This window comes from Maritalea sp. S77, assembly GCF_049801075.1.
Classification (GTDB): domain Bacteria; phylum Pseudomonadota; class Alphaproteobacteria; order Rhizobiales; family Devosiaceae; genus Maritalea.
In genome coordinates this window covers 57961-286897 of the sequence record NZ_JBNAGG010000004.1, presented here as the reverse complement: position 1 = coordinate 286897, position 228937 = coordinate 57961, and the positions used below count along the sequence as shown (strand labels likewise).

229 protein-coding genes, 2 tRNA genes, 1 other RNA gene and 1 riboswitch (2 of these 233 running past the window's edge) are annotated in these 228937 nt (G+C 51.3%); of the genes, 101 read left to right on the top strand and 131 right to left on the bottom strand.

The features are described from left to right. Positions 1-906 carry the 5' portion of an NAD(P)/FAD-dependent oxidoreductase gene (locus tag ACP15Y_RS14530; protein WP_236114213.1) on the bottom strand. 465 nt of this gene lie to the left of the window's left edge, so only the first 906 of its 1371 coding nucleotides appear in the window; its start codon is at positions 904-906; its stop codon lies beyond the left edge, outside the window. A gap of 318 nt (positions 907-1224) precedes the next feature. Here ACP15Y_RS14530 and ACP15Y_RS14525 point away from each other — a divergent pair, with 318 nt between their 5' ends. The 8 genes from ACP15Y_RS14525 to ACP15Y_RS14490 all read left to right on the top strand — a co-directional run bounded on the left by ACP15Y_RS14525 (position 1225) and on the right by ACP15Y_RS14490 (position 11041). After that, positions 1225-2238, top strand: coding sequence for a TRAP transporter substrate-binding protein (locus tag ACP15Y_RS14525; RefSeq protein ID WP_236114214.1), 1014 nt, complete (start codon positions 1225-1227; stop codon positions 2236-2238). A gap of 31 nt (positions 2239-2269) precedes the next feature. Further along, positions 2270-2833 (top strand): TRAP transporter small permease, encoded by a 564-nt coding sequence (locus ACP15Y_RS14520; protein WP_236114215.1) that lies wholly within the window; start codon positions 2270-2272, stop codon positions 2831-2833. Between the two features lie 20 nt (positions 2834-2853). Beyond that, positions 2854-4158, top strand: coding sequence for a TRAP transporter large permease (locus ACP15Y_RS14515; protein ID WP_236114216.1), 1305 nt, complete (start codon positions 2854-2856; stop codon positions 4156-4158). A 100-nt stretch (positions 4159-4258) separates the two neighbouring features. Further along, positions 4259-5062, top strand: a complete 804-nt coding sequence (locus ACP15Y_RS14510; RefSeq protein WP_236114217.1) for a DeoR/GlpR family DNA-binding transcription regulator — start codon at positions 4259-4261, stop codon at positions 5060-5062. A 448-nt stretch (positions 5063-5510) separates the two neighbouring features. Beyond that, a complete protein-coding gene (locus ACP15Y_RS14505; protein ID WP_424983824.1) occupies positions 5511-6248 on the top strand; it encodes a competence protein CoiA in 738 nt (245 codons plus the stop codon). A gap of 352 nt (positions 6249-6600) precedes the next feature. Beyond that, a complete protein-coding gene (locus tag ACP15Y_RS14500; RefSeq protein ID WP_424983823.1) occupies positions 6601-7596 on the top strand; it encodes an AAA family ATPase in 996 nt (331 codons plus the stop codon). Between the two features lie 66 nt (positions 7597-7662). Beyond that, positions 7663-10218, top strand: coding sequence for a S8 family peptidase (locus tag ACP15Y_RS14495; protein WP_424983822.1), 2556 nt, complete (start codon positions 7663-7665; stop codon positions 10216-10218). A gap of 277 nt (positions 10219-10495) precedes the next feature. Continuing rightward, entirely contained in the window at positions 10496-11041 is a 546-nt protein-coding gene (locus ACP15Y_RS14490; RefSeq protein WP_424983821.1) for a recombinase family protein, read from the top strand. Positions 11042-11188: 147 nt separating this feature from the next. Here the strand turns inward: ACP15Y_RS14490 and ACP15Y_RS14485 are convergent, their stop codons facing one another. Beyond that, positions 11189-12226, bottom strand: coding sequence for a serine hydrolase domain-containing protein (locus ACP15Y_RS14485; RefSeq protein ID WP_424983820.1), 1038 nt, complete (start codon positions 12224-12226; stop codon positions 11189-11191). 310 nt (positions 12227-12536) lie between these two features. Between ACP15Y_RS14485 and ACP15Y_RS14480 the strand changes: the two genes are divergently transcribed. Then, entirely contained in the window at positions 12537-13190 is a 654-nt protein-coding gene (locus tag ACP15Y_RS14480; protein WP_424983853.1) for a DUF2306 domain-containing protein, read from the top strand. Positions 13191-13424: 234 nt separating this feature from the next. Here ACP15Y_RS14480 and merA read toward each other — a convergent pair whose 3' ends face one another. From merA to ACP15Y_RS14460, 4 genes are read right to left on the bottom strand one after another with little or no spacing between them, the layout of a single operon-like run. Then, on the bottom strand, positions 13425-14843 hold the full coding sequence (gene merA, locus ACP15Y_RS14475) for a mercury(II) reductase (protein WP_424983819.1): 1419 nt from the start codon (positions 14841-14843) through the stop codon (positions 13425-13427). Between the two features lie 27 nt (positions 14844-14870). Continuing rightward, a complete protein-coding gene (merF, locus tag ACP15Y_RS14470; RefSeq protein WP_424983818.1) occupies positions 14871-15074 on the bottom strand; it encodes a mercury resistance system transport protein MerF in 204 nt (67 codons plus the stop codon). Between the two features lies 1 nt (position 15075). Beyond that, positions 15076-15363: a cation transporter gene (locus tag ACP15Y_RS14465; RefSeq protein ID WP_424983817.1), complete on the bottom strand. Its 288-nt coding sequence runs from the start codon at positions 15361-15363 to the stop codon at positions 15076-15078. Positions 15364-15376: 13 nt separating this feature from the next. Beyond that, positions 15377-15775: a mercuric transporter MerT family protein gene (locus ACP15Y_RS14460; RefSeq protein ID WP_424983816.1), complete on the bottom strand. Its 399-nt coding sequence runs from the start codon at positions 15773-15775 to the stop codon at positions 15377-15379. Between the two features lie 87 nt (positions 15776-15862). On the opposite strand from ACP15Y_RS14460, the gene ACP15Y_RS14455 reads away from it, so the two are divergent. Beyond that, positions 15863-16270: a MerR family transcriptional regulator gene (locus tag ACP15Y_RS14455; RefSeq protein WP_424983815.1), complete on the top strand. Its 408-nt coding sequence runs from the start codon at positions 15863-15865 to the stop codon at positions 16268-16270. A 209-nt stretch (positions 16271-16479) separates the two neighbouring features. Here ACP15Y_RS14455 and ACP15Y_RS14450 read toward each other — a convergent pair whose 3' ends face one another. The 7 genes from ACP15Y_RS14450 to ACP15Y_RS14420 all read right to left on the bottom strand — a co-directional run bounded on the left by ACP15Y_RS14450 (position 16480) and on the right by ACP15Y_RS14420 (position 21007). Then, positions 16480-17067 carry a hypothetical protein gene (locus ACP15Y_RS14450; protein ID WP_424983814.1) on the bottom strand — a complete coding sequence of 196 codons (588 nt, stop codon included), beginning with the start codon at positions 17065-17067 and terminating at the stop codon, positions 16480-16482. 111 nt (positions 17068-17178) lie between these two features. Then, on the bottom strand, positions 17179-17508 hold the full coding sequence (locus tag ACP15Y_RS14445; RefSeq protein WP_424983813.1) for a DUF3768 domain-containing protein: 330 nt from the start codon (positions 17506-17508) through the stop codon (positions 17179-17181). Next, positions 17508-18161, bottom strand: a complete 654-nt coding sequence (locus ACP15Y_RS14440; RefSeq protein ID WP_424983812.1) for a hypothetical protein — start codon at positions 18159-18161, stop codon at positions 17508-17510. The genes ACP15Y_RS14445 and ACP15Y_RS14440 overlap by 1 nt, the downstream gene beginning before the upstream one ends. 238 nt (positions 18162-18399) lie before the next feature. Further along, a complete protein-coding gene (locus ACP15Y_RS14435; RefSeq protein ID WP_424983811.1) occupies positions 18400-19245 on the bottom strand; it encodes a hypothetical protein in 846 nt (281 codons plus the stop codon). A 298-nt stretch (positions 19246-19543) separates the two neighbouring features. Then, positions 19544-19936 carry a hypothetical protein gene (locus ACP15Y_RS14430; RefSeq protein WP_424983810.1) on the bottom strand — a complete coding sequence of 131 codons (393 nt, stop codon included), beginning with the start codon at positions 19934-19936 and terminating at the stop codon, positions 19544-19546. 10 nt (positions 19937-19946) lie between these two features. Continuing rightward, a complete protein-coding gene (locus ACP15Y_RS14425) occupies positions 19947-20360 on the bottom strand; it encodes a helix-turn-helix domain-containing protein (protein WP_424983809.1) in 414 nt (137 codons plus the stop codon). A gap of 570 nt (positions 20361-20930) precedes the next feature. Next, positions 20931-21007, bottom strand: a tRNA-Met gene (locus tag ACP15Y_RS14420). A gap of 252 nt (positions 21008-21259) precedes the next feature. Here ACP15Y_RS14420 and ACP15Y_RS14415 point away from each other — a divergent pair. Continuing rightward, complete coding sequence (locus tag ACP15Y_RS14415) at positions 21260-21904, top strand: OmpA family protein (protein WP_424983808.1); 645 nt, start codon at positions 21260-21262, stop codon at positions 21902-21904. Positions 21905-22632: 728 nt separating this feature from the next. On the opposite strand, the gene ACP15Y_RS14410 is transcribed toward ACP15Y_RS14415, so the two are convergent. The 3 genes from ACP15Y_RS14410 to mnmA form a co-directional block, all read right to left on the bottom strand. Next, a complete protein-coding gene (locus tag ACP15Y_RS14410) occupies positions 22633-25017 on the bottom strand; it encodes an EAL domain-containing protein (RefSeq protein ID WP_424983807.1) in 2385 nt (794 codons plus the stop codon). A gap of 19 nt (positions 25018-25036) precedes the next feature. Then, positions 25037-25441, bottom strand: coding sequence for a hypothetical protein (locus ACP15Y_RS14405; protein ID WP_424983806.1), 405 nt, complete (start codon positions 25439-25441; stop codon positions 25037-25039). Positions 25442-25831: 390 nt separating this feature from the next. Continuing rightward, positions 25832-26974: a tRNA 2-thiouridine(34) synthase MnmA gene (mnmA, locus tag ACP15Y_RS14400; RefSeq protein ID WP_424983805.1), complete on the bottom strand. Its 1143-nt coding sequence runs from the start codon at positions 26972-26974 to the stop codon at positions 25832-25834. A gap of 271 nt (positions 26975-27245) precedes the next feature. Here mnmA and ACP15Y_RS14395 point away from each other — a divergent pair, with 271 nt between their 5' ends. From ACP15Y_RS14395 to ACP15Y_RS14345, 11 genes are all read left to right on the top strand, one after another. Next, positions 27246-28796 carry a flagellar hook-length control protein FliK gene (locus ACP15Y_RS14395; RefSeq protein ID WP_424983804.1) on the top strand — a complete coding sequence of 517 codons (1551 nt, stop codon included), beginning with the start codon at positions 27246-27248 and terminating at the stop codon, positions 28794-28796. 11 nt (positions 28797-28807) lie between these two features. Then, the gene (locus ACP15Y_RS14390) at positions 28808-29485 is read left to right on the top strand and encodes a flagellar hook assembly protein FlgD (protein WP_424983803.1); all 678 of its coding nucleotides are present in this window, start codon (positions 28808-28810) and stop codon (positions 29483-29485) included. Between the two features lie 146 nt (positions 29486-29631). Then, positions 29632-29910, top strand: coding sequence for a DUF1153 domain-containing protein (locus tag ACP15Y_RS14385; RefSeq protein ID WP_027834889.1), 279 nt, complete (start codon positions 29632-29634; stop codon positions 29908-29910). 272 nt (positions 29911-30182) lie between these two features. Further along, entirely contained in the window at positions 30183-31763 is a 1581-nt protein-coding gene (gene fliF, locus ACP15Y_RS14380) for a flagellar basal-body MS-ring/collar protein FliF (RefSeq protein WP_424983802.1), read from the top strand. 3 nt (positions 31764-31766) lie between these two features. Continuing rightward, complete coding sequence (fliG, locus tag ACP15Y_RS14375) at positions 31767-32834, top strand: flagellar motor switch protein FliG (protein ID WP_424983800.1); 1068 nt, start codon at positions 31767-31769, stop codon at positions 32832-32834. A 3-nt stretch (positions 32835-32837) separates the two neighbouring features. After that, a complete protein-coding gene (locus ACP15Y_RS14370; protein ID WP_424983799.1) occupies positions 32838-33557 on the top strand; it encodes a hypothetical protein in 720 nt (239 codons plus the stop codon). 71 nt (positions 33558-33628) lie between these two features. Beyond that, the gene (gene fliN / locus ACP15Y_RS14365) at positions 33629-33916 is read left to right on the top strand and encodes a flagellar motor switch protein FliN (RefSeq protein ID WP_424983852.1); all 288 of its coding nucleotides are present in this window, start codon (positions 33629-33631) and stop codon (positions 33914-33916) included. 10 nt (positions 33917-33926) lie between these two features. Beyond that, positions 33927-35297 (top strand): sigma-54 dependent transcriptional regulator, encoded by a 1371-nt coding sequence (locus ACP15Y_RS14360; protein ID WP_424983798.1) that lies wholly within the window; start codon positions 33927-33929, stop codon positions 35295-35297. Between the two features lie 30 nt (positions 35298-35327). Next, on the top strand, positions 35328-37469 hold the full coding sequence (flhA, locus tag ACP15Y_RS14355; protein WP_424983797.1) for a flagellar biosynthesis protein FlhA: 2142 nt from the start codon (positions 35328-35330) through the stop codon (positions 37467-37469). Positions 37470-37478: 9 nt separating this feature from the next. Then, positions 37479-37778, top strand: a complete 300-nt coding sequence (locus ACP15Y_RS14350; protein WP_424983796.1) for a YciI family protein — start codon at positions 37479-37481, stop codon at positions 37776-37778. Positions 37779-37784: 6 nt separating this feature from the next. Continuing rightward, positions 37785-38147 carry a GFA family protein gene (locus ACP15Y_RS14345; RefSeq protein ID WP_424983795.1) on the top strand — a complete coding sequence of 121 codons (363 nt, stop codon included), beginning with the start codon at positions 37785-37787 and terminating at the stop codon, positions 38145-38147. Between the two features lie 34 nt (positions 38148-38181). Here the strand turns inward: ACP15Y_RS14345 and ACP15Y_RS14340 are convergent, their stop codons facing one another. Both ACP15Y_RS14340 and ACP15Y_RS14335 read right to left on the bottom strand, forming a co-directional pair. Continuing rightward, positions 38182-39399, bottom strand: coding sequence for an MFS transporter (locus ACP15Y_RS14340; protein ID WP_424983794.1), 1218 nt, complete (start codon positions 39397-39399; stop codon positions 38182-38184). Between the two features lie 69 nt (positions 39400-39468). After that, on the bottom strand, positions 39469-40155 hold the full coding sequence (locus tag ACP15Y_RS14335; protein ID WP_424983793.1) for a formylglycine-generating enzyme family protein: 687 nt from the start codon (positions 40153-40155) through the stop codon (positions 39469-39471). A 50-nt stretch (positions 40156-40205) separates the two neighbouring features. Here ACP15Y_RS14335 and ACP15Y_RS14330 point away from each other — a divergent pair, with 50 nt between their 5' ends. Next, complete coding sequence (locus tag ACP15Y_RS14330) at positions 40206-40430, top strand: HupE/UreJ family protein (protein WP_424983851.1); 225 nt, start codon at positions 40206-40208, stop codon at positions 40428-40430. Positions 40431-40475: 45 nt separating this feature from the next. On the opposite strand, the gene ACP15Y_RS14325 is transcribed toward ACP15Y_RS14330, so the two are convergent. The 3 genes from ACP15Y_RS14325 to ACP15Y_RS14315 all read right to left on the bottom strand — a co-directional run bounded on the left by ACP15Y_RS14325 (position 40476) and on the right by ACP15Y_RS14315 (position 43392). After that, the gene (locus ACP15Y_RS14325; RefSeq protein WP_424983792.1) at positions 40476-41870 is read right to left on the bottom strand and encodes an L-serine ammonia-lyase; all 1395 of its coding nucleotides are present in this window, start codon (positions 41868-41870) and stop codon (positions 40476-40478) included. Positions 41871-42017: 147 nt separating this feature from the next. Beyond that, a complete protein-coding gene (locus tag ACP15Y_RS14320) occupies positions 42018-43055 on the bottom strand; it encodes a permease (RefSeq protein ID WP_424983791.1) in 1038 nt (345 codons plus the stop codon). Next, a complete protein-coding gene (locus tag ACP15Y_RS14315) occupies positions 43048-43392 on the bottom strand; it encodes an ArsR/SmtB family transcription factor (protein WP_424983790.1) in 345 nt (114 codons plus the stop codon). The genes ACP15Y_RS14320 and ACP15Y_RS14315 overlap by 8 nt, the downstream gene beginning before the upstream one ends. Positions 43393-43613: 221 nt before the next feature. Between ACP15Y_RS14315 and ACP15Y_RS14310 the strand changes: the two genes are divergently transcribed. After that, on the top strand, positions 43614-45329 hold the full coding sequence (locus ACP15Y_RS14310; RefSeq protein WP_424983789.1) for an ABC transporter ATP-binding protein: 1716 nt from the start codon (positions 43614-43616) through the stop codon (positions 45327-45329). Positions 45330-45332: 3 nt separating this feature from the next. Here the strand turns inward: ACP15Y_RS14310 and ACP15Y_RS14305 are convergent, their stop codons facing one another. The 3 genes from ACP15Y_RS14305 to ACP15Y_RS14295 all read right to left on the bottom strand — a co-directional run bounded on the left by ACP15Y_RS14305 (position 45333) and on the right by ACP15Y_RS14295 (position 48948). After that, the gene (locus ACP15Y_RS14305; protein WP_424983788.1) at positions 45333-45653 is read right to left on the bottom strand and encodes a hypothetical protein; all 321 of its coding nucleotides are present in this window, start codon (positions 45651-45653) and stop codon (positions 45333-45335) included. Positions 45654-45847: 194 nt separating this feature from the next. After that, positions 45848-46762 (bottom strand): cation diffusion facilitator family transporter, encoded by a 915-nt coding sequence (locus ACP15Y_RS14300; protein WP_424983787.1) that lies wholly within the window; start codon positions 46760-46762, stop codon positions 45848-45850. Between the two features lie 14 nt (positions 46763-46776). Continuing rightward, a complete protein-coding gene (locus tag ACP15Y_RS14295) occupies positions 46777-48948 on the bottom strand; it encodes a heavy metal translocating P-type ATPase (protein WP_424983786.1) in 2172 nt (723 codons plus the stop codon). Positions 48949-49172: 224 nt separating this feature from the next. On the opposite strand from ACP15Y_RS14295, the gene ACP15Y_RS14290 reads away from it, so the two are divergent. Genes ACP15Y_RS14290 through ACP15Y_RS14275 form a run of 4 tightly spaced genes read left to right on the top strand, consistent with a single transcriptional unit; the run spans position 49173 to position 52712 of the window. After that, positions 49173-50063, top strand: coding sequence for a siderophore ABC transporter substrate-binding protein (locus ACP15Y_RS14290; protein ID WP_424983785.1), 891 nt, complete (start codon positions 49173-49175; stop codon positions 50061-50063). Positions 50064-50069: 6 nt separating this feature from the next. Further along, a complete protein-coding gene (locus ACP15Y_RS14285) occupies positions 50070-51029 on the top strand; it encodes an ABC transporter permease (protein ID WP_424983784.1) in 960 nt (319 codons plus the stop codon). Continuing rightward, positions 51004-51963, top strand: coding sequence for an iron chelate uptake ABC transporter family permease subunit (locus ACP15Y_RS14280; RefSeq protein ID WP_424983783.1), 960 nt, complete (start codon positions 51004-51006; stop codon positions 51961-51963). Before ACP15Y_RS14285 ends, ACP15Y_RS14280 begins: the two co-directional genes overlap by 26 nt. Beyond that, positions 51960-52712, top strand: coding sequence for an ABC transporter ATP-binding protein (locus ACP15Y_RS14275; protein WP_424983782.1), 753 nt, complete (start codon positions 51960-51962; stop codon positions 52710-52712). Before ACP15Y_RS14280 ends, ACP15Y_RS14275 begins: the two co-directional genes overlap by 4 nt. A gap of 75 nt (positions 52713-52787) precedes the next feature. Here the strand turns inward: ACP15Y_RS14275 and ACP15Y_RS14270 are convergent, their stop codons facing one another. The 7 genes from ACP15Y_RS14270 to arfB all read right to left on the bottom strand — a co-directional run bounded on the left by ACP15Y_RS14270 (position 52788) and on the right by arfB (position 60097). Then, positions 52788-53540, bottom strand: a complete 753-nt coding sequence (locus ACP15Y_RS14270; RefSeq protein WP_424983781.1) for an ATP-binding cassette domain-containing protein — start codon at positions 53538-53540, stop codon at positions 52788-52790. 1 nt (position 53541) lies between these two features. Further along, on the bottom strand, positions 53542-54747 hold the full coding sequence (locus ACP15Y_RS14265; protein WP_424983780.1) for an alanine racemase: 1206 nt from the start codon (positions 54745-54747) through the stop codon (positions 53542-53544). 8 nt (positions 54748-54755) lie between these two features. Continuing rightward, the gene (locus ACP15Y_RS14260) at positions 54756-55697 is read right to left on the bottom strand and encodes an ABC transporter permease (protein ID WP_246028635.1); all 942 of its coding nucleotides are present in this window, start codon (positions 55695-55697) and stop codon (positions 54756-54758) included. Positions 55698-55799: 102 nt separating this feature from the next. Next, the gene (locus ACP15Y_RS14255; protein ID WP_424983779.1) at positions 55800-56849 is read right to left on the bottom strand and encodes a substrate-binding domain-containing protein; all 1050 of its coding nucleotides are present in this window, start codon (positions 56847-56849) and stop codon (positions 55800-55802) included. Positions 56850-56869: 20 nt separating this feature from the next. Beyond that, the gene (locus tag ACP15Y_RS14250) at positions 56870-58117 is read right to left on the bottom strand and encodes a M20 family metallopeptidase (protein WP_424983778.1); all 1248 of its coding nucleotides are present in this window, start codon (positions 58115-58117) and stop codon (positions 56870-56872) included. Then, positions 58110-59324, bottom strand: a complete 1215-nt coding sequence (locus tag ACP15Y_RS14245; protein WP_424983777.1) for an ROK family transcriptional regulator — start codon at positions 59322-59324, stop codon at positions 58110-58112. Before ACP15Y_RS14245 ends, ACP15Y_RS14250 begins: the two co-directional genes overlap by 8 nt. A 344-nt stretch (positions 59325-59668) precedes the next feature. Further along, the gene (arfB, locus tag ACP15Y_RS14240; protein ID WP_424983850.1) at positions 59669-60097 is read right to left on the bottom strand and encodes an alternative ribosome rescue aminoacyl-tRNA hydrolase ArfB; all 429 of its coding nucleotides are present in this window, start codon (positions 60095-60097) and stop codon (positions 59669-59671) included. Between the two features lie 61 nt (positions 60098-60158). Between arfB and ACP15Y_RS14235 the strand changes: the two genes are divergently transcribed. Further along, on the top strand, positions 60159-60521 hold the full coding sequence (locus ACP15Y_RS14235) for a DUF1801 domain-containing protein (RefSeq protein WP_424983776.1): 363 nt from the start codon (positions 60159-60161) through the stop codon (positions 60519-60521). Between the two features lie 33 nt (positions 60522-60554). Here ACP15Y_RS14235 and ACP15Y_RS14230 read toward each other — a convergent pair whose 3' ends face one another. Together ACP15Y_RS14230 and ACP15Y_RS14225 are read right to left on the bottom strand one after the other, a co-directional pair. After that, positions 60555-60962 carry a VOC family protein gene (locus tag ACP15Y_RS14230; RefSeq protein ID WP_424983775.1) on the bottom strand — a complete coding sequence of 136 codons (408 nt, stop codon included), beginning with the start codon at positions 60960-60962 and terminating at the stop codon, positions 60555-60557. 10 nt (positions 60963-60972) lie between these two features. Further along, positions 60973-61341 (bottom strand): VOC family protein, encoded by a 369-nt coding sequence (locus ACP15Y_RS14225; protein ID WP_424983774.1) that lies wholly within the window; start codon positions 61339-61341, stop codon positions 60973-60975. Between the two features lie 39 nt (positions 61342-61380). On the opposite strand from ACP15Y_RS14225, the gene ACP15Y_RS14220 reads away from it, so the two are divergent. After that, positions 61381-61917 (top strand): winged helix-turn-helix transcriptional regulator, encoded by a 537-nt coding sequence (locus tag ACP15Y_RS14220; RefSeq protein ID WP_424983773.1) that lies wholly within the window; start codon positions 61381-61383, stop codon positions 61915-61917. Here ACP15Y_RS14220 and ACP15Y_RS14215 read toward each other — a convergent pair whose 3' ends face one another. Then, a complete protein-coding gene (locus tag ACP15Y_RS14215) occupies positions 61918-62949 on the bottom strand; it encodes a glutathione S-transferase C-terminal domain-containing protein (protein ID WP_424983772.1) in 1032 nt (343 codons plus the stop codon). 177 nt (positions 62950-63126) lie between these two features. Continuing rightward, complete coding sequence (locus tag ACP15Y_RS14210) at positions 63127-63339, bottom strand: hypothetical protein (RefSeq protein WP_424983771.1); 213 nt, start codon at positions 63337-63339, stop codon at positions 63127-63129. Positions 63340-63443: 104 nt separating this feature from the next. Between ACP15Y_RS14210 and ACP15Y_RS14205 the strand changes: the two genes are divergently transcribed. After that, positions 63444-64373, top strand: a complete 930-nt coding sequence (locus tag ACP15Y_RS14205) for a LysR substrate-binding domain-containing protein (protein WP_424983770.1) — start codon at positions 63444-63446, stop codon at positions 64371-64373. A 272-nt stretch (positions 64374-64645) separates the two neighbouring features. Here ACP15Y_RS14205 and ACP15Y_RS14200 read toward each other — a convergent pair whose 3' ends face one another. From ACP15Y_RS14200 to fliI, 3 genes are all read right to left on the bottom strand, one after another. Continuing rightward, entirely contained in the window at positions 64646-66253 is a 1608-nt protein-coding gene (locus ACP15Y_RS14200) for an AAA family ATPase (protein ID WP_424983768.1), read from the bottom strand. A 165-nt stretch (positions 66254-66418) separates the two neighbouring features. Further along, positions 66419-66832, bottom strand: coding sequence for a flagellar export protein FliJ (fliJ, locus tag ACP15Y_RS14195; RefSeq protein ID WP_424983767.1), 414 nt, complete (start codon positions 66830-66832; stop codon positions 66419-66421). Positions 66833-66863: 31 nt separating this feature from the next. Next, positions 66864-68192 carry a flagellar protein export ATPase FliI gene (gene fliI / locus ACP15Y_RS14190; protein ID WP_424983766.1) on the bottom strand — a complete coding sequence of 443 codons (1329 nt, stop codon included), beginning with the start codon at positions 68190-68192 and terminating at the stop codon, positions 66864-66866. 388 nt (positions 68193-68580) lie between these two features. Here fliI and ctrA point away from each other — a divergent pair, with 388 nt between their 5' ends. Further along, positions 68581-69282 (top strand): response regulator transcription factor CtrA, encoded by a 702-nt coding sequence (gene ctrA, locus ACP15Y_RS14185; RefSeq protein ID WP_027834926.1) that lies wholly within the window; start codon positions 68581-68583, stop codon positions 69280-69282. 82 nt (positions 69283-69364) lie between these two features. Here ctrA and ACP15Y_RS14180 read toward each other — a convergent pair whose 3' ends face one another. Then, positions 69365-70207, bottom strand: a complete 843-nt coding sequence (locus ACP15Y_RS14180; protein ID WP_424983765.1) for a carbohydrate ABC transporter permease — start codon at positions 70205-70207, stop codon at positions 69365-69367. 292 nt (positions 70208-70499) lie between these two features. Further along, complete coding sequence (locus ACP15Y_RS14175; RefSeq protein ID WP_424983763.1) at positions 70500-71420, bottom strand: SMP-30/gluconolactonase/LRE family protein; 921 nt, start codon at positions 71418-71420, stop codon at positions 70500-70502. A gap of 66 nt (positions 71421-71486) precedes the next feature. Here ACP15Y_RS14175 and ACP15Y_RS14170 point away from each other — a divergent pair, with 66 nt between their 5' ends. Beyond that, the gene (locus ACP15Y_RS14170; RefSeq protein WP_424983762.1) at positions 71487-71825 is read left to right on the top strand and encodes a winged helix-turn-helix transcriptional regulator; all 339 of its coding nucleotides are present in this window, start codon (positions 71487-71489) and stop codon (positions 71823-71825) included. A gap of 22 nt (positions 71826-71847) precedes the next feature. On the opposite strand, the gene ACP15Y_RS14165 is transcribed toward ACP15Y_RS14170, so the two are convergent. From ACP15Y_RS14165 to ACP15Y_RS14135, 7 genes are all read right to left on the bottom strand, one after another. Continuing rightward, complete coding sequence (locus ACP15Y_RS14165; RefSeq protein WP_424983761.1) at positions 71848-72657, bottom strand: CheR family methyltransferase; 810 nt, start codon at positions 72655-72657, stop codon at positions 71848-71850. Beyond that, positions 72650-73750 carry a chemotaxis-specific protein-glutamate methyltransferase CheB gene (cheB, locus tag ACP15Y_RS14160; RefSeq protein WP_424983760.1) on the bottom strand — a complete coding sequence of 367 codons (1101 nt, stop codon included), beginning with the start codon at positions 73748-73750 and terminating at the stop codon, positions 72650-72652. The genes ACP15Y_RS14165 and cheB overlap by 8 nt, the downstream gene beginning before the upstream one ends. A 27-nt stretch (positions 73751-73777) precedes the next feature. Further along, positions 73778-74143 carry a response regulator gene (locus tag ACP15Y_RS14155; RefSeq protein WP_424983759.1) on the bottom strand — a complete coding sequence of 122 codons (366 nt, stop codon included), beginning with the start codon at positions 74141-74143 and terminating at the stop codon, positions 73778-73780. A gap of 15 nt (positions 74144-74158) precedes the next feature. Then, on the bottom strand, positions 74159-74599 hold the full coding sequence (locus ACP15Y_RS14150) for a chemotaxis protein CheW (RefSeq protein WP_424983758.1): 441 nt from the start codon (positions 74597-74599) through the stop codon (positions 74159-74161). Between the two features lie 14 nt (positions 74600-74613). Beyond that, positions 74614-77268, bottom strand: coding sequence for a chemotaxis protein CheW (locus ACP15Y_RS14145; protein ID WP_424983757.1), 2655 nt, complete (start codon positions 77266-77268; stop codon positions 74614-74616). Between the two features lie 131 nt (positions 77269-77399). Then, positions 77400-78050 (bottom strand): histidine phosphotransferase ChpT, encoded by a 651-nt coding sequence (chpT, locus tag ACP15Y_RS14140; protein WP_424983756.1) that lies wholly within the window; start codon positions 78048-78050, stop codon positions 77400-77402. Positions 78051-78176: 126 nt separating this feature from the next. Continuing rightward, complete coding sequence (locus ACP15Y_RS14135; protein ID WP_424983755.1) at positions 78177-78707, bottom strand: YHS domain-containing (seleno)protein; 531 nt, start codon at positions 78705-78707, stop codon at positions 78177-78179. A gap of 132 nt (positions 78708-78839) precedes the next feature. Between ACP15Y_RS14135 and ACP15Y_RS14130 the strand changes: the two genes are divergently transcribed. Together ACP15Y_RS14130 and ACP15Y_RS14125 are read left to right on the top strand one after the other, a co-directional pair. Beyond that, positions 78840-79412 (top strand): DUF1134 domain-containing protein, encoded by a 573-nt coding sequence (locus ACP15Y_RS14130; protein ID WP_424983754.1) that lies wholly within the window; start codon positions 78840-78842, stop codon positions 79410-79412. A gap of 155 nt (positions 79413-79567) precedes the next feature. Beyond that, positions 79568-80725 carry a hypothetical protein gene (locus ACP15Y_RS14125; RefSeq protein WP_424983753.1) on the top strand — a complete coding sequence of 386 codons (1158 nt, stop codon included), beginning with the start codon at positions 79568-79570 and terminating at the stop codon, positions 80723-80725. Positions 80726-80734: 9 nt separating this feature from the next. Here the strand turns inward: ACP15Y_RS14125 and ACP15Y_RS14120 are convergent, their stop codons facing one another. Then, complete coding sequence (locus ACP15Y_RS14120) at positions 80735-81091, bottom strand: DUF6476 family protein (protein WP_424983752.1); 357 nt, start codon at positions 81089-81091, stop codon at positions 80735-80737. On the opposite strand from ACP15Y_RS14120, the gene ACP15Y_RS14115 reads away from it, so the two are divergent. Both ACP15Y_RS14115 and rpoH read left to right on the top strand, forming a co-directional pair. Beyond that, positions 81090-82118 carry an RluA family pseudouridine synthase gene (locus ACP15Y_RS14115; protein ID WP_424983751.1) on the top strand — a complete coding sequence of 343 codons (1029 nt, stop codon included), beginning with the start codon at positions 81090-81092 and terminating at the stop codon, positions 82116-82118. The two genes, ACP15Y_RS14120 and ACP15Y_RS14115, sit on opposite strands and share 2 nt — an antisense overlap. Positions 82119-82285: 167 nt before the next feature. Next, positions 82286-83158 carry an RNA polymerase sigma factor RpoH gene (rpoH, locus tag ACP15Y_RS14110; RefSeq protein ID WP_424983749.1) on the top strand — a complete coding sequence of 291 codons (873 nt, stop codon included), beginning with the start codon at positions 82286-82288 and terminating at the stop codon, positions 83156-83158. Between the two features lie 7 nt (positions 83159-83165). On the opposite strand, the gene ACP15Y_RS14105 is transcribed toward rpoH, so the two are convergent. Beyond that, positions 83166-83795, bottom strand: coding sequence for an FMN-binding negative transcriptional regulator (locus tag ACP15Y_RS14105; RefSeq protein ID WP_424983748.1), 630 nt, complete (start codon positions 83793-83795; stop codon positions 83166-83168). Next, positions 83773-84483: a thiamine diphosphokinase gene (locus ACP15Y_RS14100; RefSeq protein ID WP_424983746.1), complete on the bottom strand. Its 711-nt coding sequence runs from the start codon at positions 84481-84483 to the stop codon at positions 83773-83775. Before ACP15Y_RS14100 ends, ACP15Y_RS14105 begins: the two co-directional genes overlap by 23 nt. A 39-nt stretch (positions 84484-84522) precedes the next feature. Further along, positions 84523-84614: riboswitch (TPP riboswitch) on the top strand. Between the two features lie 71 nt (positions 84615-84685). Between ACP15Y_RS14100 and thiB the strand changes: the two genes are divergently transcribed. From thiB to ACP15Y_RS14085, 3 genes are read left to right on the top strand one after another with little or no spacing between them, the layout of a single operon-like run. Next, the gene (gene thiB / locus ACP15Y_RS14095; RefSeq protein ID WP_424983745.1) at positions 84686-85696 is read left to right on the top strand and encodes a thiamine ABC transporter substrate binding subunit; all 1011 of its coding nucleotides are present in this window, start codon (positions 84686-84688) and stop codon (positions 85694-85696) included. Continuing rightward, on the top strand, positions 85668-87353 hold the full coding sequence (locus ACP15Y_RS14090) for a hypothetical protein (protein WP_424983744.1): 1686 nt from the start codon (positions 85668-85670) through the stop codon (positions 87351-87353). Before thiB ends, ACP15Y_RS14090 begins: the two co-directional genes overlap by 29 nt. Beyond that, on the top strand, positions 87346-87963 hold the full coding sequence (locus ACP15Y_RS14085) for an ATP-binding cassette domain-containing protein (RefSeq protein ID WP_424983742.1): 618 nt from the start codon (positions 87346-87348) through the stop codon (positions 87961-87963). The genes ACP15Y_RS14090 and ACP15Y_RS14085 overlap by 8 nt, the downstream gene beginning before the upstream one ends. Before the next feature lie 12 nt (positions 87964-87975). On the opposite strand, the gene ACP15Y_RS14080 is transcribed toward ACP15Y_RS14085, so the two are convergent. Both ACP15Y_RS14080 and ACP15Y_RS14075 read right to left on the bottom strand, forming a co-directional pair. Continuing rightward, positions 87976-90216: a hypothetical protein gene (locus tag ACP15Y_RS14080; RefSeq protein WP_424983741.1), complete on the bottom strand. Its 2241-nt coding sequence runs from the start codon at positions 90214-90216 to the stop codon at positions 87976-87978. Between the two features lie 58 nt (positions 90217-90274). After that, entirely contained in the window at positions 90275-91567 is a 1293-nt protein-coding gene (locus ACP15Y_RS14075) for an adenylosuccinate synthase (RefSeq protein ID WP_424983740.1), read from the bottom strand. 165 nt (positions 91568-91732) lie between these two features. On the opposite strand from ACP15Y_RS14075, the gene ACP15Y_RS14070 reads away from it, so the two are divergent. Beyond that, positions 91733-92734 carry a DMT family transporter gene (locus ACP15Y_RS14070; RefSeq protein WP_424983739.1) on the top strand — a complete coding sequence of 334 codons (1002 nt, stop codon included), beginning with the start codon at positions 91733-91735 and terminating at the stop codon, positions 92732-92734. Further along, the gene (locus ACP15Y_RS14065; protein WP_424983738.1) at positions 92731-92946 is read left to right on the top strand and encodes a SlyX family protein; all 216 of its coding nucleotides are present in this window, start codon (positions 92731-92733) and stop codon (positions 92944-92946) included. Before ACP15Y_RS14070 ends, ACP15Y_RS14065 begins: the two co-directional genes overlap by 4 nt. A 24-nt stretch (positions 92947-92970) precedes the next feature. Here the strand turns inward: ACP15Y_RS14065 and ACP15Y_RS14060 are convergent, their stop codons facing one another. From ACP15Y_RS14060 to ACP15Y_RS14045, 4 genes are all read right to left on the bottom strand, one after another. Further along, positions 92971-93357: a nuclear transport factor 2 family protein gene (locus ACP15Y_RS14060; protein WP_424983737.1), complete on the bottom strand. Its 387-nt coding sequence runs from the start codon at positions 93355-93357 to the stop codon at positions 92971-92973. A gap of 171 nt (positions 93358-93528) precedes the next feature. Then, a complete protein-coding gene (gene serA / locus ACP15Y_RS14055) occupies positions 93529-95112 on the bottom strand; it encodes a phosphoglycerate dehydrogenase (protein WP_424983736.1) in 1584 nt (527 codons plus the stop codon). 77 nt (positions 95113-95189) lie between these two features. Next, positions 95190-96350 carry a phosphoserine transaminase gene (locus ACP15Y_RS14050; RefSeq protein ID WP_424983735.1) on the bottom strand — a complete coding sequence of 387 codons (1161 nt, stop codon included), beginning with the start codon at positions 96348-96350 and terminating at the stop codon, positions 95190-95192. Between the two features lie 170 nt (positions 96351-96520). After that, the gene (locus ACP15Y_RS14045) at positions 96521-97219 is read right to left on the bottom strand and encodes an outer membrane protein (protein ID WP_424983734.1); all 699 of its coding nucleotides are present in this window, start codon (positions 97217-97219) and stop codon (positions 96521-96523) included. A 169-nt stretch (positions 97220-97388) separates the two neighbouring features. Between ACP15Y_RS14045 and ACP15Y_RS14040 the strand changes: the two genes are divergently transcribed. After that, positions 97389-98324: a DMT family transporter gene (locus tag ACP15Y_RS14040; RefSeq protein ID WP_424983733.1), complete on the top strand. Its 936-nt coding sequence runs from the start codon at positions 97389-97391 to the stop codon at positions 98322-98324. Between the two features lie 18 nt (positions 98325-98342). Here the strand turns inward: ACP15Y_RS14040 and glmM are convergent, their stop codons facing one another. From glmM to ACP15Y_RS13980, 12 genes are all read right to left on the bottom strand, one after another. Beyond that, a complete protein-coding gene (glmM, locus tag ACP15Y_RS14035) occupies positions 98343-99686 on the bottom strand; it encodes a phosphoglucosamine mutase (RefSeq protein ID WP_424983732.1) in 1344 nt (447 codons plus the stop codon). A 113-nt stretch (positions 99687-99799) separates the two neighbouring features. Next, a complete protein-coding gene (locus tag ACP15Y_RS14030) occupies positions 99800-100429 on the bottom strand; it encodes a LysE family translocator (protein WP_424983731.1) in 630 nt (209 codons plus the stop codon). Between the two features lie 77 nt (positions 100430-100506). Further along, complete coding sequence (ftsH, locus tag ACP15Y_RS14025; protein ID WP_424983729.1) at positions 100507-102444, bottom strand: ATP-dependent zinc metalloprotease FtsH; 1938 nt, start codon at positions 102442-102444, stop codon at positions 100507-100509. 167 nt (positions 102445-102611) lie between these two features. After that, entirely contained in the window at positions 102612-103910 is a 1299-nt protein-coding gene (gene tilS, locus ACP15Y_RS14020; protein WP_424983728.1) for a tRNA lysidine(34) synthetase TilS, read from the bottom strand. After that, on the bottom strand, positions 103904-104929 hold the full coding sequence (gene ybgF / locus ACP15Y_RS14015) for a tol-pal system protein YbgF (RefSeq protein ID WP_424983727.1): 1026 nt from the start codon (positions 104927-104929) through the stop codon (positions 103904-103906). Before ybgF ends, tilS begins: the two co-directional genes overlap by 7 nt. A 147-nt stretch (positions 104930-105076) precedes the next feature. Next, positions 105077-105565, bottom strand: coding sequence for a peptidoglycan-associated lipoprotein Pal (pal, locus tag ACP15Y_RS14010; RefSeq protein ID WP_424983726.1), 489 nt, complete (start codon positions 105563-105565; stop codon positions 105077-105079). Between the two features lie 195 nt (positions 105566-105760). After that, positions 105761-106579, bottom strand: a complete 819-nt coding sequence (ygiD, locus tag ACP15Y_RS14005) for a 4,5-DOPA dioxygenase extradiol (RefSeq protein ID WP_424983725.1) — start codon at positions 106577-106579, stop codon at positions 105761-105763. A gap of 89 nt (positions 106580-106668) precedes the next feature. Next, on the bottom strand, positions 106669-107982 hold the full coding sequence (gene tolB, locus ACP15Y_RS14000; RefSeq protein WP_424983724.1) for a Tol-Pal system beta propeller repeat protein TolB: 1314 nt from the start codon (positions 107980-107982) through the stop codon (positions 106669-106671). Between the two features lie 56 nt (positions 107983-108038). Further along, positions 108039-109073 carry a cell envelope integrity protein TolA gene (locus tag ACP15Y_RS13995; protein WP_424983723.1) on the bottom strand — a complete coding sequence of 345 codons (1035 nt, stop codon included), beginning with the start codon at positions 109071-109073 and terminating at the stop codon, positions 108039-108041. 2 nt (positions 109074-109075) lie between these two features. Next, positions 109076-109525 (bottom strand): protein TolR, encoded by a 450-nt coding sequence (gene tolR, locus ACP15Y_RS13990; RefSeq protein WP_424983722.1) that lies wholly within the window; start codon positions 109523-109525, stop codon positions 109076-109078. Then, positions 109525-110229 carry a protein TolQ gene (gene tolQ, locus ACP15Y_RS13985; RefSeq protein WP_424983721.1) on the bottom strand — a complete coding sequence of 235 codons (705 nt, stop codon included), beginning with the start codon at positions 110227-110229 and terminating at the stop codon, positions 109525-109527. Before tolQ ends, tolR begins: the two co-directional genes overlap by 1 nt. A 198-nt stretch (positions 110230-110427) precedes the next feature. After that, the gene (locus ACP15Y_RS13980; RefSeq protein ID WP_424983720.1) at positions 110428-111474 is read right to left on the bottom strand and encodes a DUF418 domain-containing protein; all 1047 of its coding nucleotides are present in this window, start codon (positions 111472-111474) and stop codon (positions 110428-110430) included. 75 nt (positions 111475-111549) lie between these two features. On the opposite strand from ACP15Y_RS13980, the gene ACP15Y_RS13975 reads away from it, so the two are divergent. Then, positions 111550-112104, top strand: a complete 555-nt coding sequence (locus tag ACP15Y_RS13975; protein WP_424983719.1) for a TetR/AcrR family transcriptional regulator — start codon at positions 111550-111552, stop codon at positions 112102-112104. Here the strand turns inward: ACP15Y_RS13975 and ybgC are convergent. The 14 genes from ybgC to ACP15Y_RS13905 all read right to left on the bottom strand — a co-directional run bounded on the left by ybgC (position 112101) and on the right by ACP15Y_RS13905 (position 121929). Continuing rightward, complete coding sequence (gene ybgC / locus ACP15Y_RS13970) at positions 112101-112523, bottom strand: tol-pal system-associated acyl-CoA thioesterase (protein WP_424983718.1); 423 nt, start codon at positions 112521-112523, stop codon at positions 112101-112103. The genes ACP15Y_RS13975 and ybgC overlap by 4 nt on opposite strands. Further along, complete coding sequence (locus tag ACP15Y_RS13965) at positions 112523-112978, bottom strand: hypothetical protein (protein ID WP_424983717.1); 456 nt, start codon at positions 112976-112978, stop codon at positions 112523-112525. Before ACP15Y_RS13965 ends, ybgC begins: the two co-directional genes overlap by 1 nt. Positions 112979-112994: 16 nt before the next feature. Continuing rightward, positions 112995-113480, bottom strand: a complete 486-nt coding sequence (locus tag ACP15Y_RS13960; protein WP_424983716.1) for an NUDIX hydrolase — start codon at positions 113478-113480, stop codon at positions 112995-112997. Positions 113481-113483: 3 nt separating this feature from the next. Continuing rightward, on the bottom strand, positions 113484-113972 hold the full coding sequence (locus tag ACP15Y_RS13955) for an NUDIX hydrolase (protein WP_424983715.1): 489 nt from the start codon (positions 113970-113972) through the stop codon (positions 113484-113486). Between the two features lie 27 nt (positions 113973-113999). Beyond that, on the bottom strand, positions 114000-114812 hold the full coding sequence (locus tag ACP15Y_RS13950) for a metallophosphoesterase (RefSeq protein ID WP_424983714.1): 813 nt from the start codon (positions 114810-114812) through the stop codon (positions 114000-114002). 67 nt (positions 114813-114879) lie between these two features. Further along, a complete protein-coding gene (gene ruvB, locus ACP15Y_RS13945) occupies positions 114880-115923 on the bottom strand; it encodes a Holliday junction branch migration DNA helicase RuvB (RefSeq protein WP_424983713.1) in 1044 nt (347 codons plus the stop codon). A gap of 2 nt (positions 115924-115925) precedes the next feature. Next, the gene (locus ACP15Y_RS13940; RefSeq protein ID WP_424983712.1) at positions 115926-116411 is read right to left on the bottom strand and encodes a hypothetical protein; all 486 of its coding nucleotides are present in this window, start codon (positions 116409-116411) and stop codon (positions 115926-115928) included. A gap of 33 nt (positions 116412-116444) precedes the next feature. Beyond that, positions 116445-117062 carry a Holliday junction branch migration protein RuvA gene (gene ruvA, locus ACP15Y_RS13935; protein WP_424983711.1) on the bottom strand — a complete coding sequence of 206 codons (618 nt, stop codon included), beginning with the start codon at positions 117060-117062 and terminating at the stop codon, positions 116445-116447. Next, on the bottom strand, positions 117059-117568 hold the full coding sequence (gene ruvC, locus ACP15Y_RS13930) for a crossover junction endodeoxyribonuclease RuvC (RefSeq protein WP_424983710.1): 510 nt from the start codon (positions 117566-117568) through the stop codon (positions 117059-117061). The genes ruvA and ruvC overlap by 4 nt, the downstream gene beginning before the upstream one ends. Before the next feature lie 122 nt (positions 117569-117690). Then, on the bottom strand, positions 117691-118677 hold the full coding sequence (locus ACP15Y_RS13925; RefSeq protein WP_424983708.1) for a copper chaperone PCu(A)C: 987 nt from the start codon (positions 118675-118677) through the stop codon (positions 117691-117693). 42 nt (positions 118678-118719) lie between these two features. Then, complete coding sequence (locus ACP15Y_RS13920) at positions 118720-119124, bottom strand: hypothetical protein (RefSeq protein WP_424983707.1); 405 nt, start codon at positions 119122-119124, stop codon at positions 118720-118722. A gap of 25 nt (positions 119125-119149) precedes the next feature. Next, a complete protein-coding gene (locus ACP15Y_RS13915) occupies positions 119150-119899 on the bottom strand; it encodes a YebC/PmpR family DNA-binding transcriptional regulator (protein WP_424983706.1) in 750 nt (249 codons plus the stop codon). Positions 119900-119981: 82 nt separating this feature from the next. Then, positions 119982-120770 carry a lysostaphin resistance A-like protein gene (locus ACP15Y_RS13910; RefSeq protein ID WP_424983705.1) on the bottom strand — a complete coding sequence of 263 codons (789 nt, stop codon included), beginning with the start codon at positions 120768-120770 and terminating at the stop codon, positions 119982-119984. Between the two features lie 82 nt (positions 120771-120852). Next, a complete protein-coding gene (locus tag ACP15Y_RS13905; protein ID WP_424983704.1) occupies positions 120853-121929 on the bottom strand; it encodes an NAD-dependent epimerase/dehydratase family protein in 1077 nt (358 codons plus the stop codon). Between the two features lie 103 nt (positions 121930-122032). Between ACP15Y_RS13905 and ACP15Y_RS13900 the strand changes: the two genes are divergently transcribed. Continuing rightward, positions 122033-122611 carry a TetR family transcriptional regulator gene (locus tag ACP15Y_RS13900; RefSeq protein ID WP_424983703.1) on the top strand — a complete coding sequence of 193 codons (579 nt, stop codon included), beginning with the start codon at positions 122033-122035 and terminating at the stop codon, positions 122609-122611. Between the two features lie 56 nt (positions 122612-122667). Here the strand turns inward: ACP15Y_RS13900 and ACP15Y_RS13895 are convergent, their stop codons facing one another. The 6 genes from ACP15Y_RS13895 to ACP15Y_RS13870 all read right to left on the bottom strand — a co-directional run bounded on the left by ACP15Y_RS13895 (position 122668) and on the right by ACP15Y_RS13870 (position 125374). After that, a complete protein-coding gene (locus tag ACP15Y_RS13895) occupies positions 122668-123015 on the bottom strand; it encodes a DUF7684 family protein (RefSeq protein ID WP_424983702.1) in 348 nt (115 codons plus the stop codon). Then, the gene (locus ACP15Y_RS13890; protein ID WP_424983701.1) at positions 123012-123830 is read right to left on the bottom strand and encodes a TIGR00282 family metallophosphoesterase; all 819 of its coding nucleotides are present in this window, start codon (positions 123828-123830) and stop codon (positions 123012-123014) included. The genes ACP15Y_RS13895 and ACP15Y_RS13890 overlap by 4 nt, the downstream gene beginning before the upstream one ends. Positions 123831-123858: 28 nt before the next feature. Next, positions 123859-124461, bottom strand: coding sequence for a 5-formyltetrahydrofolate cyclo-ligase (locus tag ACP15Y_RS13885; RefSeq protein ID WP_424983699.1), 603 nt, complete (start codon positions 124459-124461; stop codon positions 123859-123861). 18 nt (positions 124462-124479) lie between these two features. Then, positions 124480-124638: non-coding RNA, 6S RNA (gene ssrS, locus ACP15Y_RS13880), on the bottom strand. A gap of 55 nt (positions 124639-124693) precedes the next feature. After that, on the bottom strand, positions 124694-125074 hold the full coding sequence (locus tag ACP15Y_RS13875; protein WP_424983698.1) for a cell division protein ZapA: 381 nt from the start codon (positions 125072-125074) through the stop codon (positions 124694-124696). A gap of 12 nt (positions 125075-125086) precedes the next feature. Next, positions 125087-125374 (bottom strand): DUF4164 family protein, encoded by a 288-nt coding sequence (locus tag ACP15Y_RS13870; protein WP_424983697.1) that lies wholly within the window; start codon positions 125372-125374, stop codon positions 125087-125089. Positions 125375-125603: 229 nt separating this feature from the next. On the opposite strand from ACP15Y_RS13870, the gene tkt reads away from it, so the two are divergent. The 3 genes from tkt (at position 125604) to ACP15Y_RS13855 (ending at position 129930) form a co-directional block, all read left to right on the top strand. Further along, entirely contained in the window at positions 125604-127583 is a 1980-nt protein-coding gene (tkt, locus tag ACP15Y_RS13865) for a transketolase (RefSeq protein WP_424983696.1), read from the top strand. 41 nt (positions 127584-127624) lie between these two features. Beyond that, positions 127625-128632: a type I glyceraldehyde-3-phosphate dehydrogenase gene (gap, locus tag ACP15Y_RS13860; RefSeq protein WP_424983695.1), complete on the top strand. Its 1008-nt coding sequence runs from the start codon at positions 127625-127627 to the stop codon at positions 128630-128632. A 98-nt stretch (positions 128633-128730) separates the two neighbouring features. After that, entirely contained in the window at positions 128731-129930 is a 1200-nt protein-coding gene (locus ACP15Y_RS13855; protein WP_424983694.1) for a phosphoglycerate kinase, read from the top strand. A 29-nt stretch (positions 129931-129959) separates the two neighbouring features. Here the strand turns inward: ACP15Y_RS13855 and ACP15Y_RS13850 are convergent, their stop codons facing one another. Both ACP15Y_RS13850 and ACP15Y_RS13845 read right to left on the bottom strand, forming a co-directional pair. Then, the gene (locus tag ACP15Y_RS13850) at positions 129960-130163 is read right to left on the bottom strand and encodes a tautomerase family protein (RefSeq protein ID WP_424983693.1); all 204 of its coding nucleotides are present in this window, start codon (positions 130161-130163) and stop codon (positions 129960-129962) included. Beyond that, positions 130163-130576 (bottom strand): nuclear transport factor 2 family protein, encoded by a 414-nt coding sequence (locus ACP15Y_RS13845; protein WP_424983692.1) that lies wholly within the window; start codon positions 130574-130576, stop codon positions 130163-130165. The genes ACP15Y_RS13850 and ACP15Y_RS13845 overlap by 1 nt, the downstream gene beginning before the upstream one ends. Positions 130577-130777: 201 nt before the next feature. Here ACP15Y_RS13845 and ACP15Y_RS13840 point away from each other — a divergent pair, with 201 nt between their 5' ends. The 14 genes from ACP15Y_RS13840 (at position 130778) to ACP15Y_RS13775 (ending at position 142429) form a co-directional block, all read left to right on the top strand. Next, a complete protein-coding gene (locus ACP15Y_RS13840) occupies positions 130778-131122 on the top strand; it encodes a winged helix-turn-helix transcriptional regulator (RefSeq protein WP_424983691.1) in 345 nt (114 codons plus the stop codon). 53 nt (positions 131123-131175) lie between these two features. Continuing rightward, a complete protein-coding gene (locus ACP15Y_RS13835; protein WP_424983690.1) occupies positions 131176-132174 on the top strand; it encodes an NAD(P)-dependent alcohol dehydrogenase in 999 nt (332 codons plus the stop codon). A 159-nt stretch (positions 132175-132333) separates the two neighbouring features. Then, a complete protein-coding gene (locus ACP15Y_RS13830) occupies positions 132334-132780 on the top strand; it encodes a hypothetical protein (RefSeq protein WP_424983689.1) in 447 nt (148 codons plus the stop codon). A 74-nt stretch (positions 132781-132854) separates the two neighbouring features. Next, positions 132855-133022 carry a helix-turn-helix transcriptional regulator gene (locus tag ACP15Y_RS13825; protein WP_246028663.1) on the top strand — a complete coding sequence of 56 codons (168 nt, stop codon included), beginning with the start codon at positions 132855-132857 and terminating at the stop codon, positions 133020-133022. A gap of 95 nt (positions 133023-133117) precedes the next feature. Then, positions 133118-133765, top strand: coding sequence for a class I SAM-dependent methyltransferase (locus tag ACP15Y_RS13820; RefSeq protein WP_424983688.1), 648 nt, complete (start codon positions 133118-133120; stop codon positions 133763-133765). Between the two features lie 7 nt (positions 133766-133772). Then, positions 133773-134774, top strand: a complete 1002-nt coding sequence (locus tag ACP15Y_RS13815; RefSeq protein WP_424983687.1) for an NAD(P)-dependent alcohol dehydrogenase — start codon at positions 133773-133775, stop codon at positions 134772-134774. A 2-nt stretch (positions 134775-134776) separates the two neighbouring features. After that, positions 134777-135493, top strand: coding sequence for a DUF4386 domain-containing protein (locus ACP15Y_RS13810; protein ID WP_424983686.1), 717 nt, complete (start codon positions 134777-134779; stop codon positions 135491-135493). Positions 135494-135744: 251 nt separating this feature from the next. Further along, positions 135745-136812 (top strand): class II fructose-bisphosphate aldolase, encoded by a 1068-nt coding sequence (gene fba, locus ACP15Y_RS13805; RefSeq protein ID WP_424983685.1) that lies wholly within the window; start codon positions 135745-135747, stop codon positions 136810-136812. A gap of 184 nt (positions 136813-136996) precedes the next feature. Further along, complete coding sequence (locus ACP15Y_RS13800) at positions 136997-137584, top strand: thiamine phosphate synthase (RefSeq protein WP_424983684.1); 588 nt, start codon at positions 136997-136999, stop codon at positions 137582-137584. Beyond that, a complete protein-coding gene (locus ACP15Y_RS13795; RefSeq protein ID WP_424983683.1) occupies positions 137584-138687 on the top strand; it encodes a tetratricopeptide repeat protein in 1104 nt (367 codons plus the stop codon). Before ACP15Y_RS13800 ends, ACP15Y_RS13795 begins: the two co-directional genes overlap by 1 nt. A gap of 147 nt (positions 138688-138834) precedes the next feature. Further along, positions 138835-139398, top strand: coding sequence for an elongation factor P (gene efp, locus ACP15Y_RS13790; RefSeq protein ID WP_424983682.1), 564 nt, complete (start codon positions 138835-138837; stop codon positions 139396-139398). Between the two features lie 12 nt (positions 139399-139410). Next, positions 139411-140208, top strand: coding sequence for an inositol monophosphatase family protein (locus tag ACP15Y_RS13785; protein WP_424983681.1), 798 nt, complete (start codon positions 139411-139413; stop codon positions 140206-140208). A 178-nt stretch (positions 140209-140386) separates the two neighbouring features. Further along, positions 140387-141406: a flagellar motor protein MotA gene (locus ACP15Y_RS13780; RefSeq protein ID WP_424983680.1), complete on the top strand. Its 1020-nt coding sequence runs from the start codon at positions 140387-140389 to the stop codon at positions 141404-141406. Then, on the top strand, positions 141407-142429 hold the full coding sequence (locus ACP15Y_RS13775; protein ID WP_424983679.1) for a peptidoglycan -binding protein: 1023 nt from the start codon (positions 141407-141409) through the stop codon (positions 142427-142429). 159 nt (positions 142430-142588) lie between these two features. Here the strand turns inward: ACP15Y_RS13775 and ACP15Y_RS13770 are convergent, their stop codons facing one another. Beyond that, positions 142589-144406, bottom strand: coding sequence for an ABC transporter transmembrane domain-containing protein (locus ACP15Y_RS13770; protein WP_424983678.1), 1818 nt, complete (start codon positions 144404-144406; stop codon positions 142589-142591). A gap of 224 nt (positions 144407-144630) precedes the next feature. Between ACP15Y_RS13770 and rpmE the strand changes: the two genes are divergently transcribed. Next, on the top strand, positions 144631-144852 hold the full coding sequence (gene rpmE, locus ACP15Y_RS13765) for a 50S ribosomal protein L31 (RefSeq protein WP_236115330.1): 222 nt from the start codon (positions 144631-144633) through the stop codon (positions 144850-144852). An 80-nt stretch (positions 144853-144932) separates the two neighbouring features. Here rpmE and ACP15Y_RS13760 read toward each other — a convergent pair whose 3' ends face one another. The 3 genes from ACP15Y_RS13760 to ACP15Y_RS13750 all read right to left on the bottom strand — a co-directional run bounded on the left by ACP15Y_RS13760 (position 144933) and on the right by ACP15Y_RS13750 (position 147426). Beyond that, the gene (locus tag ACP15Y_RS13760) at positions 144933-145439 is read right to left on the bottom strand and encodes a DUF1465 family protein (protein ID WP_424983677.1); all 507 of its coding nucleotides are present in this window, start codon (positions 145437-145439) and stop codon (positions 144933-144935) included. Between the two features lie 310 nt (positions 145440-145749). Beyond that, the gene (locus ACP15Y_RS13755) at positions 145750-147138 is read right to left on the bottom strand and encodes an amidase family protein (protein WP_424983676.1); all 1389 of its coding nucleotides are present in this window, start codon (positions 147136-147138) and stop codon (positions 145750-145752) included. A 96-nt stretch (positions 147139-147234) separates the two neighbouring features. After that, positions 147235-147426 carry a DUF1192 domain-containing protein gene (locus tag ACP15Y_RS13750; RefSeq protein ID WP_424983675.1) on the bottom strand — a complete coding sequence of 64 codons (192 nt, stop codon included), beginning with the start codon at positions 147424-147426 and terminating at the stop codon, positions 147235-147237. Between the two features lie 79 nt (positions 147427-147505). On the opposite strand from ACP15Y_RS13750, the gene ACP15Y_RS13745 reads away from it, so the two are divergent. The 5 genes from ACP15Y_RS13745 (at position 147506) to ACP15Y_RS13725 (ending at position 152669) form a co-directional block, all read left to right on the top strand. Beyond that, positions 147506-148516, top strand: coding sequence for an NAD(P)H-quinone oxidoreductase (locus ACP15Y_RS13745; protein WP_424983674.1), 1011 nt, complete (start codon positions 147506-147508; stop codon positions 148514-148516). A 126-nt stretch (positions 148517-148642) separates the two neighbouring features. Beyond that, on the top strand, positions 148643-149380 hold the full coding sequence (locus tag ACP15Y_RS13740; protein ID WP_424983673.1) for a DUF1013 domain-containing protein: 738 nt from the start codon (positions 148643-148645) through the stop codon (positions 149378-149380). A gap of 64 nt (positions 149381-149444) precedes the next feature. Continuing rightward, positions 149445-150011 carry an NAD(P)H-dependent oxidoreductase gene (locus ACP15Y_RS13735; protein WP_424983672.1) on the top strand — a complete coding sequence of 189 codons (567 nt, stop codon included), beginning with the start codon at positions 149445-149447 and terminating at the stop codon, positions 150009-150011. Next, entirely contained in the window at positions 150001-151899 is a 1899-nt protein-coding gene (locus ACP15Y_RS13730; protein WP_424983670.1) for a monovalent cation:proton antiporter-2 (CPA2) family protein, read from the top strand. The genes ACP15Y_RS13735 and ACP15Y_RS13730 overlap by 11 nt, the downstream gene beginning before the upstream one ends. A 5-nt stretch (positions 151900-151904) precedes the next feature. Then, positions 151905-152669: a sulfite exporter TauE/SafE family protein gene (locus ACP15Y_RS13725; RefSeq protein ID WP_424983669.1), complete on the top strand. Its 765-nt coding sequence runs from the start codon at positions 151905-151907 to the stop codon at positions 152667-152669. A 98-nt stretch (positions 152670-152767) separates the two neighbouring features. Here the strand turns inward: ACP15Y_RS13725 and ACP15Y_RS13720 are convergent, their stop codons facing one another. Beyond that, on the bottom strand, positions 152768-152944 hold the full coding sequence (locus ACP15Y_RS13720) for a YdcH family protein (protein WP_424983668.1): 177 nt from the start codon (positions 152942-152944) through the stop codon (positions 152768-152770). 188 nt (positions 152945-153132) lie between these two features. Here ACP15Y_RS13720 and ACP15Y_RS13715 point away from each other — a divergent pair, with 188 nt between their 5' ends. From ACP15Y_RS13715 to rpsU, 4 genes are all read left to right on the top strand, one after another. After that, the gene (locus ACP15Y_RS13715) at positions 153133-153345 is read left to right on the top strand and encodes a YdcH family protein (RefSeq protein ID WP_424983849.1); all 213 of its coding nucleotides are present in this window, start codon (positions 153133-153135) and stop codon (positions 153343-153345) included. An 86-nt stretch (positions 153346-153431) separates the two neighbouring features. After that, positions 153432-153923: a 5-(carboxyamino)imidazole ribonucleotide mutase gene (gene purE / locus ACP15Y_RS13710; RefSeq protein WP_424983667.1), complete on the top strand. Its 492-nt coding sequence runs from the start codon at positions 153432-153434 to the stop codon at positions 153921-153923. A gap of 1 nt (position 153924) precedes the next feature. Continuing rightward, positions 153925-155007, top strand: a complete 1083-nt coding sequence (locus tag ACP15Y_RS13705) for a 5-(carboxyamino)imidazole ribonucleotide synthase (RefSeq protein WP_424983666.1) — start codon at positions 153925-153927, stop codon at positions 155005-155007. Positions 155008-155156: 149 nt separating this feature from the next. Continuing rightward, entirely contained in the window at positions 155157-155372 is a 216-nt protein-coding gene (rpsU, locus tag ACP15Y_RS13700) for a 30S ribosomal protein S21 (RefSeq protein ID WP_133572023.1), read from the top strand. Positions 155373-155438: 66 nt separating this feature from the next. Here rpsU and ACP15Y_RS13695 read toward each other — a convergent pair whose 3' ends face one another. Then, entirely contained in the window at positions 155439-156104 is a 666-nt protein-coding gene (locus ACP15Y_RS13695; RefSeq protein WP_424983665.1) for a DsbA family oxidoreductase, read from the bottom strand. An 11-nt stretch (positions 156105-156115) separates the two neighbouring features. Here ACP15Y_RS13695 and ACP15Y_RS13690 point away from each other — a divergent pair, with 11 nt between their 5' ends. Together ACP15Y_RS13690 and ACP15Y_RS13685 are read left to right on the top strand one after the other, a co-directional pair. Beyond that, positions 156116-156943 carry a DUF6058 family natural product biosynthesis protein gene (locus tag ACP15Y_RS13690; RefSeq protein ID WP_424983664.1) on the top strand — a complete coding sequence of 276 codons (828 nt, stop codon included), beginning with the start codon at positions 156116-156118 and terminating at the stop codon, positions 156941-156943. Beyond that, positions 156940-157620, top strand: coding sequence for an ArsR/SmtB family transcription factor (locus ACP15Y_RS13685; RefSeq protein ID WP_424983663.1), 681 nt, complete (start codon positions 156940-156942; stop codon positions 157618-157620). Before ACP15Y_RS13690 ends, ACP15Y_RS13685 begins: the two co-directional genes overlap by 4 nt. On the opposite strand, the gene ACP15Y_RS13680 is transcribed toward ACP15Y_RS13685, so the two are convergent. Further along, positions 157617-159260, bottom strand: coding sequence for a hypothetical protein (locus tag ACP15Y_RS13680; protein ID WP_424983662.1), 1644 nt, complete (start codon positions 159258-159260; stop codon positions 157617-157619). The two genes, ACP15Y_RS13685 and ACP15Y_RS13680, sit on opposite strands and share 4 nt — an antisense overlap. A gap of 26 nt (positions 159261-159286) precedes the next feature. After that, complete coding sequence (locus tag ACP15Y_RS13675) at positions 159287-159748, bottom strand: MarR family winged helix-turn-helix transcriptional regulator (RefSeq protein ID WP_424983661.1); 462 nt, start codon at positions 159746-159748, stop codon at positions 159287-159289. A gap of 80 nt (positions 159749-159828) precedes the next feature. On the opposite strand from ACP15Y_RS13675, the gene ACP15Y_RS13670 reads away from it, so the two are divergent. After that, positions 159829-160356, top strand: coding sequence for a cytochrome b (locus tag ACP15Y_RS13670; protein WP_424983660.1), 528 nt, complete (start codon positions 159829-159831; stop codon positions 160354-160356). Positions 160357-160417: 61 nt separating this feature from the next. Here the strand turns inward: ACP15Y_RS13670 and ACP15Y_RS13665 are convergent, their stop codons facing one another. From ACP15Y_RS13665 to ACP15Y_RS13635, 7 genes are all read right to left on the bottom strand, one after another. Continuing rightward, the gene (locus ACP15Y_RS13665) at positions 160418-161821 is read right to left on the bottom strand and encodes an NAD(P)(+) transhydrogenase (Re/Si-specific) subunit beta (protein ID WP_424983848.1); all 1404 of its coding nucleotides are present in this window, start codon (positions 161819-161821) and stop codon (positions 160418-160420) included. A 9-nt stretch (positions 161822-161830) separates the two neighbouring features. Next, positions 161831-162187 carry a proton-translocating transhydrogenase family protein gene (locus ACP15Y_RS13660; protein WP_424983659.1) on the bottom strand — a complete coding sequence of 119 codons (357 nt, stop codon included), beginning with the start codon at positions 162185-162187 and terminating at the stop codon, positions 161831-161833. Further along, complete coding sequence (locus ACP15Y_RS13655; protein WP_424983658.1) at positions 162188-163330, bottom strand: Re/Si-specific NAD(P)(+) transhydrogenase subunit alpha; 1143 nt, start codon at positions 163328-163330, stop codon at positions 162188-162190. It abuts the gene before it with no gap. Between the two features lie 85 nt (positions 163331-163415). Then, complete coding sequence (locus ACP15Y_RS13650) at positions 163416-163547, bottom strand: aa3-type cytochrome c oxidase subunit IV (protein ID WP_424983657.1); 132 nt, start codon at positions 163545-163547, stop codon at positions 163416-163418. A 12-nt stretch (positions 163548-163559) separates the two neighbouring features. Next, positions 163560-165362 (bottom strand): M3 family oligoendopeptidase, encoded by a 1803-nt coding sequence (locus ACP15Y_RS13645; RefSeq protein WP_424983656.1) that lies wholly within the window; start codon positions 165360-165362, stop codon positions 163560-163562. 111 nt (positions 165363-165473) lie between these two features. Continuing rightward, on the bottom strand, positions 165474-166181 hold the full coding sequence (locus ACP15Y_RS13640; protein ID WP_424983655.1) for a lysostaphin resistance A-like protein: 708 nt from the start codon (positions 166179-166181) through the stop codon (positions 165474-165476). A gap of 2 nt (positions 166182-166183) precedes the next feature. Further along, the gene (locus ACP15Y_RS13635) at positions 166184-167053 is read right to left on the bottom strand and encodes an AraC family ligand binding domain-containing protein (protein WP_424983654.1); all 870 of its coding nucleotides are present in this window, start codon (positions 167051-167053) and stop codon (positions 166184-166186) included. A gap of 183 nt (positions 167054-167236) precedes the next feature. Here ACP15Y_RS13635 and ACP15Y_RS13630 point away from each other — a divergent pair, with 183 nt between their 5' ends. The 4 genes from ACP15Y_RS13630 (at position 167237) to dxs (ending at position 174476) form a co-directional block, all read left to right on the top strand. After that, positions 167237-168694 carry a sigma-54-dependent transcriptional regulator gene (locus tag ACP15Y_RS13630; protein ID WP_424983653.1) on the top strand — a complete coding sequence of 486 codons (1458 nt, stop codon included), beginning with the start codon at positions 167237-167239 and terminating at the stop codon, positions 168692-168694. Positions 168695-168844: 150 nt separating this feature from the next. Next, positions 168845-170515, top strand: coding sequence for a L,D-transpeptidase family protein (locus ACP15Y_RS13625; protein WP_424983652.1), 1671 nt, complete (start codon positions 168845-168847; stop codon positions 170513-170515). A 228-nt stretch (positions 170516-170743) separates the two neighbouring features. Next, on the top strand, positions 170744-172399 hold the full coding sequence (locus ACP15Y_RS13620) for a DUF882 domain-containing protein (RefSeq protein ID WP_424983651.1): 1656 nt from the start codon (positions 170744-170746) through the stop codon (positions 172397-172399). Between the two features lie 148 nt (positions 172400-172547). Next, on the top strand, positions 172548-174476 hold the full coding sequence (gene dxs / locus ACP15Y_RS13615; protein WP_424983650.1) for a 1-deoxy-D-xylulose-5-phosphate synthase: 1929 nt from the start codon (positions 172548-172550) through the stop codon (positions 174474-174476). Between the two features lie 24 nt (positions 174477-174500). On the opposite strand, the gene ACP15Y_RS13610 is transcribed toward dxs, so the two are convergent. Then, positions 174501-174794 carry a DUF2312 domain-containing protein gene (locus tag ACP15Y_RS13610; protein WP_424983649.1) on the bottom strand — a complete coding sequence of 98 codons (294 nt, stop codon included), beginning with the start codon at positions 174792-174794 and terminating at the stop codon, positions 174501-174503. 224 nt (positions 174795-175018) lie between these two features. On the opposite strand from ACP15Y_RS13610, the gene ACP15Y_RS13605 reads away from it, so the two are divergent. The 4 genes from ACP15Y_RS13605 (at position 175019) to ACP15Y_RS13590 (ending at position 177866) form a co-directional block, all read left to right on the top strand. Then, positions 175019-175495 carry a DUF1036 domain-containing protein gene (locus ACP15Y_RS13605; RefSeq protein WP_424983648.1) on the top strand — a complete coding sequence of 159 codons (477 nt, stop codon included), beginning with the start codon at positions 175019-175021 and terminating at the stop codon, positions 175493-175495. Next, positions 175492-176928 carry a pyruvate kinase gene (gene pyk / locus ACP15Y_RS13600; RefSeq protein WP_424983647.1) on the top strand — a complete coding sequence of 479 codons (1437 nt, stop codon included), beginning with the start codon at positions 175492-175494 and terminating at the stop codon, positions 176926-176928. The genes ACP15Y_RS13605 and pyk overlap by 4 nt, the downstream gene beginning before the upstream one ends. A gap of 130 nt (positions 176929-177058) precedes the next feature. Next, on the top strand, positions 177059-177490 hold the full coding sequence (locus tag ACP15Y_RS13595; RefSeq protein ID WP_424983646.1) for a MerR family transcriptional regulator: 432 nt from the start codon (positions 177059-177061) through the stop codon (positions 177488-177490). Continuing rightward, positions 177474-177866: a carboxymuconolactone decarboxylase family protein gene (locus tag ACP15Y_RS13590; protein ID WP_424983645.1), complete on the top strand. Its 393-nt coding sequence runs from the start codon at positions 177474-177476 to the stop codon at positions 177864-177866. The genes ACP15Y_RS13595 and ACP15Y_RS13590 overlap by 17 nt, the downstream gene beginning before the upstream one ends. Before the next feature lie 3 nt (positions 177867-177869). On the opposite strand, the gene ACP15Y_RS13585 is transcribed toward ACP15Y_RS13590, so the two are convergent. From ACP15Y_RS13585 to ACP15Y_RS13545, 9 genes are all read right to left on the bottom strand, one after another. Further along, a complete protein-coding gene (locus ACP15Y_RS13585) occupies positions 177870-178901 on the bottom strand; it encodes a histone deacetylase family protein (protein ID WP_424983644.1) in 1032 nt (343 codons plus the stop codon). A gap of 82 nt (positions 178902-178983) precedes the next feature. Continuing rightward, entirely contained in the window at positions 178984-179109 is a 126-nt protein-coding gene (gene ykgO / locus ACP15Y_RS13580; RefSeq protein WP_027835018.1) for a type B 50S ribosomal protein L36, read from the bottom strand. A gap of 184 nt (positions 179110-179293) precedes the next feature. Then, positions 179294-181132 carry a dipeptide ABC transporter ATP-binding protein gene (locus tag ACP15Y_RS13575; RefSeq protein WP_424983643.1) on the bottom strand — a complete coding sequence of 613 codons (1839 nt, stop codon included), beginning with the start codon at positions 181130-181132 and terminating at the stop codon, positions 179294-179296. Positions 181133-181245: 113 nt separating this feature from the next. Further along, entirely contained in the window at positions 181246-182175 is a 930-nt protein-coding gene (locus ACP15Y_RS13570; RefSeq protein WP_424983642.1) for an ABC transporter permease subunit, read from the bottom strand. A 10-nt stretch (positions 182176-182185) separates the two neighbouring features. Continuing rightward, on the bottom strand, positions 182186-183133 hold the full coding sequence (oppB, locus tag ACP15Y_RS13565; protein ID WP_424983641.1) for an oligopeptide ABC transporter permease OppB: 948 nt from the start codon (positions 183131-183133) through the stop codon (positions 182186-182188). A 185-nt stretch (positions 183134-183318) separates the two neighbouring features. Continuing rightward, entirely contained in the window at positions 183319-184950 is a 1632-nt protein-coding gene (locus tag ACP15Y_RS13560; RefSeq protein ID WP_424983640.1) for a peptide ABC transporter substrate-binding protein, read from the bottom strand. Between the two features lie 270 nt (positions 184951-185220). Further along, entirely contained in the window at positions 185221-186504 is a 1284-nt protein-coding gene (locus ACP15Y_RS13555) for an acetyl-CoA C-acetyltransferase (protein WP_424983639.1), read from the bottom strand. An 18-nt stretch (positions 186505-186522) separates the two neighbouring features. Next, on the bottom strand, positions 186523-188490 hold the full coding sequence (locus ACP15Y_RS13550) for a 3-hydroxyacyl-CoA dehydrogenase NAD-binding domain-containing protein (protein ID WP_424983638.1): 1968 nt from the start codon (positions 188488-188490) through the stop codon (positions 186523-186525). A 19-nt stretch (positions 188491-188509) separates the two neighbouring features. Next, complete coding sequence (locus ACP15Y_RS13545) at positions 188510-190972, bottom strand: acyl-CoA dehydrogenase (RefSeq protein ID WP_424983637.1); 2463 nt, start codon at positions 190970-190972, stop codon at positions 188510-188512. Positions 190973-191297: 325 nt separating this feature from the next. On the opposite strand from ACP15Y_RS13545, the gene ACP15Y_RS13540 reads away from it, so the two are divergent. Both ACP15Y_RS13540 and ACP15Y_RS13535 read left to right on the top strand, forming a co-directional pair. Continuing rightward, complete coding sequence (locus tag ACP15Y_RS13540) at positions 191298-193004, top strand: long-chain-fatty-acid--CoA ligase (protein ID WP_424983636.1); 1707 nt, start codon at positions 191298-191300, stop codon at positions 193002-193004. Further along, on the top strand, positions 193004-193402 hold the full coding sequence (locus ACP15Y_RS13535) for a MerR family transcriptional regulator (protein ID WP_424983635.1): 399 nt from the start codon (positions 193004-193006) through the stop codon (positions 193400-193402). The genes ACP15Y_RS13540 and ACP15Y_RS13535 overlap by 1 nt, the downstream gene beginning before the upstream one ends. On the opposite strand, the gene ACP15Y_RS13530 is transcribed toward ACP15Y_RS13535, so the two are convergent. Both ACP15Y_RS13530 and ACP15Y_RS13525 read right to left on the bottom strand, forming a co-directional pair. After that, positions 193399-193989: a hypothetical protein gene (locus ACP15Y_RS13530; RefSeq protein WP_424983634.1), complete on the bottom strand. Its 591-nt coding sequence runs from the start codon at positions 193987-193989 to the stop codon at positions 193399-193401. The two genes, ACP15Y_RS13535 and ACP15Y_RS13530, sit on opposite strands and share 4 nt — an antisense overlap. A 154-nt stretch (positions 193990-194143) precedes the next feature. Beyond that, positions 194144-194548, bottom strand: coding sequence for a hypothetical protein (locus tag ACP15Y_RS13525; protein ID WP_424983633.1), 405 nt, complete (start codon positions 194546-194548; stop codon positions 194144-194146). 365 nt (positions 194549-194913) lie between these two features. Between ACP15Y_RS13525 and ACP15Y_RS13520 the strand changes: the two genes are divergently transcribed. From ACP15Y_RS13520 to ACP15Y_RS13500, 5 genes are all read left to right on the top strand, one after another. Further along, positions 194914-195636: a TetR/AcrR family transcriptional regulator gene (locus tag ACP15Y_RS13520; RefSeq protein WP_424983632.1), complete on the top strand. Its 723-nt coding sequence runs from the start codon at positions 194914-194916 to the stop codon at positions 195634-195636. Next, the gene (locus tag ACP15Y_RS13515) at positions 195637-196497 is read left to right on the top strand and encodes an ATP-binding cassette domain-containing protein (RefSeq protein WP_424983631.1); all 861 of its coding nucleotides are present in this window, start codon (positions 195637-195639) and stop codon (positions 196495-196497) included. Continuing rightward, positions 196494-197219 carry a hypothetical protein gene (locus tag ACP15Y_RS13510; RefSeq protein ID WP_424983630.1) on the top strand — a complete coding sequence of 242 codons (726 nt, stop codon included), beginning with the start codon at positions 196494-196496 and terminating at the stop codon, positions 197217-197219. Before ACP15Y_RS13515 ends, ACP15Y_RS13510 begins: the two co-directional genes overlap by 4 nt. Positions 197220-197223: 4 nt before the next feature. Then, positions 197224-197991 (top strand): hypothetical protein, encoded by a 768-nt coding sequence (locus ACP15Y_RS13505; RefSeq protein WP_424983629.1) that lies wholly within the window; start codon positions 197224-197226, stop codon positions 197989-197991. Positions 197992-198293: 302 nt separating this feature from the next. Continuing rightward, positions 198294-199595 (top strand): MFS transporter, encoded by a 1302-nt coding sequence (locus tag ACP15Y_RS13500; protein ID WP_424983628.1) that lies wholly within the window; start codon positions 198294-198296, stop codon positions 199593-199595. A gap of 27 nt (positions 199596-199622) precedes the next feature. On the opposite strand, the gene ACP15Y_RS13495 is transcribed toward ACP15Y_RS13500, so the two are convergent. Both ACP15Y_RS13495 and ACP15Y_RS13490 read right to left on the bottom strand, forming a co-directional pair. Further along, positions 199623-201971 (bottom strand): methyl-accepting chemotaxis protein, encoded by a 2349-nt coding sequence (locus ACP15Y_RS13495; protein ID WP_424983627.1) that lies wholly within the window; start codon positions 201969-201971, stop codon positions 199623-199625. Positions 201972-202246: 275 nt separating this feature from the next. Further along, positions 202247-202321 (bottom strand) — tRNA-Val (locus ACP15Y_RS13490). Between the two features lie 164 nt (positions 202322-202485). Here ACP15Y_RS13490 and ACP15Y_RS13485 point away from each other — a divergent pair. Beyond that, complete coding sequence (locus tag ACP15Y_RS13485) at positions 202486-203349, top strand: fatty acid desaturase family protein (RefSeq protein ID WP_424983626.1); 864 nt, start codon at positions 202486-202488, stop codon at positions 203347-203349. After that, a complete protein-coding gene (locus ACP15Y_RS13480) occupies positions 203346-204305 on the top strand; it encodes an alpha/beta fold hydrolase (protein ID WP_424983625.1) in 960 nt (319 codons plus the stop codon). The genes ACP15Y_RS13485 and ACP15Y_RS13480 overlap by 4 nt, the downstream gene beginning before the upstream one ends. Positions 204306-204317: 12 nt before the next feature. Here ACP15Y_RS13480 and cpdR read toward each other — a convergent pair whose 3' ends face one another. Beyond that, the gene (gene cpdR, locus ACP15Y_RS13475; RefSeq protein ID WP_027835038.1) at positions 204318-204677 is read right to left on the bottom strand and encodes a cell cycle two-component system response regulator CpdR; all 360 of its coding nucleotides are present in this window, start codon (positions 204675-204677) and stop codon (positions 204318-204320) included. Between the two features lie 211 nt (positions 204678-204888). Between cpdR and ACP15Y_RS13470 the strand changes: the two genes are divergently transcribed. Together ACP15Y_RS13470 and hisN are read left to right on the top strand one after the other, a co-directional pair. Then, positions 204889-205770 carry an N-formylglutamate amidohydrolase gene (locus ACP15Y_RS13470; RefSeq protein WP_424983624.1) on the top strand — a complete coding sequence of 294 codons (882 nt, stop codon included), beginning with the start codon at positions 204889-204891 and terminating at the stop codon, positions 205768-205770. A gap of 281 nt (positions 205771-206051) precedes the next feature. Beyond that, complete coding sequence (gene hisN, locus ACP15Y_RS13465) at positions 206052-206873, top strand: histidinol-phosphatase (RefSeq protein WP_424983623.1); 822 nt, start codon at positions 206052-206054, stop codon at positions 206871-206873. Here the strand turns inward: hisN and ACP15Y_RS13460 are convergent. Further along, complete coding sequence (locus tag ACP15Y_RS13460) at positions 206870-207424, bottom strand: putative glycolipid-binding domain-containing protein (RefSeq protein ID WP_424983622.1); 555 nt, start codon at positions 207422-207424, stop codon at positions 206870-206872. The two genes, hisN and ACP15Y_RS13460, sit on opposite strands and share 4 nt — an antisense overlap. After that, a complete protein-coding gene (locus tag ACP15Y_RS13455; RefSeq protein ID WP_424983621.1) occupies positions 207424-208395 on the bottom strand; it encodes an alpha/beta fold hydrolase in 972 nt (323 codons plus the stop codon). Before ACP15Y_RS13455 ends, ACP15Y_RS13460 begins: the two co-directional genes overlap by 1 nt. A 448-nt stretch (positions 208396-208843) precedes the next feature. Here ACP15Y_RS13455 and ACP15Y_RS13450 point away from each other — a divergent pair, with 448 nt between their 5' ends. From ACP15Y_RS13450 to ACP15Y_RS13440, 3 genes are all read left to right on the top strand, one after another. Then, positions 208844-209311, top strand: a complete 468-nt coding sequence (locus tag ACP15Y_RS13450) for an Hsp20 family protein (RefSeq protein ID WP_424983620.1) — start codon at positions 208844-208846, stop codon at positions 209309-209311. A gap of 456 nt (positions 209312-209767) precedes the next feature. Beyond that, positions 209768-214480, top strand: coding sequence for a glutamate synthase large subunit (gene gltB / locus ACP15Y_RS13445; protein ID WP_424983619.1), 4713 nt, complete (start codon positions 209768-209770; stop codon positions 214478-214480). Positions 214481-214494: 14 nt separating this feature from the next. Then, positions 214495-215922, top strand: coding sequence for a glutamate synthase subunit beta (locus tag ACP15Y_RS13440; protein ID WP_424983617.1), 1428 nt, complete (start codon positions 214495-214497; stop codon positions 215920-215922). 15 nt (positions 215923-215937) lie between these two features. Here the strand turns inward: ACP15Y_RS13440 and ACP15Y_RS13435 are convergent, their stop codons facing one another. Genes ACP15Y_RS13435 through galE form a run of 3 tightly spaced genes read right to left on the bottom strand, consistent with a single transcriptional unit; the run spans position 215938 to position 219384 of the window. Beyond that, entirely contained in the window at positions 215938-217110 is a 1173-nt protein-coding gene (locus tag ACP15Y_RS13435; RefSeq protein ID WP_424983616.1) for a DUF459 domain-containing protein, read from the bottom strand. 30 nt (positions 217111-217140) lie between these two features. Beyond that, complete coding sequence (locus tag ACP15Y_RS13430) at positions 217141-218343, bottom strand: lytic murein transglycosylase (protein ID WP_424983615.1); 1203 nt, start codon at positions 218341-218343, stop codon at positions 217141-217143. Positions 218344-218382: 39 nt separating this feature from the next. Further along, positions 218383-219384 (bottom strand): UDP-glucose 4-epimerase GalE, encoded by a 1002-nt coding sequence (gene galE, locus ACP15Y_RS13425; protein WP_424983613.1) that lies wholly within the window; start codon positions 219382-219384, stop codon positions 218383-218385. Positions 219385-219488: 104 nt separating this feature from the next. On the opposite strand from galE, the gene galU reads away from it, so the two are divergent. Continuing rightward, positions 219489-220397: a UTP--glucose-1-phosphate uridylyltransferase GalU gene (galU, locus tag ACP15Y_RS13420; RefSeq protein ID WP_424983847.1), complete on the top strand. Its 909-nt coding sequence runs from the start codon at positions 219489-219491 to the stop codon at positions 220395-220397. On the opposite strand, the gene ACP15Y_RS13415 is transcribed toward galU, so the two are convergent. After that, complete coding sequence (locus ACP15Y_RS13415; protein WP_424983612.1) at positions 220384-221592, bottom strand: outer membrane beta-barrel protein; 1209 nt, start codon at positions 221590-221592, stop codon at positions 220384-220386. The two genes, galU and ACP15Y_RS13415, sit on opposite strands and share 14 nt — an antisense overlap. Before the next feature lie 257 nt (positions 221593-221849). On the opposite strand from ACP15Y_RS13415, the gene ACP15Y_RS13410 reads away from it, so the two are divergent. Both ACP15Y_RS13410 and ACP15Y_RS13405 read left to right on the top strand, forming a co-directional pair. After that, positions 221850-222617 carry a motility protein A gene (locus tag ACP15Y_RS13410; RefSeq protein ID WP_424983611.1) on the top strand — a complete coding sequence of 256 codons (768 nt, stop codon included), beginning with the start codon at positions 221850-221852 and terminating at the stop codon, positions 222615-222617. Between the two features lie 29 nt (positions 222618-222646). Next, positions 222647-223504 carry an OmpA/MotB family protein gene (locus tag ACP15Y_RS13405; RefSeq protein ID WP_424983610.1) on the top strand — a complete coding sequence of 286 codons (858 nt, stop codon included), beginning with the start codon at positions 222647-222649 and terminating at the stop codon, positions 223502-223504. Here the strand turns inward: ACP15Y_RS13405 and ACP15Y_RS13400 are convergent. Continuing rightward, positions 223493-224431, bottom strand: a complete 939-nt coding sequence (locus tag ACP15Y_RS13400) for a LysR family transcriptional regulator (RefSeq protein WP_424983609.1) — start codon at positions 224429-224431, stop codon at positions 223493-223495. The genes ACP15Y_RS13405 and ACP15Y_RS13400 overlap by 12 nt on opposite strands. A gap of 110 nt (positions 224432-224541) precedes the next feature. Here ACP15Y_RS13400 and ACP15Y_RS13395 point away from each other — a divergent pair, with 110 nt between their 5' ends. Further along, the gene (locus tag ACP15Y_RS13395) at positions 224542-225780 is read left to right on the top strand and encodes an MFS transporter (RefSeq protein ID WP_424983608.1); all 1239 of its coding nucleotides are present in this window, start codon (positions 224542-224544) and stop codon (positions 225778-225780) included. Positions 225781-225791: 11 nt separating this feature from the next. On the opposite strand, the gene ACP15Y_RS13390 is transcribed toward ACP15Y_RS13395, so the two are convergent. The 4 genes from ACP15Y_RS13390 to ACP15Y_RS13375 form a co-directional block, all read right to left on the bottom strand. Beyond that, on the bottom strand, positions 225792-226256 hold the full coding sequence (locus ACP15Y_RS13390; RefSeq protein WP_424983607.1) for an NfeD family protein: 465 nt from the start codon (positions 226254-226256) through the stop codon (positions 225792-225794). Then, on the bottom strand, positions 226257-227228 hold the full coding sequence (locus ACP15Y_RS13385) for an SPFH domain-containing protein (RefSeq protein ID WP_424983606.1): 972 nt from the start codon (positions 227226-227228) through the stop codon (positions 226257-226259). Between the two features lie 97 nt (positions 227229-227325). After that, the gene (gene hemH / locus ACP15Y_RS13380) at positions 227326-228351 is read right to left on the bottom strand and encodes a ferrochelatase (RefSeq protein ID WP_424983605.1); all 1026 of its coding nucleotides are present in this window, start codon (positions 228349-228351) and stop codon (positions 227326-227328) included. Between the two features lie 171 nt (positions 228352-228522). After that, positions 228523-228937, bottom strand: the 3' portion of a protein-coding gene (locus ACP15Y_RS13375) for a bifunctional metallophosphatase/5'-nucleotidase (RefSeq protein ID WP_424983604.1). The gene runs 1178 nt beyond the window's last position; the window shows 415 of its 1593 coding nt (coding positions 1179-1593); its start codon lies beyond the right edge, outside the window; the stop codon is at positions 228523-228525.

Below are 228937 nucleotides of genomic sequence, written 5' to 3'. Positions count from 1 at the left end.
GAATACAGGCAGATAGTCCAATAGCAGCCTGAAGCTGTCGGGCACGATGGGTGCAATGTTGATATTGCGCGGCCCGAGCGTATAACCGCCATCAAGGCGCTTGCGAATGCCATAGGTCGCGCCACCAACGGGCAAATCCGGCCCTTCGACGTCACCCTCAATGCGGGCTGCTGTGGCCACGAGGTTGAGCTGCGGCAAATGAATACCCGCATTGCCCAGGAATAACCTTGACCAGACACCACCGGCCACTACCACATTCGAACATTTGATCGAACCATGCTCCGTCACGACCCCAGATACGGCCCCTGCAGTGCGCTCGATACCGCGCACCGCACAATTAGTCACGATCACAGCACCACGCTCTTGAGCGGCTTTCGCAAAAGCCGGCACCGCTAGTGCCGGTTCCGCACGACCATCTGATGAGGTGTGCAAGCCGAAACTATGGCCGGATGAAATGCCAGGGAGCAACGCCTCAATTTCAGCACCATTCAGCATCTTGAGCGGCAAGCCATGCTCCTGGCCCGTTTTTGCCCAGCTTTGTGCCTGCTCGATTTCCCATTTTTTCTGGCACACATATGCAATCCCGGTTTCCCTGTAGCCGGCCTTGATACCAAATCGCGATTTCAGCGACCGCCAAAGGTTGAGACTTTGTATTGTGAGCGGCATCTCTAGCGGGTCACGCCCCATCTGTCGCGTCCAGCCCCAGTTCCTTGAAGACTGCTCAGCGGCAACCTCCCCTTTCTCACACACACAAACGCTTATGCCTTTTTCCGCAAGAAAGAGAGCAGTTGAAATTCCCGCTATACCCCCCCCCACTATCACCACATCGGACTGCGCCGGAATTGACGGCGCGCTGTCCACTCTATTGAGCGACGGAACCGCTCCGCGTTTCACATGCTCATGCATCAGTTACCCTCTATATATCCTGCGTTGGGTTATCATTGAGCACATAGCATTCACCGCATGCTCGCTTGTGACGTTATATGAGAGTTATGCGTGTTGATCAAGAGGTGCATGCACGATAATTTCCACAAAATAGCAATATTCTACATATATATGGCAATTCTCTCATTTTTTATGAAGCTTCTTGACAGAATATGACTGTTTGTGCATAACTGCGTGACGTTGCGAGATTGTGCGGAATGGAAGTGCGCTGCAACAACACCCGAAACCATGGTTTTGGGGAAGATAGAACGATAGAATTCAATCAATGGGAGGACGAACATGTCATTTAAATGGAATAGAAGTATTGTTAGCTCCGTAGTTGCGTTGAGCGTTGCTTGCGCATCGAGTGCAGCGATGGCCGAACCTGTAAAGTGGGATTTTTCGGATGAGTACGATCTGTCCGGCTTTACTGGGCAGGCTGCAAAACACTGCATTGCGGAAGTTGAAAAAATCGCAGGCGATGACATCGACATTACCTATCAGGGCAGCGGCGCACTTGGTTTCAGTTCAGCAGATCACTTTGATGCCGTACAGGACGGAAGTGTTCAGGCAGCCGTTACACTCTTGACACAGCTCAGTGGTGTTGATCCTATCTTTAGTCTCAGCTCATTGCCGTTCCTCGCCAACACGCCCGAGCAGGCATATTTGTTGTGGCAGGTTGCCCGTCCCGAATATGAAAAAGTATTCGAAGAAAATGGCATGAAACTGCTTTGGGCTGTTCCAAATGCGCCAAGCGGCATTCATGCTAAAAAGCCGATCACCTCGGTTGATGCGATCACGGGTCTGCGCATTCGCACCTATGACGTCAACGGAACAGAAACCCTAAAGCGCGCCGGCGCGGCTCCCTTGCAAATTGCATGGTCAGACCTCGTGCCGCAGCTTTCCACAGGCGGCGTGGATGCCGTGCTAACCTCAGCCGATGGCGGCAAGCAAATCTCCATTTGGGATTATCTAAGTGACTTCACAGAAGTCAATTATGCCATGGGCATCTTTGTGGCGCACGTAAATGCAGATGCATTCGATCGTTTGACCCCAGCCGCCCAGACCGCCTTGACCGTCACGATTGACGATTGTGACGCATTCAACTGGGAAGTCATGCAGAAGGCTATGACAAGTCCGTATGAAACGATGCGCGAAAATGGCATGACAATCACAACCGATGATGAAGTGCCCCAGGAAGTGTTTGACCATCTGAGAGAGGCGGCAAGCGAAGTGCATAAAGACTGGCTTGAAAAGACCGGCGAGCGCGGTGCCGCATTGCTTGATGCCTTTGAAAAAGCAAAGATGCAATAAACCTAAACGCTAAAGCTGGGTGGGGTCGAGAATGACCGATAACAACACACAAGAAGATCAGTCTATCAAGCGCCCCACCCCAAAATGGGTTAGCGTTCTGGAAATGATTTCCTCCCGGCTCAACAGGATTGCGGCTGGTATTTCCGCGATCCTGTTGGTGCTCATGGTCGGTCTGATTCTGGTGGAAATCGTCCTCAGGTTTTTCTCGCTGTCCACTTTCATGACTGACGTTCTTGTCGGTCATGGTGTTGCGGCCATTACATTTCTGGCCGCGGCATGGGCCCTTGAAGAAGGCAGCATGATCCGCATTTCCGCAGTCACGCAGGTATTGCGCGGACGGGTCCGCTGGGCCACGGAAGCGTTCTGTATTGTGAGTGTCGAGATCCTCATTGTCTGGCTGATGTATTTCGAATGGCGCACCGTAGGCAAGCTTTGGGCCCGCGGCTCCACTACCGAGCATTATCTGCCAATCCCTCTCTGGATTCCTGCTGCAATCTTCCTTGTGGGGCTGGCTCTACTCGGCTTGCAAATCTTAGTTCGTGGCGCGCGCCTGATCAGTCACGGCTACGACGAAAACTCTCTGCTCAAACTCTAGTAAAACGGGAATAGAACGCCATGTCACTCGTTGCAGCCTCAATCGTAGTTTTGTTGATGATGGCCCTGTTTCTGGGCGCTGGGGTCTGGATTTTTGCCGGCCTGATCATGGTGGGGGTCGGTGCTTTGTATATTGTGCTCGATTTTGACCTGATCCGCATCGGCACGATCGCCACAAAGGTGGTTTCCTCCAGTGCAGTGTCGTGGGAACTTGCCGCCATTCCAGTTTTCATCTGGATGGGCGACATCATTTTCCGCACCGACATTTCCCAAAGGCTGTTTCGCGGGCTGTCGCCGATCGTATCCCGCATTCCTGGCGGCTTACTGCACACCAATGTAATTGGCTGCACGATCTTTGCCGCGATCAGCGGCTCCAGCAATGCCACAACCGCGACTGTAGGCAAGATCACCATTCCGGAACTTTTAAAACGTGGCTATGACCTGAATCTGGCGTCCGGCTCACTGGCTGGCGCCGGAACATTCGGCCTGCTCATCCCGCCTTCGATTGCGATGATCATTTATGGAGTTCTCGCCGAAGTCTCGATCGTCAAGCTCTTTGCCGCTGGCCTCGTGCCCGGCCTGCTGATGGCCTTTTTGTATTCCGGTTACATTATTGTCGTGTCTTTCATCAAACCCGGTGCGGAACCTGCAAACGTCGAGAAGGCCAGCTTCAGGCAGATGCTGCGCGGTGTCTGGGACCTCGTGCCCATACTCGTTTTGATGCTCCTGGTTCTGGGGTCAATCTATTCAGGCCTTGCCACACCATCAGAGGCAGCAGCCGTTGGCGTCGCCGTTGCCATCCTGATCACGGTGTTTACGGGGCAGTTTTCCATCAAGATGATTGTGGACTCGCTGATGACCACAATCCGGATTTCAGCAATGATCTGCCTTTTGATTGCTGCTGCGTCTTTTTTGTCGGCCGCCTTTGCCTTTATGCACCTTCCCGTGCAGATCACCGAGGCCATTGCCAACATGAACCTGTCCCCCATCGGCGTTCTGGTCATTCTCGCCTTGCTCTATATCGTGCTGGGCATGTTCATCGACGGCACGTCAATGACCGTCATGACCGTGCCTATTGCAGTGCCCCTGATTATTCAGGCAGGCTTTGATCCCATTTGGTTTGGCGTCTTCCTCGTCATCATGATCGAGTTGAGCGCATTGACACCGCCCGTGGGACTAAACCTTTATATTTTGCAGGGCTTGACCACTGTTGGACTGGGCCGAACCGTGTGGGCCGCCCTGCCCTTCTTTCTACTGCTGTGCTTAGGAACCGCCTTGCTAGTGATTTTTCCACAATTGGCCCTTTGGCTTCCCGGTTTGCTATAGGAGACGATAACGCGCAGCATCGGGTTGAGTGTGTTTGTGCTTGGTATTATTGGATATTTTGTGCAAATAGATGTGTCGACACGCGCGTATGGAGGACGTCATGGACGATTCGCAGGAGAATAATTCTGAAGAGATGTTGCCGGCAGAACGGCGCCAACGCCTGATCGACTGGTTTGACATCAACTTTGCGGGGTCCAGCCAGGATCTGGCCGACCGGTTCAATATCTCAGTTTCAACCATCCGACGCGATCTAGATTTTCTGGCCAAGGAAGGCTATCTTAGCCGCACCCATGGCGGCGCGGTGCGCATGCGTCAACAATCCACCTATGAGCCAAGCACCGATCTGGCGCGCCGCACTGCGGTCGAAGAAAAAAATGCCATCGTCTCCGAAGCGCTCAAGCACATCAATGCCGACCAAAGCATCTTGATCGATACTGGTGCCATTTCACACCTGTTGGCAGATGCTATTGCCACGAGGACAGACCCGCTCACGGTCATCACCAATGATCTCTATGTCGCCCATGCCCTGACCTACAAGCCGCCGTTAAAACTAGTTGTGCCGGGCGGTTCCAACCGGTTTGGTGCCTATAGCCTCCTTGGCGAGCCGGGCATCAGCTTCTTGAATGATGTGAAATGCGATTTGTATTTCATGTCAGCGCAGGCAGTGGATTTTGAGTGCGCATCCGACACGGTTCTCGAACTGGTCGAATTGAAGCGCACTATGATGCAGGCCGCGCAAAAGACCATCCTTCTGGCAGACAGCAGCCGTTTCAATGCACGGGCGCTCTACCGCATTACAGAACTCAGCGAAATCCACATGATCATCACCGATTACGGCCTCCCGGCAAAAGACCGGGACAAAATCCATGCGCACGGGGTGGAACTGGTTTGCGTCAAAGTGTGAGCTAGCGACCGGCATCGGCGGATGGGCAGCTCTCCGTTTGAAATGGCCTAGCCACGACGGACCATGCCGCCAATGGATATGCTGGTCGGCGGTCGGAGCACAAGACTTCGAATCAAACCAAGGAGGTCCAACTATCGAGGCAAATGTTCATACTCCCTTAGCAGGCGATCCATTGGCCAATTAGGACTCTCGAGAGAAGTTCGCTCTTACTGAGCCTATAGTTTCGCCTTCAAGCGCTCGCGGCTCTTCGCCGACATTGGGAGCCTGGCTGCAATTAGTCAATATCCCAAAAGCGGACACTGCGCCACACTAAGCCAGACGAGGGTCCATCGTTTCGCAAGGCGCTGCCCTGACGCCGATGGCACTAAGTTTCTCTGAACAGTTCGAGATGGACATAAAAAGCTGCTAAGATTAGGTGACCTCAACACCACAGACTGCAGACGTAGGAATGTTAACAGCAATCATAAATAGCAACCGAAGTAGACCGATCCCTGGGGCTGTTGGACAATGCCCATTCTGCAAATCTGAAATGATTCCGCGTTGTGGCGAGGTTAGGATTCATCATTGGGCGCACAAAAGCAAAGTGGACTGTGATCCTTGGTGGGAACCAGAAACTGATTGGCATAGGAACTGGAAAAATGAATTTCCACTCCGTTGGCAAGAGCATGTGTTTACTGATCAAGATACTGGTGAGAGGCACATTGCCGACGTGTACACGCTGGCGGAACTCACTGTGGAGATCCAACATTCCCATCTCGATCCCAAAGAGCGTCGAGCCCGTGAGGATTTTTATAAAAACATGCTTTGGGTAGTTGATGGGTCTAGGCTTAAAGGTGACAGGAAGAAAATCCTAGGATGGAGGGACGCGCTCACGGAGATTGTTCAAGGCAGCAAGCGAACAAATCTGTTCTTACTTAGCGATGCCAATGAGCTTTTTCCACGCGATTGGTTGCAAAGTCCAGTTCCAATATGTTTCGACTACGTGGGCCCAAATGCCGAAACTGAGACTGCCCCGACGCTACTATTCCTCTTGTATCCTGGTACCGTGCATGGTGGCCGTTTGGTAGAACCCCTGACACGCGATGGCTTGCTGCGAGCCATCTATTCTGAACGTGTGCACATGCCCGCTGTTCGCGGGATCCTGCAAAACGTATCACGACTGAGACTGTCGAGAATGCGGAGCTAGAAGCGCCTAACTGAAGAGAATCGCTCGCGACCATCGGCCCAAAGCAGACATTCAGAGCTCGGCCAGACTTGCGGATTGAACACCCCCAGAGCTGATAAAACACCTAACAATTCGGTCGACAAGACTTAGGGGCTCCGGTATGATTTCATTGTGGCATCACTTTGGTATCAAATTATGAGCGATCAAAAAAGCGATAAGGGTCGAGTTCCAGTGACTGTACGGGTGCCGGTAAACATCCTCAAGGACATTGACACGTGCATATGCAACGGGGAGGTGCCTGTCTCGCGCAACCACTGGGTCGTTGAAGCACTGATCGAAAAGCTAAAAAGAACAAAACATGGGACTGAGGCAGATGGCACACAGTGATCTTCTCATTTCTCTCGTAAAAGCGAGTGTGAGCGGCGACAAGAAAGCCATCCGTACCGCAGTAGAGAGCATCATTGCTGATGAGAAAAACAAACAGCACCGGATACTTGCTGATCGCCTCGAGCGGGCATTGAACACCAGCGGCACTAGCACGCGCTCGCTGAATCTGGCAGCCCACGACCCTGGAATCAAAGGCCGCGAATTTCTGGCGGAACTGACACCAAAACATCAACTTAACGACATGGTCCTTGCGGACCATACCCGAGAAACGGTCAATCAGCTTATCGAAGAACAGCAGCGTGCGAGCTTGCTGCGGTCTCATGGCCTGAATCCTCGTCACCGGATCATGCTAGTGGGACCTCCCGGTAACGGTAAAACATCCTTGGCAGAAGCGATTGCAGAAGCTCTCGCAGTTCCGTTTTTTGTCATTCGTTATGAAGCGTTGATTGGCAGCTATCTCGGCGAAACCGCTAATCGGATGAAGCGTGTGTTCGATTACGTACGCACTACGCCATGCGTGGTCTTTTTCGATGAATTCGACGCTGTAGGCAAGGAACGCGGAGACACCCACGAAACCGGAGAGATTAAGCGAGTCGTATCGTCGCTGCTGATGCATGTCGATGAGCTTCCAAGCTACGCCGTTATAATTGCAGCCTCGAATCATGCAGAGCTGCTCGATCGGGCCGTATGGCGGCGATTTCAACTCCGGCTTACATTACCTGCTCCGACCGAGAAGGAGCTGATAGCCTACTTTGAACGGAGTTTCCAGCAGTTCGATAGAAAGTTGGGAATTTCGCCTGCGACATTGGCTAAGCGCCTTGGGGAAATTAGCTATGCCGAGGCTGAAGAGTTCATTCTAGATGTTCGGCGACGGGAAGTGCTCTCTCTGCGAGAAAAATCTCTTAAAGCCATTTTTGCAGACCAGATAAAGGCCTGGGGAGATCGCGCTAAACCAGTCCGACAAGAAGAGTGTGTGAGGTAGTCCATGGCTGAACGTCCACTTCTCGGATTGCTGCAACCAAGCCGCACAACACGGAAAGGGCGACCTATGACTATTCAGGAGGAGGTTGCAGCGCCTTCTGCCGAACGTCAGGTGCAGCGGGTTGGTCCCAAATTCGATCGGCTTTCTCGTGCCCTTCCCGATCCACAGCGTCTCGCGGAGTTGCGGGAAGATCCAGCTGCCATCGCGCCCGAACGGGCATTGGTCTTTGAGATAGCAAGCACCGTTGTTGATTTCCATAGAGCGCTCAGACAGATCAGTGGCCTTGAATTTCTGGGGGAAGACGAAGACGAGCTAGAACCAAACGACGACTTCGCGACTACGGATAAAGATGGCAATCGACGGGATGATAAAGCTGTTCCTCGCCGTCTTTTCTTCACTTTGCCAGACGCAGCAGCTCTGCGGGAGCTGGTAAGCCTTTGGAACCGCTATAGGAGCGGAGAGAATATCACCCGACCTCATACGGAATGGAAGAGAGTCTTTGCCCACCTGTCAGACATACGTCCTTGGGGTCCACAAGACAGAGTAACGGACGATACTAAGCAGGAGTGGTTGGAGCGACTCCGAGATTTTCCCGATGAACCCGTCCGCTTTGAAGTTGAGTTCTGGTATCGAGCAACTACTGCCCTTCGCTATAGGGCTCATCAACGGCTTGCAGAAGCAATTGGTGAAGCTGGAGGCCAACTCCTTGATCAAGCTATGATCCCAGAAATCCGGTACGACGCAGCGCTGGTCGAAGTTCGTCCAGAATTTGTGAAAAGCATTCTGGATCATCCAGACATTGGTCTCGCTGCATTCGACGAAGTGATGGTGCTGCGGCCACAATCCCTTGTAACGGACACTCACGGTCCGGATCTGGATGAAGCAAGCGAGACCGAGCCGGATGAAGAAACTGAACTGTCACCGCCTGTTGCAGCTCTTCTTGATGGCATGCCGATGGCCCAGCACCACAAGCTGGCCGGGCGGTTGGAGATTGATGACCCTGATGACTTTGCAGCGCAGTACGGCCAGACAGACCAACTAGTTCATGGCACAAGTATGGCCTCGCTTATTCTCCACGGCGATTTGAACCGTGCTGTCCCAACCGGTCCTGTAAACCGTCGACTTTATGTGCGCCCAGTGATGTATCCGCAACAGGTCGGTTTTGATGACTTTGAAGAGCGCATGCCTCCAAACAAGTTGGCCATCGATCTGATCTGGCGCGCATTTATCCGAATGTTTGAAGGCGAAGGTGACGTGGAACCCACCGCCACAACCGTTCGAATCGTAAATATGTCCTTGGGGGATCTAAATCGCCGTTTTGCAGGTATTTTGAGCCCTTGGGCTCGGCTGATCGACTTCCTCGCTTGGCAGCACGGTGTTCTCATTTTGGTTAGCGCTGGCAATATTCCCGACCCAGTAAGTCTCGAAGAAGGTTTAGCTTGGGCAGACTTCGAGGACGCAGCACCTGAAGAGCGGGAGGCGATTCTCCTAAAAGCGATCCTGCGGAACCGTGCACATCGCCGTCTTCTCGCTCCGTCTGAAGGCCTCAACTGCCTGACGATCGGGGCTGCGCATGTCGATGAGATCAGCCCCAACGGGGCGGGGGCAATGGCGGTTGATCCATATGCGAGCCCTTTTTTGCCAAATCCAAGTTCGGCGCAGGGGCTTGGCTATTTGAAAGGAGTTAAGCCCGAAATTCTACTGCCAGGCGGGCGCGAACATGTTCGAACGCTTACGAATACCGCGCCGATTTCCTTGATCCCCGCCCGCCGGCCGGGACGATATTTCGGTATTGGTGCAGCCGCTCCAGGCACCGCAGGCGAGCTATCAAGGAAGCTTAACTTCAGTGGAACCAGCATCTCGACTGCTTTGGCAACTCACGGCGCATTGCGAATTCTGGAGGCCCTAGAAAAGCTCCCGGAGGAACCGCCACATCCCTCCGTGGATCCTACATTTCATGCAGTTGTCCTAAAGTCATTGCTAGTCCATGCAGCTAAGTGGGACCCAGAGATTGCCGCCAAAATCGAAAAAATCTCACGGGATAATGGGACAGGGCATTGGGAGCATCGGCGTGACGACGCAGCCCGCCTCCTTGGATTCGGAGTTGTAGACATCGACCGTGTCATTGATTGTGCAGAACACAGGGCAACACTCATCGGATGGAACACAATCCACGCAAAGGAGACAGACGAGTTTCGCATCCCGATCCCGACCGACCTCGAAAATCTCGGTGGTTTTCGCGCAGTGACAGCAACAGCCGCGTGGCTCTCACCGCTGAATGTGAACCATCGAATGTATCGAATGGCCAAGTTGGAGATAAGCCATGGTGGCGATAAGCGGTTGTCGCTTGGCGTGGAAAACGCGAAAGACCAGCCTTCTCACAATTCATTCGGACGCGGAACAGTGTTCCATCGACGCTGGACTGGAGAAGACGCGATGCCTTTCGTGGATGAAGGGGACATAGTGCTAAATGTGTCCTGCAAACCATCAGCAGGGGATTTAGACATCCCTATTCCATATGCAGTCGCTGTGACGCTCGAGGTCGGAGAGGATGTGCGGGTAGACGTTTACGAGCGCGTAAAAGCGCGCCTAAAGCAGCGGGTTGCTGTCCCAGCAGCATAATATCCCGTTTGGACGTTTGCAGCCAACTCTGGAGAGTTCTCTGTGAGGTCCGCTTCCAATTTACAAGCTAGAGTTTTCGAATGGGTAGTCGATGTCTGCTTACCGCCCCTTATGTCGCTTAGCCAATGGTCTCAGGCCGTGCGCACGCACCTGAAACACGTCACCTCAAAGTACACCTTAAAGTGACACGGCGATGTTGCAGTCAAAGTTATAACATCTGGGTTGACATCGACTATTTGTGACTTGCTAGCCTCGAGCTTAAACCCTGAGGTGACATATGGCGAAGTTTGGCTATGCCCGAGTGAGCACGCTTGAGCAAGATCTGGAAATTCAACATGAACGGTTAAAGAAAGAAGGCTGTACCTTAATCCGTTCGGAGAAGGTATCTGGTGGCAGTCGAGACCATCGCACTGAGCTTGCCACCATTCTAGAGTTTTTGCGCCCAGGCGATGAGTTAGTCGTAACCCGCCTAGATCGATTAGGTCGCGATACCCGAGACGTTTTAAACATCATTCATGAGTGTGAGCAAAAGACCGCGTTTGTTACAGTGCTTGATCCATATGTGTCAACTAAAGGTGAAATGGGACAAATCGTTATGACGGTTCTTGGCATGGTTGCTCAAATGGAGCGTCGTTTTATTAAAGAGCGGCAACGGGAGGGTATTGAGCGTGCCAAGCAGCAAGGCAAATATAAAGGTGGAAAACGGCGTATTGATCGTGAAGCGGTTTGGCGAATGAAAAACGATGGACTTGGTCCCAGTGCCATTGCGCGTGAACTTGGTTGTTCAAGAATGCAGGTCTACCGGGTGCTGGGTGAAGCTTAGAAATTGGGCAGTACGTTGTGAACTTGTCTGTCATGTGCCAATTTTCTTAATATCTACGCATGCACACAATGACTGCAACGGGCGGAAAACCGGACGTTCACAGCTCGGTCAAAACTCGCAGAGTACCAAGAAGAGGTGAACTCGATTTCAGTTTCCTTCGCGAAGGATCCGCACAACTCGGTCATAGTTCACTTCCATAATCCACCAAAGACGATCACCACTCTTATTTGCGAATTGAACAACTACACCATTTAAGTCAGGATGAAAGCGGGCAATGCTCGAATATCCGGGAAGCAACCCAGTGTGGCCATATTCATAGAGCGACGCGTAAACGTCCTGCTCGGAAGGGCTGAACAACGTTCCGTCGCGCAAAGAATTCAGAAACAAGCCGACATCTTCAGCCGTTGACACCATGGAGCCCATCGGCCCAGTGTAATTGATGTCTTTCAAATCATCATCGTAACCAGCAGTGTACCCGCTCACAAGCCTTTCCATGTCGATCTCCCCCATTGAGGTAAAGGTATTCTTCAAGCCCAAGGGGTCGAGGATTTCCTGCTTGATGAGGAATTCATAATCGTGGCCCAACACTGCCTCAAGGATTAGGCCAATTAGAAGATAATTTGTGTTTGAGTAGCGGTACTGTGTTCCCGGGTCAAATTCGGCCTTGTGATCCAGAATAAGCACAAGATTATCCGTTTGTTTTGTTGGAGGATCGAACCACGAATAATCATCGTCATCACTGTAATTTGGAATGCCGCTTCTATGCTGAACCAGCATGGCGAGTGTAATTTGATCCGCGTTTTCAATGCGATCAGCGACATCAGGGAGATATTCGGCTAATGTACGGTTCAGATCGATCTCAGATCGACCTGCCAACTTGACCACTAACGCCGCAACATAAAGCTTGGTGATGCTCGCAATTTTAAAAAGGCTTTGAGGTTCTATTGGTGTATTCGCTATTCGGTTACTCCTGCCACTGACGAAAGTCTGCGCAGGCTTGCCGTCCAAGCTTGCATAAACAATCACGCCATCAATTCCCGTTCCAGTGAACTGATCGAGCTGAGCTTGCACTGTGTCAGGCAGCGGCGACAACTGAAACAAAAGTGTCCGCCACGGAACAAACCAAAGGCTGACTACCGTCGCGATTATCGACACAACGATAAAAATAGCGCGCACAATCTTCATTGGTGTTCCCCGGTCAGCAGATGATTGGAAACTAGCTCGTAAGACTTGTTCTTACTATGATCAATGGTTTCAATCGATTGGCATTACGTTTCACGCAGTCATCTTTCCGCCCGTACAGGCAACGTTTTCATGGCTACCCAATAATGGAATGCGCTCCAGACACCAATCAACTGTACGCTCACAATAGACCAGCCCAGCGCTCGTTCGTCTTTTGTTCATCGCCATCAAAGTTATTGCCAAAAATACTCAACGGTCTGATACTCATTACACAATCATATAAAAAAATGCTGGAGAAAGAGTTGTGACCCAGATGCGGTTAAGAGCAAGCCCTAACCCTTGGAAGACCCCTTTACTTATCTTGGTCCTTGGAATGGTGCCTGCTGTCCCCGGCATATTTTCAACGATTGCCATCCTGCAAAATGCGCAACCCGGGCACCCGTTGGCAGATCTTGTTCAACCCAGATATCTGGCCGCGCCGTTGCCAATTTTGACACACATCATCGGCGGGATTGTATTTTGCGCAATCGCTCCTCTACAATTCATAACGAAATTGCGCGTTCGATACCCTCAATTACATCGCATAGCAGGTCGAATTGCATTCGCCGGAGGGTTTGTCTATGCGCTCACTGCTTTGCCACTTTTATTCGATTTGCCCCCTGACGAAGACGCACTCAAAAACTGGGGGTTGGGGTTCAGCGGAGTTGCTGTCGCTCTTTGCCTAGGTCTTTCATTATGGCACGCAATAAAGCGAAACATTTCTGCGCATCAACTTTGGGTGTGTCGCGCCATTGCTATTGGATTGGCCGGTGCCACCCGGGCTGTACTCGAGATCTTGGCTTTCGCCATTCCTGTGGAACACTCACCTGTTCAGGAAGGCATCATCATGTGGCTGGGCATGAGTATTAATTTGGCAATATTGGAGTATTATTGGCGCAAAAGAAGGCGCCCTCGCAAAGCAGCATAAAACTGGACCGCACCGATGTACTCCCACTGGCATGAGTATGAACAGCAGCTTCGGGCCGGACGCTGCCCCCTAAAATGCAGTGCCTTTGATGTCGCTATTGGAATGTTGCATCCAAAGGCAGCTTCGAGCCCAAAGCAGACATGAAGTCTGAACGCAAACATCAAGGCAGTAACAACTCTCCTTCTGCCAATTTGTGCATCAGCAAGAGAATTGCTTTGTTGTCTTCGGCCACAATTACCCCGCGCAGCAAGATAGCTTCTTCACATCCATGTCAAATGTCTGAGCAGCAAGTTTAAGGCCCTCTACGGTGGTAAGGTAGGGGAAGATCATGTCCGCAAGCTCTTGGTAGGTCATGTGACACTTGATTGCCATGGCTGCTGTTTGAATACTGTCGGCTCCCTCTGGTGCAAGAATATGTGCCCCGAGCAAAATGCCATTTTGGGCGTTGGCTACAAGCTTGATGACGCCCCGTGTATCCCGGGCTGCGAGTGCACGAGGCACATTTTCTAGCGTCAGAATGGATGTTTTGACCGAGAAGCCACTTTCTTGCGCTTGCGCCTCGGTTAGGCCGACGCTCGCCACTTGCGGATCTGAGAAGACGACTGCTGGCATCGCCATATTGTCGTATGCTCGCGTTTCCAGACCCATTGCAGACTTAGCTGCAATTTTTGCGCCGTAGGCAGCCATGTAAACGAACTGATCTTCACCTGTCACATCGCCTGCTGCAAAAACGTCATTTGCTGAGCTTCTCATCTGTTTATCGACTTTAATCCCGCCGACATCATTGAGAACAACGCCCTTGTTTTGAAGGTTTAAGCTTTCAATATTTGGGGTTCTGCCTGTGGCAAGTAACACTTTATCTGCGACAATCGTGCGAGGTGAACCATCCTCGAAGACTATGAGTTCGACGCCGTCTTTATGTTTAGCAATACGGTCATAAGAAATGCCAGAAACAATACTAATACCCTCATCGCTAAGATACCCGGCGAGTGCCGCTCCAATTTCAGGTTCGGCTTCTGGCAGCACCCCGCGCCGACTGACAAGGGTTACGTCAACGCCTGCTCTGGCAAATATTTGTGCCAACTCAACACCAATGTAGCCCGCACCTATCACCAACATAGAACTCGGCAGGGTCTCTTGCTCTAAAGCAGTAGTGCTCGTGAGGTAAGGAACATCTTTGATGCCATTGATCGAGGGGATCGAAGGCCGCGTGCCAGTCGCTATTACGATCTTGGTAGCTGCAAACGCCGTGCCATCCACAAACAATGCACCGTCTTTGCCAAAGGATGCCTGACCTTCGATGTAATCCACATTTTCATATGAAGGCAACAGATCGGCATACTTTACGCCCCGCAGTTCATCGACCAACTGTTGTTTTTGCCTTACAACATCAGACCAACTGGTGAGCCTTGAGGTTACCTCAATACCATTAAACCGTTTCGCCGCGCTTGAAGCGTGCAGCGCTTCCGTTGCTCGGATCAGTGCTTTGGAAGGAACGCAGCCCACATTTACACACGTGCCGCCAATGGTTCCGTAGCCAATCAGCGCAACTCGCGCACCGCTATCAGCCGCGGTAATCGCTGCTGAAAACCCAGCAGAACCTGCTCCAATCACGGCAAGGTCATATGTTCCATTTGAACAACAATCAGACATAGTTTGGTTCACTTTTGTTTGAGAAATTCAACGGCGTGATTGTCGCCATAATGCGTAAGCGGTGATGCACACAAAGATCAGCAGAGCCGGAATGAGAACAATGTCTAAAATTCCAACAAAGGCTGACAAACCGACAGCGCCAAAAAGAACGACCAAGATTGGCGTGAAGCAACACAACGCTGCAACGGCTGTGCCGAGAATTCCGAGTTTTAACAGGTTTTGGTTTTTCATTCTAAGCGGGGTCTAAAACCGAAGATTGATAGCCGACGCCAACAGTAGAACCAATAATATCATCAATTGTGACAAGGGTGTCTTCAAACACAACCGTTGCCGTCAAGTCTTCTAGACTGGTTTGAACATCGACAATGCCGTCGAGCTTAGAGATGGCGCCCTTCACAATAAATGGACAGCTAGCGCAGTTCATTCCAGGCACGGACAAGGTGACTTGTTGTTCAGCAGCAAAGGAAGGACTCACAAATGAGAGCGCTCCGACAAGGGCAGCGAAAATTATGTTTTTCATGGTGTCTCCGAGGTTAGCTAAGAAGTAGAGGAACGATGTATGGCCATGCGATTGAAAGAGCGACCAAAATGGTTGCGAGGATCAATCCGCCCATCACAAGATAGTTTGGCATTGGACGTGCGCATGCTTGATCATCATCGCATTTAACCTGAGATTGCTTATAGACAAGCCAGTACCCGTAACCCAAAAAGCCGAGCGTGATTGTGATAAATATGGGTTTGTATGGTTCGAGAGCAGTGAGTTGACCGATCCATGCACCGCTTATGCCAAGACTAAACAGTAGCAACGGCACAATGCAACAGGTCGAGGCCGCTAGCGCCGCCAGAATACTGCCAACCGTGACAAGACGTGTCTTGGCTTTGTCTTGCCCCTCAATGGGATGTATCCCTAACGGGTTGATGTTCTCGCTCATTTGTTACCTCAATTTCATCTGCGACTGTGACAGGCTACGATCTGTAGTAACTACAGATGCAAGCAAATTGTCGATCAAGGATTCGTGATGAGCAAAAAAGGATATTCAATTGGGGCCGTGTCTAAAGAAACCAGCGTTCATATCGAAACGATAAGATACTATGAGCGCATCGGCCTAATACCCGAACCTGACCGCACCGCTGGCGGCAACAGGCAGTATGATTTTGAACAGCTGCGACGACTTTCTTTTGTTAAGCGCTGCCGAGAGCTAGACTTTTCTATCGACGAAATCAGGTCTTTGTTGAAAATGACGGACAGTCAAAACTACACTTGCGCGGACGTGCACGAGGTAACAGTTTCTCATCTAGTCAAAGTAAAGGCTAAAATTGCGGACTTGCAGCGTATGCAATCGCTTTTGGAAGCAATGGCAAAAGAATGTAGCTGCGGTGATGTGCCCGATTGTCCGATTGTTGATACATTATTGCTGGACGCCTAAACGATTACACCCGATGGTCGATTTGTCCGCTAACCGGCCATTCATCCAGCCGGGCATTGGACTTTGCTTCGGCATTCATTGCGTGTGGCGAATATTTAATTGCATCTCAGCTACGCGAGCTATTCAGCAATCGACTAGCTTAAATGGCCGCCTGGCGCCAAATAAAGCCCTATTCTACGGCGCTTGCTGCTTGGGGGGGGTAGCCTCGCCTAAAGCCTCACAACCCCCGTGTAGTCAATCATACGGCCATTCTCGAGCTTGATTGCGGCACGATAACCACGCTTACCCGAAACCGAGAACACGATCTTGTCGTCAGTTTGCTCAACCAACTTCAAGAGGTTGCCTTCCGCGTCCTGTAATAGCTCACTGTCAAAGTCACTATCGCTTAGTCCAACTTCAATCATGAACTCTTTGTTGTGTTGTGCGACCTCAGCCGCTTGCACACGTTTTTTGCGGTCTTTGATACCCCAGATGTTACCCGCGATGGTAGAAACCAGAATAAGGCCCAGAGCAATCAACAGCGGCAGACCACCCATATCGTCCATAGCCAACAACCCAACAGCCCAAAACCCAGCTGTGCCAATGATGATCAAAACGGCTGATCCAAGATAGGTCACAAAGAACTTGTAGAGTGGTCCACGACCAACACCGAGATATAAATTGCGCCAACCGAACGCAATCATGAGGATGCCGATGATCGCCCAGATGATGGGGTTCTTTTTGGCTGCACGGTATAGGTCACGTCCGAAGCTGGCACCAAAGCCAAACGTTGCGGCAGTTGCAAGTTGTTCAATCATAATCTGTTCCTAAAACTTTCTGTCAAAATGTGCGGAGGTTTGTGCTTCTTTTGTGCGCCACACCTTTCAGTGTGTGCGGGGATCAACTTTTACGCTTGATCCCCTTTTGTTCTAATATTCATTCGCACACATGATTGTTAAAACGCGACAGGTCTGGCTGGGGTCTGCCGGGTCTGATGAACCACATTCCAGTTTGGGATCGTAATAATCGATTTTCCAAAAATAGCGCACACCCTGCATGTCAATGGCCGCAAAGTCATGTTCGTTGTGGGGGTCATTATCTTCATCGAATTGATAGAATGTCCTCACCTTTTCAAGAAGGGCAAGCTGACTATCAATTGGCAACTCACTAATGCCTGGTGTGATGAAGATCTGGCCACCCTGCATATTGGATCTAAACGCATCATTGAGTTGGCGAATGCGCACATTGGCGGTCAGCATTATTCCATCTCCCAATCAAGCTCTGCCACATCAACCTTTGGGTGCAACAACGCCAACTGGGTCACATCGCGTGTGATTGGGTCGAACTCAGGATAGTCACGCCATTTGAGTGAGTAGGTCGTTGCATTGACCTTGCCCACAACAACAGCGAGATAAAAGGCTTCATCGTCCTCTTCAATATCACGGGTCAGCACCAAGCTGCCCACACCCATTTTGGACCAGTCCTGTGGCGGCGCACCCTTTGGACGCACAGGGCCATCTACAGGCTTGCTTTCACTTGCTGGCGCCTCCTTTGCATCACTAGATTCAGCGGCACTGCTATCCACAACCTGTAAATGCGATGTCTTGCGCTTTTTCGGCGCGAGTTGGGCGAGTTGCTCAAACACGGTGTTCTGGATGCGGGGCATGAACAGTTTGCCGCTTCGCTCAAAGACACGGCCTTTTGGCACACGGTTGGCCAGGGCAAGTGCTTCATTGCTCTTCACGACCAGCGTTTCAAAGCCATCCGCCTTTGCGCCCTTCTTTGCGGCTATCACATTGTCTGCTGCAAACCATGAACCTCTTGCAGGCTCGGCGCCATCCTTATGGAACACTACTATTGCGGGTTGATCACTTGAATCGACAAGGGGCATCTGTCTGGCTGATTGTGCCATGGTAAAAATCTCCGTGTGTGAAGGGAATTGTTTTGGGGCAGCACAAAGGCCTGCCGCGAGTTGGCATGACTACCAACAAAAAGAGCGGCCCGAAGGCCGCCCGCTAGCTTCAATGCATCACATCAAAGCAAGTTCACTATTGCACAAAACTGAGGAATTGTCAAATTTAGTCTTTTATAACAACATCTTACACCATTAACTGCAAACTCGACATCCCCTGATAATATCAAAACACAGACTACTTTTTATTGTCTCGATGAAACCGCCAAAGTGCCCTTTTAACGATAATTCTTTTCAGTTCGGTGCCTTCGCCACCCGCCACGACCAAATCATCCAAATAATAGTCCCGCATTACATTTGCGATCGTCGCTCTTTCCCCTGGGCGCATATGCTGTTTGCGTGCTGTGAAGGTTTCAATTAGCTCCCCCGTTTGGCGGTCGACTTTATCTGCGGTCCGGTAAAAGGTGTACTTATTAATTGGGGACTTCAAGCAATATCGCAAGACGCGCGGCACCTTTGCGGGGTGGATAGGTTTAACTAAAAAAGCTGGCAACCTTGGAACGAATGCATCATGTCTCATCGCAACTTTTCGTCTAATTTGCGCGATTGTGTCACTACTGCATCCCCATACGATGAAGTGCGCATGCCAGTGCACCACTCCCCGCCCATGTTCGTTAGCTGCGGCAACTGGATAATACGCTGGTTCGATCATCCCAATATAGCTACAATTCCGAAAGTATTGGCCCACCATGTTTTTAAAACTCGCCGGTTTGAAATTGTCCGCTTGTTTTAAAGCGAATGCATATCTCTCGGGTGCCAACGTTATGAAACGAAGTTCACGTTCTTCATCCGTGAACATTTTTTGCATCACGTTAAAAAAATGTGCTGCAAGGTCCATACGAGCATATGAATTGACTGCAGGGAGGTACTTCGAGTTTGCCCGGCTTGATAGCTGAATTATGTTCGAGATGTCCTTTGTGTTTGACCTGCGATTTTCGTGATATCTTTCGCGGTCTTGTGCAAGTTTCATTTCTTGTCTTTTAAATTTTTTTATTTCTGCGGCGTACATATCGTGGAGCTTCATGTTGCACTCCTTTTTCTGTTTTGCGACCCTAAATAGCTGCATTTCAAGTTTTGAGGTGTACGGGCCTATATCCAGCTAGTTGGTGCGTTTAAGGGTGATAACAAGCTATTGAAGTGTGTATACAAGCAAATAGCTTTGTTGAGGAACAATTGGGAACGACTTGTGAGCGAAGTGGTTGCCCAAAAGGTCACGAAAATGTCTTTTTCAGTTTCCTAAAAAACCCGACACCCAACACCGCTCTGGTGCTGATGTAATAACTTCGAAACCAGTACATTCCCATTTTGTCCTTTTGTCCCGATTATTCCTTTTTCCTATTCTTTCCCGCCTCTTTTTTTTTGGACTTAGACTTTCGTTCTTTAGCATCAGCGCCGTTTTGCTTTTTGGACCGAGCCCCGATGGCCTTCCTCAAGTCGGCAAGGCAATAAGTGACACGCCCGTTCTTTTTTCTTGCTTTGTAGGGGTCGTCGCCTTTCCCCTGCTTCTTTAGTGATGCGAGATTGGCAAGCGTCTTCGCGGATATCCCGAGATAAATCGCTGCCTCATTTCGGCTTAAATACACCTTTGTTGCGAGCGCCTTTTTCTTGAAAACCATCTCAAGCTTTTTTAGATGATCTGATTTCACAACGCTGTAGCCAGCTCGTTCAACAATCCGAATTGCATCCTTGACGCGTTTGGCATCTTTCTTACTCATAGCCCCTTCCTTAATACTGACTGGTGCTGTGCTTTGCGCTATTCGCGATAAAGACTTCTAAATCGCTATAGCGGTAACGGATGGTGCGGTTGGCCATTTTAATAAAGATCGGGCCGCTCCCTGCACTGCGCATATTGGCGAGTGTCTTGACCGAAAGGCTCAGCACCTTTGCCGCCTTATCCGGTGTCAGCATGTCGTCGGGGTTGTATTGAAATGTTCTGGTGCGTTTGCTGGAACGCTTGAGTTTGCTTACACGCCTGCGCTTTCTCCGCGCCATTTGTTTCGGAAACTCAGCCTTGAGTATGCTTTGAGCGTGATCTAAATCGAGCATGTTGGCGCGATAAAGCATCATCAATATCTTAACCACCACGTAGGTGAATTCAGGTGTAGACAAATCCGATGGGAAGCGTCGCGTTGTGGACATCTGCCATCTCCTATTCACGTTAGAGTTGAAGCGTAAATTCTGAAGATGGCTAGTAGACACAAAAAAGCCCAAGCGCCGTCCAAATCAAAACTCACGCAAGATGGTCACCAGCAAAAGCGCTAGATAACCGGTTCTTGGTTAGTCTCGTTTGAATAGCCCTTGGGCAAACATGCCTTCGGTGTGCCCCGCACGAGGCAACTGTCCCCTCAACTACTTGAGGAAATCGGTATCAAACTGTGATGCTCATCAACATAGCCAAACACCAACTTAAAGTGAGGCCGTGCTCTAAAGCATCCGGATGTAATATACATGAACTTCGCTCGACGTCAAACGAACGCAATAAACAGCATATCTCTACCCTGCCAGCTCAAACATCAACGCCAGAACTTTGTGCGTCACATTGATAGGGGCAATACCTTAAATGAACAGCATAGACGCACACTAGCGCATTGCAGAGGCAACAACAGCGCTATGTGCGCACACGCACTGCTACCTGGTTGCTACTTATTAGCGGGAAATTTTTACACCCCTCACCGCAATCTTGATAACTGATTGATTTTAAATTGTTTTTGGTAGCGGGAGAGGGACTTGAACCCCCGACACGCGGATTATGATTCCGCTGCTCTAACCAACTGAGCTACCCCGCCCCGAAAGACATCTTTCGATGAAAGAATGGGCAAAGCATTGCGCTTTGCTGCGGGGGATATAATGCGGGGCTTGCCCCAATGTCAAGCTGCAATGCACCAAGAAATTTGACATTTCTCAACTTATTTCCCACCCTCCACATATGCGGCGTGATTTCATCAACAAAAAACACGCAAACAAAAATTGAACCATCTTTTTCCTGCCGCATTATAGCTTAAGATACACACAGAATTTGCCAGCAAACCGAGGCCAATATGAAAAAAGAACTTTTACTCGCAACCGTCGCGGCATTCAGCCTTTCGGCTTGCACCACAACAGGGTGGAACTCAAACGCAGTTAAAGGCGGCGCTGGTGGCGCAGCCGCTGGTGCGGTTGCAGGTCTAGTCTACGCATCAGTTGCCAATAAAGACGCCCGTACAGCCGCATTGGTTGGTGCTGGCCTCGGCGCCCTCACCGGCGCAAGCGTTGGCGCCTATATGGACCGTCAAGAAGCTGAACTGCGCAGCAGCTTGTCCAACACGGGCGTAACCGTGACCCGCCAAGGCGACCAGATTATCTTGAACATGCCGTCCAACGTGACCTTCCAGACAGATCAGTCTAACGTTGAACCACAATTCTATGAAGCCTTGAACTCTGTGTCCGCGGTATTGCAGAAATATCCCAAAACACTGGTTGATATTTATGGCCACACTGATTCAACAGGCTCGGAACAATATAACCTTGAGCTTTCTAACCGCCGCGCCATGTCTGTGGCCAACTATGTCTCAGGCCGTGGCGTAGACCCACGCCGGGTCTATGTGACCGGTTATGGCGAAGCGCGCCCAATCGCCTCAAACAGCACTGAGAGCGGCCGCGCCCAAAACCGTCGGGTAGAGATTCAAATCTCACCATTGACCTAACCTGGTCGCACTTCGAAAATTAAACAACGCCCCGCACCTTGTGTGGGGCGTTTGTTTTTGTCGCCACAAAAAGCGAGCAGGCCAAATTCACCGCGTGACATAAAATGCCCACAGTTGCGGATGCGAGGCGACAAGGATCTCCTCAAACTCTTAAATATGTTGAGACCATAGTCGCCTCACATGGCTGGTTTATTCAAAGATAGAGCGCTTTCGGGGTGCTTACCCATATAGCCCCTGCCCTCCGACATTAAGTCAGCGAGCAACCCTTGGTGTCAGGTAAAGCCATCATCTATCTTCGCGCACCTTCGCGTCCAACGGCGCGGCCAACCTCTCCTTTTAAAGGATATCCCTTCGCTTTAATTGCCCGTCGGCAACCCGCAAAGCTTCAAAGAAGATACGGCCATTATACCACCGTCCAAGAGACCGCTGATAAGGAAAATCTATGTCATTGATTTTATTGGATTTCACTGAAAAAAGTGGGAAATACCTTCCGTTTTCACCATGATTTGCACAACACCCGACCATTTGCTTTGCAATGTCCCCGACGCACTTCTACGCCTCCCCACGAGCATGCCGAAGCGCACTGTTGAAAAGAGGCGAACCAGACAAAATCAGTCCGTCAATCTCTTATGCCTTATGCTCACCTTGAACGGCAGCAAAGTACTCAAACAACCGTGTTGTCAGGCACTCTTCTCTAATTTGGGCAAGAGCCTGGGAAACTATCGGGCCTAAACGATCACATTACGATAAGCAGTTTCTTCTTGATCGTTTTCAGTGTGCTTCTTTGAGCCGAACATCTCAAGCCACTCAGCAATTCTGTCAGCAGGCATAGGCTGCGCAAAGAGGTAGCCTTGGCCAAGTGGCACGCCCAACCCGAGCACTTCTTCGGCCATTCCAACATCCTCTAGTCCTTCAGCAATCAATGGAATATCGAGCTCACTTGTTAGGCTAGAGACAGAGCGTATCAACGCCGAACGCGTGCGCGCTTCATTGCCACCAGCTTGATCAACGAAGCTGCGATCCAATTTAAGAATGTCAATTGGCAGCTTGCTGATGTATGACAGCGAGGCATACCCGGTACCGAAATCGTCGACTGCGATACGCGCACCACAGTCGCGTAGCCGCTCAAGAAGTTCCTTGGCTCTTTCGAAACCTCTCATGGTTGCACCCTCGGTGATTTCCAGCACCAAGCGGCCAGCAAGCGATGGTTTCGATTCCAGCGTTTTCTCAACATGCCGTACAAACCGCTCATTGAGTTGGCGTGGGGACAGGTTCACCGACAGACTCATCGTGGTCTGGTTGTTGGCGTCGGTCAGTTCCAGGAAAGTACTGACTGCTTCATCAAATATCCAACGACCGAGCTCATCCATGCGGCCAGTTTCTTCAGCAACTGCAATAAACTTGTCGGTGGGAAGCGTTTTGCCTTCATTCGTGGTCACTCTCAACAGCGCTTCCAGCGCGACTGGCTTGACGGTTTCCAGGTTAATGATGGGCTGGAAGTGGATCGAGAACCAACCGTCTTTCTGACCCACCCGCAGGGCGTGCAAAAATTCAGACCGCTCCTTCAGGGCGGTAGCATCTTTTCCTTCATAAACAACGTAGCGATTTTTGCCGGTGGACTTGGCCATGTACATTGCCTGATCGCTTAAGCCCAGTGAATCCGATGGTTTTGAGTTGTTCAACCGGTCCGACGCGATGCCAATGCTAGCCCCCACATAAGCTGTTCCACCGACAACATCGACAGGGCGGTTTATGTCATCAATTAACTTACCCGCGATACGCGTAGCGTCTTCCAAAGTTTCAATCGAAGGAAGTACCAAAGCGAACTCGTCGCCGCCAAGTCGTGCCGCGATCCCAGTTTGCCCTGCTGCCTTCTTGATGCGCTCAGCGACTGTAACCAAAAGCTGATCACCAGCAGCGTGTCCGTAAGTATCGTTTGCCGCTTTAAAATCGTCTAGATCAATGAACAGAACAGCCCACAAAGGATTGTCGTTCCTGTCGTTTAGGCCGAGAAGTACTTCGACATCGGCAAGCGCACGTCGATTGACCAAGCCTGTCAACTGATCGGTGACTGCCAATTGGCGTAGGTTCGATTCAGTCAAGCGCAACTGAGTGACATCTGTCATCACACAGACGTGGCTCGCAGCCGCTCCTAAAGACCGTCTATCGGGAACGATTGACAACAGGACATCGATGATTTCGTCATCCGCAGTCCTGAAGCGCAAAGGCACGTCCCTCACAGATTGACCAAGCTTCAAAGCTGTTTTCAGCGACTTGGTCCCAGCACAAGCGTCAGTGAGAATGAATGACCATAGGGGTTGGCCGATGCACTTCCCTTCTTTGTACCCAGTTGTTTCAGACCAGAATGTGCTGGTTGAGCAAATTATACCTTGCGAATCCATGGTGAACAGCAGCGCGGGCGTCGTATTGTACACATTCGACAGCTCTTCCATTGCTGCCGAGGCCATTGCAGCTTCCGACTCCAGTCGATCGACAAGCTCATTATAGGTGCCCGATAAGGCACCAATTTCATCGGAAGTGATCGCCTTAGCCCGAAGGTATTGATTGCTACCTGTACCCTGCATCGTTTTGATAAGTCTGGAGATTGGACGACCAACCGTGCGTCCAAATGCAAATGTCGCGATCAATGATGCTGCTGCGAGCCCCCCGAAAGCGATAATCAATATGGCTTCCAAACTTTCGATTTCGATCGCCCGTATTTCATCAAGCGAAAACCCAAGCACCATCTTGCCACCTGGGATCAGCAAAATCGACGTTTCTACGGTTGTTTCGGGATTCATAACCCCACAACCAAGATTACGCGGTTGCGAAAGTGTACGGTCGATTTGTCCATCAAAAATAACATCAACACATTTGGTCGCCTGATCGACGAGTAATGTTGACATTAAACGTGAGCCGATAGCTTTTTGTGTTGTTGCCAGTTCCGGCGTTAACAACCCGCTCACGCGCCCAAGTTGCGTGCCAACTCGAGAGCTCAGCTCAGCACGCGCGTTTTGCACATGCTGCTGCGCGACGAAATGTAGCCCAACCAGCGTTACAACCAAATAGGCAGGAACGAAAAGTAGGAGGAATTTGGTCCGGATGGATCGCATACCAGCGCCCTTGCGAAACCTAGCCGCCAATCTTTTTCACCTTTCCCTGCTCCATAAGAGCGTGCAACGGTGCGCGATTATCAATCTCCATTTGGAAAATAACAAAGCCTTCTTCACCTTGCGCCACGTAGAAATCAACATTGACAAAACGACCTTCTGGATCACGGAAGTCCGTGCACAAAACATAGCCCTCACCATATGAAAGGATCATGGGGTGAGCTTCAGTTGGTACCAGATCCACCACGATACCGTCATCAAGCACGACATGCGGAATGACGCCGTTGACCATGTGGCGTTCAATATGTTGCGCCATTGTCGTTTGAAGCAGAACTTGCCCCTGCATATCGAGTGCATTGCCTGCTGTTGGAAGAATTGCAAAGACAAAAGCCGAAGCGGCTACGATGAGTTTGGCTGGTTTGAACATTTGTCTCGTCCCTTAATTGACCTGGAACATAAACGATAGCCAAAGCGTCCTAACGCGCTGTTAGCTAGGCACAGCAATCTATTGAGTTGGTTAACCCAAGCTGAATCGGAGGGAAGGTGAAGTCATGCAAAGAGATGGGGCAAATGGATATCTGGCTCAACTGCCGCGGCAGAGCAGAGCCGTCCACTATTTTGCAAGATGGGGAGTTGGATAGTCCCGGATCATTGTCCAGAAATATAAGATTCAGCGCAGCGGGACTGGCCTGAACCAGATCGGGCGGTGATGCCGCTTCTTTCGGCCTACGCAGAGTTTCAGCACAGCGTGGGGGTCTGCGATTTTACATCACACTACGCTAAAACCCTCCCCATATCGGGGAGGGAATTTGTGGTTTTACGCCGCTGTGGCGCTGACAGCACGGGCGATCCAGCCGCCGCCCAACACCTGCGTATCTTCGCTATCATCAGCATAAAAGACACAGGCTTGGCCCGGCGAGACGCCATGTTCGCCGCCAACCAACTCAACTTCCACTTCACCATTTTTCACGCTTAAACGTGCAGGTTGTGGCGGCCGCGTAGAGCGCACTTTTGCTTCAATGTTGATCGGGCCCATTTCCTCAATTTCATCAAGGCTCATGCCACCCAGCCAATTCACTTGCTTCAACTGCACCGAACGAGTGGCCAACGCCTCGTAAGGACCAACAATAACGCGCTTAGTTTCTGGCTCCAGCTTCACCACATAAAGCGGTTCACCCGCGGAAATGCCAAGCCCACGACGCTGGCCAATTGTGAAATGAATGATGCCCTTATGCTCACCCAACACACGACCATCCATATGCACAATCTCGCCCGGATCAATGGCTTCGGGACGCAGCTTTTGAATGATCTGCGCGTAATTGCCATTGGGCACAAAGCAAATGTCTTGGCTGTCGCTTTTCTCTGCCACCACAAGCCCCATATCGCGGGCAATGTCGCGCACTTCATCCTTGGTCATGCCGCCAAGGGGAAAGCGCAAATAATCAAGTTGCTCTTGCGTGGTTGCAAAGAGGAAATAGCTTTGGTCGCGCCCATGATCCAACGGGCGATAAAGCGAATATTGCCCATTGCTTTGCCGCGATTGGATGTAATGCCCGGTGACCAACACATCCGCGTTCAATTCGCGTGACGCTTCCAGCAAATCCTGAAATTTCACGGTCTGATTGCACTTTACGCAAGGAATAGGTGTTTCGCCGCGCACATAGCTGTCGGCAAAATCATCAATCACGCTTTCGCGGAATTTGCTTTCATAGTCGAACACATAATGCGGAATGCCCAGCGAGGCCGCAACGCGGCGGGCGTCATGAATATCCTGCCCGGCACAACATGCGCCTTTGCGGTGAATAGCTTCGCCATGATCATAAAGTTGCAAGGTGATGCCAATGACATCATATCCTTCGCGCGCCATAAGCCCGGCCACAACCGAACTGTCAACGCCGCCCGACATGGCCACCACAACGCGGGTGTCCTTGACGGGCTTATCAATACCCAGAGAATTCATTTTTCCATCCTAATTGGGGTTAAGGGCCAACGGATAAGCATCGGCTTTTAGCAGCCAGCGCCAGCATATTCAATCACTTTGATGCATACCGATGGGCAAGAAATGCCGGATGATCCGGCTAGATTTGCCGCATGGATGGCAAAACATCGCCCACCTCAAATCTCAAACCAATGAAAATTGTTATATTTCAATAAATTACAAGATTTTCTAAAACTGGCCCAGTACTTGCATGGAATTGGATGGACAATTGTCAGGTTTAATGGGTACGCACGTGCAAATAGGTTTACAAAACACACCAAAAGTTGATTTTATTGGCTTTCCTAGCGACACCAAAGGTACGCTTGAAGGCAAAGAAGATGCGGCAAGCGGTTTTGAAGCGATTTTGGATGCGCTGATGGGCGGTGACGCCAGCGATATGCGGGCCGCACTGCACATGAAGGCCGAAATGGGGCCTGTTGAGGGCAACGCCGAACTCGCCGTCGACATGAGCAAAATCAAAGACGCGCTTGAGAAGCTGAAAGAAGCCCTTGCCCCAATCGGCGCTGCATTTGATCAATTGCTGGTGCCCGATCCTCAGCAGATTGCAAACGCCCAAGATGCGTTCGCAGCGCTGGCCAGTGCGATCAACAACCACCCGATGCGCAATGACGCCGCCGTCAGCCTGCCCATGGGCATGTATACGGATCAACTTGGCGCGCTGCGGCAAGCAGAAGATGCAAAAGCACCCGGCAACTTGATGCAATTGGGCAAATTGCTCAAGCGGCTAGATACTCTTTTGGGCGATGTGCAACCCAATGGCAAAGGCCAACCAAGCACAGCGCAACTTGAAGTCGATATCAATGCAGCAGCAAAAGATGGCGAACAGGGTTTAACCCCCAAAGACAATGCAAAATTGTCGCTCAACATTCATCAAATGATTGGGCGCTTGGAAGAGCTTTCGGAAAAACTACCTGAAACAGCGCAAGCCGCCATCGCCAAATTGGTGGACAAAAAAGCCGGTCAACTGACCGGTGCTGATGGCGAGCAAAACACAGACCCCATGGCAAAAATACTTGCCAGCGGCGAAGAAGCCGGCACAAAAAAGGCATTGCAAAACGGCAGCGCTTCAAACTTGATCAGCGCTGCACTTGAAGGCAAAGAAGGTGAAACCAAATTCCAATTTGGCCAAAATCAACAAGGCGCGGGTACAGAGAACAAATTGATGGCTGGCCAAACCTATGCAGCGCAGCGCCCTGCCCCAACATTGGCCCAGCAGGCGAAAATGGCCAGCGATTTGGACACCACAGACACTATCACCGACAAAATCCTGAATCTGCAGCGCACAGAGCAGCAACATCAAAGCCAAATTCAGATTGATAAGGTAGCGCATCAGCAAGCGCCGCAAAAGCAGATCAATTTGCCCGCAATGGCTTTTGAAGTGGTACGGCAAATCCGCAATGGCGCTCAACGGTTCGAAATTCGCCTTGATCCCCCAGAAATGGGCAAGATTGATGTGCAACTCGAAATGGAAGGCAAAAATGTTACCGCTCGGCTCACCGTTGAGCGGGCTGAAACATTGGACCTTCTGCAGCGCGATCAACGCGCCCTAGAACGAGCCTTGCAGCAAGCTGGACTAAACACGGACAAAGCCAACCTGCAATTTTCACTTAAGCAGGACCAAAATGGCGGCCAAGGCCAGCAGTTTGGCCAAGAAAACGGACAACAAGCCAATCTGAACGGCGACAATGATGCCGCCAATTCAGACACACAAAGCATCACCGAAAACCCCTCCTTGGTTTTGCGCGGCACCGCGCGACCGGACGGTTTAAACCTTTGGGTTTAGGAGCATAAATTATGACTATTCCAGCACAATCATCTGCAGCAGGAGCTGGCATCGGCTCCGGTCAATCGGAACTGTCATCCTCGCGCAAAACAATTGCGGAAAATTTCGACACTTTCTTGTCGATCTTGACCACGCAGTTGAAAAACCAAAACCCGCTGGACCCACTCGACACAAACCAATTTACCTCGCAAATGGTCGAATTTACCGGCGTGGAACAGCAACTTAAAACCAACGAGTTTTTGGAAGCGTTGATCAGCGCCAACGAGCAAAATTATGCCTCGCAAGCTGTTTCCTATATCGGCAAAGAGGTGACTGCTTTCTCTAACAATACCGATTTGAAAGACAGCAGCGCCACATGGACCTATGGCATGACCCGCGATGCGGCTGAGGCCACCATCACCATTAAAAACAGTGCTGGTGCCGTTGTGTTTACAGAACAAACAACGCTCGAATCCGGCGAACATGATTACACATGGGATGGCATTAACTCTGACGGCTCCATTGCGCCAGAGGGCAAATATTCAATTACGATCGACGCTGTCGATTCTGATGGCGGCAAAATTGCCAACTACACAATGACATCTGGCATTGTTGAGACCGTCGACTTTGTTGGCAATGAACCCATTCTGGTCGTAAATGGCACACAAGTGGAACTTTCGGCCGTCGCAAAAGTGGGTCTACCCGCATAAATCTGACGCCCAAACCCCACTAAGTCTGCGCATTTGCGGCATTTTTCTCAACTCTTAATCAAATCTGACCAAGGCCTTAGCCAAATTTTAAGAGCATCACGCTAGGCTAGCTCTATTAGTTAGGTCAGGTTTGAGTAGTGAGTAAAATGACCGCACAGATGCGTCCACGAGTAAAATACGTCATCGGGCCAGATGGCAGCCCGTTAACAATTGCCGATCTTCCCCCAACCAACACCAAGCGTTGGGTGATCCGTCGAAAAGCAGAAGTCGTTGCCGCTGTACGTGGTGGTTTGCTGAGCCTTGAAGAGGCTTGCACCCGCTACACATTAAGCGTCGATGAATTTCTCAACTGGCAAGCCTCCATCGATAAACATGGGCTGGCCGGTTTGCGCACCACTTGGGTGCAGCATTATCGCGAGTCCTAAAGTGACCCGCTAGGCAAAAATCGCTCCATAGCGATTACAAATTTATAAAAGCCCGCCATTTTTGGCGGGCTTTTGTGTTTTACCCCACTTTTTTCCCAAATTAATGCACTTTGCGCGAATGGTTAATACAATGTTTACCTTCTGCTAGGTAATTTTTGCCGAGTGGGGATTTGCATGGTTTTTCCACGAATCAGACATTTTGTAACGCGGGTGGTATTGTGAATAGTTTTTCAGCGATTATGGCGAGGATGGGGTTAGCACGGGTGGCAGCGATGGCTGTTACCGCTGTGTTGATGATCGGCTTTTTCGCCTTTCTGATCTTTCGGGTTTCCACCCCGCAAATGGCCCCGGTTTATACCGGATTGTCATTTGACGATTCAGCCGCCATCACCAAAGAACTGCGCGCCATGGGCATCCCGTTTGAAATTAGAGGCGATGGCGAAGCCATTTCCGTGCCGCGCGATCAGATCACCACCATCCGCATGCAACTGGCTGAAAGCGGCCTACCAAGCCGTGGCCAAGTCGGCTATGAAATCTTCGACCAACAAAACACACTTGGCGCCACAAGCTTTGTGCAAAACGTAAACCATTTGCGCGCGCTTGAGGGGGAATTGGCCCGCACCATTTCCTCTCTCGCTCGCGTTAAATCTGCGCGGGTACACTTGGTGTTGCCAGAACGTGAATTGTTCCGTCGTGAAGCCAAACAACCATCTGCATCAATTGCCTTGGAAGTGCGTGGCGCGCTTTCAACTGGCGAAATTCGTTCCGTACAACATTTGATTGCCTCTGCCGTAGATGGCCTAAGCCCGAACATGGTTTCCATCGTCGACAACTCAGGCAAACTGCTTGCCGCTGGCAGCCAAGGTGACGAAGAGACCATGCTCTCCACCGCCATGGAAGAACGCACATTGGCCGTTGAAAGCCGCCTGCGCGATCGCTTGGAAGGTTTGCTGGAAAATGTGGTTGGTGCTGGCCGTGCCCGGGTGCAAGTGAGCGCCGAGCTGGACATGAACCGCCTCACCCGCACATCCGAAAGCTTTGACCCGAACGGCCAAGTTATCCGCTCCGCCCAAACCCGCGAATTGGCCAACGAAGCCCAAGGCGCTGCAAATAACGGCCAGGTGTCGGTAGCCAATGAGTTGCCGGGCGCAACGCAAAATGCCGGCGACAATGGCGGCAGCTCAGAACAATCCTCCACGACCGAAGAAACCATCAATTATGAGATTTCCAAGGTCACTGAAACCCAGATTGTTGAAGCAGGCGCCATTAAGCGTTTGTCAGTTGCCGTTGTTGTGGACGGTGTCTATGAAGCAACGCCGGAAGGCAACGCAACCTATGCGCCACGGCCGCAAGAAGAGATCAATCAGATCCGCGATTTGGTGAACTCAGCCATCGGATATGACGCAGACCGCGGCGACCAAGTTGAAGTGGTCAACATGCAGTTCGCGGAACGCCCTGAGTTAACATTTGAACCTTCTGAATCAAGCATTTTTGACTTTACCCGCGACGATCTGTTTGCAGCGCTTGAGATGGCTGTTACACTTCTGATTGCGTTGGCTCTGGTGTTCTTCGTGATGCGCCCCTTGATCAAACGCGTGCTCGAGCCTGAGGATCAAACACCTCTTTTAATGGCAGCGGCTGAAGCCGCAGCAGCGGAAAAAACAAAAGCTGAAAGCGCAGAGGCCGAAGAAGGCGCAGGCCGGAAAAGCACAGCAAAAGACTCTTGGCTAGAAGAAGTTCAAAGCCTAGGTCAGGCACAAATCCAAGCCGTAGAAAAAGTCGGAGCCCTTGTTGAGGAAAACCCAAAGCAAGCCTCCATGATCATCCGTAACTGGTTAAATCAAGCAGCGTAGAGTATGGCGGAAGCACAAGGAAAAGAATTGGCACAGCCAGGCAATCAACTAGTTGTAGAAGAAAGCGCCAACGAACGCGAACTCGCAGGTGATGAAAAAGCTGCGGTTTTGCTTTTGGCGCTGGGCCCAGACTATGGCCGCCCTATCTTTCAAGAACTAGATGATATCGAAATTCGTCAATTGTCGCGCGCCATGTCGCAATTGGGGCCAATCACCCAGGACATGCTCGACACTTTGTTCGTGCAATTCATCACCAGCCTCACCACCAATGGCGACCTTTCAGGCAACGTAGATTCTACGGAACGCTTGCTCTTATCCTTCCTGCCCCAAGAGCGGGTGGATATGATCATGGAAGAAATTCGTGGTCCGGCTGGCCGCAACATCTGGGAAAAACTGTCCAACGTGCAAGAAGACGTTTTGGCCAGCTTCCTTAAAAACGAATATCCGCAAACCATTTCGGTGGTGTTGACCAAAATCTCAACAGAACACGCCTCAAAAGTGTTGGCCAACTTACCGGATGATCTGGCGCTTGATGTGGTGCAACGCATGTTGGCGATTGAGCCTGTGCAAAAGGAAATTGTTGAGAAGATCGAAACCACTCTGCGCACCGAATTTATGTCGACCTTGTCGCACACACGACGCCGCGACAGCCACGAACAAATGGCCGACATTTTCAATGCGTTCGACCGCCAAACCGAAGCCCGCTTCCTTATGGCGTTGGAAGAGCGCGATCTGGAATCGGCGGAGCGCATCAAGGCCCTCATGTTCACTTTCGAAGATTTGGGCAATTTGGACGGCACCGCCATCCAGACCGTGTTGCAGCAGGTGGAAAAACCATTGCTTACATTGGGCCTCAAGGGTGCCAACGACGAAACAAAAGAGAAGTTCTTGGCCAACATGTCCGCCCGCGCCGCCAAAATGTTGCGCGACGATATGGAAGCCATGGGGCCTGTGCGGCTTAAGGATGTGGATGAAGCCCAATCTGGCATGGTGAATCTGGCCAAAGATTTGGCAGCGAAAGGCGAAATTGTCATCACTAAAGGCGGCAACCAAGAAGAGATGATTGGATAGATGATGGCGCAACCCGCAAAATTCAATTTCGATCTCGACCTGTCAAAGGCCACGCGCGACTCGCAGCTGATTGAGGACAAAGAACTCAACCAAATGCTCGCCAATGCACGCGCAGAAGGCCACGCAGCAGGCTATGCCGAAGGCGAACAGAGCGCACAGACCCAAGCCTTGCAGCAATTGGTGGCTGCAACACAAAGCCTTGCCGAAAAAGGCAATGATTTTGCAGCTGCGATGGACGAAGCACAAAAAGATCATTTGGCAAATGCTGCACAAATGGGCGCGACCGTGGGCAAAAAACTGGCCGCACACTTGGTGGCAGCACAGCCGGAAACTGAAATCCATGCGCTGATCACCGATTGCCTCTCAACATTGAACAGAGTTGGCCATGTTGCCATCCGCTGCAACGAAGCATTGAGCGACCAAATCAAGCAAATTGCAGAAGAGCACGCAGCCAATGCTGGCTTTGAAGGCCGATTGATTATTCTAGGCGAACCTGACATTCCGCTTGGCGACTGCCGCATCGAATGGTCAGACGGCGGCCTTGTGCGCGAGTTTGACGCCATCGCCAGCCAAATCGAAGACAAAGTGGCCCAATATGTGCGGGCCAAAACCGGGCGGAGCCCCCACCCAGAACCAGAATTTGCCAATACAACCGAGCAGCAAGATCAGGACATTCCAGACGAAATGCCCGATGCTGACATGTTGATTGGAGAGGAAGTGTAATGAGCGATACGGACAATCCAGTTGAAAATGACGGCCCATCCTTAGCGGACATGGCTGATCAGCTTGAAGAGATGCAACCCAGCAGTGGCGAGCAACAAGAAAGCACTGAGGATAAAAACGCGTCTGACCTTGAAGCCGTTTTCGACGTTCCCGTGCGCATTTCTGCCGTGTTAGGCCGCACGCGCATGCCAGTGGCGAAATTGTTGCAAATGGATGCAGGCACCATTGTTGAGTTGGACCGCCAAGTGGGCGAAGCCATTGATATTTATGTAAATGATCGCCTGGTGGCGCGCGGTGAAATTGTGCTGGTGGAAAACAAGCTCGGCATCACCATGACCGAAATCATCAAAGCGAATTAGGAGTAATAAAATGCGACTTCTGATTATTGGTGCTTTAGAAGGCCAATTAAGCGAAGCGACAAAATTGGCCATGCAAGGTGGGGCCAAAGTAGCCCACGCCGACAGCATCGACGTGGCCATGGCCAGCCTACGTGCCGGCCGCGGCGCTGACCTATTGTTGGCCGATGTGATGGCTGATATTCCGGGGCTTTTGGCCGCGCTTGAAGCTGAACGCATCCACATTCCCGTTGTGGCCTGTGGCACCGAAACCAATGCTGCTGCCGCTGTGAACGCCATCCGCGCCGGCGCAAAAGAATATATCCCGCTGCCGCCAGATGCCGAATTGATCGCAGCGATCATTCAGGCCGTGGCGCAAGAAAATTCTGACTTTGTGCACCGCGACCCCACCATGGCCAAACTGGTCAAATTGGCCGATCAAATTGCGCCATCAGATGCAAGCGTACTGATCACGGGAGAGAGCGGCACTGGTAAAGAAGTGATCGCCAAATATGTTCACGCCCATTCAAAACGGGCGGCAAAACCTTTCATCTCCATCAATTGCGCAGCGATCCCCGACAATTTGCTGGAATCAGAATTGTTCGGCCACGAAAAAGGCGCGTTCACCGGCGCTGTTGGCCGCCGCATCGGCAAGTTTGAAGAAGCAAATGGCGGCACGCTGCTGCTGGACGAGATTTCAGAAATGGATGTGCGCCTGCAAGCGAAACTTTTGCGCGCCATCCAAGAGCGGGTTATTGACCGCGTCGGCGGCACCAAGCCAGTGCCCGTGGACATTCGCATCCTCGCCACCTCCAACCGGGATTTGGCGCAAAGCGTTAAAGACGGGCAGTTCCGCGAAGATTTGCTATTCCGCCTCAATGTCGTGAACTTGAAAATCCCATCTCTACGAGAACGCCCCGGCGACATCACCATTTTGGCCGAGCATTTCATCAAGAAATACGCCCAAGCCAATGGCGTAGATGAGCGGCCGCTTTCGCAAGAAGCACGCGAAGAATTGTTGCGGGCACCTTGGCCGGGCAATGTGCGCGAATTGGAAAACACGCTGCACCGTGCCGTGCTGCTGGCCACTGAAGATGAGATTGATGTGCAATCCATCCGCCTGCCAGATGGCACTGGCCTGGCTGAGGCGGCGGAGGCCAACAATATTGCGGCCCAAGCCGCGCAAACGGCCGAAACCGCAACACGTGCCATGGTGGGTCGTACTGTGGCGGATGTGGAAAAAGAATTGATCCTCGATACGCTGGACCATTGCTTGGGCAACCGCACCCACGCCTCCAACATTCTGGGGATATCCATCAGAACCTTGCGCAACAAGCTCAACCAATATGCTCAAGATGGGGAAGCCATTCCGGCACCCGGCGAGAATCGCGGCAGCGCAGCTTAACGGCAGATAACTTAAAGGCATTTCACGCGAATGAGCGACAGCCAAACCACGCAACAAGCTGAACAATCAGCACCGTCACGCGGCCTCCCTTCCATTGGCCGCATGCTCGAACTGTTGCGTCAGGGCGACTTCGCGCTCGCCTTCGGCATCATCTTCATCCTTGTGGTGCTGATTATGCCGATGCCCGCCATCATGCTCGACATGCTGTTGGCCGTGTCCATTGTGTTCTCCGTTTTGATCATGATGACCACCTTGTTCATCCGCACGCCACTGGAATTCTCAGCCTTCCCCACCGTGTTGCTGATCGCCGCCATGATGCGGCTGGCGCTAAACTTGGCATCCACGCGGCTTATCTTGGCGAATGGCCATTTGGGCACCGATGCCGCTGGCAACGTGATCGAAGCCTTCGGCAATTTCGTGATGCAGGGCAATTTCGTGATCGGGATTATCGTTTTTGCCATCCTGATTATTGTGAACTTCATCGTCATCACCAAAGGTTCTGGCCGGATCGCGGAAGTGGCGGCACGCTTCACCTTGGATGCGATGCCGGGCAAACAAATGGCGATTGACGCCGACCTTTCCGCTGGTCTTATCGATGAAGATCAAGCCCGCAAACGCCGGAAAGATTTGGAAGATGAAAGCTCGTTTTTCGGAGCCATGGATGGTGCGTCGAAATTCGTTCGTGGCGATGCCATCGCCGGTTTGCTGATCACATTCATCAACATCATTGCCGGCATCATTATCGGTGTTGGCCAACAACAATTGTCGTTGGCCGAAGCCAGCAACAACTACACTTTGTTGACCGTGGGTGACGGGCTGGTATCGCAAATTCCGGCGCTGATCGTTTCGACTGCCGCAGGCCTGCTTGTGTCAAAAGCAGGCGTAACCGGCAGCGCCAACCAAGCCTTAGCCGAACAATTCTCTGGCTATCCACGCGCTCTAGGCATGACATCTGGTGTGATGGCCATTATGGCCATTTTGCCTGGCATGCCCGCCCTGCCCTTCCTCGCCCTCGCTGGCGGCATGGGCTATCTCGCTTATCGATCGCGCGGCGCCATCGACAAAAAAGCAGCCGACGTGGAAGCGGAAGTGCAAGCCAAACAGGTTGAGCAAGAAGAAACATCCGCTAAAGAAGCGCCCATCACCGACGCTCTAAAAATGGACGAGCTCAAACTCGAATTGGGTTATGGCCTCCTGTCCATGGTGAAAGAGGACGAAACGGGCACCGACCGTTTGACCGAGCAAATCAAAGCCCTGCGTCGTCAGCTGGCAACCGATATGGGCATTTTGATGCCGTCCGTGCGCATTCTCGACAATATGCAATTGCAGCCCAACCAATATGTTGTGCGCATCAAAGAGGTCGATTCCGGCGGCGGCGAAGTCTATCCAACGCAATATATGGTGATGGACCCCATGGGCAATCAAATCGATTTGCCGGGCACCCACACAATTGAACCAACATTCGGGCTGCCCGCCACCTGGATTGATAGCGGCCTGCGCGATGAAGCTGAGATTAAAGGCTACACCATTGTTGACCCAGCATCGGTGATCTCGACCCATCTCACCGAGATTTTGAAGGCCAATGTGTCTGACCTACTGTCTTACGCAAACGTGCAGCAGCTATTGAACAATCTACCAACCGAGCAGCAAAAGCTGGTGGACGATATTGTACCAAATCTAATTTCAGTTTCTGGCATCCAGCGCGTGCTGCAAATCTTGTTGGGTGAACGTATATCCATTCGCGACTTGCCCACCATTTTGGAAGGCATCGCGGAAGTAGCTGGCAGCGCCGCATCGGCCAAGCAAATGGCCGAACATGTGCGCACTCGCCTTGCGCGCCAGCTCTGTGCCTCCAATTCGGGTCCAGATGGCAACCTACCCATCATCACCCTGTCCCATGATTGGGAAAGTGATTTTGCAGATGCAATGGTGGGCGAAGGCAATGATCGGCATTTGGCCATGGCCCCATCTCGCTTGCATGAATTCATTCAAGCCGTGCAGCAAGCTTTTGAAGAAGCCGCACAGGTGGGGGAACTGCCTGTATTGATCACTTCGCCATCTATTCGCCCGCATGTGCGCTCCATCATCGAACGATTCCGCCCGCAAACGGTGGTGATGAGCCAAAATGAGGTGCATCCACGCGCCAAGCTGAAAACAATTGGAAGCATATAGGAAACCACAATGAGCGCCCCAACGTCCCACTTTGTCATTTTCCATAAGAAAGGGCCAAAGTGGCCAAGCGAAGGGCTTTCACTAAGTGACCCGATTGCGCAGGAACATGCGCAATATTTTGCGCAATTTGTATCTCAAGGAAAACTGCTTGAAGGCGGTCCTTTTCCCGGCCATTCTGGCGGCATGATGATTTTCGACTCGGAAATTGGCGAAAATGAAGTCCGCTCTATTGCCGAAAATGATCCCGCAAAGAATGCGGGTATTATGGATTTTGAGATCAAACAATGGATGCGCGTGTTCGGCGCATAAGAACTTATGATTAAAGGCCAATGCCACTGCGGCACGATCAAATATGAATTTCGCGACACGCCGCCCTATGCCAACCGCTGCAATTGCTCCATCTGTCGCCGATTGGGGGCCTTGTGGATCTATTCTGACGCCAGCAACATCACCATCGAGGGCCTAAGCGACAGCACCAGCATCTCTTATTCTCACGGCGATATGGAGTTGGATTTCCGCACCTGCAACACGTGCGGCACAACCATATTGTGGCAGCAGCTTGCTGCCCCCGGCGAGGGCCGCATGGCGCTCAACCTCAACATGGCTGACCTGGATGTGGTCAACTCAATCCGCGTACGCCACTTTGATGGCGCCGATACGTGGACCCATCTGGATTAGAATGATGGGCCGCCAACTGGGCGGCCGGTTTCTTCTAATTGGCAAGTGCAACCTTCCCCTTGCGCGACAACACGGCTCGCGTGACGCTGACCACGGCAAATGTGGCTAAAATCAACGCCAACACGCCATAAAGACCCGAAAAGCCGATTTCGTCGATGATCGCCATACTGGCGAAGGGCGATATAATCTGCCCCAAAAATACCGACATGGTGAGAAACCCGCCAGCCCGGCCGCGATGTTGCGCGGGAGTAACTTTTAAGGCTATCGCCACAAAGTTTGGCATCACCGACGCAAAGCCCCACCCTACAAATATCGCACCTACGACCGCCAGCCAGAAGCTTTGCGAAAACGCCAACACCAAAAAGCCCGACCCCATGAACAAATATCCTAGGCCAAGCGTGCCCGCCGCCCCGATCTTTTTGTGTAGCCGCGCATAAAGCAAAGCCGCAATGCCGCCCGAAATGGTGAGCGCGCCCAGGGCATTCCCCGTGGCTAGCGCAGCATCTAACCCGAGGCTTTGCAAGAAGAAGGGCAATTGCGTGGGCATAACGAAGAAAAACATGCTGGTAAGCAACTGCAACAGGATCATGCCAAACAACACCCATTGCCACCCCGAAACGGGCGTTGGCATGGCAGCGGCATTGGCTGCATGTAGCCCTGCGCTAAGCCGTTGCGGATCCGTGATCACCCGCCACATCAACGGCAAAAAGAATGCGGCCATGCCATAAAGCAAAAACGCATATTGCGGCGCAATGGACGCCAAAAGTCCCGCCAGGAAAATCGCGACAAATCCGCCAAAATTGCGAGCCGAAATTTGCAACCCCATCAATTGTTGGCGCTGGTCGCCTTCAAAATAATCACCAATCAAGGCGGTTTGCGCCGTCATGATCAGGGCAACGGCTATCCCCATCATCAAACGCGACGCGAAAATGCTATTCAGATCCGGCAGCACAACACCCGCCAAACCGCTCAAGACAAACAGAATAACACCCGCGAGCAACAATACACGTCGGCCAAACTTATCGGCCAAAATACCAACAAATGGCGCGAACAACACCACGCTGATGGATGGTGCCGGCACCAGCAAGCGCGTCAGTAACTCAACCTGCGGATGATCAGCAAATCGCATTTCCAACCCAGCAAGCGCCGGACTGATGGTGGCGTTGGCCATGGTGGTGAGTGTGGCCGCTAACAAAAGCGCCACGCCGCGCGGATCGCGCAAAACGGATGTGGGAGACAAAGAAAAGGGCATAGCTAAATCCTTTAAAAATGAGCCATGCCCTTCTATCTACATCCTCAAGTCAACTTGAGGTCAAGTGTTTTATGGCATTACATTGCGTGCTAGCCGAAAGCCTAGATCATCAATGTCATATGTGGGGTGGCTGCGCCGCCGATTAGTGGCCAGGCACCCGCGCGCCGGATCGTTCCACCCGCCACCGCGAAAAACGCGATAGCTGCCATAAACCTCCGGATCATAAACGTCAAAGCACCATTCCCACACATTGCCAAGCATATCGTAAAGGCCATAGGCGTTGGGTGCCTTCTGGCCAACATCATGGGGTGTGCCGCCAGAATTTTGCCTGAACCAGGCTATCTGATCTATCTCGCCATAAAGCGGAGATGATTGGCCACCCATGGCCGCAAACTGCCATTCCGCATCAAGCGGCAATCGAAACCCATTTGCGTTGGCGACAACACGCACATCATCAGCGCTTTCACCAATTTGATAGACTGGCTGCAAACCGAAGTGCGCTGACATGCGATTGCTGAATTGCACCGCATCATACCAAGACACACTTTCAACGGGACGATTGGCGCCTGAAAAACGAGCCGGATTTTCGCCGCCTACTTGGGTAAAAAGTGCCTGGGTGACGGGAAATTTGGAAAGACAGAATGGCTTCAACTCGACTTGCCATTTGGCTTGAATGCGGTCGTCGCGCAAATCCACGCGGCCACCTTCAAGCTCAACAAAGTCAGCCAAAACATCATCTAAATCCAAATTGTCCACAGTGCACTTTTCCTTCTTAGGTTGGTTGAAACAATCATTTAAGGTGTAACATACACGACTTCTCACCCGCCTATCATACGACCGCAAAACCACTTATCCGAGTTTGGATTTCCACTGGCTTCGCCCTCGCAACGGCTGTTTTGCACGCAGGCGGTGTTGTGATTGGCCTTGCCATCGACAAAGTTTTTAGCAAACACGACAAATCTACACCACTGCTCAGCCGCGCAATTGGCGGCATAACAGTGCTGGTCGGCCTCGGCCTGTTTTTCGCTTAGAAGAATCTGCGCAATGGAATGGGCGTGATGGCACGCCCATTTTGCCTAACACGCCGTGTAATTTACCGAGAGCCCGCCAAGCGACGTTTCCTTATAGCGATTATCCATATCTTTGCCGGTTTCATACATGGTCTTGATGCAAGCATCGAGCGAGATGATGTGTTCACCATCGCCATTCAGCGCCAATGATGCAGCGGCAACGGCTTTGATCGCACCAAGCCCGTTGCGTTCAATGCACGGCACCTGCACCAACCCGTTTACCGGATCGCAGGTCATGCCCAAATGATGTTCGAGCGCAATTTCAGATGCATTTTCAATTTGCTCATTGGTGCCGCCCAAAACCGCGCATAGGGCCGCGGCTGCCATGGCTGACGCAGAGCCAACTTCACCCTGACAGCCCACTTCAGCCCCGGAAATGGAGGCGTTGTGCTTGATCAGCCCGCCAATTGCCGCACCAGCCAACAACATCTCATAGAGCTTTTTCTGGTTCGCCCCAGGCACATGCTCCAAATAATATTTCGCCACCGCTGGGAACACCCCCGCCGCGCCATTTGTTGGCGATGTAACCACCTGCCCACCAGCCGCATTCTCTTCATTTACGGCCATGGCATATAGTGAAATCCAGTCATTCACCGCATGTGGCATTTGCAAATTTGTGCCGCGCTCTTCCAACAATTTACGGCGCACACCCGCTGCGCGTCGGCGCACTTTCAAACCGCCGGGTAAAATGCCATCCAGTTCTAAGCCACGCCCGATGCAATTGTTCATCACATCCCAAAGCTTTTTCAGCCCCAGCTCGAGATCTGTTTCGCTCATATGCGACAGCTCGTTGGCGCGCTTCATCTCAACGATGCTTTTGCCACTCTTCTTGCCCATCTCAAGCATTTGATTGGCATTTTTAAAGGGGAACGGCACCGACACCACATCAGTGACGGGCAATTGCTCAGACGATTCAAATTCATCTTTCGTCATCACAAAGCCACCGCCAATAGACAGGTAGGTCTGGCTGTATCGAATTTCACCCGCCTCATCTTTGAGGTTCAACACCATTGTGTTCGGGTGAGCCATCTCCTTGGTGTCATAATCAAAAATAATGGCGTTATCGCCCTCAAGCCCAATCTTAAAGCCTGAAACAGGTTCAATGCTTTTGCCAATGCGCAACAGTTCGAGCTTATCTTCGGCTTCTGCGCGGTCAAAGGTTTCCGGCGAAAAGCCCAACAAGCCGAAAAGCACAGCTTGGTCCGTGGCGTGGCCTTTGCCTGTAAAAGCAAGTGACCCTTGCAATTGACATTCAATATGACACTGGTCGCCGCGATCAAAGCGGCCTTTATTTTTGATGAGATGTTCTAAAAACTGATTGGCCGCCACCATCGGCCCCATCGTGTGCGATGAGGATGGGCCAATCGACACTTTAAAAACGTCAAAGACGCTAACAAACATTTCAACTCTTCCCTAGCTTATCGCAATATTCAAAATTGATATGCAATTTTGGATGCTTTTGTTTTGCCCTAGGAGTAACGTTGAAAAAGGGCCAGTGCAAAGGAAATTGCACTGGCCCACATGTAAACTTTCGTCGGTGCGGCAGTTTTAGGCAGCGGCGATCATCTGGTAGATAATGCCGAACAGAATGGCCCCGCCAATGCCAAGCCCCAAATAGGTGGCAAAGATTTGCTTTTTCACCAGCGAGAAAACCGCTGTCATCGCTGGAATAGAGCTAACGGAACCGGCGATCATAAAGCTCATCGCCGCCCCAACACTCATGCCCTGGCCCACAAGACCATCCACCAGCGGCACCGCCGCATAGGAATTCAGATATGCTGGCGCGCCCACCAAAGCAGCAATCGCAATCGGAATAATGCCTTCACCGCCAACAAGCTGCACCACAAGTGATGCTGGCACATAGGTGACCAACAAGGCCTCCAACACATAGGCAAAGGCAAGCCATTTACCCAAGAAGATGAGATTGCTCAGGCCTTCTTTTTTAAAGACCCCAATGCGATCTTGCTCTTGCCAGAAAGCCCATTTGGGTTGGCCCTTAAACTTGGACGCGCCGCAAGTAGACTTGCGATAATCCGGCTTTAGCGGATCAGCCAACGCGCCGCGCTTGCCGATAAATTTGAGGCTAAAGCCACCCAACAGGCCGAGCGACACGGCGAACACGGCTTTGGAAATGGCAAACTCCCAACCGAGCACAGACCCGGTGATGACAAAGGTGGGCGGGTCGATCAAAGGGGACGACAGCCAAAAGGCCATAACTGCCGAAATTGGAGCACCAACTGTCAATAAACCAGCGATAAAGGGGATCACCTGGCATGAACAAAAAGGTGCCAACCCGCCCACTAGTGCGGCCGCAAATATCATCTGAACTTCGCGACCTTCAAACGCTTTGCCGATAACGCCTTCAGCGCCCGTTGCTTTCAAATAGCCAATCAACAAAACGGCAACCAACAGAAACGGCAAAGTGGAGAGAAATGCTCTGGTGGCGAACTGCGCGATGGGCAGAAAATTGGCCCAATCCAGCACTGCAACCAGCGCCAAAATGATGGCAATCATCACCGGCACTTGCGTGAAAAATTTAAAGATGCTGCCGGGCGTAACCGGCTGACGTGCTGAAACATCAGACATTGCTTTTTTCCTTAGACGAAGCTGACAAATTGGGCTCGGTCAGGCATGCATCTGCACAGCACTGATCGATGATGAAGCTGCCCACATGACCCAAAAAATCGAAATTGGCGCGATTAACGATGGTGCGGCCCTGCTTTTCCTGATCAATCAGGCCCGCCGCTGCCATAAATTTAAGGTGATGATTGAGCGTGGAAGCTGGAATGCCCGTGCGCGATTGAATATCGCCCACCAACAGCCCGGCTTCCCCAGCCCGAACCAAACAAAGCAAGACCTGCAGCCGGGGTTCTGACCCCATGGCCGAGAAGGCTTGCGCTGCGCGTTCAATTTCAACAGTCATGGCATTTATCCATTTCAATTATTATTTCTATATTTCTAGATATATCGAAATATAGAAATTGTCAAATCGAAATGTGGTGCAAATTGGTCACGGCTAAAAATGAAGCAGCGGAAACGATCATTATTTACCCGTCAAATGCTTGCCCATTTGCCACGCCCATGAAATTCTGTCCGGCTCTCCTGAGCACAATCCTGTTCGATTCCAGCCTTTGGCCTTGCAAAATGTTACGTCGTTTTTTTAGCTATTATGCCCCATATAAGGGCTTGTTTTTTCTCGATTTTGGCTGTGCCGTTCTGGCGGGTCTTTTAGAACTCGGCTTTCCTGTCGCCGTTCAGGCGTTCGTGGACCAGCTCTTGCCCAGCCAAAACTGGACGCTGATTTTTGGTGCTGCGGCCCTACTCCTGTTCATTTACTCCATCAATACTGGGCTGATGGGCGTGGTGAACTATTGGGGGCACGCTTTGGGCATTTCAATCGAAACGGACATGCGTCGGCAGGCCTTCGATCATATCCAAAAGCTCAGCTTTAGTTACTTCGACAATCATAAGACTGGCAATTTGATCACCAATGTCACCAAAGATCTGGAAGAGGTTGGCGAGATCGCCCACCACGGTCCGGAAGATTTGTTCATCGCCATCATGACCTTTGTCGGCGCGTTTGCACTGATGTTTATGGTGCACTGGAAATTAGCGTTGATCTCCGTATTCGTGGTGCCGATTATGACCTGGACCATCGGGCATTATGGTACCCGGATGACGCAGAATATGCGCACCCTGTTCCGGCAAGTTGGCGATTTCAACACCCGCATCGCGGAGAGCGTTGGCGGCGTACGTGTCGTGAAAGCATTTGCCAATGAGGATCACGAGCAAAAGCTGTTTGAGCACAATAATGAGAATTATCGCAGCACCAAGCTAAGTGCATATCGTTACATGACAGCGAGCATCGCCCTCACCTATTTCAACACGCGCTTCATCATCGTGTTGACCATGTTGGCGGGCACCTATTTCGTCACCATTGGCGAGCTGAGCTATGGCGGCTTTGTCAGCTTCTTGCTGTTGGTGAACCTGTTTTTTCGCCCGATTGATAAGATCACTTCGGTGCTGGAAAGCTATCCAAAGGGCATTGCGGGGTTCCGCCGATTCACCGAACTGATCGACACACGCCCGGACATCGCAGACAGCCCCAACGCCAAAGAGCTGGGCCACGTAAAAGGTGACATCGCTTATCAAAACATTCGCTTTGGCTATGGCGACGACAAAATTTTCAATGATTTGTCGTTCGACATCAAGGCTGGTGAAACCATCGCTTTTGTTGGCCCATCGGGGGCAGGCAAAACCACTTTGTGTTCCTTGCTACCCCGGTTCTACGAATTGGATGGCGGCGCAATCACCATTGATGGCATCGATATTCGCGACGTGACGCAGAAATCGCTGCGGGCGCAAATCGGCATTGTGGCGCAGGACGTATTTTTGTTTGGTGGCACCATCCGCGAGAACATCGCCTATGGCAAATTGGACGCCACCGATGAAGAGATTATGGAGGCGCTGCGCCGCGCAGCACTCGACACTTACGTGCTGTCCTTACCCGAAGGGTTGGATACAGTTGTGGGTGAGCGCGGCGTAAAACTTTCGGGCGGACAAAAGCAACGCTTGGCCATTGCGCGGATCTTTTTGAAAAACCCGCCCATTCTGGTGCTGGATGAAGCCACCTCTGCTCTGGATACCGCCACAGAGGTTGCCATTCAAAATGCGTTAAACGAACTCTCCAAAGGCCGCACCACGCTGGTGGTCGCCCACCGCTTAGCCACCATCCGCAATGCCGACCGGATCATGGTCGTCAGCAACAACCGCATTGTCGAACAAGGCAGTCACGACGAACTGTTGGCAAAAAAAGGGGCATATGCCGAGTTGCACTTCGCGCAATTTGGTGAGGGGTAGAAACTACCCAAAACTTCCGCCATCTGGCGGCGTTCTGTTGTGAACGACATGCTTTTCAATATGCTGGCGTGGGTCCGCTTCGGCGGTCGCCGATCGTCGTGACCCACGCACGAAGGCAGAGGGAAGCAGCACAGCAAAAGTGGCAATCAACCAGATATAAAGACTGGCTGCAGGTGGTCCCCAAAATCCAGCGACAATCAAGATAGGCAACAAGAGAAAATCGACCATCAAGTCGCTTTTGATTTTGTCTTTTTGCCTGCCCGCCAATACCAACATGCCAAGCACTAGGCAGACCAACAAATTATTGATGGGCTGAATGCTCAACTCCGACCGACTTGGAAAAAATACCCCAAAATAGATATGAGCCACGGCCCAAAGAGAAACGACCGTCGCAATTACGAAAACAACAAACAAAAAATAATGCCGAAATTTCATGCTAAAATCTCTCGAAAAGTAATGACCCAGCCTGGGTCATTTACCTGCTGATTTCAACTCAATTTGTTGTGGCTTCATGCCTCTCATTCCCGATGCCCGATCAATTGCGCGTCGGCAGAAGGTTCGGTATGGGTTTCAATTTCCAAGGTCACATGGGCAATATCAAATTGACGTTTGAGTTGCTTTTTCAGTCCATCACATACCCAGCTTGCAGCGTCCATCTCGTTTAAGTCCAACACAAGATGTGCACTTAAGGCGCTTTGATGTTCTTGCATGTGCCAGAAATGCACGTGATGAACGTCGGTCACCCCCTCGGTTTGGCGCATAGTTTCAATCACTGCATCAAGGTCAACATCTTCCGGTGCGCCGAGCATGAGAATGCGGATTACACCGCCAATCTCGGCAAAGCTTTGCCATAAAATATATCCGGCGATCAAAAGCGTCACAGCTGGATCGATCAAGCGCCAATCATAAAGCAAGATCAACGTGCCTGCGAAGATAACAGCGACTGAGCCCAATGCATCCGCAACATTGTGCAAGAAAGCGGCACGTATATTCACACTGGTCTTTGACATGGCAAAGGTCAGCATTGCGGTGACTAAATCGACCACCAGCGCAATGCCTGCGATGATGACGATCAACCAGCCATCAACTGGTTGCGGGTCAAAAAACCGCATCACGGCTTCATAAGCGAGGTAAAGGCCAATCACGATCAATGTTGTGTAATTGATCAATGCGGCCACAACTTCGGCCCGACCATACCCAAAAGTCATGCTCTTATCGGCGGGGCGCCGCGCAATTTTGCGCGCCACAAAAGCGATAATGAGCGAAATCCCGTCAGAAAAATTGTGCAATGCATCTGCGATAAGCGCCAGACTGCCCGCAAAGACGCCGCCAATAATCTGCGCCACAGTCAGCCCCAGATTGACCATGATGGCCCAAAAAACTTTCGCGTCCCCATCATTAGGGTCCGCATGATGATGGTGATGATGCCCCATAATTTTACTCCAACTTAACTGATTTGCTCAGGTCGATAGCCAAGCAAACGCAACGCGTTCAATGTGACCAACACGGTGGCACCCGTGTCTGCCAAAATAGCGATCCAAAGCCCGGTAAACCCAAAAATCGTCGTGATCAAAAAGATTGCTTTGAGCCCCAAGGCGATGGACACATTTTGCTTGATATTGGTCATCGTCGCGCGGGCAAGGCGGATTTTGCCGGGCACATCCACCACCCGGTCGCGCAATATGGCTGCATCCGCCGTTTCCAGCGCCACATCTGTGCCTGATCCCATGGCCACACCCACATGTGCCCGCTTCAAGGCCGGTGCATCATTGATGCCATCGCCCACCATCATCACCTGATCATGCTGGGTAAGGCCTTTGATCACCTTAAGTTTATCCTGCGGCATCATTTCTGCTTGAAAGTCCACACCAAGGTCATCCGCGATGGCAGATGCAGTGCGCGGATTGTCGCCCGTAAGCATGATTGACGCGACATCCAATTGCTTCAATTGCTCAATGGCGGAGCGGGCATCCTCTCGCGGCTCATCTCGCAAAGCGATTAAGCCCAGCGCCTGTCCATCACGATATACAGCAACCACAGTTTTGCCTTCGGCCTCAATCTTTGCCGCAATCACCAAATCAGTTTCGGTCAGAGCACCTTGGCCAAAGGCATATTTCGGACTGGTGACAAAAGCACTTTTGCCCTCAATTTCGGCCCGCACGCCTTTGCCTGCCAATGCTTGCTCATCTTTAGACCTGGGAATATTGAACCCCAATTCCTTCGCACGCGACACAATCGCTTGCGCCAAGGGATGGCTAGAGCTTTGCTCAACCGCGGCAGCAAGTGAAACCACCTCATCTTTTTCTGCCTGCAGCGGAATAATATCCGTCACCACGGGTCGCCCATAGGTGAGCGTTCCGGTTTTATCGAATGCAACGCGCGTGACCTTTGCGGCGGCCTCAATGACCGCGCCGCCCTTCATCAACAAGCCATTTTTTGCCCCGGTGGCCAATGCAGAGGCGATGGAGGCTGGCACCGAGATCACCAAGGCGCAAGGGCAACCGATCAACAACAGCGCCAAACCACGATAAATCCATGTGCCCCAATCCTGAGCAAAGGCCAGCGGCGGCACCAACACCACCAGCACTGCCGCGGCAATAATGGCTGGCATGTAATAACGGGAGAACCGATCAATAAACCGCTCCGTGGGGGCGCGGGCACTTTCAGCTTCCTGCACCAACTGAATAATCCGTGCAATTGTATTGTCTTCCGGATTTTTGGTAACACTGACCCGCAAAGTCGCTTCGGTGTTGATGGCCCCAGCAAACACGTCGTCACCCGGCCCTTTGGCACGCGGCACGCTTTCGCCTGTGACCGGACTTTCATCGATGCCGCTATGGCCTTCAACAATCTGCCCGTCGGCTGGTAATCTGTCTCCTGGCCGCACAATCACGATTTGGCCGATCCGCAAACTGGCAGCTGATATTTCCTGCGGCCCGGTTTCTGTTTCCAGCAGAGCCGTTTTGGGCACCAAATCTGCGAGGGCCTTAATGCCCTCCCGCGCGCGATTGGCCGCCACGCCCTCCAGCAATTCGCCGACCGCAAATAGAAAGACCACCAACGCCGCTTCTTCCGCCGCATTGATGAACAAGGCGCCCGTGGCGGCAATGGTCATCAACATTTCGATGGTAAAGAATTGTCGCGTTTGCGCCATGGCCAGCGCCCGCCGGGCAACAGGAAAGAGGCCAACCAAACAGGCGATGATAAATGCCCAGTGGCCAATCTCTGCGCCGGACATCAATTTGATGGCCCACGCGACAGCCAGGAGCAATCCTGAGCTAATGACCAGCTTACCTTTCGGGGTTTGATACCATTTTGCAGCTGGTGCTGCGCGTTCGCTTACTTCTGCTGTCTCGCAGCTTTCCTTATGCACATGTGCATCACCATCCTCGCGCGCTGCCTGCACGCCAAAGCCCAGCTTTGTGACGATATTCTCAACATCCTGCCGCCGGGTTTGGGCTTGGTCCAATGTTACCCGCAAGCGCTCATTCATTAGCGCCACATCAACATTTTCAACACCCGGCAAACGATCCAACGCTGTTTTGATTTTGTTCGCACAAGAGCCGCAATCCATTCCGGTTACGGTCCATTCGCACATTTCTTTTTCGACGCGGTCCATCAGATTTTCCGTCTCGTTTTGATGAGTCGGCAATCAAGATAGGACCTCAAGTGACTAGAGCTTCAAGCCCTAATTTGAGAAAATTTGCACTAAAATTTGTTTCTCAAAAGTAGAAACTCAATAATTGGATCAAAAAACTCATATTTAAACTAGACTCTAAATTTATTATGAGTTATCCGCTCAACTTAAAGGTCGCACCACACAAATCCGTTCTGGAGAACAAAATGCTACGCTCAATTTTAGTTGCCGCCTCCCTTTTGGCAACGCCCGCATTCGCCGAAACTGTGACCGTAAAAACCTATCAAGGCGACGTTGAAGTTCCTGCCACCCCCGCCACCTTCGCTGTATATGACGTTTCAGCGCTCGACACCCTGGATGCCCTTGGCGTGAAAGCTGACGGCGTATTAAGCCCACACTATGTGTCTTATCTCGATGGGGCCGTTGAAGGCGCAACACCAGTTGGCTCATTCTTTGAGCCAGACTTTGAAGCCCTCGCCGCCTTGAACGCTGATCTGGTGATTGCCGGTGGCCGCTCTTCAACCCATGTTGAAGCCTTCACAAAAATTGCCACCACCATCGACATGACTATCTGGGAAGATACTGTCGGCCAAGGCCTTGAGCGCTTGGATGCCTATGGCAAAATTTTTGGCAAAGAAGACAAAGCCGAAGAATTGGCGAATGCGTTTAACGCAAAGTTGGATGAAACCAAAGCCTTGCTGGACGGTCAAGGCAAAGCCTTGATCTTGATGACCAACGGGCCAAAAGTTTCAGCCTATGGCGCAAGTGGTCGTTTTGGCTGGTTGCACACCAACCTCGATCTGGAAGAAGCCGCCAAGGATGTTGAACAATCCACACACGGCGAAGCCGCCAGCTTTGAATTCATCAAAGACACAAACCCAGACATTTTGATCGTGATCGACCGACTGGCCGCCATTGGCCAAGATGGCGAAAGCGCAAAAAAGACTTTGGACAATCCATTGGTGCACGAAACCAATGCCTGGAAAAACGGCCAAGTGATCTATTTGTCATCCGCCCCGCTTTACATTGCGGGCGGCGGCATCCAGTCCATGAACATCATTTTGGACGATATTCAAGCCACCTTTAAAGGCGAATAAGCTCAAATGAATCGGGTGGCGACAACATTGATGGCCCTGTTGGTGCTTTTGGTGATCGCCGCCCTTTCCCTTTTTGTTGGGGTGATCGACCTTCAACCGAAAAATCTATTCAATCCCGAACAGTTGGAACTGCTGCTCGTTAGCCGATTGCCACGCACCTTGGCTGTGTTGATCACAGGCAGCGCGCTTGCGGTGTGCGGCACAATTATCCAACTGCTGGTGCGCAATCGGTTTGTGGAGCCGATGACGGCGGGCACGGGCCAGGGCACGATGCTGGGCATTTTGATCGCCATACTCTATTTCCCATCCGCCTCGTTGATCGTGCAGATTTGCATCGCCGCAACCATGGCGTTGATCTCAAGCATTGGCCTAATGCTGATCGTGATCAAACTACCCGCCACCAAGCCGCTGTACATTGCGCTGGTAGGGCTGATCTATGGTGGCATCATCGGCGCGGCAGTCACCTTTGTCGCCTATCAAGCAGACCTGTTGCAATATATTGAGATTTGGACCACAGGCGAGTTTTCCGGCGTTTTACAAGGCCGGTACGAAACCCTATGGATCGCCGCCATCGTTGCGCTACTCGCCTATCTAATCGCAGATCAATTTGCCATTGTTGGCATGGGCCGCACCACGGCCATCAGCTTGGGGCTGAACTATAATCAAGTGGTGGTGCTGGGCCTGATCACCATTTCCATCGTCACGGCACTGACCGTAGTCACCGTCGGCATGATCCCCTTTGTGGGCTTAGTGATCCCCAATATTGTATCCCGCCTCTATGGTGACAATGCGCGGCTCACCGTGCCGATCACCGCCTTTTTCGGCGCAAGCCTCGTGCTGATATGCGACATTATCGGGCGCTTGGTGCGCTATCCGTTTGAAATTCCGGTCGGCACCATTATGGGCATCATCGGCGCTTTGATCTTTTTGTGGATTCTATATGGGCGAGAACGACATGCCCGTTAAACGCCTTTCCTTCCTCGCACTGCTGCTTGCACTCTCAATGGTGCTTTATATGACGATTGGTTCGCGCGGGAATTGGGATTTTGTCCTCGCATTTCGCGGCACAAAATTGCTGGCAATCATCGCGGTAGGCGTCGCCGTCTCGACCTCCACTCTGCTGTTTCAAACCATCGCGCAAAATCGCATCCTTACGCCGTCAATTATGGGATTTGATGCGCTTTATGTGCTGATCATCACCATGATGGTGTTCTTTTTTGGCGGCCAAGGCATGTTGTCCATCGGCACATACGGGTTATTCGCCCTTAACACCTTAATCCTGCTACTTGCCTCGTTCCTCCTGTTCGGCACGTTGATTTTCGAACATGGCCGCGATCTGACGCGCATGATTTTGACGGGGGTGATCTTGGGCACCTTGTTCCGCTCACTCACCAGCTTTGCCACCCGTATGATCGATCCAAACGAATATGCTCATATTCAAATCGCATCTTACGCCAGCTTCAATAGCTTCGACACAGAGCTGCTCTATGTAGGCGTGGCCATTATCATCGCTTGCTTGATCTTTGTGTGGACCATACGCCATCGGTTGGACGTGATCTCATTGGGTTATGATGTGGCGGTAAATTTGGGCGAGAATGTCCGGACCGTGCAACTGCTCGCGCTGGCGGTGATTGCCATTTTGGTGTCAGTGTCCACAGCGCTCGTCGGCCCAGTGGCCTTCTTAGGATTGCTTGTCGTCAGCATCGCCCACTTACTCACGCCAAGCCCTTATCACTCCACCCTACTGCTCAGCTCGGGTCTTATTTCCTGCATCATTCTGGTGGGCGGACAAACCATTATGGAACGGATGTTGAGCCTGAGCACACCACTTGCGGTGGTGATCGATTTTGTCGGCGGCCTCGTCTTCTTGCTACTTCTATTGCAAAGGTTGAAAAAATGATTTCTGTACGCAACCTCACCCATCAATTGGACCAACAAACGATCCTGAATGATTTGAGCCTGACCATTCCCAAGGGAAAAGTGACGGCGCTCGTGGGGGCCAATGGCGCAGGCAAGTCAACATTGTTGTCGCTGATGGCTCGGCTAATGAAATTGCAAGACGGTCAAATTTTGATCGACAATATGAGTGTTGGCGAAACACCTAATGACGCCCTAGCGCGCAAACTTTCCATTTTGCCGCAAGCCATTCAATTGGAACCACGCCTCACCGTGCGCGAACTGGTGAGCTTTGGCCGTTATCCCCACGCCAAAGGCCGGATGCAAAAGCAGGATTGGGACAAGGTGGACGAAGCCTTGTCCGTCTTGGATTTGAACGAGTTGGCTGATCGTCAGTTGGACACATTGTCTGGCGGGCAACGGCAACGTGCTTATGTGGCGATGACCTATGCGCAAGACACAGAATATATGTTGCTGGATGAACCGCTCAACAATATGGACATTGCCGCATCGCGCTCACTAATGCGCGTTTTGCGCGAGCTCTGTGAACATCATGGGCGCACCATTGTGATCGTATTGCACGACATCAACTATGCCAGCGGCTATGCCGACAATGTGGTGGCGTTGGCGGATGGGAAAATTGATCAAGAAGGCACCCCGCTCGATGTCGTAGACAGCGCCTTTTTGCACCGCATTTATGGCACAGATGCCAAAGTGCATATTTTGGACGATCGGCCCTACGTACAGGTGTAAAAAACCGCGCTATGACGACAACACAGCGCGGCTTTATGCCCGATGATCGTGGGTAAATTGGCGTGGGTTAGGGACCTAGACGCCGGTGATCATCGAGACAATTTCGTTCTTATCCGTCTTCGCCGTTTCCCGCACGCCTATCTGTTGACCGCGCCGCAAAACGCAAATTCGATCTGAGAGACGGAACACTTGATCAAGACTGTGGCTGATGATCAACACCGCCAAATTGCGCTCTTTCAACGCCGCGACATTTTCCTCCACCTTGGCCGTTTCCGCCACGCCCAGCGCCGCAGTTGGCTCATCCAGCAAAACCAGTTTGGTGGCCCAATGGGTGGCGCGCGCAATGGCAACACCTTGCCGTTGGCCGCCTGACAAATTGCGGATCGTGGTTTTGGCCGATGGGATGCGCACATCCAACTCTTTCACCAAATCCTCGGTTTCCTGCACCATGCCTTTGCGGTCCAATTGGCCAAACGGCCCTTTGGTTTTTTCGCGCCCCAAAAACATGTTCATGTAAACCGCTTGCTCGTCCGCCAGCGCCAAATCCTGATAAACCACTTCAATGCCAGACGCACGCGCCTCGGTAGCATCCTTAAAGCTGGTTTCCTTGCCATCAATGGCGATGGTGCCCGAAGTCGGAGCATGCACGCCGGAAATGATTTTAATCAGCGTGGACTTGCCTGCGCCATTATCACCCACCAGGGCAACGATTTCACCAGCCTTGAGATTGAGCGAAAAATCCTCAATCGCCACCACGCCGCCAAAAGCTTTGTGGATATTGGTGAGCTGCAACACATCAGCAGCTTGATTGTTTGAAAGATCCATCATGCTACCTCAGATTTGGCCAGTTTTCGGCCTGACCAAAGATGTTCTCAATGGTCTCTACCTTTGGGTTGCCAGTTGAAATGCCCGACACACCGACCGTATAGGCCCTCTTCACAAAAGCCTGCCCGCGAAAGCCGAACACAACGCTGTCGCCTGACTGGGGCTGAACGCTGCCTGTGCAATCAATCATGCCGTAATAATCAATTGCGCTGGTGGGCGGAATATCGACGCTGGCAAGCGCCTTTTCATCCACCGTTGGCGCGCCGCCAACCAGCGCCTTCACATCATAGTCGGGAAACACCGGATCAATATAAAGCCCGCCGCCAAAGCAATAGGCTTTATCTTCATGCAGGTGTGACACCTCGCTGAGATAGAGCACGGCTGGCAATTCCGGCAAATCTTTGATCGCATGCAATGGCGTAGTGCCATGCAAGCCATTGCCCGGCTCGCACTGCGTTGCGCCTGCTTTGGCCAAGGCTTCCAACACAACTGAAGATGTGGTGCCCGGCGCGTTAATCTCAATGTCGGTGAAACCAGCATCAATCAACGCCGCCGCTGCATTTTCCAGCGTGGTCAGGTTTGGTGTGGGCTGCACTTCGTGCGTGTCTTGATCAAACAGGAGCGCCGGGAATGTGGTGATCCCCGCAAAGCGTGCGCCATCCATCGCGTCCACCTTGTGGGCAAACTCAACGATATCGCTCGCCTTGATGCCACCTTCATGACCTTTGTAAAACACATCACCATCGGACTTGATCCGCACCAGAATATCCTGCTGACGCCCAGCTTTATGTGCCGCTGCCGCTGCTTCTTGTGCTTTTTCTAGGCTGAACACAGTCCAATAGTGCGGCTGCAAATAGCTGGCCACCATATCCGCCTCAAATTTTGGCACCTGCACCAAATGGCCGATATGGCCAATATCCATGCCTGCCCGTTTGCAGGCCACAGCGCAGGCTACATCGACAGCGACAGCTTGATTGACACCACCGCGCACAGACGCTTGGCAAAAGGCCGAGTTGCGTCCAACCTGCTTGGTCATCGCAAAGACTTTCATACCCAACTTGTCGCCTTCAGCGCGCAAGGTTTTGGCATTGTGCTCAACAGCATCCAAATCCAACACATAGGCATTGGCAGGGATTTTTCCCTCTTGATGCAACGCCATAGCCGCTTCGATAAATTTGGGGTTACGTCGCCGCAAAAGATCTAAAAACATGGCTTACCTCAATTGTTCACGTCGCGCAGCGAAATCGCCACCGCGATCAAAATAATCACGCCTCTGACAATCATTTGGTCAGATACGGAAAGGCCCATCAAAATCAGGCCATTGTTCAACATGCCCATCATCAATGAGCCAACCAGCGCTCCGATAATGGTGCCTTTGCCGCCCTTAAGGGCAGTACCACCAATGATCACCGCCGCAATCACGGTCATCAAATCGCTTTCACCTAGCGTATAGCGCGCCGCTTGCAACCGCCCGGCATAAAGCAGCCCGGCCAAACCTGCGAGGCCGCCACAAATCATCATCACCAACAAACGCACATGTGGCACCTTAATGCCCGTCACTTGCGCAGCGCGGGCATTGTCGCCCGTGGCCAACACATGGGCACCAAACTTGGTTTCGCGGAACACAAAGTGCCCCAGCGCCACTGCACCAATGGTCCACAACACCAGTGAAGGTACGCCGAACAAAGAGCCAGAACCAAACATATTGACGAAGCTCTCATTCAACACCGGCACGGAGCGCAGATCAGTCATGGAACGGGCCACACCAGCAAACAGCCCCATGGTCGCCAAGGTCACAAGGAATGATGGCAAACGCAAATAGGCCACCAACACACCGTTAAAAAAGCCGATCGCCAAACCGATCCCAAGGCCGGCTAAAACGCCGACAAAAAGCGGATAGTCGCCCAGAACAACGGCACTACCAAGCGCCGCAACGGCCACGATGGAGCCAAAAGAAAGGTCAATTTCACCCGCCGCCAACACAAACACCAAACCAATAGCCATGATGGTGATGGGCGCGGTTTGCAAAACAATATTGGTCAAGTTGCGCTGGGTTAGAAATCCATCATTCCCCAACGTGACCGCAAAGAAGAGAAAGATCAGCAAAAAGCCGATATAAACGACATACTGCGATAGATTGAGCTGTCGTAATTTTTGCATGGTCGATTGCATTATAAAATCCGTTTCGCTGGATGCGCGGTCCCTCCCCGCATCGACAAGCTAGAAGCGTGCCGCGCCCTTAAGGCGCGACACAATAGTTGTTTATTTCGTCAAGCTCTCAGGTGCATCGCGATGCAAAGATTGCATCCAACCTTCTGACACATTGTCGGCTGTCACGGTCACCGCTGGAGCCACCACGAAGGCTGGGCTTTCTTGACCCAACAAACCACGAGCAGCAGAGGCGGCCATGGCGCGACCAAGCTCATAAGCTTCGTCAGCAACAATGGCAGACACATTGCCACCGCGCACCATATCGAGGGCAATCGGCTCAGACAGATCAAGTGTCACCACTTTGGTGGTTTTGTTGCCATTGGCACGCAAAGCAGACAAAACGCCTTCAGCAGGGCCAGCCCAAGTAACATAAACACCAGCCAAATCCGGATGTTTCAGCAACATGGCGTTGGCGATGTCTTCTGCGCGTGCTGGATCGGAAATGCCAGCCTGTGCCACGATTTCCATGTTTGGATAGTCGTTTTCGATGGTGGTTTTGAACGCATTGTCGCGCTGGTTGGTCACATAATAGGTCGCATCATGATAGATCCAGCCCACTTTGCCCGTTTCACCAAGATCAGCCGCCAAAGCATCGGCCGCTTGCTTGCCCATGGCATACAAATCATCGGTCACGATGGAAGCATAATGCTCACCATGCTTGTACCCGTCAGGCACGTTGGACAAGAAAACAAGCTGCACATCATTATCAACGGCTTCTTTAAATGCAGCGGCCGAAGCAACTGGATCAAGCGGCAAAGCCAACACAATGTTTGGCTCTTTGGTCAACACAGTTTCAATGTCTGAACGCTGTTTAGCCGTATCAAAACTCGCATTGGTTGTGGCCACAACTTCAATGCCCAAACGAGTGAACTCGTCCGTCGCACCTTGTGTAACTGCGTTCACAAAATCAGACTGATCGTGCCAAACAAGCGCAGCAGAATAGCCACCGCTTTTCAGCGCTTCAACATCACTATCAGCAACCACAACCTCAGTTGAAGGGGTTGCAGTTTCACCATTTGGGCCAATTGTTTGTGCAAAAGCGCCACTGGTCATCAGCAAGGCAGCCAAGCCACCTGCCATCATTTTTGTTAGATTTTTCATGGGTTTCCTTCCTCCATAAATTATTCATCCACGCCACAATAGTGTGCGATGAATTCTGCGAAGGCCGTTATGCCGGCCAAATATTCATTGATTGAAACGCGCTCTTCTAAAGTGTGGCAGTTCGCAATATTGCCTGGCGCGCAATAAACCGTTGGACACCCCAACCGATCGATCAAAAACGGTGCCTCTGACCAGTAGGGCGCGCCATTGATGACGCCCCGATCTGGCATGGCGCCATCCAGCGCCTGAGACAATTGATCAATTGCGGGGTTTGAACGGTCAATATCAGTGGGGGAGCCACCGAATTTGTGATCCCGACCAGCGGGATATGAGATCTCAAAGCTACAACCTGTGTCCGCAATGCCGCGGCCGATGGCAGCTTCCAAAGCGGCCACGGCCTCATCCAGGCTTTGCCCCGGTAGCACTTTGCAGATCAGCGACAATTTGCAGTCGCCCGGCACCGCAATATAACCGCCACCTTCAATTTTGGTGATCAGAATAAAGGCTTCGCCCACCAAATCATGATGCGCGGCCTTGCCCACCTGCTCAGACAGGGTCCAAATTTCGTGCATCACCTGATGACTGGCCTTTAGCGCATCAGTGCCCTGCTCAGGCACGCCGAAATAAGCTGTTTTGCCCTTGATGGAAATGTCGGCGATGAAAAAGCCCATTTGCGCAGGGAATACCTGCAATTGGGTTGGCTCTACATAAACTGCGAAATCTGGCTTATGCGCAGCCAAGAATTTTGGTGACTTTGTAAGGTGATCAATGCCCGCGCTGACGCCCGTGCCTTCTTCGCCGCTCTCTTCGTCACCGATAAACGCAAAACTCACATCACCCTTGAGCTTGATGCCTGCCTTATCAATCAAATCTAATGCAGCTAGGCTGGTGCAAATGCCTGCTTTCAAATCGCCCGTGCCACGGCCCCAGATTTCACCATCAATGATGGCACCGCCAAATGGGTCTTCGCGTTGGTCGCCTTGCCAATGCTCGCGCCAGCCGTCCACATGCACCGTATCCGTATGGCCGATAAACAACAGATTTTTTCCGCCACCGCTGCCAGCGCGTTTGCCAAAGATATTGGGGCGACCGGGCAAAAACTCTTCCCAGACAGGCGCCAGCCTCCGCGCCGACATCTGCTCATCCAAATAGCCAACAAAATTCGCCTCATTGCCGGTAATACTCTCGCGGGCCACAGCGCCGCGCAGCAGCTCAACAGCAAGGGTTTCATCAAGGAATGAGCGGAAATCTGGCACGGATTTAGCCATTGGAGACAACTCCCAATTTTGCAAGTTTGGCAGGGGGCAGCGTGATTTCGGCACCCGGCACGCCACCCGCTAAAAGGGTAGCGTGCACATGGCTTAGACCCAGGGAGGCGGCGCCGATAAGGGCAGCTTTGCCACCCAAGTCACTGATGTAAAGTTCAACAGGCGATCGCGTGATCAGGCTAAATTGCGCCTTAATGCGCGAGAACAATTCTTCCCGACGACCAATCGAACCACCAAAAACAATCTGCTCCGGATCGATCAATGCGCTGATGGCGGCCACCGCCCGCGCAGTTTCACGCGCTGTGCGATCTAGCACTTTTTGCGCATGATCATCCTGATCGAGCCGATCAAAGATTTCAGGCACTTCGATCTTATCGCCCGTCAACTCAAAATAATAATCGCGCATCGCGTCTGTCGCCGTAACGCGTTCCAACGCCCCTTGGCGCAATGATGCATCTTCAAACGGGTCAGCGCCGAAAGGCAAATAACCAAGCTCACCAGCGCCGCCATTTTTGCCACGCACCAGCTCGCCATTGACGATAATGCCCGCACCAATACCGGTGCCGAGCGCCACATAGGCCAGATCGTCCACATGTTGCGCCACGCCGCCCCAATGCTCGCCCAAGACCGCGAGGTTCACATCATTTTCGATGACCACATCAAAGCCCAGCGCCTTGGAAAGTTCGCCAGCAAAATCAATCTCATCCAATTGCGGAATGTTGGGCGCCATATGCACGGCGCCACTTTCATGATCCGGCACACCAGGTACGCCAACCACAGCCAACCGCAACCGATCTTGCTGCAATCCATGCTGGTCCATCATTTCGCGACACAGGCGCGCAATTTGATTAACGACAGCACCACCGCCTTTCGGGTCGGTCTTCTCGGTAGCCTCGCCAAAAATCTGGCACGCCAGATTTGCAATGGCGACTTTTACCTTGGTGCCGCCCAAATCTACAGCAGCCACAAAGGCCGCGTCGGGCACCACCTCAAAATTCATTGCCGCGCGGCCAACATTGCCGCGCTCCAGTCCCACTTGCTGCACCCATCCTTCGGATTCCAGCTCTTTGGCGACTTCGGATAAGGTCTGTTTGGAAAGGCCCAAGCGCTTTGCAATAGCAGCGCGAGAGATTGGCCCTTCATGAGCAATCACTTCAAAAACATTACATTTATTAAGTCTGCGAATATTATTTGCCGTTTCGGTCATATAATCACTTCTATTAATTCGTCAACTTACCGAACTAATAAATCGAAACGACAAATGCGTCAATTAGAATTTATATCACGGAGCGGAACTGCGAGGATAAAATCAGAGAAAACGCTTTAGTTTCAGATAATTAAAATTTCAGGCCTTTTGCACCTCATTTTTAAAGCGCATCTCATAAACCCCTTAAACGCCTAAATGCTGATTCTGGTCACACAAAGAAACACCATGGGCATAATGGTCAATTATAGCCATTTGGGGTCAATACTCACCCATCCTATTGTTGCTCGATATGTTTGGTCAGTGCCTGATCTATCATATCACGACCCGGCGCGATTTTGGGTGAGTTACTCCTCAACCTTGCCGCGCAGCTTTTTCACTTCACCCCGCGCTTTTTTTGACGCGATCCGGCGCTTAACCGACCCATAAGTTGGCTTGGTCGCAATCCGTCGTTTGGGCTTTTCGGTCGCCTTCAAGATCAACGCTGCCAACCGCTCACGCGCGATTTCGCGGTTGCGCGCCTGCGAACGCGTATCCTGCACAAAAATGATCAGCGCCCCATCCTGCGTCCAACGCCGCCCGGCCAACCGCTTCAAGCGCCGCTTCACAGGATCAGACAGATTAGGTGATCGCTCCGCCTCAAACCGCAGCTCAACGGCAGTGCTGACCTTATTCACATTCTGCCCGCCAGGGCCACTGGCGCGGGTGAACTGCTCAGATAGTTCCCATTCTTCAATGCTGATCTGGTCGGTGATGCGCAAGGGGATACCTTTAATGCTTCTCAATCATGCCAGAACAAACATATAATGGCGCGGAAAGCAAAGGGAGGGCAGATAGATGACAGACTTTGAGACATTTCTGGATCAGCGCGTGTCCCCCGATCATCGCGCCATCGTGAAACATTTTTGCGATCAAATGGCGCAAGCAGTGCCGGAAGCCACCCAGCGCATGCGCGGCGGCACCGAAAAATACTTTTCGGTACACGTTTATCGTGTAAATCGAGACATTGTGGCGATCAGCCCAACCAAAACTGGCATCACATTTTCATTCACTTACGGCGCCCAGTTTGACGATCCGCATGGCCTTCTCACAGGCAGTGGCAAGCATTCGCGCACCATCAAGGTCAGCAAGCTGGACAACTATCCTAATGAGGCCATGGCCCATTATATGCGACAAGCCGTCCAGCTTGATTTGGTTTAACTGGCGGAGGACATATGCCCTGCCACCTGATGCTTAAGGCAAATCATAAAGACCCAATTGGTTGCCAAACGGATCGGCAAACTCGCTATAGGTCACAATCGCTGGCACCTCGATGGCTTCACCCGTATCAATACCTTTGGCAGCATAGGCAGATTGCGTTGCAGCCATATCATCTACCAAAAACCGAATGACCGCGCCCGTTTCCGGCATCTGTTCAGTTTCGTAAAGCTGAAGCCACATATTCGGCGTCGCCTTAATTTCAAGAACACCCGGCGCCGGCTCAATCATTTCAGCACCCTCGCCCAAAAACTTGCCATACCAATCCTTGGCTTGTTCAAGGGAATTGACTGGCACCGCGACGGTCGCCTCGTTGAAGGTCTGCGCCGCAGCACCACTGGCCAACGCTCCGCCCATCAATAACGAAAGAATAATTTTACGCATTTTGCCAACCCTAGCTCAAGTCTTCTGCCAGCATCAGCGCATTGCCATCTGGATCATAGAATGTTGCTGTTTTGACCATGCCTTCCACGACATCAGTCTCACCATCAAACTTCACGCCAGCATCTTCCAATTTCGCGCGCGCCGCATCCAAATCATCAATGCCGAAAACTGGCACACAATTGCCCGGCGCTGTTTCCATATGCTCGCCAAGCCCAATCACGACGCCTTTGGTGTTGGTTTTCACTTCAGACCAACCCGCCACATCTGCGTGATACATGGTTTCAAATCCGAGCATGTTTTGATACCAATCTGCGCTAACATGGCGATCTTTAACCGAAAGCGCGATAGTGATGGTGTCGTTTAATGAAATTAGAGACATGACTTGTTCCTTTGTCTAAAAATATGGTAACTATAAATAATGGACATTAAACAGCTTGTCAACATCACATCGCGGGCATGGGCGGTGCCAATTCTGGCAGCGATGCACAACGGCGTGCCGGGGAGACAAGCACCATTACTCACCGCAACCGGCGCAGGGCGCACTGCCTTTGCTCAAAGCATGACGCACTTAATTGAAATTGGCCTAGTGGAACGCAATCCCGGCCACGGCCATCCATTGCGACCAGAATTTCGCCTAACAATCCCGGGCAAAATTGGCGCAGAAATCTCACACAAGATTTCGACTTTGGCAGGCAAAGAGCATCGTGATTTATTGCGCAAGTCTTGGACATTGCCCGTGCTCGCCATCACCCACACGCCCCATCATTTCAACGATATTCAGCGCGCCCTCGACCCCATAACAGATCGCGCCCTTTCCCAAGCCTTAAAAGCATTGGAAGAACGCAAATGGGTTCACCGCGAGGTTGACCACGAAGCCCGCCCACCGAGGCCGACCTATAGCGCAGCCAACACTGGCAGCAAGATCAGCGCGATTATGGCGCCTTATCTTGCATAGCTAAAAGCGGGCTAAGCCCGGATTACGATAAGCTTCGGGATAAGGCTTCGGTGTAAAGGGTCCGAGTGGTACCACATTGTTCCACGAGCGGCCAAAGTAGCCTTGGCGACAATGGATCAGCGATCCACTTTCCGCCACACCTTCCAGCGCATAGACGCGGCAGAGCCATTGCCACAAATAAGGATAATCGAGAATTTTCGCGCCGTTCAATTTCATGCGCACATAATAAACCGGGTCATGACGGTAAAGCGTGGGGAACAGCCGCAAATCTGCATCGGTGAAATCTTCACCCGTGAGAAAAGGCCGCCCATCGGACAGCAAATCATTGAGGCTGGCCAATGTTTCAAAATAGGCTTCAAACGCCTTTTGATAGACCGCTTGATCAGATGAAAAGCCCGCCTTATAGGCCCCATTATTGATGTTGGTGTAAATCAGTTCATTGAGCTGATCAATTTTATCACGCAGCGCATCATCTTCCGGATAAAGCACGGGACGTTGTTGATCGTCCAACCCGCTACCAAGCGCGACCGCATGCCGATCTAACATGCGAATAATCTCCGCACTCTCATTATTCACAATGCGCTTGGAGTGCTTATCATAAAGAATGGGCACCGACTGCTCACTTGCCCCCTCGGCGCGATAAATATCCTTCGCGATCCGAAAGCCCTCACCCGTCGCCGTCTCACGCGTACATTCGGGCAAAGTCTCGCCCGTTAAACTGGCAACCCGATCAGGGCTAAATTCCCACAAACCCGCCCCAGCTGGATCATCATCACCCGTGCGGTTGGGAAACGCCACATCCATAGAGATCACATCCTGCAACCCCAACACATTACGCGCCAACACCACCCGGTGGCACCATGGACAATTGAGCGCCACGAACAAATGATAGCGGTTTGGCTCTGCGGGAAAATCGCGGTCACCAATCTGACCACGAAACCCGCTAACTCCACGCACAAACTCTCCGCTTTTGCGCCGCGCGGCAGCGTTCGTTTGGTCTTCTTCAGTAGAGGTGTTTGTGGGGTTGGTCATTGAGCCGCCTCTTTGCGTTTCCTTAGCAACATGTGGGATCAGCATAGGGTTCTCGAAGGCTGATGCAATGGCTTCACGCGGACTTGATGAACAGAGTGCAACCTCAAATACTTAATCGCGCGTCACCCTCACAGTTGCCGCCCCTCCATGTACTACAATGCACACATCATTCCGCCGCTACACGACGCAATTTGGCGTGCTCGCCTGCACATCTTGATGAAATCCGATATCTGCCAGAATATGCGGCGCCCCGAGCGCCAGACGTGACAAGTCAGCATGCATCCGCGCTTCAGGCGCTGGATTACGCCTAGAGATAGTTTTTCTCATCACATCGATCACGACATGAAAAGTTGGCCAACTGATCAATCTGTCTAATAAAGCGCTATTCATGTCGATTTCCCTTAATAATTGCTAATACTCCCAAGATACGGCATGATAACGCAGACAAACAAACCACTTTATTGCACGCATAGGATTAGAAAAGCTAACCCAATATGGCTAAGCTACCGCCCCTTAATGCCTTAAAAGCCTTTGAAGCGGCTGCGCGACATGAAGGCTTTATCAAGGCCAGTGAAGAATTGCATGTGACCCGCGGCGCCATAAGCCGGCAGATCAAACTGCTGGAAGCGCATTTGGGCGCACAGCTTTTTGCGCGCCATGCACAGGGGGTGAGCCTGACACCGACGGGCCGACAATTGTTGCCAGTGCTCACTGAAGCCTTCAATCAGATCGCGACCGCGACAGACCGCATCACTTCTGATGCCGGAGAATTGCGCGTGATCTGCCCGCCGGGCACCTCCATGCGCTGGCTGCTGCCAAAGCTGGACAGGTTTCAAGACCATCACCCCGACTTCAGGGTCCGCCTCACCACAGATTTTCACGCCAAGGGCGGATATGACAGCACGGAAGCAGACGTGGGATTTTCGGTGACCAACTGGCCAGATCGGCCACCATCTCTGGCCGTTGAACCAATTTTCCCGGTGGTGCTGACGCCAGCCTGCTCAGCCGACTATTTGCGCAAAATGAATATCGAGAAACCGGACGATCTTGCGACCTGCCAATTACTGCATGAAAGCAAAAATCATGCGGACTGGACCGCCTGGATCGCTCAATTTGCGCACCACGCGATAGACCCAAAACACGGGCAGGATTTCCCCAACCTCGATATGGCCACTAAGGCCGCCGCGATGGGCGCGGGGATCGTGATGGCCGATTTGGTCTTATGTCGCGAGGAACTGGAAACGGGCACATTGGTGACGCCCTTCCCCAACCTCACCTGCGCTTCCCCGCTGGGAGAGGTCTGCTTGATCGCCGACCAGGCGAAATGGTCAAATCCCAACGTCACCGCCTTCCGCAACTGGGTTCAGGCGGAAGCGCAGCAAGACCGAGAGCATCTCCAGCGACATTGGGGAAATTGGAAATAGGCAGGTCTTAAAACAGGGCGTAGAACCGCATCGCCAATCTGAACACGAGCCCCAATGACCGCACGCACAAACTCACCGCTTTTGCGCCGCACGGCAGCGTTGGTTTGATTTTCTTCGGTGGCGGTGCTGGTCTTGTCGCTGGTCATAGGCGGTTCCTTTCCTCCGAACACTGTTGCGAAGACAAACGCGGATCTTCAGCATAGGGTTCATAAACAGCAAGGGAAATGGGATTTAGCGGAGGTGAAATAACAATCTATTCAATATCCGCAGCCCTAAATTCGCTCAAATATGCACTGCTCTAGCTCCTTAAATACAGGCATCTCAAGCGACATATGTTCGGAGAGAGTTTTCTTGAAGTTATCCGGACTGATACTTCCCTTGATTCCACAAATATTTCTTATTCGGCCAGTTTCGTCCTTTAAATTTTGATTTGTAATATCAGTAACAAACTCATCGTAAGAGTCTCCATCGAATATCAGATTGTTCGCCTCGCAATACGCCTTGAGGACATCCTTGTCATAGAGGTAGTTCTCAATTTCCCAGCGCTTCAAAACGCGGTGATTTTGGGGATTATTGCTGAGGTAAATCTGTCGGTCATTCTCAGTTGTCTCTTTACCAGAGGCCATATCTCTGTCCTTGAGCACCAGAATTTCAACCGCCGGAAACACCTTTCCTAGCACTGCCAGCGCGATCGCGCTACGCTGGTCAGGCTCAGTATTGCCGCCACTTGAAGTAAATAGAACTTCTGGATAATGCTTCGAAAAAATGGTGTTGAACACTTGCGCGTCCAATCCCCGTTCTCGCCCATTAGGTCCTGGTTCTGCCCTCCCTTCACAGTAAATTATCTTTCTGGGGCTAACCAGGCTAGCCATATCGTCCAAAGCAATCGAGAAAAGATCGCGCCAAGTCCCAGGGCCGATTTTTACCGGAGTAAGGGTGTGCGCTTCGGAGGCCAAGTTATCTTCTGAGCGAAATCTTATTATCTGGCACCTATCTCGCATCTCATTCTGCAAAGCCCTAAGAAACCCAATACTATGTGTAGTGAGCCAGATCTGACAATTGGGACCGACTAACCGATCTATCTCATTCAACAACTTCCCTTGGATTGCAGTATTTATGTGAAGCTCAGGCTCATCAAACAAGAATACCGTCTCGTCGTAATCCTCTCTACGCAGATATAGGTCAAGCAATAAGTCAACGACTTCCTTCTCACCCGAAGACAATACATTGAAGTCGAATACCGTTGAATGGTCTGGCTTGCTAAAATATAAAGCTCCCTGATTGCCTTCGACGTTACCCAAATTGTCAATCGTCAAATCCAGACAATTTTCAATTGAGGTATTAAGGTCGCCAATGATTTTTGCCTTGGCGTCACTAGGCTTTAGGTCATGCTCATCAAGATAACGATTATAAAATGCATATAGCCTTCTATAGTTTTCCACCATCTTGTCGTCCAAACTAGAGGCATCACCAGCGCCGTAGTTGTTTTGCTTGATTTCTGGAACTGATCGAATTTCAGTAACTTTTAATAGGCTGTTATAACGATAGGGACTACGGAAGGAGAAAATCGTATTTTCACTACCTTTGTCAGCCTTTGATGCATAGATTTCTCTGAAATTACCAGTCGTAAAGTGAATTTCTATATCAGTGTTCTTAACAACACTCCCAGACATTGAGTGGTAGTTCTGATCATTGCTACGTCCTACGCCAATCGGGCGAAAAGCTCTCGCATGATAAAGCAACCCATCGAACACACTACTCTTTCCGCAGCCATTTGGGCCGACCAAAGCAACGATTCGAGCAGGATTAGAACCGAGGTCAATCGTTAGATCATGAAATCTTTTGTAGCCATTCTTGAGGCGAATTTTTGTAATACGCATAATAGTTTATCACTCCTAAAGAAACCACAAACACCTGTAACGCCATTTACTATCTTAGATAAAGCCTAGACTACTATCACCCCAACGCCAAAAAGGTCGCACAGCTGATGCCGTGCAACCTTTCCCAATCTGGGTAAGATCATTGGTCTTTGTTGCGACTTTTGCCTAGCGGCGGTGTTGCCGCATTAGGGCGATTTCATCCATTTCGGCTTGTTCGCGCTTGGTTTCTGCTGCCGCTTCGCGCGCATGTTCGCGCTGGTCGAGCAGTTCCACCTTTTTCAAATCTTCCACCGCTTCGGCCAACTCGTCCTGCGCGGCTTCCAGCTTTTCGCGCATTTCATCGGCAGAGGCCATCAAATTGTCGCGGCGGGTTTTGGCCGCCTTGGCAAATGTGGAATAGGCAAAATGGTCTGTGTCGGTGATGCCCGTTTTTTGATGCTCAACCTCAATCTGCTGATCCAATTCTGACGCCATGCGTTCAAAATCAGCCACCATCATTTCAATCTGCATCACAGTGCGACGCTTTTCGTCGACTTGAAACTTCTTTAACCGAATGAGACTCTCATTCCGTGATTTCATGACTTGTACTCCTTACCCAACCAAGCCGTCATTATTTACTGCCCCCTACGCGGGCAACAATTTCTTCTAGCGCCTGATACCCTTCTAAAAGGTTCACGCGCTCGTCCTGACGCTGCGATAAAAACGCATCGAGCGCAGGCGCAATGGAAATAGCATCATCCACTTTCGGATCTGACCCAGAGCGATATGCCCCCAACCGGATCAATTCCTCCATGTCAGCATAAACCGACATATATTCCCTTGCCTTGGTCAATACCGGCTGAAATTCAGTCGGCACACACCCAGGCATGGTGCGTGAAATAGACCTCAAAACGTTCACCGCCGGGTATCTTCCCCGCTCGGCAATCGCCCGTTCCATTACAATGTGACCATCAAGAATCCCGCGAACGGCATCCGCAATGGGCTCATTATGATCATCACCTTCTACTAAAACGGTAAAAAGTCCGGTAACAGAACCAGAATTTTTTAACCCTGGTCCCGCGCGTTCTAATAATTTTGGTAATTCTGTGAAAACTGTAGGCGGATAACCCTTCGCGGTCGGCGGCTCGCCCGTTGCCAACCCAATCTCGCGCTGGGCCATGGCAAAACGAGTCAAACTATCCATCATGCACAAAACGCGCTTACCTTGATCGCGGAAATATTCCGACAGAGTCAGCGTCATAAAAGCCGCTTGCCGCCGCATCAGCGCAGGCTCATCCGACGTGGCCACCACAATAATGGCACGCTTCAGCCCCTCCGGCCCCAAATTATCTTCGATAAATTCCTGAACCTCGCGGCCCCGCTCACCGATCAAACCAATAATCGCCACATCAACATCGGTGTTGCGCGCCAACATCGACATAAGCACAGACTTACCGACGCCAGACCCAGCGAAAATGCCCATCCGCTGCCCATCGCAACATGTGGTGAAGGTGTTGAGCACCTTAACGCCCAAATCTATCGGGTTGCCAACGCGCGCCCGATCATGCGCTGCAGGTGGCGATGCCCGCAGATTATAGGACGTTGCGCCCCGCATAACCGGGCCACCGCCATCAATCGGCTCGCCTTTTGCATTGACCACACGGCCAAGCCAACTTTCATCTGGCTGTACCGTGCCGCCATGTGAATAAAAGATTGCTTTGCACCCCAAGCGCACGCCCTCAAGCGGGCCGAATGGCAAGCACAATGCATGATCATCCTGAAAGCCGACAATTTCGCACATCACACGATCGCCGCCGCGCGTTTCGATGGCCACGCGGCCACCCACACGCAGTTCGCGCACCGGGCCAATAATCTCCACCAGCAAGCCCTGAACGGTTTTCACCCGCCCATACACTTCCTCAGCGTCCATAGCCTCAATATCTGCGATGAGTGATTTCACGTGGCCCCAATCCTTTTGATTCGGTTAATGCTAACGATTCCTTAACTCGAATTCACTAATTTAGGCCGAAATGGCAAAAAAAGTTCAGTTTTTGCCCAAACCCTTTTCCCACAGATTCATAGGCAATTCACCGAGTCGCAAGAGTCGGTTGCAACACTTTCTTAAACTAAATTATTAAGTTGATAACCATCATTTTTATCATATTTTTCAAGCACTTAATCTAATTATGTGATAAGTGTAAATGCATATTGCAGAACTGAATTAAACTTTGTTAACTATTTCATATTAGGGTTGAATCAATATCCAGTAGGATTTGTTAACGATCAGGGGCATCGCGCAGGTGTCGTTGGTAAAGGTTCCAAGACGGAACAGGAATAAGGGGAACGACATGCGGGTACTCCTAGTTGAGGACGATAGCGCCACGGCGCAGAGTATTGAGCTGATGCTCAAATCAGAAAGTTTCAATGTGTACACCACTGACCTTGGTGAAGAAGGCGTGGATCTGGGTAAGCTTTATGATTATGACATCATTCTGCTTGATCTGAACTTGCCTGACATGAGCGGCTATGAAGTGTTGCGCACATTGCGTGTAGCGAAAGTGCAAACACCGATCCTAATCCTGTCTGGCCTTGCTGGCATTGAAGACAAGGTTCGCGGCCTCGGTTTCGGCGCTGACGACTATATGACCAAGCCATTCCATAAGGATGAGTTGGTTGCACGTATTCATGCAGTTGTGCGCCGGTCTAAGGGCCACGCTCAATCTGTTATTCGCACTGGCGATCTCACCGTGAATTTGGACACCAAAACCGTTGAAGTTGGCGGCCAGCGTGTTCACCTCACTGGTAAAGAATATCAAATGCTCGAATTGCTGTCCTTGCGTAAGGGCACAACCCTCACCAAAGAAATGTTCTTGAACCACCTTTATGGCGGCATGGACGAACCAGAGCTTAAAATTATTGACGTGTTCATCTGCAAGCTGCGCAAAAAGCTTTCAGTGGCCACTGGCGGCAAGAATTATATCGAAACCGTTTGGGGCCGCGGCTATGTGTTGCGCGAGCCAGATGAGAACGAACTCTCAGAAAGCGCCTGATCTTAGCATCTGCTTTCAACCCAATTTTCAAACCCCGCTTCGGCGGGGTTTATTTTTGTATGTACGACTGTTGTGACCCGCCTCAGGCCTTCACCGCCCCTGCCGTTAGCCCCGCAACCATATGCCGTTGCAAAAACGGATAGATAAACAGCACAGGCAAAATGCCTATAATGCTGGCGGCCATGATTTCATTCCACCGCACACCTGAACCAACCGCATAGGGATAGAGCCCCACAGGCAGCGGCTGCAACGTAGGATCCCACAAAAAGGCATAGGACAGCACAAACTGTTGCGAATAGGCGCCGATAAAGGTGGCGATGGCCACCACCACAATGCCCGGCATGGCAATTGGCAAGATAACACGTCGCAAAATATAAAGACGTGACGCACCGTCCACCCATGCCGCCTCTTCCAATTCGCGCGGAATGGTCATCATGTAAGACCGCAACAGCCAAATACCCACAGGGATCAAAAACGCTGCACCCGGCACAATCACCGCCAATTGGGTATTCAACAGCCCCAATTTGAGAAACATCTTGAACAGCGGCAGCACAAATACGGTGGGACCAATCATCGTGATGGTGAGAAACGCGGTGAGTAACAACGCACTTCCCTTAAACTTAAATCGTCCGAATGCCCAAGCGGCGGGAATGACGGCAATCAGGGTTAAAAGCGTAACGCAAAGACCAATAAAAAAGCTGTTCCAGATAAATTGCCCAAGCAGTGGCACCCGGTTCCAAACAGAGAAATAGGCATCAAAACTCATGCCTTCGGTGAACACTTGATAGGGGATCGAAATGATCTTTCGCCATGGGCGAAGCGATACCAAAAAGGCTTCGAAAAATGGCGCGAGAAGAAAGGCCAAAAACGCGGCAATGCCAGCATATATGCCGACCAATTCATACCACCTATATTTGTTGATCATGACCCATTTTCTCCTCCGTCACTAGTGCATTAAAACCAAACTTCGGCAGGCTCCATAGCGAAGCGATCTATCCCGCACCATAATGTGGATGATCTTGGCAGTTCGTTTCCAAAAACACTCAGATAGAGACTGGAAACATGGCTGAATTGCCTGCAGGGTCAGTTTAGAATCAAAAATATTTTCAATATGTTGACGGAATTATCGCCATAGTCAACTTTGTAACAATCTAACGTATGTGTCAGCGATGCCGACGGGCACGCATCGCTCATGATATGCGTGCCCTAACCATCGATCAATAAAGACACGCACCAGTGGTGGGCAGGAGCACGGCGTAAACACTTGTCGATGCGGTGATGAAGAGACGGTTGAGTTTAGGGCCACCAAAACAAACGTTTGACACAGCCTCAGGCAGAAATATTTTGCCCAGCAACGTGCCATCTGGATCATAGCAATGAACCTCGTCCTGCGCGCTCGTCCAAATGCGGCCTTGAGTATCAAGGCGAAACCCATCAAAAAAGCCCTTTTCGCATTCAGCAAAAACCTCACCGCCCGAAAGTGTTCCTTCGCTGCCCACAGCGAATTTGCGAATATGACGTTCGCCACTTGGATAACGCGTACCGCCACTATCGGCGATATAGAGCACCTGCTCATTCAATGAGAAAGCCAGCCCGTTCGGACATGCAAAATCTGTCGTGACTTGTTTGATCTCGCCTGTTGTCGGATCAAGGCGATAAACATGCTCTCCATCGAGTTCTGGTTCAGCGTAAAACCCTTCATAGTCGGATTCGATGCCATAAGCAGGATCGCTGAACCATATCGTGCCGTCTGAGCGCACCACCACATCATTTGGACTGTTGAACCTATTGCCTTTGTAATGACTGGCAAGGACCGTTACCGACCCATCATGCTCAATGCGGGTGATGCTGCGGGTTCCATGTTCACATGCGACGATGCGGCCCTGCCGATCAAGGGTTGAGCCGTTCGTGTAGCAACCAAGCCCACTGCGAATATCGGCAACGCCGCCGGTCAACTCATCCCACCGCAGGCGACGATCATTTGGAATATCGCTCCAAATCAAACATCGAAATGCGGGCGAATAAACTGGGCCTTCCGTCCATTTACCGCCCGTCCAAATCTGCTCAATCGGCTCGTCCAGTTTAACGCTGCGTTTGAAGCGCGGATCAAGAATTTCGTAATGCGCTGTTTTGGTCATTGGTCTCTCCAATATTCTATGCTACAAAATCAATAGCAACATAAACTGCTATAGAAAGAATAGCAAATGATTGATATTCCAAGACCGGGCCAACCCGTGCGCGGCTCAAAAAGCGGTGCCCCCATCATGGCTCTGTTTGATTTGCTGGGGCGGCATTGGGCCATGGGCGTTTTATGGACACTCACTGAAATTGGTCCCTGCACCTTCCGCAAGCTTCAAGAAGAGTGTGAAACGATCTCACCCGCAGCGCTAAACACCCGCTTGAAAGAGCTGCAAGCAGCAGGATTTATCCATCGTACTGAAGGCGGATACGCAACCACAGAGTTGGGCAGTCGCCTTTATGATCAACTGAAACCGCTGGGCAGTTTCAGCAAAGAATGGGCCAAACATTTGGAGAAGGCATAGTGAATTTGCGGCACCGCCGAGACTAGACCAGCTGGAAAACCATCGGCATTTCAGTTGATGCGACAAATTGGTTGGTCACCCCAACCAATGTTTCAGACGCACCCAAAACCAATGCGCCGCCGGAGCGCAATTGTCGCGCCAAATGGGCTAAAATCTGCTGCTTAATTTCCAGATCAAAATAGATCAGCACATTGCGGCAAAAAATTATATCGAACATGCCGAACCGCGAGGGATTGTGCAGCAGATTGTGCACTTCAAATTGCACCATCTGCCGCAATGCAGAATTGATCTGCCATTGGCCATTTTCCTGTGTGAAATAATTCACCAACCGCTGGGCAGAGAGGCCCCGCTGCACTTCAAACTGGGTAAACAACCCATCTTTCGCGCGCGATAAGGCCGTCTCGCTCAGATCGGTTGCAAGGATTTCCGCGCCAACCGTCAGCCAATGATGTTTTTTAGAAGCTAGGAGCATAGCCAAACTATAGGGTTCCTGCCCCGTGGCAGCTGCAGCGCACCAAATACGCACTGGCCGCTGTTCCGTCCGCGCCTGCGCTATGGCTTGTGGCAGCAACACATTTTCAAATGCATCAAAGGGCTTTTGATCCCGAAAAAAGAAGCTTTCATTTGTGGTCAACGCGTCGACCACAGCTTGCTGCACCTCGCCCAATGCCTGAGGCAAGTTGGCGGCCAATGCATCAATATGATCAAAGCCAAAACGTTGCACAACCGCCTCCAGCCGCGCTTCAATCATATAAATCTTGTTGGCCGTTAGCTTGATGCCAGCCTTTTGCTGCATAAATTGCGCAATGGTGCCCACGCTCTGCTCACGCATAAGGCATCGCAGCACGCTGCCCCTTTTGCTGCAATAATCCGCTCAATGCGTCACCCATTTCAGCCAGCCCGACGACATGGTGCGCGCTACCATTAGCAACCGCAGCCCCGGGCATGCCCCAAACTGCTGAGGACTGCTGATCTTGCGCGACAACAATTCCGCCTGCTTGCCGCACCGAAAGCGCGCCAGCAGCCCCGTCGCTGCCCATGCCCGTAAGCACAAAAACCGCGCCCTGTGGCCCATAATGCGCTGCAAAACTTTTCAAAAACGGATCCGCGGCGGGGCGACAAAAATGCTCAGGCGGGCCTTGATCCAAACTGAGGCAAAGCCCCGTCGCCCGCTGCGACAATCGCATATGATAATCTCCTGGCGCGACATAGAGATGCCCCGCCGCCACAGCCTGACCTTGCTCGGCCTCCCCGCCTCCAAAGTGGCTGAGCGTACAAAGATCTTTGCCCAGAAGCGGCGTAAAATGTGCTGGCATATGCTGCACAACAAAAACAGAAAGGTGGCGCGCAAATTGGCGCAAGTGCGGCATCAATTGCGAAAGAACAACCGGCCCACCTGTAGAAGCAACAAGCGCCAACCCGGTTATGCCTTGATGATGGGCCAGCGCAGACGAGGCCAGCGGTTTTGGTGCGGGCATTGGGGTTTGTCTCCCAACGGATGGCGACAAGGCCACCAGCTTTGCCAATAGCTCCTGCTCAAATTGGGAGCGCGTGATCGACCCACTCCCCGGTTTGGCCACATAGTCAGTTGCCCCCAAACTCATCGCCTTGAGCGAAATTTTGGCATTACGAGTGGATAAGGTTGAGGCGACCAGCACTTTGCATTTTGGCACGGCTTGCAACAAATGCGGCAAGGCAGTCATCCCATCCATAATCGGCATTTCCAAATCCAGTACAATAAGATCAGGCTGCACCTTGCGCGCCATCTCCACCGCCTCGGCACCGTTGGAGGCTGATCCAGCAACACAAAGGGCGCTATGCCCCTCAATCCAGCGCCGCATCAAACCGCGCACCACGGCTGAATCATCGACAAGCATCACCCGTGCCGCGCCCGCTATATCAGCGGTCGGATTGTGACCCACCATCAATTTTACTCCTAATTGGGCTATGCCCTAGTTCTGGTAAAGCCCCAGAAACTTGCCTTCCAAAATCTCCCGATCAAAAGGCTTCATCATATATTCATCGGCCCCGGCTTTGAGCGCCATGGCGATGTGACCTACATCATTTTCGGTGGTGCAAAAGACAATCTTTGGCATCTCGCCACCAACATAGGACCGCAATTTCTTTAAAAATTCGAGGCCAGACATCACTGGCATGTTCCAATCCAGCAATATTGTATCTGGCATGTTCTTGGCGCATTTTTCGAAGGCTTCTTTACCGTCCTCGGCCTCATCCACCTCAAAACCGATTTCTTCCAAAATCCGACGCGCGACTTTGCGGATAACAGTACTGTCATCAACAATCAGGCAGGTTTTCATTTTCATTCCCCCAAATCACGCGCAATGCATCAAGTCTTGTGACAGCATGTTTTCTAACATGCTATCCACATTCAATATAGTCATAAGACGCCCTTCATGACGCACCGTACCCCGAGCAAAACTGGCCAATTTCGGGTCTACATTGTGCGGACACGGCTGCACCTGCTCCGGCGCAAGCGAAACGACATCGGTGACACTATCCACCAAAAATCCATACGATTCGTTTAAATATTGAACATTTATCATCAAAGTTGCAGCCTTTTCGCCGCCGCCACAGCTTAAATATTGTGCCAAATTGAGCGCCAACACTATACGCCCGCGCATATTGAGCACACCCGCCACAATTTCCGGCGCTTTGGGCACTGGCGTTAGCCGATCCAACTTGTGCACATCACTTACCCACCCAACATCCATGCCAAAACATTGCCCACAAAGGTCAAAACTCACAATTTGCATCAATTGTTCTCCCATCAGGCCACATCCCGATCTAGCCGATTGCGCATCTGACTAAGTGTATGATCCAGCTGCGAGCGGTCATTTTTGGCGATATAGGCTGAGATACCCAAAGCTTTTGCTTGGTCACGTGCCTCGGGCTCATCATAGGATGTAAGCGCAATGATCGGTGTTTGGGCCGCGTGGGGTGCTTCAGCTACGGATTTGGCCAAGCCAAACCCATCCATGCGCGGCATTTCAATATCAGTCACGATCAAATCATAACGCTCGCCACCCTGCACCCGCTCCATCGCTTCCAGCCCGTCATGGCAAACAGTCACATCAAAGCCTGCACTTTGGAAAATCGGCACCAGCATATTGCGGAAAAATGCGCTATCCTCAGCATAAAGCAATTTCTGCCGATGCGGCGTGGCGGTTTGCCCTTGGCGTTCAAACAGTTTGGGATGCTCCTGCGCCATGAAATGTGACAAGTCTAGGATTTCAGTCGCTTTGCCATCCAAAATGGCAGATCCCAAATAGCCTTCGCCCGCGCCATCAAGGTCATATTGCGGTGGCGCTAGGCAGATATCCAACACCTGATCAACCACCACACCCAATAAGAACCCGTGATCTTCAAACACCAGAAGCGGTTTTTGCCGCCCTGCCTGCCAATCAGCTTGGTCAAGCGCACGGAGAAACACAATCGGCATCAGCCGTTCCGTATATTGCAAGGTGAACCGACCACCGACACGTTCAATGTGGCTAAGATCAACAAGCTCTAATCGATGGATCAACGATAATGGCACCGCTTTGCGGCCCTCGCCTTCCAAAGCAAAACATAACAGCTCGATTTGATTGACCACCTGCTGATCAATTGTCTGTTCAGCCTGTTGATCGGCATGATCATTCAATTCGCTCTGCGTCACCTGCGCCGCCAGTCCCGGCGCGTCCAAAATCATGATAACGCTGCCATCGCCCAAAATGGTGGTACCAGAAAAATGCTTAAGCTCTCGCAACGCACCCACCATTGGTTTAACGACAATTTCCTCAGTGTGGAACACAGCGTCTACCAGCAACCCAAACCGAAACGCGCCAATTTCCAGTACAACGACGAATCCGTCGCGCTGGGTCAGTTCTGCGTGCGCCATGGTGCGCACGCCAAGCGCCGCGTCCAAGCTCAAAATCGGCAACAATTGATCACGCAATTGCAACACATGCGCACCATTGACCAATTCAATCTGCATTTCCAAATCTGTCGCAGTGGCACCAGCCAGCTTTTCCTGTGGCGTGAGACGAACCAATTCGCGCACGGCACGTTGCGGCACGGCAAATCGCTCCTCATGACTGGCAACGATCAGCGCCGGCACAATCGCCAACGTAAGTGGAATATTGAGACTGACCAGTGTGCCTTCACCCAAACTGGATTGCAGCTCAATCGTGCCGCCAATCATCTCAATGTTGGTGCGCACCACATCCATGCCCACACCGCGACCAGAAACACTGGTGATGGCGGCGGCTGTTGAAAATCCCGGATGAAAAATTAGCTGATGCGCCTGACTTTCAGACATCAGTTCCACCTCAGCAGGCGTAACAAGCCCTCGTTCCAAAGCTTTTTGCTTAAGCTTGTCAGCGTCCAACCCGCGACCATCATCGCGGATTTCTATTACAATCTGCCCACCCTTATGAAAGGCATTCAATTCAATCCGGCCCGTTTCAACTTTGCCTGCCGCTAATCGATCCGATGGCGTTTCCAAGCCATGATCTGCCGCATTGCGGATCATATGTGTGAGCGGATCTTTGATCTGCTCCAACACCTGCCGGTCCAACTCGGTTTCCTCACCGCTCATGTCCAGCGTGATTTGCTTGCCAAGCTCCTTGCCCAGATCGCGGACGATGCGCGGCATTTTCTGCCACAGTGCCGAGATCGGCTGCATCCGGGTTTTCATCACCCCGTCCTGCAATTCGGCAGTCACGGAACATAGGCGCTGCAAGGGCGTGTTGTAACGCGCATCTTCATGGTCGCGGCTCACGGCCATCAATTGATTGCGTGTGAGCACCAACTCCGACACCATGGTCATCAATTGTTCCAACACACCCAATTGCACCCGAATGGCGCCCTGTGGCGGTACGATATTGTGATCTTTCTCCGCCTTTTGCGACATAACTTCTGGTTCAGCAGTAACAATTGGCGATGGGATCAGATCATCCGGCCCCGGCGCATTGCGAAATGCCTCCTCCAATGGGTCCAATGGCACATGAGCGTTAGCCTCAGCGACGAATGGGGCCTCGGCGCCAAACTGATCATCTGGTGTTCCATTGTCAGCGGCAAGCAGGTTGAGGGCATCAATCAATGTTTGATCGTCGCCCACTGGCTCAGCGCCGGAATGGGCCACCATATGGTCGATATGAGATTTGATCTGATCGATCACTTTGAGAATGGTATTGACGCCATCAGGTGTTGGCGACAAGCCATCGCGATACCGCCCCATTAGATTTTCGGCAGCATGGGTGAGCGCTTCGAGCCGCGTTAGCTCCAAAAAGCCACAAGTGCCTTTGATCGTGTGCACCAAGCGAAAGACCTGCCGCAAAATATCCTGATCTTGGGGGTGCTGTTCAAACGCGACAAGGGCCGCATCAATCTGTTCAAGACTTTCACCAGTCTCAACAATAAAATCGCTAATCAACTCATCCATGGACACATTCACCAAGGTAAAATCACACAAAATATGTGATTAGCCTGCGCCACAACGGTTAATGAGACATTGAAAAAACGGCCCCTAAGTAGTCGTACTTAGGGGCCGTCACAATTCAAATGGGGGTTAATTTACTTGGCAGCAAACGCGTCGAACTCAACCGCTTCATCAACCAATTCAAGCCGCAAATCTAAGCCGCTTTCACGCGCCAAAAGGCCAGTATAGAATGGTTGGATCACTTGCGCATCCACACGGCCATCTTCCGGCGTGCCTTTAAGCAAGGCAACATTTCCACGTGGAATAAATGTTTTTGGCCCAGTGCAACGCAGCATAAAGCCTTTATCTTCCAGCGCCGCATCATCCAAGCGCACAACAATCTTGCCACCACGCGGAACAGAGCCAGCGGCGATCAGCAACATGTTGAGCAACAATTTTACTTTGTTCTTTGGCATCAAGACAGGTTCGATATGCCATTCAATGTCGGCCTTTTCCCCCGCCATATAGCCCAGCGCTACTTTTTCAGCGTCGCGGGTGTCAATCTCAGTGCCTTGCGTGGAAGATGCGCCAAATGCCAAGCGAGCAAACTCAAGCTTTGCACGGGCCTGCCGAGCAGAATTGTTGATCAATTCCTGAGCGAAATCTGCCATTTCAGCTTGATCTGGGTCGCTAAGCACCTCAAGCCCATTGCCAATTGCCCCTACCGGACTAATCAAATCGTGACACACCTTGGAGCACAGCATGGCCGCAAGGTCAGGTCCGCTCAATTGCACAATATCCGCCATTTTCATTCCTTAAAGCTGGTTGAACGCGCCACATGCCTCTGTTTAAGCGCGATTCGCTAGCCCCAAGTTTTACCCGCACACAAAGGCGGGGCAACACTGAATGCTTAAATTCCTATGATTTTTCGCTTAGCGGCGGGCCAAACGCACCTTCAACCCCGTCCAATTATCAAGGGCATAGTTCAGCATGGCCGCTTTTTCGATCAAGAATGCCTCGCGATTGCCGGGAGAGTAAAACAAATATAGCCGTTGATTATGGACGACATAGATGCGCGGATTGCCCTTCGACAAATAGCCCCGCGCGACGCCCGCCAAGCCATACCCGCCAAACTGTGGTGCGTAAGATTCAGGTGAAGACATGAACACCCGCTTATTTGCCTCATTGGCAAAAAACCAGGATACGCCTTCCCACTCATATTCATATTGAGGCGTGCCGACCAACGGCTCAGGCTCGGTGAAATAACTCACCGGATCCATGCCCTCAATGGCGGAACCAGAGAGCGGGTTGGTCACGTAGATATCGAGGATGAAACGTTCTGTGTTGGCCGCAGTGGGCACCACAAGAAAACAGGCGCTCAAAAGCAAAGAAAAAATGCCCCAAAGCCCCTTTATCGTTAATGTTTGTTTACCGAATTGCCGCATCATTGCCTTGATTTGCATCTATTCTGGTTGCAATCGGCACCACTCTATCAATAAGGGGTGACGCCAAGGTTAATGCAATACCATTCTTTTGCTTTAAACCTTCTGCGGGGGAGGCTAAAGCAGCAAAAAAGCCAAAGGACCACTAGTGCAATGGTGAAACGCTTCGCTTTATTTATCTCAATTTTCCTAACCCTCACATTTGCGCCCTTGAGCGCCCATGCCCAATCCGGCACGCTTTCTGACAATTATTCGACAGATGAACTGGTCGTCGCTGGTGGCCAATTCTTTGGCAAAGTCTCCCAAGGCCTCGCCTCTGTTGTGGAGCGTGCTGTCGCCCAATATGGCCTGCCAAATGGCTATATTTTGGGCCAAGAAGGCTCTGCCGCCCTGTTTGGCGGCGTGCGCTATGGCGAAGGGCAGCTCTACACCAAGAACGCAGGCAACCATCCGCTGTTCTGGCAGGGGCCGACGCTAGGCTTCGACATTGGTGCCGATGGCTCTAAGACCATGATGTTGGTCTATAACTTGCCATCAACCAATGCCATTTATGGCCGTTACCCAGGCGTTGAAGGCTCGGCCTATATGGTCGGCGGCATTGGCATGACCGTGATGAAATATAAAGACGTGTATATCGTGCCGATCCGCTCAGGTGTTGGTGCACGTTTGGGCGTAAATGTAGGCTACCTGAAATTCACTCAGCAGCCCACTTGGAACCCGCTATAAGCCAAGGCTTTCCTTGCTATTGTTGCAGGTCACCGCAGTTAACTATTTACTGAGTTAGTGGTGACCTGTGCTGTTATTTCTTGTAAACTGCACCATATAAGAATAGGTCATTGTCGCGCGCCCAGCATTTGTGCGCTGCTACAGGGAGTTGGTGCATGATTATCGAGAATTTGATGTTTGCCGCCTTAGGCTTTCTGTGTGCCTCAATTCTTGCGCTTTTGATCATGCCGTCGGTTTGGCGGCGCGCCGTGCGCCTCACCAAGCGCCGCATTGCAGCGGCTACACCTGTCACCCTCACCGAATTCAAAGCCGAAAAAGATCAGTTGCGCGCTAAATATGCGCTCGACATGCGCAAGCTGGAATTGCAACTGGATGATTTGCGCCACAAACGCGCAACCCATTTGAACGAACTCACCGAAATGCGCGAAACGCTTGAGCTTCAAACCCGCGAATATAATGAAGCCATCTCCATTGCGGACGATATGGAAGAGCGCAACGAAAATCTGCGCGACCGGGTGCGCGCCTATGAGATTGAAACCACCAATCTTTCGCAACGTCTGCGGGCGCGCGAACGGGATCTAGCGGACAAATTGCAGGAATTGGACGAGGCCCGCGCCGTGGCCAACATCGCCAATTCTGCCACCATCTCTGCCTTTAACGAAGCCAAGATGACCGGCGATTATGATCGCGATACGGGCAACCTGCTCAATGCCGTGCAAGTGCAAAAACAGCGTGCCGACAATTTGGAAAAACGCTTTAAGGCCAGCATTGAACAGATCAAACAGATCAAAGCCAAATATAAGCTTTCTGCCGAAGACCTTCTCGAAAATGGCATTCCAGACCTGATCGATGAGGCAGAAGCGCAAATCCGCATCACAGCGGCACGCTTTAAACGGTTGAGCCAAGAGGGTTTGAAAGAAAGCAAAGCAACAGCTTCACCGGTCGAGGAGCCAACGGAAGAAACACATAGCTTGGCACATGAATTGTCGCTTGAGGATGAGCTCGAGGATATTGGCAGCCGCATCAAAGATATTGAAGAAGATATTCTTGCCAACTTCGCCCGGAAAAATGCCGACCATGATGCAATGCGCCGTCGGCTGGAAGACCTTGCTGTCGATATCAGCCATATCGTTTATGCCAATGACGCCCAAGACGAAGCGGTGGAACAAGAAGAAAGCCTGTTCGACCGCGTGCGCAAATATGCAGAAGACGGGCTAGAAGAACTCGATAGCCCAGAGGCTGAAAACAAATCTGGCAGAGGCCGGGTTTCTGATCGCATGGACGCGCTTAAGCGCGTCGCAGGCAATCAATAATCGACCAGCCTATTCGGCCAATTCCGGTGTAAAACGAATATCTTGCAACACGGTGCCCGTTTTCGCGTCAACAATGCGCACAACGGTTTCGCCCTCAACATCCAAAGTCAATGTGATTGTGCCAGATTGCGCCACAGCGTTGCGCACTTCAGCCCCTTGCGGCAAGGCAATTGACTGCGCCTGATATTGATCAGCACCAGAATTTTGCATCACCCGATAGACAAGTGCGCCAGCAACAGCGATAAAGCCCACCAACATCACCATGATTGAAACGCCAAAGGAACGCCGTGCCCGATTAATCACCGCTTCGGCTTCTGGCGTAAGCTCCTCATGGGGTTGATCAACATTAGGACCCTTATTTGACATGACCGCAAGCTCCTCGGACGCACAACAAATGCTAGATTTCACCGTGCCGCCGGAATGGGCAGGCAAACGGCTGGATGTTGTGGTGGCTCATTTTGCTGAAGAGATCAGCCGCTCTCGCTGCCAAGACCTTATTCGCCAAAATGCACTCACCCTTGATGGCGCGACCATAAGCGAGCCGAAATACCGCGTCAAACAAGATCAACATGTCTGCTTGATTTTACCCCAACCGATTGATGCCCTCCCCAAGGCGCAACAAATCGCCCTTGATGTACTTTATGAAGACAATGATCTGATTGTGATCAACAAACCAGCCGACATGGTGGTGCACCCGGCCCCCGGCAGCGAAGATGGTACATTGGTCAACGCTTTACTCTATCATTGCGGCGATAGCCTTTCCGGCATTGGAGGCGTGAAGCGCCCCGGCATTGTGCATCGCTTGGATAAAGACACTACAGGCGTGATGGTGGTGGCCAAAACCGAACAGGCCCACAATCATTTGGCTGCCCAATTTGCTGACCATGGGCGCACCGGCCCATTAGAGCGCGAATATATCGCGCTGGTGTGGGGCGAACCGCGCCCCGCCAAGGGCAAAACCGAAACCCAAATTGGTCGCGACCCCAAAAACCGCATCAAGCAAGCGGTGTTGAAATCCGGCGGCCGCAACGCCATTACCCATTTCAGATTGGACCACACTTTTGGCGGCCACAAATGGACCGTCTCCCGCGTGAAATGTCGGCTGGAAACAGGACGCACCCACCAAATCCGTGTGCATATGACCCATATAGGCCATCCCCTATTGGGGGACACAACCTATGGTGCGGGAATGGAAAGCAAAATGCGCAATCTGCCCATGCCAGCACAACAAGCGTTGAAAGCCCTCAATCGCCAAGCACTACATGCTACCCTTTTGGGGTTTGAACATCCGACTAGCGGCGAAAAAATGACCTTCACGGCGCCTCTACCGGAAGATATGGCTGACTTGGAAAATGCGCTTTTTCCCGAGATTGAAGATGATTTTTCACAATAAATACAAATTTGGACGATATTTTTTCACCTTTAGGGGATGAAATACCATATATCGAACCTATATAGTGACCAGTGGAATGATTTGAGCGTGTTCGATAATCGAAGCGCTTTATCGCTGTTTGATGCGCAATGCATAAATAGCGATTGTCATAGGAGTGAGGGTGCTTTATGGCCCAGTCAAATTTACCGACCTTAACATCCGATAGTGGGCTCTCCCGCTATTTGCAAGAAATCCGTAAATTTCCAATGCTGGAACCGGATGAAGAATTTATGCTCGCCAAGCGCTATAAAGAGCATGAAGACCCCGAAGCAGCACAAAAATTGATTACTTCCCATTTGCGTCTAGTGGCGAAAATCGCCATGGGCTATCGCGGCTACGGCCTGCCGATCTCTGAAGTGATATCAGAAGGCAATGTGGGCTTGATGCAGGCTGTGAAGCGGTTTGAACCCGATAAGGGTTTTCGTTTGGCAACCTATGCCATGTGGTGGATTCGCGCGTCGATCCAAGAATATGTATTACGCTCTTGGTCGCTGGTGAAAATCGGCACGACCGCAGCGCAAAAGCGCCTGTTTTTCAACTTGCGCAAAGTGAAGGGCCAATTGGCAGCGCTGGAAGATGGCGCACTGCATCCCGATCAAATCAAACAAATCGCCACCACACTTGATGTGTCTGAAGATGATGTGGTGTCCATGAATGAGCGCCTAACTGGCGATGCTTCTTTGAACGCGCCCATGCGGTCCGACGAAGGGGCGTCTCAATGGCAGGACTGGCTTGTTGATGAAGCACCGAGCCAAGAAAAAGTTCTGGGCGACAGCCAAGAGTATGACGAGCGGATGCAATTGCTCAAAGACGCCATGGGCGTGCTGAATGAGCGTGAGCAAAAAATCTTTGAAGCGCGTCGCTTGAAAGAACCGCCACTCACCTTAGAAGAGTTGGCACAAGAATTTGACGTATCACGCGAACGGATCCGTCAAATTGAAGTACGCGCCTTCGAAAAGGTGCAGGCCGAAGTCAAACGTGCCATGCTGGAAAACGCCTAGCGACAAGCTATAGCTTAGCGGAGATGAGGTCAGCCATGTGCTGCGCCTCGTCATTGCCTTCGCCGCGCAACCCAGCGGCAACGCTTTGCTGATCGGCAACAGCACGGTTTTGGCTCACTTTCCATTTGCCGACCATTTCCGTCACCCGCAATTCCACGCCATAAATGCCTTTGAGCTGCCGCTCCGTAAAAGCTTCTGGTGCGTCATCGACAGACCATGGTCCATCCCGTCCAGATTCCATCTGGTTGGTCAAACCGTTCAGCTGATTTAACAGCCAGCCCGTATCTTCATGAAAGTGTAGCGTGCCGCGCAAATGAGCCACCATATAATTATAGGTGGGCACAACTTTGCCGTGCTCCTTTTTGCCCGGATACCAACTCGGGGTAATGTAATGCGTTGCGCCCTGAAACACGGCCAATGCTTCTTGCCCGTCAAAAATCTGTTTGATCAGATCATTGCCCTTTGCCAAATGGGCCAACAAGATTGGCCTCTGCATTTCCCCGGCCCAAATCATGGGCACATGGTTGACGATGGGCACACCTTTGCCATTGCACGCCAACATCGCCAATGGATGGCTTTGCACCAATTGCTGTAAAACTTCTGGACGTTCTTCTTTAAATGCCGGGGGCTGATACATGGCTCATCTCAATTTCAATTAGTGCATTTAAGTGTTTATTGGGCAGGATCAATAAATAGGGGGCATTCTGTTCAACCGCCGGTACAATTTTCACCTGCGTGTCATTGGCGCAATTTGAGGTGCCAATCAATTCGCCCTGTGCCAATGTGAGGTCATCCAAAGGATAATACAACCCCTCCGACGAAGCCATTTTAATCGGCGACAATGGATAAACAGAGATCCGTGTTTCGGGCGGCACTTCGAACGATACTGTGCCCGACACAACAGCGATCACATCTGTTTCATCCATCAAAATCATATTTTTACGGCGACCATACTTCTGCGCCGCATGTAGCGCGGCCAAACTGTGATCGAACCGTTTACCGATCATGCCTAAGCATATGTAAAGTGGTGCATCAGTTTTATAGAGGCACTTCTCAAAATCGGTTGTTATCTGCTCCGAAAGCTCCACCACCAAAGTGGAGGTTGGTAAATTTGGATCATCAACATAAGAATCCATATCCCCAATGATCGCGGCCAAAGGCACATTTGCGGCCAGCGCAACTGCCGCCGCTCCATCTGCCGCAATAACGGGGTAGCCGCGCGCAGCAAGGTCAAGCAAAGCGGCTACATCCACAAAGCCACCGCCCAAAATCACAATTGGCGTATCAAAGCTAAGCTCTGGCAGAACATCATTTTGTTGCGGCATATTCGCTCTTGAATCTTATTCCATTTCAGATAGGTTGGCGTCGTCTCACTGGGGTGCTCCTAAAGAGCTGAGAATTACCCATTGAACCTGAACCAGGTCATGCTGGCGGAGGGAGTTTGAGCGAAAAGGAACATCAGTTCCCCTCTTCGACTTTCCCCTTTCAAGCACGATCGCAATATGTCCTGTTTATAAGGAGAAATAAATGTCTTTTCAAAAAATTGGACTTGCGGCGCTTGTAGGTTTTTCAACCCTTGTTTCTGCCGCGGCAGCGCAAGATAAGCCCACCCTCACCATTTACACCTATGATGGCTTTGCCGCCGAATGGGGCCCAGGCCCACAATTGAAAGCCGGTTTTGAAGAAAATTGCGCGTGTGAAGTTGATTTCGTTGGTGCAGATTCATCCATTGGCGCATTGCGCAAAGCACAACTTGAAGGTCCCGGCACCGACGCGGACATCATTTTGGGCCTCGACACAAGTGTAGCCGCCGAAGCGAAAAACACCCAATTGTTCGCAGACCACAATGTAGATCTCTCTGCGCTCGAACTGCCTGTTGATTATTCATCCAGCCAGTTTGTGCCGTTCGACTATGGTTATTTTGCTTTTGTCTATGACAGCAGCAAAATTGAAACGCCGCCGTCTTCATTTAAAGAATTGGCTTCCATGGGTGAAGAATTCAAAATTGCCATTCAAGACCCACGTTCATCCACTCCAGGCCTTGGCTTGGTGCTATGGATGCAAGCCGCAAAGGGCGACCAAGCGGATGCACTTTGGGCCGACATTGCTCCCAACATCCTGACTGTCACCAAAGGCTGGTCTGAAGCCTATAGTCTTTTCCTTGAGGGTGAAGCGGACATGGTTTTGTCCTACACAAGCTCCCCGTCCTACCACCGGATTGCCGAGGAAGAGACAAAATATTTGGCAGCCCAGTTTGAAGAAGGCCACTATGTACAAGTGGAACTTGCCGGGATATTGGAAAGCTCTGACCAAAAAGAGCTCGCCAATGACTTCCTAAGCTTCCTTGTGAGCCAAAGCGGGCAAGAAGTTATCCCGACCACCAACTGGATGTTCCCTGTTGTGCCGCTGGACAATGGCCTGCCAGAAGGGTTTGATACCCCATTGCCGAAAGAAAAAAGCCTTATTCTTGACGACGCAACTGTGGGTCAGAACACAAAGAAATATATTGATGACTTCTTTGCCGCGATCGGCCAATAAATCAACATCAATCGACGTGTCGCCGCCCCCAGCGGCGGCACGTTCGCCAATCAATTGGCGGTTTATCGGTGGCCTTTCCGTCACCTTTATGGTGTTCGCCACCATTTTTTTGGTTTTGTTCGTCATCGTCAATGCCGCACAAAATCTCCCATCTAATCAAAGCGCCCTAAGCGCCAACATCTGGCACTTGTTGCGCATGAGTTCCATACAAGCGGCGCTGTCCGTTCTGTTTTCTCTGCTGGTTGGTGCTCCCGCAGCCATCGCCCTATATCGCCTGCGCTTTCGTGGCAAAGGCCTCGCCATCGCACTCCTATCCGCTGGATTGGTTTTGCCCACGATCATTGTCGCATTTGGCTTGCTGGCCGTTTGGGGGCGCGCCGGATGGTTGCGCAGCGCTGCCAAATCTTTATTGGACCAAGATCTCAATTTCTCTATTTTCGGCCTTGCCGGCATCCTAATGGCCCACACATTGCTGAACGGTTCTTTCGCCGCGCGTTTGTTTTACGATCGACTTTCGGCCACCCCAAAGTCCAAACTAAAGTTGGGACGATCACTCAATCTGAGCCCATTCGCACGCTTCCTCTATGTTGAGTGGCCTGCGTTAAAACCCGCCATCCCGGGCCTCGCAGCAACCATCTTTCTGATGTGCTTCACCTCGTTTGCGTTGGTGCTCTTATTGGGCGGTGGCCCAGCGAACGCCACGTTCGAGGTCGCCATTTTCGAAGCGGTGCGCGTCGATTTCGACCTCACCCGCGCGGCACTTTTAGCTGCCAGCCAACTGCTGTTCTGCCTACTGATCATTGTGCCTGCCGCAAATTGGAACACCAAAAGCATGATGATCGGCCAAGCCAGCGTGCAAAATCTCTGGCCAGCCGATGGGCGGTCTAAATGGGTGTTGACGACATTCCTATTGCTGGTTGCCGCCTTTTATCTCACCCCACTGATTGCGATATTCCAAAAAGCAATGTCGCCCGCTTTGATCCCCTATTTGGGTAAGGAAAAGTTCTTGAATGCCCTGTGGGCAAGCCTCATAATTGCAAGCGTCAGCGCCAGCCTCACTCTTTTATTGGCCACCTTGTTGGCAACAGCTCGTGGCGAGCTAAAACGCGCCGAAAAGCTAGGCACCGCAAGGTTTCCTCGCCTTTATCGTTTGATCCTCGGCGCCCCGATTTTTGCCTATATGGCAATGCCTGCCATGGTGTTGGGTTTGGGGTTCTTTTTAATCACGCGCCATTTGGCATTGCCGACACAAGCAGTGGGCGTTTGGGTTTTGATCCTTGCAAATGCCTTGTTGGCACTGCCACTGGCCAGCGCGGCGCTTACACCATCCTACGAGAAACTGGCCAACCGCTATGGAAAGCTTTCCATGTCGCTTAACATGACCGGCTGGCAGCGCTTCCGCTATATCGAATGGCCCCTCTCCCGTCGCGAAGCGGGCTATGTTTTTGCGCTTGGCTTCACCTTCTCATTGGGCGATGTGGGTGTGATTGCCTTGTTCGGCACCGACGAATTTTCCACCCTGCCCTGGCTAATGTATCGTGCATTGGGCAGCTACCGCTCCAACGATGCCGCACTGGTCGCTGGCATTTTGTTGGCGCTGGTTATTTTTAGTTTTTGGGCCTTGCCCCACCTGTTCAGGATCAACCGCCGTGCTTAATATTAACAGCCTTCAATTCAGCTATGGCTCCGACGCGCCAAATTATGATTTTTCGCTGCAAGTGAACGCGGGCGAGATTTTGGGGATATCCGGCAAAAGCGGGTCTGGCAAATCCACATTGCTCGATCTTATCGCTGGTTTTTTGCGCCCACATAGCGGCGAAATCCAACTTGATCAAACAGACATTACTGCCCTCAAAACTGAGGACCGTCCCATTTCCATCCTCTTTCAAAAAGACAATGTTTTTGAGCATCTTAGCGCACAAAAAAATGTAGAGCTTGGGCTAGATGAACCAAAGGGCGCTGGCGCGCTTTTGGCACAAGTTGATCTCAATGGCTTTGAAAAAAACATCTGTGCCGAACTTTCAGGAGGGCAACAGCAACGGGTGGCCCTAGCACGCACATTGGGACGCAATCGCCCCATCCTGTTGCTGGATGAGCCATTTTCGGCCCTAGACGACCAAACAGCCGATGAAATGCGGCAATTGGTGCGCGAACTGGTGACACAAAAAGGGTGGCACACCATTTTGGTAAGCCACCATCAAAAAGACTTAACTGAATTGGCAACACGCCAGCTTTCCCTCAGCGAGGGAAAGCTCAAAGCTATTTAGCAAAATCAACGCCTAGTTGTTTGCCCATTCGGCCAGCACTTCTTCAAACAATTCTGTGCCTGCTGAACCCTTTTCAAGCGTCAGAATGGCTTTGCGGCCTGTGCTATAAATAAGCGGCAGATCCAGCCAACCGTTTTGCCCCAACAGTTCTAAATTGCGCGCCACATCAGTTTCTGCACCGCTCATGGCAAACAAGAATGAGTTGTCGACGATCCGCACAGATGCACCCACCAAAGTTGTGCCTTGCGCCAATTCCTGATCTTTCATCAACACGCCCGGCAAGCTGGCAACACTGCCACCCAAGAAGCTCTCGGTCACCGTGAAGTTCACCTCAATGAGATGGCTAGCCGGCAAAGCTTCATCACTGTTTTTGCGGATCAACAAATCGACCGACAAATTACGCGCAGGAATAGACGCGGTGGCGCGAATGGTGGGCAAGCCCAACTCATCAACATCGCGCGCCCATTGGGTTTGACCAGAGAACGGCACTGCCCCACCTGAGCCACTAGACTGCTCTTCAATAAGCAGTGACTGAGCGCCGGTTGTCGCTTGCGCTGTTGGGTCTTCAACATTCAATGGGTTTTCGGTTGTATCGTCCGCCGTGGCGTTGTCACCCTCGCTCTGCAAACGACCATCATCGACACCAACATCTGGTGCTTCACCCGCTGCCCCATCCGTATCCGCAGTGGCCACATCCGTTGTGTCCGCCGGTGTTTCGGTTGGGGTATTGCCGTCAGTTGTGCCTGCGCCGTCTTGATCGCTCTCCGCGGCCAAACGACCACCTTCATTTGCAGTCGGCGTTTCCGTCACATTTGTATTGTTGCTGCTCGGTGTCACATCCCGAACATTGGTTTGCGGTGGCGTTGCATCAGTGTTCGCAGTGACAGGCGGAGCATCATTTGTGGTGTTATTGTCTGGCGTTTCATTGACCGCCAAGCCGCTCAAGCCCACTTGCTCCAACACCGGATCAAGATTGACATAGCCTTCGCGCCAGGCCCAATAGGTGCCGCCACCCAACAAGCCAATCAGCAACACGAACACACCAAGGAAAATAAGCAGACCACCGCCGCCATCAGATTGTTCATCTTCGACAAACTCAGCATGATCTTCAACCATCTGCAATTCGTCTTTAGCAGCGACAGCAAGCGTTCCTTTTGAACTCGCATTCATGAGCGCTTGGTCGGCATCATCGTCTTTTTTGCCTTCGGCCTCACGATCAAGAGCCAACAAAGCCCGATCAATCGCCGCCTGCGCGTCATCATCTTCATCGACATCCGCCAGATCTTCTGGCTCAACATCAACTTCGCGAACGCTTGAGAGCGCCTCTTTCACACTTGCAGCGGCAGGCGAATTATTTCGCCCATCTAAACTAGGCGCTGGTGCTTCTGCGCCAGAGGCAGCGCGCGCCTGCGCAATCACATCGTCAATGCTGGACGGGTTAAGGTCAGTCTCCTCCCCGCTCATTTCCTGCAATTGCTCGATCAGGCTATAATTCGCAAACGGCTCAGATTCTTCCTCTTGCTCATCATCATTTTCTTCTTCGGCTGCCGAAGGTTCTGAAGCAATATCGTCTTCTTCCTCGACCACCTCTTCAACATGAGATGAGACAGGCGCTTCTGCAGCAGCCTTTTTAGGCGCCTCAGGCTCGGGTTCAACTTCTGGCTCGACAATTTCCTCAACAGCTTCAGCTTCTTTTTCAGCTGACTCAGCCTCAAAGTCTTCTTCAATTGGTGCCTGGTCAAAACTGTCATCAGCAGCTTTGTCTTCAGCCTTTGACTTTTCGTCATCTTTGGCAGGTGCTTTTGGCTCCTCAGCAACAACCTCTGCCTTCGGCGCAGGCTTTTCCGCTTTCGCAGGCTCTGCCGCTGGCGCAGGTGCTTTCTTAGCCGCGGAGACCTCAACTGGAGGAGCAGCAACAGGTGCAGCCTCTTCTACATCCTCAACTTCTTCGGCAACGGGTTGCTGCGCGAGCATAGACGGTGTCGCCACTGCCTCTTCTACTTCAGCTTCCTGTTCGCGATGCGAAAGGCCCTGCAACAGCTTTTCTGTTGCTTCTTGCTCAACTTGGCGAATGCAATCTTCAAGCGTCAGGCGATGCTGTGTGATTTGACGCGCCGGAATAGGCGGTTCAATCGCGTGCAATTGCGACACAAGCGCAGAACGCGCTTTTTCATAAACAGCCCGGCGGGCTGTGCCGTTGTTCTCCGGCAAGGCTTCAATCGCCCGGCGCAAAAGCTCTTTATAATCTGCCATTAGCTACTTAAACTCATTCCTTGGGACTTAACCCCTTATTAGTTGTAGCGAAAAAAACTTAGTCTTGAAAAGGGTCATGCACCAAAATGCTGTCTAAGCGCTCCGGAGATGTGGATAGAACCGCAACCGGTGTGCCGATCAACTCTTCAATCCGCCGTACATATTTCACTGCTTCAGCTGGCAAATCAGCCCACGAACGCGCCCCTGCGGTCGTGCCCTGCCAGCCCTCTAGGGTTTCATAAATTGGTTTCACATTGGCTTGGCCCTGCATGGTCGCAGGCAAATAATCAATGCGCTCCCCATCCAACTCATAGCCAACACATACTTTAATTTCTTTCATGCCATCCAAAACATCGAGCTTGGTCAACGCAATGCCATTAATGCCAGACACTTGAACAGTCTGCTTCACCAAAACCGCATCAAACCAACCACAACGACGTTTACGACCTGTGTTCACGCCCCACTCATGGCCTTTTTCGCCAAGATATTCGCCAACTTCATTCAGCTGTTCGGTCGGGAATGGTCCCTCACCCACACGGGTTGTGTATGCCTTGGTGATGCCCAAAACATAATCCAATGCGCCAGGCCCCAAACCAGACCCATTGGCGGCCTGACCACCGATCGTGTTGGACGAGGTCACAAACGGATAGGTGCCATGCTCAATATCAAGCAATGCGCCTTGCGCGCCTTCAAACAGGATGCGTTTGCCATCACGACGCATTTGGTTAAGCCGTTCCCAAACCCGGCCAGAGAAGGGCAGCAATTCATCAGCAACTTCCATCAATTCATCGTAGATGGTCTCTGCTTTCATTTCCTCAATGCCCAAACCACGACGCAACGCATTGTGGTGACGCAGCAAGCGATCGATCTTCGATTTCAAAATCTCCGGATCTGCCAAATCAGCAACGCGGATGGCGCGACGGCCAACCTTATCTTCATAAGCTGGGCCCATGCCGCGCTTGGTGGTGCCGATCTTCAAGCCTGCATTTGAGTTTTCGCGGAAGCTGTCAAGTTCGCGGTGCAGCGACAGGATCAAACACGCATTGTCCGCGACCATCAAATTCTCAGGCGAAATTTCAACACCTTGGCCGCGCAGCAACGCCAACTCTTTGACGAAATGATGCGGATCAACAACAACGCCATTGCCGATCACGGAGAATTTGCCCGGGCGCACAACGCCAGAAGGCAACAATGCTGTTTTATAGGTGACCCCATCGATCACCAAAGTATGGCCGGCATTGTGACCGCCTTGGAACCGCACAACCACATCTGCGCGTTCGCTCAACCAGTCTACAATTTTGCCCTTGCCTTCATCGCCCCATTGGGAGCCGATCACAACAACATTTGCCATTAAACTTAATTCTCCTTCACGATCGCTTTCACTGACACAGGATTGGGACAGAATAATGCCCAAATGCATACCCACTGCCCGCAAAAGCCAATCTTTCGGTCCAAATGGGTGTTTAGAACCGGATCAAAACCTGATAAGCGAAGCTGATATAGCAAAAGTGAACCTATGACAAAACCACAATCGGCAGCAAACGTAAGAAAAAATCCCTTCCATCAACTGTTTAATCAACCCTATGTGCTTTTGGTGCTCACATCACTGTTCTGGGGTGGCAATATGGTGGCGGGTAAACTGGCGGTGGACGACATTTCACCCACCAGCCTAATCGCCGGGCGTTTTACTTTGGGCTTTCTCGTTATTTTGCCTTTTGCTTGGCCACACCTGAAAAATGACTTGCCGAAATTGCTGAAAAACTTCTGGCTCCTCGGGTTTTACGGCGCAGTTGGGTTCGCTGGCTTTAATCTGTTCCTTTATCTCGGCGCCCAACACACCACAGCGGTGAACGGCGCGATTGAACAAGCATCTATTCCGATGATGGTTATGCTGGCAAATTTCGTTTTGTTTAAGCAGCGTGCTTATCCATTGCAGCTCTTAGGTGTGGTTCTCACCTTAATCGGTGTCATTTATGTGGCAACCGCAGGCAACCCAATGCGGCTTGCACGGATGGACATCAATATCGGTGATGGACTCGTGCTAATCGCCTGTGTGATCTACGCCGCCTACTCCGTTTGCCTGCGTTACCGCCCCACCGTGCACTGGATGACATTTTTGGCGGTCACCTTCTTTTTCGCCACTTTGGGGGCCCTGTTCTATCAGCTGTTTTTGGGCGGCCTGCCAGCCTTTGTAGCGGGCATTCCCGACATAACGTTGCTGGGCTGGGTGTTGGTGCTCTACACTGGCTTATTCCCCTCCATCCTCTCGCAGCTATTTTATGCGCGCGGGGTGGAATTGATCGGCGCCAACCGAGCCAGCCTGTTCATCAATGCATTGCCACTCTTTGGTGCCATCTTGTCCGTGATTATCCTCGGTGAAGCGCTGCAAACTTATCACTTTATCGCAGCAATCTTTATCGTATCCGGCATCACAATGGCGGAATATGCAGTCCGCACCGCAAAAAAGCGCGAGGCCGAAAAGGCTGCAATGGAAGAAGCTAAGAAGGCAGAACAATGAGCGTCGACAACAAATTTATCGAGCGCATCGAAGCCCTAGAAATGCGCATCGCATATCAAGATCAAACCATTGATGATCTTAACCAGACCATAGCCAAACAATGGGCAGAGTTTGACAAATTGCAGCGTGAAATCGCGAAGCTATATGCGCAAATGGAAGAGATGGATAATTCTGGCGGTGGCGAAGTCGACGAGCGCCCACCGCATTATTAATGATAAGAAGCAACAAGTGCGCCGCTAAAACAGCCCGTTGTCATTTTCTGAATGATCTTCAATAATTTGAAGCACATCCCAGTGCTCGACAATCTTTCCGTTTTCATCAAACCGGAAAATATCCATGCCCGCATAATCATGACTGCCCGGCCAAATTTGATGGCAATGCAATACAACAAGATTGCCTTCCGCAATGGCCCGTTTAAATACGGTTTTTTTGCCCGGATATTCTGCCGCCATGCGCTCAAAATAATCGATAAAAGCTTGCTTTCCATCTGCAACGTGCGGGTTATGCTGGATGTAGTGGTCACCCACATAAAGCTCAACCGCCTCGCGTGGTTTGCACTGATTGAACATGAGATCATAAAACGCCTGCGCGTTCTTCTTGTTGGCCTCCAATTGCGCATTCATCAGCAACACTCCCAAACCAGCAAAACAAGCAATACGCCACACCATAACACCATGGCGCGGCAATAATGTAGGCCGAAAATGAAATAGGGAAAGCCTGCTCAACCACGCTTTCCCTACCCTCATTAGATGCGCGCTGCAGCGCGCACCGGCTGAATTTCTATTCTAATCCGCTTAGAATTTAAGTGATTTGGCCTGCTTCACACCTTCAAGTGCCGCAATGTTGGTCAATTGTGCTTCGCTCAATTCGCCGTCAATATTGATGAGTGCAATGGCATCGCCGCCACTTTCTACGCGTCCCAAATTGAAGTTCGCAATGTTCACGCCCTCATCGCCCAGCAAGGTGCCCAAACGGCCGATAAAGCCAGGCTTGTCTTCGTTGGTAATGTAGAGCATGGCAGGTGTGATTTCCGCTTCCATATTCACGCCCTTCACTTGGATCAAGCGCGGCTTGCCATCTGCAAACACAGTGCCTGCCACGGAACGCTCCTGACGCTCTGTGATCACGGTGAGGCGGATATAGTTTTCATAAGCTCCTTGCTGCTCACGATTGACCGTTTCCACATGCATCCCGCGATCCTTCGCCAATACGGGTGCAGAAACCATGTTCACATCACCCAGCAATGGTTTGAGCACGCCAGTCAACAGCGCAGAAACCATCGGCTTGGTGTTGAGATCAGCCACATGGCCCTCAAACTCAATCCGCACACCTTTAATGCCGCTTTCCGTCAATTGACCAGCAAAGCTGCCAAGCATCTCTGCCAACTTCACAAACGGCATCAATTTTGGCGCTTCTTCCGCGGAGATAGATGGGAAGTTCAGTGCATTGGAGATTGCCCCATGCATCAAATAGGCGCTCATTTGCTCAGCCACTTGCAACGCCACATTTTCCTGCGCTTCATTTGTTGAGGCGCCAAGGTGTGGTGTACAAATCAAGTTCGGCGCTTCAAACAATGGGTTGTCATTGGCAGGTTCAACCTCAAACACATCCATGGCAGCCCCAGCAAGCTTGCCGCTTTCCAATGCATCTTTCAACGCCACTTCATCAACCAGACCACCACGGGCGCAATTGACCAAACGGGCGCCATTTTTCATTTTCGCAATGTTTTCTGCACTAATGATGCCGCGTGTCGCATCGGTCAATGGTGTGTGCAAAGAGATAAAGTCTGCACGCGCAAGCAACTCGTCCAGCTCAACTTTTTCAACGCCCAAATCCAAAGCACGTTCTGGCGTCAAAAACGGATCAAACGCAATCACTTTCATTTTAAGGCCCTGAGCGCGATCAGCTACGATGGCACCAATATTGCCACAGCCAATAATGCCAAGCGTTTTGGCGGTCACTTCAACACCCATAAATTTGGATTTTTCCCACTTGCCTGCGCGAGTAGAAACGTCAGCGGCAGGAATTTGTCGGGCCAAAGCCAACATCATGGAAATTGCATGCTCAGCCGTTGTGATGGAATTGCCGAAAGGCGTATTCATCACAATGATACCTTTGGCCGTGGCGTTTGGAATGTCCACATTATCAACGCCAATACCCGCACGACCAACAACTTTCAAATTGTCAGCTGCTTCAATAATCTTTTCAGTGACCTTGGTCGCTGAGCGGATGGCCAAGCCATCATATTGCCCAATAATCTCAAGAAGTTTTTCTTTGTCTTTACCCACGTCAGGTAGAAAATCTACATCTACACCATTGTCGCGGAAAATTTGTACAGCTGTTTCGCTCAGCTTATCAGATACGAGAACCTTAGGCATAAGTGCCTCCATAAATTTCAAAATTTTGGGAAAAAGGCTGGCGGCAAACCGCCAACCGGTCTCACTTTAGGAGGCGCTTAAAGCGCCGCTTTTTCTGCTGCAAAAGCAAAATCGAGCCAGTGGGTCAAGGCTTCCAAGTCGGCAGTCTCAACCGTGGACCCTGCCCAAATGCGCAAGCCCGCTGGAGCATCACGATAGGCACCAATGTCTAAAGCCACGCCTTCTTGATCCAACCGTGTCGCAATCGCTTTGGCAAATTTGGCTTGAGCATCCGCATCAAGCGCGGCAATCTCAGGATCAACGATCTTCAAGCACACTGATGTGTAGGACCGTGTTTCCGGCACCTCAGCCAAATTGGCCACCCAATCGGTTGCTTCAATCCATGCATTCAACAGGTTGAAATTAGCGTCAGCACGCTTTTGCAAACCGTTATCGCCTAGGGTCTTGGCCCACTCCATCGCGTCAATCGCATCTTCAATCACCATCAAAGATGGGGTGTTGATGGTCGCGGCTTCAAAAATGCCTTCGATCAATTTCCCACCTTTGGTCAGGCGAAAGATTTTGGGCAATGGCCGATCCGGCGCATAATTTTCCAAGCGGGCAACGGCGCGAGGTGAAAGGATGATCACACCGTGAGCGCCTTCGCCACCCAACACTTTTTGCCAAGAAAAAGTGGTGACATCCAGTTTTGCGAAATCAAGCTCTTGCGCGAAAGCAGCAGAGGTTGCGTCGCAAATGCTCAAACCCTCGCGGTCCGCGTCAATCCAATCGGCGTTCGGTACGCGCACACCAGATGTGGTGCCATTCCAAGTGAAGACCACATCGCGGGTCCAATCCACTTGGCCAAGATCAGGAAGCTGGCCATAATCCGCATCCAAAACCCGCACATCGTCCAGCTTAAGCTGCTTAACCACATCAGTGACCCAACCTGCGCCAAAGCTTTCCCATGCCAGCATATCGACACCGCGTTCGCCCAGCATGGACCACAAAGCCATCTCAACCGCGCCCGTATCGGAAGCGGGCACGATGCCAATGCGATAATCATCAGGAACGTTGAGCAGTTCGCGCGTCAGATCTATCGCATATTGAATGCGAGCCTTCGCAGGCTTTGCGCGGTGGGACCGACCCAACAAATTGTCATTGAGAAATTCAGGCGTCCAGCCAGGACGTTTCGTGCACGGCCCAGATGAGAATCTGGGATTCGCCGGGCGCACTTCCGGCTTCAAAATATCTGTCATGTTGCTACCCTTTCAGATAGGCGCCCCTCGTTGGGGAGGGGTGGCCCACTGACCGGGATAGTGGCAATCGGACGTCGCGTCAACGCTTTTTATTGTCCGACAAAAATAACCAAGCAACAAAAAACCCCGGCGCAAGGTCCGGGGTTTTTCAAATCTAATTTCGCTAAAGCTTAATAGAAGCGGTAGCGAACGCTGGCGCGAATTTCGTGAGCAACAGCGTCTTGCACCCACATGCCAGAGCTTTGGGTTGAGAACCCTTTGTGCCACAAAGCGCGGTAGCCGATATCGGCAACAGCAGCGCCCATATCATAGGCAACACCAGCCATCACAGCACCAGCCCAAGAGCGGTTACCAGCACCTGCCACAAGATCTGGATCTGTCGCATGTGTTGCTGATGTGTAGTGCCAAGCTTTACCCAAACCAGCACCAACATAGCCTTGCCAACCACCGTCAGCAGTGAGGCCCATGCCGTTCAAATCGAAATCATAATAAACGTTTGCCAACGCCACGGTTGAACGCAAATCTGCTGAATAGCCGTTGGCTGTCAACCCAGTATTCCGCAACCAATCAACGGTCAAATCCGTGCGGAAACCGTTACCAAACTCATAACCAGCGCCTGCGCCAAAGCTATAGCCCCAGCCCATTTCGGTTGGTGTTGCTGAGTTTGGACATGGACAAAACTCTACATTGCGCGCCCACATTGCGTTACCCGCAACAGAACCCCGCAAATAAAACGCACCGGAAAGGCCGTAATCTACTTCTGGCAATTCAGGATATTCTGGCTCTGGCTGTGGCCAATCAGCGGCCAAAGCGCTTGTTCCAAACATTGAGGCAACTGCAAATAGTGCAGCTCCAATCCACTTAAGCATCATTCTAATCCTTCTACGCAAGCCACTTTTCTTGACTTTCCGAGAAGGAGTATGCGGGCTTTTTCTTAAAACCCACTTAACCTAAATATTTAACCCTAATAATTCTTCAAAAACTCTGTTATATTAAGATTTTACTCGCCATTCTATTACCCACCTATCAAGGCAGAACATGACCACTCAATCGCGCACATTTGGCGACTGGATTTTCCTTTTATTACTTGTACTTATTTGGGGCAGCTCCTTTACGGCCATCAAATTTGCGATTGAATTTTTCACCCCGTTTTGGATCGCAGCGATCCGGCTGACAATCGCTGCAATCTTAATGATTTTATTTGCAATTTGGCGCCGCGTGCCGCTGCCGAAAGGCAAAAAACAATGGCTTGCCTGCGCAATTATGGGCGGCTTGGGCACTGCAATGCCCTTCATGCTGATCAATTATGCCAGCCAATTTGTCTCTTCTTCCATTGCTGGCTTGATGATGGCGACCGTGCCAATCCAAGTCATGTTGCTTTCATTGATCTTCTTGCCTGCTGAAAAGGCCACACCGATCCGGCTGCTCGGCCTATTTTGTGGCTTCTTGGGCGTCGCTGGCGTGATTCTGGGCAATGGGTCGGAAGAAGCAACCGCAGCCGCTTTCTCGCTGCTGCCCTTTGCTTTATTGGTGATTGCGACCACAGGCTATGCCAGCAATGGCATGATTTCGCGCAATGTGCTGGAAATGCCTGCCATGACAAAATCGCTCGGCGTGCTATTTTTCGCCGCCATCACCGCAACAATCTGCGCGCTGATCTTTGAACCCTTGCCACAGGCCGTGCCATGGAGTGGCTGGAGCACAGTGATCTATCTGGCCATTTTGCCCACATGGGCCACGACAATTATTCTCTATCGCCTATTGGACAACACCACGGCTGCTTTCGTGGCACAGTCCAACTATTTGATTCCCGCTGCCTCAATCGTTTTCGGCGCAGTTCTTTTTGGAGAACGCCTGACGGTGCTTCAATTTGTTGGTTTTGGCCTGATTCTATTTGGCGTTGCCGTGTCGGAAGGTGTGATCCGCCGCCGACGCAAAAAAAAGCGGCAGTACCCACCGCCGCCTTCTGGATAAAGATTTGTGGGGTGCGACTTAGACCACACCCTCAATCACATGAGCAATATCGCCCACCACTTGCTTGACAAGCCCCTCATCATCGCCTTCACCCATTACGCGGATCAAAGGCTCTGTGCCTGAAGGTCGAATAACCAATCGGCCCGATGTGCCCAAACGCTGCTCGCCACTCGCGATGGCTTTGATCACGCGATCATCTGCCAAAGGTTGCCCGCCAGCAATGCGCACATTTGTCAAAAGTTGTGGCACCAGATCAAACATCTTGCACACTTCAGAAACAGGCTTATTGCGCTTTTGCACCAAGCTCATCACTTGCAACGCAGAGACCAACCCATCACCTGTTGTGGAGAAATCTGACAAGATGATGTGGCCCGATTGTTCACCACCCAAATTGTAACCACCTGAGCGCATGCGCTCGAGCACGTAGCGATCGCCAACCTTTGTACGTTCTAAACGCAACTGATTGTCGCTGAGGCACCGTTCAAGCCCCAAATTGGACATGATGGTGGCCACAATGCCGCCGCCATTGAGCCATTCAAGCTCGTGCCAATAAAGCGCAAGCGCCGCCATCAACTGGTCGCCGTCTACAATTTGACCTTTTTCATCAACAATCACCACACGGTCCGCATCGCCATCAAGCGCGATGCCAATATTGGCACCCTCTTCCAGCACGCGTTTACACAAGGCTTGAGGTGCGGTGGAGCCGCAATCCTTATTGATGTTGAAGCCATCTGGCTCAACGCCCATGGCGATCACTTCAGCGCCCAATTCCCACAACGCTTCCGGCGCTGTTTTATAAGCTGCGCCATTCGCACAATCCACAACCACCTTCAGGCCGGTAAAGTCTGCATGACGCGGCAATGTACGTTTAGCAAATTCTGTGTAGCGCGTGGTGACTTCATTGATCCGCCGCGCGCGGCCAATATTTTCGCCGTGGGTAAGCCCGGCTGAAACGCCCTTTTCCACCAAGGCTTCAATTTCCTCTTCGATCTCATCAGAGAGCTTGAACCCATCAGGTTGGAAGAACTTGATGCCATTATCTTCATATGGATTGTGTGACGCGGAAATCATCACACCCAAATCTGCCCGCAAAGAACGGGTGAGCATGGCCACAGCCGGCGTTGGCACCGGACCCAGCAAATAAACGTCCATACCAACAGAGGTGAAACCACCTGTAAGCGCATATTCGAGCATATAGCCGGACCGACGTGTATCCTTGCCGATCACCACCCGGTGGCGATGATCGCCGCGCCGAAAAGCCATACCGGCTGCTTGCCCTACGCGAAGGGCGAGATCTGGCGTTAGCTTTTCGCCATTTGCCAAACCCCGAATACCATCTGTTCCAAAATATTTGCGTGCCATATGCCACCTTATTGCGACGGGAAGACCCGTCGATGTGAATAACTCTAAGCTTTACTTGTCAGCTAAACCAAAACAAAATCTAAATTATGGCAATAATACCTTTGGCCGTTAGGTCAAGACCTATCCAAAGCAAGCTTGGCGCCAAGGCCAATCAAAAAGGTGCCACCAATGCGTGGAAGCCAGGCAGAACGGGCACTTTCTGCCGTTAACCGCTTGAGAACCCAACTCGCGAATAAAACGCACGCTAAGTCTGCTGTTGAAAACATCACATTCACAATCGTGCCCAAAATCAACATTTGCGCCCAAAGCGGCAAGCTTGCATCAAGTGACACAAATTGCGGCAAAAACGAAATGAAGAACAAGGCTGTTTTCGGATTAAGCACTTCAACGCTGATGCTCTCAAAAAAAGCGCGCTTGGCACTCTTGGTGCGCGGCTCCTCTGCCTGCCCATTTTTACCCCGCCGCAAGATCATCATCAAGCCGAGATATATGAGGTAAAGCGCGCCGGCAATTTTCACCACAATATAAAGTGTGGGCACAGCCACCAGCAACGCTGCCAACCCAAATGCCGCCAACAGCACATGCGCATAACCGCCCAGATGCACACCAAGTGCCGCCATAAATCCTGCCCATTGGCCTCGAGCAATTGTTTGCGCCGACACATAGATCATCGCCGGACCAGGCAAATAGGAGAAAAGGGCTGTGGTGATGAAGAAGGCAAGAAGTATTTCAAATGATGGCATAGTGCGAACTCCCAATCGAAAGATATTAGCACCAGCATCGACAATAAAAAAGAGGCCCGAAGGCCTCTTTCATGTTTCTAATTTTCAGGCTGCGGTTCCGCATCGCCTTCAGTGCCTTTGCCATCTTCATTTGGCTTTTTCTTTGGCACAGCTTTACCTGCGCGCGGCACGCCAGTTGATTTGGCAGTCGGCGTATTATCATCATCCGAGCGGGTTGGCTTTTTGCCATCCTTCAATGCCCGCAATTCATCCCCGGTTAAGGTTTCGAATTCAAGCAATGACTGAGCAATATCTTCAAACAATTGTTCATGCTCCTTGATCAAAGCGCGGGCTTTGGTTTCAGCTTCTTCCACCAATGTCCGCACTTCTTCGTCAATAAGACGCGCCGTATCGTCTGACATATGATCGACATTGGCCGGACCATAGATGCCCTGCGGATCTGATTTATAAAGCACACGACCAAGCTTTTCAGACATACCCCACTCGGTGACCATGGAAGTCGCAAGCTTTGTCGCACCTTGAATGTCACCAGCAGCGCCTGAAGTTACTTTTTCAGGACCAAATTTGTGGATCTCCGCTTCACGTCCGCCGAAGGCCAGCACCAATTGCGCCAACGCTTTTTCTTTCGAGAACGAATATTGATCGCTTTCCGGCAAGCTCATCACCATGCCCAATGCGCGACCGCGCGGGATGATGGTGGCTTTGTGGATCGGGTCCAAAACATGCGACATGATGAGAGACACAAGCGCGTGGCCTGCTTCGTGATAGGCCGTGTTGCGCTTTTCATCTTCTTTCATGGCCAAGGTGCGGCGTTCCGCGCCCATCATGATTTTGTCTTTCGCATCTTCAAATTCAGCCATGGTGACAAAGCGCTTATTACGGCGCGCTGCCAACAATGCCGATTCGTTGACCAAGTTCATGATCTCAGCACCAGAAAAGCCTGGTGTACCGCGCGCAAGGATTTTCAAATCCACATCTGGTGCCAATGGCACTTTGCGCACATGTACTTTCAGGATCTGTTCGCGACCAGTTACATCTGGATTTGGCACAACAACCTGACGGTCAAAACGACCCGGACGCAGCAAGGCTGGGTCCAACACGTCTGGACGGTTGGTCGCCGCGATCAAAATGATGCTTTCATTTTCTTCAAAGCCATCCATCTCAACCAGCAACTGGTTCAATGTTTGCTCACGCTCATCATTACCGCCGCCAAAGCCTGCGCCACGTGAACGGCCCACCGCATCAATCTCGTCAATAAAGATGATACAGGGTGAATTCTTCTTGGCTTGTTCAAACATATCGCGCACGCGGCTCGCGCCGACGCCAACAAACATTTCAACAAAATCAGAACCTGAGATGGTGAAGAACGGCACATTGGCTTCGCCAGCAACCGAACGTGCGAGCAACGTTTTACCAGTACCTGGAGGGCCCACAAGCAAAACACCGCGCGGAATTTTACCGCCAAGGCGCTGAAATTTGCCTGGATCGCGCAAATAATCCACGATTTCTTCAAGGTCTTGCTTGGCCTCGTCCACACCAGCCACATCTTCAAATGTGACTTTGCCGTGGCTCTCGGTCAAAAGCTTCGCGCGTGACTTACCAAAGCCCATCGCGCCGCCACGACCACCGCCCTGCATCTGGCGGATGAAGAAAAACCATACGGCAATGATGACGATGAATGGCAACCATGAGGACAGCAAAATGGTCCAAAACGGGCTTGATTCAGGTGGCTTCGCCTCAATGGTCACACCACGATTTTCAAGTCGTGACACCACATCTACCCCTTGTGGCAGATAAGTCTCAAAACGTTGACCGCCATTCAGCGTACCCCGCAACCGATTTTCAGATATGGTGACGCTTTGAACTGACCCGGCATCGACATCAGAGACGAACTGCGAATAGGTCTTTTGCGTCAAGCCCGCAGTTTGGGACGACGTTTGAAAAATTTGGAAAAGGCCAAGCAACATAACAAGGATGACCATCCAAATTGCAAGGTTGCGAAAATTACCGTTCATTTAACCTGCCTTGAATAAATGTGCCTACTACTTACGCACACAATGAGAATTTGGATCGAATGTAAGGTCCAATGCCCTTAGTTACAAGGGGCGCGCACCGCAAATTGATCACTGTTCTTAACACAATGTGTTTAACAAAGGCTCGACCAATTGCCGCATACACGGCTTTAGGTCAAAGCGTTGGGACCAAATATGCGAAAAACGTCAATATTGGGGCCAAGCACATGCTCACCCAGCGCTAAAATTTTATCACCAGAAGTGACCAATGGCGCCGCACGCACCGCATCCATCGGCACAAAGTTCATATCCGGCAAAAGCTTATCAAATTGCGCCCGTGTGATCGAACTTGCGGCACGCACTTGCACCACATCAGAAGCATCTGCGGCCAGCAAAATTCTAAACCGCTGATCCCAGTTCAGCTCCTCCCCCGGAGAAAGCGTAACGGTTTGATCGTCCAAACGCCCAACTTCACGGAAAACTTGGATAAGATCTCCATGTCCCCGAATGCCGCATCCCCCAAGGGTTTGGCCACGCAAATGTAGCTTACCCATGGACAGCACATCATAAAGAGCTTCAATTTTGGCGAATTCCGGCGCCGGGCTGGCCCCGCCCGCATCATCCAATGCGCGCGCCAACAACCGAATGCTGATTTCAGCAGGTTCCGCCACAAGCACGGCATGGTCAAACAGCACACATCCAAATGGATCGATAAAGAAACGCTCGCCATAGGCCGTCTCCGCGATGCGGCTCAAAGCCGCCTCAGCCCGCCGCAACCGACGCGCCGAAAGCGCGATGTTTTTGGCTTGCAGCCCGATGCGTTGCAACCCATTTAGCGCTTGTCGCCATCGAACACGCTCAAATTTCTCATCATTGTTCGACGGGTCTTGAACATATTGAATGCCCTCAATCTGCGCAAATCCAACCAAATCTGATTTCGGCAAATCCAACAAAGGCCGCACAATATCAAGACCAAAGCCCACCGAATTGCGCCCCATTGCGCCCAATCCCGTTAAGCCGCTGCCCCGCGCCAACCGCATAAAAAAGGTTTCGGCCTGATCATCCAAATGATGGGCAGTAAATAGCTGGCTTAGGCCCAACTCTTGCATTTTTTGCTGCATCAGCTGATAGCGCACTTCGCGAGCGCTTTGCTGAATACGTGATTGTGGATCAAAATCTGTCGGCCGCAGCACATGGCAATCCAGCCCCAAGGCTTTGGCAGCTTGTTCGACCATTTTCGCTTCATCCGCCGCAGCGGCGCGCAATCCATGATCAACCGTAAGCACGGTCAATTCGATCTCTTGCTCCTGCCCCTTCGCAAAAAGCGCGGCCAAGTGCAGAAGCGCCATGCTGTCCGGTCCTCCCGAAACAGCAAGCGCCGCCTTTTGGGTTTCAAAAAGCGGCGCAAATATAAAGTTCAGGAAATCTGGCTCCGTTAAATATTCATATTTGTTTTCAATATTTAACATTGTGCCTTTCGCTGTTCCTCTGCGACCCTTTGTTTAAATGCGGTGGGTTGGTCAGGATATCGACGCAACACCTCAACAAAGGTACGACAAGCAGTCTCCCTTTCGCCAGCACTGTTTAGGGAAATCCCCAATTTCATCACCATGTCCGGCGAACGGGCGGCATTTGGATAGGCTTCAAAGCCACGCAGCAACACTTCCGCAGCTTCTTCATATTCGCCACGATTGAGCAGGCTATCCCCCAACCAATGATAGGCATCTGGGGCCAATCGATTTTTTGGGAACAAGCCGATAAACTGGCGGAACTGATCTTCAGCAAACACATAATCGCCGCGCAGCAAAGCTTCATAACCCGCTTCATATTGCGCCTGTGCATCCGCATCAGATAAGGCCGCACCCGGATCAAATTGAAGATCCATCGGCTGCCCGACACCTATGCCCGTCAACGCATCATCGGACAAAGTGCCTAATGTGCCCTCCGGTGTGCCGAGAGTAAAATCAGCATCGTCATCGCTGGTGGCTAAGTTTTCGGTTTGGCTCTGCGGCACACCCTCAGATGGCATATCGCGATCTGATTGGGGTGCCGCACTAGTTTTTCCCGAAGCACCGCCTTCCAAGTCTTGGAATCGGAATTCGTAATCTTCCTGCATTCGTTCAAGCAAAGTTTGCAATTGCGTCATTTGAAATTGCAGGCCTTCAACTTGGCCCGTCAATGTCCGCATACGCTCTTCGATCGTGTCAATGCGCACATTCACTTCAGCAACCTGACGCGATTGCGCAACCTTCACCTTCACAGGTTGAGTATCCGACACACGCTCAATGCCTAGGCCTTCAAAACCCTGCTCAAGCAGCAAAACATGATTACTCAACAAGTCCGCTTGCTGTTCAAGCTGGATCAAACGGCCAAAAACCGCATCATTTGGTTGGCTACCAGCTTGGGCAACATGCGTGGCCCCAGCCAAGATCAGACCTACACTCGCCGCAGCAACATGTTTTGCCCAACCATTTCTTATTACTGACATAAAGTCACTCCTTCGTTCATCACGAACCGATACGCATAAAATCATTTCTTACGTCGGGCGTAAAACAAAATTGCGACAAAAAAACGCCGGGTCCGTATCAAACGAAGCCCGGCGCCCGCCTCCAGCAGAGGATTTCTTAAATGGTGCTTATGGCAGCAACACGGTCACAGCACGGCGGTTTTGTGACCAACATGAAATATCGTCACAAACGGCCACAGGACGCTCTTTACCAAAGCTCTTTGTGGTGATGCGAGTGGAGCTAACCCCACGGCTCACCAGATAGTTCACCGCAGCAGAACCACGACGTGCGCCCAACGCAATGTTGTATTCACGTGTGCCGCGCTCATCCGCATGGCCTTCTACCAAAATGCGGTATTGCGAGTGCTTTTGCAGCCAAACAGCTTGCTTATCCAAGGTTGCACGGGCTTCAGCGGTTAGAACAGAGCTGTCTGTTTGAAAGAACACGCGGTCACCAACGGCCACCAAAAATTCTTGTGGAGTGCCAGGTTGAGCCTGACCAGGCCCCAAATTCCCCACACCAGCGTCGGGTGTACGCGCACAAGCAGCAACAAATGCCACCAGCGCCACCATCGTAATGCCTTTTAAAAGGCGCATAAATTGATTTGCCATGGACATGGTCCTTAATAGCTCCAGAAAAGGTCGAGATTTATTGACCCGGTTATACCCTTGTTTATCTTAATTTGGGGTGTGCGAACGCAGTTAATGCGGTCTTAATCCGGCCATTTTAAGGCAGATTCTGGCCAATAGCGTTGCTAAAATGACACCCCAAACACTGAATTTATCTCGGACACATTCTTACGCATATTTGGGCTAGTAGTAAATGAAAGACCGCATAGACAAAGAGCCCATATCAAACTGATCATTGAAGAAGGCCAACTGGTCTTTTTCATCCACCAACCCGGCGCAATAAAAGGCGGGCGCAAAATGCTCTACACTTGGATGGGCTTGCGGCAGCAAACTGCCATATTGGTCTTGATCTGCCATGTCAGCAAAATTCCGATCAGACAAAAATCCTGCGACTTTCTCGTCAAATTCCTGCGCCCAATCAAACGCATCTACTTCCCGCGAAATGGCACGCAAATTATGCACCAAATTGCCACTACCTAAAATCAACACACCACGATCGCGCAAAGCTTTTAAGTCGCGCCCAAGTGCCAATTGACCTGCAAAATCTAAATCGCGATTGATCGAAACTTGGAATACGGGAATGTCAGCATCAGGATAAAGATGACGCAAAACCGACCATGCGCCGTGATCCAGCCCCCACTCTTCGGTGGGAATGGCCGCGTGATTTTTGAGCATCAACGCAACATCCTGCGCCACATCGGGCGCACCCGGTGCCGCATATTGCACATCAAACAGTTCCTGCGGAAACCCATAAAAATCATGAATCGTTTTGGGCATCGCCCCCACATGCACCAATGTGGAATGTCGCGTTTCCCAATGGGCGGATATGCACAAAATAGCTTGTGGTCGCGCCAGCTTTTCACCCAATTGTTGCCAGCTTTTGGCAAACTCATTTTCGGTGATCGCATAAAGCGGGTTGCCATGCCCCAAAAACACAACTGGCGCCCGCTCTGCCGGCGCCAACTGATCTAACATCTGTTCAAATCGCAAAGATTTTAGCATTTTCGCCTTCCTAGTCTGCGGCCACGATGCCGCGTCTAGCTGAGCTAAGCATCATAGCGCAGGCGGTCAAGAAGGCACAAATTTGTGCCTTAACCTAGCAATGGCGACCATGTTGGGTCAGACGCATAGGTTGGCGTTTTGATCCGCTGTTCGTTCCGACCCCACACATCGATTGTGTAAAGTTGCGGACCGCTGTCGCCACCTGGATCTTTGAAATACATCAACACCCGGCCATTTGGTGCCCAAGTTGGGCCTTCCATCAAATAGCTGGAAGCCAACACACGTTCACCCGAGCCATCAGGCCGCATGGTGCCAATATGGAACTGGCCATCCTTTTGCTTGGTGAACGCGAGCAAATCGCCCTTCGGCGACCAAACGGGTGTGGAATAGCGGCCATCGCCAAAGCTGACGCGCTGGGCACCGCCGCCTTGGGCACTCATCACATAAATCTGCTGGCTACCACCACGGTCACTTTCAAACGCAATGCGTTGTCCATCTGGCGAGAAGCTTGGGCTGGTATTAATCGATGCACCCGATGTCAATTGCATGGGCTTACGCTGCTGCAAGTTCATCAAATAAAGGTTGGTATCGGCGCCTGTGGTCACGCTAAAGGCCAAATTGCTGCCATCTGGCGAAAAGCGAGGTGACAGAGTCATCTTGCCAAAATCAGCAACCCGTTGCTGCTGACCGGTCGACAAATCCAACAAATAAATCTGCGGCACATCACCTGAGAAATTCATGTAGGACAGCAAATTACCATTGGGCGAAAAACGTGGGGTCAAAACAATTGACCCTCCATCAGTCAAGAAGCGATTGTTCGCCCCATCTTGGTCCATAATCGCGAGGCGTTTTGTGCGGTTGGCTTTCGGCCCACTCTCAGCCACATAAACAATGCGGGTATCGAAATAGCCATCTTCACCAGTCAGCGTTTTATAAATCGCGTCTGACATAATGTGCGCCACGCGCCTCTTATTGTTTTCGTCCGCCGCGAAGGAACGGCCAAAGCCTTCCTGCCCAGCAACAACGTCCCAAAGCCGCACATCGGCCCGGATTTGCCCGCCTGTACGTTGCACGGTGCCCATCACCAAGGCATCCGCACCCAATTGACGCCACGCGCCAAATTCAGGTGATTGGTTCACATCGCCAATCTTCAACGGCATCTGCTCAGCCGGGTAAGGCGCAAAAAGGCCAGAGCGGCGCAAATTGTCGATCACAATTTGGGTCAATTCGCTGCCCAATTGCGGATCAACTGAACTGAATGTGGGAATGCCAATCGGCATGGGCTCAAAGTCGCCACCCGTCACCACAATTTTCACCAACGCCGCCGCAGGCTGCGCAAAAAGGGTTGCCCCCATGCTGGCGGCACCAATTTTTAAGGCATGTCGACGCGAGAATGTTATCATTTCCATCTCCTTTTCCGCCCCTTTAACGCAAAACTCGGACCGGCGTTGCATTTTTTCTATCTTAGATCCCGCGGATCAAATGTGACATCAACCTGACGCCACTCTTCATATTTATCCGCCGCCAGCTGGTATGGCCCACAACGACGCACCGCGCGCTGCGCTGCTGACGCTGTTGCTTGACCAACTTGTCCTGTCACAGAAATATCCAATACTTGAGGCGTTCCTGCAACTGACCCATCGCGATTCAAATCCACCAATAGGCGCACCGTCAAGCCATCAACATCCAAAGCTGAAATTGGCGGGTTCCAGCATTTGCGCATTTGCGCAGCCAATGCCGCCCGTTCAGACTGGGTCAAGCGAGCTGCTGTGCCGGTGGTTTTACCCGCCGTTTTCTGCCCACCCTGACCCGTGGTGCCACCACGACTATCTTCTTTATTGATGATGTCGGAAATCTTATCCGCTTCTTCGCTCTTCTTTGCTTCTTCCGCACGCTGCGCCTCGGCCAAACGCTTCCGCTCCGCTTCTTGTGCCGCATAAGCCTGGCGCGCTTTTTCAACCGCGCTGGTGGCTGCAGGCGGAGATGGCGGCGCAGGCGTTGGATCAGGCGCAGGTTCATCCGCCACGATCGGCTGCGCTGTTGGTTCCTCAACCGGTTCCGGCGTTGGCTCTTCAACTGGTTCTGGCACGCTAGGCGCTGGTTCTTCAGGCTGCGTCGCCGGTTCAACCGGTTCGGGCGTGGGGTCTGGCGCAGGTGGCGTCGGCGGTGTTGGCTCTGGCGCAGAGTTGTCAGTCGGCGCTGGGCTTGGGTCCGGCGTATCCTTTGGGGTGACTTGATCTTCTTGCGTGTTGCCCGTTGGCTCTGCCAATTCAGCAGGCGTCTCCGTATCCACCGCAGACGGCGTTTCGGTTTCGATCACATTGCTGTCGAGCGAACCTTGGCGAATATTCGAAAATTCTTCAATCGGCACCAATTCGATTGGAATAGCTTCAATCTCTTGCGGATCAAACGCATCGGCTTGGCCGAAGGACATTAGCCCAACAGCAATCAAGGCGGCGTGTGAAACCGCAGATATGGTGACCCCGAGACGCATGCTTACTGACTTTGCTCCTGCTCAGTAATGAGGCCAATTTTATTGTAGCCCGCACCGGACAATTGCCCCATCACCTGCATCACCGTGCCATAATCGGCGACATTGTCACCGCGCACATAAATACGTTCCTCAGTACCGTTTTCGGCAACTTCATCCAGCTTACCCAACAAGGTGGACCGGTCCACAAGCTCTTCAAGCACATAGATTTGCCCGTCAGCGGTGACCGTCACCGTGATCGGTTCGCTCTGTGTGTTCAGGCTTTTCGCTTGGCTTTGCGGCAAGTCAATTGGCACGCCAACCGTCAAAAGTGGCGCGGCGACCATAAAAACAATCAAAAGCACCAACATCACGTCGACAAGCGGCGTAACGTTGATTTCGCTCATTGGTTGTGAACGGGCGCGACGCCGGCCTCTACGGCCACCGCCACCACCGCGTGAAACACCCATACCCATTAATGCTGCTCCCGGCTTTCCAATTGACGGGTCAAGATGGCTGAAAACTCGTCGGCAAACCCTTCTAGGCGACCAATCAACTTGTTCGCGTCTGAGGAAAGCTTGTTATAGGCAATAACCGCAGGGATCGCGGCCAAAAGGCCAATAGCTGTGGCAAACAACGCCTCAGCAATACCTGGCGCAACCACTGATAGATTGGTGCTTTCAGACGCGGCGATGGATTGGAACGAATTCATAATGCCCCAAACCGTACCGAACAGCCCAACAAATGGCGCCGCCGAGCCTACCGTCGCCAGAAAGCCCAAGCGGCCTTCCAACAAATCGCTCTCGCGCCCAATGGTGATGTCTAAAACTTTGTCCAAACGCTGTTGCACACCGATATATGACGAAGCGCCCTGCTCGTGACTGCGCTTCCATTCCTTCATCGCAGCCACAAAAACCGATCCCATGCCCCGAGGGTCAGAATCGGAAAGGCGCTGATAAAGCTCTTCAAGCGACTGGCCCGACCAGAAATTCTTTTCGAACTTGTTCATGGCCCGCTGAGCACGGCCATACATGACACTTTTTTCAATGATGATTGCCCAGCTCCAGATCGAAGCAGCGAGCAAACCAAGCATAACGGCCTTCACCACCCAGTCCGCAGCCCAGAACAATGCAAAAAGCGACAGATCGGCACCACCGTGCGCGGCCAGTTCTGCTTCCATGATTTTCCCCTAATCCTACACAATTAATGCGGCAAGTTTTGACACATCTCACCCGTTGCTTTTGGCATGACGGGCAATTTTGTCAAATTTAAGAAGCAACAACCCAGCAACGCTCGATTGTCACTTCAACTTAACGTTTACGCCGCCATGGTTCATTTATGGTTAATAAAACCTTGCTGAATGGGGAATGAACACCCCCTATTTGCAAATTTTGCGCATCAGCATTTCTAACGGACCACGCCCAAATCTTTTTGCCCAAAAATAGGCAAAGATTATCGCGATACCGCAAAATAGCACGGTTGCCGCCCACACATGCATCACGGGCTGGTTCTCCAGCATGTTCAACGCTTCCAACGCCCCCATGCCCAACACAATGTGCGCCATATAAAGGGTCAATGTTTGCTGCCCAGCTGGCAACATGAAGTGCAAAATTTTCAGATATTGCATCAGGGGCGCAAGCATTAGGGAAAACCCTATAAGTACGGAAGCCGCGCTCATGCCAGCGACCATATAGAGCAGAGTTGGCGGCACGGGGGACGTGCCAAACAATATATTTATATCAGCCCCCGCAGCCACATTCTGCAAAGCATCTGACGCAAATTGGTTGAGGAGATAGACGATCAAACCAACGGCAATGAGCAAGAACGCGCTTTTCTTCTCTGCGAGATTTTGACGGCTTAACCAGATGCCAAAAGCCAAAAAACTGACCCAAGGGAATAATGGATGCCAGCCATTGAAAATCAAATTGCGCACAAAACCTTCAAGGGTCCAAAAATCAAGATAGGTCAACGTGGTCCAGTCCCACCCTGCGTCATAGTTTAAAAATAAAAGTCCCATCAGCGCGGCCAAATTGATGACGAAAATTGCACACCAAATGGCGCGATTATTGAGGGTGAGCAACCAAGCGGCAACCACGAAATAGACCGCATAATAATGGATAATATCCGCGGGGAAGATCAGCATATTGATCATGCCGATGACGAAGAGAAACGCGGCGCGTTTAAATAGTTGCGCATTATCCACGCCATGTCTAAACGCCAATCCCAGCCCAATACCCGCTAGAATAACAAAGCTGGCGGCTGCCCGCCCTTCCAATCCATAAATCAATTTATGGGCTAAACTCTCGCCCGTTTCAGCCACCCCCATGACCAAACTAAAATTGACCGCCACCATCCCGATAAAAGCGAAAAGCCGCGCCAAATCCAATCCATCAAGCCGCTTGCTTTGCCTCACATTTTCATCCACACCCAAACTCCTTTTCAATGAACATTCGTTCATTCATTTAGATATTGATCTATGATTTGCAAGAGGCTAAGAAAAATGATGGATCAAAAAGAGCCCACCAAGAGAGAGCAAGCCAAACGCGCCAAACGACAATTGATCGTGCGCTGCGCGATGACGTGCTTCATCGAAAACGGTATCGCCCAAACGGGCATTCGCGACATTGCAGATCGCGCCCAAATCAGCTTGGGCAACCTCTACAACCATTTTGCCAGTAAAGATGAGTTGATTGCCGAAATCGCACAGATTGAGGCAGCGGATTTGACACGGCTGATCGCCGACGTCACCGCCGGACTGGCGTTTGAAGACTTTATTCCGCATTATCTAGAACAAGTGGCAACGCCCGAACACGCCATACTCTCAATCGAGATTTTGGCCGCAGCATTACGGCAGCCCGCATTGGCCAAACCGTTTGATGCCAATCGCAAGACGTTAATCAACGCGCTCTCTGCGCATACAAAGGCGAAACCAGCCGAGATTGAAATGATCTTGGATGCAGTTGAAGCCCTAGGGATGCGCTGCGGATTGGCGCAGCGCAAACCAAAACGCGCGGAAATCGAAGGTCTGCGGAAAATGACCGCTGCGCTGGCTTAGCCGCCAAAGCGTTCGCGTAAACGATCAGGCAAGCGCGTGGGTCGACCATTGGCTTTCATGGTCACCGCCACAACTTTAGCGCGGGTGATCACTTCGTCGCCTCGACGCAAAATCTGTTCAAGAATAAAGCGACTGCCCTTCATCTCCAGCACAGAAGTTGTCGCTTCTAAAACATCATCAATATGCGCCGCGCGATCATAGTCGATTTGCATGGAGCGAACCGCAAAGGCGATCCCCTCTTCCTCAAAGAGTTTTTGGTGGTGCACATCATGCGCCCGCAAAAATTCGGTACGGGCCCGTTCAAAAAATTTCAAATATGCAGCGTGGTAAACATTGCCAGAAAAATCTGTGTCCTCATAATAAACCCGCACAGGGAACAGATGAGACCCATCCGACTGCAGCGCACCACCAAATTGCATTACTCGACCACCTTTGCACACGTACCATCACCTACGCCTTCACAGGGGCGGTAGGTCATAATTTCAGTTTCCGTATCATCTTCAAACACCAACTGCACCGACATTGTTTTTGCCGTTTGTGAGGGCAAATTGATCAATGTCGCATCCCAAGGTGCGTCGCTTGGCAACGCAAATGGCATATCCGGAATACACCGCACCATTTCAAACCGCTGATCAAGCGCATCAGAGTTAACCGAATAGCGAATTTCCTTCAAGCGGCACCGGGCCGTGAGAATGTTGGAAAAATAAATCCATTGCTTGCCATCATATTCACGGAACGCCACCCAATTGCTTTTGCTGGCATCCAACATCGTTTTAAACATCGACACATCTGGCACGCCAGATTTGTCCTGCGCCATTGCGGCAGTTGGCAACGCCAAACCAGCCATCATCACTAAAGCCAAAATCTTCTTCATAAACCCTCTCCCAAAATCAACCATCAAACACAATGTGCAGCGGCTGGGGCGGCAGGTCAATAAAGTGGCTGTGCAATGCCCGCGGCTGCAGGTCAATTTCAGTCAATGTATTGTGGGATAGCTCGATCCAACGATAGCGATATCGCCGCCCATCTTCGATCAGATGATGGCAATCCTCGTCGGTGACAAAATTCACCTGCGGCGGACGGTCGGCAACATAATAAAACGCCAACTCATGATAGTGCTGGCCGTCCAGATCAAAGAAACTTTCCGCCACGATATGCGGTGTTTGAGCATCAATATCGGCGTCCAACTCTTCGCGAAATTCGCGCTTCAACGCTGCCACCGAGGTCTCGCCACGCTTGGGGCGTCCGCCTGGCAAAAACCAAAAGTCCAACTCATCTGCAGTGGTGCACAATATATGATTACGATGTCGAATAATCGCAGCGCTTCGCACATTAAAATGTTGGCCATCACGGCTAAAGCTTAGGTCAACCGACATGATTCAATAATCCGGGTCGACCACGCATTCATGCACAAAGCTTTGCGGCAATTCTGCCACCCGTGTCCGCATGGCAAATGGATGAAGATTGATTTCTGCGAGCGCATCAGGCGTTGCTTGCGCCCATTCAAAACTCAGAACTTTGCCATCATCTTCACCTGTGATGCACACGCCAGGTTTGAAGGGCACATGAAGCGGCTTGGCCACCTCATAATAGAAAGCAAATTCATGAAACCGTTTGCCATAACGCCAAAAGAAATTTTCCAGCATATAACGCAACTGCGGCCTTTCGATTTGCGCGTTCAGTTCTTCGTCCATCTCGCGGTGGATGGCATCCAATGAGCTTTCGCCGCGCTGCACACGACCACCGGGTAAACAGACAAAATCATCATCATCTTCACGCACAACCAGCACATGGTTTTCGTGCAAAATGATGCCCGCGCAACGAACATTGACCCGCTCATTGCCCTCATCAAATGTTAAATTGCTCATTTGTCCCTCCGGGCATGCGAATCTTATCTAGCCAATCTCAATCAGATTTATTTCAGGCGGCACACCAAAGCGCAACGGCAAAACCGAATAGCCCAAGCCACCAGAAACAATCAAATGCCGATCATCTTCGATCACGTGCCCATAGGCATATTGATCGCCATAACGGGACGGAACAACTGGTGCGCGGTCACGCACGCGCACCTGCCCGCCATGGGTATGACCACTCAACGTCACCGCAACTCGATCAGGCACCTTCGGGAAGATATCTGGTTCATGCGCCATCAATATCACCGGTTCATCAGATGTGACTTGCTCAAGCGTGCCGTCCAGATCATCTAACCCAACAACGCCACGTCTCGGGATGCGGCGATTGGACAGCAACGCCAACTGGCTCTCAAGCCCAGCAAGCCAAAAGCCGTGTCCATCCTTTTCGAACCGAGACGCGTCATTACTGTAAAGCTTGATGCCCACCTCTTCGAGCGCATCACCTGCCATAGTGGGACCGCCGCGCCGGGCTTGTGCCTGCAAATCCTCCCACCAATCATGATTGCCTAAAACCGCGTGCACACCCAAAGGCGCGCGCAACTGAGCCAAAGAGGCTGCCCAATCATTATTCGGCAAGCTTTTAAACATTAAATGCATGCCAGAAAGGTAATCGCCCAACAGCACCACAATGTCTGGCTTAAGCGCATTGGCACGCGCCACAATTTTATCAATACGCGGCACAGTCATCCAAGTGGTGCACGCATGTATATCTGCCAAAGCAACGATACGAAGCCGAAAATTATTCGGCCAGTCTTTAGGCTTTAATTGATCGTGCTTTACATGCAGGCGAACCATAGGGGCATCCAATTGCGTTTTCCGGGTGGCCCATCATCGCAAACAATCAGGCACCAATAGGGCGAACTTAGTCCTCGCCCTTTTCTTCTTCAAATAAGCTAGCCTGAACGCCGATAAATCCTTGCGGCACGCCCATATTCAAGTGTTGAAAGGCATGAGCGGTGAGCATCCGCCCACGCGGTGTGCGTTGAATAAAGCCTTGCTGAATCAAATAGGGCTCCACAATCTCTTCCACGGCATCTCGCGGCTCGGAAAGCGCGGCCGCAATTGTTTCAATGCCCACAGGGCCGCCGCCATAATTGGTGGCAATCGTGCCCAAATAGCGCCGATCCAACTGATCCAGCCCACGGCCATCAACATCGAGACGCCCTAATGCCTTGTCGGCAATCGCCGCATTGATGGTTTCAACATCATCAACCTGCGCAAAATCGGCCACGCGGCGCAACAATCGCCCGGCAATCCGCGGTGTACCGCGCGAACGGCGGGCAATTTCCATCGCCCCATCTTCGCTCATGCCAACGCCCAAAAGTCGTGCGCCGCGCCGCACAATTTTCACAAGCTCTCCTGGCGTGTAGAATTGCAACCGTACCGGGATGCCAAATCGGTCGCGCAAGGGCGTGGTCAACAGCCCCGCCCGCGTCGTCGCCGCCACCAAGGTAAACTTTGCCAAATCAATGCGCACCGAACGCGCCGCTGGACCTTCGCCAATAATCAAGTCGAGCTGGAAATCTTCCATAGCTGGATAGAGAACTTCCTCCACCTGCGGATTGAGGCGGTGGATTTCATCAATAAACAACACATCGCGCTCTTCCAGATTGGTGAGCAATGCCGCCAAATCCCCAGCTTTGGAAATTACCGGGCCGGACGTCGCACGAAAGCCAACGCCCAATTCCTTCGCCACAATCTGCGCTAACGTGGTTTTGCCCAATCCTGGCGGGCCAACAAACAACACATGGTCCAGCGCAGTCCCGCGCTTTTTGGCGGCATCGATAAACACCTGCAAATTCTCACGCGCCTTTTCCTGCCCAACAAAGTCGTCGAACAGGGAGGGCCGCAAACTCACGTCAAGCTCACCATCGCGGCCTGCTGTGCTGTCTGTAATATCAGTCATATCTAGTTAATCCATTTCGCCAGTCGGCCCATTGCTAGACAAATATGACTGGCAACAAAACTCAACATCGCCCCCATGATTGTGCTGATCACCACCGAAATAAACATTTCCCCCCTGATGGATGCAATATCTGGCTTAGACGAAAACAGCTCGAAACCAAAATTGATCATCACCGAAAGGAGAAAACCAAAAATGGCACCAGCCATGGTGGCGTTTAGCACAAAAAACTGGCCGGGGAACGTTTCAAATGTCGGGAGGTTTTTGAGCAGCCGCCACAAAAAGAAGCCACTTACAGGTAGGGCACATGCGCCCAAAGCCAACGAGATAAGTGTGGGCTGATAAAAAGCTAAGGAAAAATAAAACCAGCTTGGCTCGCGCAACAATTGGCTCAACGCGCTCCCATTAAACAACATCATCATTAAAAATGCTGAAAATGAAGGCCCCGCGAGCATACTCACCCAAGCAAATGCATGCGGATGCTTGCCCAAATTGCCAGCATTTTGTTGCGCTTGATCTGTCATTTAGGAACTCAATTCCTTTAGCCCCATGCGGATCAGCTTTTCGGTTTCCACACCGTCGCCTTCTTTCGCCACGATACGCGCCACGGCAGCGCTAGCCTGCGCCTGCGCATAACCCAAATTGGTGAGCGCAGAAACCGCGTCAGCCACATTGCCTGACGCAACACCTTCGCCCAACGCTTCTTGCAAACCTTGAACACCCGCATCAATGACGCCACCAACGGGCGCTTTGCCTTTAAGCTCAGACACAATACGTTGCGCCACTTTGGGGCCAACACCGGGTGCGCGGCCCACCATGGCCTTATCTTGCAAGGCGATGGACGATGACAATTCAGAAGCAGATAGAGTGGACAAAATTGCCAATGCCACTTTTGCGCCAACGCCCTGCACAGTCATCAACAACAAAAACCATTGCTTCTCACTTTCAGAGATAAAGCCGAACAATTTGAGCTGATCTTCGCGAACATAAGTCTCGATGAACAGCGACACCGCTTCGCCTTTGGCTGGCATGGCTGTCAATGTGCGCCCAGAGCAATGGGTTTCATAACAAACGCCGTTTACATCTATCAGCGCCTTGTCGTCTGAAATGCCTTCCACCAAGCCTTTTAGCTTCCCGATCATAGACTTGCCTCTCTCCGATTGAGCGCGGGACGGTGATGCGCATGCGCCACCGCAATCGCCAGCGCATCCGCCGCATCTGCGTTTTTAAATTTAGCAGTGGGCATCAACACCTTAATCATCATTTGAATTTGTTTCTTGTCCGCGTGGCCTGCGCCCACAACTGACTTTTTCACCGCATTCGCCGCATATTCGCCCACGCGCAACCCGCATGAGGCGGGCGCCAACAAGCAAACACCGCGCGCCTGCCCTAGCAAAAGGGCCGAGCGCGGCCCCGCATTCACAAAGGTTTCTTCAACCGCTGCTTCATCTGGTCGATATTCTTCAATCAGCTTTTTGATTTCATCATGTAAGCAGAGAAGCCGCTCACTAAGCTCTTCATCGGTGGGCGGTTTAATGGTGCCGGACGCGACAAATTTGAGCCGATTTCCCTCGGTATCAATCACGCCCCAACCGGTATTGCGCAATCCCGGGTCCAGTCCCAATATTCGAATTGAATGTGCGCTCACCGCCGCCCCATTTCGTGAATCAAAAAACGGCGCACACCCAATGTGCACGCCGCTTCAGTTTGAACATGTTCTTGTTCTGTACGCAAGTCAGTTGAAAGCAATTGCACCGACTTGTGCAGGATTTAGTGCTTCGAATGATCCATAGATGGCGCGCCCAAAGGAGCAGCGGGGAACATCACATCCACTTTGCCAGTTTTCTCAAACTCCAAAGTGATGTGCACCATGTCGCCTTCAGCGATGGTTTTGTTTAGGCCCATCATCATGATGTGGAAGCCGCCGGGCTTCAACTCAACAGATGCCCCAGGCGCAATCTCCAAACCCGCTTCAAGCTGCTGCATTTTCATCACGCCGTCCTTCATGCTCATTTCATGAATTTCAACTTTCGCCGCCACATCGGAAGAGGCTGCGATCAACCGATCCGCATTGTCTCCCATATTGGTGACAAGTAAAAATGCGCCGCCCGCTTTCGCCCCATTGGGTGTTGCACGTGTCCAGGCTTTTTCAATCTTAATGTCGCCAGCCATGACCATTTCAGCCATTTTATCTTTTGACATATCGTGCCCGGCATGAGCGTCGGCAACATCAGCACCGCCTTCAATTTTCAAGGCAAGTGCTGGATGCGCTGGCCGATCTTCGCCTGCAACAGGAATTTGATCCCACGCCACACTCGCCGCATCACCGCAATACTGGGTCGCTTTGAAATATAGCGTGTCACCCGCTGCCACATTGGCAATTTTACCGCGGATAACAAACTCATCATAGGCCCAGTCTTCAACGACGCCGCCATCCCAAATAACGCGCTTCACGCCCTCGCTATAGTCTTTGCCGTGTGACGTGAACATTTTTTCATAAGCACCCTTTTCAACACTCAACGCGAAGCCATGGTGAGACATGGGTTTTGCGTTGTAAAAACCTTCAGGCAACTCAACCACCAGCTTGTTGGTGGCCATGCCATCACAACCATGGGGCACGCGCACTACGGCTTTGTAGTAACTATCTGGCTGGGCAACACCAGTTTCCAAAGTGGCGTGAGCAAGGGCATTCCCTGAAAAAAGGGCAATTGAAAGTGCGGCAACAGCAGGGGCCGCGAAAAATTTCGCTGTGTTCATAATTCTATCCTCATAGATTTGATTTGAATTTGTTGGTCGAATTCAAATCGAAACGGGCGGCGCCCTTTGCGCTTGCGGCTCGAACAGATCGAGTCGCCCGACTTGAGGTTGAGAATAAAGGCTATTAGCACCGCGACTTTGAGGAATCGCAAACTGAAGAACGGGAGCGGTAGAAATGTCCGCAAGCACAAACCCAGCCACCTGCGCCATCACGCAAAGGCCACCATCTCCCTCTGCACCCGCAGGCACAGTTTCATCCTGAATTTCAATCAGGCCATGGGTAGTGCAAAGAATGAGGCCATCTTGACCATTGAGCGAAGAAAGCGCCGCTGCATAGCTGGGCAACATGGCCTGCAACAGCAAAAAAATAGCCAAGGCAACGCTGCGCTCTTTACGATCAAAGCGCGGCAGCAATTGCTTGGCTATTTCAAAAACACGACGAAGCATCGTTCGCCCTTTATGATGGTGTCAGCTATTCTTCAGACAATTTTGCCATGTCTTCATCAGACATGTCGTAATTGACATAAACGTTCTGAACATCATCATCATCTTCTAGCGCATCCATCAACTTAAATAATGTCGCACCCTTTTCGGCATCCACTGGTGTCAGGTTTTGCGGCTTCCAAATCGGGTTCACCGATTTAGGTTCGCCCAAGCTGGCTTCCAGCGCAGAAGACACATCATTGAGATCTTCAAACACACAATAGATAATGTGGCCATCTTCGCTTGATTCCACATCATCGGCGCCCGCTTCAATCGCGGCGTCCATCACTTTGTCAGCATCGCCAATTTCAGCCGGATATGTGATTTCGCCCACGCGGTCGAACATAAAGCCAACAGAGCCAGTTTCGCCCAACGCACCGCCATTTTTAGAAAAGATTGCGCGCACATTCGCGGCTGAACGATTGCGGTTATCAGTCAGTGCTTCCACGATGATCGCCACGCCGCCCGGGCCATAGCCTTCATAGCGGATTTCATCATAAGTTTCCGCATCGCCACCGGTCGCTTTCTTAATCGCACGCTCAATATTGTCTTTCGGCATGGATTGAGATTTGGCGTTGTTCACTGCCAAGCGCAAACGCGGGTTCATGTCTGGATCAGGCATGCCGCTTTTAGCTGCAACAGTGATTTCTTTCGACAGCTTTGAAAACTGCTTAGAGCGCGCCTTATCCTGACGGCCCTTACGGTGCATAATGTTCTTAAATTTTGAATGGCCTGCCATGGTCTTACGGACATCCTTCTAATCTTTTGATGATTTTGCGATCCTTATATGGCGTGGCGCGGGGAAAATAAAGCCTCTCCGCTCAAAATTCGCGTTCACGCCGCCAATCCCAAATAATCAATGCCACCACAAAAAGCTGCAATGGCCACAAAAGCGTCGCAGCCAAATCATTTTGCAAGGTGGGGAACACATAATGGGTGAAATTATACATGGTGTGCAAAAGCAGCATCGCCCAGATTGAACCGTCTGTGCGTTTATAGAGCCAAGTGAAGAAAAACGAAATCAAACTCGTCGACAACACCAAACCCCAGATTGGCCGCTCATAATAATAGGTTTGGGTGGGGATAAAAAACAGCGGCAGATGCCACAAACCCCAAACCAAGCCGATCAATAGGCTGGCAAATTCCGGCCCCTTGCGGTCCAAAAGTCGAGGCAGCAGAATACCCCGCCAGCCGAACTCCTCCTGCAACGGCCCGCCGAGAAATAGAATAAACAGAAACGCGATAGGCAAAACCAATGGCGCATCCCATGCTTCGCCCCAAGCAATGTCTTGCCCCATCAATCTGGCGGCAAAAAACGCCCCGCCAATCAAAAGCGGGAAGATCAAAATGATGATCAGATAATATTTAGCCGCAAATTTTGTTTTGACGCCGCGCGCCAACAGCGCCTTTAGGCCATCTCCGCCCGTAAAAATCAGGGCCGTGATGAGGGCTGCAATAAATGGGCCCCACGCGGCCCACTGGTGCGCCACTTCAAAAAAGCCACCTAGTCCAAAGGGCAACGATTTGTTTTGAAGATAAATCACATAGGGCCACCAAAGGCCCCAGCTCCATGCCCATGTGATCGCCAAAAATACTGCAATTTGCGCCATCGTTAGCGCCCCCTTCCGGTTGCGCTAACAGTATAGGCACTTCTGGATCGCCTCGCCAGCAACCTTACACTGGCGATTGACATTACTTTTTGGCCACCGCCCCATTATCCAGCAATTGCTGGAACATAGCTTCCAACGCAGGCTCAATCGGGTGATAGGTTAATCCCAATTCCTTTTTGGATTTTGAATTGTCCGCGGCCCAGGGATGATTGACATTTTTCGCTACCATTTCCCGCGTCAGCGATTTGTTCGCCATTGGGCCAATCAACCACACTAACCATTTGGGCAAATAGCCCTTGGCAAACGGATATTTCTCGCCAAACTTTTTGCGCAGCACCTGACAGATATAAAGAAAATCATGAGTTTCAGTGGATACAATATGGCGACCCTCAGCGGCGGCAATATAGCCTGCACGCAAATGAGCTTCCGCCACATCACGCACATCCACCATGCCAATTTCCATTTTCGGTACGCCCATCTGGAAGGTGCCGTCGCCCGCTTGCGTGACCAAATTAAAACTCTCAGACGTTTGAGACTTCGCCGTGCCCGGACCTAGGATAAATGAAGGATTGATGGTGACCAACTTCCAGCGATCTTGCGCATTGGCCATTTCCCAAGCTGCTTTCTCCGCTTCCACTTTGGAATAGGAATAGGCCTGGTGATCGAGCCGAGACGTGGTGTTCCAATCATCCTCCGTCAACACATTGCCGGGTGACTTTGCCACATCAACCGCGTCGCCATAAATTGAGGCGCAAGAACTGGTGACCACCACCCGCTTTACACTTTCGACACGGTTCGCAGACTGCAACACGTTGCGCGTGCCCTGCACTGCCGGATCCACCAATTCTTTTTGAGGGTCGGTGATGTTAGACGTGAAGGGAGACGCCGTATGCATCACCACATCACAACCTGCCATGGCTGCATCAAAACTGCCTTCATCCAACAAATCAGCTTTGAAATATTTGATTTCACCGGGCAGCGCAGCCGCCATTTCATCAAGATGCGCACGTTTTTGCGTGTTTCTTGGATCGCGAACAGCCGCATGGACAGTTTTTCCTTCCTCCAACAAGCGTTGCACAATCCATCCGGCCAGATAGCCTGTCGCACCCGTCACCAAAACGGGAGCCGTGGATGAATAATCAGGTGTGGGTTGAGACATTTTCATTCTCCAATTTAGCTTCAGTTTGCCACTGGTCAGAATTTGTAATCAGGTGTATACATAGTGCAATCTCGAAATAAGTCAACACTCGATTACATAACAAATGACCCAATCTCCAAAGCCAGTTCGCAAACGGAATGCAGAAAAAACCCAACAGGACATTCTTTCTGCTGCACAGCAAACCTTCTTTGAAAAAGGATATGATGGGGCTGGTACGCGCCAGATCGCGGATCGGGCCAATGTAAATGTAGCCTTGATCAATCGATATTTCGGGTCAAAGGAAGGATTGTTTCAAAAAGCTATCCTGCCGGCGCTCAATATCGACTTCATGCTGGAAGGCGATATGGACGATTTCGGCCAGCGCGTGGCAGAAATGTTCGCCACCAAAAAGGGCGAAAAGGATTTTGATCCCGTAATCGCCCTTTTGCGCGCTTCAACCAGCAAAGAAGCGATCCCCATGCTGTGCCAAACGGTGGAAGAACAGATCATCAAACCTTTGGCCACAAGACTCGAAGGTGACGCCGCCCATGAACGCGCCAGCCTGATCATCACCCAACTCACAGGCTATGATCTTTTAAGCCGCATTGTGAATGTGCAAACCACCAGCACCAAAGGTGCACAATATATGACCCGGCTGTTGGCAAAAACCATTCAAGATTTGGTGGACGCAACGCGGAGTTAGTCAGAATAAAAAACCAAGGCATGAGCCGCCATCGATTTAGGCCAAAACTCTTACCATCACTTTTGGCATTTTTTTGTGTCGCCACATGAGAATACCGACACAAAATCAATTGCATCTTGCAATGTTTCTTCCGGATGGGACGTCGTCGTTAAAGTATAGCCGGAATGGGAAACCTCATTGGAAAGGCGTTCGACAATCAGGTCATCCATCACATCTTCCCAAGATGTACAATCAACGCCCCAAACAGCAAACAATGCACATTCAGCATCAATAACTAGACTACATAAGGCATGCATAAAGGCTTGATCTACTTGTTCACCCGCAACCACAAGACATTTTGAACCCCTATCGATCGATAAAGTGTTCAATTCCGTAAAGTTTGGACGGATGTTAAATTCTTTCATGCAAAATCAGGCAGCGCCTGCCCGATTGAGCCGCCAACCCGCAAAGGTTGGATGGAGGTGCAAAGCCCGGTGCGGTTGTCGGTTTCGATAACGACACCACAAACACTCGGATTGCCCTCTGCAGGCGTAAAGCGTTCGCGCGTCATGCCCGTGACGAAACGATTCACCGGCTCTTCGGCTTCCATGCCAATCACGCTGTCATAATCGCCGCACATACCCGCATCGCTCATCAGGCCCGTACCGCCCTTCAGCACCCGATGATCAGCGGTCGGAATATGCGTATGGGTGCCCACCACCAAGCTGGCCCGGCCGTCTAAAAATTGGCCCATGGCTTGCATTTCAGAAGTGGCCTCGGCGTGGAAATCCACAATCACTGCGTCGGCAACATCGCCCAACGGGCAATCTGAGACGGCCTTTTCAACCGCGTAAAACGGATCATCAATTGGGTTCATGAACACGCGACCTAGGGCATTGACCACCAACACGCGCTGGCCATTCGGCGCATCATAAAGCATCGCGCCACGCCCTGGGGCAGCGTCGCTCATATTGATGGGGCGCAACAACCGATTGTCACGGGCAATCACCCCAAGCGTTTCGCGCTGATCAAAAGCGTGATCCCCCAACGTCACCATGTCCGCCCCGGCATCCAGCAGGCACTCAAAATGCTTCTCGGTCAGCCCGCGCCCATGAGAGGCGTTTTCGCCATTGATGATCACGAAATCGAATTGATATTCACGCTTAAGGCGGGGCAGATGATCCATCACTGCCTGACGGCCAGCACGGCCCATCACATCGCCTAAAAACAAAATCCGCATAGAACGCGCCCTGCTGTGCGGTTAGGGTTTAGTCCCCTGAAAACCGCCTAACTCCATTTTCCGTGACCACCATATCCAAGGGCACATCATGCGTGTCACGCGGCAAATGGTCAAATTCCTGCACGCCAAAGGCGTAGCCCACCAATAAGGGCTTTTGCGGCCAAGATGCAAGGCTACGATCATAATATCCGCCCCCATAGCCAAGCCGTGTACCGGAGGGATCAAATCCCAAAAGCGGCGTCACAACAATGTCTGGCACAACCGATTGTGCGGTGGCGGGCGGTGCAAGCGTGTTAAATCCACTCGGTACCAACGGGTCAGTTGGAGACCAAAGCCGCATGTCCAGCGGCTGATCTTGCCCCATCACCACGGGGAGGCAGACTTGATGGCCATCATCCATAAAATGAGTGAGCAAGGGCCTACAATCCAGCTCATCGCGAATGGCCCAATAGATGGAGATGATCTGCCCATACGGCACAGGCACCGCGGCAATAAAGGTTTCTGCGGCGGCTTTGGCAGCCTCTTTACGAAAGGCTGTAGATAGCGCGCGCCGGCGGGCATGCGCCTCTTTGCGCAATTGCGCCTTCACCGCATCAACGGCATCTTGTTGTTCGTCTGTCTTGTCGGTCAACTCGCGTGCCCTTAAAATGAAAATGCCGCCCTGGCCGTCGGAAATCTAGATCCTGGAACCTACAATAGTAGGTGGGCGCCGTGTGAAAAAGCCCACGAGCCTAATCAGTGACAGCTCCCTTAAGGATCGGTAAGGCCCCGTGGATGCTTATTTCCGGCACGAACCGGGCAGCGGGTTAGATATAGTGAAGCTAAATGGAAAACAAAACCCCCAAAAGGGGCTTTGCGATAAACTATTTTTGTAGGTCTTGCTCTTCGTCCAATTCCAATTGCTTGGCAAGGGTTTCCACCCGCTCGGCAATCATCATCACTTGGTTGGCAAAATTCTCTTCAAGCTGATCACGATCGGTGATCAGGCTGTTGGATTTGGCAGACAATTGCTCCAATGCGCCCTGCACATTTTTAAGCTCGTCTTCCAGCGCTTTCATATCGTCCATCACCGTCAGCGCCGCCATTACTGTAAGGCGTACATCGCCAGCTTCGCCAAACTCAGACTTCAGATCTTCAACATAGGCTGAAAAACGATCCGCCAGTCCACGCACATGGCCTTCCTGACCATCTTCGCAGGCCATGCGATATTTACGTCCGTCAATTTCAACCTGAATGTCAGCCATAAACCGATCCCGCTATGCTTCGTCTTCCCCGTTCAGAGCAACTTGTACCTTTTCCATTGCGCGCATAATCCGTGCGGAAACATCTTTGGCAGATTCCTCAACCGTACGCGCATAGGCGCGCGTTTGATCTAGTTCACTGGCCAATCGCGATCGATCTGTGGCCAGATTTTGCACCTGATGCTCGACCTTACTGGCGTCAATCACTTTGGTTCTCGCACGATGCGCCAAGCGCTCCAAACGATCCAAAGCGCTGTCCAAGCGCCGATTAGCGTCCTCAATTAAATATTTTTGTTCGCCCATCACTCGTCCAACACTAAAGCATAAGTATGGCTACCTATGCCGAACTTTATTTTGATTCTCTTTGATTCTCATAGATGTATTGCTAGAAGCTCACCTAAAAGACCATATTCCAATAGCTTTGTACAATAAGTTTGGCGAAATTGGGGGAATTGACTCCAAAGGTGTACCTGCTATGAGTGCGCCAACAATATCTTGCTTTAGCAAACGATCAAATCGGGGCAGCACGTAAATGACTGATCTAGCCAAAACAAGCGCAATGGCCAATGCAATTCGCGCACTTTCAATGGACGCGGTGCAAAAAGCCAATATCGGGCATCCTGGCATGCCAATGGGCGCAGCCGACATTGCGACAGTTTTGTTCACCAAAATCATGAAATTTGATCCCAAAGCGCCAAATTGGCCAGACCGGGATCGTTTTGTGCTTTCCGCCGGACACGGGTCCATGTTGCTTTATTCAGCCTTGCACCTGCTCGGCTATGAAGACATGACCATGGACGAAATCAAAAATTTCCGTCAGTTGGGTTCAAAAACCGCCGGTCACCCTGAATATGGCCACGCGACAGGCATCGAAACAACAACTGGCCCGCTCGGCCAAGGCATCTCAAATGCCGTTGGCATGGCGATGGCCGAAGCTAAAATGGCTGCCGACTTCGGCAATGATCTGGTTGATCACTACACCTATGCCATTGCTGGCGACGGGTGCTTGATGGAAGGCATCAGCCAAGAGGCAATCACTTTGGCAGGTCACTTGAAGCTGAATAAGCTGATCGTGATTTGGGACGACAATGACATCACCATCGATGGCAAGGTGTCTTTGTCTGATTCCACAGACCAACATGCACGCTTCCGCTCTGCGGGTTGGAACACCATCACCGTTGATGGCCATGATGAAGACGCTGTTGAAAAAGCGATTTTGGAAGCCCAGAAATCTGACAAGCCAACAATGATCGCTGCGAAAACCGTGATCGGCTTTGGCGCACCAACCAAAGCTGGCACATCAGCAGCCCACGGCGCGCCACTCGGCGATGATGAAATTGCAGGCGCTCGCGCTGCACTTGGATGGGACTATCCACCATTCGAAATTCCTGAAGAAGTGTTGGACGCATGGCGCCTTGCAGGTTGCCGCTCCACCAAGCACCGCACCGCTTGGGAAGATCGTTTGGCCGACAAAGATGCCGACACACGCGCTGAGTTTGAGCGGCGTTTGAGCGGCGAATTGCCATCAAGCTTTGATGCAGACACCAAAAAATTCAAACATCAATTGGCCGACGAAAAGCCAAAATGGGCGACACGTGTTGCATCGAACAAAGCGCTTGAAGTGATCAATGGCATGATGCCTGAAATGTTCGGCGGCTCTGCCGATTTGACAGGTTCAAACAACACCAAATCCGGCGAACAAGGCATCTTCACCGCTGAAGATCGCTCCGGCAACTATGTCTATTACGGCATTCGCGAACACGGCATGGCTGCAGCGATGAACGGCATCGCGCTACATGGCGGCCTAATCCCTTACGGCGGCACATTCATGGTGTTTACCGATTATTGCCGTCCATCTATCCGCTTGGCAGCCTTGATGGGCGTTCGCTCCATCTTTGTGATGACTCACGATTCAATCGGCTTGGGTGAAGATGGCCCAACCCACCAACCTGTTGAACATTTGACAGCGCTGCGCGCTATTCCAAACCTTTCTGTGTTCCGCCCAGCGGATGCAACCGAAACTTTGGAATGCTGGGAATTGTCCCTCAAGCAAAAAGATAAGCCGTCTATCTTGTCGCTCACCCGCCAAGGTGTGCCAGCAGTTCGTACTGAATATGCATCTGAAAACCGCTGTGCCAAAGGCGCCTATGTGCTTAAAGGCAATGAGGATGCAGATGTGGTGCTGTTTGCGTCTGGCTCAGAAGTTTCTGTTGCTATGGATGCGGCCAAAGAACTTGAAAATCAAAAGGTCAGCGTGCGCGTGGTCTCTGTGCCTTCAATGGAATTGTTTGAAGAACAGTCTGACGATTATAAAGCCCAAATCTTTGGCAATGCCAAAGCCCGCGTGGCCATTGAAGCTGGCATTGAGATGAGCTGGCAGAAATTTCTCGGACCTACTGGCAAATTTGTCGGCATGGACTCATTCGGTGCAAGTGCCCCTGGCGCACAACTGTTTGAACACTTTGGTATTACGGCCAAAGTCGTGGTTGATGCAGCACTTTCCCAACTCTAGTTTACGCAAAAATTTCCTTCCCTCGCATTTGGAGAGCTAAAATGGCAGTACGGGTAGCAATTAACGGTTTTGGTCGCATTGGCCGCAATGTCTTGCGCGCGATCATCGAATCTGGACGCACCGACATTGAAGTCGTCGCAATCAACGATCTGGGCCCAGTTGAAACCAACGCCCACCTGATCCGTTATGACAGCGTGCACGGCAAGTTCCCTGGTGAAGTTAAAGTAGATGGCGACACCATCGACGTTGGACGTGGCCCGATGAAAGTTTATGCCATCCGCGATCCAAAAGAGTTGCCTTGGGGCGAATTGGATATCGACATTGCGATGGAATGTACTGGCATTTTCACTGCGCGTGACAAAGCGGCATTCCACCTAGAAGCTGGCGCAAAACGCGTATTGATTTCCGCACCGGGTGCCGACGCGGACATCACAGCCGTTTATGGCGTGAACCACGACCAAATCACCGCTGACCACAAAGTGATCTCAAACGCATCATGCACCACCAACTGCTTGGCACCATTAGCCAAAGTGTTGCACGAAGAAGTGGGCATCGAAAAAGGCATGATGACCACGATCCACTCTTACACTGGTGACCAGCCAACTTTGGACACAATGCACAAAGATCTATATCGCGCCCGTGCAGCCGCCATGTCCATGATCCCAACATCAACAGGCGCAGCGAAAGCTGTTGGCCTTGTGTTGCCTGAATTGAATGGCAAGTTGGATGGCATGTCAGTTCGCGTTCCAACACCAAATGTGTCTGTTGTTGATTTGAAGTTCATCGCTTCACGCGATACATCAGCTGAAGAAATCAATGATGTGGTGAAAGCCGCTGCTGAGGGCCCATTGAAAGGCGTGTTGGATTTTGATCCTGAATCAAAAGTTTCAATCGACTTCAACCACGACCCACACTCATCGAACTTTGCCTCACAGCAAACCAAAGTGATGGATGGCAATTTGGTGTCTGTGATGAGCTGGTATGACAATGAATGGGGCTTCTCAAACCGCATGTCAGACATGGCGGTGGTGATTGCTAAAACCATCTAATCATTATTAGCATTGCTTATTTTGAAGGGGCTCTTTTGGGGCCCCTTCTTTTTAGCTACAATCAGAAGTGATTTGGCCCTTTTTCAATGGGAAACAAAATGACCGATTTTAAAAAACTCGAAGATTTCGACTTTAACGGCAAGAAGGTGCTGGTGCGCGTGGATTTGAACGTGCCAGTCGCCAATGGCGCTGTAACCGATTCCACCCGCATCGAGCGCCTCGCCCCAACCATGTCTTACATTGTGGAGCAAGGCGGCACGCCAATTTTGCTCTCGCACTTTGGCCGCCCAAAGGGCCAAGTGAACAAAGATATGTCTTTGGCCGTGGTCGTTCCCGCCATTCAAAAAGCATTCGGGCAACCTGTTGAATTTGTGGACACGGATTGGACCGATGTGAGCGCTGCGACAGAACACATCGCCAAAGGAGCTGCTGGCACAATCTTTGTGATGGAAAACACCCGTTTCCATGCGGGCGAAGAAGCCAATGATCTGGATTTGGCCAAGCGCATGGCCAGCTTGGGCGACATTTATTTGAATGACGCCTTTTCCGCTGCTCACCGCGCGCACGCCTCAACTGAGGCTTTGGCCCGCGAACTTCCATCCGGCGCAGGTCGCGCCATGGAAGCCGAACTCTCCGCCCTACAAGCAGGCCTTGGCAAACCACAAACGCCCGTTGTGGCAATTGTGGGTGGTGCCAAAGTGTCCACCAAGCTCGACTTGCTCGAAAACCTTTTGACCAAGGTTGAAGGCCTAGTCATTGGGGGCGGCATGGCCAACACATTCCTCCATGCCGAAGGCATCGATGTGGGCAAATCCCTTTGCGAAAAAGACCTCGCCGACACGGCGCGTCGAATTTATGACAAATCAGCCGACGAAAACTGCGCGATTATCTTACCTGTAGATGGTGTGGTTGCGTGGCATTTTGAAGCCAACGCCCCTCACCGCACCTATGGCCTTGAAGCCATGGACAAAGAGGGTATGATTTTGGACGCAGGTGAAAAATCAATTGAGCGCATTAAAGGCGCAATTGACGAAGCCAAGACCGTGATTTGGAACGGCCCATTGGGGGCCTTTGAGCTGGACCCATTTGGCCACGCCACCATTGAAGTGGCGCGCTATGTGGCAGAGCGCACCAAACAAGGCAAGCTCGTTTCAGTCGCTGGCGGTGGCGACACAGTTGCCGCCCTCGCCAAGGCCGGCGTGGTGCAAGATTTCACCTATGTCTCCACAGCAGGCGGTGCCTTCCTCGAATGGATGGAGGGCAAACCTCTCCCCGGTGTGGAAGCCCTGAAAGCCTAATCAAGAAAGCCCCGCATTGCGGGGCTTTTTTATTTTTGTTGTGCGCGAAACTCTGGCACAGGCAATCCACCAATGCCCCAATTTTCCAAAGGCACCTCATCAATCACCACAAATGTGGTTGCAGGATCTTTGTGCAACACCTGCTGCAATAGTTCTGTGGCGCCCTTAATCAACGCTTTCTTTTGCGCCGACGTTACACCTTCATCAGTGACTTCAATATGGACATAGGGCATTAGACAACCTCCTGAATATGGAAGATTTTCGCCATGATTTTCCATTGGCCCGCCTCGCGCACCAGCGTCAAAAAATCAATAAATTGCTTAGTACCAATCCGACAACGCACTCGGGCAAAAGCGGTGTTGGCACCAGCAAACTGAATTTGATCGATTACATCGTGCCGAGTTTCACCGCGCTTTGCAGGTGCCTCACGCTGTGCAAGCACTTCAAAATAAGTGGGCATGTCGCGATAGAGCAAAGGCGTTTCATCTGCCGTGGCATAAACGGCATTCGCGTGAAATATCTGCTGAAAAAGCTCGACATCACAATGATAAAGCCCGTCAAAATAGCGCTGCAATACCGGCAAGATGGCCGCTATCTGCTGGGTGGTTTCTGCATTTTCGGCATGTTCAAGCTGAGCGTACTGCATGATTTTTCCTTTGTTTGGAACAACAGCCTCAGTCTATGCGTTCGGTTTCCATTGACAACCCAGTAACTAATGGTAACTTCTGTTTAGAGGTTACCGCTGGGTAAGCTGGTGGCGATGGATGGCACGCTTTGCGCCCATCTTTGCGGTCGCGACACCGTCGCGTTTGTACCGCAAGAACCCACCGACCAAAGAGGGGAGCTTATGTCGCTCAAAGTCCGCAAAAACACCAGCCCAACACCACCGCAAGGGTGCGCGCTGACAGAGTGCATGGCGCTTATTGCAGGTGCATGGGCGCCCAATGTGATCTGGCACCTGCGCGCCGGGCCGCGCCGTTTCAATGAACTGCGTGTCGACATTCCGCCCATTTCGGCCAAAATTTTGTCAGCAAGGCTGAAAGAACTCACCGCTCGTGGGGTAGTCACCCGCACCGTGCGCCCCACTTCGCCACCGTCAGTGGAATATGAACTCACCTCATTGGGGGCCGAATTGGTGCCAGCCCTCGCTGCCATTGTGAATGTCGGGCATAAATTGAAGGACTCGGCTTGATGAAGCCATAATTTGCGCTCATGTTATAAAATTGGAATATGTATGAGGGCGCCATGAAAGCCTATATTTGCGACAAATACGGCGCTGCCGAAAATCTTCACCTGGAAGATGTTAATTTGCCTGCCCCCAAATCAGACGAAATTTTGATACAAGTCCACGCGACATCGCTGAACAGTTGGGACTGGGACAAGCTGCGCGGCCATGTCTTTACCCGCTTTGAAAGCTTTAAAGCACCAGCCCATCGCATCTTAGGTGGCGACGCTGCGGGCATCGTGGCCGCAGTTGGTGATGAGGTTGAAGGATTTAATGTCGGCGAGCGCGTATTCGGTGACCTTTCCGAAAGCGGGTGGGGTGCATTTGCTGAATATGCGACAGGCAAAGCAGCTAATTTCGCCAAAATACCAGAGACTGTCAGCTTTGCCGAAGCAGCAACTTTACCTCAGGCAGGGCTCCTAGCATTGCAAGCTTTGCGTACGGCCAATGTGCAGCCCTGCATGCATGTGTTGATAAATGGCGGCGGTGGCGGCGCAGGCATGTTTGCCATCCAGCTTGCCAAATATTATGGCGCCACGGTGCATGGCGTCGACAACGCTGAAAAACTGGACGCCATGAAATCATTCGGCGCCGACCATGTTTATGACTACAAGCAAACGGACTTCACAGATCTTACGCAAAAATTCGATATTGTGATTGATATGGTGGCCCAACGCAGTCCAGCCCATAGCCTACGTGCCCTGAAATCACGCGGCAGATATATGGTTGTCGGCGGCAAGCCCTTTAATCCGCTGCGTATGTTTTTAGCCAGCCGCAAAACACGCGAAGATGGCAAGTCGGTCAAGATTCTCATGTGGAACAACAGCGCTGAAGACATGGCAAAGCTCGTCAAAATGGTGCAAGATCGAAAAATTCGCTGCTTTATTGAGCACGTTTACCCCTTCGAACAGCTCAAATCAGCAATGGATGCGCAATCCAAATTTCTCGCCAAGGGCAAACATGTGGTGCACATGATCCCCAATAGCGAGCAAAATTCTCCCTATCCCACCGCAATATAACCATTTGAATTTTAAAGCTAATTTTCAGATGACGCCATAAGTATGTCAAAAATTTACGTCTATATGTCAAAAATATTTGACACTATGTATGAAATACCGTACACATAGTCCAACAAACATGACAACATGTATAAATTTAATGACACATAGAGCAGCAAAATGTCTTATCAAGAACGCAACATCGTCACCTATCTTCTTACCGGCATCATTGTGATGGCTGTTTACAGCGTCCATATGCACGGCCAATTTCAAGCCGGGCTGTTGGACGGCCCAGATGCGGGCATTCAAATTGGGTGGAGCGCCATCAAATTGATTGGTGGTTCAATAATCGTCACCATCATCGTCAGCATTTTGGTGAGCCTCGCAAATGCGATCATCACCCGCGAAACTGAATTCGACACCGCAGACGAACGCGATAAGCTGATCGATTTGATCGGCATGAAGGTGGGCTTCATCACCTTCTCCATCTTCTTCGTTGGCGGCATGATTTGGCTCGCCCTCGGCGCACCAATGCAATTCATCCTGTTAGGCTTCATCTATGCCATGTTCATCGCAAGCCTAATTGAAGGCGCAACGCGGCTCGTACTTTATCGTCGGGGATTTTAATCATGGCGAAAAAGAAAAGCAGCAAAGGTGAACTCACCAACAATATTAGGCGGCTGCGCTTTGATCATGATGAAATGAGCCAAAAAGCACTCGCCGAAAAAGTAGGCGTATCCCGCCAAACCATCGTGGCAATCGAGGCGGCCAAATACTCCCCTTCGTTGGAACTGGCGTTTCAAATTGCCCACGCATTCGAAACGCCAATTGAAGACGTGTTTGGCTATATCCCGCCGCCAGATGAGTAAGGCGAAATAGCCACCGCAATGCGCGGCACCCCGCACATCACTATGATTTCAACCCCAATTCGATTGACATGATCAACTCGGAAAGCGCCAGAGCTATGTCAAATTCACAGCCACATAAGACCGATCCTTTTTGGGACAAGCAGGCCACAAAATATGACCGCGCCATCTCGAAACATGACGCACAATACGACCAACGTTTAAGCAACCTCAAATCGCTCATTCAGCCCTCTGATCACGTATTGGATTTTGGTTGCGCCAGCGGCGAGATTGCCCGCGACCTCGCCACCACTGCCAAAACCGTTGAAGGCATCGACCTCAGCGAAAAAATGATCGAATTGGCCACGGCAAAAGCCGCACAGCATGGCCTGAGCAATGTCAGTTTTCTGGCCACCAATGTTTTTGACCCGCGCCTCGAGCCAGAAACGTATGATGTGATCCTCGCGCTCAATGTGCTGCATTTGGCAAAAGACCATCAAAAGCTGATCCCACGATTGAAGCAGCTCTTAAAACCCGGCGGCCGATTGATGGTGGAAACACCATGTGTAGACGAAATGCCATGGTGGCAAAAAGCTCTGCTCTATCCTGCAGGTGCAGTTGGCTTGGTGCCGCACATCCATCGCTACACCAAAGATGCGCCAAAAGCCGAGCTTGAGCATTTTGGCTTCACCATACTCGGTAGCAACTATGACCCAACCCAAGATTTTCGCTGCTCCATAGCAGCCCAAAAACCAAACATGAATTGAGAACAACATGACGAACCAAACCATGAAAGCCGTTTACTACGAGAAATTTGGCGGCCCTGAAGTGCTCCAAATCCGCGACATGCCCATCCCAACCCCGAACGAGGACGAAGTGCGTATTCGCGTTGAAGCCGTGCATGTGAGCAATGGCGATGCCATCGCCCGCACAGGCAAATCACCTTGGCCACTGATGCGCCTGCCCGCCAAAATCTTGATGGGTATTTTCAAACCCCGCAACCGCATTTTAGGCGGCGAATTCGCAGGCGTTGTCGAAAGCGCGGGCAATAAGGTGAGTAAATATAAGCCAGGTGATCGTGTATTTGGCTTCACCGATATGCGCTTTGGGGCAATGGCAGAATTTGTTTGCCTGCCGGAAAATGCCCCTTTCATGCATTGTCCTGACAATGTGTCGTTCGATGATGCAGCAGCCATCGGTGGCTCCAACGCGCAAACCGCCTATTTTTTTGTGCAGCAAGCCAACATTAAGCCCGGCGACAAAGTGTTGATCAACGGCGCTTCAGGCGGCATCGGTCGTGTGTCGGTGCAACTGGCCAAACATCTCGGCGCACATGTTACGGGCACTTGCTCAGCGCAAAACAAAGAGCTTGTTTTGGCCCTCGGCGCCGACGAAGCCATCGATTATCGCACAACAGATTTCACCCATCAGGACAAAAAATATGACGCCATTTTCGATTGCGCCGGATTTTTACCCTTTAAAAAAGTGGAGCCGGTACTGACAGACAAAGGCAAGCACCTTTTGGTGATGTTTTACATTTCGCACCTGCTCAAGCAGCGCAAAACCAAAGGCAAAGGTGGCAAAGAACAAATTTGCGTGTTGGCACCCGCCTCACCCGAAAGCCTTTCTGCCATCTCCGAACTGTTATCAAGCGGCGCGCTGAAGCCATTGGTTTCGCACAACTTCCCGATTGATCAAGCCGTGGAAGCGGCCAAACTTTACGACACCAACCAGCAACAAGGGTGCATCATCATTCACCCGCAATCACGGACATGAAAATGACCCATATTCCCACTCAAAATTTGCGTAAGACAACGATTTTCACAGGACTGTGCTTTCTCATTCTTGTGGTCACCGGCCCAATTGGCCTGATGTTGATGCCCGAACAAATCTTTGTGGCCGAAAATGCCACCCAAACATTGGCAAATCTGACGGGCAATTCGAACATGTTCTTTTATGGCATCGGCGCTCAGGTGGCGATTTTCCTGACAGAGATCGTGCTGTCCTGCCTGCTTTATGTGCTCACCAAGCCAGTCAGCCAGACCTTCGCGCTGATCGCTTTGGCCGCGCGCCTGACCATGACCGTGATCATCGGCATGAACATTGTGCCGCTTTTGGGCGCCTACCACACGGCGACAACTGACTATGCCGCATTGCCTGTGGCGGATCTCAGCAATCTCATGTTCAATTTGCACACATATGGCACCTTGGCATGGCAATTTGCTTTCGCGCTGCACCTGATCTTTTTGGGCTATCTCGTGTTCAACAGCACCTACCTGCCGCGCTTAATCGGCGTCGCCCTCTTTATCGGCGGCTTCGGGTATATGACGGATTCTCTCGGACGCATTCTGGGCTGGATGGACATCTCGGTTTTCTCCATCGCCTCAAATAGCCTTTTGGGTGTGGCAGGCGTCGGAGAAATCTCTCTGGCCCTATGGCTCCTATTTAAAGGCGTCAATCTGGATAAGTGGAAAATGAAAACACTGACCAGCTAAGCTAAATTGACCCGCCACTGGTGGGCCAATTCTTCACCAAGGGCGGCCCTGCGCCCAAATAAAGCATAAATCAGCAAAACGGATGAATATGGTTACCAGCCGCCATCGATGAAAACCCATTGATTTCCATTGCTTAAACGCCGTTTCACCATACCAAATTGATACCACCCTCACCGAAAAGTCTATATCGACTTTGCGCACAATAAACGCCAGAACCCGGGATAAGAATAGTCCAATTCAGGAGAGGTTTAATGGCCCGCATTACTTTGCGCCAATTGCTTGATCATGCTGCTGAACATGATTACGGCGTGCCTGCGTTCAACATCAACAATATGGAACAGGCATTGGCAATTGCCGAAGCGGCAGACAAAACCGATTCTCCAGTGATCATCCAAGCCTCTCGCGGCGCACGGTCTTATGCCCACGATGTGATGCTTAAGCGGATGATGGACGCGATTGTAGAAATCTACCCACATATTCCCGTTTGTATTCACCTCGACCATGGCAACGGCCCTGCAACCTGCATGACCGCCATTCAAGCCGGCTTCACCTCCGTGATGATGGACGGCTCCTTGGAAGAGGATGGCAAAACACCCGCCGATTGGGACTATAATGTCGGCGTCACAAAAAATGTGACCGACACAGCCCATTTGGGCGGTATCTCCGTTGAAGGCGAATTGGGCGTTTTGGGCAGCTTGGAAACAGGCGAAGGCGACAAAGAAGATGGCCATGGCGCGGAAGGCAAACTGTCCACCGAACAGCTTTTGACTGACCCGGAAGAAGCCGTGAAATTTGTGAATGAAACCAAGGTGGATGCCTTGGCCATCGCCATGGGCACATCCCACGGCGCTTACAAATTCACCCGCCAGCCAGACGGTGAAATCTTGGCGATGCATGTGATTGAAGAAATTCACCGCCGCTTGCCAGACACGCACTTGGTGATGCACGGCTCTTCTTCCGTGCCACAAGATTTGCAGGACATCATCAACCAATATGGCGGCAAAATTCCGCAAACTTGGGGTGTACCTGTCGAGGAAATTCAGCGCGGCATCAAAAATGGTGTGCGCAAAATCAATATCGACACCGATAACCGCATGGCCATGACAGGCCAGATTCGCCGCATTCTTTCAGAAAACCCAGGCGAATTTGATCCGCGCAAATATCTAAAACCAGCGCGCGAAGCCATGACCAAATTGTGCATTGAACGGTTGGAGCAATTCAACACCGCGGGCCATGCCTCAAAAATCGGAACGATTATTCCTTTGGCCGACATGGCCAAACGTTATGCAGATGGCCAGTTGGATCCGCAAATCGGCTAAGTATTTAGGGACAACTTAGCCACACTTTGCGCACGACAGGGGCCAATAGGCTATCTGCTTTTAGAACCCCCGCTTTGGGACAAGGCGGGGGTTTTTTCTTTTCTCATAAGCGATTAACTTGTAAGCGTTCAATATTCTGCCCAAATTGCACGGCACGAAAAGGGAAAAGAAAGCCACGCCAACTATGCAAATTTATTTGATTGTCCCGCCTCAAGCCGATGAAAACACGCGCAAGATCTGCCTTGCCCTTGCAAAAACGGGACAAGTGGCGGCCATGCTGATTCAACGCGGCAGCTTGGACGAAAAAAACTATAAAGATTGGGCCAAAAGTCTGATCAAAGACGCACAAGCAAGCAATGTTGCAGTGCTGTTGGACAATATGCCAGAAGCGGTTGAACGTTTGAATGCAGATGGCGTGCACCTGACACAAAGCGCAAAAGAAACCGGCAATTGGGCCAAGAAACTAAAACCCGCAGCCATTGTTGGCGCAGGCGAAGTCTTCTCCCGCCACGATGCGATGACCAAAGGCGAACAAGGCACAGATTACGTGTTTTTTGGTCATTTGGCGCCGGGCGGCAAGTCGGACGATGCCGAAACGGCAGAAATGGCGAATTGGTGGGCAGAAACTTTTGAAGTGCCTGCAGTCGGCTTTGTGCAAGATTTGAGCCTTTTGAATAAGAAGGTAGAGTTTTGCGCCCTGCGCGAACATCTTTTTGACGCGGCAGACCCGATTGTAGCGATGCAGCAAATCATTGAGCAAGTGACAGGCTAATGCTGGCGAAACCCTTCAACTTTTTTTTGATCCTCACATTGAGCGCGTTGATGGCGACGCCGCTGGTGGCGCAAGAAAGCGTTTCGCCACCAACAAAGCCTGAGCCTGAGAGCGTTGCCTCCCCGGAGGAGGCAGAAAGCCCTGAGCCGCAGGACGATGGTGATAACGCCGCCCCGCAAGGTGAGGCCGAGACACCAGAAGAAGATGCTGCGCCAGCGGATAATGAATCTGAGACGGCTGAAGAAACCGGACCGATTGACGAAGCCTATGGCGCATTTCAGCGGGGCATGTATCTCACGGCACTCGCCATCGCCCTTGAGCGCGCCAAAGACGATGATGCGGCAGCGCAAACCCTTATTGCAGAAATTTATGCCAATGGGTTGGGCGTTGATGTGAACTTGGAGCGCGCCGCAGGCTGGTATGAGATTGCCGCCAATAACGGCGATTCCCATGCGGCATTTCAGCTCGGGCTGCTCTATCAAAAAGGTGAAGGCGTGGCGCAAGATCGCCAAAAGGCCGCCACGCTCATCAAAAAAGCAGCCGACGCAGGTTTACTGGAAGCAAAATATAATCTGGCGCAACTGCATATTGAGGGCCGCTATGTGGAGCCAAACCTATCCCTAGCAGCACAATTGCTAAAAGAAGGCGCTGACCAAGGATTGCCCGAAGCCCAATATGATTTGGGCATTATGGTGATGGAAGGTGCAGGCGTTGAGCCTGATCCGCAGCGCGGCGCAGATTTGATCGGTGCCGCAGCCAGCCAAGGCCTCATCGCCGCGCAAATCGAATATGCAACACTGCTGACACTGGGCAAGGGCGTGCCGCTCGACTATGAAACAGCATTTTTGTGGTATGAACGCGCGGCGGAACGCGGCAACCCGGTGGCCCAGGCCCGGCTAGGGCGCCTACATGCTGTGGGCGAAGGCACCGAAAAAAACATTATTGAAGCCGCAAAATGGCGCGCCCTCGCGCGTCGCCAAGGACTTAATGATGAAACCTTGAACAGTTTATTGGCCACAGCGAACACAGATGAAATCGCACAAGGTGAGGAATGGGCCAAGATTTGGCCCGAGGTTCCAACACAAGAACCCACCAGCAATTAAGCATTTTGCCCCTCAAATAGTCCGCAAACGGCTTTGCCACTTGCACTTCAGCCAATTCTAAGGCAAAAGGCACACCAATGTTTTTCGATGGCGCCTGGCCCACCGAGGGGATCAAGGCGCGATAATCAATCTGTCAAAGGCATATCCATGAAACTCAATGGCAATGAAATTCGCCCCGGTAACGTGATTCAGCATAAAGGCGCGTTGTGGGTGGCGGTAAAAGTGCAAAGCGTAAAGCCAGGTAAAGGCGGCGCATTTGCCCAAGTTGAGCTTAAAGACATCGTTTCTGGCACCAAGCTGAACGAACGGTTCCGCGCGGCTGAAACAGTTGAAAAAGTGCGCTTAGAGCAAAAGGAATATCAGTTCCTTTACACTCAAGGCGACATGCTGGTCTTTATGGACAATGAATCTTACGAACAGCTAGAGCTGCCCGCCGATTTCGTTGGCGATCGTGCAGACTTTTTGCAAGATGGCATGAACGTGACCGTGGAAAGCCATGAGGGCAAGCCATTGGGCATTTCCTTGCCGCAATTTGTGACCCTTGCTGTGACGGAGACTGAGCCTGTGATCAAGGGCCAAACCGCAGCAAATTCTTTCAAGCCCGCTGTTTTGGAAAATGGCATTAAAGTGATGGTGCCGCCTTTTATTGGTCAAGACGAAAAAATCGTGGTCGACACCAACGAAATCACCTACTCAAAACGCGCCGACTAGGACAGTTCTCAAATGGCTCAATCTGCACTTCTCACCATTATGACCGCCGCCGCCCGCAAAGCGGCCCGGTCACTCAAGCGCGACTTTGGCGAGGTGGAAAACCTGCAAGTTTCGCGCAAAGGCCCAGCGGACTTCGTGTCCGCTGCCGATAAACGTGCAGAAAAAGCCATTTATGAAGAGCTGCTCAAATCGCGGCCAAGCTATTCGTTCTTGATGGAAGAATCTGGCGAAGTTAAAGGCACCGATGGCCAACACCGCTGGATTATTGACCCGCTAGATGGCACCACCAACTTCTTGCACTCGATCCCAATGTTTGCCGTTTCAATCGGCCTAGAACGCAATGGCCAATTGGTCGGTGGGGTGATTTACAATCCTATCACCGATGAATTGTTCACCGCAGAACGGGGCAAAGGCGCCTTTTTGAACAATCGCCGCTTGCGCGTATCTGGCCGCGTGCACTTGGCTGATGCCGTTGCCGTAACGGGCATTAAGCAAACAACAAACGCCAGAAACGATGCCACCACCATTTCTGAAGTTTCTGCCATCAATGCAGCGTCTTCCGGTGTGCGCCGCACGGGTTCGGCAGCACTAGATCTCGCCTATGTCGCTGCGGGTCGCTTTGATGCTATGTGGGAACGTGACCTTGCGCCTTGGGACATTGCTGCGGGCATGTTGATGGTGCGCGAAGCTGGCGGTTTGGTGACAGATCTCAACAATAAGGATGCCAAACCCGAAAGTGGGACCATTTTGGCTGCCAATGAGAAATTGCACACACAAATGCGCAAAGCCCTCAAAACGGTACAGTCCTAGACTTCATATCCTTGCCATAGTTCGCAGCGAAACTGCCTGACGCATCGCTACCGCTTTGCGCCATCGGAATTGGTCCATCCAAGTCCGAGGACAATTTTGTATTGTCACGCGGGAGTACACTCTCTAGAATCGCGTCCCAAGTGGTTCGCACTTTCGGGGAAGAGGGAATTTTTCAAGTATGGCACCGTCTTACGATCCTTATCGTCTATCCAGCCCAACTATCTATCTGATCAAGATGATCATCTTCCTGATCATCGTAGCGATGATCGCGATCATTCTCGCCCCGCAATTGACTGAGGCGTTCTGGTCAAACCCCTTCATCAATTTGGTGATTTTGGGCGCACTTGTGGTCGGCATTGTGCTGAGCTTTATTCAAGTGATCAGGCTCTTCTCAGAGGTAAACTGGGTCAATGGATTGCAGGACGGCAATCCCAACTCCAGCCAACCCCGATTGTTGATGCCAGTGGCCGCCATTTTGCGCGATCAACTGGGCGAAACCGTTATCACGCCAGCCTCCATGCGCTCGATCCTCGATTCAGTGGGCAACCGTCTGGACGAAGCGAAAGACACGTCACGCTATCTTACTGGCCTCCTCGTCTTTCTCGGCCTATTGGGCACCTTCTACGGCTTGCTACAAACCGTGAGCTCAGTGGGCGATGTGATCGCGTCCCTCGACGTCACCAACAATGATTCGGGCAATCTGTTTTCAAACCTCAAAGATGGGCTCGAAGCCCCCCTTTCCGGCATGGGCACCGCCTTTGCATCATCCCTATTTGGTTTGAGTGGCTCATTGATATTGGGCTTCCTAGACTTGCAAGCGAGCCAAGCGCAGAACGCTTTCTATACTGATCTGGAAGACTGGATGTCTTCCATGACAGAACTCGACCACCCAATGACCCAAATGCAGGCCAATCAGATGGGTGTTGATGGCACCAGCATGCAAGCGATGGTGGAACAATTGGGCGCCACAATGCAAAACTCATCTTCGTCGCAAAATGCAATCCGCGCCATGGCGGAGCTGGCGCACGGGTTAGACGGCCTCACCAAACTTATCCGCACACAGCAAGAAGATCTGCGCAGCCATATTGACGACCAAGCCGAAAACAACGCGCAAATGCGCAAATTGGTCGATGCCCTGCTGCAATCTGTAGACGATGAGCAATCTGGCAGAAAAGATAAGGGCAAAGGGGACGAATAAATGGCTCTTTCCCGCTCTCGCCGCCAAGCGCGACAAGATTATTGGCCCGGCTTTGTGGATGCCATGGCGAGCCTCTTGCTGGTCATTATCTTCCTCTTGTCCGTCTTTATGCTTGCGCAGTTTTTCCTCAGCCAAGAGATTTTGGGCAAAGATTCCGCCCTTACGCGCCTTAATTCGCAAATCGCTGAGCTGACCGAATTGCTGCAACTAGAGCGCGCCAATAATGATGATCTTGAAACGACCATCGCCTCTTTGTCTGCCACATTGGCTGGCGCAGAGAGTGAACGCGACCAGCTGCAATCACAATTAGCGGGCTTAGGCGCAGGCGTTTCTGATAAAGATGATCGCATTGCCGCACTAACCAGTGACTTGGCAGAAGAACGCGAAATCAGCGATGAAGCCGCGGCCCAAGTGGCTCTACTAAACCAGCAATTATCCGCATTGCGGTCGCAGATTGCCGCGCTTGAACAAGCACTTGAAGCCAGCGAACAACGCGATGTTGAAAGCCGCACCCGCATTTCAGATTTGGGTCGCCGCCTCAACTTAGCCTTGGCTCAACGGGTGCAAGACCTATCTCGCTATCGGTCAGACTTTTTCGGCAGATTGCGCGAAATTCTTGCCGACCGCAGCGACATCAGGATCGAAGGCGACCGCTTTGTCTTCCAATCAGAAGTGCTGTTTAGCGCCGGCAGCGCCGACGTTGCGAATGCTGGCTTAGATGACCTAGACGCACTTGCCGACGCGATCAAAGAACTAGAAGGGGAAATCCCACCTGAAATTCCGTGGGTTCTGCAAATTGGCGGCCACACCGACAAACGCCCCATCAACACGCCACGCTTCCCCTCAAACTGGGAACTATCCGCCAGCCGCGCCATATCCGTTGCGAAATATTTGGTGGATCAAGGCATCTCGCCCCAACGGCTGGTTGCCGCAGGCTTTGGTGAATTCCAGCCAATCGAAGATGGCGACACAGAAGAAGCCTACCGCCGCAACCGCCGTATCGAATTTAAGCTGACAAACTAAACGCTCAGCCGCTGAGACACAAATACCGCCACCACCGGACTTGATCCGTTGGTCCACGAAGCCATTAAAGAACGGCAAAACGTCAAAAGCTGCATGGACCGCCGGTTCTGGCCCGGCATTGAAGCGAAGTGAACTCAGAAGCGCGTTGGCTGAAAAAATCTATTGTTGAAACTGCAATTTTGCCAATTCCGCATACCGGCCGCCCTTGGCGATCAGTTGATCGTGTGTTCCCTCATCGATCACTTTGCCGCCTTCCATCACCACAATCCGGTCGGCATTTTTGATGGTGGCCAAACGGTGCGCGATCACCAAAGTGGTGCGGCCAACCATGAGCCGTTCAAGCGCTGCTTGCACTTTGGTTTCGCTCTCAGCATCCAACGCACTCGTGGCTTCATCTAGCAATAGAATTGGCGCATCTTTTAGCAAGGCACGTGCGATTGCCACACGCTGCTTTTGCCCACCGGACAACATCACCCCGCGCTCGCCAACGATCGAATCGTAGCCATCTTCAAGCCGAGAAACAAAGTCGTCCACCAGCGCCACTTCCGCTGCTGCTTTCACCTCTTCATCACTGGCCTCAGGCTTCCCAAACCGAATATTGTCGGCAATCGAGCCCGAGAACATGACAGAGTCCTGTTCTACATAGGCAAAGCGCTGGCGCAGATTTTGAAAACCCACCTGACGCACATCGACACCATCGACCTTTACGCTACCCGCAGATGCATCATAAAAGCGCTGCAATAGCGAAAACAGGGTCGACTTGCCCGCGCCCGACGCGCCGACCAACGCGACAGTTTCCCCCGACTTCACATCCAAATTGATGCCATTCAATACGGGCTCATCCTGGCGGGTAAGGTAGCGGAATTCCACATCCTCAAATGTGACCGTGCCCAATGCAGGCTCGGGCAAAGCCAAAGGCTTAACGGGCGTTTCGATGGTGGGGTGTGTGTCCAAAATTTCAGTAATCCGCTCACTGGCACCAGCCACTGTTTGCAGCGTGCCCAAAATCTCAGAAATCCCGGTCAATGTGCCCGTCGCCATCATGGCGTAAATCATAAACTGGCTAAGCTCGCCCACAGTGATCTGCTCGGCGATCACCAATTGTGTTCCCACCCACACAAGCGCCACAAGCGCTGTAGCGGTCAAAAACATGACGAAGGCAATCATGCCAGCGCGCACCAGCAGCCGCGCCACTTCCGATTGATAGCTGCCTTCGGCATAGCCTGCATATTCTTCATTGCGATGCTTTTCTTGGGTGAAGGCCTTGATGGTTTTAATTGCCCCGAAAGTTTCCGTGGCCATAGCCGCGAGATCGGCAATCTTGTCCTGCTGGCGACGAGACAAATTGCGGATATAGCGCCCGAGCCACACCACAGGAAAAACCAAAACGGGGATCACAATAATCACCGTCATCGCCAGATAAGGTGAAGTGATAAACATCATCAACACGGCGCCCGACAGCATCACGCTGGAGCGCAACACCACAGGCAGTGCAGAATCGAGTGCACCGCGCACAATGCCCACATCGCTGGTGATGCGCGAAATCAGCTCACCTGTGCGGTTTGTGTCAAAAAACGTAATGTCCAAATCCACCAAATGCTTGAACACCGCACGGCGAATATCTGTGATCACGCGCATCCCGATGACGGAAATAAAATAGAATCGCGCCGCAGATGCCACAGCCATCACACCGGCAACCGAGATGATCACCAGAGAATATTGATTGATGACTTCAAGATTTTGCGTGACAAATCCTTCATCAATCACATTACCTGCCAAATAGGGAATGGTGAGTGACGCAATGGCCGCGACCAGCAAAAACAAAGCAGTAAGACCCAAGCGCACCGGATAGTTCAACACAAAGGGCAGCAGGGCCCGCAGCGGCTTCACGCCTTTGACCGCTTTGCGCTCAGAAAGCACAATTTGTTTCAAACGCTCATCGGTCGGCTTGGTTGGTGCCGCGCTTTGCTCTGACATATAATAATCCGGTTGTTGGTGTGCCGACAAAATAGGTATTGCCCGGCAGAACATCAATAGGTTGCGCTCGAAACAGTACGCCTGTTGCGCAAATGCGTAAACTCTCTCTTGCGCCCAGTCCAATCTTGTTATAGAACCCCGGCAACGAAACGAATTTCGCGGGTCGCGCAAGGCATGAATTGCGCCTTGGCTCGCCTTTTACACTTTTTGAAGGTAAGCAAAAGATGAAAAAAGATCTTCATCCTGATTATCACATGATCAAAGTGGTCATGACTGATGGCACTGAATATCAGACCCGTTCAACTTGGGGTTCTGAAGGCGACACAATGCAGTTGGACATCGATCCAAAAACACACCCTGCATGGACTGGTGGTTCTGGCCAGTTGATGGACCGTGGTGGTCGCGTTTCTCGCTTTAAAGAGAAATTCAAAGGCATTTTGGGCTAAGCCTCAAAATTTCACTTTGAAATCAAAAACCCGGCCTTCGCGCCGGGTTTTTTGTGTTTTGATAAAACGAAATAGAATGTCTAGCGCTGAAAAGCGTCTTTAAGCCGCGCCAATTGATTGACCACCACATTATCTGTGGGTTGATTTTGCTCGTCGCGCTCCATCGCATCTAGCGCCAATATGCGTTTGTGCAACGCGTTCGCCCGCAAAATCATGTCGTGCATTTGTGTGGGCAGCAGTTCCCAATCCACATGTTCATCGCCAATCGCCATGGCGTTCAACTCAACACGCCGATCTTCATTGCGCGCATCATCCATTGAGATTTCGCCCTCTTTCACCGCACGGCGCAACAGCAACCAACTGGCCAATTGCATCAAACGTGTAGTGAGCTGCATGCTTTGGCTGGCATAAAGCAGGGCAGCGTCGCGGCTAAGAGTTTTTGATTCAGCGCGGCCGTCGCCATCCAAATAGCTGGCAACCTCTTCCACCAGCGCCATACCTTCGCGGTAAAGCTGGCTAAAGCCACCTGCTTCCACCAATTTTGGGCCAAGTGATTGTGGGCCTTGCTCGTTTTGATTCTCGCTCACGCCGACAGTCCCTCAAATTTCCTCAGTTATTGATGTTTGCACATTATAGAGCCAAAGCCTTAACAAACAAACATGGCCGCATGCGGGCAAATCCGCACCCGAAGCCAAAAAACTAGCCCTAAAAAGAAAAAAGAGCCGTCGAAGCGGCTCTCAAAGTTAACAGGGAGGCGTCAAACAGAGTGTAAAAACCGCTCTGCTAGATCCAGACCATGCTGGATAATGGCAAGTTAACCGCAAATGATTAATGCAACCTTAATCGGAGTCATTTTTTTAACCTTACTCATTTGCTCCCACTTAGGCTTAACGAGTTCTATCCGCTGGCTAGCCTTGCCGCTACAGCCAGCAAAGCCGCCTCCTCATGGGGACGACCAATCAATTGCGCACCTACGGGCAAGCCTTTTGACGTGAAGCCGATGGGCAAGGTGACAACAGGAAAGCCGAGCAATGAAATTGCCCCCGTGTAATAGGTCAACCCATCAAAATAGCTGAGCGAATGGTGATCAACGCAAAACAAATGGTCGTAATCACGAATGCCATTATGATCATGCGTTGGCTCAACATGTTCAAAGGCAGACATAGGGGTCACCGGCGTCACAATGGCATCCAGATCACCAAAAGCGGCGAGTGTATCCGCAATATAGTTTTCCCGCCGTTGAAGCGCCGCTTTATAGGCTTTTTTTGATCGTCCATAGCCGCTTTGCACATGGGTGAGAAAATCCGGTGATCGCTTCGCAGCATCTCGCCCGAAAATTCGTGCTGCCAAGCGCGCGGTCCATGGCATCAAGCCGCCCGTCTCATATCCCATCAAAAACGCAAAATCATGCCGTCTTGGCGCTGCAAATAGATCCATATCGACATGGCCAAACTGCACGCCCTTGCATGAGGCCCTTTTTTGCCAGCGGTCGAACACCGCACTCATCTTGCGTTCAAGAGGGTGCGCCTGCCCTTGTGGCAACCAGCCCAGCTTGATGTTTTGCGCTTCGCGCTGCAGCAAGCTTTCTGGAATATCAACGTCACCCTGCATCATGCGATAGCCGATCCAGAGGTCGTCTGCGCAACGCCCCAAAAGCCCCGGCCTCGCGAAATGCGGTAATGTTGCCTGCTCATCGAGCAACATGCCTTTATTGGAAAACTGCCCTTCACTGGGCAGCAAACGCATCACGCCACAAAAGCTGGCAGGTATGCGCAAAGAACCTGAAAGGTCAGCACCAATATCAATCAGGCTCATGCCTGTCGCCACAGCTGCCGCACCGCCGCCAGAGCTGCCACCAGCAGTGCACCTCACATCATGCGGATTATTGGTACGATGCCCGGCACCATCAACGGCCTGAAAGTCTAAGGCCAAAGGTGGCATATTTGTACGACCGATAAAGTGAGCACCATTTTGGCGAAGCGCTGCAAGGGCTGGCGCATCATGCTGGCTTGCACTTTGGCCGAGCTGACCAAAGCCGAACCCCACCCGCGTACCCGCAAGGTGAAATTGATCTTTGATCGTGATGGGCAATCCGGCCAAGGGCCCAGGTTCAGGATTGGGCAAATCTGCGTGCGGGCAAAAGGCACCGATCTGTTCGTCGAACTGTTGGCGCCGTTCAGAAAGTTGCGCGGTTAAGTGTGCGTTGGCCTCCTGCGCAATATCAAAGCCGTCAGCAAATATTTCTCGCAGACGCGGCAGGCGGGGATGGACGGTAAAATCGGACATGATGGCGCACCAAAACAAAGCCTACCTTTACCGTGAACACTGGCGAAGTTCTTTGTCCAATCTTGCTCAATAACGTCCCCAAATCGGGATCAGGCATCAAAACTTAAACACGGAGTCCGCAGCGCTTTTGCTGCTTTTCTTATCGTCAATTGCCGTTTCAAGCCGAACAATTTCAGTTTTCAGCGCTGCAATGCGCTCCACCAGCTCATCAATAGAAAGATCGTCAAGCGATGCACCAAGCTCATGTACCACACCTTTTTTAGTGGATGGTGAAACATCTTCGTCCATTTGCCGTTCTCCTTAAACCTGCTAGCCTTAACCCGCTTTGATCGTAATTTTGATTCAAGCAAATCAAAAGGATTTTCTTATGAGCCAGTCAGAAAAAATAAGCGCTGTTGAAATTGAAACACCCGGCGGCCCTGAAGCTTTAGTGACCACACAAATTGACAAGCCCTATGCCTATCCTGGCCAAGTGCTGATCAAAGTTAAAGCAGCAGGCATTAATCGACCGGACATTTTGCAACGCAAAGGGCTTTACCCGGCCCCTGAAGGCGCGTCGCCCCTACCCGGCCTCGAAGTCTCAGGCATCATTGAAGATATTGGCCGTTCGACCGACCAAACCCCAACCTCATTGCAAGTAGGCGATGAAGTTGTGGCGCTCACCAATGGTGGTGGCTATGCTGAGTATGTCAGTGTGCCTTGGGGCCAAGTTTTGCCAAAACCAGCCGGGTGGAGCTTTGCCGAAGCAGCCACAATCCCTGAAACATTTTTCACTGTGCAACAAACATTGATCGACCGCGCAAAACCAGGTGAGACAGATTGGGTTTTAGTGCATGGCGGCGCTGGTGGCATCGGCGCAACGGCCATCCAACTGGCCAAGTTGGCTGGCGCAAAAGTGCTCACCACAGGCTCAACAGATCAAAAGCTGACCTATTGCAAGCAAATGGGCGCAGACGTGGCAATCAACTATATGACAGAGGACTTTGTTGAACGCACCAAAACCGAAACGGGCAAAGGCGCGAACATTATTGTCGATTTCATCGGCGGCGATTATGTCGACCGCAATCTACGCGCAGCCGCGCCAGACGCAACAATCATTCAATTGGCCAATCTTGGTGGGCGTGAAGCCAATGTGACGATGGGGCTGGTCGTTGCCAAACGCCTCACCTTGTTCGGCTCCACATTGCGGGCACAACCAGATGACGTAAAGGCGAACATCGCCAACAATCTTTTGCAGCAAGTTTGGCCAGCCATTGAAAAAGGCACCATCAAAAAACCAATGCTCAAAACCTTCTCCATGGACGAAGCGGCGAAAGCCCATGAGGCCATGGACGCCAATGACCATATTGGCAAAATCGTGCTGGAAATGGGGACATAAGCTCCAGTTTAACAAAATGTGATTGCAACAAACCGGTCAAATCACTATAACAGGGGCAATCCCCCAAATTTTCAGCTTGAAAGGGGCGTGCAAATCTAAAGCGGTTTGCACCCAAAGGAAGATATTATGGCGACTACACTTTTAATGCCCAAAGCAACAGCCGTTTGGTTGGTCGATAATACTGGCCTGACCTTTGATCAGATTGCCCATTTCTGCAACTTGCATCCCCTTGAAGTGCAGGGCATCGCCGATGGCGATGTGGCCGGCGGCATTAAGGGCGCAAACCCCGTTCAAATGGGTCAATTGGCCCGCGAAGAAATTGAAAAGGGTGAAAAAGACTCGAACTATCGTTTGCAGCTTTCAGGCCCAAAAACAATTGTGGCCAAGCATAAGCGTCGCGGTCCGCGCTATACGCCAGTGTCTAAGCGGCAGGAAAAGCCAAATGCGATCCTGTGGTTGGTGCGCAATCACCCTGAGTTGAAAGACGCACAATTGATGCGCCTTGTGGGCACCACAAAGCCAACTATTGAATCTGTGCGCGAACGCACCCACTGGAACGCGGCCAACCAAACTCCAGCTGATCCAGTAACTTTGGGCCTATGTACCCAAGTGGAATTGGACATGGAAGTGCGCAAAGCGGCGAAAGATCGTCCGCCTGAGCAAGAGCGTGTTGAAGAATCTGGCTTGTTGACCGCTGAAGAAGCGATGGCGCGTGTTTCAGATCAAGTGAGCACTGGCCACAACCTGTTCGACACGACAGATGGTGACCAGCCGCAATCTGAAGAAGAGCGCGAATATGACGTGGATAGCGTGTTCGGCAGTTTGGGCAGCTTGAAGTCCGACGACGACGAACAAAGTTCTTAAAATACCTATTGAAAATCACACCGGGTTCGCCGCATCATATCTCCAACATGATTTGGAGACTTATATGGCGAACCCGGTGCTTTTTGTGATTGCCCATCCTGATTTAGGCCAATCGCGGGCCAACCGACATTTTGCTGCCAGCGCCAAATCTGTCGAAGGTATAGAGGTGCTCGACCTCTATAAAACTTATCCTGACATGTTTGTTGATGGCAGCCACGAGCGCCACCGCATTGATGACAAATCAACACTGGTCCTCCAATTTCCCATCTATTGGTACGCAGCGCCGGGGCTGCTCAAAGAATGGATCGACCGTACCTTTTCTTATGGTTGGGCCTACGGCACCAACGGTAATGCCTTGAAGGGCAAAAACTTTATGCTGTCGATTGCCACCGGGTCAGAAGAAAAGGCCTATTCAGCCGACGGCCAGCACAATTATCCGCTGCAAGAATTTTTGTTACCCTACAAACAAACCGCACATTTTTGCGGCATGAACTGGCTTGAGCCGCTGGTCTATTACCACGCGCGCGCCAGCGAAAAAGAACAATTGCTGGCCCATGGCGAAAAGCTGAAAAATAGGCTCACCGAATTGAAACAACTTGCCCCACAGCAGGAGATGCCTCATGGAGCATAGCTTCCTGCTCGCCTGCTTTATCTTTTTGTCTGCCGCGGTGATTGTGGTGCCCTTCGCCAAAGCAACGGGCCTTGGCTCAGTGCTTGGCTATTTGCTCGCCGGGATCATCATCGGCCCATATGGATTGCGATTGGTAACTGACCCGGAAACCATTTTGCATTTCTCCGAATTTGGCGTGGTGATGATGCTGTTCCTTATCGGGCTGGAACTGCAAGTGCGCGAACTTTGGTCCATGCGCAACAAGCTGTTCGGCTTGGGGCTGCCACAAGTGCTGATCACGGCAATGGTGCTGGCGATCATCGGCTATCTCGCTTCAATGCCATGGCAATCCGCCGTGATTATGGGGTTAGGCCTGGCGCTCTCCTCCACAGCAATTGTACTGAAAATTATTGAAGAGCGCGGCATCATGGCCACCAATACAGGTCGATCTGCCTTTTCAGTTTTGCTATTGCAAGATATAGCCGTCATCCCGATTTTGGCGATCATTCCCCTGTTGGCCTTGCCGGAACTCGCAGGGCATACCCCGGCAGACGATGGCCATGGTGCAGCGGCGGCAACCGAAGGCGGCTGGCAGGTGGCGGCAAAAACCGCCCTTGTGTTCGCCACCATGTATCTATCGGGTCGCTATTTGCTCCGCCCTGTCATGCGCTTTATCGCCAAAAGCGGCGTACGTGAGATTTTCACTGCGCTATCACTCCTTTTGGTAGTGGCCGCGGCCTTGCTGATGGAGTGGATCAATGTTTCCGCTGCGCTCGGCGCGTTCATGGTGGGCATGATTTTGGCCGACAGCGAATATCGCCACGAGCTCGAAAGCGACATTGAACCTTTTAAGGGCCTTTTGCTGGGTCTGTTCTTTATCTCTGTGGGCATGAGCATTGAATTTTCTGTACTGCTCAATAATCCGCTGCTGATCGCCAGCATGGTGGCCGGATTGGCCATCATCAAACTGGTCATCTTGTGGGGCCTCGGCACCATCTTTAGATTCCACATTGCCGACCGAATGCTCTTCGCCATCATTTTGGCACAAGGCGGTGAATTTGGCTTTGTGCTCTTCCAGTTCGCCACAGCGTCAGGGGCACTATTGCCCGAACATGCAGATCTGCTCAATGTGACTGTTGCTATTTCCATGGTGATCACGCCGATCCTCATTCTGATCTATGACCGACTGCTGGCGCCAAAGATGGTGCGCGACACACAGGCAGAACGTGAGCCAGACGATATTTCAGTGCGCAACCGGGTGATCGTGTTGGGCTATGGCCGTTTTGGCCAAATCGTAACCCGCCTTATCACCGCCCAAGGTTTTGAAGCAACTTTGATCGACCACGATGCAGAGCAAATCGATCTGGTAAAGCGCTTCGACACCAAAGTGTTTTTTGGTGATGCCCGCCGGGCCGATCTTCTGGCTGCGGCTGGGGCACGTGAAGCGCAAATATTGATCATTGCTATTCACAATCCCAATACCGTCACCGAAATTGCGGCAATGGTGAAAAAGCACTTCCCACACATCACCATTTTGGCACGGGCGCGAGACCGCAACCACGCCCATGAATTGTTGGATGTTGGGGTGAAAGATTTTGTGCGCGACACATTCCATTCTGGCCTTCAGCTCGGCATCAAGGCGCTGGTCGCGCTTGGCTATGAAGAGCACCGCGCCCACCGCTTGGCCAAAACCTTCGCCCGGCATGATATCAAGATGCTGCATGAAGCCTATGAGATCAAAGATGATATGGAAGCCATGATCGGCCATGCCCGCACAGCGAAAGAATTGCTGGCGCAAGTTATGGAATCCGACTTGGTCGACCTGGACCCCGCCAATGCCACCAACTGGACATCTGAAAAGAACACGAACGACATAGAGCGCGAAAACAAAGCCCGCTCTCAGGAATAACCCAATTGACCTTTTTCGATATCGACCCCCACCTCTATATGGTGGCGGCTCTCAGCATTTTTATGGTCTCTTTGTCTAAGTCCGGCCTGATCGCCGCCTTGGGCATTGTCGGCGTGCCCTTACTCACCTTGGTGATGCCTGCGCGCGAGGCGGCGGGCATGATGCTGCCCCTACTCTTATTTATGGACGCTATCGGGTTTGTCGCCCTGCGCAAACAAGTGTCTTGGCCCAACTTGCGTATTTTGTTGCCAGCGGCGATCACCGGGATCGTGCTTGGGTGGGCGTTTTACGCTTTCATTTCAGAAGCGATGGTGCGGCTGATGATTGGAATCATCACGGTCATCTTCTGCCTTGATGCATGGTTGCCACTGCGCAAAGCGCTCACTGGCCTGCCACCTTCAAAACCATGGGGCTGGTTTTGGGGCTCGCTTGCCGGGTTCACCAGCTTTGTAAGCCACACAGGCGGCCCTCCCTTCCAAATCTATATGCTGCCCCAACGCCTTTCGCCTGTGCTCTATGCCGGCACAACGGTGATCTTTTTCACCACGGTCAATTTGGTCAAATTGATTCCCTATGCCGCGCTTGGCCAATTGTCTGTCAGCAATCTAACACTCGCCGTCAGCTTGCTACCCGTAGCTGCGATTGGCATGGCCGTCGGCATCTTTTTGGTGAAACGCATCAATGCGAACCTATTTTATCATATCGCCTATGTCTTTGCATTCCTGCTGGGGTTGAAACTGCTATATGACGGGCTGATGGCCTTTATCTAGACCCGGCTTGGCGCTTAAAAAACAAAAAGGCCGCGGGGCTTCCCGTGGCCTTCATTCATCCAAACGCTTAAAGTTTATTGGACTTTCACTTACACTACTTATTGACGCGTTTGCGCCTGCAACCTCGACATTTCATCTTTCAGCTCGAGCTTTTTACGCTTCAGCATGCCGATCTTGAGTTCGTCAAGTGCCGGTCGCTGCATCTCTTGATGAATCTCATCATCAATAGATGCATGTCGCCTTTCGAGCGCGTTGAGGTGGGAAGTTGTGGTCATGAAGTCTTCCTTTCTCTCATATGAACGAAGGAAGTGTGACAAAAAAATGAAGGCCTGTCCAATGGCAATTTTGTGGCGATTTTGTTCAATTTTTTGCACATTTGTTAAAACTCAGTGCAATTGATTGAAATATGAGGTAAAATGCTGGCGTATTGCGTAACCACCGAACAGACGGTCATTCTGTAATGATGCATTTAACCACCGAACAAAAAGCAAAAATGGGCACTGAATTGGCGACAAAACGCCAAGAGCACAAAGATCTAGATGCGTCCATCAATGCTCTTTTGGCCACTGGGTGCCAAGACGCGATGATGCTGCAGCGGCTGAAAAAGAAAAAGCTGACCATCAAAGATCGCATCACATATCTCGAACAGTTCGTGATTCCCGATATCATCGCCTAAAGGCTTACTGTTTCGCTGCCACGAAAGCTTGCAAATCCGGCGTTATTGGGCTAAACGCCTTTTTTGACATTTTGCGAGGGGCTGAAATGCCAACCAACCCGCCAATTGCCATCGTTATGGGGTCTCAATCAGACTGGGCCACCATGCGCCATACCGCTGATACGCTCGATCAACTTGGCATCGACTATGAAGCGCGCATTGTTTCCGCACATCGCACACCGGATCGCATGTATGAGTTTGCCAAATCTGCAGAGGATTTGGGCTTTAAAACCATCATCGCAGGCGCTGGCGGTGCTGCCCACCTGCCCGGCATGGTCGCTGCATTGACCCACCTACCCGTGTTCGGTGTGCCCGTGCAATCCAAAGCCCTATCTGGCAAGGATAGCCTTTACTCCATCGTGCAAATGCCCGCAGGCATTCCTGTTGGCACTTTGGCCATCGGCCAAGCAGGTGCCACAAACGCCGCGCTTTTGGCAGCGGCCGTGGTCGCCTTGTTTGATGAAGATGCCCGCGACGCGCTGATAGCCTATCGCAACGCCCGCACCGAAGCGGTCAACGAGTTTCCAAAAGACGAATAATATGAACAACCAACTTCAGCCCGGCGCAACCATTGGCATTCTTGGCGGTGGACAATTGGGGCGTATGCTCGCACTCGCCGCCCACCGATTGGGCTTGAAGGTCCATATTTTTTGCCCGGATGCGCAAAGCCCTGCGTTTGAGGTGACACCGCACAAAACCGTGGCCGAATATGGCGACATGCAGGCCCTTGAGCAGTTTGCCAAATCCATCGATCTGGTCACCTATGAATTTGAAAATGTGCCCGCCGAAACGGCACAAGCCATTCTAGGCTTTAACGTGCCACTGGCACCTGGCGCCAAAGCGCTTGCCACCGCGCAAGATAGGTTGGTGGAAAAGAACTTCATTGAAAGCGCTGGCGTGCCTGTCGCGCCGTTTGCCAATGTGGAAAGCCAAGCAGACTTAGAAAACGCTGTGCAAACCATTGGATTGCCTGCGGTGCTGAAAACCCGCCGGTTCGGCTATGATGGCAAAGGCCAATTGTTCTTGCACAAGCCCGAAGATGTTGTTGGCGCCTTCAAAGAGCTGGGCGAAAACCCTTGCGTGTTGGAAGGCTTCGTGGCCTTTGACCGCGAGATATCAGTCATTATCGCCCGCACAGCCAATGGCGAAATCGCCGCCTATGATCCGGCAGAAAATGTGCACCAAAATGCAATTTTGCACACCAGCACTGTGCCCGCCACTATCTCGGGAAATTTGCAACAGGATGCGCTAGATGCAGCATCTAAAATCGCAACCAGCCTCGAATATGTCGGCGTGATGGGCGTTGAATTTTTCGTCAGCGATGCCAACGCACAATTGGTAGTGAATGAGATTGCACCACGGGTCCACAATTCTGGCCATTGGACAGAAGCGGCATGTCTGATCTCTCAATTCGAGCAACATATTCGTGCTATTGCCAATTGGCCTCTGGGCGATACCGCGCGCCATTCAAATGTGGTGATGACCAACCTGCTTGGCAAAGACATTGATCAAGTGGCTGGCCCCATCGATTCCAACAGCATGGTGCATCATTACGGCAAATATGAAGTTCGTCCGGGCCGCAAGCTGGGCCATATCAACCAGATTTCGCCCAAAAACAGCTGATTTTCGCCTCAAAATCCTGTTCACTCGCTAGACAAATAGGATTCAATTTGCTATTGACCACGCCAACGATGGCTGGATGGTCCAGCTGGCGTCGGCAGTTTATTGGCCGAGGCCTGATTTTAACAACCAATTTAAAGGCGGTGTAGCGCGTGCAAGTAGTCGTTCGCGATAACAATGTAGATCAAGCTCTTCGGGCTTTGAAAAAGAAACTTCAACGCGAAGGTGTATTTCGTGAAATGAAGTTGCGTAACTACTATGAGAAGCCTTCTGAGAAAAAGGCACGTCAAAAGGCCGAAGCCGTTCGTCGGGCCCGCAAGTTGGCACGCAAGCGTGCACAACGCGAAGGCCTTGTCGGCGGTCGCTAAGATTTACGCCTTTTGCTAAAAATTAAAAAACGCCGCTCTTTTGAGCGGCGTTTTTGTTTGTCCAGTTTATGCTGGCTGATCCGGTTGCGGCATCGACTCACCTGATAATATCTGCTCAAATACTTGATCAAAAACTTCGTCCGGCTGCGCGCCAGACATGGCATATTGCTCATTGAAAATGAAAAACGGCACGCCCTGCACTCCTTGCTTGCTGGCGTCCGCCGCAGCCTTTTCAATATGCGCTTTCAAATCTTCGCGCTGCACCAAATGGAAAATCTCGTCCCGGTCAAATCCATGCGCCCCAGCCAGATCAGCCAAGAAGTCAGGATCAGAAATGTCCTCAGCCTTCAGATAGTTGGCACGGCTTAGCGCCAAAGCCACATCTTGCTGCTTGTCTTTTTCTTTTGCAATCGCAATCAAAATCTGTGCCCGTTGCGTCGGATAGCGCATCTCTTGCTTGCGCATATCAAGATCAAGGCCAGCTTTCTTGCCTTCTTCTTCCAACCGATCCCACATATCGTCAGGCGCCTGACCATATTTAAGTTCCAAAACCTGACGAGCATTTTCGCCCCCTTCAGGTGTGTTGGCATCCAGCAAATAGGCATGATGTGTCAGTTCAACTTCCACATCCGGATCTAACCGCTTCAAGGCTTGATCAAACCGTGTCAGCCCCACCAAACACCAAGGGCAGGCAGGATCTGAAAACAAGTCGATCTTGATTTTTTTCGACATAAAAGTCTCCCGTGATTCGTCGCCTCAGCCTAGGGGGTTTGAAAGCCCATGACAAATCACGACCAATTGTGGCTGACGCCACCAAACGAACAGTTCGACCATCATCGAAGCATCGCACAATTGTTCTGCTCTATTTTGCCAACATGACAAACTTAATCGACGATATCGAAGCCTATTTGGCGACCCATTTTCAGCCCACTAAAGCCCATGCAGCAGCGTGCGATATAAACATCGATCAATTGGAAGATCTTATCGCAAAAGGCCTTTATCCAGGTGCCTCTTACAAAGTTCAACACAAGTTCCTGTGCAATTCCTTTGTCGCAAACGAAGAGCTTCAAACTGATAGCACCCTGTATAAAATCAGCCATCGAAATTGGTATGAGGCGATCAAGCAGGAAAACATCACGAAAGAAGCAAGTGCATTTGACCTTTTTACCACCCGCTATCATGCGGCACATCACGCCCACTTCAACAGGGAGATCGGCCAAATCATGCAGCAGCTTTGGCCCGCCATTGCCAAGCCGCCTAAAATGCGGGACTTGGCAGCGAGTTGGTCATATTTCAAAGAGGGCGTTTATGGGGTTTGCACCAGCGATGGCCTGCCTGAAACAATATTTCAAAAGCAATATGGTGTTCGATTTATGGATCATGTCATGTCCGCACCCGCCCAACATGCGCCGGAGGTGGAAAAGCTAATTCGACAGATCATAGATTGGCTCGATGGGGTGATCGCGCCTTTTCCACCGCATGAAATCGCGACCTCTTCACGCCAACGCTGCATCGTGAATGCGCGAATTCGCTTTCACCAAACCGACCCAGCCGATAAACTGGTACGATGAAAGAAGGTCCGCCCATTGCCCATATCGCCACCCTGATTGGTGACCCGGCCCGCGCCAACATGCTGGGTGCGCTAATGTCTGGCAAGGCGCTGACAGCGACTGAGCTGGCAAATGAGGCGCAGATCACCCGACAAACCGCCAGTGCGCATCTTAAAAAGCTCACGGAAGGCCAATTGCTGATCCAAAGGCATCAGGGTCGGCATAAATATTATGCGCTGGCAAATGAAGAAGTGGCTCTCACCATAGCTGGCTTGATGGGATTAGCGGACCTCACAGGGCAAAGCCGCACCCGCACGGGCCCAAAGGACGAAGCATTGCGCACCGCGCGCGCTTGCTACAATCATTTGGCAGGTGAAAAGGGCGTATGGCTCTATGAGAGCCTGTGCAAACAAGGCCACCTTGACCATAAGGATGGCGCCCTATATCTGACCGACAATGGCCGCGCTTTTGCCCTTGCGTTTGGTATCGACATCGACGAGCTAGACGCAAAATCATCCGCTATCTGCCGCGAATGTTTAGATTGGAGCGCCAGACGCTCGCACCTCGCCGGAAGCCTTGGCCGCGCATTTCTAACCCGCTTTGAAGAAATCGGCTGGGCCTATCGCGCACCAAACAGCCGCGCGGTAATCTTCACCCCACGCGGCAATCGAGAATTCGCCAATCATTTTCCGCGTTAGTCGCCCTTCAAGTTCACCGCATCACGCATGTGTTGTACATTGGAGCTGACTCGATCTGATTTGGGATCAGTATCAGTCCAATAAAGTGTGTGGGTCACGAAGCGCGATTTGCTGCCGAAACGCTCATAGGTGATTTTCACATTACGATCGCAGATACCTTGACCAAAACGCCCTGCCCCAGCAAGCGGGCCACCCAACACATCGCCTTGCCAGAAGAAGAACGGGTTATGTTCATCATAAAAGTTGGTCCACCGCACAGCGGAGAAAACCGCCCCGTGATGGGCATAGGCATGTTCAGCACTCACCGCCCAATCCGTGCGTGTTTTTGGGATGGGCCGGTCCGCGGCGAAATCGACCGGATCGTTGGAATAGAGTACACCAAAATCGTCATTGAAGACTTGTGGCGGGGATGTTGGGAAAAGGCGTTCTTTTTTCAGCTTACCAAAATTCACTGCACCGCGTGCCAGCAAAAATTGCGCATGGCTTAGGGGCGACCCAGCGGTGATGAAATCTGTAATTTTCCAATAGGAATTGCTTTTGCGGCTATCCTTGCGGACCACAGGGCCTTGCAATCGAATGGCTTCAGCCACACCAGATTGAACAGCACGATAGCGCCGCAAATCAGCGTCCGACCATGGGTTTATCCCGTATTTTTTATTGAGTTCTTGCACCAAATGATCGTGATCCGCCAATGCCTGCCGCACCCTTTCGCCGGGCGGGTTTTCATTGGTCGGACCCAACTCCTCCCACAGCAAATGCAAAATATCGTAGGCGACTACTGAGCCAAGCGAGTGCGCAACAATCACAATCCGTTCATAGGCTGGGTCTTCATGCAAACGCCGCAACAATTGCAAACCGCGGTCCCGCACCAAATGCCGTCCAGCAACAGTATCCGGATGCGCACCCAAATAACCCGCAACATCTCCCAGATAGGGCAAGAAAATCAAAGAGGTGGCAAAGGACAAAAGGATTGTTAGGCTGACCACCAACGTCCGCAGGGTTAAATCTTCTGTCAGGAAGATCAGATAATAAACCACCAGCCCGATCACCGCATAGCTAGGCCATCGCAACAGCCACCGCAGCGAGGTGATCCGCGCGGCGACCAAGATCATCAGGACAAGGCAAAGCAATCCCAAAAAGCTAACGCCAGGCACGCTCAAACGCGCCTGCTTTGCGGCTTCCGACCAAAAATCGATGCCAAATTGTGTGGCTATCCCAAGGAACAAAACTGACAGCATGACCCACAGGATCAAAACCACAAGAAAGCACAGTGCCGTCCATGGCCAAACCATGCGCTCCAACACATATTCTGGCCGCACCCTAATCACGCGCAGCAACCAGCGCCAAAGGTTCTTTAGCTTGGCATTATCAAGAATGTCAGCGTAATAGAATTCGAAAAAATCGGTACGGCATCCGTCCTGCATGGCAGGCGTTGTGATGCGCTGAAGGTCATGACTGCCCGTCTTAATATCCGGCACAATCCAGCTTTTATTGCCATCTTCATCGCGGTTTTGCGGGTCATCAAGTTTGATGGTGTCATCAGTGGTCCAAAGCGCATCCACAATCGTGCGCATTGTGCCCATGGGGCGCTGCTCGCCCATGCCATGCACCACAATCACCGCTTGCTTCTTACGCGCCATACTGCCCCTACTCCGCCTTTGGTCCCTCACCCATCAGAATCGGGTGAAATCGCTGTCGCCGCATTATTATGCAAACGCGACAAGAGATCAAAAAGCATCTCCTGTTCTGTCGCACTCATCCCCGCCAATAAAATCTCATTCATTTGACGATAAAATGTTGCAAGCTCTCTTTTCTCTTCGCCACGCACAGACAAATAAAGAAGCGACGTGCGACCATCATTTTCATCCGCACGCTTTTCCAACCATCCCGCATTTTCCATCCGGTCGGTGAGCCGCGACATGGCCGGCAACGCATTGTTGGTGAATTTGCACAATGCCCCCACGCTGATCCCGTCCTGCTGCCACAAGGCGCTTAAAACCACCCATTGCTGCAAGGTTAAATCATGCGGCGCCAAGAGCTTATTTGCCAATTGATTCACCCGTGCGCTTGCGCGGGAAACAGCACGGCCGATTGAGGTGGGCGCGATGAGGTTATGTGGCTGTGTCAATGAAATCTCCATATTTTTATTTACATGTAAATATATTTTGTTTACATGTAATATAAATGCTTTAGCCACTGGAGGGCACCATGTCAAATCCAACACACTCCGTCACACGCTATTCCGGTCCAACGCGCGGGCTGCATTGGGGCATTGCCCTTTTATTGATCATCACTTTTGCTTTGGGCGTGATACTCAACAATAGTCTTGCTGACGATCTCAAGTTTTTGCTGATCAAGTTCCACGCCCCACTCGGCATTCTTGTTGGATTGCTCACCTTGGTCCGCACCTATTTTGCCTTTAAACACGCGCGACCTGCGCCAGATGCAAGCTGGTCACCGCTGGTGAAATGGGCCTCCAAAATCACCCATATCCTGCTTTATGTTTTGCCGTTGGCTTTGGTGGTTTCGGGCATGGCAATTATGACATTGTCGGGCCTGAGCGAGATGCTCTTTTCCGGGCAAATGCAAGGCTGGCCGAGCATGGAGAATCTTTTGCCTCGCCAAGGCCATGGTCTTTTGTCGAAACTGCTGCTGGCCGCCATTATTTTGCATATCGCAGGCGCGATCTATCATCAGCGGATTGTTAAAGACGATCTGTTGGCCCGCATGAAATAGCAGCCAACAAAAAAGGGCGCCAACGGCGCCCTTCTCTCAATCTTCAAAACTTATGATCAGCTTAGTGATCAAACGCTTTCACAATGTCTTCGGTCATTTTCTTGGCATCGCCAAACAACATCATCGTGTTATCGCGGAAGAACAATTCGTTCTGTACGCCCGCATAACCAGCTGACATGCCCCGCTTCAAGAACAATACAGTGCCTGCATTTTCAACATCCAAAATCGGCATGCCGAAAATGGGTGACGCCGGATCGGTTTTGGCCGCTGGGTTGGTCACGTCGTTCGCACCAATCACAAAGGCCACGTCCGCTTGCTGGAACTCTGAATTGATATCTTCAAGTTCAAACACTTCGTCATAAGGCACATTGGCTTCAGCCAACAACACGTTCATATGGCCCGGCATACGCCCCGCCACAGGGTGAATGGCATATTTCACTTCAACGCCTTCGGCTTTGAGCAAATCTGCCATCTCCCGCAATGCGTGTTGAGCTTGGGCAACAGCCATCCCGTAACCGGGCACGATCAACACTTTCGACGCGTTTTTCATCAAGAAAGCCGCATCATCGGCTGCGCCAGATTTCACCGGACGTGTCTCTTCTTCGCCGCTTGCCGCCGCAGAAGAATCAGAACCAAAGCCGCCAAGGATCACGGAGATAAAGCCACGATTCATCGCCTTACACATAATGTAAGACAGGATCGCCCCTGAGGAACCTACAAGCGCGCCTGTGATGATCAAGGCCGTGTTGCCCAAGGTGAAACCAATGCCTGCTGCCGCCCAGCCTGAATAGGAGTTCAGCATGGACACCACAACGGGCATATCCGCACCGCCAATTGGAATGATCAACAGACCACCCAACACCAAGGCCAAGATGGTGATCAGCCAGAAATAGATCGGATCGGCCGTTTGCACAAACAAGACAACCAAAACCACCAATGCCACGGCAATCGCGATATTGATCAAATGCCGTGCAGGCAACATGATCGGCGCGCCGGACATGCGACCATCCAATTTCAAAAAGGCAATCACAGAACCGGTAAAGGTCAAGGCGCCAATCGCAGCACCAAGGCTCATTTCAACAAGGCTAGCCCCGTGAATATCACCCGGTGTACCAATGCCAAAAGCCTGCGGTGCATAAAGCGCAGCTGCCGCCACGAACACCGCAGCAAGGCCTACAAGTGAGTGAAACGCCGCCACCAATTGCGGCATGGAGGTCATGGGCACACGCCGGGCAATCACGGCGCCAATGCCGCCACCAATGGCGATACCGCCAATGATCAAGCCAATGGCCAATGGGTCTTTCGGCCCAGCCACCAACAAGGTCGTGACAACCGCAATGGTCATCCCGATCATACCAAAATTATTGCCCTGACGAGCTGTGGTGGGGTGAGACAATCCGCGCAACGCAAGAATGAACAAAACCCCTGCAGCCAAATAAAGAAGGGCCGCAATATTTGCAGAAATCATTATGGATTATCCCTTCTTTTTATACATGGCCAGCATACGCTGCGTGACCAGAAAGCCGCCAAAAATATTGATGCTCGCCAAAATGAGCGCAACAAAGCCAAACCAGCGAGCAGGCCCTTGGTCATCAACCAAAGAAATACCCACGGCCAGCAATGCCCCCACAACGATCACAGAAGAGATCGCATTGGTCACTGACATCAACGGCGTATGCAGGGCGGGCGTTACGCTCCACACCACATAATAACCCACAAAAATTGCAAGAACGAAGATCGCTAAACGGAAAGCAAACGGATCAATCGTTCCATCAGTGGCCGCACCCGCTGCTGCGCCTGCACCACTTGCCAAAAGTTCCATCATAACCATTTACGCCTCCTTTTTCTCAACGAAGGTTGGGTGCACGATGGCCCCATCCCGTGAAAGATTTGTGGCCGCAACCAGCTCATCTTCCCAATCGATCACCAATTCTTGCTTTTCCTTGTCGATCATCGTCTCGAGGAAGGCCATAAGGTTTTTGGCGTAAAGCTGCGAAGCAGAGGCCGCCAAACGACTTGGTAGATTTTCATAACCGATGATTTTCACACCCTTATGATCCACGACTTCGCCGCGTTTGGACAGTTCAACATTGCCGCCACGTTCAACAGCCATATCCACAATCACCGACCCCGGTGCCATAGATTCAACCATTGCTTTGGTGATCAGCTTCGGTGCCGGACGGCCAGGAATAAGCGCCGTGGTCACTACAACATCTTGCTTGGCAATATGTTTTGAAACCAGCTCGGCCTGCTTGGCCTGATATTCCTTGCTCATCTCTTTTGCATAGCCGCCAGCAGTTTCTGCTTCTTTGAACTCGTCATCTTCAACAGCAACAAACTTACCGCCCAAAGATTCAACTTGCTCTTTTGCAGCCGGGCGCACATCGGTTGCGGACACAGCCGCCCCTAAACGTTTTGCCGTGGCGATGGCTTGCAAGCCCGCCACACCTGCACCCATAACAAAGGCTTTGGCTGGGCGTACTGTGCCCGCCGCCGTCATCATCATGGGGAAAGCCCGATCAAAAGCGTATGACGCTTCGATCACAGCTTGATAGCCCGCAAGGTTCGCCTGCGAAGACAAAACGTCCATCACCTGCGCCCGTGTAATCCGCGGCATAAATTCCATGGTGAACAGGGCGTAGCCCGCTTTCGCCAAGGCTTCGATTTCTTTTTCATGGCCAAACGGGTCATGCATGCCCATAACGAGGGCACCCTTTTTGGCCCCCTCCAGCTGCTCTACAGTTGGGCGACGCACGGTCAAAACCACATCGGCGCCCTTTACAGCTGCTGAGGCAGATGCTGAAATCGTCGCGCCCGCCTCTTGAAAATCTTTATCTAAAAGGCGCGACCCTTCACCCGCGCCTTTCTCTATTGCGACTTTGGCCCCAAAGCCCACATATTTGGTTACCATTTCCGGGGTAACCGCAATACGAGTTTCATTGGCCGTTTGCTCGCGCAAAACCGCTATTCTCATGCCAGTTCCTTTTTAGTTGCGCACATACAAGGTGATGCGCCGCCCCCCAACCAAATGCGGCACGATGAAAGTTTATCGCTTTGGTTTAAGCGACAAACCCGAAATAAAGCGCAATCAAAACAACGGCAATAATGATGGCTGACCATTTGGCCAACTGCAAAAAGCCGTGATAAGTTTTAGATTGCTCTTCATAAAGTTTTTCAGCTTCGGTGCTCATTTTACTCTCCAGTTAGCGGGTCTGATCCAGCGCTTCCAGCTCATCGATCAACCCTTCAATCATCCCCAACCCAAGCGACCAGAAGTCCGGGTCTTTGGCATCAAGGCCAAATGGGGCTAACAATTCTGAATGGTGCTTTGAACCGCCAGCTTTCAGCAATTCAAAATACCGTTCAACAAATCCGTCGTCAGATTGTTGGTATTTCGCATAAAGCGAATTCACCAAACAATCACCAAACGCATAGGCATATACATAAAATGGAGCATGAATGAAATGCGGAATATATGACCAAAAGGTCTCATATCCCTCATTTAGCTCCACAGATGGCCCCAAGCTTTCGCGACTGGTCTCAATCCAAATCTGCTCAAGCTCTTCACTGCGCAGTTCGCCCTCACGCCGTTTAATATGCACTTCACGTTCGAAGCTATAAAACGAGATCTGGCGCACAACCGTGTTGAGCATATCCTCAACCTTGCCCGCCAACAGTGCAAAACGTTGCTCTGGATCTTCCGTTGCTTTCAACAAGGAGCGGAAGGTCAACATTTCGCCAAACACACTCGCTGTCTCCGCCAAGGTGAGCGGCGTTTGTGCCATAAGGGCACCCTGATCAGCTGCCAATACTTGGTGCACACCATGGCCCAACTCATGGGCTAGCGTCATCACATCACGTGGCTTGCCCAAATAATTGAGCATCAAATAGGGGTGTGCGCTCGGCACCGTTGGGTGCGCAAACGCCCCCGGTGCTTTGCCTTCACGCACAGGCGCATCAATCCAACCACTATTGAAAAACGGCTTCGCGACATCAGCCAGCTGTGGCGAGAAGTCGGCATACGCATCCATCACCATTTTCTGAGCGCTTGCCCAATCAAACACGCGATCATCACTGGTCGGCAATGGCGCATTGCGATCCCAAGCGTTCAGCTTTTCTTGCCCCAGCCATTTGGCTTTCATCTTATAATAGCGGTGCGACAAGCGCGGATAAGCATCCCGCACGGCCTTTTCCAGCGCATCCACCACTTCGCGCTCAACCGAGTTGGCCATATGGCGACTGTCCGCCACATCTTCATATCCCCGCCAGCGATCCGAGATTTCCTTGTCTTTCGCCAACACATTAGTGATGTGCGTAAACAAGCGCTTATTCTCACCCAACGTGTCCACAAGCCCTTTGTAGGCTGCTTCCCGTTTGGATTGATCCATGTCGGTCATCATGGTCAGCGTTGGTTCCAGTGAAAGCTCTTCACCATCCACGTCAAACTTCAAGCTTGCCATTGTTTCATCGAACAAACGGTTCCAAGCCGAACGACCCGTAACAGATTTATCGTGGAATAGCTCTTCCACCCGATCTTCTAATTGGTAAGGCTTTGCTTTGCGCAATTCATCGAACCACGGCTTATAGCGCCCCAACGCTGCATCCGCCGCCAGCGCCTTGTCCAACACGTCATCGTCAATACGATTCAACTCCAACGAAAAGAACAATAACGGCGTGGTGAGCGTGGTGAGCTTTTCATTGAGATCACCCATAAATTTGGCACGCTCACCATCCGACGTGTTTTGCGCATATTGCAAATAGGCGAAGGAACCAATGCGGCCCATCTTGTCGGACATGGCTTCATAGCGGGTGATGGCGTCAATCAAGCCGCCATCTTTGGCCAATTCGGCTAGCTTCCCTTTGAAGTCAGCTGCGAAATCTTTCGCCTCTTGTTCACAGGCGGCGAGATCGTTTTTCAGCTCATCACTGTCTGCGCTTGGATATAGATCGGACAAATCCCACTCAGGCATCACCCCGAGCTTTTGCGCGAGATCTTCATTGCTCATGCGGTCAACTCTCTATTGGCAACTAATTTGCGCGAACCTTATCATATGCGTTTCGCTTGCCAAGACCGTATTGCATGAAGGGCGTTCCCTGCCCCGCCCAAATCCGCGAAACTAGATGTCCCAGTCCATAAAGTGTGCGGTGAACATCAAGCTATCGACGAAACCATGCGCCAATATAAGCGGCCAAAGATTGCGCTTGTAGGCAAAATACAAAAGCCCCAACCAAAAGGCGACGATTCCGGTGATAACAAAGCCCCGTACCCCCTGATAATAATAATGAGCATAGCCAAACGTCAAAGCGGCAAATAGGGCGGACAAAATCCATTTGTGCGGCACGCCATCAAACAGGCGTTGGGCGCGGCTTATGAAAAAACCGCGGAAAAATATCTCTTCGCCGAAGGCGGCGCTGGTCCAAACCACCAAGAGCCAAAGAAGATAAAGTCCAAGATTTCCTTTGAGATCGCCCCATCGCTCTGCTCCAACACCGGACGCCTCCAAAAACTCGGTCCACCCCATATGCTGGGCAAGCAGCAAGAGCATTGCGGAAAAGCCAATAATGCCTGCCATGCCCACAATGGCTTGCGGCAGCAGCAGCAATTTTGCTTTCCAACCTGACAAAGGCCGAAGCCCCAATTCCGACCATTGCTCATTTTGCAGACGCAGATAGATGCCGAGCACGATTAGCGTAAAGATCATGGAGACCGGGCCAGAAAATTGCCAGGTGAGCGGGTCAACTAGCACTTTGGTGCCAAACAAAATGGTCACAAAACCAATCAGTTCAGCCAAGCTACGCCAGCGCGGAGTTAGAAATTCGAGCATAATCACCATCCTAAATAATAATGTTGAATGGGATTTAGGGAGGGGCAGCTTGGGAATATAGAACGATTGTGCGTTAGCGCGCCAAACGTTGCCACTGCCCTGGCGTCAGGCCAATAATTTTTTCGGAAATGGCGCGTTAGATGACTCTGATCGGCAAAACCGCAACTGGCTGCAATATGGGCCAACCCATCACCTACTTTGAGTTTTTCTTGCGCCTGCTCAATGCGCCGCATCAGCAAATAACGATAGGGGCTGGTGCCCAGCGCCGCACGAAAGTCGCGCGACAATTGCCATCGATCAATTTGTGCAACTTGCGCCAACGCATCGATGGATACTGGATCAAATAAATGAGCATCCATAAATTGCCGCGCCCGACAAACTGCGGGCCAATTGACCAACGCACCTTTAGGCTCGGCGTCCCCGGCTGCCTCTTGCAGGGCAAAGATCAGCTCACAAACCAAATCATGCTGCGCCAGATCATCTGACGACTGTGGCTCATCCAAGATAGATTTAACGGCGCAAGTTAAACGCGGGTGGGTCGAAAGTCCGTTTTCAATGTAGGGCAATGGCGCACCGCCTAAAACGTCCTGAACCAGTTTAGGCGCCAGATAGAGAGTGCGAAAACGAAACCCATCCTCAGTTCCGGCCCGACCGTCATGCAGCTCATCAGGATGCAACACAACGACACCGCCTGCTTGGGAGTGGCGTGTCTCGCCACGATAATCAAAGCTTTGCACCCCTGCCAAAGTAAGCGCAATCGCATAGGTGTCATGCGCATGGCGGCTAAACTGAAACCGCTGCAAATAAGCATCGACCCATGGCAAAGTGCCCTCGTGCCATTTGATCCAACTTTGCCGATCAAGATCAAGCATTGCATCTCCCTTTTTACAACAGATGGGGCAACGCGTCGCGCAATCAAGAACAAAGGCTAAAGCACACTTTAGGCGATTGAATTAAATATCCTTAATCCACTGTTAAGAACTCGGACCTAGCCTGACCCAAATTAGGACAGTTTGTGATTCGACAGGCTATGTGCTTGTCCAATAAGAGAGCTTATGGCCAATATTCTTGTTATTGATGATGATCCCATTCAATGTCGCCTTAGCGAAGAGATGCTTAGAGCGCAAGGGTTTGAGCCGCTAATAGCGCAGTCAGGTGCAGATGGTCTGGCCATGCTCGACTCTGAGAACATCCAAGCGGTGATCCTCGATTTGGTGATGCCGGAAATGGATGGCATGACAGTTCTTAGTGAAATGCGCAGTCGCAATTTCAACCAACCCGTTATCGTGCAGACCGCCCAGCCCGCCGTCGAAAACATCATCTCGGCCATCCGCCTCGGCGCCAGTGACTTCTTTTCAAAACCTGTTGCGCCTGAACGTTTGATCATCTCATTACAAAACGCCCTCAAGCGATTTGAGCTTGAAAACTGCCTGCGCACTGAAACGCACAGACAAAAAGGTGCCCTCAGCTTCAACGATATGGCTGCAAAGTCGCCAGCCATGAAAAAATCAATCGCCCACGGTGAAAAAGCGGCGGCGACGCAAATTCCTGTTTTAATCGAAGGTGAAGCTGGCACTGGCCGCGATATGATGGCCCGCGCCATTCACCACCAAGCCAAACGCAGCGGCAAACCCTTCATCGCCATTAATTGCTCGACAATGGATGCGGATGAGTTGGAAGCCATTTTGTTTGGCACCCAAGAATCCAGCGACAAAACCGTTTTTGACCAAGCCCAGGGCGGCACGCTTTATCTTGATGAAATTGGCGCACTGCCTCTGGAATTGCAGGGTCGTTTGCTGGCGCTATTCACCGATAAGATGATCAGCACTGCCGCGTCCGAACCTGCGCCTTTTGATGTGCGCCTGATTTGCGCCACCTCGAAACGCTTGTTGAACCTCACCAAACAAAAGCAGTTTCGCGAAGATCTCTATTATCGCCTCAACATTTTCCCAATCTACATGCCGCCGCTTCGCGACCGTGTGGAAGATATTGACGATCTCGTCAGCCATTTTGTCACCAAATTTTCTGTTGCCGAAGGTCGCCGCATTGAAGGATGTAGCCCAGAAGCAATGGCAATGCTGCGCCAATATGAATGGCCGGGCAATGTGCGCCAGCTCGAAAATGCAATCTACCGCGCGATTTTGTTGACCGAAGATGGGATCCTGTCTCCAAACGAATTCCCGCAAATCCAAACATCGCTTCAAGGTGCTGAAAAACTGCGGCACGCCCTTAAATCCATGTCGCCACAAGCGGCACCGGACCATATCGACGCGGCAGTGGCGCCGGCTACTCCGCTGAAACCAAAAGCAAAACCCACGAAAGATCGGTTCCTGACGGAAGATGGCCGCACAAACAATTTGGCACAGGTCGAAAAAGACCTCATCGAATTTGCATTGAAAAAACACAATGGCAAAATGAGTGCTGTTGCCCGCGCTTTAGGCATTGGCCGGTCTACACTTTATCGCAAATTAAAGGAATATGGACTGGACGGCGATCAGTCGAACGCGGCATAGCTACCCCGCTTCTCTTTTTTGCAACACTGGCAAAAATTCGTAAAGAATTTGTGGTAACAATTTCGCGAAACGCTTGGTGAGTGGGCCATTGTTAGCTATAAACAACTCGCTTCAAGAGTCGGCGCAAGTGGTGCCGATGAGGCGTTTGGGATGGATAAAGGGAAAAACATGCGCGGATTTAAACTTGGTATTTTGGCAGCAACGGCTCTGGCCCTTCTTCCTCTATCCGCTGCGCACGCGCAACAAGTCATCAACATTAATGGCGTAGAAGCCACCCGTGTGGTGATTGGCCCGGCGACATCACCTCTTGCCCAAACCATTAAATCCGGCCTGAAAGACGATTATTACGGCGCACGTGCAGGTACAAACGCATGGAAGGACGCGCAGAAGCTTTATTATTTCTATGGCGAACGCAATTTTGAACCACTTTGGCTCAACCTTGATGGCGACAAAATTCAGTTCTCTGACAAAGCACAGTCGATCATCAAATTGTTTGAGAAGGCCGAACTCGAGGGCCTACGGCCCAGCGACTATCTAACAGATGCGCTCGACCTGACCGACATTGAAAACGAGCCAGAGCGTCTAGCAGCACTGGAAACAGAATTCTCGCAAAGCGCCATCCGCTATGCGCAACACGCTGCAGGCGGCCGCATTAATCCGCGCAGCGTTTCACGCTCGATCACGCTAAACCCAACCCGCATTGACGGGGCGAAAATGCTTATCGACCTGGTACAATCCAGCGATCCAGCAGCCCTACTTTACGGCCTTCACCCCACGCATCGCGAATTCACGGCCCTACGTCAGGAATTGGCGAAGAAGCTAGACGGAGTTGAAGAAGAACAGATCATTATTCCCGGTGGCCAATTGCTCAAGCTTGGCCGCACCGACGACCGCTTGCCTTTGCTTCGAACACGATTGGAAGTGCCTGCATCCGACCCAGCCAACGAAATGGTCTATGATCAAGCGGTGGTCGACGCAGTCGAAGAGTTTCAATCAAGCCTAGGCCTTGTGCCAGATGGCGTTGTCGGCCCGGCAACGATTGCAGCCTTGAATGGCGCAAATGGCGCCAGCGTCGAAGACATTATCGCCAATATGGAACGTTGGCGTTGGATGCCCAAAGATTTGGGCGACTTCTTTGTTTTGGTCAATGTACCGGAATACCGATTGGAAGTGCGTTCAGGTGAAACTGTGCGCCACGCCACCCGCGTGGTGGTGGGCAAGCCGAAACACGCCACACCAATCTTTTCAGATGAAATTGAACATGTGGTCGTGAATCCATATTGGAACGTACCACTTTCGATCACAAAAAATGAATTGCTGCCCGCATCCAACGGCAATCCCGGCTATTTTGCAGCCCGCAATTACGAGCTGTTGGCTGGTGGCCGTGTAATCAATGCATCCAACGTTGATTGGGCAAATGTGAACCCGTCTAACCCACCATTCCGTGTGCGTCAGCGCCCGGGCCGTGGCAATGCATTGGGTCAGATCAAGTTTTTGTTCCCAAATCAGCATTCAGTTTATTTGCATGATACGCCATCAAAAAGCCTGTTCTCACGCAGCTACCGTGCCTTCTCGCATGGCTGTGTGCGGGTGCATAATCCACTTGAGTTTGCTGACGCCTTATTGGCATTCGAACCAGATTTGAACCTGAGTAAAATCAAATCCATGTTCGGTTCACGCGAACGCTGGAACAATCTAAAAAGCCACATTCCAGTGCACATTGCTTACTTCACCTTGCGGGTGAGCGGCGACGGCACCATCCGGTCTTACGGTGATGTCTATGGCCACCACCAGCGCTTGATCAATATGCTTAAAAGCTAGGCACGCGCCAAAGCAACGGGTCAACATTAAGCTTTAGATAACCATAAATTTGCTTTGCGGCGCATAATGTCGCAGAGCACTTTCCATGCCTTTTTCACGCCATTTTACTTCCTATATTAGAAATGAGGGTCGTTGGCGGGGCAATGCTTATAAATTTGCTGTTGCTTGCTTAACGTTAATAAAGTCTAATTAAGTTGGTTATAAACTGAACCAACGATTGAATGACTGGTGACGAAAATAGGCATCAAAAACGTGTTGGGCAAATCAGTATTGCGTTGGTCTTATGGGTTGCGGCGTGTCGCTGCGACAATTTTGGTGGCTGCCCTAATGGCGCCGGCGATGGTTGTGCCAAGCTTTGGCGCAGGTGATCGCACACTCTATCTTTATTACACACACACGCGTGAAACGGCGAAGATTACCTTCAAGCGCAATGGTCGCTACGACAAGAAGGGCTTGGCCCAACTCAACCAATTCCTGCGCGATTGGCGCCGCAACGAACCCACCAAAATGGACCCACGTCTGTTCGATTTGGTGTGGGAAGTTTATCAAGATGTTGGTGCCACTAAGCCAATCCATGTGGTGTCGGCTTATCGTTCGCCCAAAACCAACGAGATGCTGCGCGCGCGTTCTTCTGGCGTTGCCAAAAACTCCAATCATACGCGCGGTCTCGCAATGGACTTCTTTATCCCCGGCGTACCAATCTCTAAGGTGCGTGAAGTAGCCATGCGCAAACATGTGGGCGGCGTGGGTTATTACCCCTCGTCCGGCAGCCCCTTTGTGCATTTGGATACAGGGAGCGTACGGGCATGGCCACGCATGACAACCGCTCAGCTCAAGCGCATCTTCCCAAAGGGCAAAACCATGCACATCCCGTCAAACGGCGTGCTATTGTCGAAGAACGGATATGCTGCGGCCAAAGCTGAATGGTCGAAATGTCGCCAATTGCCTTGTGGTGGTTCCACCCGCTATGCCTCCATCTCATCATCAGATGACGACAAAAAAGGCACAACTTTGATGGACATGCTGTTTGGCGGCGATGATGATAAATCACAAAGCGCCGACACTCCGCGCCAAAAAACTGTGAAGTCTACACCTATCCGTGTGGCAGCTTTATCTGGCTTGCCGCCTGCGCGTCCGTCCGAAGAAGGCCCCACAGCAACAATTCAACTGGCGTCTGCACCTTTGGTGACGCCGCCCGTGAAGCCAACCCAATTGGCCTCTTTGACCACAACGCCTGCGCCTGCAGATGTGCCAGCCTCACGTTTCAATGTTGCCAGCGGTCCCGAAGCGGTGACACCGCCAACGGGGCGCCCCCTAATCACAGAGCCTGGCCGCGATCCACTCGCGCCGCTTAAGGTTGCTTCTCTCGGCAATGCACCCGCCAGCGATGCATCTCAACCGTCAGATTCTGGTGGCTTGTTTGCAGCCTATGCGCCGCTGCCTGAACAAACGGAAGATGCGCAAAGAGCATTGGAAAACATCCTGTCTCGCAAGGCAGAAAACAAAAAGCCTGAGCCGGTGCAAAAGCCAAACGACAGTATGGAAGAATTGCGCAAGAGCTTAAGTGTCGCCGCGCTGTCACCGAACTTGGATGAATTTGGTGAACTGCTGAAAAACACCAAAAAGGCGAACACCAAGGCAAGCTTTGATCCGTTGCGCTATAGCCTCACCCAACGTCGTGGAGAGTTTGTTGCGCCCGATCTTGGCCATGTGCTGGAAATGTTTACCGATGAAACACAGCTCATCGCCCCACAATATGCTGTCTTGTTCGAGCCTGATCAGGCCGATCTAGACCCGAGCGTTGTGATGGGTGCCAAAAGCCAATTGGGCTTTGACAGCAACTTTGCGCCGCAACAAGCAAGCTTCAACCAATTCGGCGGCTAATTGCCGCATAAATGCCTCAAATCGCATTAAATTGGTTCAAACTCGCCCACAGGGAGTTGCCTGTGGGCTGAACTCTGATAAACCAGTTTAACGCGCAAAGCCCTGATCGAGCGGCGCGAACCTTGCATAAAATTTAAATGAGGTAGCGGTGACAAAGCGCCCTGAAACGCCCCTATTAGACAGCATTTCTGAAATTGAAGATTTGCGCGCCATCCCGCGCCATCAATTGACCCAGCTCGCAGATGAAGTGCGCGCGGAAATGATCGATGTGGTGTCAGAAACAGGCGGACATCTCGGCGCTGGTTTGGGCGTTGTAGAACTGTCGGTCGCGCTGCACCATGTGTTCAACACACCAGACGACAAAATCATTTGGGACGTTGGCCACCAAGCCTACCCACACAAAATCCTCACTGGCCGACGCGAGCAGATGCGCTCTTTGCGCAAAGAAGATGGTCTTTCAGGCTTTACAAAACGCAAGGAAAGCGATTTCGATCCCTTTGGCGCGGGCCATTCCTCAACTTCAATTTCCGCTGGCCTAGGCATGGCCGTTGCTGCAGAGCTTAAAGGCGAAAAGCGCAACATAATTGCGGTGATTGGCGATGGTGCCATGTCCGCAGGCATGGCCTATGAAGCCATGAACAATGCAGGCGCAATGGATGCGCGCTTGATCGTGATCTTGAACGACAACGATATGTCAATCGCACCGCCGACAGGGGCCATGAGTGCTTATCTTGCGCGACTCGTATCCGGCAAAACCTACCGCTCTATCCGTGAAACGGCCAAGCAATTGTCCGAACATTTGCCGCGCTTCTTTTCAGAAAAAGCACGCCGCACGGAAGAATATGCGCGCGGGTTTTGGACCGGCGGCACCATGTTTGAAGAGCTCGGCTTTTATTATGTCGGCCCTGTCGATGGTCATAATCTTGATCATCTGCTGCCCATTCTCGACAATATTCGCGACACCGACACTGGCCCAATCCTGATCCATGCGGTCACGCAAAAAGGCAAGGGTTATGGCCCGGCCGAAAGCGCAGCTGATAAATATCACGGCGTGTCCAAATTTAATGTGATCACAGGCGCACAATCAAAGGCACCAGCCAATGCGCCCTCCTACACAGGTGTGTTCGCAGAGAGCTTGATCCAAGAAGCCCGCAAGGACGACAAGATCGTCGCGGTCACTGCCGCTATGCCTTCAGGCACAGGGCTCGACAAATTTGCCAAAGAATTTGCTGATCGCACTTTTGATGTAGGCATTGCCGAACAACATGCGGTAACGTTCTGTGCCGGACTGGCCGCCGAAGGTCTTTCCCCCTTCTGCGCGATCTATTCCACATTTTTGCAACGTGGTTACGACCAAATTGTCCACGATGTGGCGATCCAAAATTTGCCCGTGCGCTTCGCCATTGACCGCGCTGGCTTTGTTGGTGCCGATGGCCCAACTCACTCCGGCGCGTTTGACACAGCATATCTGGGCGCGATCCCCAATATGGTGTTGATGGCACCAGGCGATGAAGCCGATTTGCGCCACATGGTCACCACTGCAGCAAAATTCGACGAACATCCCATCGCCCTGCGCTATCCGCGCGGTGAAGGCATTGGCGTGGATCTACCTGCTGAAGGCCAAATGTTAGAGATCGGCAAAGGCCGCATCATTCGCGAAGGCAAGTCCGTTGCACTTCTTTCCTTCGGCGGCCGTTTGGCTGAAACCATGGCTGCGGCTGAAATCCTCATTGGCCTTGGATTTAATCCTACCATTGCAGACGCTCGCTTTGCCAAACCGCTCGACACACAATTGGTCGAAACCTTGGCGAAAAATCACGAAGTCTTGCTCACAACTGAAGAAGGTTCAGTGGGCGGTTTTGGCGCCTTTGTGCTCAGCCATCTGGCACAAAATGGCTTGTTGGATAACGGGCTAAAAGTGCGTCCGCTCTTTATCCCGGACCACCATTTCGATCATGCCAGCCAAACCAGCATGTATAAGAGCGCCGGGCTAGACCGCAACGCCATCGCCGCCACCGTGATGCGCGCTCTAGGCAATGAAAAAGCCGCCAATCAAGTCATGACTGGCGGCCAATAAACGCAAAGGGTTTGAAGGGAAGGCTTATGCCTGCCCTTCGCCCTCTTCCGGACCATCTTCATAATAATCAGGTGCAGGGATCATGCCCAAGGCGTGCTTGTAAAGATCAAGCACAGCTTCTTGTTCCTGACGCTCATGGGCTTCTTGCTTGCGCAACTTTACCACCTGCCGCATGACCTTCACGTCATATCCATTGCCTTTTGCTTCGGCATAGACATCACGAATATCGTCTGCAATTGACTTCTTTTCTTCTTCCAGCCGTTCAATGCGCTCTATATAGGCACGCAATTGTTCGCGGGCGACGCTAGTTTGTCCCATGACTCATTTATCCCGAGCAATTAAATTTGCCCTATGTGACGCAAATCATCGGCCAAAGGCAACCGCCAATGCAAAATTTCCACCAATCTGATCAAGAGTGGCTATAACCACCGAACCAAATCATTTAAATTCGGCCAGCACTTCGTCAAAAACCGCCACAGAACTGTCCAATAATTCGTATAGCGATTGACACAATTCCTGCAATAGCTACAACTCATGGGGTCGTGAACTTGTTTTTTGAAACCAAAAAAATGCCAGTGCGATTTGCGCTTATCGCTGTAATCTGCCTGTCCCTATTTGCCGCCTTGCCTGTCAGCTCGGCCAAAGCAGATTTGCGCGTTTGCAACCAAACTGACAATCAAATTGCCATTGCCATCGGCTTCAAGGCCGAGAATGGATGGCAGTCTGAAGGTTGGTGGGTTGCCGAAAAAGATAGCTGCGCTCTGGTCTTTAACGGTCCCCTGAATGAGCAACCCTCGCAATATTTTTATCTACACGCAGTAGATGATATTAGCGGTGGGGTATGGGGTGGCCGAATTTATATGTGCACCCGTGATAAAGCATTCACAATTTTTGGCGAAAAAGACTGTCTAGCGCGCGGCTATGAACGGACAGGCTTTATGGAAGTCGACACCGAGAACAATACGGATTGGACGGTTCAGCTCACCGAGACTGATCTGCAACCCCTGGAGACACAATGAGACGCCAACGCAAAGTAAAAATTCTGGCCACACTAGGCCCCGCTTCAAACAATGAAGACATGATCGAACAATTGGCACGTGCCGGGGCAGATGTGTTCCGCATCAATATGAGCCACGCCAGCCATGATGTGCTGAACGAAACCATGGCCAATATTCGTGCGGTGGAACATAAGGTCAAACGCCCAATTGGCGTATTGGTGGATTTGCAAGGCCCAAAATTGCGCGTTGGCGCATTTGCCGATGGCTCCGTGCAATTGGCTTCTGGCGATATCATCACCTTCGATCAGGAAAATACACCCGGCAGCAAAGAGCGCGTTGAACTGCCTCACCCTGAAATTTTTGAAGCGATCAAACCCAACCACACTTTGCTGTTGGACGACGGCAAGATCGAATTGGTGGCGAGAAGCTGCACTGCTAAAGCCATCGAATGTGAAGTTGTGCATGGCGGCAAACTATCTGATCGTAAAGGCGTGAGCCTCCCGAACACTTTGCTAGGTGTGGGTGCCCTCACCGACAAAGACCGCGCCGATTTGGTTGCGGGTCTAGATGCCGGTGCTGATTGGGTTGCACTTTCTTTCGTGCAACGCCCGGAAGACATCATCGATGTGCGCAAAACCGTTCAAGGACGCGCAGGCGTTTTGGCGAAAATCGAAAAGCCGCAAGCCATTGAGCGCTTAGAAGAAATCATCAAATTGTCTGACGCGATCATGATCGCCCGTGGCGATTTGGGTGTTGAAATGCCGTTGGAAACCGTACCCGGTTTGCAAAAACGCATGATCCGCATGGCGCGGCAACAGGGCAAGCCAGTAGTTGTGGCCACACAAATGTTGGAATCCATGATCACTGCCCCTGTGCCAACACGTGCCGAAGTATCAGACGTGGCCACCGCCGTGTTCGAAGGTGCCGATGCCGTTATGCTTTCCGCCGAATCCGCCGCAGGTGATTATCCGGTAGAAGCTGTCACCACCATGAACAAGGTTGCTGTCGCTGTAGAAAACGACAACCTATATCAAGGCATTATCCGCCGGCAGGAAATCACCCCAGATGCAACAGCAGCGGACGCGATTTCTGCGGCGACGCGGCAAGTTGCTGAGACCTTGGATCTTGCAGCAATCGTTTGCTACACCTCTTCAGGCTCTACAGGCATTCGTGTATCGCGCGAACGCCCTGAAAAGCCAATTATTGCCCTTTCACCGAAAGACTCAACCGTGCGCCGCCTGTCCTTAATCTGGGGTCTGCATTGCGTGCGCACAGAAGATGCGGTGAATTTGGATGACGTTGTGGATCGCGCATGTTCAATCGCTTATCGCGAAGGCTTTGCACGCCCCGGTGATCGCGTAGCGATCACAGCTGGCGTGCCCTTAGGCACCCCTGGCGCCACCAACATGTTGCGCATTGCCTTTGTAGGGCAAGACGGCATGGGCTCATCCTAAGCGATTGAGCCAAGCTCATTCGAAATTGAAATGCCCGCTTTTGAGCGGGCATTTTTTATTTTCCTCTATTGACCTTGAGTGAACTCCAGCACCTACAAGAATAAACGCACCCAATTGAAGGCGGACCAAAATGTTCATCGGCGAACTCTCAAAACGAACCGAGCTCAGCATCGACACGTTGCGCTATTATGAAAAAATTGGCCTTATCTCACACGTGACTCGAGATCAAGGTGGCCGCCGTGTTTACGATGAAAACCAACTGGCTTGGATCGGCTTTGTGAAAGTACTCAAAGCCACCGGCATGCCACTTAAACACATGGTTGAATATGCACAAATGCGGCAGCAGGGCGAGCAAACTACACAAGGTCGTCTAGAACTGCTGAAAACGCATATAAGCCATATCCAATCTCAATTGGTGCAGTTGCAAACCAGTCATAATCTGGTGGAGGCCAAAATCAAAACATATGAACGTGCGCTTGAAGATGGGGCTACAATCCCCATCAGCACATGCTCGGCCTTCACGACCAGTGAGAAGGAAAAGTCAAATGAGCAAAGCTCTTGAACGCGGGCGCGCCATCGCCGCAAAACTCAACCCGGATTTGGAAGAAACATTGGCCAACCGCTATGATCATGCAGTGCCGGAATTTGCCGAAACACTAATTGAGCACGCCTATGGCCGCATCTATGCACGCGAAGGCCTCGATATGAAAACGCGGCAGCTCATCACAGTCGGTGCGTTAACAGCACTAGGCGGACAAACCGCGCCACAACTGAAAATCAATATTCAACACGCTCAAGCACATGGCGCCACCAAAACTGAAATTTATGAAACCATTATGCAAATGTCGATCTATGGCGGATTACCCGCGTCGATCAACGCCTTGAACAGCGCCAACGAATATTTTGCCGATTGTGAGCATGGCGCATCACAGACGTAAGTCCTATGAACGCAAGAACCCGTCAATCAGGGCCGCAACATTGCGGCCCAAATCATCCACCGCATAACCACCTTCCATCACCAACAATGTTGGCCGACCTGCCCCTTTGAGCAACGCGCCAATCCCCGGCATATCCGCATGGGTCAGCTTAAACTGTGAAATGGGATCACCTTCAAAAAAATCAACACCGAGTGAGATGATCAAATAGTCCGGATCAAACCGATCAATCTCCGCCAGGCCTTTTTCGATGGCGGCCTTGAACGCTTTGGCTTCCGTGCCCAAGGGCAGCGGATAATTGTGGGTATGGCCTTCCCCTTCGCCAACCCCACACTCGTCAGCATGACCCAAGAAATAAGGATATTCCTCAAGCGGGTCCGCATGCACAGAGAGGAATTGTACGTCAGCACGGTCATAAAAGATCGCCTGCGTGCCATTACCATGGTGATAATCAACATCAAAAATCGAAACGCGTGCCGCACCCTGATCACGCAAATATTGCGCTGCAACTGCTGCATTGTTGAAAAAGCAATAGCCGCCATAATAGTTTTTGCCTGCATGATGTCCGGGCGGTCGACAGAGTGCGAAGGCAGCCTGCTCGCCTTGCACTAACGCCTGAGCACCGTTCAATGCGCTTTGGGCAGAGGCATAGGCCGCGCCATATGTTTTGCCCGTCAGCGGTGTGCCTGCATCAAATGAATAGAACCCCAATTTGCCATCTAGGTGATGGGGCACCTTGTCTGTGCGAAAGTCACGGCCAGGCCAAACAAAGGGAAATGCTTCCCCTTCTCGCCCTGCATCAGCCCAAAGCTCACCTAACTGCTCGAGGAACGAAACATAGTCATGGTCATGGACCCGCTCGATTGGTGCGCGGCCCAAATCACGCATTGGCACATGGTCAATTTGCGGCAATTTTGTGAGCGCATCAAACACCATCTCCGCCCGCATGGGCACCTCAACCGCGTCAACAAGCGCGCCATCGGAAATTTCTTTTTGCGGATTATGGGCCAATTGGTCTGGCGAGAAGAAAAGCTTCACAAACACTCCATTGAACAGGACACAAAGAAAAAGGTCGGTGACAAGCACCGACCTTAAACCGAATACAAAATGTGTAAAGCGCTTAGCCCTGACGAGCTTTGAACCGCTTGTTCACTTTGTTAATGATATAGATGCGACCGCGACGGCGAACGACCTTATTGTCGCGATGCCGGGTGCGCAACGCCTTGATGGAATTTTTGATTTTCATTCCGGTCACCCTTTACATTCATAAAAATAGGCGCCACCGGCGCCAAATAAGTTGGCTGGAAACTATGAAGAAATTCAACGCTTGTCAACGCCCAATTGCGACCAAAACACTGAATCTCACACAGCTTCCTATGAATCTCGCCCACAAAAGGCGTTGGGGTGCATTCCTTTGCACCCCAATCGCGCTAAACGACCAGTTTGTCTAGCTCGTCATGTTCGGCCACAAAGTGGCCCGGCTTCACCTCATCCAAGCGCGGCACATAATCAAGCTGATTGGCTTCAATCTTCGATGGCATAAAGCGCAGCTTAGCCGTTGGATCCATTGGTGATGGCAATTCACCCGGCAACTTGATCCGCTCGCGCGAGCGTTCCAATTTCGGGTCAGGAATCGGCACCGCAGAAATCAACTGCTTGGTGTATGGATGGCGTGGATCTTTATAGATCTCGTGCCGATCAGCCAATTCCACAATCCGCCCAAGATAAAGCACCATGATGCGGTGAGAGATCTCACGCACCACAGACAAATCGTGGGAGATGAACAGCAAGGACAGATCGAAATCTTCTTGCAAGTCCATCAACAACTCAATGATCTGTGCTTGGATTGACACGTCAAGCGCCGAAACAGCCTCATCACAAACCACCAATTTGGGCTCCATAATCATCGCGCGGGCAATGCCCACACGTTGATTTTGGCCCCCGGACAATTCGTGCGGATAGCGGTTGATCATATGCTGAGGCAAGCCAACACGTTCCATCATTTGGGCAACCTTCGCCTTCATGTCCTTGCGGGTCATTTCAGGGCGGAAGGTTTGTAACGGTTCCATGATGGAATCGGCAATGGTCATGCGCGGGTCAAGGCTCGCCAATGGATCTTGGAACACGATTTGCAAATCTTTGCGCTTCTTGTTCAGCTCTTTCCGGTTCAAACCTGAAAGCGGGCTGCCTAGCCAGCTCACCGCGCCAGCGGTTGGCGGAATAAGCTGCAAAACAGCACGCGCCAATGTGGATTTGCCACAGCCACTTTCGCCCACAATGCCCAAAGTTTCGCCAGGACGCAGGGTGAAGCTCACCCCATCAACAGCTTTCAAAGGCACCTTTTTCGGCCACCAGCCTTCATTGACTTTGATGTCGAACTCAACGCGCACATCATTCACTGTCAAGAAGTCCTGATCGCGGCCCTTTTCTTCATATTCTTTGAGCTTGCGATTTGTGGCTTTGTCGGGCTGGTCGATACGCGGCATCGCATCCAGCAACATTTTGGTATATTCATGCTGCGGATTGTAGAAGATCTCGTCGGCGGTGCCTTCTTCCACATACACACCATGACGCATCACTTGAATGCGATCGCACATACGAGCAACAACGCCCATATCGTGTGTGATCAATGCAATGGCCGTGTTGCTTTCTTTTTTCAATTGGTCCATCAGGTCCAAAATCTCAGCCTGCACCGTCACATCAAGTGCGGTGGTCGGCTCGTCAGCAATCAGCAATTCCGGCTCACACAACATCGACATAGCGATCATTACGCGCTGGCGCATACCACCAGAAAGCTCGTGCGGATATTGATCCAAGCGACGCTTGGCATCCGAAATCTGCACGCGCTCTAGCCATTCAAGGCTTTTCTTCGCAGCCGCGTCGCCCCGCACATCCGTGTGTAGCTCCAACACTTCCATCATTTGATCCAAAACGGTCATATGTGGCGTTAGGCTGGTAAGCGGATCTTGGAAGATCATGCTCATATAGCGACCACGGATTTTGTTGAGCTGCTGCAGCGGCATTCCCAAAATGGATTTACCGTGAAAGCTAACATCGCCCGTTGCGCGGCCATTATTGGCCAGAAGGCCCATGGCGGTCATGAAAGTTTGGCTTTTGCCAGACCCTGATTCCCCCACAATACCGAGACACTCACCGCGGTTGATATGTAGGTTCACACCGCGCACAGCGTCTACCTGGCCATCAGGTGTGTCAAACGACACATTCAGGTCTCTCACCTGCAATACTGAATCTTGAGCAGCTTTACTCATGCTGGTTCCCCCTTATTGGGTGAAAATCTTGTTTGCTTGTTCATGAAGCCACCGCCAATAAGTGAAGGCATATGGCAAAGTTGGAATTGAAAATACTTCAACTGCACACCTCCCTAGCGGTCTTTAGGGTCAAACGCATCGCGCAACCCATCACCAATGAAGAAGAAACAAAATAGGCCAACAATGAAGAACGACAATGGGAACGCCAATTGCCAGATCACACCATATTGCATGGTTTTCGCACCTTCGTTGATCAAGGCCCCCCAAGAGGTCATTGGCTCTTGAACACCTAAACCAAGGAACGAAATAAAGCTCTCCGTCAAAATCAATTGTGGCACCAAAAGCGATGCGTAAACAATCACAACGCCCAGTAGGTTCGGCACAACGTGACGCATGATGATGGTGAATGAACCAACACCTGATGCGACAGCCGCTTCGATGAATTCCTTGTTTTTAATCGACAAGGTTTGTCCCCGCACAATACGTGCCATATCCATCCAGGCAAAAAGCCCGATGCCAACAAACAGCATTTGCAGTGAGCGGCCAAACACCACCAACAACAAGATCAATACGAACATGTAAGGCACAGACAAAAGCAGATCGACAATCCGCATCATCACATTGTCAGCAGTGCCACCCACATAGCCAGAAATGGCGCCGTAAAGTGTACCCACGATCACCGCAACAGCAGCGCCGAGGAAGCCAACAGTCAGCGAGATCTGCGTACCCTGCATGGTACGTGCAAAGATATCACGGCCCAAATCATCGGTGCCAAAATAGTGTCCGGTTTCAATTGACGGATAGCCCAAAGTGGCAGCATTGCCCATCACAGCCCAATCAATTGTCTCGTAATCCCAAGGGGAAAACATCGGCCCGACAAACGAAAGTACGGTGATGATAATCAACACAAACACACTGGCCACGGCCGCTTTGTTGCGCGCGAAGCGCCCCATGGCATCCTGCCACAATGAGCGACCTTTGACCGCTTGTTGCTCTACGATGTTTTCGGCGAGAGCATCCATTTTTTCACTTTTTGCAATCATGATCTGCTCCCTATGACAACCGAATGCGTGGATCGATCCAAGCATAGATAATGTCGACTAGCGCGTTGAAGGTGATCGTTAGAACACCGATCAAGATGGTGATCCCCATCATCACAGAATAGTCGCGGTTAAAGGCCGAGTTCACGAAATACTGGCCCATACCACCGGTGCTGAAATACATATCAATCACCACAGAACCAGTTGCCATACCCACAAATGCAGGCCCCAAATAGGAGATCACAGGCATCAATGCCGGCTTAAGCGCATGCTTAAAGATCACCTTGCGCTCTGAGAGCCCCTTGGCTTTGGCTGTACGGATAAAGTTGGAGTTCAACACTTCGAGCATGGATGATCGTGCCAAGCGCGCAATGTTCGCCATATAGCTGGTCGAGAGCGCGATCACAGGCATAATCACATATTCGATTTGACCGCCGTTCCAGCCGCCGCCGGGCAAATAATATTGACCATCAGTGAGCCTGAAAAGCCCCAACGTAAAGATCAACACCAAGATGGGGGCCATCACAAAGTTAGGCAGCACTTGTGCGCTGATTGAAATCCCAACCGCTGTATAGTCAACAGCTGTGTTGTGACGAATGGCAGCAACAATGCCCAAAAACAGGCCAACAACAATCGCAAACACAAACGACCAAATGCCGTAGGTCAACGTCACAGGAAAGCCCTGCGAGATGATGTCATTCACTGACCTGTCGCGATATTTAAATGATGGGCCAAAATCAAAATTGGTCACCACATTCCAAATGTAGTTCCAAATTTGAACGGGCAATGGATCATTCAAGCCATAGCGTGCTTCAATATTTTTCAGCACTTCTGGTGGCAGCGCACGTTCGGTGGTGAAAGGACCACCCGGTGCCGCATACATCAGCAAGAATGAAGCGATAATCAAAATCAACAGTGTGGGAACTGCGTACGCCACACGTCGAACAATAAAACTGAACATTTTTGTAAAACCCTGCTTCCCTAAATGCGGGCTCTTTTGAGGCGGTTTGCATCAAGAACTACAAACGGCGCGAGCCTTCACATCACATTCCCTGGCTTTTTGTATGTCCCATAACCCCCGATATGCAACAAAAGCCAAAGAGACACCGCGCGGAACCTGATGGCTCCGCGCGGCGCTTAAATTGGTTATTCAGCTACCTTATAAAGGTCGCGGCTGTACCAGTTTTGCTCAACGTTCTCAACAGGCCAACCTTTGAGGTTTTCCTTGAGCATCAAGTTACCAGTGTAGTGGTAAATTGGGATGATTGGCATTTCTTCAGCGATGATTTCTTCAACGCGTGTGTAGTTCGCACTTGCGTCGCTTGAAGTCTTCGCATCAACCATCAACTCGTCAACTTCAGCATTTGAGTACTTGCCATCATTGTAGCCAGAAGGTGTGGTTACAAGATCCAAGAATGTTGAAGCTTCGTTGTAGTCGCCGCACCATGCGCCACGTGCCAATTCAAAGTCTTGGTTACCACGTGTTTCAAGGAATGTTTTCCACTCCATGTTCGCAAGTGTAGCTTCAACGCCCAACTTCTGCTTCCACATTTGAGACATCGCAACAGCGATTTTCTTGTGTGCTTCAGAAGTGTTGTAAAGCATATCGAACTTCAATGGGTTGTCTGCGCCGTAACCAGCTTCAGCCAACAGTTCTTTCGCTTTTTCGTCACGCTCTGCTTGGGTCATTTGACCGAAGGCAACATCAGGAACTTCGAAGCCAGCAGTTGCACCTGGTGTAAAGGTGTAAGCTTGGTACTGACCAGCCTGCAAGATGTTGTCTGTGATCACTTTACGATCCACAGCATATGACAATGCTTGGCGTACACGCTGATCTTTAAATGCTTCTGGGCCTTTATCAGACATGTTGAACGTATAGTAGTAAGAGCATAGACGTGGGAACACAGTTGCTTCATTTGGCAACTCTTTGCTCAAGGCAGGATATTGACCAGCAGGAATTTCTGTACGGTCAAGTTCGCCAGCACGGTAACGAGTCAAAGCAACGTTTTCGTCATTGATCACCAATGTCACAACCTTATCCAAGATTGTTTTGTCATTGTTCCAATACATTTCGTTGCGTTCACGTGTTGTCCGCTCGTTCAACACCCACTCAGTCAACTTGTATGCGCCGTTAGAAACCATGTTCTCAGGGCGTGTCCACTCATCACCATGCTCATCGATGGTTGCTTTGTGAACTGGGAAAGTTGTTGCGTGTGTTGTCATCGCTGCGAAATATGGCAACGCAGATGTCAAAGTCACTTTGAATGTTTGATCATCAACAGCTTCAACACCCAACTCAGATGGGTCTTTGTCGCCCGCAATGATTTCTGAAGCATTCTCGATAGACATCAACTCAACGAACCATGAATATGGTGACGCAGTTGCTGGGTCTGCCGCGCGCTGCCAAGCGTATACGAAATCACCAGCTGTTACTGGATCGCCGTTCGACCATTTTGCATCATCGCGCAACTTAAATGTGTAAACTGTGTTGTCATCGTTGGCTTCCCAGCTTTCAGCAACACCTGGGATCAGGTTGCCTTTAGCGTCTTGGTTCAACAAGCCCTCAAACAAATCGCGAAGAATATCTGAACCAGATACGTCTTCGTTCAATTGTGGGTCAAGTGTTGGGATACCATCGAGCAAACGATAGGTGAAGGTTTGATCTTCAGCCAGCTTTTCGCCGGTCATCGGATGCATATTGTCCGCATAGGCGCCAGATGTCATTGCAGCAACGATTGCTGTGGCAGACGCCATTTTGAACATTGTGGTAAACTTCATAAAACTACTCTCCCTAGTAGACGTTTCCCTGTCGGTCTTGCCGTATATAGCTGCCGACTTAAATAAGACAGTTACAAAATGCAACTGTCAGACAATCACCGTAACGCTCTCTTAAACCTTTTGGCAAGCGTAGAATCTAAGCCATTTTGAAAAAATTGAGGGAAAAACCCCAATTTTTTGGCTCCCATTCGACTCCCATACCAATCGGCCATATAGCAATGCGATACGGCGAATTGAGATTTCACCTCATCTTGAGATAAAAATAAACCCCTAATTTCGCTCAATAATTGCCGCGACCCCTTGGCCGCCAGCTGTACAAACAGAAATGAGCGCGCGCTCTTTCTTTTCGCGTTCCAGCAGATTCACTGTGGCCCCAAGGATTCGCGCGCCTGTTGCAGCAAATGGGTGACCATACGCCACACTTGAGCCCGTCAAATTAACCTTTTTCAGATCAATTTTCCCCAACGGCTTATCGCGCCCCAAAACCTGCTTATTGTACGTCTTGTCAGCAAAGGCTTTAACTGTGCACAACAAAACAGCGGCAAAAGCTTCGTGAATTTCAAACAGGTCAATGTCAGCAAAGCTCAGCTCTTCGCGCGCCAACATGTTTGAGACAGCAATGGTTGGCGCCATAAGTAAGCCATCCCCATGCGCAAAATCATTGGCACTCACTGCCCCTGTGCGCAAATAGCCCAGGATTGGCAGACCGCGCTCTTTTGCCCATTCTTCGCTGGCCAGCAGCACGGATGCGGCGCCATCTGTAAGCGGCGTTGAATTGGCGGCTGTTAATGTGCCGTGGCCGGATTTGCGATCAAAACTTGGCTTCAAGCTTGCAAGCTTTTCTAAAGAGCTGTCGGCACGCACATTATTGTCGCGCACAATGCCCGCATGGGGCACGATCAGGTCATCATGAAAGCCCTCTTCATAGGCTTTGGCTGCTTTTTGGTGCGAGCCAAGCGCCCACTCATCTTGCTCTTCTCTTGTCAGGCCCCATTCGCGCGCCATCAACTCACAATGCTGGCCCATTGATAAGCCAGTGCGCGGCTCTGCTGTCGAAGGTGCGTTTGGCACAACCTCGCCAAAATTGAAACCTTTAAACACACCGAGCTTCTGGCCCAATGTTTTGGCACGGCTCAATTTGATCATGCGTTTGGAAAATTTCGGGCCAAACACAATCGGGCTATCGCTTACGCTGTCAGCGCCGCAAGTGATGCCGCTTTCAATCTCGCCAGTCGCAATTTTCGCGCCAACCAGAAGCGCCGCCTGCAAAGACGTGCCGCAAGCTATCTGCACTGTGGTGCCAGGTGTGGATGGTGCCAAACCAGCATTCAATGCGGCTTCGCGCGCTATGTTGAAGTCACGGCTGTGGTTAAGCACCACACCGCCCATCACTTCATCGATATGCGTATCTTTCAATTTATATTTGTCGACCAGCCCCTTGAGAGCGCCCGTCATCATGGAAAGGTTGGTTTCGTCTACATATCCCGTATGAGCCCGGCAAAAAGGAATGCGGGCACTGCCAACAATTGCGACACGCTTTTGTGTTTTTGTCATAATCCCTATTCCTTATTCTTACGCTTTGCCATCGCGACGGGCTTTAAGCGGACCGCCAAGGAACGGTGCAAAACCCGTGCCGAAGATCACGCCAATGTCGGCCATATCCGCATTAACGACCACACCTTCTTCCACGCACACTTCGCACTCATCCACCAAGGGTTGCACCAAATCGCGGCCAAGCCCTTCAAGATTGGCATGTGGCGCGGCGTCACCCTTTTGGGCCTTGCCATCTTCCCATTTGTAAAACCCTTGGCCCGTCTTTCGGCCCAAATAGCCCTGTGCAACAAGCGACGCAAATTTGCCGCCCTCTTCCACATGTTGACCCAATTCTTCGGCCACGGCTTTGCCCACATCAAGGCCAACCACGTCCATCAATTCAATCGGCCCCATGGGCATTCCAAATGCAACGGCGGCTTTGTCGATCTGTTCAGCATTTTCGCCATTTTCAACGCGCATCACCGCTTGCAACATGTAAGGCATCAATACGCGGTTGACCAAAAAGCCCGGCGCGCTTTTCACAACTACGGGGCTCTTGCCAATAGCTGTGCAAAAACTTGCACCCATGCGCACTTGCGCATCGGTATTTTTCGCTTGCTTGATCACTTCAACCAATGGCAACTGCGCCACCGGGTTAAAGAAATGCAGGCCAATAAGACGCTTAGGCTGTTTCAACGCCGAAGCGATATCTTCCAACGGGATGGAAGACGTATTGGTCGCCATAATCGCGTTCTTTTTCATCTTTGGTTCAAGCGAGGTGAAAAGTTTTTGCTTGATTTCAAGATTTTCAACGATCGCCTCGATCACAACATCAGCGCGCGAAACACCCTTACCTTCCGGGTCGGCCACCAAGCGCGACACAGCAGCCTCAACAGCTTGCGGTTTTTTCAAGCGCTTCTTGAACAGCTTTTTCGCTCGCTTCAACGCTGGCGTAATCCGCTCCATATCCAAATCTTGCAAAGTCACTTCCATGCCGCGCATGGCGCACCAAGCTGCAATATCGCCGCCCATCACGCCTGCACCCACCACATGAACACGACGGAAAACTGGCTTCTCGCCTTTCACGCCCTGCGCCTTCAGACCCTCAGAAAGGAAAAAGACACGACGCAGATTTTCAGCCGTATCGCTGGCCATCAGTTCGGGGAAATACTCAATCTCAGCCTTCATAAAGGCTTTCGGATCATCACCATATTTCTCATAAAGATCGATGAGCTTATGTGGAGCAGGGTAATGTTTAGGATTGGCTTTTTTCTGGGTCTGCTCACGCATTTTGTTGGCAGTGTAGCCTCGCAAGGGCCCCATTGCCATCACACGCTTGGTGAGCGAAGCAGGTTTAGATTTCTGCCGTTGCATCACGGCTTTTCGGCCTGCCCAGCGCAATTGATCGCGATGGGTCACCAATCGATCAACTAACCCCATGCCCTTAGCTTGGCCTGCACGATAATTCTTGCCTGTGAGCATGGCGGTCATCGCCGCGATTGGGCCTGCTTGGCGAATGGAACGCCCTGTGCCGCCAAATCCGGGGAAAATGCCCAACTTAACTTCAGGAAAGCCAAGCTTAGTCGTGTCATCATTCACCGCAATCCGATAATGACACGCCAGCGCCAACTCCAAACCACCACCAAGGCAGAAACCATGAATGCCTGCAACAATGGGTATGGAGAGATTTTCGATCTTGTTAAATAGAGCGTGGGTGCGTTCCAGCGCTGCGGGCAAAATGGAAGGATCGCTCATTTCATCAAATTCGCGCACATCTGCTCCGGCCACAAAGCCATTGTCCTTAGCAGACAACAGTACCACACCAGCCAACTCGCCTGATGCGGCCAAATCTTCAAACCGCAATACCAGCTTTTCGAGCTCTTCGATACATTCACGGCTTAGCACATTCACTGGCGATCTTGGCGTGTCGATGGTTAGCCAGCCAATTTGCTCTACATCGATTTCAAAGTGCCAATATTTCAGCGTTGGCATTTTAGGTTGTGCCACAGTGTTCGCTCCCATTTATTTATTGTGCCGCAACATTGCTTTGATTGTCGCCATGCGCGCCCAGCTCCTTAGACGCGAAATCATCCACTTGAATCACCTTATCTGTTGCTTCATCAGCCGCGCGCAAAATGCCCGCTTCATTGTCATTCAGAATACCTTTATCGACAGCATCATCAATGGCATCTCGGTCAAGGCGTCGCGCAATCTCGCCTTTCTTCAAGGCACGGATAAAGCGCTTCTCAATTTCTGCAGCCTCTTCAACCTTTTGCAATGTATCTTCCAAAATGCCTGTCCGATCACTTGGATCGAAGCTAACAAAGATATCGCGCGTCAAGCGGTCGCGCTGCTCTGAATGGCGCAACATTGCTTTCGCCAAGCGATAATTTTCACGATCTGATGAGCCCTTCGCGCGGCGCCCCAATGGGAACACCAAAAAGCGCATCAAAGTCCGCAAAACCGGGTTAGGGAAATTGTTGAAAACCTGATCAAAACTATGCTCGATTGCAGCGAACCGATCTTCAGCAATGGCTTGCACAATCGGCAAATCATCCGCAATCGCGCCATCATCTTCCCAACGCTTCAACGTGGTCGACATCAAATAAAGGTCAGACAAGATATCTGCCATCCGGCCAGAAATACGCTGCTTGCGCTTCAGATCACCACCGAGGAACGCCACAACCCAGTCGCCCACAAGCGCAAAGTTCTGCGCGTAGCGGTGCAAACGTTGATAGTAAATCTTGGTTGGGCCGTTGCGTGGTGAGGACGCAAAGCGGCCAAAGGTCAGGCTGTGAAGGAAGCTGGCCAAGATATTGCGCAGCATAAAGCCGGTATGGCCCGCAAATGCCTTATCGAACGCCTTTTGCCCCTCGGCTACATTTTCATTCTGCGCGGCAGAAATCTCTTTATAAAGGAACGGGTGCGCCCGCAACGCGCCTTGCGCAAAGGTGATCAATGTGCGGGTCAAGATGTTCGCGCCTTCCACGGTGATCGCCACAGGCACCGCCTGATAACCCGCGAACAAATAGTTGGACGGACCGTCACACACCGCACGACCGCCATGCACATCCATGGCATCATTAATGCGTTCACGCATCGCGTCTGTGGTGCGATATTTCAGCAACGCCGAAATCACGGAAGGCTTTTGACCTTCATCGACCATCGCGGCAGTGGTCGCCCGCGCACCTTCATACATATATGAATCTTTGACCAGACGAGCGACGGGCTCTGCCACACCTTCCATCATGCCAATCGAAATCCCGAATTGGCGACGGATGCGTGCATAAGCAGATGTCACCCGCAGCGCTTGTTTGATTGAAACTGTTCCAATAGCAGGCAGTGAAATCGCCCGACCTGTAGACAGGCATTCCATCAACATGCGCCACCCTTGGCCACAATATTCAGTGCCACCGATAATCCAATCGAGCGGGATAAACACATCTTTGCCTGAGTTCGGGCCATTCATAAAGGCAGAGCGCGCAGGATAGTGCCGGCGGCCAATATTCACGCCTTCATGGTCCGTGGGGATCAATGCTAAAGTAATGCCCACATTGGTGCCCTTACCCAGACGATTTTCAGGATCATAAAGATTGAACGCCAAACCGAGCAACGTCGCCACTGGGCCGAGCGTAATGTAACGCTTTTCCCAATTGAGCTTCACGCCCAATACTTTCTTGCCCTCATGCATACCTTCGCACACCACGCCAACATCGCGCATGCCTGCAGCGTCAGAACCAGCGTGCGGCGCAGTCAAGGCAAAGCAAGGCACTTCCTTGCCCTTCGCCAATCGCTCAAGATATTTATCTTGCTGTTCTTTGGTGCCGTATTTTTCCAGCAATTCACCCGGCCCCAATGAGTTGGGCACCATCACGGTGATGCCTGCGGCGATGGAACGGCCCGCAATCTTCGAAACGATCATCGATTGCGCCTGCGCTGTGAAACCTAGCCCGCCATGCTCTTTGGAAATTAACATGCCCAAGAACCCATTGTCCTTGAGATATTGCCAAACTTCCTCCGGCATGTCCGCGCGATTGTGACGTGTGTCCCAATCGTCGATCATTTTGCAGGCCTCTTCGGTCGGCCCATCCAAAAAGGCTTGCTCTTCTTCGGTCAAATGCGGCTTTTCAATATCCAGCAATTTTCCCCATTGTGGACGGCCTGAAAACAATTCAGCATCCCAACCAACGGTGCCCGCATCCAACGCTTCTTGCTCAGTGCGCGACACACGCGGCAAAATAGATTTAACGGCTTTATAAATATGGTTGGTCAACACCAGACGCCGGATCATTGGCACACTTAGCAGAATGAAGACAATACCGGGGATGAAGGCCAACACCGCCACTGCATTCAACGACAGCGCGCCGCCAAGCGCCAAAGCGAGCGCGGCATAGGCCAGCGCCGCCAAACCCCAAATGATGAGTTTGGCCTCCGTGATCGCCAAAGCAACAAACCCAACGATAAAAATTAGCGTCATCAATAGTGTCATTTTACCCTCCCAAACGGGCCTTTCGACAAGGCTTACGGCCGCAACTTAGCCAGACCACAAGTTTTTGCCTTTTTTGCGACATGCGCAACCATATAAAGTGCCTTTCGGCAATATCGGCGCAAGTCTGGCACATATTCACGTTAACGTCAATCAGATGACTTTATCGGCAACAGATTGAAAAACACCGCAAAAACACAAGTATAATGCATCAGATCCCAATTTGTTCATTTTTCAACCAAAATTGCGTCGCTTAATTGACGTTAACGTCAATATCTGAATATAATTTGTAACTGTGCTTGAGGGGGCACGCAGTAGGGAGCTGAAAATGACCAAACAAACCGAGCATACGCCATACCAGCCATGGATCGACCATTATCCAGATGGTATCGACTATTTTGCAGAGATTGACACTACCCCCGTGCCCACCCGCATTGATCGCGCGGTGAAAGAACATGCAAGCCTTGTCGCGTTGGATTTTCTCGGCGCAGAAACAACCTATGCTGAAATGGGCGACCAGATCGAACGCATGGCGGGCGCCTTGCAAAAAGAGCTTGGCCTTAAAAAGGGCAGCCGCGTTGCGCTTTTATTGCCCAACACCCCTTTCTTTCCGGTCATTTATTACGCAGCGCTTAAAATTGGCGCCACGATTGTGAACTGCAATCCGCTTTATACCCACTCTGAGCTGACCCACATTCTCAAAAATTCTGATGCCGATATTTTGGTCACGACAGATTTGAAGCTTACGCTGGAAAAGGCCGAAAAGCTGATGCAGGAAGGCATGGCCAACAAGCTTGTGGTTTCACACTTTCCAACCGCGCTCCCTACACTGAAGAAGTTTTTGTTCAAGATTTTTAAGGGCAAAGACCTCGCCACGCTCAGTGACCAAAATGTCAAAAGCAAATATGTAAGCTGGCATGAACTGCTGGACAAAAACCTCAAGGCTGACCCGGTTGAAATCAACGAAGATGATATGGCCGTTCTCCAATTCACCGGCGGCACCACAGGTGCGCCGAAGGCCGCAGTTTTAACCCACGGCAATATCGCCGCCAATTTAAGCCAGATCGATCTATGGGGCGTAGACTTGTTCCGCCCCGACGCCACTTTGGCAGCGGTGATTCCCTTCTTCCACATTTTTGCGATGACAGTGTGCATGAACACCCCGCTGACCAGCGGGGTGAAAGTCGCGATGTTGCCGCGATATGAACGCAAATCACTTTTGGAGATGATCCATCGCACCAGAGCAAGCATTTTGCCAGCGGTACCTACACTTTCACATGCCTTGGCAACAGCGCCTGAGCGGGAGAAATACGATCTCTCTAGCCTAAAGATTGGCATCTCCGGCGGCGCAGCACTCCCCCGCGAAACCCAGCTGGCTTTCGCAAAAGCAACCGGGGGGCGCATCGCCGAGGGCTATGGACTCACCGAAACGTCCCCAGTGCTATGTTGCTCGCCGCTCTACGCACCAAATAAAGAAAACTCAATTGGCATGCCCCTTCCAGGCACCGACGTTCAATTTGTCGATGTAGAGGATCCGGCCAAATTTGTGGCCCCTGGGGAACGTGGGGAATTGGTGGCCAAAGGGCCTCAAGTTATGCCCGGCTATTTGGACAATGACGAAGCCAACGCAAATGCATTTGTGAACGGATATTTCCGCACCGGCGACGTTGGTTATGCTGATGAAGAAGGCCACCTCTTCATTGTCGATCGCATCAAAGACATTATCATCTGCTCAGGCTTTAACGTCTATCCGCGCGCCATTGAAGATGCACTTTATCATCACGACGAGGTGGATGAATGCAATGTTATCGGCGTAGAAGATGACTATCGTGGGGAGGCCCCGATTGCCTTCGTCAAACGCGTTGAAGGATCCAACCTCAGCGAAAAGGAACTGGCTGAGTTCATCAGACAATATTTGTCAAAAATCGAAATGCCACGCGAAATCATTTTCAAAAGCGAGCTGCCCAAAACATTGGTGGGCAAGCTTTCGAAGAATGAGCTACGCGACGAATATGCAAAATTGAAGAAGAGCTAATGGCTGAACAACGTGATCAAAACGAGCTTTACGCCATCACGGAGTTGGCCAAAGAGTTCGACATCTCAACACGCACGATCCGGTTTTACGAATCCAAAGGATTGCTCAAGCCGGATCGGGTGGGCACCACCCGCGTTTTCCGGCGGCGTGACCGCACCCGCTTACTTTTGATTCTGCGCGGCAAGCGCCTTGGATTTTCGCTAAAAGAAATCTCCGAATATTTGGAGCTCTATGACGCTGATCGAACCAAAACCGCACAAACTCAGCATTTGCTTAATCGCGTAAATTCTCGACTTAAGCAGCTCAATGAACAGCGAAAAGACCTTGATAACGCAATCGGCGAACTTGAGGGTATGCGCGAATATGCATTGGATCAGTTGAACCAAAAAAGCGCCTAGCCAGCTTGCTCCCGCTGCACATTTTGTGCATCCGCTTGGTGGTCATAAATATCTAGAATCTCGACCCCTTTAAACGGATCGCGTCGGATAAGGTGGCGGCGAAAGTCAGATCGCCCCACCCGCCGGTCGCCCACATCCGCCGCATCATCATGATGCCGCCGACGATCCGGCCCAAAATAATCTTCGGTTTCGTAATATTTAAGCTGTCTGTTTAATTGCCGCCCCAAGCGACTACTCATAAATTTAAGCGAACAGGGAAACTGCAAAATATCGTCTAAGCCCGCTGCGATATAATCGTAAATCGCAGGCCGCGACAGCTCGCGCGCCAGCATAATCATCGGGGAAAATCGGTGCCGCTCGTGCTTGTGCCCACGCACAATCTTGGTGGCCAACCTTATTTCTTCAGATGTACTCGCCTGAGTTAAGAAGCAAAATTGAAGCGGTCGTGAAAAGGGCACCGCACTGAGCTGCTTGGTTTTGCTGATGTGTTCAATATGGCCAAACCCAATCTCTGCCAACACAGTGTGAAAGCTCTTGGCCCAAGTGCCATCTGCGCAAATGATAAACGCACTACTTCTATTGAACATGCCAAATTCTTAATCTCATAAAGTATGAATTCAGAATACAGCCCAATTCATTACTGAATTACAAATAGTTACACACAATTGCATCATGAAATGCGGTAAACGGACCCTTAGAGGACTTTACCTAAGGCCGAATAGCTATTGCCAGGTCCAAGCACTAAATCTCGATATGGTCTGACCCATCTTGTTTAGCCTCATCCGGCTCATATTTATGAATGTCCATAATCGCTACCCCATGGTCCGGGTTGCGCATAAAAGTGCGCCGCTCAAAGGCACGTGTGCCAAACCGTGGCTTTTGTCCAGCTTCACCTTCAAAAAAGGCACGACGATCGGGCCCAAAATAATTCTCAGTAATAAAGTAAGAAACGGGGCTCATCAGTTGCTTATGCATGCGATGCCGCAACATCCCTTTTGTGCAAGGGAATTGGATAACATCGTCGAACCCCAACTCCACCATTTGCCGCAATTGCGTTTCCACCAATTCACGAGCCATGAGGATCGCTGGAGAGTATTTCACATCACCACGTGGGAACATGCGCAAGATGCGCAAAGTCTTCACCATGAATTGAAGACCGACCGCCTGTTGAAAAAAGACAAAGTTAATCTTGTCGGGGTCAAGCGCCCCTTCAAAATGATCAACATTTGCAACAACCTCAACATGTCCGACGCCAAGACTACTTAAATTGTCCCTAAAGGCATTAGGCCATGCGCCCGATTCTGCGCAAACAATAGCTACTGTTCTTTCCAGCATTTAACAGCCCGGCAAAATTACAAGCTTAATATCTAGTAATATTTGAATACAATACAACTTAAAATGCCAAAACTGTTGCTTTTTCCTCAAAAATCTTACACCCAAAAACCATTTGACCAATTTTGCATTTTTGGTCATATTGTTAAAAATTCATACTTGAGGAGATAGCGTGCTCTATGGCCAACAATAATCTTTTGATCGATGTTAATGTTTCCGAACGCGAGAAAGACATCTTTGACGCGACGGAGCGACTGTTGGTCAAATTTGGCTATGACAAAACCACCGTCGCTGACATCGCAAAAGAAGCGGGCATTTCTAAAGGCGCGGTCTATCTCCATTTCAGTTCAAAAGATGATTTGATTGAAAAAATGCTGGTGCGGGCGATGCTAGGTTTCTCCGCAAACTGGTTCACCGCCATTGAGGAAGACCCCGAAGGCGGCCTGATTGGCAATCTATATCTCAACATGCTCAAGGTGATCGACCGGACGCCCCTCATGGCAGTGATCATGCGGCAAGACGGCGCGATATTGGGCAACTATCTCAAGAAAAAAGACAATTTCTTTGTCAAAAACCAGCGGCAGGGCATGCGCCATGAATTTGTGGCACTGATGCAGCAGGCTGGCGCCATTCGCAAAGAGCTGGATCCAAAAGTTGTCGCCCACATCATGGATATGATCAGCTTTGGCATGGTCACCATCGCCGAATTTGTCCCCACGGAACATATTCCGCCAACTGATGATGTGGTGAAGGGCATTGCTGATTTTATGCACCGCGCCCTCACCCCTGAAGAAGGCGCGGATAGCGAAACGGGCAAACGTATTTTGCGCCAAATTTATGCAGAAGCACAAAAAGATTTTCTCGCTGCACAACAAGAAGCAGCGGACTTAAAGGAGAAATAGATGATCCGCGTTGAGAATTTGCAATTCGCCTATCCGGGCGCGTCGAAAGACACGATCCAAGGCCTGAATTTTGAGATCACAAAAGGCGAAATCTTTGGCTTTCTGGGCCCTTCTGGCTCAGGCAAGTCCACCACGCAAAAGATCCTTATTGGGCTCTTGAAAAATTATCGCGGCGCCATTCAAGTCATGGATAAAGAAGTGCGCGAATGGGACAATTCACTTTATGAACATATTGGTGTGTCGTTCGAACTGCCGAACCATTATCTCAAGCTCACCGCGCGCGAGAATCTGGAGCATTTCGCTGGCTTCTATAAACATATCGAGTTCGATCCAGATACCGTTTTAAAGTGGGTCGATTTGTACGACGACGCAGATAAGCTCACGTCAGACTTTTCCAAAGGCATGAAAATTCGGCTTAATGTTGCCCGTGCCCTGATGCACAATCCAAAAATTCTATTCTTGGATGAACCAACCTCCGGCCTCGATCCGGTGAACGGCAAACGGATTAAAGATCTTGTTCTCAGTCTGCGTGCAAAAGGCACAACAATTTTTGTCACCACCCACAATATGACCTTGGCCGATGAGCTGTGCGATCGCGTTGCCTTCATCACTAACGGCAAAATCTCCACCATCGATGCGCCAGAGAAGCTAAAAGCCAAATATGGCAAGCGCAGCGTACGCGTCGACTATGTGGACAATGATAATTTGATCAATAAAGAGTTTGAATTGGACGGCTTGGGGCAAAACCAAGATTTTCTGTCCCTCATCCAATCAGATCAACGCATTGAGCGCATCCACACCCAGGAGACCACACTCGACAACATCTTCATCGAAGTGACGGGCAAGGAATTGGCACAATGACCCGGCTTTGGAACGAGTTTAAAACCGATGTAAGAGTGCAGTTTCGCAATAAGCTCTACCATATTGGTATCGTGATTTCGCTGCTGATCGCCATTGCCTTGTCGCAACTGGTGAATATGGAGCAACTGGGCAACGCCTTCCCCGCAATTGTTGTGTTGATCATTGGTGGCACCACAATGCTTTATGTGGCTGGCATGCTGATTTTCGAAAAAGACGAAGGCACCATCTCCGCCACCATTGTCACGCCCATGCGCGACACGGAATATCTGATATCTAAAGTGGGCTCGCTCGTCATGCTCGCAACATTCGAAACATTTTTGTCATTGTTCGGTGCCATGGCCATTTTGGCCTTCAACGAACCGCCAATTTGGCCCGATCCAGTTTGGCTGCTATTGGGCATATTTTCGGTCGGCGTGGTCTACACTTTGGTCGGCCTTGCCATGGTCGTGCGTTATCGCTCGATCACCGAGTTCATGATTCCGATGGCGATTGTCGCCGTGATCTTGCAGCTGCCCTTCCTCTATTTTTTCGGCTTGGTGGAACATTGGAGCATCTTATTGATCCCAACCAGCGCGCCCACCATGGTCATCATGGGTGCCTATCGCGACCTAGCCCCTTGGGAACAAATTTATGCACTGGGTTACACGCTGCTTCTGCTGATTGCGCTTAGCGTTTGGGCCAAGGCAGCCTTTGACAAACACATTATTGAGAAGATGGGATAAAGCCATGCTGTCAATCGCCCATATGAAACAACTTGTGCAAACTGACATCAAACTGATCGCACGGGACAATTTCCTATTGCTAATGTTCAGCTTTCTCATTGTGATCGCATTGGTGTTGCGTTTTGCGCTGCCCGCGCTTGACGCTCATTTCCAAAATATCGGTTTGATGCCCGGTCCCAATTTTGCGGAACCTTTGTCTACCTATTTCCCGCTTTTGATCGGCTACCTCATCGTATTTCAGGGGATGCTGCTTGCGGGTGCCATTTATGGCTTCTTGTTCTTAGATGAAAAAGAAGACAAAACACTTGTCGCCATGCAGGTGGTACCCATCAAAATCAGCCACTTTATTGGCTTCCGGTTGGCGGTGCCCGCCTTGCTGAGCTTTGTCGCATTTTTCGGCATGATGTTTGTGGTTGGCATGCACCTGCCCCCTTGGCCACAAGCCATCGCTATAGCACTCACAGCCATGCTCACCGCCCCTATCACCGCTTTGTTTTACGCCATATTTGCGCAAAACAAGCTGCAAGGGTTCGGCATGGCAAAGTTCACCGCCGTTGCAGGTTGGATCATCTTGGCAGGCTGGTTTATACCCCAACCCTATGACTGGCTGGCAGGCATATTCCCCCCTTTCTTCGCCACAAAAGCCTATTGGATGGTACTCGACGGGAATCCCAATTGGTGGATTTCCATCGCGCTGGGCCTGATCTCCCAAGTATTGATGATCATGGCCATGCTGGGCATGTTACGAAAGACGCTCAGCAAACTGGCGTAAAGTACCGAACGTCCTTAGCTATCCCAACAGCCCACCTAAACCCGACCTATTCCTCTCCTGAATATGGCCGGGTTTTCCTTTTTCCGACACACCACCTTGGCTCGCGACAAATAGCAAACCCGCAGCCGCAATTTCTTTGCTGAACGAGGGGAACTGTTTTCCTTCTAGCGTATTCTTCTTGGGCACCTCTATAGTTTCACCAACATCAAATCGACGTCGCATCCATGCTTAAATGCATCACTGCTGATCGGATGAGGCGGACGTCACGTACGCTATAAAAGAATACAAAGGATCAAATATCTATGGGCCAATCACCCAGCAAAATTGCCTATGACTTATTGACCGCTGAAGATGATGGCCGGGTGTGCAAAGACATTCCCGAAAAAGCCTGCAATGCAAAAGAGGACAATTTCGCGATCCATGTTGCCTCCCTTAGCATGAGCAAAATGGCGGATGGGCTGGTTGATCCCAAATTGATTTTGAGCTGGCTGCTGACCAGCGCTGGTGCCCCCAATGCCATTATCGGCATGTTGGTGCCTGTGCGAGAAGCGGGGGCATTGCTGCCACAGCTCTTCACCGCGGGGTATATTCGCAGCTTGCCGCAACGTAAATTTGCGTGGGCATTTGGCGCTTTTTTGCAAGGTGCCGCTGCAGCGGGCATGGCCTTGGCTGCATTTACACTGCAGGGGTGGGCATTGGGCATTGTCATCCTCACTCTCTTGGCCGTTCTCGCTCTCGCGCGCTCAATCTGCTCTGTCGCTTACAAAGACGTGCTGGGCAAAACCGTCGATAAGTCCGTGCGCGGCACAGCCACCGGAACAGCCGCCAGCATTGGCGCTGGCTTTGTCATTGCCTTTGCCTTGCTGCTTACCATCGCAGGCGACAACAAAATGTTCGTGGTGCAACTCGGTTTGGCGATTGCAGCAGCCCTTTGGATATTAGGCAGCCTAAGTTTTTTGCGCCTCGCCGAGGAAAAAGGCGCCACTGAAGGCGGTGGCAATCCGTTCACTTTGGCCCTGCAAAACGCACCCGCTTTGGCAAAAGACAAACAATTGTTCTGGTTCATCCTCACCCGCGCTCTGCTCACCGCCACCGCCCTCGCGCCCCCATTTCTGGTGGCACTGGGTGGCGCTGATGCAGGCACTGAAGCGTTCCAAGGCCTAGGTCTATTGCTGTTGGCGTCCGCAGGTGCCGGTCTGATCTCTAGCTATATTTGGGGCCGTCTGGCAGATCGGTCGAGCCGCAAAACCCTCGCCTTTTCAGGGCTAATGGGCGGCATCGCCCTAAGCCTGAGTGCCATGGCCAGCCTATTTGGCTGGGCGGAAAGCTGGTTCATCCTACCTTTGTTGCTATTTGGCTTGATGATCGCCTATCAGGGCGTCCGTTTGGGCCGTTCAACCCATTTGGTTGATATGGCTTCAAAGGATGATCGCGCGATTTATACAGCGCTCAGCAACACAATCATCGGTGTGGTGTTGCTGGCCGGGTCCATCTTTGGCGTCATTGGCGAACTCTTCGGCACACAATTGGTGATCGGCTTGTTTGCGATCATGTGCTTTGTCTCCGCCCTGTGCGCGCTGAAATTGAATGAAGAACAGAGATAGGGCAGGCTGCAACTGCCGCCGCTTTCTTTAAGCGCTTAGCCTATGATTCTGCTCTTCAAGATGGAACAACTCAACTATATCATCCAACCGATTTGACTGGTGAGCTGTGTGTTCGATGTTTTCATTGTTGCGCAAAACCAGTGCCGAGCTTTCGCTAATCATGTCGCCTAAGCTGGAGATATCCTCGCTCAAATGGGTGATGGTTTGCGCCTGCATATTTGTCTCCGTCGCCAACTGCACCAACGCTTGGTTATTGTCGCGCACCCCATCCAACATATGATTGAGCATCTTGGTGGATTGGGACACCAATTTCGAGCCTTGCGAAACTTCATTGGAGCTTTGCTCAATCAACGCTTTGACTTCATTAGAGGCTTCAGCGGCGGATTGCGCTAAGCGGCGCACTTCAACGGCCACAACTGCGAAGCCTTTACCAGCTTCCCCTGCTCTTGCCGCTTCAACAGATGCATTCAGCGCCAGCAAATTTGTTTGGAAGGCAATGTCGTCAATCATACCGATAATGGCCGAAATCTTGTTGGCGCTTTGGGTAATCCGCTCCATAGCTTCATTGGCCCGCTGCATCACTTCCGCATTTTTAACGGCAGTGTCACCCACGTCTTTTGAGCGATGCGCCACCTCATTTGTGCTTGAGGCCGCCGCATTGATCAATTGCGCCACCTCATGCATGCTCGCCCTTGTGTCCTGCACCAATTGCGATTGCTGCCCGCTGCGATCTGTCAAATCCTGGGCATTTAGATTCATGCCATGGCTCGCGGTTTTGATCGACACGGACGCGCGCTTCAACTTCGCAACAATGTCACTCAATGCCTGTGCAACCTCATTCGTATCGTCGCGGAGGCGAGAAAATGCACCGCGATAATCCCCTTCCATCCGCTGGGTCAAATCAGCCTGCGCCAATGCCGATAAAACACGTGCGGTTTCTGACACGCCGCGCTCCACATTTTGCACAAGCTTGTTCACGGCCTTAGCCAAAGTAGACAATTGCGAGTCCATTTGGTTCTCAGGCAAGCGCTGCGAAAAATCACCATTGGCGGCTGCTTCCACCACTTCCGACATGGTCGCCTGAAACGAGTCCATTTGCACCGATCTTTTTTCGCGCTCCGCCATGCGCTGTTCATTGTCCGCAGAAAGCTGCGCCACTCGCTCGGCATTGGATCGGAAAACATCTACCGTCGCTCGCATATCGCCAATTTCATCGCGACGTGTCATTGCAGGCAAAGTAATGGCATATGTCCCTTTTGCCAATTGGCGCATGCAATCGGTGAGCTGCGTGATCGGTTTGGCAATGGAACGGGCATAAAGCAGCGCCAAACTGGTCGACAATAGGATGATGATCATGCCAACGGCCAACATCAACCAGCCCAACGTCTTACTGGGCTGCATCAATTCCGCCTGCGTTTGCGACACACCCACTGACCAAGCAGCTTTATCAAAATCGACAATGTCAGACACAAATGTGCGCAAGTCCCCCTTGGCGTCATTCGCATTGACCACAAAACGGCTTTGCCATTTGTCCGCGTTATCGTCTCTCAATCCAGTAAGCGCATAATCCATAGTGCGATCCGCATGTGAACTGGCGATCAAACGCCCATCAACACCCATCAATTGCGAATGCCCGGTCATCCCCAATCCCTCGGCCAACCTAAGGATTGAACTGAGCGTGGCGATCTTCACCTGAATGGCCATAACCCCAATGGTTTTGCCCTCTTCATCGGCCACGGGGGTCGCAAAAAATGCTGCTTGCTGCCCTGTGCCCGACGGATAAGGCGCAAAGTCTGCAAAGCTGGTTTCGCCAACTTCTGATTCCAGCGCTGTGCGATAGGCCTTCCCCAACCCAGTGGCAAAATAGGGGGAAGATTCATCCGCAAAATTGTTGGCAAAATCGCGATGTTTAAACACCGAATAGATCAAATTGCCTTTTTTATCGAAAAGGTAGACGTCGCCATAGTCGCTGGCCAAGGCCATATCGACCAGCCCACCATGTCGCCCCGCATGATAGCGATCATAGGCATCACCCAACGAGGACCGCTCCATCAAGTAACGTTCCGTTTCGCTATTAGGGTTGTCATCGATATAAGCAGATTGCAGCAGCCCGGTCACATCGCCCATAAAAGCAAGCCCACCAAAGGCGCTTGCCAACAACGCCACACCATCAGTGATGTTTCGTTTATTGGCATTGAGCAGCAATTCATTCTCGATCGAAGCCAATTGATCGGCAATCAACCGAGATTTGAGTGAAGCAATCGAGCCAAGCCGTGTTTCTGCTTCATATTGCAAGGAGCGCACAGAGAAAAAATAGCTAAGCGTGGAGGTGCAAAGTACAGTTACCAACACCAACCCAGCCAGAAGAGCCGACATTTTGGTGGACAATTTCAATTCATTTAAACATCGGGAGAAGGTCATATTGGGCGCAACCTGATATTTCATCATTAAAGAATATACGCGCGATATTGATCCTCAATTGTCGCCAATTTCCTAACGCAATATGAAACTTATGTGACAATAAATTGCTTATATAACAACCACTTAAATCATACGCGCAAAATGCACCATAACGCCACTTAGGGTTGTGAATTGCGCGCAAAATCCATGGGCAGCAAGCCCCAAAACATCAAAAATATCTGAAGAAAAGATGGTGGGCGTGACTGGGATTGAACCAGTGACCCCTACGATGTCAACGTAGTGCTCTCCCGCTGAGCTACACGCCCATCTTTTTGCGAAACTGACGGTAAAATCAGTGCGACGCTGATAGACCATAAAACTGATAGTTAGGTCAATAGGCCAAATCATAAATAAGGCCGAATATCCAGAACTAGACAGATCAATTATTGACTTGCATACTAATCACCAGACCGAAGGTTTTGGGTGTTCAATGTCTACCGACCACAAACAAATGGCGCGAGAAATTCTAAAAGCGCACCACGGAAAAATTGCTTGGCCAACTTTGGTGGTCTCGATCTTTGTGGTGTCTGTATTTTTGATCAATCTTGCGGCAACCTTGTTTGGCACCTGCCCCCTATGGGCCGCCGCAATTGTCAGCTTTTTATGCATCCATGTCAGCTTTGCCTTGGCCCACGAGGCCTCGCACAAAACCATTTCTGGCAGCGGGAAACATCAATGGCTGGATCAGGTTGTGGGCAGCATCCATTCTTTAATGCTGCTCTATGATTTCCCCACCTTTAAGTTTTTGCATTTGCGTCACCATTCCAACACCAATGATCCTGCGCTTGATCCAGACTATTGGATGCAAAAACATTCGATTTTGGTGGGCTTTATTCTCGCGCTTTTTGTGCCCCTGCACTATTTGCGGCTCTTCATCATTGCCGCGCGCAACAAAGAGCTGTCCCCCCGATTTATCGTTGGTGCATATATACGCATTGCGGTGCAAATCATCGTTTTGCTAACACTTTTAATCATCGCACCTATAGAAACATTCTTCTTGTGGCTTGGCCCTGCATCACTCGCCTCTGCCATCATCTCTACCTCACATCGGCTGCTGCACGATGCGGAACAAACGCCAGACCGCCGCCGCACAACCCGCATCATCCATGGGGAACGGATTTGGGAATGGGTAATTTGCCCGTTCTTTTGGCTGAACAATCACCATTTTCTACATCACGAATATCCGCGCCTACCTTCATTCACACACGAAGACCTATTCAATCGCACACGCGATAGCCTTGAAAAAGATGGCGTCAAAATCACCATCATTGACCCGTTGGGTGATCGAACATGAACCATCTGCCCACAGATCAGGCGCTCTTGCGGCTCGCAGATCCGGCCAAGCCTTTGCCGCGCAACTCTGTCTATCGCTCGCACGCGGGGCGCGCGCGCCTATGGTCCCTTTATCAAAAATCGATAGATGAATTGCCATTCCCGCTGCGGCACAAAATGGTGCCCACATCTTATGGCCAAACCTTCTTGTCGATTGCCGGCGACCCAGCCGCGCCTCCACTTTTCATCCTGCCCGGCATGTCAATTGCTGGCCCAATGATGCTGGACTTTTTCGCCGAACTGCAAAAGTCACATTTATTGATCGCACCGGACTTGATCGGCCAACCCGGCCACTCTGAAGACCGGCCTTTTCCCAACAAAAAGGGCGCTTACGGCAAATGGGCATTTGAGGTTTTGGATCAACTCAACCTGCACAAGGTTGGCATAGCGTCCGCCAGCTTTGGCGGCTCGATTGCTTTGGAAATGACGGCGATGGCACCGGAGCGTGTGGGCAAACAAGCACTGATTGTACCTGCGGGCCTAACCCCCAACCTGCCTTATCTAAAATTATATCTAGGGCTCGCTGTGAATTGGCTCACCTATCGCTGGTGGCCGTTTCATGATCCGGACACGATCAGCCACGATTGGCTCAAGCGCATTGCCCGGCCACTGTCACGCAGCCTGACGCCGGAAAATCTAGACTATTTTGATGGCGTGATCCGATATACAGAGTTTTGGCGACACCGCCCCGCGGGGCCCTTCAAAAGCGGCGATTTTGAAGATCGCGTAACGCCAACCTTTGCGATCTTCGCGCAAAAAGACTTTGTGTTCCCGCACGCCCCAACCTTGGCCAACGCCAAGCAAAGCCTGCCCATGGCGCACATGGAAATTCTTGAACACAGCGCGCATATGCCCTCAGATGCCGACATGGCGCCCATGCATCAACGCATCAGTTCATATTTCAACGGTGAAATTTAGCGGCAGACCAGACTAGGCAGCCAGCAAGCGCTCTACCTCATCCACCAAATCTTTCAAATGGAAAGGCTTCGACAAAACAGAAGCATCTTTCGGCGCTTCGCTGTCAGGGTTAAGCGCAACGGCAGCAAACCCGGTGATGAACATAACTTTCAAGTCAGGGTCCAACTCAGTGGCCCGACGCGCCAGCTCAATGCCATCCATTTCCGGCATCACAATATCAGACAAAAGCAATGTGAATGGCTCTTCGCGCAATTTCTCATAAGCGGAGCGTCCATTATCAAACGCAACAACATCATAGCCTGCACTGGAAAGCGCACGCGTCAAAAATTTACGCATGTCGTTATCGTCTTCTGCAAGCAAAATGCGACGCATTGCTGATGTCCCCTGACCCGATTGCACTGATTCGCGATTTTGCCCCGATTTCCGGCCCCTATCAAGGGATTATTTGTTTTAAGGCGGAATAATCCTGCCGCTCATTATTGTTTCGCGAAACAATAAGTTGCTCTAGATTTTTCATCCCGTTTTGGGCAAACTGTAATTATGCCACAATGCGCAAACAAATTGTCGCCGAAGGGAGAATGGTTTGAACTCAGATTTTGCCGATCGGCCCGCATTTGAAACCATCCGACCGCGCTTGCAACGCATGCCGTTCGTGTTCAACTCCGCCCATTCCGGGCGCGACTATCCAAACCGTTTTCTCGAAATGACCCGGCTCGATAATCTTTCTATTCGGCAATCTGAAGATGCCTATGTGGATGAGCTATTTGAGCGCGCGCCCCACATGGGCGCGATGATGCTGCGCGCCCATTTCCCACGCGCTTATCTGGACGTGAACCGCGAGCCCTATGAGCTCGATCCGAAAATGTTTCACGAGCCACTCAAACCAAATTACAATACGGGGTCACCCCGCGTTGCAGCTGGCTTGGGCACCATCGCAAAGATCGTCGCCGAACGTAAACCGATCTATCGCGAAAAACTAAGCCATGACGATGCGCTGATGCGGATTGAAGGCATTTACAAGCCCTACCACAACACGCTGCAAACCTTGCTCACCCAAACCTTGAACAGGTTTGGTATTGCAGTGTTGATTGATTGTCATTCCATGCCCAATCTCGACAAATCTGGCAATTCCAATGCGCCCGACATTGTTTTGGGCGACCGACATGGTAGCGCTTGTCACCCCATTTTGGTGGAATTGACTGATACGCTGTTCACCACAGCGGGGCTGAAAGTGGCCCGCAATCGCCCCTATGCCGGCGGCTTTATCACTAAGGCTTATGGCCAACCCCATAACAATGTGCATGCGCTTCAAATTGAAATTGGACGCCATCTTTATATGAATGAAGCGAGCCTAGAGAAAACGCAAAATTTTGCGTCGATCCAAGCCATTTTGCAAAAACTGATCGCACTCTATACGCGGCTTGATCTAAACGAATTGCTTGATCAGCAGCTCGCAGCCGAATAAACCCCAACATAACTGGACTGATCTCGAAAAAGGGGGCCGCCCAAAGCGGCCCAAAGTCAAGGGAGGAAACGTCAGCAGCTCGACGCTGTCAGATCAGTGAGCTGCTAATGCATCATGCACTTACTGGGGTGAACTGAGTGCCCAGAATTGCAAACGATCCAACTACCATTATTTAGGATAATACAAGTTGTCTCATAATCAAAGCTAAGGTGAAAAAGTGTACAATTTATTAACAATTGTATTCTTCTGGCACACAGGCAAATAAAAGGCGATAAGAACTGATGAATTCAGACTGGAACAGCGAAATTAAAATAAGCGAAATCAATGATCTATTGCGCGAGGCGTCTGCCGAAGCGTCCAAGATCACCAATGCCTATTTTCGCACTTTTATCGCCATTGAGAACAAATTAGACCAAGGCTTTGATCCTGTAACCGAGGCCGACAAACAGGCCGAAATGGCGATCCGCAAGGTCATAAACAAGTATTTTCCGAATCACGGAATCAGCGGCGAAGAGCTGGCCAACCAGCAAAGCGACAGTCCGTTTAACTGGGTGATCGACCCGATCGACGGCACCCGCGCCTTCATTTCTGGCTTGCCAGTTTGGGGCACATTGATCGCCCTCACCCACAATAACTTGCCTATTGCCGGGCTCATGAGCCAACCCCATATCGGCGAAAACTTTATCGCCATCAAAGGCGAAGGCGCGCTTGTTGAACGCAACGCAGAATCGGCAACTCTCAAAACCAGCCAAGTCACTGATCTTGATGATGCCCGCATGTTCACCACCTCGCCGCGCATCTTTCTCACCGAGCAAACTGGGTCCGCCTATGACCGGCTTGAAGATGCTGTAAAGCTCGCACGGTATGGATTGGATTGCTATGGCTACGCCATGTTGGCCGCTGGTCACGGCGAATTGGTGGTCGAAGAAGGGTTAAAGGATGTGGACATTGCCGCAATGATTCCCTTGGTGGAAGAAGCAGGCGGCATTGTCACAACCTGGTCGGGCAAGTCTGCTGTGCATGGCGGGCAAGTCATCGCCGCAGCCAATGAAGATATCTATAAAAAAGCGCTCAAATATTTGGCACCGCACGCCACTGACTAGCAAACACGCTCAAACAAATCTGGGTAATTGAGCACATAGCCATTTTCATCCACGTCAAAACTGGTTTGAAAGCCTGTCGTTAGGCTTTCATATGCGTAGGTGCTTTCACCTGGACGCTTGTAGCTTTGCTGCGCCATGGTCGGCGTCAGGTCCAAATCAGCAATATAGATCACGTCAGCCTGCGCATGGTCTCCTTGCCCAAGTTTAAGCCGATTGATCGGCAAGCTGTTGGTGAATGGCGTCGCAAAAATATCAATATCCACTGCGCCCTCGAGCGCTGGGATGGTCACCTCATAACCGTTCAACCAGTGCCCCGCATCGGCACGGCGTAGGGAAAGGCTGTGGCCATCGAGCAAACGAAGGTCTGCACGCAGCAATTGCCAATCCACATCCAGTTCTAACGCATAATCAAGGGCGAAGGGCGCGCCGCCATCTTGCCCAACCACACGCCCGGAAACATCAATCAATGATGGAGTAAACTCCACACGCACCAGCTCCAGACCCTGCGTCTCTATATTGCGCCAGCTGATCTGGTGGTGATGGGTGCTCATTATCGTCCCTGCTCTGTGATAAAGGCATCGAAGGCTGCAAATGCTTGCGAGCGGATGCCATCATTTTCCATAAATATTTCATGCCGTGCATTGGGCAAAACCGCATGACGCCCAGTGCGCATGCTCATGCCCAAATGCTCAATCGCTGCTGTCGACACAACCCGGTCATCTGCCGCTGCCAACATCAAAACTGGTAACTTAACTTTTTGGCCAAACTCAGGCGCCGTTGCCTGCTCCATCGCCGCAAGGCTAGCGGCCGTCCACCCAATTGTGGGAGCAGAGATCAACAAATCAGGCCGATGCTCCAGCGTTTTCACCATCCGCATATAGCGCCCATGGTCTGAAGTCAGCTCGTTACCCGGAAAGGTCTTGGCGCTGGGGCGTGGAAATTTCCACGGTTGCATCGGCAAATGCCCTGCACCTAAAAATTTCAGAAACTGAACTAGATTTTTGCCCGTTGAGATGCTCACGCCCAAATCCAGCGACACCATTGGCGCGCTTAAAAACACCCGGTCAAACATCAACCGGTCGCGTGTGGCCGCAAACAATGACGCCAAGCCGCCCATCGAATGGCCCACCAAATAGAATGGTGCGGGACAATCTGGCAGCAAAATATCTGCATGGAACGCCACGAGGTCAGAAACAAAATCATTGAAATGTTCGACATGTCCCAATTGCGGATTGGCGATCAGCCGATCCGAGCCGCCTTGCCCACGCCAATCAAACGTCGCCACCGCAAAGCCGCGTTGCTGGAAATCATAAATGGTCTCGAAATATTTCTCGATATATTCCGTGCGCCCCTGCACCAAACAAATCGTGCCCTTATTTTTGTTGCCCAATCGCGGCCATAAGGCATAACGCAATTGCACATTGTCCTTGGTTTTGAAAAAACCAGCCCGCGCGCCAGAAGGAATCGGGTTGCTGGGAATGTTGGCCAATTCAGGCCCCATCACTTTATTGGGCGCGTTCATTTTATCTCCTCAGCGACAATCGCATTGCGTGCACTTCATTTAGGTAGCAAAGGGGGTGTGTTGCAAGGTGAAAACAAATAAAGCCAGCAATTTAAAAAATTGCTGGCTTATTGGGGTGGAACATCATGCGGGGGGCGGATGATGATGTTCCGGTTAAGGTTGTTGCAAGCCATGATCAGACATTTAAGTGGCTTGCAGGATCCAACCTATAAAAACCTGACTGAACCAACTTATAATCTCCCGTTCATTTTCCGTTCATCTGCTAACAAGCTGAAAAGCTTGAGCAATATCAGGCAAGGATTTTCCAACTGCCCCCTCTTGAAATCCAAATTTAAAGCCCCAAATTAATAATTGTCAGCGGCCCAAAAGGGGGCTGGCATAAAAACCAAGCAGGATGCCCATACTGGGATCTTGAAACGTTCATATTGCTTCTAAAGGAGAATATGCCATGAACACTTTGGATCTATCCCCATTCTATCGCTCAACTGTTGGCTTTGACCGCTTGTTCAACTTGCTAGACGATCTCTCACCACAAGAAACCAACGCCTTCCCGCCCTATAATATTGAGCGCACAGGCGAAGATACCTATCGCATCTCCATGGCTGTCGCTGGGTTCTCAAAGGATGATTTGGTGATCGAGACCAAGGAAAACGCGATCATCGTCAAAGGCGCAAAATCGCAAAGCGAATCTGAGCAAGCACGCGATTTCCTCCATCGCGGCATTGCCGAACGTTCATTCGAGCGTCGCTTTAAGTTAGCGGACTATGTTGAGGTTCGCGGTGCTGATCTTGAAAATGGCCTTTTGCACATCGAATTGGCGCGCGAACTGCCGGAAAGCAAGCGCCCACGCAAAATTTCCATCGGATCAGAAGGAAGCGTCGAGCACAAAAAAATCGAAAGCGAAGTGAAAAACTAAGCTGACGAATCGTCAACAGATTGACTGATTGTCGGGGCGCAACCACAACATGTTGTGCCCCACTTGTATTTGGCCTCAACTTATTGCCGCCGTGCGACAAAAAAACTTGATCGCCCCTCTTGCCCATCCAAGTGATTTCGAATAATCTCCGCTCAAAAAATAGGACAGCAATACTGTCCATACCAAATGACCGAAAGGCGCAAGTTGCATTTAACGCAACAGCCTTATATTTTTGTGTCATAAGCTGTGTATAGCACTCTGGGGGAGAGCCAAGATAAGGCTCGATTGGGCGCGAAAAGAAGATCATAAAACGATCACTATCGCCCATTTTAGGAAAAATTGCGCTTGTCGCGAACGGCGCGTTGTGAATGCGATTCATAACGCACTGCATATGTAAACCTGACCCAAATTTCGCGCCTGCGGTGCGAAATGGCAGTGACTATTATGGAGGGGCTTATGGCCAACAAAAATGACCAAGCTTTGCGTGACGTGCGGGTAATGCCTGCCAAACCAGCAAATGGCCGCCCCAAACCGGTGGGTCTTTACGACCCAGCCAACGAGCATGACGCCTGTGGTTTGGGCATGATCGCCAATATCGACAATAGCGCTTCCCACGACATTGTTGAATCTGGCCTGAAAATTTTGATCAATTTGACCCACCGCGGTGCCGTTGGGGCAGACCCTTTAATGGGCGATGGCGCCGGCATGTTGGTGCAAATCCCCCACGGCTTTTTCGTAAAATCTGTCGATTTTGAGCTGCCGGAAACCGGCCAATATGCTGTGGCAATGTTGTTCTATCCGAACGACGAAAAGTTAAAAGCGAAGTGCGCTGAAAAGCTGATCAATTGCGCCCGCGCCGAAGGCTTGGAAATTCTCGGCACACGCGAAGTACCAGCAGATAATTCTTCATTGTCTGAAGGCGTTATCGCTACCCAGCCCATTATTGAACAAGTCTTTGTTGCCCGTCCGGAAGGCCTGAGCGACGAAGAGTTTGAAACAAAATTGCTGATCACGCGCAAAGTGATCTCCAACACAATCTATCGCGAGTTGCCAGAAGCCGACAGCGACAATGGCTTTTATGTGGTGTCCTTCTCGGCCCGCACAATTGTTTATAAAGGCATGTTCTTGGCGGAACAGCTTGGCCCGTTTTATCCCGATCTCACAGACCCGGATTTTAGATCGGCATTGGCTTTGGTGCACCAGCGCTTCTCCACCAACACTTTCCCGTCTTGGAAACTTGCCCACCCATATCGCTTTGTGGCGCACAATGGTGAAATCAACACCATCCGCGGCAATGTGAACTGGATGGCTGCGCGTCAAGCGTCTGTTGCGTCCGACAAATTCGGCAACGACATCACCAAAATTTGGCCGATCTCTTATGAAGGTCAGTCAGACACGGCTTGTTTCGACAATGCCCTCGAATTCCTTGTGCGTGGTGGCTATAAATTGCCTCACGCCGCCATGATGATGGTGCCACAAGCATGGGCAGGCAACCCGCTGATGGATGATGAGCGCCGCGCCTTTTACGAATATCACGCCGCGCTGATGGAGCCGTGGGACGGCCCTGCCGCCATGGTGATGACCGATGGTCGCTACATCACAGCCACATTGGACCGTAACGGCCTGCGCCCTGCTCGCTATTGCGTCACTAAAAACAATCAAATCATCTTGGCCTCAGAATCTGGCGTGTTGGACATTCCAGAAGAAGATATCGTTGAAAAATGGCGTTTGCAGCCCGGCAAAATGCTGTTGGTCGACCTCGAAAACAACAAGATGATCTCTGACGATGAGGTGAAAACCGAACTCGCCAAGAAAAACCCATATCAAAAGTGGCTCTCTCGCACACAAATCGTGCTTGAAGATGCGCCAGGCGTTGACCGTCAACCGGTACAACCCTTCGATAGCCTGTTGGACCGCCAGCAAGCCTTTGGCTACACGCAGGAAGACATCAAATTTTTGCTGCCACCGATGGCAACAACGGGGCAAGAAGGTGTGGGCTCAATGGGCACAGACACACCAATCTCTGCGCTATCGTCAAAATCGAAGCTGCTCTATTCCTATTTCAAGCAGAACTTTGCGCAGGTAACCAACCCACCAATTGATCCGATCCGCGAAGAATCGGTGATGAGCTTGATCTCCTTCATCGGGCCGCGCCCGAACCTGTTTGATCTAAAAGGTCTTTCAGAGCGCAAGCGCCTAGAAGTGCGTCAGCCTATTCTGACCAACGAAGATCTGGAAAAAGTCCGCACCATCGGATCGATCGGCGACAATCAGTTTATGACGGAGACCATCGACGTCACCTACGCCGCTGAAAAAGGCGCCGACTGGATGGAAGTGGCCCTCGAAGCCATTTGCGACCGCGCTGAAAGCGCCGTGCGTTTGGGCATGAACATTATTGTCCTGTCAGACCGTTTGATCTCCCATGATCGGATTGCCATCCCTGCCTTGCTCGCCACAGCAGCTGTGCATCACCATTTGATCCGTAAAGGCTTGCGCACATCATGTGGCTTGGTTGTGGAAACAGGTGAAGCCCGCGAAATTCACCATTTTGCTGTGCTCGCAGGTTATGGTGCTGAAGCGATCAACCCATATTTGGCGTTTGAAACGATCTCGGCCATGCAGGCCGAAGGCCACTTCCCGCCAGAAGTGGACGAGCAAGAATGTGTGTCTCGTTACATTAAATCGATCGGCAAAGGCCTATTAAAGATCATGTCCAAAATGGGCATCTCGACTTACCAGTCCTATTGCGGCGCGCAGATTTTCGACGCTGTTGGCCTTTCAACCGAATTTGTCAAAAAGTTCTTCTTTGGCACTGGCACTTCAATCGAAGGTGTTGGCCTGAAAGAGGTGGCACAGGAAACTGCCGAACGTCACATGTTGGCCTTCGGCAATGATGCCGTCTTGAAAAACAGCCTCGATGTGGGCGGTGAATATGCCTACCGTATTCGGGGTGAAAAGCACTCTTGGACACCAGACACGATTGCGGATCTGCAGCACGCTGTGCGCACAGCCGAACAATCGCCGCAAACAGCGCAAGCAAAATATGATGCGTTTGCGTCTGCGGTAAATGATGCATCCGAGCAGCTTTTGACCATTCGCTCTTTTTTTGAGTTGGCCCCAGCCGGCAAGCCAGTTGATATTGATCAGGTTGAACCTGCCGAAGACATCGTAAAGCGCTTTTCTACAGGCGCAATGTCGTTCGGCTCCATCTCGCGCGAAGCGCATACATCGCTGGCCATCGCCATGAACAAAATTGGCGGCAAATCCAACACAGGGGAAGGCGGCGAAGAACCAGATCGCTACAACCCCTTGCCAGACGGCAGCCGCAATCCTGAACGTTCAGCCATTAAGCAGGTCGCGTCCGGCCGCTTTGGCGTCACCACCGATTATCTGGTCAATTCAGATATGATCCAGATTAAGGTCGCCCAAGGCGCCAAGCCGGGTGAAGGCGGGCAATTGCCAGGCCACAAAGTGGATGCTGTGATCGCGCAAACACGCCACTCAACACCAGGCGTGGGCCTGATCTCACCACCGCCACACCACGATATTTATTCAATCGAAGATTTGGCCCAGCTGATCTATGATTTGAAAAACGTAAACCCTGTGGCCGACATTTCGGTGAAGCTTGTGTCTGAACTAGGCGTTGGCACCGTGGCGGCTGGCGTGGCCAAAGCACACGCAGACCACATCACCATCTCCGGATATGATGGCGGCACAGGCGCATCGCCACTCACCTCCATCAAACATGCTGGCTCCCCTTGGGAAATCGGCATTGCGGAGACACACCAAACCTTGGTGATGAACCGCTTGCGGTCACGTGTGAAACTGCAAGTCGATGGCGGCTTTAAAACTGGCCGTGACGTTTTGATCGGCGCGATTTTGGGCGCAGATGAATTTGGCTTTGCCACCGCACCATTGATTGCGGCGGGATGCTTGATGATGCGCAAATGCCACCTCAACACCTGCCCTGTAGGCATCGCCACGCAAGATCCTGAGTTGCGTAAACGCTTCAAAGGCACGCCAGACCATGTGGTGAATTACTTCTTCTATGTCGCCGAAGAGCTGCGCCAATTGATGGCCGAACTCGGCGTCAAAACCATCAATGAGCTGGTTGGCCGCACCGAGCTGCTTCGCCAACGCAAAGATGTGCCACACAACAAAGCACAGGGCATTGATCTGTCGAAATTGCTCTACAAGCCCGACTTGTATGAGGGGGACACCTATTTCCACTCGCAACTACAAGATCACGGCCTTGACGACATCTTGGACAAGACCCTGATTGAGAAGTCTAAGAAGGCTTTGGAAAAAGGCGAACCCGTTAAGTTCGATATCGACATTAGATCGAAAAATCGTTCTGCCGGTGCCATGTTGTCCGGCGCGGTGGCCATGAAATATGGCCTGCAAGGCTTGCCCGAAGACACCATTGCCGTAAACCTGAAAGGTATTGCTGGCCAAGCCTTCGGCGCATTCCTCACCAACGGCATCAGCTTTGATCTGCAAGGCGAAGCAAACGATTATGTGGGCAAGGGCCTTTCTGGTGGACGCATTGTTGTTCGCCCACCAGAAAACGCCAACATCGTGCCGGAAAACTCCATCATTGTCGGCAACACGGTGCTTTATGGCGCCGTATCAGGCGAGTGTTATTTCCGCGGCTTTGCTGGCGAACGTTTCGCAGTGCGGAACTCCGGCGCCATCGCCGTTGTGGAAGGCTTGGGCGACCACGGGTGTGAATATATGACTGGCGGCGTTGTGGTTGTTATCGGTGAAACCGGTCGCAACTTTGCGGCAGGTATGTCCGGCGGCGTGGCTTATGTGCTTGACGAAGATAAAACCTTCCGCTCACGCTGCAACCTCGCCATGGTTGATCTCGAGCCTGTGCTTGAAGAAGAAGATTTGATGCGCGAACACCATCACCATGGTGGCGACATTGAATGGCATGGCCGCGTGGATATTTCCGGCGACATGACCAAGCATGATGATGAACGGTTGTTCCAGCTGATTTCCAATCATCTGCATTACACAGGCTCATCTCGCGCCAAATTCATTCTCGACAATTGGGAAGACTATCGCAGCAAATTTGTGAAAGTTATGCCAGTTGAATATCGTCGCGCCATTCTGGAAATGGAACAGGCACGACTTGAAGCTGACGACCAAAATCAAAGCGCGTAAGAAAGGCATCAAAAATGGGTAAGCATACAGGTTTTCTCGAAATCGATCGCCAAGAAGCGCGCTATGAGCCAGCTTCCGATCGTGTCCGTCACTATAATGAGTTTGCCGTGCCGCTCACCGAAGGTGAAATCGTAAGGCAAGCGTCTCGCTGCATGGACTGCGGCATCCCCTATTGCCACGGCAATACGGGCTGCCCGGTCAACAACCAAATTCCAGATTGGAATGATTTGGTTTATCAGCGGGATTGGGAAGAAGCGTCCGAGAACCTTCATTCCACCAATAATTTCCCTGAATTTACAGGCCGCATTTGCCCGGCGCCATGTGAAGAAGCATGTACGCTCAATTTGGAAGACCAACCGGTCACCATCAAAACCATTGAGCAAACTATTGCTGACCGCGCCATTAGAAATGGCTGGCTAAAGCCGCAAATTGCGGAGAAAAAGACAGGCAAAAAAGTCGCGATCATTGGCTCTGGCCCTGCGGGCATGGCTGCTGCACAACAATTGGCTCGCGCTGGCCATGAGGTGCACGTATATGAACGCGAAGCCAAAGCTGGTGGCTTGCTGCGCTATGGCATTCCAGACTTTAAAATGGAAAAGCACCATATTGATTGGCGCGTCGAGCAAATGGAAGCCGAAGGCGTGATCTTCCATTACAACGAAAATATCGGCGTTACCCGTTCATTCGCCAATTTGCAAAAGAACCATGATGCTGTGCTGCTTTCTGGTGGCGCTGAACATCCACGCGATCCGGGTTGTCAGGGCCAAGATTTGGGCGGCGTGCATTTCGCGATGCCTTACCTCACCCAGCAAAACAAACGCGTCAGTGGTGAAGAGATTGGCGATGAAGCACCAATTCTGGCCAATGGCAAAAAAGTGGTCGTAATTGGTGGCGGTGACACGGCATCTGACTGCGTGGGTACAGCATTCCGGCAAGGCGCTGTTTCCGTAACGCAATTGGACATTCGCCCGCAACCGCCAGAAAAGGAAGACAAGCTGACAAGCTGGCCACATTGGGCCATCAAGATGCGCACCTCATCTTCCCAGGCTGAAGGGGCGAACCGCGAGTTCCAAGCGGCCACCGTTGAGATTGTGGGCAATGATTTGGGCCACGTAACTGGCGTAAAATGCACCCGTGTGGATGAGAAACGCGCCCCCGTTGAAGATGGTGAGTTTATCCTGCGTGCAGACTTGGTGCTGATGGCCATTGGCTTTGCTCACCCGCTGCAAGAAGGCCTACTGGCTGAGTTGGGCGCTGATCTTGATCCTCGCAAAAACCTATTCGCCGATACCATGTCCTATCGGACATCGGTGCAAGGCGTATATGCAGCAGGTGACATGCGTCGCGGTCAATCATTGGTGGTTTGGGCCATCCGCGAAGGTCGCCAAGCGGCACGCGCCATTGATATGGATTTGATGGGCGGCACTAACCTGCCCCGCTAAGCATCAAACAAGCAATTATCTCGGCAGCTGAGGTATTTCCTCTTCAGCTGCCGGGTCAATCCCCACACCAAACGCATCTGCCCGCCCAATTGGCGCATCCATAAGTTGCTCCAACCGCACGCTGGGCTGCGATTGCGCTGACTTCACCACCAATCCGCCTGCATCTGCCCTTGGCTTTTCTCCAAGCGGACGTACTGCCCCTGCCACTTCCAACATTCGCACTTGGCTCAACCCTTGAAATGGCGGGCGCTGCAAACCAGCAGCATCACTATTTTCCAGCGGATCAGCCACAGCAATCGTTATGCCACCGCCACGATAAAAAGTTCTGATCGACTTATCGGCAAAAAATGACAGTTTGTCATTGCCCCGCGCGGTGAGGTGAATTCCATCGCCCTTGCGCATCTGCGCATTCTGACCGTTCAAATCGGGGCCATAGGCGGAATAATTGCCATCTTCATCCACAAAGCGCTCATAAATATCAACAAATTCAGCGCCAAACTCAAATGCCACCAGCCGATGGATCGAAGAAATCTGGCTCATCGCTGACGAATAGGAGCCCGACCGCATGGGGGGCAGCCCCACCCAAACCGCAGGTTTGTTGGCAGCTTTCAATTGCGATAAAAACTCTGCCAATCGATCACGATAAGCCGCGCGCCATTCTTCCGTCAGCGGATCAAACACACCACTGGACGAGCGCAAAACCTGCCGATCATTCGTGCCAATTGCCACCACGACCATATCAAAATCATCGGCGGCGATGCGTTTGGCAATCGCATCATTCCAGTCGTAATAATCATCCCGCACAAAGCCAGACGACCCTACGCCAGCGCCGATAATTTTCAGCTGTGGATCTTCGGCATAAAACCGATCAAGTCCTTTCGCCAGATCAATCGAAAGGCTGTCGCCAATCACCAAAAGTCGAGTCGCATCTGGCGCTTTTTCAATCGTATTCACCTTAACTGGTGCTGCCACGCTCGGCGAGCTACGGCGAGGTGTGGTGCGCTTTTGTTGTTGCGGTTTTGGTTGTTCCTTTTTGCGGCCAAACAAAATGTCGAACAAGGTGCGCCGTTCGCCACTATTATTTTGCGCCACTTCAATGCGCTCCTGCGCATAGGCAGCAGTTGACACCGTCGCGACCGCCAATGGCAGCATCAACGCCAACAAAATCACCAGCCAAAGTGCACGCATATTGTGTGTCATAAGGATTGATCTAGCATATCATTGTGCCATCAGCACATTAAAAACCTCGCGGGTGGCAAAGCCGTCCACCACGAGCCCGGCGTCCGACTGCCACGCCCGCAACGATTTTTGGCTGATCGGCCCAAGCCGTCCATCCACCTCGCCCTTGTAATATCCCAAACGCCTCAGCTTCTGCTGCAATGCCACCCGCTGGTCTCGATTTAGAAATGCTGCATTGCGCGGCCAATCGTGGGCAAACGGCCCCACACCCTTCAATCGGTCCGTAAGATGCGCCACCGTCAAAGCGTAAGAATCCGCGAAATTGTACCCCTTAAAGGCAAGATAGTTGCGTCCCATCAAAAATTTCGGGCCATTTTTGCCCGCAGGCACATAAAGAAATACGGGTTGATTCAGGTCACCAAATTGACGGCCAGCCACGCGCTGCACCCCGCGTTCAGCAAAGAACCGCACATTCCGCAATTGATCGCGTCCGGCAAGGCGATAATCAAAACCGCGTGGCAGCTCAACTTCCATGCCCCAATCCTCGCCTGGCACATAGCCGAGCGACAAGAGCCAACGCGCTGAAGAGGCAAGCGCATCCGCCAATGAATTATGCACGTCAATTTTGCCATTCCCGTCAAAATCAATGGCTAGTTTGCTATAGGCAGTTGGCATAATTTGAAGATGTCCCATGGCCCCGGCCCAAGACCCTTTTTGATCGACAGGCATTTTGCCCGATTGCATCAATTGCAACACCAGCAACAATTCTTTTGCATCCGCTTCAACACGTCCGCGCCGTTGGTGCACCAGTGAAAACAACGACCGCAGGACAGGTTTGAAATAGATATCTTGGTTCATGATTGAACCATAATTGGTTTCGATGCCCCAAATCGCAGCCAACACATAGGGGTCGACACCATAGGCCGCCGATACACGATCGAAAATCGCTTTGTTCGCGCGATATTTTTGCTGGCCCTGTTTGATCTGCGCTGCGCTGACGCGCTTGTCCACATAGTCCCAGATCGGGCGCTCAAACTCTGGTTGCGTCACTTGCGCCACTTTGATTTTTGGATCAGGTGTCAGCCCGTTGGTTACGCGGCGATAGAAATCACGCGAAATCCCTGCCGCCACAGCTTGGCGTTCAAAGTCTTTGATAAAGTCAGGAAAACTTTGTTGCGGCGCCGCAAAACCAACCTGCGACACCACCAAAAAACACAGAATCATCAAAGCGCGCAAAAACATATCTGTCCCCTTATTCCCGCTTTGATCATGCCCTTCTATTTAGGCAATTTCCGGGCGATCATTGCGCGTTAGAAGATATTTTTCCCAAGCATATGCATTGTTCACAATGCCCTGCAAATCGTCATGTTGCGGTGTCCAACCAAGCATTGATCGCACCCGATCAGCACCCGCCACAACTGCCGCCGGGTCACCCGCACGCCGTGCAGTTTCTTCCGCCGTAAAATCTACCCCGGTGACGTTTTTCACCGTTTCAACCACTTCGCGCACGCTATAGCCCCGACCATATCCGCAGTTAAGCGTGGTCGACAAACCGCCGTCGCGTAGATAGTTCAACAATAGGCCATGCGCCCCCACCAAGTCGCTCACGTGGATGTAATCGCGCAAGGCTGTGCCATCTGGTGTGTCATAATCCGTGCCGAAAATTTGCATCTGATCGCGCTGCCCCAACGCCGCTTGGCATGCCACTTTAATCAAGTGTGTCGCCCGTGGTGTAGATTGCCCCAACCGACCTCTCGGATCAGCACCAGCCACATTGAAATAGCGCAAAACGCCATAGCGCATAGGGTGAGCCGCTGCCACATCCTGCAGCATCATCTCGCTCATCAACTTGGAGCGGCCATAAGGCGACATCGGGTTGAGCTGAGCATCCTCAAACACCGGGTCATTGCCCGTCATGCCATAAACAGCCGCAGTAGAAGAAAAGATGAAATGCTCCACCCCGCCCTTCACGGCCGCTTCAATCAGATTGCGCGTGGTTGCCGTGTTGTTTTGATAATATTTCAAAGGGTTTTCGACTGATTCGGGCACCACAATTGATCCGGCAAAATGCAGAATTGATTTGATGCCATGGGTTTTGATGAGCTCCTCAACCAGCTCGGTATCGCCTGCATGGCCCTCAACAAAAACCGCTCGATCATCGATGGCCCATTGAAAGCCCGTGACCAAATTGTCCAGCACCACGACCTTTTCGCCTTCATCCACGAGATGAAGCACCATATGCCCGCCAATATAACCGGCTCCGCCAGTGACCAACACGCTCATCTTTTTGCCCCTTAACTGAATTCTAATGTGTTGCCATCTAACTGGCAAAGGGTTGCGATTAGCTTTAAACGCACCTAATTATGCTTATAAATCATATATAGGGGATAAAATTGGCCAAAAAAGTTCGTACAGCAGTGTTTCCCGTTGCCGGCTTAGGCACCCGCTTTTTGCCTGCCACCAAGGCCATGCCAAAAGAAATGCTGCCCGTGGTCGATCGGCCCCTTATTCAATATGCAGTTGATGAAGCCCGCGAAGCTGGTATCGAACATTTTGTGTTCGTAACAGGCCGCAATAAGGGCGTGATTGAGGACCATTTCGACAAACAGGTCGAGCTGGAAATCACCCTGCATCAACGCAAAAAACACGACATGCTTCAAATGCTGGATGAAGGTTTGCCCCGCCCGGGACAAACAAGTTTCACCCGCCAGCAAGAGCCGCTTGGCCTTGGCCATGCGGTGTGGTGCGCGCGCGATATTGTTGGCAATGAGCCCTTTGCGCTGCTGCTGCCCGATATGTTGATGCGGGCTGAACCTGGCGTTTTGAGCCAGATGATGGAAAGCTATAATGAAAATGGCGGCAACGTCATCGCAGTTGAAGAAATCGATCCTGAAGAGGTTAGCTCTTACGGCATCGTCGGCCGCGGCGATGGCCCCGATGAAGGGTTCAACATCACCCAAATGGTTGAAAAACCCGCCAAGGAGGACGCGCCTTCAAACTTGATTATTTCAGGTCGTTATATTCTCCAGCCTGAAATTTTTGATCTGATCTCAAAGCAATCCAAAGGCGCTGGCGGTGAAATCCAGATCACTGATGCTATGGGCACCCTTATGGAAGAACAAAAATTCACTGGCGTGAAATATAAAGGCCAAAGCTTTGACTGTGGGTCAAAGATCGGCTTCCTCACCGCCAATGTTGTTTTTGCACTGGACCGGCCAGATATTGCTCAAGGATTTCAGCGAGAGTTGCAATCTTTGGACCCGAGTTTCCTCAAGGGATTGATCAAGGACGCGTAAAGCGCAATCCCGCCTCAATAGCGTTGGTGCGACTACCGCCATCAACGCTGTCTTCACTGACCTCATAGCGATATCCAGCATAAGCAGCTGCATAGCTGTTGATCACATATGTGCCTTCAAGCCCAAGGCCAAAACGCCCGGCATTGCGATCACTACCTTGATAATGCTCGCGGCCAAAATCTGCCGAAACAGTATATCCAAAACGGTTATTGACCTGCTGGCTAAAACCAAGTGTCACACTATCAGTGATTTTGCTTGGCTCGCCCGGTTCAGTTGACGGGCTCAGCGAAGTATCTGCACTCAATTCTAGCGCGGCGCTATTGCCCAATTGGTAAGTGATTGCTGCGCCATAAGATGTGGTCAAAACATCATTCAAATTGGCGTCATCATAGGTGCGCCGCAACTGCCCAATGGAGACCTCACCGCTCAAGCGGTCTTTAAAATTAGCGGACACACCTAGCCGATTATCAAATGTCCACCCATCGCGCTTAGCCGATAGAGTAGCAGACGCGGCATCATATATAGTGCGGCTAGTGTCTGTATCGTAAAACACGCTGACAATGGGAGTAATCTCGCGACTGACCCGGCCGCCAACGGAAATGTTCCAACTATTTTGATCGCCATTATCAACAAGGCTATCATTGTCTAGCTTGGTCGGCCCCATCTGCGCACGCGCCAACCCAAGCCGACCTTCAACTGCGGTTTTGTTAAATTGATGCGACAATGTTGCACTGGCACCAAAATTTTGGTTTAGCGGCGCTTCGGCCACATCGTCCGGCAATTCATCATCGTTCAATCGCGGCAAATCCAACCCATAGGTTAGTCCCGCATCGATCTTGGTGCGTCGGGTAAATTGATAGCTCACCGCGCCATCCAAATTTATGGCCCGCACGCCACTATTATCCTTTTGATATTTGTCGAACGTGGCCGAAGCACTGCCAGAAAGAGTCCAATCTTCATCGCTGCGTGTGGCACTAATCTCTGGCGTCGCTTCCAAATAACTCTGCCCCACACCATCTTTCATCTCGTAGCCACCACGAAGGCTCAAGCTTGTTGAAAGATCAAACGGATAAAGCAAATCCTCAGCCAACGCAGCCGATCCGCTGCCAATCGCAAACACACTGACAGTCAGTGCGCATTTTGGGCACCATTGCAGCAAACGATTATGTTTTGGGGTGCCTTTTGGCAGCAACATGTCTTGGCTCAGTTTTATTCAATTTTCGGAAATTCCAATAGGTCGATCATGCCGTTTTATGGTTAATGAAGCGTTGAAATCATCTATTTATTTACCATTCAATTCGCCCCTAACCCCTTAACTTTAAAGCAAAAAACCTCGTCAAAGTTTTTTATATTCTTAACAGGCGCCATTAACAGCTGATTAGCCTTAACAAGGTAGACTGACCCTCAGTTTGACCTAGCGCCCAACGGGGTTGCAGTAAGGAGTAGGGTCGCATGGATTTAGCCACGATCATTGGCATGCTTGCCGGTGCAGCATTTATCGCACTCGCAATTTTTATGGGCGGGTCATTCGCCCAGTTTGTCGATCCCCCATCATTGATGATTGTGATCGGTGGTGGCTTGGCCGCAACCCTAATTCGGTTTCCACTTGCTGGTGTTATTGGTGCCTTTTCAACAGGCGGTAAAGTGGCGTTCACCCACAAAAAGGTCGACCCGCGCGAATTGATCGAAAAGATCGCTGAAATGGGCGACATTGTGCGCCGCTCTGGTCCGCTCGGGCTGGAAAATGTTGATGTGGAAGAACCAAATTTGCGCAAAGGCGCGCAATATATTGCCGATGGTTACGACGCCGCTTTTATCCGCGAAGCGATGGAGCTTGAGCGCGACCACTATATTAGCCGCCTCTCTGAAGGCCAGCGCGTGTTCAAAAGCTTGGGCGACGCCGCTCCTGCTTTCGGGATGATCGGCACATTGGTTGGCCTTGTTCAAATGTTGGCCAATATGGAAGATCCGTCAGCGATTGGCCCTGCGATGGCGGTGGCTTTGTTGACAACAATGTATGGTGCGGTTTTGGCCAACCTGGTGTGTTTGCCAATTGCCGACAAATTGTCTGCTAAGCTCGAAATGGAAGAGATCAACCAGACGCTGATCATTGACGGCATCATGTCGATCCGAGATGGCAAGAGCCCTGCCCTCATTACTCAAATGTTGACCGCATATCTGCCTGAGACGCAGCGCGATCACCTTGAAGATGCCGCCTAAGGCACAAGATCAAGCATTAGGACAGCATAATGGCCAGAAAGAAAAAAGCAGCAGGCGGAAGCGAAATTCCAGAATGGTTGGTCACCTTTGCTGACCTCATGTCCATTCTGGTGTGCTTCTTCGTCTTGATTATTTCTTTCTCCATTCAGGACGAGTTGAAACTGCAAGTGGTTGCCGGTTCTTTGAAGGACGCGTTTGGCGTGATCAAGGTGGAACAACGCGCGGGCATCATCGAACGCGATGGCAATCCGCAACGCGATTATGTGAAAACACTAACGCTTGAAGACGAAATCACGCAAACAGAATTCCAAGAACAGCAGCATGACGACCGCACCAAGCAAGGTCCGGAAGCCAACACTCACGATATCGAGCGTTCGGAAGTCGAAAAGCCCCGCCAATTTGCCTTGGCCACCACGACCTTGCGTCAAGCTTGGCAGGAACTGCCTGAAATCACGTTCGTTGCCGACAATCTGTTGATTGAAGAAACCGAAGAAGGCCTCCACATTCAGATCGTGGATCAGGAAGGTCGCGCTATGTTCCCAGAGGGGTCGAAATACCCCTATGAGGTGACTCGCAAGGCCATTGAAGTGATGACGCCAATTCTCAAGAGTTTGCCGAACCAAGTCAAAGTAACCGGCCATGTGGCTTCGGGCGGTATCTATCAGACCCAAACCTATGGCAAATGGGACCTATCGACCGACCGCGCAAACATTGTGCGCCGGGTGATGGAAGAGTTTGGCATGCCGTCAGAACGGTTCCATTCTGTAGTCGGCAAGGGCGAAAGCCAACCACTCTTCCCGAACGATCCTTATCTTTCAGCCAACCAGCGCATTTCGATTTTGCTGATGAAAGAAGAGCCTCCGGTTCCGGTCGAGCTACGCCCTTAAATCATCCAAATAGGCGGTGACATCTGCAAGATGTTGCGCTGTACTTTCTTCAAGAAAGCGCAAAAACGCGTCTGTTTTTGCCGACTCACGACGACGTTGATGATATAGCGCTACACGCTGCCCACGGTGCTCGATAAGCTCCGGCAACACATGCACCAGTGCCCCGCTGCGTAAATGTTCAATCGCATAATCGGCAGGCAAGTTGGCAACGCCTACGCCTTGCAGGGCACATTCATTTAAAATCTTGTAGCTGTTGGTGCGAAATACAGCTTCGCTTTCCACCTGCACCGTCTCATTGCCCAACTGCATCTGCCAGGCATTCATTTTGCGCGGCCAATCAAAATAGAGCAGGTGATGCCGCGCCAAATCGTCAATTGATTGAGGTGTACCTGCCTTATTCAGATAGGCTGGCGACGCCACCAGAAAATTGACATGGGGCAGCAAAGGCACTGAATAAAAAGGCGAATCCTGTCCTGCAGCCAAGGTGCGCACCGCAACATCAATATTATGGCTGGTTAAATCCAGATAGCGTCGATCTGTGTCAAAATCGATTGTCAGCTCGGGATACTTTTTACAAAAACTCGGCATGTATGCACTCAAGAAGCGCTCACTAAACGCCACAGGCGCCGTAACATGCATTGTGCCGCGCACTTCATCTCCTGTGCGCAATCGGTCTTCAGAAACTTGAATATCGCGCAACACCCGTTGCACCATCCGCAAATATTGATACCCCTCATCCGTCAAAACCATGTGCCGCGTGGTACGCCGAAAAAGCGTGACATTCAGCCGTTTTTCAAGCTGGCCAATGGTTTTGCTAACCGAAGAGGCAGGCAATTGCTTAAGTGTAGCCGCTTTCGCAAAATTCCCCTGCTGCACCACTGCGGAGAATACCTGCATCTGATGTAAATGATCACTTCGCCGCATCATTGTCGCTCAAATATCCTAGTTATTCATTCCACTAAAGAATGAATATAGTGCAATTTGCAGGAATTGTCTGGCACTTATTCTATCAATAGACCAGCGACAAAGGAGTTCCTATGTCGCAAATGCATCTCGCCACCCCCGCCCAATCGCATCCTTTCTCACCCAGCTTGCTGTTCTTATTGATCGGCGGCACCTTCATCACCTCAACGGCACAAGGGTTCATGTTGGTGGGCGTACCGTGGCTTATCGTGCAGATGCCGGGGGGCACAGAACTGTTGGGCGCTGCCTCTTTTATATTGAACATCGTCATTTTCTTTTCTGGCCCGCCCCTTGGTGCATGGATGGACCGAAACAATCGAAAATCCAGCTTTGTCGGCATTCGTTTTTTGGCCGCAGGTGGGTTGATCATTGCCGGGTTTCTAAGCCTATCACCTGCAACATTGCCCGCAGCTTTGGTGCTAACCCTCACCCTCGTCAATTTTATTGTCACCTTTGATCAAAGCGCGCGCGTCGCCTATGCCCAATCCCTTTTGGAAAGCCGCAATTTCCGCACCGTAAACACGATTTTTGAGCTGCAAAACCAGGGAGGCAATCTGATCGTGGGCGCCAGCTTGGCGCTGGTGATCACCCACCTCTCAGCACCATTTATCCTTTGGGCGCTCATGGGACTATTTCTACTGTCCGGCCTGCTGCTATTTTTGCTGCCCGCAACGGCCGCCCCAACGCCAAACACACACAAGCCCTTATTGTCCGCCCTCCGAGAAGCCGCCAGCTACCTCAAGAAGCGGCCACGCCTCACCCTGATTTCTCTGGTGAGTTTTGGCCCCTATATCTGCATTCAAACGGGCAATTTTCTGGTGCCCGTATTGCTGGTGAAAATGCTGGACGGCACGATTGAAGATTTTGCGCTCTTTGAGATTAGCTTTGCTCTAGGCGCCATTGGCGTGGCCATTTCCATCAAGCTGGCAAATCGGCTCAGCCCATTTAGCCTGATGGTGATATCCATGCTCTGCTTTACGCTATGGTATATCAGCCAAGTGATTTGGCCGAGCATGCTCACCATCATTTGGTTGGCCTGTTTGGCGGGGTGGGGCAACTCCACCATTCGCATTGCGCGCAACTCATGGCTGATGGAAGAAGTCCCTCACCAATATATGGCCAGAGTACTTTCCTTTTTTCAAACCGCAATGATTGCAATGAAAACCATTGCGCTCGGCGTGGCTGCTTGGCTCGCCACAAGCTACAGCCCTTGGCACGCGCTGGCGATTGTGGGTGCAGCCCAATTTGCCGCCATGGTGCTGATGATGGTGGTGGGATATTTAAAATATAAAGAGGGGCCAAAGCCCCTCTAAATCAAAAAGCCTTATGTGGCTGGAGCCTCTAAAGGCAACACATTGAGCACGACGCCTTCCGCGGAGACAACCTTCACGCGCGTTTGCGCGGGCATATCCGGCCCTTCCACACGCCACCAGCTATCGCCCACTTTCATGCGGCCTTTGCCGTTCACGATAGGCTCATCAAGCGTGTAGGTGTCACCCACAAATTTCTGGCTTCTTTTGTTGAGGAACGGACGATCAGACTTACCGCCATTACCCTTAAAATAAACAGTCCAAAGCGCCACGCCGATAACCGACAGAACGCCAAACAACAGCCATTGAAACTGCCAGCTTAAAAAGCCCGTAAAGGCTTGAATGCCAACCGCAATCGCGGCAAGGCCAAACCAAACGACCACGCCGCCCGGCACAAGCAATTCAACACCCAGAAGCAAAAAGCCACCGACAATCCAAGCCCAAGGGCCCAGCTCAATGAACCAATTGACCAGATCCATTTAGCCCTCCTTATTGCCACCGCTTGGCACGCGGGAGGATGAGCGCTTCTGCGTTGTTGGCTCGCCAAAAGCCTCCTTGGCAATTTCAGCCACGCCGCCAATTGCCCCGATCACATTTGCAGCTTCAAGCGGCATCATCAAAACTTTTTGGTTTGGTGATTTGGCAATCGCTTCCAGCGCGCTGATGTAATTATTGGCTACAAAATAGTTTACCGCTTGCACATCGCCAGCGGCAATCGCTTCGGACACCATTTTCGTCGCTTTCGCTTCCGCTTCCGCCGCACGTTCGCGCGCTTCCGCATCGCGGAATGCTGCTTCCCTGCGGCCTTCCGCTTCCAAAACCTGCGATTGCTTTTCGCCTTCCGCTTCCAAGATCGCGCTTTGGCGACGGCCTTCACTTTCCAAAATAGTGGCGCGCTTTTCCCGCTCTGCCTTCATTTGGCGGCCCATGCTTTCCACCAAGTCAGCCGGCGGATCAATATCCTTGATCTCAATACGGGTGGTTTTCACCCCCCATGGCGACACGGCCTGATCAACAACATGCAACAACCGTGCATTGATTTCATCACGGTTGGACAGCAATTCATCCAAATCCATAGACCCCATCACCGTACGGATATTGGTCATGGTGAGGTTTAAAATAGCAACTTCGAGCTGATTGACTTCATAGCTGGCAGCTGCCGCATCCATCACTTGAAAGAAGTTGACGCCATTGACTTTGACCGTGGCGTTATCGCGGGTGATAACCTCCTGCGAAGGCACATCCAACACGCGTTCCATCATGTTCATTTTGCGGCCAATGGCATCAACAAAAGGCACAATGATGTTAAGGCCCGGCGTCAATGTGCGGGTATAGCGACCAAAGCGCTCCACCGTATAATTATACCCCTGTGGCACAATCTTCACCCCGGCAACAAGCACCAGAATGATCAGCACGACCGCCGCAATAATGGCTATTGAAAACCCGTCCATAACGCTTTCCTTCACGCAATTTTTTTAAATGATTGCGTCCATTATGAAACGTTTGGCGGGGGAAGGAAAGCAGTTTATGCGCGGCGATTGCAGCGGGCTAGATCCAGCCTTGCAACTCGCGACGCACTACACTTTCAATCACATTAATCCCGGGCGCAGTTGCGTTCAAACATGGGATATAGCCATACTTTTCTCCGCCTGCTTCCATGAATTGCTCTTCGCCTTCCATGGCGATCTCTTCCAAAGTCTCCAAGCAATCAACAGAAAATCCAGGGGTTAAAATCGCGACCTTTTTTACGCCCAAGCTCGGCAACTCTTCCAGCGTCTTGTCGGTGTAAGGTTGCAGCCATTCTTCCGGACCAAAACGCGATTGGAATGTTACCATCATCTTATCTTCGGCCCATCCCAATTTCTCGCGCACCAAACGCGTGGTTTTGAAACATTGGCAATGATAGGGGTCGCCCTTCATCAAATAGCTTTTGGGCACGCCGTGATAAGAAGTGATCACCAGATCAGGTTTAAAGTCGAGATTTTCCAAGCCTTCTGTGATCGAATTTGCAATCGCATCGATATAGGCAGGGTCTTCAAAATAGGCAGGTGCGGTGCGCACTGCTGGTTGCCACCGCATCTCTTTGAGGTGATCAAAGGCTTTGTCATTCGCCGTCGCTGTGGTGCTGGCGGCATATTGCGGATAAAGCGGCACCAGCAATATCTTTTCGCAGCCCTGCGCTTTTAGCCGATCGATAGCGGAAGCTGTTGATGGGTTGCCATATCGCATCCCATAATCCACCACCACATCATCATGTTTGGACAAGCGCGCACTAAGCTTTTCAACCTGCTCCTGCGCGATCACGCGCAAGGGACTATCATCATTTTCCCTGTCCCAAATCTTATCATAGGCCGCGCCGGATTTTTTCGGGCGTGTGGTCAAAACAATAAGATTGAGAATCGGCCACCAGATAGCACGGGGAATTTCAATCACCCGACGGTCGGAGAGAAATTCCTTCAAATAGCGCCGCATAGACCAATAGTCTGTTGCGTCTGGGGTGCCCAGATTAAGCAGCAAAACGCCAATCTTTTTGGGTTTAACTTCCGGATGATCTGGTGGTAGATGCGAAACCATAATGCCCCTTAAATTCTATATCGGGATGGTCAAAGCACATGGCGCGTCCAAACGCGCCTGTCCTGCCTGATCGATCCCCTGTGATCAATAAGCACATAACGCGATTTGGGTGCAACTGGTTCACAAAAAAAGGGCGGCCAATTGCCGCCCTTTCTCATAAATTATGTCCGCTTACTCAACTTTGGTGATGCGGTCATCAGTTGTTGGCTCATAATCACCACCCAATTTGGCGATATAGTCAGCAACAACAACTTCAAGTCCAGGGCCATAGTCATAAGCATTCATGCCATTGGTTTCAAAAACGCTATAACCATCGCCGCCTGAACGCATATAGTTGTTGGTCGCAACACCATATGTGGCTTCAGGGTCAAGTGCAGCATAGGACCCGTCGGCTTGCATCACTTCAACTGAAACAACACGAGAACCAGCTTCGGCAGCTGGGTTCCATGAATATTTCATGCCTGCAACCTGTGGGAACCGACCTGCAACATCTTCAACTTGGCTCAAGCCATTTTCCAACGCCGCAATAACATCAGCACCTTTAAGCTCAAAGGTCGCCAACGTGTTTTGGAACGGCAGCACAGTC

Coding starts and splice junctions, on each gene's coding strand:
- ACP15Y_RS14525 (WP_236114214.1), top strand. CDS start 1,225: ATGTCATTTAAATGGAATAGAAGTATTGTTAGCTCCGTAGTTGCGTTG.
- ACP15Y_RS14520 (WP_236114215.1), top strand. CDS start 2,270: ATGACCGATAACAACACACAAGAAGATCAGTCTATCAAGCGCCCCACC.
- ACP15Y_RS14515 (WP_236114216.1), top strand. CDS start 2,854: ATGTCACTCGTTGCAGCCTCAATCGTAGTTTTGTTGATGATGGCCCTG.
- ACP15Y_RS14510 (WP_236114217.1), top strand. CDS start 4,259: ATGGACGATTCGCAGGAGAATAATTCTGAAGAGATGTTGCCGGCAGAA.
- ACP15Y_RS14505 (WP_424983824.1), top strand. CDS start 5,511: ATGTTAACAGCAATCATAAATAGCAACCGAAGTAGACCGATCCCTGGG.
- ACP15Y_RS14500 (WP_424983823.1), top strand. CDS start 6,601: ATGGCACACAGTGATCTTCTCATTTCTCTCGTAAAAGCGAGTGTGAGC.
- ACP15Y_RS14495 (WP_424983822.1), top strand. CDS start 7,663: ATGACTATTCAGGAGGAGGTTGCAGCGCCTTCTGCCGAACGTCAGGTG.
- ACP15Y_RS14490 (WP_424983821.1), top strand. CDS start 10,496: ATGGCGAAGTTTGGCTATGCCCGAGTGAGCACGCTTGAGCAAGATCTG.
- ACP15Y_RS14485 (WP_424983820.1), bottom strand. CDS start 12,226: ATGAAGATTGTGCGCGCTATTTTTATCGTTGTGTCGATAATCGCGACG.
- ACP15Y_RS14480 (WP_424983853.1), top strand. CDS start 12,537: ATGCGGTTAAGAGCAAGCCCTAACCCTTGGAAGACCCCTTTACTTATC.
- merA (WP_424983819.1), bottom strand. CDS start 14,843: ATGTCTGATTGTTGTTCAAATGGAACATATGACCTTGCCGTGATTGGA.
- merF (WP_424983818.1), bottom strand. CDS start 15,074: ATGAAAAACCAAAACCTGTTAAAACTCGGAATTCTCGGCACAGCCGTT.
- ACP15Y_RS14465 (WP_424983817.1), bottom strand. CDS start 15,363: ATGAAAAACATAATTTTCGCTGCCCTTGTCGGAGCGCTCTCATTTGTG.
- ACP15Y_RS14460 (WP_424983816.1), bottom strand. CDS start 15,775: ATGAGCGAGAACATCAACCCGTTAGGGATACATCCCATTGAGGGGCAA.
- ACP15Y_RS14455 (WP_424983815.1), top strand. CDS start 15,863: ATGAGCAAAAAAGGATATTCAATTGGGGCCGTGTCTAAAGAAACCAGC.
- ACP15Y_RS14450 (WP_424983814.1), bottom strand. CDS start 17,067: ATGATTGAACAACTTGCAACTGCCGCAACGTTTGGCTTTGGTGCCAGC.
- ACP15Y_RS14445 (WP_424983813.1), bottom strand. CDS start 17,508: ATGCTGACCGCCAATGTGCGCATTCGCCAACTCAATGATGCGTTTAGA.
- ACP15Y_RS14440 (WP_424983812.1), bottom strand. CDS start 18,161: ATGGCACAATCAGCCAGACAGATGCCCCTTGTCGATTCAAGTGATCAA.
- ACP15Y_RS14435 (WP_424983811.1), bottom strand. CDS start 19,245: ATGAAGCTCCACGATATGTACGCCGCAGAAATAAAAAAATTTAAAAGA.
- ACP15Y_RS14430 (WP_424983810.1), bottom strand. CDS start 19,936: ATGAGTAAGAAAGATGCCAAACGCGTCAAGGATGCAATTCGGATTGTT.
- ACP15Y_RS14425 (WP_424983809.1), bottom strand. CDS start 20,360: ATGTCCACAACGCGACGCTTCCCATCGGATTTGTCTACACCTGAATTC.
- ACP15Y_RS14415 (WP_424983808.1), top strand. CDS start 21,260: ATGAAAAAAGAACTTTTACTCGCAACCGTCGCGGCATTCAGCCTTTCG.
- ACP15Y_RS14410 (WP_424983807.1), bottom strand. CDS start 25,017: ATGCGATCCATCCGGACCAAATTCCTCCTACTTTTCGTTCCTGCCTAT.
- ACP15Y_RS14405 (WP_424983806.1), bottom strand. CDS start 25,441: ATGTTCAAACCAGCCAAACTCATCGTAGCCGCTTCGGCTTTTGTCTTT.
- mnmA (WP_424983805.1), bottom strand. CDS start 26,974: ATGAATTCTCTGGGTATTGATAAGCCCGTCAAGGACACCCGCGTTGTG.
- ACP15Y_RS14390 (WP_424983803.1), top strand. CDS start 28,808: ATGACTATTCCAGCACAATCATCTGCAGCAGGAGCTGGCATCGGCTCC.
- ACP15Y_RS14385 (WP_027834889.1), top strand. CDS start 29,632: ATGACCGCACAGATGCGTCCACGAGTAAAATACGTCATCGGGCCAGAT.
- fliF (WP_424983802.1), top strand. CDS start 30,183: ATGGCTGTTACCGCTGTGTTGATGATCGGCTTTTTCGCCTTTCTGATC.
- fliG (WP_424983800.1), top strand. CDS start 31,767: ATGGCGGAAGCACAAGGAAAAGAATTGGCACAGCCAGGCAATCAACTA.
- ACP15Y_RS14370 (WP_424983799.1), top strand. CDS start 32,838: ATGGCGCAACCCGCAAAATTCAATTTCGATCTCGACCTGTCAAAGGCC.
- fliN (WP_424983852.1), top strand. CDS start 33,629: ATGCAACCCAGCAGTGGCGAGCAACAAGAAAGCACTGAGGATAAAAAC.
- ACP15Y_RS14360 (WP_424983798.1), top strand. CDS start 33,927: ATGCGACTTCTGATTATTGGTGCTTTAGAAGGCCAATTAAGCGAAGCG.
- flhA (WP_424983797.1), top strand. CDS start 35,328: ATGAGCGACAGCCAAACCACGCAACAAGCTGAACAATCAGCACCGTCA.
- ACP15Y_RS14350 (WP_424983796.1), top strand. CDS start 37,479: ATGAGCGCCCCAACGTCCCACTTTGTCATTTTCCATAAGAAAGGGCCA.
- ACP15Y_RS14345 (WP_424983795.1), top strand. CDS start 37,785: ATGATTAAAGGCCAATGCCACTGCGGCACGATCAAATATGAATTTCGC.
- ACP15Y_RS14340 (WP_424983794.1), bottom strand. CDS start 39,399: ATGCCCTTTTCTTTGTCTCCCACATCCGTTTTGCGCGATCCGCGCGGC.
- ACP15Y_RS14325 (WP_424983792.1), bottom strand. CDS start 41,870: ATGTTTGTTAGCGTCTTTGACGTTTTTAAAGTGTCGATTGGCCCATCC.
- ACP15Y_RS14320 (WP_424983791.1), bottom strand. CDS start 43,055: ATGTCTGATGTTTCAGCACGTCAGCCGGTTACGCCCGGCAGCATCTTT.
- ACP15Y_RS14315 (WP_424983790.1), bottom strand. CDS start 43,392: ATGACTGTTGAAATTGAACGCGCAGCGCAAGCCTTCTCGGCCATGGGG.
- ACP15Y_RS14310 (WP_424983789.1), top strand. CDS start 43,614: ATGTTACGTCGTTTTTTTAGCTATTATGCCCCATATAAGGGCTTGTTT.
- ACP15Y_RS14300 (WP_424983787.1), bottom strand. CDS start 46,762: ATGGGGCATCATCACCATCATCATGCGGACCCTAATGATGGGGACGCG.
- ACP15Y_RS14295 (WP_424983786.1), bottom strand. CDS start 48,948: ATGGACCGCGTCGAAAAAGAAATGTGCGAATGGACCGTAACCGGAATG.
- ACP15Y_RS14290 (WP_424983785.1), top strand. CDS start 49,173: ATGCTACGCTCAATTTTAGTTGCCGCCTCCCTTTTGGCAACGCCCGCA.
- ACP15Y_RS14285 (WP_424983784.1), top strand. CDS start 50,070: ATGAATCGGGTGGCGACAACATTGATGGCCCTGTTGGTGCTTTTGGTG.
- ACP15Y_RS14280 (WP_424983783.1), top strand. CDS start 51,004: ATGGGCGAGAACGACATGCCCGTTAAACGCCTTTCCTTCCTCGCACTG.
- ACP15Y_RS14275 (WP_424983782.1), top strand. CDS start 51,960: ATGATTTCTGTACGCAACCTCACCCATCAATTGGACCAACAAACGATC.
- ACP15Y_RS14270 (WP_424983781.1), bottom strand. CDS start 53,540: ATGATGGATCTTTCAAACAATCAAGCTGCTGATGTGTTGCAGCTCACC.
- ACP15Y_RS14265 (WP_424983780.1), bottom strand. CDS start 54,747: ATGTTTTTAGATCTTTTGCGGCGACGTAACCCCAAATTTATCGAAGCG.
- ACP15Y_RS14260 (WP_246028635.1), bottom strand. CDS start 55,697: ATGCAAAAATTACGACAGCTCAATCTATCGCAGTATGTCGTTTATATC.
- ACP15Y_RS14255 (WP_424983779.1), bottom strand. CDS start 56,849: ATGAAAAATCTAACAAAAATGATGGCAGGTGGCTTGGCTGCCTTGCTG.
- ACP15Y_RS14250 (WP_424983778.1), bottom strand. CDS start 58,117: ATGGCTAAATCCGTGCCAGATTTCCGCTCATTCCTTGATGAAACCCTT.
- ACP15Y_RS14245 (WP_424983777.1), bottom strand. CDS start 59,324: ATGACCGAAACGGCAAATAATATTCGCAGACTTAATAAATGTAATGTT.
- ACP15Y_RS14235 (WP_424983776.1), top strand. CDS start 60,159: ATGACAGACTTTGAGACATTTCTGGATCAGCGCGTGTCCCCCGATCAT.
- ACP15Y_RS14230 (WP_424983775.1), bottom strand. CDS start 60,962: ATGCGTAAAATTATTCTTTCGTTATTGATGGGCGGAGCGTTGGCCAGT.
- ACP15Y_RS14225 (WP_424983774.1), bottom strand. CDS start 61,341: ATGTCTCTAATTTCATTAAACGACACCATCACTATCGCGCTTTCGGTT.
- ACP15Y_RS14220 (WP_424983773.1), top strand. CDS start 61,381: ATGGACATTAAACAGCTTGTCAACATCACATCGCGGGCATGGGCGGTG.
- ACP15Y_RS14215 (WP_424983772.1), bottom strand. CDS start 62,949: ATGACCAACCCCACAAACACCTCTACTGAAGAAGACCAAACGAACGCT.
- ACP15Y_RS14210 (WP_424983771.1), bottom strand. CDS start 63,339: ATGAATAGCGCTTTATTAGACAGATTGATCAGTTGGCCAACTTTTCAT.
- ACP15Y_RS14205 (WP_424983770.1), top strand. CDS start 63,444: ATGGCTAAGCTACCGCCCCTTAATGCCTTAAAAGCCTTTGAAGCGGCT.
- ACP15Y_RS14200 (WP_424983768.1), bottom strand. CDS start 66,253: ATGCGTATTACAAAAATTCGCCTCAAGAATGGCTACAAAAGATTTCAT.
- fliJ (WP_424983767.1), bottom strand. CDS start 66,832: ATGAAATCACGGAATGAGAGTCTCATTCGGTTAAAGAAGTTTCAAGTC.
- ctrA (WP_027834926.1), top strand. CDS start 68,581: ATGCGGGTACTCCTAGTTGAGGACGATAGCGCCACGGCGCAGAGTATT.
- ACP15Y_RS14180 (WP_424983765.1), bottom strand. CDS start 70,207: ATGATCAACAAATATAGGTGGTATGAATTGGTCGGCATATATGCTGGC.
- ACP15Y_RS14175 (WP_424983763.1), bottom strand. CDS start 71,420: ATGACCAAAACAGCGCATTACGAAATTCTTGATCCGCGCTTCAAACGC.
- ACP15Y_RS14170 (WP_424983762.1), top strand. CDS start 71,487: ATGATTGATATTCCAAGACCGGGCCAACCCGTGCGCGGCTCAAAAAGC.
- ACP15Y_RS14165 (WP_424983761.1), bottom strand. CDS start 72,657: ATGCGTGAGCAGAGCGTGGGCACCATTGCGCAATTTATGCAGCAAAAG.
- cheB (WP_424983760.1), bottom strand. CDS start 73,750: ATGGTGGGTCACAATCCGACCGCTGATATAGCGGGCGCGGCACGGGTG.
- ACP15Y_RS14155 (WP_424983759.1), bottom strand. CDS start 74,143: ATGAAAACCTGCCTGATTGTTGATGACAGTACTGTTATCCGCAAAGTC.
- ACP15Y_RS14150 (WP_424983758.1), bottom strand. CDS start 74,599: ATGCAAATTGTGAGTTTTGACCTTTGTGGGCAATGTTTTGGCATGGAT.
- ACP15Y_RS14145 (WP_424983757.1), bottom strand. CDS start 77,268: ATGGATGAGTTGATTAGCGATTTTATTGTTGAGACTGGTGAAAGTCTT.
- chpT (WP_424983756.1), bottom strand. CDS start 78,050: ATGGCGGATATTGTGCAATTGAGCGGACCTGACCTTGCGGCCATGCTG.
- ACP15Y_RS14135 (WP_424983755.1), bottom strand. CDS start 78,707: ATGCAAATCAAGGCAATGATGCGGCAATTCGGTAAACAAACATTAACG.
- ACP15Y_RS14130 (WP_424983754.1), top strand. CDS start 78,840: ATGGTGAAACGCTTCGCTTTATTTATCTCAATTTTCCTAACCCTCACA.
- ACP15Y_RS14125 (WP_424983753.1), top strand. CDS start 79,568: ATGATTATCGAGAATTTGATGTTTGCCGCCTTAGGCTTTCTGTGTGCC.
- ACP15Y_RS14115 (WP_424983751.1), top strand. CDS start 81,090: ATGACCGCAAGCTCCTCGGACGCACAACAAATGCTAGATTTCACCGTG.
- ACP15Y_RS14120 (WP_424983752.1), bottom strand. CDS start 81,091: ATGTCAAATAAGGGTCCTAATGTTGATCAACCCCATGAGGAGCTTACG.
- rpoH (WP_424983749.1), top strand. CDS start 82,286: ATGGCCCAGTCAAATTTACCGACCTTAACATCCGATAGTGGGCTCTCC.
- ACP15Y_RS14105 (WP_424983748.1), bottom strand. CDS start 83,795: ATGTATCAGCCCCCGGCATTTAAAGAAGAACGTCCAGAAGTTTTACAG.
- ACP15Y_RS14100 (WP_424983746.1), bottom strand. CDS start 84,483: ATGCCGCAACAAAATGATGTTCTGCCAGAGCTTAGCTTTGATACGCCA.
- thiB (WP_424983745.1), top strand. CDS start 84,686: ATGTCTTTTCAAAAAATTGGACTTGCGGCGCTTGTAGGTTTTTCAACC.
- ACP15Y_RS14090 (WP_424983744.1), top strand. CDS start 85,668: ATGACTTCTTTGCCGCGATCGGCCAATAAATCAACATCAATCGACGTG.
- ACP15Y_RS14080 (WP_424983741.1), bottom strand. CDS start 90,216: ATGGCAGATTATAAAGAGCTTTTGCGCCGGGCGATTGAAGCCTTGCCG.
- ACP15Y_RS14075 (WP_424983740.1), bottom strand. CDS start 91,567: ATGGCAAATGTTGTTGTGATCGGCTCCCAATGGGGCGATGAAGGCAAG.
- ACP15Y_RS14070 (WP_424983739.1), top strand. CDS start 91,733: ATGACAAAACCACAATCGGCAGCAAACGTAAGAAAAAATCCCTTCCAT.
- ACP15Y_RS14065 (WP_424983738.1), top strand. CDS start 92,731: ATGAGCGTCGACAACAAATTTATCGAGCGCATCGAAGCCCTAGAAATG.
- ACP15Y_RS14060 (WP_424983737.1), bottom strand. CDS start 93,357: ATGAATGCGCAATTGGAGGCCAACAAGAAGAACGCGCAGGCGTTTTAT.
- serA (WP_424983736.1), bottom strand. CDS start 95,112: ATGCCTAAGGTTCTCGTATCTGATAAGCTGAGCGAAACAGCTGTACAA.
- ACP15Y_RS14050 (WP_424983735.1), bottom strand. CDS start 96,350: ATGACAGATATTTTGAAGCCGGAAGTGCGCCCGGCGAATCCCAGATTC.
- ACP15Y_RS14045 (WP_424983734.1), bottom strand. CDS start 97,219: ATGCTTAAGTGGATTGGAGCTGCACTATTTGCAGTTGCCTCAATGTTT.
- ACP15Y_RS14040 (WP_424983733.1), top strand. CDS start 97,389: ATGACCACTCAATCGCGCACATTTGGCGACTGGATTTTCCTTTTATTA.
- glmM (WP_424983732.1), bottom strand. CDS start 99,686: ATGGCACGCAAATATTTTGGAACAGATGGTATTCGGGGTTTGGCAAAT.
- ACP15Y_RS14030 (WP_424983731.1), bottom strand. CDS start 100,429: ATGCCATCATTTGAAATACTTCTTGCCTTCTTCATCACCACAGCCCTT.
- ftsH (WP_424983729.1), bottom strand. CDS start 102,444: ATGAACGGTAATTTTCGCAACCTTGCAATTTGGATGGTCATCCTTGTT.
- tilS (WP_424983728.1), bottom strand. CDS start 103,910: ATGTTAAATATTGAAAACAAATATGAATATTTAACGGAGCCAGATTTC.
- ybgF (WP_424983727.1), bottom strand. CDS start 104,929: ATGTCAGTAATAAGAAATGGTTGGGCAAAACATGTTGCTGCGGCGAGT.
- pal (WP_424983726.1), bottom strand. CDS start 105,565: ATGTCCATGGCAAATCAATTTATGCGCCTTTTAAAAGGCATTACGATG.
- ygiD (WP_424983725.1), bottom strand. CDS start 106,579: ATGCTAAAATCTTTGCGATTTGAACAGATGTTAGATCAGTTGGCGCCG.
- tolB (WP_424983724.1), bottom strand. CDS start 107,982: ATGATAACATTCTCGCGTCGACATGCCTTAAAAATTGGTGCCGCCAGC.
- ACP15Y_RS13995 (WP_424983723.1), bottom strand. CDS start 109,073: ATGCGTCTCGGGGTCACCATATCTGCGGTTTCACACGCCGCCTTGATT.
- tolR (WP_424983722.1), bottom strand. CDS start 109,525: ATGGGTATGGGTGTTTCACGCGGTGGTGGCGGTGGCCGTAGAGGCCGG.
- tolQ (WP_424983721.1), bottom strand. CDS start 110,229: ATGGAAGCAGAACTGGCCGCGCACGGTGGTGCCGATCTGTCGCTTTTT.
- ACP15Y_RS13975 (WP_424983719.1), top strand. CDS start 111,550: ATGATGGATCAAAAAGAGCCCACCAAGAGAGAGCAAGCCAAACGCGCC.
- ybgC (WP_424983718.1), bottom strand. CDS start 112,523: ATGCAATTTGGTGGTGCGCTGCAGTCGGATGGGTCTCATCTGTTCCCT.
- ACP15Y_RS13965 (WP_424983717.1), bottom strand. CDS start 112,978: ATGAAGAAGATTTTGGCTTTAGTGATGATGGCTGGTTTGGCGTTGCCA.
- ACP15Y_RS13960 (WP_424983716.1), bottom strand. CDS start 113,480: ATGTCGGTTGACCTAAGCTTTAGCCGTGATGGCCAACATTTTAATGTG.
- ACP15Y_RS13955 (WP_424983715.1), bottom strand. CDS start 113,972: ATGAGCAATTTAACATTTGATGAGGGCAATGAGCGGGTCAATGTTCGT.
- ACP15Y_RS13950 (WP_424983714.1), bottom strand. CDS start 114,812: ATGGTTCGCCTGCATGTAAAGCACGATCAATTAAAGCCTAAAGACTGG.
- ruvB (WP_424983713.1), bottom strand. CDS start 115,923: ATGACTGATATTACAGACAGCACAGCAGGCCGCGATGGTGAGCTTGAC.
- ruvA (WP_424983711.1), bottom strand. CDS start 117,062: ATGATCGGGAAGCTAAAAGGCTTGGTGGAAGGCATTTCAGACGACAAG.
- ACP15Y_RS13925 (WP_424983708.1), bottom strand. CDS start 118,677: ATGAACACAGCGAAATTTTTCGCGGCCCCTGCTGTTGCCGCACTTTCA.
- ACP15Y_RS13920 (WP_424983707.1), bottom strand. CDS start 119,124: ATGCTTCGTCGTGTTTTTGAAATAGCCAAGCAATTGCTGCCGCGCTTT.
- ACP15Y_RS13915 (WP_424983706.1), bottom strand. CDS start 119,899: ATGGCAGGCCATTCAAAATTTAAGAACATTATGCACCGTAAGGGCCGT.
- ACP15Y_RS13910 (WP_424983705.1), bottom strand. CDS start 120,770: ATGGCGCAAATTGCAGTATTTTTGGCGATCACATGGGCATGGAGCTGG.
- ACP15Y_RS13905 (WP_424983704.1), bottom strand. CDS start 121,929: ATGTCTCAACCCACACCTGATTATTCATCCACGGCTCCCGTTTTGGTG.
- ACP15Y_RS13900 (WP_424983703.1), top strand. CDS start 122,033: ATGACCCAATCTCCAAAGCCAGTTCGCAAACGGAATGCAGAAAAAACC.
- ACP15Y_RS13895 (WP_424983702.1), bottom strand. CDS start 123,015: ATGAAAGAATTTAACATCCGTCCAAACTTTACGGAATTGAACACTTTA.
- ACP15Y_RS13890 (WP_424983701.1), bottom strand. CDS start 123,830: ATGCGGATTTTGTTTTTAGGCGATGTGATGGGCCGTGCTGGCCGTCAG.
- ACP15Y_RS13875 (WP_424983698.1), bottom strand. CDS start 125,074: ATGGCTGACATTCAGGTTGAAATTGACGGACGTAAATATCGCATGGCC.
- ACP15Y_RS13870 (WP_424983697.1), bottom strand. CDS start 125,374: ATGGGCGAACAAAAATATTTAATTGAGGACGCTAATCGGCGCTTGGAC.
- tkt (WP_424983696.1), top strand. CDS start 125,604: ATGACTGATCTAGCCAAAACAAGCGCAATGGCCAATGCAATTCGCGCA.
- gap (WP_424983695.1), top strand. CDS start 127,625: ATGGCAGTACGGGTAGCAATTAACGGTTTTGGTCGCATTGGCCGCAAT.
- ACP15Y_RS13855 (WP_424983694.1), top strand. CDS start 128,731: ATGACCGATTTTAAAAAACTCGAAGATTTCGACTTTAACGGCAAGAAG.
- ACP15Y_RS13850 (WP_424983693.1), bottom strand. CDS start 130,163: ATGCCCTATGTCCATATTGAAGTCACTGATGAAGGTGTAACGTCGGCG.
- ACP15Y_RS13845 (WP_424983692.1), bottom strand. CDS start 130,576: ATGCAGTACGCTCAGCTTGAACATGCCGAAAATGCAGAAACCACCCAG.
- ACP15Y_RS13840 (WP_424983691.1), top strand. CDS start 130,778: ATGTCGCTCAAAGTCCGCAAAAACACCAGCCCAACACCACCGCAAGGG.
- ACP15Y_RS13835 (WP_424983690.1), top strand. CDS start 131,176: ATGAAAGCCTATATTTGCGACAAATACGGCGCTGCCGAAAATCTTCAC.
- ACP15Y_RS13830 (WP_424983689.1), top strand. CDS start 132,334: ATGTCTTATCAAGAACGCAACATCGTCACCTATCTTCTTACCGGCATC.
- ACP15Y_RS13825 (WP_246028663.1), top strand. CDS start 132,855: ATGAGCCAAAAAGCACTCGCCGAAAAAGTAGGCGTATCCCGCCAAACC.
- ACP15Y_RS13820 (WP_424983688.1), top strand. CDS start 133,118: ATGTCAAATTCACAGCCACATAAGACCGATCCTTTTTGGGACAAGCAG.
- ACP15Y_RS13815 (WP_424983687.1), top strand. CDS start 133,773: ATGACGAACCAAACCATGAAAGCCGTTTACTACGAGAAATTTGGCGGC.
- ACP15Y_RS13810 (WP_424983686.1), top strand. CDS start 134,777: ATGACCCATATTCCCACTCAAAATTTGCGTAAGACAACGATTTTCACA.
- fba (WP_424983685.1), top strand. CDS start 135,745: ATGGCCCGCATTACTTTGCGCCAATTGCTTGATCATGCTGCTGAACAT.
- ACP15Y_RS13800 (WP_424983684.1), top strand. CDS start 136,997: ATGCAAATTTATTTGATTGTCCCGCCTCAAGCCGATGAAAACACGCGC.
- ACP15Y_RS13795 (WP_424983683.1), top strand. CDS start 137,584: ATGCTGGCGAAACCCTTCAACTTTTTTTTGATCCTCACATTGAGCGCG.
- efp (WP_424983682.1), top strand. CDS start 138,835: ATGAAACTCAATGGCAATGAAATTCGCCCCGGTAACGTGATTCAGCAT.
- ACP15Y_RS13785 (WP_424983681.1), top strand. CDS start 139,411: ATGGCTCAATCTGCACTTCTCACCATTATGACCGCCGCCGCCCGCAAA.
- ACP15Y_RS13780 (WP_424983680.1), top strand. CDS start 140,387: ATGGCACCGTCTTACGATCCTTATCGTCTATCCAGCCCAACTATCTAT.
- ACP15Y_RS13775 (WP_424983679.1), top strand. CDS start 141,407: ATGGCTCTTTCCCGCTCTCGCCGCCAAGCGCGACAAGATTATTGGCCC.
- ACP15Y_RS13770 (WP_424983678.1), bottom strand. CDS start 144,406: ATGTCAGAGCAAAGCGCGGCACCAACCAAGCCGACCGATGAGCGTTTG.
- rpmE (WP_236115330.1), top strand. CDS start 144,631: ATGAAAAAAGATCTTCATCCTGATTATCACATGATCAAAGTGGTCATG.
- ACP15Y_RS13755 (WP_424983676.1), bottom strand. CDS start 147,138: ATGTCCGATTTTACCGTCCATCCCCGCCTGCCGCGTCTGCGAGAAATA.
- ACP15Y_RS13750 (WP_424983675.1), bottom strand. CDS start 147,426: ATGGACGAAGATGTTTCACCATCCACTAAAAAAGGTGTGGTACATGAG.
- ACP15Y_RS13745 (WP_424983674.1), top strand. CDS start 147,506: ATGAGCCAGTCAGAAAAAATAAGCGCTGTTGAAATTGAAACACCCGGC.
- ACP15Y_RS13740 (WP_424983673.1), top strand. CDS start 148,643: ATGGCGACTACACTTTTAATGCCCAAAGCAACAGCCGTTTGGTTGGTC.
- ACP15Y_RS13735 (WP_424983672.1), top strand. CDS start 149,445: ATGGCGAACCCGGTGCTTTTTGTGATTGCCCATCCTGATTTAGGCCAA.
- ACP15Y_RS13730 (WP_424983670.1), top strand. CDS start 150,001: ATGGAGCATAGCTTCCTGCTCGCCTGCTTTATCTTTTTGTCTGCCGCG.
- ACP15Y_RS13720 (WP_424983668.1), bottom strand. CDS start 152,944: ATGACCACAACTTCCCACCTCAACGCGCTCGAAAGGCGACATGCATCT.
- ACP15Y_RS13715 (WP_424983849.1), top strand. CDS start 153,133: ATGCATTTAACCACCGAACAAAAAGCAAAAATGGGCACTGAATTGGCG.
- purE (WP_424983667.1), top strand. CDS start 153,432: ATGCCAACCAACCCGCCAATTGCCATCGTTATGGGGTCTCAATCAGAC.
- ACP15Y_RS13705 (WP_424983666.1), top strand. CDS start 153,925: ATGAACAACCAACTTCAGCCCGGCGCAACCATTGGCATTCTTGGCGGT.
- ACP15Y_RS13695 (WP_424983665.1), bottom strand. CDS start 156,104: ATGTCGAAAAAAATCAAGATCGACTTGTTTTCAGATCCTGCCTGCCCT.
- ACP15Y_RS13685 (WP_424983663.1), top strand. CDS start 156,940: ATGAAAGAAGGTCCGCCCATTGCCCATATCGCCACCCTGATTGGTGAC.
- ACP15Y_RS13680 (WP_424983662.1), bottom strand. CDS start 159,260: ATGGCGCGTAAGAAGCAAGCGGTGATTGTGGTGCATGGCATGGGCGAG.
- ACP15Y_RS13670 (WP_424983660.1), top strand. CDS start 159,829: ATGTCAAATCCAACACACTCCGTCACACGCTATTCCGGTCCAACGCGC.
- ACP15Y_RS13660 (WP_424983659.1), bottom strand. CDS start 162,187: ATGGTTATGATGGAACTTTTGGCAAGTGGTGCAGGCGCAGCAGCGGGT.
- ACP15Y_RS13655 (WP_424983658.1), bottom strand. CDS start 163,330: ATGAGAATAGCGGTTTTGCGCGAGCAAACGGCCAATGAAACTCGTATT.
- ACP15Y_RS13650 (WP_424983657.1), bottom strand. CDS start 163,547: ATGAGCACCGAAGCTGAAAAACTTTATGAAGAGCAATCTAAAACTTAT.
- ACP15Y_RS13645 (WP_424983656.1), bottom strand. CDS start 165,362: ATGAGCAATGAAGATCTCGCGCAAAAGCTCGGGGTGATGCCTGAGTGG.
- ACP15Y_RS13640 (WP_424983655.1), bottom strand. CDS start 166,181: ATGCTCGAATTTCTAACTCCGCGCTGGCGTAGCTTGGCTGAACTGATT.
- ACP15Y_RS13635 (WP_424983654.1), bottom strand. CDS start 167,053: ATGCTTGATCTTGATCGGCAAAGTTGGATCAAATGGCACGAGGGCACT.
- ACP15Y_RS13630 (WP_424983653.1), top strand. CDS start 167,237: ATGGCCAATATTCTTGTTATTGATGATGATCCCATTCAATGTCGCCTT.
- ACP15Y_RS13625 (WP_424983652.1), top strand. CDS start 168,845: ATGGATAAAGGGAAAAACATGCGCGGATTTAAACTTGGTATTTTGGCA.
- ACP15Y_RS13610 (WP_424983649.1), bottom strand. CDS start 174,794: ATGGGACAAACTAGCGTCGCCCGCGAACAATTGCGTGCCTATATAGAG.
- pyk (WP_424983647.1), top strand. CDS start 175,492: ATGAGACGCCAACGCAAAGTAAAAATTCTGGCCACACTAGGCCCCGCT.
- ACP15Y_RS13595 (WP_424983646.1), top strand. CDS start 177,059: ATGTTCATCGGCGAACTCTCAAAACGAACCGAGCTCAGCATCGACACG.
- ACP15Y_RS13590 (WP_424983645.1), top strand. CDS start 177,474: ATGAGCAAAGCTCTTGAACGCGGGCGCGCCATCGCCGCAAAACTCAAC.
- ykgO (WP_027835018.1), bottom strand. CDS start 179,109: ATGAAAATCAAAAATTCCATCAAGGCGTTGCGCACCCGGCATCGCGAC.
- ACP15Y_RS13575 (WP_424983643.1), bottom strand. CDS start 181,132: ATGAGTAAAGCTGCTCAAGATTCAGTATTGCAGGTGAGAGACCTGAAT.
- ACP15Y_RS13570 (WP_424983642.1), bottom strand. CDS start 182,175: ATGATTGCAAAAAGTGAAAAAATGGATGCTCTCGCCGAAAACATCGTA.
- oppB (WP_424983641.1), bottom strand. CDS start 183,133: ATGTTCAGTTTTATTGTTCGACGTGTGGCGTACGCAGTTCCCACACTG.
- ACP15Y_RS13560 (WP_424983640.1), bottom strand. CDS start 184,950: ATGAAGTTTACCACAATGTTCAAAATGGCGTCTGCCACAGCAATCGTT.
- ACP15Y_RS13555 (WP_424983639.1), bottom strand. CDS start 186,504: ATGACAAAAACACAAAAGCGTGTCGCAATTGTTGGCAGTGCCCGCATT.
- ACP15Y_RS13545 (WP_424983637.1), bottom strand. CDS start 190,972: ATGACACTATTGATGACGCTAATTTTTATCGTTGGGTTTGTTGCTTTG.
- ACP15Y_RS13540 (WP_424983636.1), top strand. CDS start 191,298: ATGACCAAACAAACCGAGCATACGCCATACCAGCCATGGATCGACCAT.
- ACP15Y_RS13535 (WP_424983635.1), top strand. CDS start 193,004: ATGGCTGAACAACGTGATCAAAACGAGCTTTACGCCATCACGGAGTTG.
- ACP15Y_RS13530 (WP_424983634.1), bottom strand. CDS start 193,989: ATGTTCAATAGAAGTAGTGCGTTTATCATTTGCGCAGATGGCACTTGG.
- ACP15Y_RS13525 (WP_424983633.1), bottom strand. CDS start 194,548: ATGGTGAAGACTTTGCGCATCTTGCGCATGTTCCCACGTGGTGATGTG.
- ACP15Y_RS13520 (WP_424983632.1), top strand. CDS start 194,914: ATGGCCAACAATAATCTTTTGATCGATGTTAATGTTTCCGAACGCGAG.
- ACP15Y_RS13515 (WP_424983631.1), top strand. CDS start 195,637: ATGATCCGCGTTGAGAATTTGCAATTCGCCTATCCGGGCGCGTCGAAA.
- ACP15Y_RS13510 (WP_424983630.1), top strand. CDS start 196,494: ATGACCCGGCTTTGGAACGAGTTTAAAACCGATGTAAGAGTGCAGTTT.
- ACP15Y_RS13505 (WP_424983629.1), top strand. CDS start 197,224: ATGCTGTCAATCGCCCATATGAAACAACTTGTGCAAACTGACATCAAA.
- ACP15Y_RS13500 (WP_424983628.1), top strand. CDS start 198,294: ATGGGCCAATCACCCAGCAAAATTGCCTATGACTTATTGACCGCTGAA.
- ACP15Y_RS13495 (WP_424983627.1), bottom strand. CDS start 201,971: ATGTCGGCTCTTCTGGCTGGGTTGGTGTTGGTAACTGTACTTTGCACC.
- ACP15Y_RS13485 (WP_424983626.1), top strand. CDS start 202,486: ATGTCTACCGACCACAAACAAATGGCGCGAGAAATTCTAAAAGCGCAC.
- ACP15Y_RS13480 (WP_424983625.1), top strand. CDS start 203,346: ATGAACCATCTGCCCACAGATCAGGCGCTCTTGCGGCTCGCAGATCCG.
- cpdR (WP_027835038.1), bottom strand. CDS start 204,677: ATGCGTCGCATTTTGCTTGCAGAAGACGATAACGACATGCGTAAATTT.
- hisN (WP_424983623.1), top strand. CDS start 206,052: ATGAATTCAGACTGGAACAGCGAAATTAAAATAAGCGAAATCAATGAT.
- ACP15Y_RS13460 (WP_424983622.1), bottom strand. CDS start 207,424: ATGAGCACCCATCACCACCAGATCAGCTGGCGCAATATAGAGACGCAG.
- ACP15Y_RS13455 (WP_424983621.1), bottom strand. CDS start 208,395: ATGAACGCGCCCAATAAAGTGATGGGGCCTGAATTGGCCAACATTCCC.
- ACP15Y_RS13450 (WP_424983620.1), top strand. CDS start 208,844: ATGAACACTTTGGATCTATCCCCATTCTATCGCTCAACTGTTGGCTTT.
- gltB (WP_424983619.1), top strand. CDS start 209,768: ATGGCCAACAAAAATGACCAAGCTTTGCGTGACGTGCGGGTAATGCCT.
- ACP15Y_RS13440 (WP_424983617.1), top strand. CDS start 214,495: ATGGGTAAGCATACAGGTTTTCTCGAAATCGATCGCCAAGAAGCGCGC.
- ACP15Y_RS13435 (WP_424983616.1), bottom strand. CDS start 217,110: ATGCGTGCACTTTGGCTGGTGATTTTGTTGGCGTTGATGCTGCCATTG.
- ACP15Y_RS13430 (WP_424983615.1), bottom strand. CDS start 218,343: ATGTTTTTGCGCGCTTTGATGATTCTGTGTTTTTTGGTGGTGTCGCAG.
- galE (WP_424983613.1), bottom strand. CDS start 219,384: ATGAGCGTGTTGGTCACTGGCGGAGCCGGTTATATTGGCGGGCATATG.
- ACP15Y_RS13415 (WP_424983612.1), bottom strand. CDS start 221,592: ATGTTGCTGCCAAAAGGCACCCCAAAACATAATCGTTTGCTGCAATGG.
- ACP15Y_RS13410 (WP_424983611.1), top strand. CDS start 221,850: ATGGATTTAGCCACGATCATTGGCATGCTTGCCGGTGCAGCATTTATC.
- ACP15Y_RS13405 (WP_424983610.1), top strand. CDS start 222,647: ATGGCCAGAAAGAAAAAAGCAGCAGGCGGAAGCGAAATTCCAGAATGG.
- ACP15Y_RS13400 (WP_424983609.1), bottom strand. CDS start 224,431: ATGATGCGGCGAAGTGATCATTTACATCAGATGCAGGTATTCTCCGCA.
- ACP15Y_RS13395 (WP_424983608.1), top strand. CDS start 224,542: ATGTCGCAAATGCATCTCGCCACCCCCGCCCAATCGCATCCTTTCTCA.
- ACP15Y_RS13390 (WP_424983607.1), bottom strand. CDS start 226,256: ATGGATCTGGTCAATTGGTTCATTGAGCTGGGCCCTTGGGCTTGGATT.
- ACP15Y_RS13385 (WP_424983606.1), bottom strand. CDS start 227,228: ATGGACGGGTTTTCAATAGCCATTATTGCGGCGGTCGTGCTGATCATT.
- hemH (WP_424983605.1), bottom strand. CDS start 228,351: ATGGTTTCGCATCTACCACCAGATCATCCGGAAGTTAAACCCAAAAAG.